Source organism: Nonomuraea fuscirosea (assembly GCF_035917475.1).
GTDB lineage: Bacteria > Actinomycetota > Actinomycetes > Streptosporangiales > Streptosporangiaceae > Nonomuraea > Nonomuraea fuscirosea.
Genome location: NZ_CP109074.1, coordinates 9,173,942 through 9,398,799, shown reverse-complemented (window position 1 = coordinate 9,398,799; position 224,858 = coordinate 9,173,942). Strand labels below are relative to the sequence as shown.

The window sequence follows — 224,858 nt, the reverse complement described above, 5'->3', positions numbered from 1 at the left end:
TCGACGCGCAGCATGAACCGCATCCGGTCGAGATAGTCGGCCAGGCTCTGGCCGGTGCCCGGCTCGACGTGGGCCAGGATGCTCTCGCCGTCGTCCACGAGCGTCATATGGTGCTGGACGCGGCCCTGGAGGTCGAGGTCGAGCGTCTGGGTCCATTCGCCGGGACGCAGCGAGTCGAGCTTCTGCGAGGTCAGGTCGTTGAGCCATTTCAGCCGGTCGGCGCCGGAGATCCGGATCACCTCGCGGTTGCTGCGGTCGACGACCGCCTCTCCCTTGGCCAGGGCGCGCTGCTCGGCGAACAGGTCGCCGTAGTGCGCCGCCACATCGGAGTCCGGAGCGTCTGCCTGGACGGCGCCGGGGAGGTCGAGCAGAGGGCTACGCATGCCCTCCAGGCTATCCGCAGTCGCGCACACACCAGGAAAGGGGGCGCGCTCTGAGCACCCCGGGTCAGCGGCAGTTGCGGCAGCGGCCGAAGACGGTCAGGTGGTGCACGTCGGCGGCGAACCCCATCTCCGCGTCCAGCCCGTTGACCAGACCCTCGGCCATCTCCGGCCGCACCTCGGACACCTCGCCGCACCCCCGGCAGACCAGATGGACGTGGTCGGCCTCGGCCGCCAGGTGATAGGTCGGCGCGCCGTGCCCGAGATGGGTGTGGGTGACCATGCCGAGCTCTTCGAGCAGCTCAAGCGTGCGGTAGACGGTCGAGATGTTGACCCCGCGGGCCGTCTCGCGGACCTTGACGCAGATCTCCTCGGGCGTGGCGTGCTCCAGGTCCTTGACCGCCTCAAGGACGAGCTGGCGCTGTGGGGTGACCCGGTAGCCCTTGGCGCGGAGTTCCTCATGCCACTGCGTCTCGGTCATGCCCCGAGTGTAGGCGCAGAGATCCGAGGGCGGCGAAGTCCGGCCGCATGCCCCCGGAGGATATTGACTTGCCCCGTTCGCGGCATTCCGCATAGCTTCGTTGGTACGCGGAAAGGAGGTGGTCCGAATAATGGTTAGTCATAGACGGATCAGCGAGGTGGTTGTCCGCTGACCTCGCGGACTGTTGTCTCGTGACGGTACAGCGAATCCGAGGCAACCACCGGGGCCCCTGGCAGCCGGAGGGCGGGACGCCGTCCCGACCTTGGTCCATCCGGCCCGCCCGCACCGCGGGCGGAGTGATGCCCGGGGCCCTTCTCATCTCCTCGATCAGTACACGCTCCCAGCAGGCGCCGTCAGTGCTCGCCGCGGGCCGGCAGGCCGAGCCGGCCGCACGCCTCCCGGTAGAGCGTCACCACGGCCTTGCGCACCTGGGCCCGCTCGGTGAGCGTCGCACCCCAGGGCACGCGTACGAGCTCCCCGCCGTCGATCGTGAACGTGATCGCCTCGGCGTCCACGTCACTCGTCACGGCGCTCGTCGCCTCGGGCCGCCCGCCCATCCCGCGCACGATGATCAGTGAGTCGCCGGCGTGGTCGTCGTTCATGTGGCGCTTGATCGCCTCGACGGCGTCAGCGGTGAAGGGGGTGCTCACGCTCGCTCAGGCCACTTTCTTCAGCTCGGCCGACATGTGGTCCGTGAGCGGATGGCCGACCGCCGCCATCTCGTACGCCCACATGAGGTTGCCGTTGACCAGGCCGTAGAGCCGGTGACCCGCGCTGTACTCCTTGGCCGTGGCGGTGCGCGCCACCACGTCGGTGCGCAGCTCGATCTTGTGGAAGACGACCTCTCCGATGTAGATCTCGACGATCCCGGTCGGGTGCGAGAGCACGACCTCGATCTGCCGCTCGGGCAGGGCCCGCCAGTAGCCCGACTCCGTCGCCAGCGGCCTGACCCGGTTGCCGTCCTCGTCGAGCAGCCAGGTGCGGCTGACGTAGGTCAGGAACGGCTTCCCGTTGTGCCCGAACTCGATTTCCTGGCCGAAGTTGAAGCTCTCGATCGTGGGATAGCCGCCCACTCCGGCGCCCTCCCACCGGCCGAGCAGGAACGAGATCGGCTCCAAGGCCGGGTGCACCTCAGGTTCTTCCATGGTCCCCAAGAGTAGTGGGGGGCGGCGCGTTAGGGTGGCGGGCATGGCACGATCACTGGTGATCAAGGTTACCGCCGGAGCCGACGCTCCTGAGCGCTGCAACCAGGCGTTCACGGTCGCGGCGGCGGCGCTGGCGAGCGGCGTCCCCGTGTCCCTGTGGCTGACGGGGGAGTCGTCGTGGTTCGCGCTGCCGGGGCGGGCCGAGGAGTTCGTCCTGCCGCACGCCGCGCCGCTGCCCGACCTGCTCGACGCCGTCCTCGCGGCCGGCCGGGTGACGCTGTGCACCCAGTGCGCGGCGCGCAGGAACATCACCGTGGACGACGTCATCGAGGGCGTCCGCATCGCGGGCGCGCCCGCGTTCGTGGAGGAAGCGGTCGCCGACGGCGCCCAGGCCCTGGTCTACTGACCCGCCCCCAGATGCGGGGTGGCGGTCAGTCGGAGATCTGGATGCGCAGGCGGCGGAAGCCGCGGCCCTTGCTCTCGATCTTGGCGACCTTGATGTGCCCGATCTGCTTGGTCGAGGCCACGTGGGTGCCGCCGTCGGCCTGGGTGTCCAGGCCCACGATGTCGACGATGCGCACGTCCTGGACGCTCTCCGGCACCAGGTTGGTCGCGGTGCGGATGATGTCGGGGATGGCGAACGCCTCGGGCCGGGGCAGCACCTTCACGTCGATGCGGCGGTCGGCCACGATCTCGGCGTTGCAGGCGTCCTCGACGGCCTCCTTGAACCCCGGCGGCACCTCGGGCAGGTTGAAGTCCATCCGCGCGCTCAGCTCGTCCATGTTGCCGCCGGTGACCAGGCAGCCGTAGTCCCTGAACACGACCCCGCACAGCACGTGCAGGCCCGAGTGCGTGCGCATGAGGGCCGAGCGCCGCGCGTCGGCCACCGCGGCCTCGATCACGGTGCCGGCCGGCGGGATCGGGTCGCCCTCCGCCGGGACCAGGTAGAGGTCGTCGCCCTTGCGCACCCCGACGATCCTGGTCTCGACACCCTGCCAGACCAGAACTCCGTGATCCGCCGGCTGGCCGCCCCCGCCCGGATAGAATGCCGACCTGCTCAGCACGATCCCTTCGGGCGTCGCGTCCAGCACGACGGCTTCGAAGTCACGCAGGTTCTGGTCGGACAGTTCCAATCGTCGCGTGCGTCCGTGGAGATCGGTGCTCATATCGGCAGCCTAGTGCCCTGAGGTGGTCATGCGTGGCCTGACGAACCGACTCTCGCTGCTCCTCGCGGTGCTGGCGGTGCCGTCCTGCGCGGCGGTCCAGCGCGCCGAGCCCGGCCCGCCGGCGGCGAAGGTGATGATGTTCGTGGGCGACAGCTTCACGGTCGGCTCGGGCCCGGTGTCGGCCTGGCGCACGTACGCGTCCGCGACCGCCCGCCTGCTGGGCCGGCAGCCGATCATCGCGGGCGCGAGCGGCACCGGCTACTGCAACGAGGGCAGGGTGGGCCGCACGTTCCAGCGCTCGTTCGAGGAGGAGCTGTCCTGGCGCCCGGCTCCCGACCTGCTGATCGTCTCGGGCGGCCACAACGACCGGCGCTGCGGCGCCGAGCAGGCGCGCCAGGCCGCCGGGCGGCTGCTGGGGAAGGTGCGCGCGACGTGGCCGCGGACCGAGATCGTCATGATCGGCCCCATCTGGCTGAGCGAGCCGCCCAGGAAGGCGTACGGGATCCGCGACGCCCTGGCTGCGGCGGCCAGGACATGGAACGTTCCATTCCTCGATCCGCTGGGCAGGCGCTGGTCTCCGGGGGAGGTCCTGCCCGACGGCGTGCACCCCACGCTCGCCGGGCACGAGAGCCTGGCCGCCTGGCTGGCGGCCGAGCTGAGGTGAACGGTGCGCCCTGCCGGGGTTACCAGGGCCCGTAGGGGCCGCTGTTGCCGCCGCGGCCGCCCATGCCCTTGACGGCGGGCTTGACGTCGACGATGTAGATCGTGGCCGCGATGACCGCCGCGATCGAGAAGATGCCGAGGCCGATGCCGAGGAACGCCTGCCCGCCGACCCGCATGAAGGCGTCGAAGTAGGACAGCGCCCCGGCCGCCGAGAACAGCGTGGCGAGACCCAGGATCAGCAGCCACAGGTTCTTCTTCAGCTTGCCCGCCGAGAGGAAGGCGTTGGTCGGCACCCGCACCGCGTGCACGAACGCGTAGACCGACATGCCCAGGATGACTACGGCGAGCACCAGGAAGAGGAGGTTGAAGACCCCGTAGATCATGTTCATGTGTTCGTCTCCGCCCAACGCCGATGGATCGGATTCAGCCTAATAGGCGGCCCCGTCGCGCGGGCACCCCTGAACGGAAAGGCCCGCCTCCGCTTCGGAGACGGGCCGGTGGGCCTGGTCAGACCTGGGTGGTCTTCGTGGTCTTGGTGGTGCGGGTCTTCTTGACCGGCTCGATCGGCTCGGCGACGGGCGGCTCGGCGGCCACCGACACCTCTTCCAGCTCTAGCGCGGCCTCGCCGGTGGTCTTGCTGACGACCTGGCGGCCGCGGGTGGCGAAGTCCTCGTAGACCTCGGTGGCCTTGTGGGAGAGCTGGTCGGCGTACTCGCGCGCCTTCTCGGGGAACTCCCTGGCGATGCCCTCGGCCTTGTCGGCGTACTCGCGGGCCTTGACCGGCAGGTCCTTGGCCAGCTCCGTGCGGCGAGACTGCAGCTTCAGCAGCTGCTCGGGCAGCTCGCGCAGCTTCTCGACCGCGTAGTCGCCGACGCCGGCGACCGCGTAGAACGGCTTGGACTCGGTGAGCTTCTTGACCTCGGTGGCGAGCGTCATGGGTTAACCTTCCTTGGTTTCCTGGGTGACGTTGCCGTTGCGTGAGGTCGCCGCGTAGGGCTCAAGTGCGGCGAGAAACTCCTCGGGCAGCGGCGCGTCGTCCTCGTCGGAGTCGTGCCGGGGATGAGCATTCTGGGAGGTCTGCTCGTCTTCGGCGCGTCTCTCCTTGAGGAACGACTCGTAGATGTCGATCAGCACCTGGCGTTGCCGTTCGCTGAGATTCGCGTCGGCCCGGATCGCGGTGATCACATCGCTCGGCGGCTCGCGGTCCTCGATGAGGCCCGCCTGCACGTAGAGCGCCTGTGAGGAGATGCGCAGTCCTTTGGCGATCTGGTTGAGAATCTCCGCGCTCGGTTTGCGCAGCCCCCGCTCGATCTGGCTCAGGTAGGGGTTGGAGACCCCGGCAGCCGCGGCCAGCTGGCGCAGCGAGATCTTCGCCTGCTGCCGCTGATCGCGGATGTATTCACCGATCGAGCCGACCTTGGGTAGTGCCATGCCTGTAGTCTGCCTCGCGCTGCTTGCAAATGCAAACGCGGTGATTAACTCCAGCAAGCATTACAGCTGGAAGAGCCACAGCAGCGGCGTGCTGGTGACCAAACTCACAGAGAGGGCGATGAAGCCGTAGCGCACCGACGCGGACAGCTCGGGATCGGGCTTGACCAGGCGATTCACCCTGGCCATGACGTTGTGGGCCTGGACGCCCAGCATGCCGTTGGGGGTCGGCATGGCGCCCGCCGTGCCGAACCTGAGCAGCGCCGTCGCCAGCCTGCGCGGCGAGCAGTAGCGGCGGGCCCGGTCGTCGGCGGCCATCTCGATGAGCAGCTCCACCTGCGCCTGGGCGTCGGCCACCACCTTCGACCAGGGCATCGCCCGGCGCAGCGCGGCGAAGGGCAGCAGCACCAGGTCGTGCCGCTCGCGTACGTGCGCCGCCTCGTGCGCGAGCACGGCCGCCAGCTCGTCCTCCGACAGCAGCTTGAGCGCGCCCTCGCTGACCACGACCTGCGAGCGCAGCCCCGGCACGCAGTAGGCGGCGGCGCTGGGATGGGCCAGCACCCGCACGCCCGGCACGCCCGGGTCGTCGTGGGAGATCAGCGTGAGCAGCATGCGGTGCCGGCGGCGGGCCCGCAGCGCCTGCACGCCCGCGGTGAGCAGCACCACGATCAGCACCGCGAGCGCGGTGAGCCCCGCGATCAGGGCCAGCACGTGCAGCGGGTCCCACGCCCGCGCGGGCGCCCGCCCGTGCGCGAACGCGACGAGCCCCGGCAGGGCGCCGACGTCGTAGGGCTGGACCGCGTAGGCGAGCATGGCCCCGGTGGTGGCCAGGCCCCACGACACGCCGAGTGACTGCCAGAGGATGATCGCCAGCCGCGGGGCCCGCGAGGTCCACCGGGCCGTGGTGAAACGCCAGGAGCCGATCGCGCACGCCGTGGCGAGCGCTGCCAGCACCGCTGCCGTGATCACTCGTCCTCCAGCTCCGTAAGGGCTCTGCGCAGGATCTCCGCCTCTGGGTCCGACACTGCCTGGGCGAAGCGGGTCAGGGCGGCCGAGCGGTCGCCCGTCAAATCCAAGGCTTCCAGCATAAGCTCGGCGATGTACGCGTCGCGGCTTTCGGCCGGCTCATATCTCCATGCGCGCCCGTCGCGGGTGCGTTCGAGGAAGCCCTTGCGGGTGAGCCGGTCGAGGACGGTCATGACCGTGGTGGGGGCCAGGTCGCGGTCGGCGATCAGTTTGCCGACCTCGCGGGCGGTCAGCGCGCCGCTCTCCGCCCAGAGGATGTCCATGATGCTGCGTTCAAGCTCGCCAAGACCCTTCACACCATTCAGAGTAGCTCTACAACGCGTCGAGCTGGCATCCGGGTGGCGCGGCCTCGTGAAAGTGTCGGAGTCATGAAGCTCACGCTGGTCCGAGGCGACATCACCGAGCAGGCCGTGGACGCGGTGGTCAACGCCGCCAACTCCTCCATCCTCGGCGGGGGCGGCGTCGACGGCGCCATCCACCGCCGCGGCGGGCCGGAGATCCTGGCCGAGTGCAGGAAACTGCGCGCGAGCCGGTACGGCCGCGGCCTGCCGACCGGCCAGGCCGTGGCGACCACGGCCGGCCGGCTGCCCGCCCGCTGGGTGATCCACACGGTCGGGCCCGTGCACTCCGCCTCGGAGGACCGTTCGGAGCTGCTCGCCTCCTGCTACCGGGAGTCGCTGCGGGTGGCCGGCACCCTGGAGGCCGCCTCGGTGGCCTTCCCCGCGATCTCGACCGGCATTTTCGGCTGGCCGATGGACGACGCCGCCCGGATCGCCGTGGAGACGGTCCGGGGGTCGGAGACGTCGGTGGAGGAGGTCAGGTTCGTGCTGTTCGACGAGGCGGCGTACGCCGCGTTCTGGGCGCGCCTCTGAGCGCGCCCCGAACTCACGTCACGGCGCCCACGGAGGCGCGACCGCCCAGGTGACGTCCTGGTCGTAGCTCACCGCGTTGTCGAAGGCGTGCGGGCCGCCCGGCACCGCGATGTGCACGGCCTCGGCGTAGTGACGCACCGCGTGGCCGGCGATGTTGTACGACGCCAGTGTCACCCCCGTGCCCCCGGCCCTGGGCGGCTGGGCGCAGAAGGTGGCGTCCTGGTCGAACAGCGCCGTCCCGTCACGCGCGTCCTTGCGTACCCGGAAGTCGGCGTGCCGCAGGTAGTGCCCGGCGAAGTTGCGCGACTCGAACGAGTAGCAGCTCCCGTCGGCCAGCCCCCGCCGCACGTAGAACGTGGCGTCCTCCTTGAGCACCTGCGCGCTGCCCGCGGTCACCACGTCGGTGCGCGCCAGCGCGTCCTGGTGGCGCAGGTACCGGTCGGTGAACCCGGGCGTCGTCACCCGCAGCGACTGCGCCGCCCCGACGGTCAGGTCGGCCCCGCTGCGCCACCAGGGCGTCGCGGGCAGCCAGGTGACGTCGGCGGCGAACGACGCGGCGCTGTCCCAGGCGTTCGGCCCGCCGCTGCGCGCCACGTAGACCGCCTCGGAGAAGTGGCGCAGGAAGTGACCTGGCAGGTTGCGCGACTCCAGCGACACGCCGGTCCCCGCCTGCGCGGGCCGGACGCAGAACGTGGCGTCCTGGTCGAACAGCGCCGTCCCGTCGCGGGCGTCGGCGCGCACCCGGAAGCCGGAGTGACGCAGGAACCGGCCGGGCAGGTTGCGCGACTCGAACGACACGCACGCGCTGTCGGCCAGCCCGGCCCGCACCCGGAACGTGGCGTCCAGCTTGAGCCCGTCCGCGCTCGCGGCGTTCACCACGTCCGTGCGGGCCAGGTCGCCCTGGTGGCGCAGGAAGCGGTCGGTATAGCCGGGGGTGGTGACGCGGAGCGAGGTGAGCCCGCCCGTCACCAGGCCGGTGGCGGACTGGATGACCGAGCGGTTGACGGCGCGGACGCGGTCGGCGTTCGGCTTCAGCACCCGGCGGTCGTACGTCCACAGCCCGTTGACCTCGTTCTCGACGTCTGTCGGCTGGGTGTAGATCGAGGCCGACAGCCCGTTGTCGGTGATCAGCGGCTTGAGCTGCTCGTTGATCGAGACGTAGCGGTCGGTCAGCGCCGCCGGGTTCGCGGTCATCTCGTACGCGAAGCCGGTGCCCGGCCACTGGTTGCCCGGGCTGAGCAGGCCGAGGCCGCCGAACTCGCCGAGCACGGCCACCCGGCTCGCGCTGGGCCGCTGCGGCGTCCCCGGGCCCACGTAGATGTGGTCGTCCACCACGTCGCCGTTGCCGCCGTCGAAGCCGCAGCAGTTGGAGCCGGAGTTGTTGTTCACCAGGCGGCTCGGGTCCCAGCTCTTGACCAGGTCGGCGATGCGGGCGGGGTCGTACTCGCCCCAGCCCTCGTTGAACGGCACCCACTGCACGATCGAGGTGATCCCGCGCAGGTGGTCGATCATGCGGCGCAGCTCGCTCTCGAAATTGGCGCGGTCGGCCGTGGAGGGGGTGACGCCGGTGCGCATCGAGGGCATGTCCTGCCAGACCATCAGGCCGAGCCGGTCGGCCCAGTAGTACCAGCGGGCGGGCTCGACCTTGACGTGCTTGCGCACGGTGTTGAAGCCGAGCGCCTTCTGCTGTTCCAGGTCGAAGCGCAGGGCCGCGTCGGTGGGGGCGGTGGAGATGCCGTCGGGCCAGTAGCCCTGGTCGAGGGTGCCGAGCTGGTAGAGGAACCTGCCGTTGAGCGTCGGGCGCAGCACGCCGCCGACGACAGCCTTTCCCACCGACCTCATCCCGAAATATCCGGACACGACGTCGCCGCCGCCGGTGCCGGTCAGCGTGACCCTGAGGTCGTACAGGAAGGGATCGTCGGGCGTCCACAGCCGGGCGTTCGGCACCGGCACCCGCAGGTGCGCCCCGATCGCGCCGGTCGCGCTGCCGACCACGGTGCCGCCACTCGTGCCGCCGGTCATGACCTCGGCCCGCACCTGCTGGCCCGAGGCCCCGGCCGCCTGCACCACCAGGTCGAGCTGCCCCGCGGCCACGTCGGGCACGGTGTCCAGCCGGGTGATGCTCGCCGCGTCGACCGGCTCCATCCACACCGTCTGCCAGATGCCGGAGTGGGCGGTGTAGAAGATGCCGCCCGGGGCGCGGCGCTGCTTGCCGATCGGGGCGCCCGCGCCGTCGACCGGGGCGTACACGCCGACGATGAGCTCGTTGACGCCCGCCCGCAGGGCCGGGGTGATGTCGAAGCCGAACGGGTCGTAGCCGCCGGTGTGGGTGCCGACCGAGGTGCCGTTCACCCACACTCGGCTCTCCCAGCTCACCGCGCCGAAGTTGAGCCGCACGCGGCGGCCCGACCAGGCGGCGGGCACGGTGAAGGTCCTGCGGTACCACATGCGGTCCTCGTGCCGCTGGACGCGCGACAGCCCCGACTCGATCGGGTACGGCACCAGCACCTGCCCGGCGAGGTTCTGCCCGGTCGGCGGGGTGGTGATGGAACCGGTCGCGGCGAACTGCCACAGGCCGTTGAGGTTCTGCCACTCGGGGCGGACGAGCTGGGGCCGCGGATACTCAGGCAACGCGTTGTCCGGGCCCACCTCGGCGGTCCACGGGGTGGTCAGCGGGGGCGCCGCCAGCGCCTCCTGCACGGGTAAGGCGACGACTGCTCCTGAGAGGACCAGCACCGCGGTGAGGCGGCGGGCCCAGCCAGAGAATCTGCTCATCTCGGCTCCTTGACGAGGACCGGTGCTGACTCCCCCCGACAGGTTGCGACCGAACTTGAACGAGTTGGATCGCACCGTGACCATATACCGAAGATCACCTGTGCGAAATAGACCATTTACTGGAATTTGTCAGGCGCGTGGATCGACCGCCGACCAGGGGAGCGTCAGCTCGCCCAGCCGCCACCGCGCCACGCCGCCCAGCGGCGGCCGCATCGGTACCGGCCAGGAGGCGGACAGGGCCTGGATCGCGGCCAGCCACCGCTGCCGCCGCCCATGGGCCCCATAGGGAGCGCTGACCGCCCAGGCCCGATCGAAGTCGCTCAGGAACGCATGAATCCGCTCACCCGGCACGTTCCGGTGGATGAGCGTCTTGGGCAGCCGGTCGGCCAGATCGGACGGCCGTTCGAAAGCCTCGAACCGGGCCGAGAACGTGATCGTCCGCGGCCCACCTGCCCCCAGTCCCGCCCAGACCGCCCGCCGCCCGTTCTCCGACGAGGTGCCCTCGACCAGGACGCCGCCGGGGGCCAGCCGCCCGGTCAGCGCGTCCCAGTACCGCCAGGCCTCCTCCTCGCCGTACTGGCGCAGCACGTTGAAGGCCCGCACCAGCGTCGGCGGGCGCGGGACCGGCAGTTCGAAGCCGCCCAGCCGGAAGCTCAGCCCCTCCCGCTCGTACGGCTTCGCCACCGCCACCCTGGCCGGGTCGATCTCGATCCCCACGACCTCCACCCCCGGCGCCACCCGGCGCAACCGGGTGAACAGCTCCAGCGTCGTCGTGTGCGATGCGCCGTAGCCGAGGTCGACCACGAGCGGCCGCCCGGCCGAGCGCAGCAGCGGGCCGTGCACGGCCGCGATCCAGCGGTCGCAGCGCCGCAGCCGGTTGTAGCCGGTCGTCCCCCGAGTGATCGCCCCGACGGGCTTAGCCACCGACCCGGTGCACCTTGTGCTGCGCCGCCTGCGCCCGCGGGCGGATGACCATGCGGTCGACGTTCACGTGGGCGGGCCTGGTCACCGCCCAGGCGATGGCGTCGGCCACGTCGTCGGAGCTCAGCGGGTCGGGCACGCCGGCGTACACGCGGGCGGCGGCCGCCTCGTCGCCCCTGAAGCGGGTGACCGCGAAGCCCTCGGTCTTGACCATGCCCGGAGCGATCTCGACGATCCGCACCGGCTGACCGACGAGCTCGAGGCGGAGGGTCTCGGCCATCGTGCGCTGGGCGTGCTTGGCAGCCACGTATCCGCCGCCGCCCTCGTACGCGTCGAACGCCGCCGTGGAGGTGAGCATCACCAGCACCCCGTCACCCGACTCCACCAGCCGGGGCAGCAGCGCCTGGGTCACGCGCAGGGAGCCCAGCACGTTGACGTCGTACATGTGCCGCCAGTCGTCCAGCCGGCCCTCGGCCACCGGTTCGAGGCCGTGGGCGCCGCCGGCGTTGTTGACCAGCACGTCGCAGCGCTCCAGCGAGGCGGCCAGCGCGTCCACCGACTCCTGCGAGGTCACGTCGAGCGTCACCGGCCTGATCGAGGGTGTCTCCGCGGCCAGTTTGTCCAGGCGGTCGCGGCGGCGCGCCCCCGCCACCACGTCGAAGCCCTCGGCGGCCAGCCGCCGCGCGGTCGCCTCTCCGATCCCGCTGCTCGCACCGGTCACCACAGCCGTCTTCCGCATGCACCACATCCTGCCAGGCGGGCTCCGAGACGCCGGTTGTGCACCCCCGGTTGTGACTGTCTGTCGGGAATGTCGAAAAATTCGGATTTGTTGTACATCGCTTGGAGGTGATGTCGAGTGAGGCGACGACGGGTGAGCCGGGTCGCGACCATCAGCATGCACACGTCACCGCTGGACCAGCCCGGCACGGGCGACGCCGGCGGCATGAACGTGTACATCGTCGAGTCCGCCAAACGGCTGGCCGAACTCGGCGTGGAGGTGGAGATCTTCACCCGGGCCACCGCCCGTGACCTCCCGCCCGTGGCCGAACTCGTCCCCGGCGTCATCGTCCGCCATCTCACGGCCGGTCCGTACGAGGAGATGGACCGCGGCGACCTGCCCGGCCAGCTCTGCGCGTTCCTGTCGGAGGTGCTGCGCACCGAAGCCGTCTACGACCCGGGCCGCTACGACGTCATCCACTCCCACTACTGGCTGTCCGGCCAGGTCGGCTGGCTGGCCAAGGAGCGCTGGGGCGTTCCGCTCGTGCACACCATGCACACGATGGCCAAGGTCAAGAACCGGCTGCTCGCCGCGGGCGACCGGCCCGAGCCCCAGGCGCGCGTGGTCGGCGAGGAACAGGTCGTGAGCATCGCCGACCGCCTCGTGGCCAACACCTCGGAGGAGGCGTCCGAGCTGATCGACCTGTACGGCGCCGAACGCGACCGCGTCGTGGTCGTGAACCCCGGCGTCAATCTCACCCTCTTCCAGCCCGCTTCACAGGGCGCCGCCCGGCACCGGCTCGGCCTGCCGCAGGACGCGCACGTGCTGCTGTTCGTCGGCCGCGTCCAGCCGCTCAAGGCGCCCGACGTGCTGCTGAAGGCCGCCTCCAGAATGCTCATCGACGACCCCTCCCTGCGCGGGCGGCTGGTGGTGGCCTGCGTCGGAGGTCCGTCGGGCAACGGCCTGGCCCGGCCCTCGTTCCTCGCGGAGCTGGCCACCGAGCTGGGCATCTCCGACGTCGTCCGCCTCGTCCGCCCCGCCCCTCAGGAGGAACTGGCCGACTGGTACCGCGCCGCCTCCGTCACGGTCGTGCCCTCCTACAGCGAGTCGTTCGGGCTCGTTGCGCTGGAGTCGCAGGCGTGCGGCACGCCGGTGGCCGCGGCCGCGGTCGGGGGGCTGCGCACGGCCGTACAGGACGGGGTCTCCGGCCTGCTCGTGGACGGCCACGACCCCTCCCAGTGGGCGGGGGTACTGCGCCGCTTCGTCACCGAGCCGCGCTGGCGCGACCAGCTCTCGGCGGGGGCACGCGCGCACGCCGCCGCGTTCGGCTGGCAGGCCACGGCCGCCCACCTCAGGGAGGTCTACGCCGCCGCCGTGGCGAACCTGCACCCGGTCCCCGTGGCCGTGTCGAACTTCTGACCGTACTTTGTTCTAGCCTGGGCGGCATGCGCGAAGTCGTCGAAGCCGCGCTCAAGGCCGCGGACGTCTCCTATGACGAGCCGCGGCCGGGGGCGTTCCTCGCCAAACTGCCCGGACAGCACAAGCTCGCCACCATGACCTGGCTGATCGTGGGGGAGCGGATGCTGCACGTCGAGGCGTTCTTCTGCCGGCAGCCCGACGAGAACCACACGGAGTTCTACCGCTGGCTGCTGGGCAGGAACGGCTCGATGTACGGGGTGCACTTCTCCCTCGACCCCGTCGGTGACGTCTACCTGGTCGGCCGCCTGCCCCTCGACGCCATCACCGAGGAGGAGATCGACCGGCTGCTCGGCTGCGTGCTGACGTACTCGGACGAATGGTTCGACCGGGCGCTGGAGCTCGGGTTCGCCTCGTCGATCAGGCGGGAGTGGGAGTGGCGGGCCAAGCGGGGCGAGTCGCTGGCCAACCTCCAGGCCTTCGCCCGCTTCGCCGACCCCGACCGATAGGAGCCTCCGGGCTCTCGCCGACCCCGACCGATAGGAGCCTCCGGGCTCTCGCCGGCCCCGACCGATAGGAGCCTCCGGGCTCTCGCCGGCCCCGAGCGGTAGAACCTTCCGGGCTCTCGCCGACCCCGGCCGGTGGCTCGTCCCGGGAACCATAGGATTGGCCGCATGGCGACTTTGGTGCTGCTTAGGCACGGCGAGAGTGACTGGAACGCGAAGGGCCTGTTCACCGGCTGGGTGGACGTGAGCCTGTCGGCCAAGGGCGAGGACGAGGCGCGGCGCGGCGGCCGGCTCCTCCAGGACGCCGGGCTGCGTCCCGACGTCCTGCACACCAGCCTGCTGACCCGGGCCATCCAGACGGCCCAGCTGGCGCTGGCGCAGGCCGACCTGCTCTGGCTCCCGGTCAAGCGCAGCTGGCGGCTCAACGAACGCCACTACGGCGCCCTCCAGGGCAAGAACAAGGCGCAGACCCGCGAGGAGTTCGGCGACGAGCAGTTCATGCTCTGGCGCCGCTCCTACGACACGCCCCCGCCGCCCATCGCCGACGACGACGAATACTCCCAGGCGGGAGACGCTCGCTACGCCCTGCTGCCTCCGGAGCTGATGCCCCGCACGGAGTGCCTGAAGGACGTGGTCGACCGGATGCTGCCGTACTGGTACGACGAGATCGTCCCCGACCTGGCGGCCGGCCGCACGGTCCTGGTGGCCGCCCACGGCAACTCCCTGCGGGCCCTGGTCAAGCACCTCGACGGCATCGACGACGACGCCATCGCCGGGCTCAACATCCCGACCGGCATCCCGCTGGTCTACGAGCTCGACGCCGACTACCGCCCGGTGCGGCGGGGCGGCGAATACCTCGACCCCGAGGCCGCCGAGGCCGCCATCGAGGCCGTCGCCAACCAGGGCCGCTGACCTCCATGGGGCGGGCGCGGCCCGCCCCATGACCTCACGCCGCCGGTTTCCCGAGCAGCGGAAGGCGGCGCAGCCCGGTCAGCGACGGCGCCGAGATGAACTCCACGGGATCCGCGGGATCGCTGCGCAGGACGGCGAAGCGGTCGAGCAGGATGTTCAGCGCGACCCGCCCCTCCAGCCTGGCCAGGGGCGCGCCCAGGCAGAAGTGGATGCCCCGGCCGAACGCCAGGTGCGGGTTGGGGTCGCGATGGGGATCGAACGCCTCGGGGTCCTCGAACTGCCGCGGATCCCGGTTCGCCGCGGCCATCCAGCACATCACCAGCTGATCGGCCGGGATCGTCACCCCGCCGAGCTCGCTCTCGCGCGTGGTGGCCCGGCCGAGCAGCGCGAACGGGGTGAACAGCCGCAGCGACTCCTCGATCACGGCCGGGACCGAGGCGCGGTCGGCGCGTACCTTGTCCTGCTGGCCGGGGAAGGCGTCCAGGCACAGCACGGTGTTGCCGAGCAGCATCGTCGTGGTGATGTGCCCGGCCAGCAGGAGCAGGATGGCGAAGTTGACCACCTGTTCGGTCGGCAGGCGCTCGCCGTCCACCTCGGCCTCGACCAGCCTGGTGAGCAGGTCGGCGCGCGGCCCCTTGCGGCGCTCGGCCGCGTGCCCGGCCAGGTAGTCGCTCATCTCCCGCCACGGCTTCATCGTGGCCTCGAGGCTCTCCGCGCGCTCCTCGGCGGACTGGCCGAGCGAGACCTCCGCGTCCCGCTGGAACAGCGCGTCCGCCCATCGCTTGAACAGGGCCCGATCTTCGCTGGGCACGCCGAGCAGCTCGGCGATGACGATGACCGGCAGCGGATAGGCCAGGTCGCGCACCAGCTCGAACCCCTCGCCCTCGCGTGCCGCGTCGAGCAGCTCGTGCGTGATCGCGGCGATCCGCGGCTCCAGGTCCGCGACCACCTTGCGGGTGAACGCGCTGCTCACCAGCTTGCGCAGCTTCCCGTGCTCCGGCGGGTCGATCTGGGTGATGAAGCCCTCCAGCGAGAAGCCGTCCTTCGGCATCATCTCCTTCGGCACCACCCGCATCGTGTCGGAGGAGAAGGTCGCGGGGTCGCCGAGCACCTCCTGCAGCTCCGGGTAGCCGTAGACGGACCACATCCCGGCCCGCGGGTCGAACTCGACCGCCGGGCCCGTCCGGGGCCCGTGCAGCCAGAACAGTTGCCGGGGAACGTCGTACCGTTCGACGATGTGCGCCATCGTCACTCCTTGGTTGAGGATCCCTCTTCTGTGGCGTACGTCAGGACGACTCCTTGCGGTACTCCTCCCACCGTTCGAACAGCCGGTCGGCGTCGTGCATGAGGAAGGCGAAGAACTCGCGCGTCTCCGCCAGCCGGGCGCGCGGCCCGGGCCGATCCTCGGGGAGGACCGACAGCCCGAAGTCCAGTGCGTCGAGACTGACCTGCAGACCGGCGAGCTGGACCCGCATGACGTGCGCCCAGCCGCCGTCGGCCGTCCGGTAGCGGTGCTCGCGGCCGGCCGACGGCACCCGCTCGACCATGCCGACCATCTCCATCTGCCTGGCGACGGTGCTGACCGCGGTCTTGCTCACGCCGAGCTCGGCCGCCAGGTCGGTGAGCGACTGGTCGGGCGGGTCGCAGACCATGAGCCAGGCGGACAGGCGCCCCATCGTCCGAGTGCCGCCCAGCCGCTCCATGACCAGCCCCATCCGGTCGACGAACTCCCGCTCCGGAGGCTCCACAGGCACCAACTCCGCAATTATCGTCAAGTACGTACTTTATGTAGAGTACGTCGAGAACCGGGAGCTGGAAAGTACGGGGTCAGTCCTTGGGCGGTGGCCAGCTCTCCCAGGTGGGAGGCGGCGCGTTGTAGGTCTTCCAGAGCCCCGCCGCCCTCTCCCGGCAATCAGGGCAGATCGGCTGGTCGGCGGAGCGGGCCACGGAATCGGGCCCGGCCGGGCGGAAGGTGCCGAGCACGGTGAAACCCGGCGGCAGGCCGGTCTCGGGGTCGATCAGCACCGTCTCCACCGTCGCCGGGTCGTAGCCGAACGTGCGCTTGCACATGAGGCAGCGCCCGGTCGCCCGCGCCTCTTCCTCCGCCATCGCTCAGCCCTCCAGAACGGAACCCGTACCAGCATGGTCCATCCCGTCGCGGCGTCAAGCCCGGCCCCGCGTCAGGCCGGGCGGGTCCCGGTGACGAGGTAGACGACGTCCTGCGCCACCCGTACCGCATGGTCGGCGTAGCGCTCGTAATAGCGTCCCACCAGCGTGATGTCGATCGCCGGCTCGACCCCGTGCTCCCAGTCCTTGGACAGGATCTTCCTGAACAGCCGCCGGTGCAGCCGGTCCATCGCGTCGTCGTCCTGCTCCAGTTCCAGCGCCGACTCGACGTCGCGTGAGGCCACGCAGCTGCCGGCCTTCGTGACCAGCGTCTCGGCGATCTGGCCCATCTCCAGGATGGTCGAGCGCAGCTCGGGCGGGATGGCCGAGTCGGGGTGCCGCAGCCGGGCCACCTTGGCGACGTGGACGGCCAGGTCGCCCATCCGTTCGAGGTCCGTGCCCATGCGCAGCGCCGTGATGACCATCCGCAGATCCACGGCGACCGGCTGCTGCCTGGCCATCAGCTCGAAGATCGAGGTCTCGATGTCGGCGAAGGTCGCGTTCACCTCCTCGTCGCGGGATATGACGCTCTCGGCGAGCGCGAGGTCGGCGTCGAGGAGTGAGGTGGTGGCACGGGAGATCGCCGAGCGGACAAGGCGGGTCATCTCGACCAGCTTGTCGGTCAGTGCGTCGAGTTCTTCGTGGTACGCGTCGCGCATGCCGTCACCGTACGACCCGGTCGATGAACGAACCCCAACAGCCAGATGAACTTTCCAGGAAAGGGATGTTCATCCCCTGATGAGAGGGTCTGTCCCTGCGAAAACGCCACCTACCATCGGAGGCATGAGTGAGATGGCCATGAGCTTCGCGGCCCTGGCCGGGTTCGTGGTGGGCGCCCTGGCGGTCCTGTTCTACCGCAATCAGATCGAGGCCCCCAGCCGCACCGCCGCCGCGGACGGAGCCGGGAACGGCGCCGCGCTGCCGCAGGGCATCGCGTCCGTGCTGGCCGTGCTGCCCTCGTCCGCCGTGGTCCTCGACGCCCACGACCGCGTCCTGCGCGCCAGCTCGGCGGCGCGGGCGTTCGGGCTGGTCAAGGGCGACCGGCTGATGGCCGCTGAGCTGCTCGCGCTGGCGAGACAGGTACGCCGCGACGGCGAGATCCGCGAGAGCGAGATCGACGTCGCCGGCCACAAGTTCGGCCAGGAGACCACGAACTTCGCCGTCCGCGTCGCACCCCTCGGCTCCTACGGCCAGGTGCTGGTGCTGGCCGAGGACCAGACCGAGCGGCGCCGGGTCGAGGCCGTGCGCCGCGACTTCGTCGCCAACGTCAGCCACGAGCTGAAGACCCCGGTGGGCGCCATGAGCCTGCTGGCCGAGACCATCCAGGACGCCGCCGACGACCCCGAGGCGGTCAGCCGCTTCGCCGGGCGCATGCAGCTGGAGGCGGCCCGGCTCAACTACCTGATCCAGGACCTGATCACGCTCAGCCGGATCCAGGGCGCCGAGCCGATCCCCACCCCCGGCCAGGTCGCGATCGACGAGGCCGTGTCCGACGCCATAGATCACTGCAACACCAGGGCCTCCGCCAAGGACATCACTCTCGTCACCGGCGGCATCGAGGGCCTGCGCATCTGGGGCGACGTCGAGCTGCTCGTCACCGCCCTGCGCAATCTGATCGACAACGCCGTCGCCTACAGCCCCGAGCACACGAGGGTCGTCGTCAGCGTGCGTCCCGCGGGCGACTCCGTCGAGATCAGCGTCAGCGACCAGGGGATCGGCATCCCCGAGGAGGCGCTGGAACGCATCTTCGAGCGCTTCTTCCGCGTCGACGCGGCCCGCTCGCGCGCCACCGGCGGCACCGGGCTCGGCCTGGCCATCGTCAAACACGTCGCCGCCGCGCACGCGGGCGAGGTGTCCGTATGGAGCAAGGAAGGGTCCGGCTCCACCTTCACGCTCCGCCTGCCCGCCTTCGGCGGGACGGCGGTGGCAGTACCACCCTCGATTCCCCTGGAGGCAGCCCCATGACCCGTGTTCTCGTCGTCGAGGACGAGGAGTCCTTCTCCGACGCCCTGTCCTACATGCTGCGCAAGGAGGGCTTCGAGGTGTCGGTCGCGGCGACCGGGCCCGAGGCGCTCGACACGTTCGACCGCAACGGCGCCGATCTGGTGCTGCTCGACCTGATGCTGCCCGGATTGCCCGGCACGGAGGTGTGCCGCTCGCTGCGGCAGCGCTCCAAGGTGCCGGTCATCATGCTGACCGCCAAGGACAGCGAGATCGACAAGGTCGTGGGCCTCGAACTGGGCGCCGACGACTACGTCACCAAGCCGTTCTCCTCGCGCGAGCTGGTCGCCCGCATCCGCGCGGTCCTGCGCCGCCAGGGCGACGTCGTCGAGGAGCTGGAGACGGCCGTGCTGGCCGTCGGCCCGGTGCGGATGGACGTCGACCGCCACGTCGTCGCCGTGCGCGGCGAGCCGGTGCAGCTGCCGCTGAAGGAGTTCGAGCTGCTCGAGGTGCTGCTGCGCAACGCCGGGCGGGTGCTCACCAGGGGCCAGCTCATCGACCGCGTCTGGGGCGCCGACTACGTGGGCGACACCAAGACGCTCGACGTCCACGTCAAGCGGCTGCGCGCCAAGATCGAGTCGGATCCGTCCAACCCGCGCTGCATCCTGACCGTGCGCGGCCTGGGCTACAAGTTCGACGCGACGGAGGAGTGAAGGGCCCCGGCCGCGGGGCCCTTCACCGCCGCTGTCAGTGGGCCTCCTCCGCGGGGGCGGAGGCCGACGGAGTGGGCGTGGGCGCCGGGGTGGCGCCGGGAGCCGGGGGATACTCCGCGAACTCACGGCTGCGCGTGACCACAGGCACGTTCATGGACACGACACCAGCCTGGGCGAACTGGAGGTCCAGCTTGATGCTCTCGCCGCCCCTGAGGCTCTTGGGGATCGCCTCCAGCATGAGCTGAGGGGTGGGCTTGCCGGTGTTGACGAGCTGGTTGGACGGGAGCTGGATCGGGGCGGTGACCTTGACCGTGCCCATGTTCCCGGCGGAGACGGCCTGCAGCGTGTCGGCGGTGCCGGCCGTGTTGAGGATGTTCAGGTAGATCGGGGCCGAGCCGCGCCAGGGGAGCTGCGCCCCTGAGTCGGGGCCGAGGATGAACGCCTGCGGGATGTGAATGCCGCTCTTGTTGCCGTACTGACCGTTATCGATCAACGCTTGCGCCTCGTTCGGCGCGTACGGCTTGTTGGTGGTGGCGTCGAATCCTGCCCCGCAGCCCGCCAGCACGGGGGCGGCCAAGAACGCGGCGGCTACGACAATCCAGCGACGGCTGGTCACGGGCGGGTTCTCCTTGGTCTTGCGCAGGTGTCGCGCGTGCGTGATGGGCAGCGCCCACCATATCCACCCCAATGCAAGGTCATATCCGCACCCCCGCAGGTCATTCGCTATGTCCAGAAATGCGATTCATACAGTTGAGCGCTTGTCAAGCCCCAATATGCGGCGTTGACCTGCAGTTATGAGGATTTCACTGTTCCGGGAGGCTGTGGATGCGTGGTACCCTGGAGTACAGCGGAAGGGGTACTTGTCACATGACTTTCCAGGTCGGCGACACTGTCGTCTACCCCCACCATGGGGCTGCTCGGATCGAAGCAATCACGAAGCGATCCATCAAGGGTGAGGAAAAGACCTACCTGGTGCTCAAGGTCGACAAGGGCGACCTTACCGTCCAGGTGCCAGCTGAAAACGCGGAACTCGTCGGTGTGCGCGATGTTGTCGGCCAGGAAGGCCTTGAGCGGGTTTTCGACGTCCTTCGCATGCCGCACACGGAAGAGCCGACCAACTGGTCTCGTCGTTACAAGGCCAATCTGGAGAAGCTCGCCTCCGGCGATGTGAACAAGGTCGCCGAGGTGGTTCGGGACCTGTGGCGCCGGGATCGTGAGCGTGGCCTGTCGGCGGGTGAGAAGCGCATGCTCGCCAAGGCTCGCCAGATTCTCGTCAGTGAGCTGGCTCTTGCCGAGAAGACCAATGAGGACAAGGCTGAGGCCCTGCTCGACGAGGTCCTCAACTCCTGAACACACATCTTCCACGGGTGGGCGTCGGAGTCGACGTCCACCCGTTCGCATCGGATGACTCAGGACGCGAGCTCAACCTCGCGGGTTTGACCTGGCCGGACCAGGTCGGCCTCGAAGGACACTCCGACGGCGACGCCGCCGCTCACGCGGCGTGCGACGCGCTGCTGTCGGCGGCCGGCCTGGGCGACCTCGGGCGGCTGTTCGGCACCGCCGACCCGCGCTGGGCCGGCGCCACGGGCGCGGCCCTGCTGGAGGAGACCGCGCGCCAGGTGCGGGCGGCCGGCTACGAGATCGGCAACGTGGCGATCCAGGTGATCGGCAACCGGCCCAAGCTGGCGCCACGCCGCGAGGAGGCCGAGAAGGCCCTCAGTACGGCCCTGGGGGCGCCGGTGAGCGTCTCCGCCACCACGACCGACGGTCTGGGCCTGACCGGCCGCGGTGAGGGCATCGCGGCCATCGCGACGGCTCTCGTGGTCAACCTTTCCTGAACGCCGGGCGTCTTCACATAGGGATACGTGAGGGTGTCCCGGCGGGTCGCCGGCCGACCCGCTGCATGCGGAGGCGGCGGTTCGTCACTGGCGCGGTACGGGCCGCCGCCTTCCCATCCATTTCTCTGGCGCGGTACGGGGCTGGCTTCCCGTCTATGCGTAGTTTGCCTGATCAGAGGGTATGTGTCCCAAGACATGTGAACGTCTCGGGGGGAGCTACACATGATCGGCGCGATCGTATCCGCGGTAGTCATCGGCGCCATCGTCGGTGCGCTGGCCCGGCTGCTGGTGCCCGGCCGGCAGAACATGTCCATCGGCCTGACCCTGATCGTCGGCATCGTGGCGGCCCTGATCGGCACCCTGATCGCCCAGGCGTTCGGCTGGGCCGACACGCGAGGGATCGACTGGATCGAACACATCCTCCAGCTCGTCCTGGCCGTCATCGGCGTGCTCCTCGTGACCCGGATGGGCATGGGGCGCGGCGGCCGCGGCGGCCGAACAACGACCTGACCTTCAGATTCGTAAAATCGGCGCATAATCGCCGTAGATCGGGTAGCCCATCCCCGTGAGAGTGAACGGCACTCTCACGGGGAGGTTTCATGTCATGACCATCGAATCCATCCTTGGCGCCATCGTGATCGGCGCCGTGATTGGCGCAATCGGTCGTCTGCTGCTGCCCGGCAGGCAGGCCATCGGGTGGATCCTCACCATCGTCGTCGGCATCGTGGCCGCGCTGCTGGGGACGCTGCTCGCGCAGGTACTCGGTGTGGAGACGACCCCCGGCATCGACTGGATCGAACTGGTGATGCAGGTGGTGCTCGCCATCGTCGGCGTCGGCCTGGTCGCGGGCCTGCGGCGCGGCCGAAGCGTCTGACGTTACGTCCGACGCGGCGTCCTGACGCGATGGAGCGCCGGACGCGCCGGCGAGGCGGGATACATGGACCCGCCCGGGATGCGATCCCGGGCGGGTCCCCTCATGCTGTCCTACGGGCTGTTTCCTCCGCGTTGACTCCCCGGGCCTCCGACAGCCCCGGACGTCGACCTGTGCGGGCCTCTGACAGCCCTGGGCGCCGGCTGCGCGGGCCTCTGGCGGCTCGGTCCCCCGCGTTGACCGCTCGGGCCCTCGACGATCCCGTCCGCCTTTCTGGCGGCCCGTCTCCTCGCGTTCAGTCCTCGGGCGGGCGCGGGGTGCTGCGGAGGCGCTCGGCCGGGGCCGGGGTGTCGTCGTGGATCACCGGATGGGGCGCGGTGTCCTCCGTCTCGCCGGTGTCCTCTGTCCTGCTCGCGACCTGCCTGCGCTCCTCCACGTCGGCCGCCTCAGGGCCGTGCTCCGGGTCGGGCGTGTCGTCGGCGACGATGGGGTGCGGCTGGGTGTCGGCGTCCTTGTCGTCCGCGCTGGGGCGAGGGTGGACGAGGACGTCGGCCGGCTTGACCCGGTCACCCCAGCGCACGGGCCGCGTCACCGGCTCGGGCTCGGGCTCGGGTTCTGGCTCGGGGGCGGGCTCCGGCTGGGGCTCGTCAGCGGCCTCGTACGCCTGTTCAGGCCGGGGCAGGTCGACGGCCTCGTACACCTGGGTCGGGTGCGGGTCGTCGACGGTCTCGTCCACCGGGGTCTCGTCGTACACCCGAGCAGGTGGCGGCTCGTCGGCGGCCTCATGGGTCTGAGCGGGCCGCGGCTCGTCGGCGGAGTCGTCGGCAGGGGCCGGCCGTGGGGCGGGAGGGGCCTCGTGCGCGGGGCCGGGCTCAGGGGCGGGGCGGGGCGCGGGCACGGCGGGAGCGCCGGTGGCCGGCTGAGGCGACTCCTCCTCCGGTACGGGCCACTCGCTCACCCGTGCCGACACCGGCGGCGTCTCGGGAGCGGCGGTGGGGCCGACCACCGGGGTGGGCTCAAGGACGGGCGCGGCCGACGCCGTCGCGAGCGAGGGCGGCGTATCGGCCTGGGGATGCGGCCGGTTGAAGGGCACGAGGTCCTGCTCCGCCGTACGTTCGGCGTCGTGCTCCGCGGTCAGCCCGCGACGGCCCTGCACGTGCTTGATCAGCAATAACCACAGCCACAGCGCCAGGGCCAGCATCACCCACGGCGCCAGGGCCACGCCGATGGCCGCCTCCCGCGCGCCGAACTCGAACCGCACCGCCGAGGCCACGTTCACCGCCGCGGCCGCCACGATGAGCAGCACCAGCACGAACGCCGCCTGCACGCGTACCAGCATCCTGGCCGGGCGCAGCAGCAGCACGCCGATGAGCGCCACCAGGAGCAGCGCGTCGAAGGCGGCCGGATAGAGGAAGGCGAGGTCCTGCCGGGCCTCGCCGGTGAGGGCCAGCCCGCGCAGATCATCGAAGGACAGCGCGCACGCGGCCCCGGCGAGGGCGGCGACCGCGAGACCGGCCAGAGCGAGGCCGAGTCGGCGGAGCACAGAGGGGGGAGTCACGTCCATGTCGGTTCGAGCCTACAGAAGATTGACTTCCCTTCCCGCTCTTGGCGGCGGGCGATTCCTCGGCCGTGCACGGGGATTCCGGCTTTCCGCGGCCCTCGGCGGGGCGTGCCGCGTCCATCCGGAGCCGTCGCGGGGGTGGCCCGGTCACGTCCGCGAGGCGCGTTCCGTGCGGCCTCCCGCAGCGACGGCCCCGTGCCCGGCCCCGGGAGCCACCCAGCCGTAAGACGGCGGACAGAGGACGCGGCCGGGATACCGGAGGACGGCATCCGCGCAGCCCTGAGTATCGTCGATGAGATTCCAAGACGGATGGACGGACGGACCGATCGACCGCCGGCCAACCAATCGAGCCAATCGACCGATCGATCCAGTAGTCAAGGGAGCACCACATGGCCGCACTGTCAGCCGATGTCCGCAAACTCCTGGACGCGCCGAATTACGCGACGGTGACGAGTCTCAACCCCGACGGCGGGCCGCAGTCGTCCGTCGTGTGGGTGCGTACGGACGGGGACGACGTGCTGTTCTCGACCGTGAAGGGGCGCAGGAAGCCGCGGAACTTCGAGCGCGACCCGCGGGTGAGTCTGCTGGTGATCGATCCGGACGATCCGCTCCGCTACGTGGAGGTGCGCGGCCGGGTGACGGTGACGCCCGACCCCGAGGGGGCGCTCATCGAGGAGCTGTCGCAGAAGTACCGAGGTCGCTCATGGGAGGACAAGCCGGGCACGGAGCGGCTCATCATACGGATCTCGCCGGACAGGGTCTACTTGCGAGGCTGATTTATCGGCGTGATGACGGCTCTGAGGCGTTAGCCTTGCGTTCGTGAGCCTGCACATCTACGACACCAGCACACGTGCCATCCGTGAATTCGTTCCGGTCGAAGCCGGCCGGGCGTCGATTTACCTGTGTGGGGCGACCGTGCAGGCTCCTCCGCATATCGGACATATCCGGTCAGGCGTCAATTTCGACGTGCTACGCCGCTGGATGGCGCGTTCCGGCTACGAGGTGACGTTCTGCCGCAACGTCACCGACATCGACGACAAGATCATCAGAGTGGCGGCCGCGGAGGGCGTGCCCTGGTTCGTCGTGGCCGAGCGCAACCAGCGGGCCTTCACGTGGGCGTACGAGACGCTGGGCTGCCTGCCGCCGACCGTCGAGCCGCGCGCCACCGGCCACGTGCCCGAGATGATCACGCTGATGGAGCGTCTGATCGAGCGCGGCCACGCCTACGCCTCGGGTGGCGACGTCTACTTCGACGTACGCTCCTACGCCGACCGCTACGGCTCCCTGTCCAACCAGAAGCCGGAGAACATGCGGGCCGCGGCCGACACCGACGACGAGTCGTGCAAGCGCGACCCGCGCGACTTCGCCCTGTGGAAGGGCGAGAAGCCGGGCGAGCCGACCTGGCCGACCCCGTGGGGCCCCGGGCGTCCCGGCTGGCACCTCGAATGCTCGGCGATGGCGACGAAATACCTCGGCCCGACGTTCGACATCCACGGCGGCGGGATCGACCTGATCTTCCCGCACCACGAGAACGAGATCGCCCAGTCCCAGGCGGCCGGCGACGGCTTCTCGCACTACTGGATGCACAACGGCATGCTGAAGATCGGCGCCGAGAAGATGAGCAAGTCGCTCGGCAACTCGCTGCTGATCCCCGAGATGGTGCAGAAGGTACGACCGGTCGAGCTGCGCTACTACCTGGCGGCGCCGCACTACCGATCCTCGATCGACTACTCGGAGGAGGCGCTGCAGGAGGCCGCGGCCGCGTACCAGCGGATCGAGGGCTTCGTGACGCGCGCCGCCGAGGTCATCCACGACGTCGACGCCGACGCGCCGCTGCCGCAGGCGTTCGCCGACGCGCTCGACGACGACCTGGGCACGCCCCAGGCGCTCGCCGTCGTGCACGAGGTGGTGCGCGAGGGCAACGTGGCGCTGGCGCGGGGCGACAAGGAGGCCGTGGCCCGGCTGCTGGCCGAGACCCAGAACATGCTCGACGTCCTCGGCCTCGACCCGCGCTCGCCGCAGTGGCGCACCGCCGGCACCGACCTGACGCCGGTGGTGGACGCGCTGGTCGCGGTGGCCCTGGAGCAGCGCAAGGCGGCCAGGGAGCGCAAGGACTACGCCGCCGCCGACGCGATCAGAGACCAGCTGTCGGCCGCGGGCATCACCGTCGAGGACACCCCCCACGGCGCCCGCTGGGAGCTCAGCCGCTGACGGGCTGAGTGGGGCGGCGACCCGAGTACCCTTATTGCATGGCAGCTGGGGGTAGATCGTCGGGCAGGCCCGCGAAGAAGAAGGGCCCGGCCAAGGGCACCGGTGGGCAGAAGCGCCGGTCGCTTGAGGGCCGCGGCGCGACTCCGCCTGCCGAGATGCGTCACTGGTACAAGGACAAGGCCCGCGACGAGCGCATCGCCCGCGAAGAACGCGGCGGCGGCGGTGCGCGCCGCCCCGCACCCGCCAGGCAGCGCCGCTCGGAAGACGCCCCCGAATACATCGGCGGCCGCAACCCGGTGCTGGAGGCGCTGCAGGCGGGGGTGCCGTGCAACGCCCTCTACGTCGCGCAGCGCATCGACAACGACGATCGCGTACGCGACTCCATCAAGATCGCGGCCGAACGCGGCGTCGCCCTGCTCGAAGTCACCCGCGACAAGCTCGACCGCCTGACCGAGGGCGCCGTCCACCAGGGCGTGGCCCTGCAGATCCCCGCCTACGACTACGCGCACCCGTCGGAGCTGGTGGAGCTCGCCCACGACGCCGGCGAGGCGCCCCTCATCATCGCCCTCGACTCGGTCACCGACCCACGCAACCTGGGCGCCATCGCCCGCTCCGCCACCGCCTTCGGCGCCCACGGCCTGCTCATCCCGTCCCGCCGCTCGGCCGGCGTCACGGGCGGCGCCTGGAAGACCTCCGCCGGCACCCTGGCCAACCTCCGCGTCGCCCGCGCCGCCAACCTCACCACGGCCCTGCGCGAATACCGCGAAGCCGGCCTCTTCGTCATCGGCCTCGACGGCGCCGGCCAGACCGACATCGGCGACGTCGACCTCCTGACCGAGCCCCTGGTGGTCGTCGTGGGCTCAGAAGGCAAGGGCCTGTCCCGCCTGGTCCGCGAACACTGCGACGTGGTGACCCGCATCCCGATCCACGCCGCCACGGAATCCCTGAACGCGGGGGTGGCGGCTGGGGTGGCGCTGTACGAGGTCGCTCGTCACAGGCGCCTCTAGCGTCTACACTGGTAGGCCGTGCCGACGTAGCTCAATCGGCAGAGCATCTGTCTTGTAAACAGAAGGTCAGGGGTTCGATTCCCCTCGTCGGCTCTGCACCAGGAAGCCCCTGAACAGGCGATACGCCCTCAGGGGCTTCCTGGCTTTCGATCGCAAACGCATGGTCATCGCCAGGGGAGCGCTAGGCCGTGTTTCAGAAGTAGTGGACTCATAGCCAGGTGTCGATCACGGCGATGTGGATGGTCGCTTCGTAGCGCACGGCCAGCTTGTCGAAACGGGTGGCCACCGCTCGGTAGCCCTTGAGCCGGTTGATGCCACATTCCACCGCGTGGCGCAGCTTGTACGACTCGGGGTCGAACGCCGGTGGCCGGCCGCCCTGGGAGCCCTTCCTGCGCCGGGCGGCGGCTTGGTCCAGCTTGATCGGAATGGTGGCCTTGATGCCGCGCCTGCGCAGGTAACGGCGGTTTCCGTGCGAGCTGTAGGCCTTATCGGCCAGCACCCGGTCCGGCCGAGTCCGGGGCCGGCCCCCGCCCAGGCGCGGCACCCGGATACCCTCCAAGACCGCCCTGAACTGAGGACTGTCACCACGCTGCCCGGCCGTCAGCACGATCGACAGCGCTCGGCGGCCCTGCTCGGTCGCCAGATGCAGCTTAGTGCTCAAGCCGCCACATGAACGCCCCAGCCCGTGATCGGCCGGCTCCTCCCGCACCCCGCCCGGCGACTCGACCTGCAGATCCCCCTTTTCCGCGCCCCTGCGGCGTGCTGATGGGCCCGGCAGACGGTGGAGTCGACACTCACATCCCACGTGATCAGCCCGGCCGCGTCCGCCTGGGCTTGCAAGACGGTCAGGATCTGCTGCCAGATGCCGGCACGCTGCCAGCGCCGGAACAACCCGTAGATCGTCTGCCAGCATCCGTACCGCTCCGGCACGTCCCGCCACGGCGCACCCACCCGCACCCGCCACCGGATACCGTCGATGAGCTGCCGTTTCGTCCAGATCGGCGGGCGCCCTGGCTTCCGGCCGACGGGCAACAGCGGCTCCAGCACCGCCCACTGCGCATCGGTCAGATCAGCCCGCCCCGCCACCGGTAAGGTGTCCACGAGGTCTCCGTGCAGATGGTCTTCTTGGTCGTTGACTCATCTACCGGAGACCTCCTCTTTTGTCGATCTACGTCACCGCGCAACCGCCACGCAACTCACTTCTGAAACACGGCCTACGCGCAAGGCAACTCAGGCTGTTCCATTTGGGGGGTACGCCCCCCAAGCCCCCAGTTCCAATGCGCGGTCCTTCATGGGGCGCTTCGCGCGATGGGGCTCGGGCTGTGACATTGGGGGGCGCGGCCCCCCAAACCCCCAGCTAAAACCCGCTGGCGCCACTTCGTGTCCCCATTCCGAAGGGCGAGTAGGTGCGCCTGATTCCTTACGCGCCTGCTCGTTCGGCCAGTTTCCGCAGCTTGGACGTGACCAGGCGCACCGGTCAACCGGGCTGCTGTGTCGCTGGGACCTGGAGCGGGTTCTTGTCGAGGTCAGGCGCGTTTCCCAGGTGATCAAGCCGATTGGCAAGCACCAGATCCACCGGCCCTTCGGGGAGCCACCTTGGGAGCCACCTGGACGGACAATCGTGAACTGAGGTGAACTGTCCTGACTGGCGGAAGCCTGGCGATCAGCGCGGCGAACGGGTCTGAACGGCTCTTGCAGATTGTTTTTGGCGCCCTCCTAAGCAGAGGTCAAGGGCTCGATGCCCCTTGTCGGCGCTGCAGCATGAAGCCCCTGAACAGGCGAATCGCCGTCAGGGGCTTCATGATTTGTCAGGACATAGGCTTACTAGCCAAGACTTCCAGGGCGTTCCGGGCGTTAACGCCGAATGGCATCAGCGGCAACCACTGCTCGTCGCGCCTGATCAAGCGACGCGTACCGAGTGAGGCCCAACGCTGATCGTCACATCGACGTGGCCGCCGAGAGCGGCTGCATAAGCGCGGATGGTCTCGATTTCCATCGAGTCCAGATCGCCGTTCTCGATCTGAGAGACGCGTGCTTGAGAGATCCCGAGCGCAGCAGCTACCTCGGACTGTGTCTTGCCGACGGACTTGCGCAGTTCTTTCAGGTGGTGGCCGGCGACATAGGCATCCAGATGGGCCTTGGCGTCGGCCCGCCGCTGCGGGTCGGTCAGTTCGGGGTACAACCGGTGCGCTTCCGCCTTGACCTCACGCCAATTGCGTCCTGGGCTCATCGCTTGTCCTCCCTCTTTGTTTCGGCCGACTTCGCGGCGCGGTAGTCGGCGTAGCGTGCTTTGGCCAGTGGGATCGCTTCCTCGTACCAGCGCGACCACCTTCCAGCTTTGTCGCCGGCTGCGAGAAAGATAGCTTCCCTGTCTGGATCAAAAACGAACACGATTCTAACTTCGGTCCGCTTTCGTGAGCCCGGGCGTAGCTCCTTGAGGTTGCTTATGTCGCCGTCGATCAGGGTGTCAACCAGTAGACGCCCGAGAGCGGGGCCGACCTCTGCAAGGCGGTCAATGGCACTCTCGATGAGAGCAGCGGAGGCGGGGTCGCTCTCGCAGAGCTTGAGGAACCACGATTCGACGGGTTAAAGCAGTACGATCTCCCGGGCCATGCAGGCAGTATAACGTTTGGCTTATGTCCACGCTAGTGGACGGTCCAACGGCTCTGATGCGTCTTGGCCTGCCGCGCCCCCCGCTCGGGTACCCGTCGGGCAGTTCTACCCAGAGCTGTGTCTCCAGGTCAGCCAGGTCGTCTGCTCTCAGCGGCAGCTGAAGCGTTCAGTCGTGGTCTCCAGCACCGACTCCGCATCGGCGCGGGGTGTGGTGGCCAGTCGCGAGAGCCGTTCAGTTACCTCTACCCAGTCGGCACGCGCCACGTTCAGCACGACATGAGCGCGAATGACGCGCACCCAGCGGTGCCGTGATCGCAACGGATCCGGCTGCAGGCAGGGTGGTGGGATACTCGCCGGGTGCCGGTCTATGTTCCTCGCGCGGATACTGGTTATCTCGATGGTGCCGTGCCGGTGCTGGTTGTCGTCTCGTCTGAGCCGATTGAGCGGCTGCCTGTTTTCCGGCTTGATGGGGGCAGGCCGGTGCTCTGTGAGGGCTGGGAGTTTCTTGCCGGTATGACTGCCTCGGTGGTCGATGGGCCGGGTGATTCCGGGATTCTTGTCGGCGGCGCTGTCCGGCCCGAGGAGGTCGGAGAGCGCGTCGCATGGCTGGAGGCCGTGGAGCGTGTCGGCGGTGCGGTTGTGCTGGTTGTCGATTCGCATGGGCCGGTGGGTGACTGGGTGGAGTTGGCCGCTGGAGAGGGCCCGGGGTGGGTTTGTGCCTGTGGTTCAGCGGCCCGGTTGAGCGATGAGCGGGACCATCGGCATGGCGTTTGATGCCGTTGCTGGCAACGTTCCTGGATGTCTGGGTGTAGCGGGTCGGGCGGGTTGCCGGGAGTTGTCGAGACGTCAGCGTTCATGACGTTCTGGGGCGGCTGAGGGGTGGGCGGTGGGTCCAGGTGGCCCAGCGCCAGAGCCATTCGATGGGGCCCTGGCGGTAGTGGCGCAGCCAGAGGGTGCAGAACAGCCACTGGGTTGTGAGGATGGCTCCTGCGGTCCAGTACGCCGTCGTCAAGGACTGTCCGATCGGGAGGCCGAGGATGTGGTCGGCCGCAAGGACGAGGAGTGTGGCGGTCAGGTAATTGGTCAGCGCCATCTGGCCCAGTGGTGCGAAGAGGAATCGTAGTGCTGGTCGTAGCGGTGTTCTGAGCAGGACTAGCAGGCCGCACACGTACACACCGACGAGCAGTAGGTCGGCCAGGCTGGACAGGGAAGACAGGTATGTCGTGGCGCCCACGGCCCGCATGCTTGCCGGTGCCCACAGGGCGCAGGCCAGGCCCGCCGTGAAGAGCAGGCCCAGCAGGAGCGGGCCTCGGGTGGACCGGTCGAGCCGCTCGATCACGCCGTAGCGGACCAGTGCCGAGCCCAGCAAAAACAGCCCGGCGATCAGCAGGGGCCCGCCGCCGCCGAAGATCAGCGCCGCCGGGATGAGTGCGGCGGCGAGGCCGGCCATGGCCCAGCGCGGCAGCCAGGTCGAGGGCAGCAGGATCACCATGCCGACGACGGCGTAGTCGGTCAGGATCTCGCCCGGCCACAGCAGCATGTGCACGAGGCCGATCGCGAGCAGCGTTCCGAGTCGGCGTAACAGGACCAGCCGGGGGCGGGGGACGCGGCGCGCGGAGGAGTCCAGCAGCAGCGCGAATCCGATGCCGAACAGCAGGGAGAAGATCGGCAGTCCGAGCCAGGGGTCCCAGTCGCCCATGGGCTGCACGACGACGGCGGAGGTGCCGGTGGCCATGAGTTGGATGTTGGCGAGCAGGATCTCGCACAGTGCGAAGCCGCGTAGTACGTCGAGTGCGATGATTCGTGGCCGGCCCGAGGAGTGTGCGCCGCTGTCGGGCTGGTCGGACGCGGGCGCAGCGGGGTGAGGCTGGCCGGATGCGGATGCGGATGCAGTGGGTTGGGGCTGGTCGGATGCGCGCGTGGTGGGCTCGGGGTGGCCGGACGCGCGCGTGGCGGAATGAGGTGGCTGGGGGGAGTCGGTGGGTCCGTCGTGCGGGAGACGGTGGCGGGGATGGCCGGTTTGCCCCTGGGGAGGCGACCTGTAGGGGAGTTCTTCGCGTGGCATGAGGCCTCATCCTGCAAGCCCGCCCGGCGGGACGGCACCGGCCGAAAGCAGGGTCCGCAGCGCGAGAGATCATACTTTCGGGTGGTCAGCCTGTCCGGGTCCTGGCGTCAATCGTCGGCGGCCAAGCTCTTGGTGACGGCAAGCTTGAGGCGAACGTCGCTCTCCAGATTCGAGGTGAGCCGGATGACCGGACGCGACATGGACGAGGTTCGCTCCCACTGGTGGCCGCGGGAAGGGTGGTGGCCGGGGCGGCTGGTCTACACCTGGCACCTGACCTTCGAGGGCGCGCCGCGACTGCATCGCCTCGCCGAGCGGTACCAGCGGGCGCTGGCGGTGGTCAGCGGACACGACCCGGTGCCGGTCCAGTGGCTGCACCTCACCGTGCAGAGCGTCGGGTGGGTGGACGAGGTCTCCGAGGAGAGGCTTGAGCAGGTCACCCAGGCTGTGGCCGTACGGCTGCGCAGGCTCGCGCCGGTGGAACTCACCTTCGACCGGCCGGCTGTCAGAAGCGAGAGTGTCGCGTGGGAAGTCACCCCGGCGGAGCCGCTGCGCGAGATCTGGCGTGAGATCAGGAACGGCATCGCCGAGGTGGCAGGCGAAGCTCCGATGGCGGCCGAGCAGGCTGGAGGGCTGCATCCGCATGTGAGCCTGACCTACATCAATACGTCAGGGCCGGCTGAGTCCTACGTGGAGGCGCTGGGTGGCGTCGATGTGGAGCCGGTTCGGGTGAACGTCGATCGTGTCACGTTGATCGTCCAGAACCGGGTTCTTGAACCGGAGTGGGTGTATCGGTGGAACACCCACGCGGTCGTACCGTTGGGAGCCGACGATGGTCATCGGCACGTCGCCCGGTCCACTTGAGATCACGTCATGTGCAGCCACATCGTCGACCTCAAGACTCCCGGCGAGGGCGCCACCTGCACCCTCGGCTGACCGGTGTTCGGGTACGCGTTTCAGACCCGCTGTCGTTTCCGTTCAAGACAGCCACCGCGGCCGTGCTCTAGCGTGAGCCCGGCAACTCGCCCGAGCACGAGGAGACGGCACAGTGCGTAAATTGGTCTACACCGGTTTCATGTCGCTCGACGGCATCGTGGACTCGCCTGGCGGCGGGCCGGGGGAAGAACACCGCAGCGGCGGGTGGGTGTTCAAGGACCTCGAGTTCGTCCCCGAAGCCTGGTCGTTGAAGGGTGAGGAGCTCGCCGACACGACGGCGCTGATGTTCGGCCGTCGCAGTTACGAGTCGTTCGCGCCGCTCTGGCCTGGCTCGGAGGACCACGCCGACTACAAGGAGCTGCCCAAGTACGTGGTGTCGACCACGCTGTCCGACGACGCCATCGTCGACGGATGGGGGCCGACCACGATCCTGCGCTCGACCGAGGACGTCGCGGCGCTCAAGGAAAGTGAGGGCGGTGCCGTCTACATCCACGGGAGCGCGGAGCTGGCCCGGCGGCTGTCGGACGCGGGGCTGATCGACCAGTACAACCTGCTGGTCTTTCCCGTGCTGCTCGGCGCCGGGAAGAGCCTGTTCGGCCGGGCCGACCGGGACAAGCACATGCTGACCCTGCGGGAGTCGGAGAGCTACTCGAACGGGATCCTGAAGCTGGTCTACGACGTCAGGCGCTGATCCAGGTCGAGGCCGATCGCGCCGCCGGCGCCCTCGCGCAGTTGCCTGACGGTGCGTCCGACGTAGGAGCGTAAGGCCCGGGCCAGGTGCGGCTCGTCGCAGTAGCCGAGTTTGCCGACGACATCGGCGGCCGGATCGCCGGCGGCCAGGAGTCGCGCCGCCGTGCGGGCCCGCTCGATCTGCCGGACCGCGCCCCGCGTCAGTCCGGTCGCGGCGCGGAACCGGCGTTCGACCGTGCGCTCCGAGACGGATGGGCGGTGACCCCGCAGTGCCTCGACGCAGAGCGGGTCACGGACCACGATCCCGGCCCGGACGAGGCGTTCGACCAGGGCTTCGGCGTCGTCAGGGCCGGGCGTCTCCCACCGCGCGCCGTCCAGGCGGAACGTGCGGCGCGTGGTGTCGGGCAGCACGATGCCCCCGTCGACCAGCGCCGACATGGGCATGGCCCGTAACGAGGTGCCCACGGCGAAGTCGATGCCGGTGAAGGTCGCGCCCTCCGGCACCGGCGCCGTGCCGGTCCGGGTCTCGGGACCGGTGATGGTCGTGTACGCCTGGCCGGCCTGTTCCCAGAACACCAGGCCCCAGCGCACCCCTGCGACGGACGTCATTGTCGTGACCTGCTCGCTCGTGCATGTCCACACGGTGTCGACCCACGCCGAGTCCGACTCACGCGTCTTGAACCGCAGTTTCACGGGCGAATGATACGTCGCTTCGCGTTCGCGATGGCTTGCCCGGTTATGCGGCTTCGCGCTTCGGCTAACCCCCTGGCGCTCAGGTCGGGAGCCAGTTGCCGTGGAAGCCGGCCGGGATGCGTACCGGGACGTGTACTTCGGCGAGCGGCGGTGCGGCGAGGTCGGTGGCGTCCAGGATGGCCAGGTAGCTCGTGCCGGTGCCGCGGTCGTGGGCGAACGTCATCAGGTAGCCCGCGTTCTCGCCGGTCCCGGCCCGGGGTACGAAGACGGCCTCGCCGCAGGTGTGGCCTGGTGGGAAGCGGTGCACCGCCCGTTCGGCGCCGCCGGTGAGGTTGTAGGCGTAGATCTCAGAACGCTCCGGCTCGGCGTCCAGGGAGAAGCTCGTCGTGTAGCCGTAGCGGTGCGGGAGCCCGAGGGTCGAGTCGGCCACGCGGGGGTATTCGCTGGGGGCGTCGTCGAGCGGTTCCTCGGTGACTGCGCCCGAGCGCAGGTGCAGCGTCCAGCGGTATGCGATCGGGAGCCCGCCCTCCAGGTCCTCGGCGCCGGCGCGCCAGAGCGTGGGGACGCGGGTGCCGGTGACGGTGATCGTGTCGCCCGCCGGGTCCTCGTACGCGTTCATGGTGTGCCACACGTAGCACGGTTCGACGTCGAACCAGCGTACGGACGCGTCGTCGCCGGCCGTGCGCGCCAGCACGCCGAACCGGGCGCGGTGCGCGTCGTCCCAGCGCCACGGCGGCCCGCCCGCCGCGGCCTGGGCGGCGTCGAAGACGACCGGAAGGTCCATGAAGATCACGTGGTGGCGGGTGATGGCGAAGTCGTGCATCATCGTCGCCCGCGGCACGTCCACGGTCCGTGTCTGCACCACCTCGCCGGTGGGCGAGGCGCGGTAGTAGGTCAGGTACGGCGGGCGCAGCTGGTAGCCGAAGAACAGCAGCTCGCCCGTGCTCGGGCAGGTCTTCGGGTGCGCGGTCATCGGGGTGCGCAGGGCTCCGTCGAACGTGTACGCCCCGACCGTGGCGAGGTCCGGCGTCACCTCGTACGGGAAACCGCCCTCCTCCAGGGCGAAGAGCCGGCCCGCGTGTGCGATCAGGTGGGTGTTGGCCGTGGTGACCCGGTAGTCGATCCGCCTGGTCTCCTGGTCGAAGGCGAGGGCGAAGCGGGACTCGCCGGGGTGCTCGTACAGGGGCGTGCGTACGTACCGGTTGCGGTACCAGCGCGCCCTGCCGCCGTCCAGCGCGATGGTGTGGATCATGCCGTCGCCCGCGAACGAGTGCGGCGACCAGCCGGTACGCGGGTTGGGCCCGTTGCGGAAGAACTGCCCGCTCAGCTCGGCCGGGATCTCGCCGACGACCTTGGACGGCTCCAGGGACACCTCGTCGGTGACCGGCGCGTTGTTGCCCGCGAGATGCAGCGGCACCGTTTCGGACATGTGGGGACTCCCGTTGGTATGTGTGGGGGGCCAGACGCCGACAACCGTGCACGAGAAGATGCGCGGACAACAGTCTTGTTCTTCCTGCCTCCCTCAGCCGGTCGGAATGAGCCCAGGTGAGGGCGATACCAGAAATATCCATACCGGTCGCCTCGACCGGGCTACCCGATTTGCGACCGATCGGTACAGAAGTGCTACAGTCGACTTCTAGACCGATCGGTGCGGAAGTCGCCTGGATGCGGGCGAAGACCTTCGCGAAGCCGGTGGTACGACCAGAAAGGACGATCCTGTGACTGACAACGACCTGCGCGCCTGGTACATGCGATACGCGGCGGCGCTGAACGCCCACGAGTTCGACGGCATGGACGAGTTCATCAACGACGAGGTCCTGCTCGGCGGCGTGCCCGGGACCCGTGACGACGTCGTCGACACCCTGAAGGGGATCGTCGACGCCGTTCCGGACATCCACTGGGAGGTCGAGGAACTGCTGCTCGACCGCGACGGGATCGCGGTCCGCGCGATCAACACCGGCACACCCGCCAAGGACTGGCTCGGCGTCCCGCCGACCGGCGCCTCGTTCAAGATCGTCGAGTACGCCATCTACAAGGTCAGGGACGGCCGCTTCGTCCACATGACGAACCTGCACGATTCGGCCGAGATGCGACGGCAACTCACGACCTGAACCCGGACGACCGATCGGGTCGTACAGCGTCGCCTCAGGCCGGGGCGATCTCCCCGGTGAAGCGGCGCAACTCCCGGCTGAGCGCCGCCGCGGCGGCGGTCGCGCCGAGTAGCCCACCCAGGACGACGAGCGCCGCCGCGCCGCCCAGTGCCGCGGCCAGCGTTCCACCGAGAACCGGGCCGAAGGGCTTGAGCGCCATACCGCCCATGCTCAGCACCGCGCCCATCCGGCCGAGCATCTCGTCCGGCACCATCCGCGCGATCACCACGTTCAGCACGACATTGAGCGAGGGGGTCGACAGGGTGATGAACACCAAGGGGACCATCGGCCACCACGCCCCCCACGGCAGCGCGGTGGCCGCCAGCGCGGCGCCGAAGATCGTCAGGACGGCGAGCAGCAGGATGCCGGGCGGCAGCAGCCTGCTGATGTGGCCCGACAGCAGGGCGCCGGCCAGACCGCCGATGCCGAGGGCGGCCAGGACCGTGCCGGTGGTGAGCGCGCCACCGCCGCGTTCGCCGACGAGCACGATGAGAGGTATCAGGAAGGCTCCACCCAGGAGGTTGAGGACCATCATCGCGGCAGTGACCTCCCGCAGGCCCCGGCGACGCCACAACCAGGTGATGGCCTCAGCCGCCTCCCGGTGCACACCACGCCGGCGCTCCTCACCGTCCGCTCGTGCGGACGTTCGTGACTGGTTCGCCGGACGGCGCGGCACCTTCGCCAGGGCGTAGAAAAGCGCGGCGGCGGCCAAGGTGACGGTCTCGGCGAGGAAGGGCACCGCACGCCCGAGGGTGTACAGCAGGCCGCCGAGCGGAGGGCCGATCAGGCCGGCGGCATGCGTGCGGGACTCCTCCTGGGCATAGGCGCTGTGCAGCTGACCCGCGGGGACGATCCCGCGAATGGCCGTGTCCCGGACCGGCTCGATGAACGCGGCGCACAGCGCGTCGAGGATCGCCAGCGTGACGAAGTGCCAGATCTGTACCTGGTCGGTGAGGATCAGCACGGTCAGCAGCGCTGAGACAGCCGCCTGGAGGATCTGGGCGATCACCAGCGTACGGCGGCGGTCCCACCGGTCCGCCCAGACGCCGGCCGGCAGCTGGACCAGCAGGAGAGCGACCATGCGGGCACCGGCGACGACGCCCGCCAGGCCGGGCGAGCCGGTGAGCGCGAGCACCAGCAGCGGCATGGCCAGTCTGGTGAACTCCGACCCCAGCCTCGACGCCGCGCCGCCGATCCACACCATCTGAAAACGCACGTTCCTGCGCAGGGGGACAATGCCGGTCACGGACCATCTTCCTCGAAAAGGGGTGCCATCTCTGGCTTGAGGCGCCGTTCCGGAAGAGGCAGGGCTTCAGGCTTTTGGGCAGGCGCGCAACGGGACCCGCAGAAGCTACTCAGCGGACATGACGCTGTCTACCGAATATCGCGGACAGGTAGGCAATCTTGCAGGATGTCCGCTGACCGCTGACCGCTGACCGCTGACCGCTGACCGCTGCCGCTGCCGCTGCCGCTGACCGCTGAGCGCTGTCGGCTCGTCGGAGATGATGCCGGCGAACGAGAGCGTCCGCCGTCTTTCCGCCCGCTCCGTCGTCGGCGTCACCTGGTCGTGAACGAGTTCGAGTGCGGCGGCGCGTGCCCTGTCAGCTGGGTTCTTCGAAGTGGAACGCCTTGATGAAGCAGTCGCGCGGTTGGCCGATCGCGAAGACGATGCAGTTGATCAGGGATTCGCTGGTGAGCGGGTTTTCCGGGCCTCGTGGCTTGGTATGCCAGCCGGGCGTGAGCGGGTCCGCGTTGTCGAAGTCGGGCGGGTAGAGGGAGATCACGCGTACCCCTTGCGGGCGGAGGCGTTTGGAGAGGATCTCGGTGAAGCCCGCCTGGGCGTTCTTCGCGCTGTAGAAGGCGGCGTGTGCGGTGGAGCGCGCGTGCCCGGGGAGTCCGGCGGTGGAGATCATGGTGATGATGTCGGGTTTGGCCGAGCGCAGGAGCAGGGGCAGGAAGTTCTTGGTGACCAGGACGGTGCCGGTGGCGCCGGAGGCCAGGGTGTCGATGACGTCGTCGTCGGAGGCGGCCAGGAGGTCTTCGCCTTCGACGTAGCGCGCCCCGTTGTTGACCAGGACGTCGATGTGGTCGGTATGCGCGGCGACCCGGTGGGCGAAGTCGCGGATGGAGGCCGGGTCGGTCAGGTCGCAGGCGAAGGCGTACGCCTTTCCCGCGCCCCGGCCGCGGATGTCGTCCCGGGTGCGTTCGGCGGCCGCGAGAGTCCGGGCGGAGAGGAAGACGGTGGCGCCGAGATCGGCCAGGGTGATGGCCAGGGCCCGCCCGAAGTCGCGTCCGGCCGCGGTGATGACGACGCTGTGATCGTCCAGTCTCATGTACGTTCCCTGCTCGTGGTCGGCGGCTCAGGTTATCCAGTCGCGGGGAGAGGTGTGTTGCCGGGACCGACCGGCGACTTCGCTGGGTCGACCTTGGGACGGGGACTGACGGTCGTTGGCGGGCCTGTTGCAGGTGGTTACGCAGGCAAGCGTTCTGGGCGGAAGTTCGCGAGTGACTCGGCTCTCTCGCCGGTGAGGATCTCCGTGGCGAGTAGGCGGCCGATGATGGGGCCGAGGGTGATGCCGCTGTGGGAGACGGCCTCGTAGTAGCCCGGCACGGACGGCACCGCGCCGACCGAGGGGTAGCCGTCGGCTGGGATGGGGCGTTCGGCTACGCGTGATTCGGTGATGCGGGAGTCGCCGAGGGCGGGTATGAGGTTCCGGGCCGATTCGTGGAGCAGCCGGGTGAGAGGCGACGGGTCTTCGCCTGGGTTGAGGTGGGCGTCCAGCTCGACGCTGTGGAGGACCATCGTCGTGTCGCCGTCAGGGCGGAGGGCGAGGTGAGGGGCGTGGACGACCCGGTGGATCGGGGTTCGGGCGCAGGTGATTCGGGTGACGAGACCGGGTTCGTGGCGCATCGGGAGGTGGCGTCCGAGGAGGGCGGCGAGGTGGGCGGCGCCGGGGCCGGCCGCGTTCACGATGATGTCGACGTCGAGGCGGGTTCCGTCCGAGAGGGTGACGGTACGGACGCCGCCGTCGGAGCCGGTGTCGATGGCGGTAACCGCGGTGCCGAAGCGATGTTCCGCGACGGTCCGGCCGACCAGGCGGGTGACGAGGTGGCGTCCGTGCACCCAGGCTTCGTCCGGGTAGAGGACGGCTGCGACCTCGTCGGGCAGAGTGAGCGCGGGTTCGAGGTGGCGGCGTACCTCGGCGCCCGTGTGCACCTCGGCCCGGTAGCCGAGGCCGGTCAGCAGGCCGGCGGTTTTCAGGAGGTCCGCCTGCGCGGCAGGATCGTCCGTCCAGCGCAGGTGGCCGCTCGGATGCCACCACGAGTCGGGGCCGATGGTGGTGGCGAGGTCGCGGTAGGCCGCCATGCCCGCGAGGTTCAGGTCGAAGTACGGCCTGCGCGCGGTCTTGTTGCTGGCGTTGACCCACGAGAAGGACCAGTCGGTGACGCCTTCGCCGGGGCGGCCCGCGTCGATGAGCGTCACCTGGGCGCCCTGCCGGGACAGGTGCCAGCCCACGCAGGCTCCGATGACGCCCACACCGATGACGGCGACCCGGTACGGCCGCCGCACGGGCCCGATGGTCATGAACGCCCCTTCCCGCCATGGGTGGACTTCCGTTCCCAGTATGCGAGGGTGCGGAGGGCTCCGGTCATGGATGATCAGATCTTGTGCGAAAGGTGATCGTGTGTCTGGTGCTGGCCCTGTCCTCCTGCGGTGGAGGACCCTCGCCCGCGACCGATGCGTTCGAGGCGCGGGCTCGGGAGGTGGCGGAGCGCTGGCAGGGCTCGGCCGACGATCGCGCCTGGCGGGACGGGTTCGTCGCGCTGGAAGTGCTCAACCCGCACGGATGGAACCACGCACGCAGGGTTCCGGCCTGGGTGAACAGGAGCTCGCACAACGGCGCCTGGCGGCTGGCCACCGAACTGCCCACCCGCTCCCCGACACGGGCCGACGTGCGATGGCCGGACGGCGAGGTCTCGCCGGTGCCGGTCGTCTCGGCGGCGCGGGCGTACGCGGAGTTCAGCGGACCGGCCGACCCCATCGAGGAGGAGTGCCCGGCCAAGGGATGCCGTCCGCTCCGGGTGACCGGCGCGGAGCTGGGCGAAGTTCCGTTGGAGACCAGCCGGGGCCGGATCCGGGTGCCGGCGTGGATGTTCACCGTCGAGGGCGTCGAGCAGAAGAAGGTGCACGTGGCCGTCGATCCCTCCGCCGTCACTCCCCGTCCTGAACGGACGCAGGGCGGTGAAGAAGAGGTGATGGCGTACGAGCTCGTCCCCGGCAAGCCGCGCGAGCTGCTGCTCCGCTACGGGTACGGCGCTTGCGACTCTGTTCGCGGGCCGCGCGCGTACGAGACCGGCGACCTGGTGGTGGTCGACATGGACGAGCAGGACACCAGCTCCGGTGAGCCCTGCCTGCTGATCCGCAAAAGCGCCACGGCCACGGTCACACTCGCCCGGCCGCTCGGCGACCGTCTCGTGCTCGACCTCGGTACGGGGTTGCCGGTGCTCCGAGGTCTGGACGGGCGCTACGGCGCCGGTGGTTCGTAGCGGGTGGCGATGGTGGTGGCGCGGGTGCGCAGGGAGTCGCGCAGCCACTGCGGCGACAGGGCTTCCGCGCTCGCCGAGAGCTGCCACAGCGCCCACTCGGCGTGTCTCGGGTCCTGGAAGGTCACCTCCAGCCGCAGCCACTCGTCCGGTTCGGTCTCTTCCGCGAGTACGGCCAGCGCGGTGCCCACCAGGTCCTCTCGTCGCGCGGGGTGCAGCCGTACCCGTACGGTGACCTGGTCGCCGCCGGCGCGGAAGCGGGTGCTGCGTTCCTGCCAGGCCTGGTCCAGGTCGACGCGGTCCGGTCGTTGCGCGGGCTCGGGGAGTGCTTCGGCCTCCAGGATGCGGGACAGCCGATAGGTACGGTCCGCGCCGGACCTCGTGGCCAGCAGGTAGCTGCGGTCGCGTACGGTGACCAGGCCGATCGGGTCCACCGTGCGCCACCGCGGCGCCTGGTCCGCGGCCGCGTAGTGGAGGCGCAGCTTGTGCCCGGCCAGCACCGCGCGCAGGACTTCGGCCGCGATGGCGCCGGGCGCGTCCTCGGAGACGAGCCGGCGCGACAGCAGGTCGGTCTCCGGGTCGATGAGCAGCCGTTCGGCCGCGCCGGCCGCGGTGTCGCGGTAGCTGTCGGGCAGCGCGTCGATCACCTTGAGCATCGCGGACGCGAGCGCCGAGCCGAGGCCGAACGCCTGCGCGCCGCGCCTCGATCCGGCGACCAGCAGGGCGAGGGCCTCGTCGTGGTTCAGCCCGGTGAGCTCGGTACGGAAGCCGGGCAGCAACGCGAAACCGCCGTGCCGTCCGCGTTCGGCGTAGACCGGGACGCCGGCCGCGGACAGCGCCTCGATGTCGCGCAGCACCGTGCGGGTGGACACCTCCAGCTCGCGGGCCAGCGTCGCCGCTGACAGCCGGCCGTGCTGCCGCAGCAGCAGGACCAGCGAGACCAGCCGGTCGGCACGCATGGGGAAACTCTATTCGAATACACGACAAAGGATGTCGTGATTCTCCGGGAGGCTGATCCACACACGCCGAAGGCTTACCGGGCTGATGGCGACGATCGAATGGAGTGGAGCACATGATGGAGCGGACGGCGGTCAACCCGTGGGCGTGGTCGGTGGAGCTGGGGTACAACCAGGGCGAGCTCGTTTCGGGGCAAACCCGGACGTTGTACTGCGCGGGGCAGACCGCGGTGAGCGGCGACGGCAAGCCCCAGCACGCCGGGGACATGGCGGCGCAGCTGGCGCTGAGCCTCGACAACCTGGAGGCCGTGCTGGGAGAGGCAGGCATGTCGCTCGCGAATGTGGTCCGGCTCAACGTCTACAGCACCGACGTCGACCGGCTCATCGAGCACTACGGCGTGCTGGTGGCGCGGTTGGGCGCGGCCGGAGTGGCGCCGGCCACCACGATGGTCGGGGTGAAGCGGCTGGCGATCCCCGACCTGATGGTGGAGCTTGAGGGCACCGCCGTCGCGTGACGGGGTGACGCGGCCGCGGCGGGCCGTCCAAAGGCGGCGGCCTGCTCAGGCAGTACGCCGAGGACGACCGCCAAGGCGTCGGCAAGCGCTCGCGCCGCGAGCTGGCCGCCGCGTACACCCGCCGCTACACCGTGGAGATCCTCGACCGTGCCGACCTCACGCCGATCGTGGCGGCGCTCCCGGATGGCGGGACCGCGGCGCTGAGGTCCATGCCGAGCATGGGTGGTGGTCGGGCCGTGTCTGTACGGCGCCTGGACGACGACGCCCCGATGACCGCCGGCACAGGGGTGCGGGTTATGTTGTGGGAAAGACGGGAGTGGCGGGTTCTTGGTGAGTGGTGGTCCTGGACGGGTCGTCTTCTTGAACGGAACGTCGAGCGCGGGCAAGACCTCGCTGGCCCAGGCGATTCAGCAGGAGAGTGACACCCCCTACCTCTATTGGGGCATCGACACCCTGTTCCAGCTCGTCCCGCCGAAGTGGGGTGGCGGGCTCGACGGGCCGCTCAGCCGGGTCGGGTTCTGGTACGACCGGACCGGCACGGACGACGACGGCACGCCTTTCGTGGTGGTGCGTTACGGGCCGGTCGGGCGGCGGATGCTGGAGTCGGGGTGTGTCGCGGCCGCCGCCTTCGCCCGTGGCGGTGACGACGTCGTCATCGACGAGATGTTGCTGACCCCCGACCTGCTGCCGGTGTGGCGGAAGGCGCTGGAAGGGCTGGACGTGCTGTGGGTCGGCGTGATGTGCCCGCTTGCGGTGGTCGAGGAGCGGGAGGCGGCGCGTCCGCGCGGGGTGAAGGGGCTCGGACGAGGGCATCTGCGTACGGTGCACGATCACGGTGCCGGATATGACCTGGCGGTCGACACCAGCACGGGGACTCCGGCTGAGCTGGCCAGGGCGGTGTTGCGGCGGCATCGGGGCCGACCGTGAGCATTTTCCGGCCGTGATCGTGCACGGTCCGGAGGCGATCGTGATCGTTTTCCGGCGCTCGGGTACGTAAGCGCGAGACAATCCCTGTCGTGGCTTGGGAATGGGTGGCACCCGTCATCGTGGGCGGGGCCGGTGCGGTCGGCGTGTTCTTCACCTGGTTCGCGGGTGCGCAGGGTCGGGCGCACGCGGAGCGGATGGTCGGGGCGGCCAAGGACGAGGAGTTGCGGGTCTGGCGGCTCAAGGAGCGGCGTGACGCGTACCTGGAGATCCTGAAGGTCGTCGAGCTGGACCTGCGCCGCCGGCGCTACCAGCGGGACGGCGAGGACCGGAAGCTGGCCGAGCTGGAGCAGACCTGGCCCGAGAAGCTGCGCGCCCGGATGGGCGTCGAGGCGGTCGTCGGGGTGCAGGTCTTCGGCAGCGCCGGCCTGCGCGAGCTGGCCGAGAGCTGGCGGGCGGCGGCGGAGAAGGGCGACTACGCGACCATGGTCATCCTGGCCGAGCAGCTGCGCGGGCAGGTGCGGCGGGAGCTCGGGCCGCGTGAGGGCGACGGGACGTTGCCCGAGTCCGTCCCGGGAGAGGCTGAGGAGACGGGTTCTCCCCCGGTCGAGGCCGAGGCGACTGGTGCGCGCGAGGTGGACGCCGAGACGGCCGGGGCTTCCGAGGCCGAGAAGGTGAAAGCCGCTGCGGGGGTCTCGGCCGAAGAGCAGGGCTGAAACGGCGGGCCGAAGACTGGAGGGTCAGCTCCGGGGAAATGTGCGCGAAATTCGAGAGAGCGCTCTCTTGACAGCGCCACTCGACGTGCCGCAAGGTTTCGGTAAACTCACCCCCGTGCATCGGATGAGGTAACCCCCCATGGCACGCACCCCCCGTTCCAGAACGTTCTTAGCCATCGGCGCCGCTCTCGCCGCGGTCGTCGCGCTGGTCGTCCCCATGACCGGCACCGCCAGCGCCGCCCCCGCCCCCGGCCCGCTGGTCTGGTCCGACGAGTTCGACGGAGCCGCAGGCAGCGCGGTCGACCAGTCGAAGTGGCGCTTCGACACCGGCGGTGGCGGCTGGGGCAACAACGAGCACCAGTACTACACCGACACCACCCGCAACGCCGCCAAGGACGGCAACGGCAACCTGGTGATCACCGCCCGCCGCGAGAACCCGGCCAATTTCCCGTGCTGGTACGGCACCTGCCAGTACACCTCCGCCCGCCTGCTCACCCGCGACACCTTCACCCGCGCGTACGGGCGGTTCGAGGCGCGCATGAAGCTGCCGCGCGGGCAGGGCATCTGGCCGGCCTTCTGGATGCTCGGCGGCACGACCTGGCCCGACAACGGCGAGATCGACATCATGGAGAACATCGGCCGCGAGCCGAACACCGTCCACGGCACCATCCACGGCCCCGGCTACAGCGGGGGCGGCGGCATCGGCGCCGGCTACACGATCGGCACCCCGTTCGCCGACGCTTTCCACACCTTCGCCGTCGACTGGTCGCCGAACCTCATCATCTGGTACGTGGACGGCAACGAGTACCAGCGCCGCACCCCGTCCGACCTGGGCGGCAACCGCTGGGTCTTCGACCACCCGTTCTTCATGATCATGAACCTGGCCGTCGGCGGCAACTGGCCGGGCTACCCCGACGGCAGCACCACGTTCCCGCAGACCCTGACCGTCGACTACGTCCGCGTCTACGCCCCGCCGACCACCGGCACCGGCGGCGGCCGGATCAGCGGGTACGGCGGCAAGTGCGTGGACGTCGCCGGCGCCGCCACCGCCAACGGCACCCCCGTCCAGCTCTGGGACTGCAACGGCACCGGAGCCCAGAACTGGTCCTGGAACTCCGACGGCTCCGTCCGGGCGCTGGGCAAGTGCATGGACGTGACCGCCGCCGGCACCGCCAACGGCACCCCCATCCAGCTGTACGACTGCAACGGCACCGGCGCGCAACGCTGGACCTTCAACTCCGGCACCGGCCAGATCGTCAACCCGCAGTCCGGCCGATGCCTGGACGCGACCGGGCCGAGTTCGGCCAACGGCACCCGGCTGCAGATCTGGGACTGCGCGGGCAGCGACAACCAGCGGTGGGCGCGCTCCTGACGCCCCCGCCGTGACCGTCGATGGGCCCCGCGCGGACGGAACGGGGCCCATCGGCCATTACGTAGATCCGTGGACGCCGACGAGAGAGCGCGTTCTCACCCGGAGATACAGGGCCCCCGTCACAGCTCGCCGAGCTCGCCCAGGGGTTTCGTCCAGTAGCCGGCGTCGGTGAGGAAGCCGGACGGGTTGATGGCGATGTGCATGATGTCGTTGAACGTACGGAAATCTCGGTCGTCGCCGGGCTTCATCCGGCAGTGGTGAATCCGGGCGTACCAGTACTTCTGCTCCTCCTCGATCCGGGGGAGGAGCTCGGCCCTGGTGAGGGTCCTGGCCTCTTCGACGGTGAGCCGCTGGAAACTCGGCATGCGACTCATTGTGACGCGCGCGCCCGAAGACGTGAAGGGCCGAAACGCCGAGGCGTCAGCGGACGCCGCAGAGCAGCCGGTTGTTGCCCCGCTGCCACAGCGTGCCGACCTCCGCGAACCCGGCCTCCCGCAGCGCCCGCACGTGGTGCGACAGCAGGTGGGACTCCGAGGAGTTGTGGTCGCCCCCGGCCGTCGTGCGTTCCCGGTTGAGGTCGGCGAAGGCCGCGTCGGCCTCGATCGCGTCCCACCAGGCCCGCCAGCCCTCCGGCCGCTCGGCGCCGAACAGCCGCTCGGCCTGACGCTCGTGCACCGCGTACTCCAGCCGCGACAGGGCGGGCGTGACCTCCTCGGTGTCCATGTGGTCGCCGTTGAGCAGCAGCCCGCCGGGCCGCAGCACCGTCGCGACTTCGGCGTACACGGCCTTGATGTCCTGCTCGGAGATCCAGTGCAGCGCCGTCGTGCTGACCGCCGCGTCCACCTGCCGCTCCAGCCCCAGCGCCTTCGTCCACCCGCCGGTACGCAGGTCCGCCGCGACGAACCTGAGGTGCGGGTACGCGGCCCGCCCGAGCCCGAGCAGCAGCGGGTCGGCGTCCACGCAGACGACCTCGGCCTCCGGCAGCCGCTCGACCAGCCGGGCCGACAGCGAGCCGGGGCCGCAGCCCAGGTCGATCACCAGCGGGTCGGGCCGGCCCAGCGCCTCCACGGCGTCGATCAGCGCGGTGAAACGCTCCTCGCGGTCGGGCAGGTAGCCCTCCTGCTGGCGGTCCCAGCGCGCCATCCACGCGGTCGCGGCATCATGAGTGAGCACGAGAACATCTCCTTGTAACTGTCGTCTAAGATTTGGGCAGTTACAAAGCTACGACACGAAGGTGTAACCGGTCAATTGGACTACAACAGTCACACCGATGCGGTAGTCAGGGTGGCGGTGGCCCTCGTCAACGCACTGACCCCGGGCGAGCTGCGGGGGCGGCCCTTCGCCCGACCGGCCGACGCCGGCGCCGCGGCCACCGCGGGCCTGCGTACCGTCTATCCCGCCTACCGCGACCTCGGCGAGGAGGACGGCGACGAGCTGGCCGCGGTCGCCGCCCGGCTGCGCGCCGTCTTCACCGCGGTCGCCGCCGACGACGTCGACAGCGCGGCGCGGCAGGTGAACGCGCTGCTGGAGGAGTTCCACGCCAGGCCGATGCTCGAACGGCACGACGGCGAGCCGTGGCACCTGCACTTCCACGGAAGGGACACCACGACGGCCGGCGAGTGGGCGGCCAGTTGCGCCACCGGCCTGGCGATCGTGCTGGGCAGCGAATTCGGCGACCGGCTCGGCGTCTGCACCGCGCCGCACTGCGACCGCGTCTACGTGGACGTCTCACGCAACGGCACCCGCCGCTTCTGCTCCACCGCCTGCCAGAATCGGGTCAAGACGGCCGCGTTCCGGGCGAGAACCAAGACCGGCTGAGGTCAGGTGAGCAGGCGAATCGGGGCGCCGGCGACGAAGGCGTCGATGTCCTCGACGGCCTCGCGGAAGTACGTCGCGTAGTTCGCCTCCGTCACATATCCGAGATGCGGCGTGGCCAGCACGTTCGGCAGCCGGCGGAACTCGTGCCCGTCCGGCAGCGGCTCCACCTCGAACACGTCCAGCCCCGCCCCGGCGATCCGCCCCTCACGCAGCGCGGACGCCAGCGCGTCCTGATCGACGATCGCCGCCCGCGAGGTGTTGACCAGGTAGGCGGTCGGCTTCATCAGCCCCAGCTCCCGCTCCCCGAGCAGCCCCCGCGTCCGGTCGCCGAGCACGAGGTGGATGGAGACGACGTCGGCGGCGGACAACACCGCGTCGAGGTCGGGGGCCAGGCGCGCGCCGGCCGACTCGGCCCGTTCCTTCGTCAGGTTCCGGCTCCAGGCCACGACGTCCATGCCGAACGCCCGCCCGACCGCCGCCACGCGGGACCCGATCCGGCCCAGGCCGAGCAGCCCGAGCGTGCGCCCGTGCAGGTCGAGGCCGAGGGTGCTCTGCCACGGGCCGCCGGAGCGCAGGGCGCCGGCCTCGGTCAGCAGGTGGCGGGTCAGGCCGTGGATCAGCGCCCAGGTCAGCTCGACCGTCGGCGTCGCGCTGCCGCTCGTGCCGCAGACCGTGACGCCGTGCTCGCGCGCGGCCGGCAGGTCGATGGAGGCGTTGCGCATGCCGGAGGTGATGAGCAGGCGCAGGTTGGGCAGCCGGGCGAACAGCCCGGCGGTGAACGGCGTGCGCTCGCGCATGATGACCACGACCTCGCAGTCGTGGATGGCCGCCACCAGCTCGTCCTCGCTGGTGAAGTGCTCGCGCAGGCTCCTGACCCGCACCCGCGACCAGTCGGCGAGTCCGAGGGCCACATCCTGGTAGTCGTCCAGCACGGCGCAGCGCAGCATGGCCCGCAATCTACCGGCCGGCCCCCTGCTCCAGCTCCCCGGGTGGGCCCGGGGAACTGGAGCCCGTTCATTCGGCGGCCAGCCGTTCCGCCTCCTCGTGCAGCGCCAGGATCAGGACGAGCTCCAGATGGAGCCGGTCGAGCTCGGGCGCCGCGAGACCTTCCAGGACACGCATGTGGGGCCTCCCTGATGAGGAGACGCCTCACGCGTCACAAAGGTTCACGCCTCGCTCCTGAATCGCTCCCACGCCGACTGTCGCGTCATGTTCAGGGACGATCCGATGCGCTCCCAGCTGACGTCACGGGTGCGGAGGTGCGCCACCCAGTCGCGCAGATTGTCGTCCACCTGCGCCTGAACCGTGGCTATTTTCGGGAGGTGTTCGAGGATTTGGTCGTCTGTCATGCTTTCCCACGCGGGAAGACGGGGCTCGGTCGATTCGGCGAGCCGTTCCTGTTCGAGAATGTCGTTGCACAGACCGACGCACTGGTCGCAAATATGCACACCAGGACCGGCGATGAGTTTGCTCACATCCCCACTGTTCTTGTGACAGAACGAGCAGTGGAGGTTGTCCTTCCAGTCAGGCATGGCCTGACACTAGACCCGTCAGGCTACTCCTGACAAGCCTGAGATCCGGCCGTGGTTCAGCTGGCCCTCGATGATCTCCTGCCGCTCCTCGGTGATCCGCTGCAGGATGCGCATGTACGCGTCCAGGATCTGGGCGTACTTCGCCCGTGCCAGCTCCAGCTGCTCCCGCAGCAGGACGACGCGTTCGAGATCGCCGTCGTCTATGGCCTCCTCCAGCAGGGCGCGAGCCTCGTCCACGATCTCTTCCGACCGGGCTCTCGTACGGCGCAGCAGTGCGGCGCACTCGCACAACTCCGTCAGTCGCGCCGACGCGATGATCGTCTCAGCGCCTCGCACAGCCGGACCGTCGGCCGTTTCCTCACGGAGATCGGATCCCATTTCACGCCACCTCCTGGTCAAGGTTGCCTAACTGTAGACGCGCAACCCGGCCTCGCGGATCACCGGCGGCTCGCGGTAGAAACTGAACTCTCCCAGCGGTGTTGTTTCTTCTCCCAGGTAGAAAATCCTCACCCCTGAAACTCGTTCGGTGCGGCAAGTATCAACTATTCGACGGCCGTTCACTCCTCTTATCTGCAGAATGCCGTGTTTTGCCGGTGTTACTAAAAGCCGCCGGAGGAAGACATCCGATCTGCCCGCGCGGCTTCCGCGTTGGTCACATACTGAAACGGACCGACAGCGCAACGTGACTCTGGAGTGGTGGGCGATGGCGGCGACAGGGAGCGAGGGCGACGCGGTGGACGTCAGTGTCGTCATCCCCGTACACAACTGCCGGGCCTATCTCGACCGGTGTCTCACGTCCGCGCTCGTCCAGCGGGTGCGCAAGGAGATCGTCGTCGTCGACGACGGCTCCACCGACGGCAGCGGCGAGCTGCTCGACCTCTACGCCGCCTATCACCCCGAGAGCGTCAAGGTGATCCACATCGAGGCCAGCGGCGGCGCCGGGCGGCCGCGCAACGTCGGGATCGAGCACGCGACCGGCCGCTACGTCTTCTTCTGCGACGCCGACGACCACCTCGGCCCCGAGGCGCTGGAGCGGATGGTCGCCGCCGCCGACGGCAACGGCACCGACATCGTGCTGGGCAAGATCGTGGGCCACGGCAGGCGGGCGCCGGCGTCGATGTTCCAGCAGGGCGCGGACCGGGTGGGGCTCGGCGACAGCAACGTCTACAACAGCCTGAGCTGCTTCAAACTGTTCCGGCGCGAGCTGCTCGAACGCCACCGCATCAGGTTCGGCGAGGGCATGCTGGTCGGGGAGGACCTGCTGTTCACCGCGCACGCCTACTGCCACGCCGAGGCGGTCTCCGTGGTGGCCGACTACGACTGCTACCACCTCGTGTCCAGGCCCGACGGCAGCAGCATCATGCAGCAGTCCGGCAGCAGGGACCCGCTGGCCTGGCTGGCCATGATCAGGGGCCCGATCGAGGTGATGGCCCGGCACGTCGAGCCGGGCCCGCTGCGCGACCACCTGCTCCGCAGGCACTTCAGGCTCGACGTGTTCACCCAGCTCGGGACCGTGTTCCTGGAGAGCGACGACGTACGGCGCAAGGACATCGCGCGCGAGGTCGCGGCCCTGTGCGACGAGTGGTACACCCCCGGCGTGCATGAGCGGCTCAACACCATCGACCGGCAGCGCGCGGGCGCGCTCGACGACATCGACCGCCTGGTGCGCCTGGCCAGGATCGAGAGCGCCACCGTGCGCAGGAAGCTGACCGGACTGCGCTGGGACGGCGACCGCCTGGTGGTGACGGGCGCGGCCAGGCTCGACGGCATCACCAGGGACGACGGCCTGTCCGTGGTGCTGCGCGCCCGCCACGACCCGGCGATCGAGCTGGTGCTGCCGGCCGAGCGCAAGGGCGGCGAGTTCACCGCGCGGGTGGACGTGGCCGCGCTCGGGTCCGGCATCTGGGACCTGCGGGTGGCGGTGGAGATCGAGGGCGTGATCCGGCTCGGCCGGCTCGGCGCCGACCGTGACAGTGACATCGCCCGCCCGCGGCCCCGCCTGATCGCCGGCGTGGTGGCCGTGCCCTACTTCACCAGGGACAACGGCAACCTGAGCATCGACATGGGCGGGCACGCGGTCGCGGTGCCCGGCCTGGCCAGGCTGATCAGAGCCCGGTGGGCGCTGGGGCACCGGCTGGTCGTGGACGGCGAGATCACCGTGGTCGGCACCGCGCCGGCGGCCTCGGCGATCAGGCGGATCGTCTGGCGCGAGCGGCGCACCGGCTGTGAGCGCACCGACCCCGTGGTCGCCCTGCCCGGAGGTGGCTTCGCGGCCAGGCCCGCCGTGGGCCGGCTCGCCCCCGGCACCTGGGACGCCTACCTCGAACTCGACCTGGGCGGGCCGCCCGCGCGCTTCCGGATCGAGACCGACGCCGAGACGGTCGCCGCGCCGCGCCGGTGGTGGGGTGCGCCGCTGCTCAGGAGCGTGCGGCCGTACGCGACGGCGGGCAAGGGGCGCTTCAGCGCCGTGGTGCGGCGGCTCACGGCCGAGACGCTGATCAGAAGAATCCTCAGGTAATTGCCATCTATGTGCAGGTGCAAGGCGATGTCGTAAAGTAGGACCGTTTGTCCGTCCACTTTGGATCTGTCCTCTTCAGGAGGGTGCCGTGCACGTTCCCGATGGCTTCTTCAACGCAGCGACGTCCGTGTCGGCCGGGGTCGTGGCGGCGGCCGGGGTCGCGGTGTGCCTGCGCGGCGCGCGACGCGAGCTCGACGACAGGACCGCGCCCATGGCCGGCCTGGTCGCCGCGTTCATCTTCGCCGTGCAGATGCTCAACTTCCCCGTCGCCGCCGGCACCAGCGGTCACCTCCTCGGGGGCGCGCTGGCCGCGATACTCGTGGGGCCGTACACAGGGGTGCTGTGCATGGCCGTGGTCCTGCTGGTGCAGGGCGTGTTCTTCGCCGACGGCGGGCTGACCGCGCTGGGCGTCAACATCACCATCATGGGCATCGTCACCGTGCTCGTCGGCTGGGGCGTCTTCCGGCTGGTCACCGGGCTGGCCAGGGGCAAGGTCGTGATCGCGGCCTTCCTGGCCGCGCTGATCTCGGTGCCGGCCTCCGCCCTCGTCTTCACGCTGCTGTTCTGGATCGGCGGCACCGCGCCGATCGAGATCGGCGCGGTCGCCGCCGCGATGGGCGGCGTGCACCTGCTGATCGGCATCGGCGAGGCGCTCATCACCGCCGCGACCGTCGGCGCCGTGCTGGCCGTGCGGCCCGACCTCGTGTACGGCGCCCGCGGCCTGGCCAGGCCCCTGGTCCTGCGTGGCGCCGAGGGCGAGAGCACGATCGTGGGCGAGCCCGAGCCGGTCGCCGCGACCCGGTCGCTCAAGCCGTTCCTGCTCGGCGGCGTCGGCGTGACGCTGGTGCTGGCCGGGCTGGTGTCCTTCTTCGCCTCCTCCTCGCCCGACGGACTGGAGGCGGTGGCCGAGAACGAGGGCTTCATCGAGCGGTCGAGCGACCACCTGTTCGGCGGCTGGGCGCTGGCCGACTACGGTGACGTGGGCGGGATCCCCGTCGGGGTGGCCGGCATCATCGGCGTCGGCCTCGTGCTACTCATCGCCGGTGCCGTGGCCTACGCCGCGCGGAGACGTAACGAGATCAAGGTGTGACACGTGGGCGCGGGGCATCGTCATCAGCTCTACCTGCCGGGCGACTCGGTCGTGCACCGGCTGCCGCCGCAGTGCAAGCTGCTCGCGGTCTTCGCCTTCGCCCTGGTGGTGGTGGCCACGCCGCGGGAGCGGTTCTGGGCCTTCGCGGTCTACGCCGTTCTGCTCGCGGGCGTCGCGGTGGCGGCCAGGGTGCCGCTGCCGTACGTGCTGCGGCGGATGGTGATCGAGGTGCCCTTCGTGCTGTTCGCCTTCTTCATCCCGGTCATCGGGCTGGGGGAGCGGACCACGGTGCTGGGCCTCTCGCTGAGCGTGCCCGGCCTCTGGGCGGCCTGGAACATCCTGGCCAAGGCCACACTGGGCGTGGTCGCCTCCATCCTGCTGGCGGCCACCACGGAGCCGCGGACGATCCTGCTGGGGGCGCAGCGGTTGCGGCTGCCCGGCCTGCTGGTGCAGATCGCCATGTTCATGCTCAGGTACATGGACGTGATCCTCGACGAGATGCGGCGGATGCGGGTGGCCAGGGAGTCGCGCGGGTTCGTGGCGCGCGACCTGCGGCACGTCCCGGTGATCGCCAGGTCCGCCGGGGCGCTGTTCATCCGTTCGTACGAGCGGGGCGAGCGGGTGCACCTGGCGATGCTGAGCCGCGGCTACGACGGCCAGATGCCGATAATTCATGACATGTCGGCGTCTGTGCGCCAATGGGGGACCGCGCTCGCCCTGCCCGCCGTCGCCCTGGCAACATGGGGACTGACGTGGTGAACTCTCTCGAAGTGCGGCAACTGGCCTACGCCTACCCCGACGGTACGCAGGCGCTGTTCGGCGTGGACCTGTCGATCGCGCGCGGCGAGCGGGTGGCCCTGCTTGGCCCCAACGGCGCCGGCAAGACCACGCTCGTCATGCACCTCAACGGCATTCTCACCGCCGGGCACGGCAGTGTCTCCGTGGCGGGCACCCCGGTGCGCAAGGACACGCTGAAAGAGATCAGGCAGCGCGTCGGCCTGGTCTTCCAGGACCCCGACGACCAGCTCTTCATGCCCACCGTGCGCGACGACGTGGCCTTCGGCCCGGCCAACGCGGGCCTGCGCGGCGCGGAGCTCGACCGGGTGGTCGAGGACGCGCTGGAGCGGGTGGGCATGCTGGCGGCCGCCGACCGGCCGCCGCACCACCTGTCCTTCGGCCAGCGCCGCCGGGTCGCGGTGGCCACGGTGCTGGCCATGGCGCCCGAGATCCTGGTGCTGGACGAGCCGTCGTCCAACCTCGACCCGGCCGCGCGCAGGGAGCTGGCCGAGATCCTGCGCTCCCTGGACGTGACGGTGCTCATGGTGACGCACGATCTGCCGTACGCGCTGGAGTTGTGCGAGCGCTCGCTCATCCTGTCCGGCGGCGTGATCGCGGCCGACGGGCCCACGCGCGAGCTGCTGGCCGACCCGGAGCTGCTGGCCGCGCATCGCCTGGAGCTCCCGTACGGGTTCGCGATCCCCGCGGTGTGAGCGCAGTTTGGGCTCCAACCTGGGGGATCGTGCGTTCCAGGTTGCCGCAAGCCTCCGAGATGGGTAGAAACTCGGGAGCATGGCGCTTGACGGGGCTTTTGGTGCGCGTTTAGGCCCGCCTTGTCCTCCTGCATCCGACTTTTCGTAGTTTGTGCATGCCCGCTATCCGGGGATGTCGAAGTACAGTGGCTCATCGAGGAGGGGCCCAATGAAGCTGCGGCTTGCGCGACACGCCCTGGGCGACGCCGTGGTGGTGGCCGTCGAGGGAGAGCTTGACCTGTTCACCGCACCGTTCCTGCGCGACGAGGTGCGTGACGCCATCAAACAGGACAGCGCGCGGCTCGTGCTCGATCTGCAGCAACTGTCGTTCATGGACTCCAGCGGCCTGTCCGTGCTGATCGAGGCCTGGCGCCTGGCCACCGGCGAGGGCGGCGGCGTGTCCCTGGCGGCGCCGCAGGCGCCCGTGGCGCGCATCCTGCGCACGACCGGGCTGGACCGCCGGATCAAGGTGTATTCCGACGTCGACAGCGCCGTGGGTGAGATTTAACCGCCCCCGAGTAGAACTTCATTCGGTAGGCGGCTAGGGTCCGGGATATGGACGTGAACGGATCTGCAGCAATCATCTCGGGCGGCGCCAGCGGCCTGGGCGAGGCCACGGCCCGCGAGCTCGCCCGCGCCGGGGCCACGGTGGTCGTCGCCGACCTCAACGAGGAGCGTGGCAAGGCGGTCGCCGACGAGCTCGGCGGCGTCTTCGCCAGGACTGACGTCTCCGACGACGAGCAGGTACAGGGGGCCGTCGACGCCGCCGTGGCCACCGGCAAGCCGCTGCGGGTGGTCGTCAACAGCGCCGGCATCGGCTGGGCGGAGCGCACGGTCAACCGTGACGGCAACCCGCACAACCCGGCCTCCTACCGCAAGGTCATCGAGGTCAACCTGATCGGCACGTTCAACCTCATGCGCCTGGCCGCGGCCGCCATCGCCAAGACCGAGCCCGCCGACGCCGACGGGCAGCGCGGCGTGGTGATCAACACGGCTTCCGTGGCGGCCCTCGAGGGGCAGACCGGGCAGCTGGCGTACTCGGCCTCCAAGGGCGGCATCGTGGGCATGACGGTGCCCGCGGCGCGCGACCTGGCCGCGATCGGCGTCCGGGTCAACACGATCTGCCCCGGCATCATCGACACCCCCATCTACGGCTTCTCGGCCAACGCCGACGAGTTCAAGGCCAAGCTGGTGGCGCCGGTGGTCTTCCCCAAGCGCATGGGACGGGCCGACGAGTTCGCCCACCTCGTCAGGTCGCTGGTCGAGAACGACTACATGAACGCCGAGGTCGTGCGCTTCGACGGCGGCATCCGCTTCCAGCCCAAGTGAGGTCTCGTGTCTGACGAAGTGCTCGTCGAGGAGTCCGGCGCCGAAGGATCGGGTAAGGTCGCGATCCTCACCATCAACCGCCCCAAGTCCCGCAACGCCGTCAACGGGGCCGTGGCCAGGGGCATCGCCGACGCGCTCGACACGCTGGACGCGCGTCCCGACATCTCCGCGTACGTGCTGACCGGCGCGGGCGGCACCTTCTCCGCCGGCATGGACCTCAAGGGGTTCCTGTCCGGGGACTTCCCGGTCGTCGAGGGCCGCGGGTTCGGCGGGCTCACCGAGTCGCCGCCGAAGAAGCCGCTGGTGGCCGCGGTCGAGGGGTACGCGCTGGCGGGCGGGTTCGAGCTGGCGCTGGCCTGCGACGTCATCGTGGCCTCCTCCGAGGCCAAGTTCGGGCTGCCCGAGCCCAAGCGCGGTCTGGTGGCGGCGGCGGGCGGCATCATGCGGCTGCCGCGGCGGATCCCGTACCACGTGGCCATGGAGATCGCGCTGACCGGTGACCACTACCCGGCCGCCCGCCTGTACGAGCTCGGCCTGGTCAACCGGATCACCGAGCCGGGGGCGGCGCTGGAGGGCGCGCTGGAGCTGGCCCGCAAGATCGCCGCGAACGCGCCGCTGGCGCTCGCCGCGACCAAGCAGGTCGTCATCGAGTCGCAGGACTGGTCGCTCGCGGAGATGTTCGGCAAGCAAGGCGCGATCGTCAATCCGGTCTTCGGCTCGAAGGACGCCATGGAGGGCGCGGCGGCCTTCGCCGAGAAGCGCGCCCCTCAGTGGAAGGGCGAATGACCCCGGTCTGAGCGGTACGTCTGAGCAGCCCCTCCCGTCCGACGCGTCCCGCGGAACGGGAGGGGACTCCTTTAGCGCGCGCATAGCCGTTCCTGGTTACGGTAAAGAGAGGCAGGACGACCAACCGGGAGAGCGCATGAGCGACTATTCGGGCTCCAGATTCGAGTCGGCCAAGCGCGGTGCCGGAGCCCTGTTCTCCGGTGCCCTGAGTTCGCTCATCATCGTCGTCGGCATGCTGGTCGTGATGTGGGCGGTCGAAGGGGTCGACTTCTTCCTCGGCGGCGCGCTCGACCGGCAGTTCGGCATCGTCGGCTGGGAGCCCGACGGCCTGGTCGGCATCATCTTCGCGCCGTTCCTGCACGGCGGTTTCGGCCACCTGATGGCCAACTCGGTGCCGCTGCTGATCCTGGGCTTCCTGGCCGGGCTGCGCGACGTGCGCAAGTTCCTGTGGGCCAGCGTGCTGATCATCTTCATCGGCGGCCTCGGCACGTGGGCGACCAGCCCCGGCGTCTACACGGTCGGGGCCAGCGGGCTCGTCTTCGGCTACTTCGGCTACATCTTGGCCCGCGGCCTGTTCGACCGGAGCCTGCTCGACATCGCGATCGGCATCGGCGTCGGCATCGCCTACTGGGGGATCCTGGCGGGCCTGCTGCCGAACCAGCAGGGCATCTCCTGGCAGGGACACCTGTTCGGCCTCATCGGCGGCGTGGTGGCCGCCTGGGTGCTGCGCCGCAGGCGTGCGCTCCCGCCCGCCAGGACCTCCTCCCCGTACTGACCTCTCAGAGGTGCGGCTTCGTGTGCTCGGCGGGTGAGCCGGCCAGCAGCCGGTCGATGTAGGCCAGGCCGACCGCCGACGCCACGAACGCCAGATGCATGATCGTCTGCCACATCATCTTGTCGTTGGGCGTCGACTGCGCCCTGATGAACGTCTGCAGCAGGTGCACCGACGAGATGCCGATGATGGCCGTGGCCAGCTTGACCTTCAGCACGTTCGCGTTGACGTGGGAGAGCCACTCGGGCTCGTCGGGGTGGTCGTTGAGGTCGATGCGCGAGACGAACGTCTCGTAGCCGCCGATGATCACCATGATGAGCAGGTTGGAGATCATCACCACGTCGATCAGCGCCAGGACCGTGAGCATGACCACGACCTCGGGCGAGGGCGCGTTCGCCACGGTCACCTCGCCGTGCAGGAACACGGTCTCGACGAGGTGCCACAGCTCCAGGGCGAACTGCCAGACGTAGACGGCCTGGGCCACGATCAGGCCCAGGTAGAGCGGCACCTGGAGCCAGCGGCTGGCGAACATCAGGTAGCCGAGGCTCTTCGGCCGTACGACCCGGCGGGGGGTGACTGACAACAAGGGTTTCCTAGCCGTCGGAGGACAGATGGCAGCAAAAGCCAGCACCGGCGGATCGCCGGTGCTGGCCGAGATGAGCGGGAACGAGGCCGGCTAGAGGCGCTCGACCACGTGGTCGACGCAGACCGTCAGCGCCTCGATGTCGGCCGGGTCGACGGCCGGGAACATCGCGATGCGCAGCTGGTTGCGGCCCAGCTTGCGGTAGGGCTCGGTGTCGACGATGCCGTTGGCGCGCAGCACCTTGGCCACCGCCGCGGCGTCGACCTCGTCGGAGAAGTCGATCGTGCCGACCACCTGCGAGCGGAACTCGGGCGCGGCGAACGGCGTGGTGTAGGAGGTCTTCTCCGCCCACGTGTAGAGCCGCGAGCTGGAGTCGGCGGTGCGGCCGGTGGTCCAGGCCAGGCCGCCGTTGCCGTTCATCCAGTCGAGCTGGTCGGCCAGCAGGAACAGCGTCGCCACCGCGGGGGTGTTGTAGGTCTGGTCCTTGCCGGAGTTGTCGATCGCGACCGGCAGGCTGAAGAACTCGGGCACGTAGCGGCCGCTCGCGGCGATCTCCTCGACCCTGGCCAGCGCCCGCGGGGACATGATCGCGATCCACAGGCCGCCGTCGGAGGCGAAGCTCTTCTGCGGCGCGAAGTAGTAGACGTCGGTCTCGGCGATGTCGACGGGCAGGCCGCCGGCGCCGGAGGTGGCGTCGACCAGCACGAGCGCGTCGTCGCCGCCCACGCGCGTGATCGGCATGGCCACGCCGGTCGAGGTCTCGTTGTGGGTGAGCGCGTAGACGTCCACGCCGTCCTCGGCCACGGCGGCCGGGTGGGTGCCGACCTCGGCCTTGATCACGCTCGGCTCGGCCAGCCAGGGCGCCTTCTTGGTGACGGTGGCGAACTTCGAGGAGAACTCGCCGAACGACAGGTGCTGGGACTTCTCGCGGACCAGCCCGAAGGCGGCGATGTCCCAGAACGCGGTGGTGCCGCCGTTGCCCAGGACCACCTGGTAGCCCTCCGGCAGCGAGAACAGGTCGGAAAGGCCCGACCGCACCCGGCCGACGAGGTTCTTGACCGGCTTCTGGCGGTGCGAGGTGCCCATGAGGCTCGCGCCGGACGCGGCGAGCGCGGCCAGCTGCTCGGTGCGAACCTTCGAGGGCCCACAGCCGAACCGGCCGTCCACGGGCTTGATGTCAGCGGGAATAACGATGTCAGCCACGTAACGGAGCCTACCGACCGGCGTGGAATGGCTCGTACGCGGTCCGGATTCTGAGACCTGTCAAAGTCTCCTCAAGGATGCCGTACCGGGGGAAACGAAACGGCTACCGCGAGGCCGCGGGGCCGCGCGGTAGCCGTGAGAAGCTCCGGTGAGGGAGGGGTTCAGATCTTGCCGGTCACCTCGGCGGCGCCGGGAACGTCGCCGAGCGGACGCGAGGCGGGGCCGATGTAGTTGGCACTCGGGCGGACGAGCCGGCCCGTGAGCTTCTGCTCCAGGATGTGCGCGGCCCAGCCGGCCGTGCGGGCGCAGGTGAACATCGAGGTGAACATGTGGGAGGGAACCTCGGCGAAGTCGAGCACGACGGCCGCCCAGTACTCCACGTTGGTGGCCAGCACGCGGTCGGGCTTGCGGGCGTGCAGCTCCTCCAGCGCGGCCTGCTCCAGCGCCGCGGCGACCTCGTAGCGAGGCGCGTCGAGCTCCTTGGCTGTCCTGCGCAGCACGCGGGCGCGCGGGTCCTCGGCGCGGTAGACGCGGTGGCCGAAGCCCATGAGGCGGTTGCCCTTGTCGAGCTCGCCCTGGACGTACTTCTTGGCGTCGCCGAGCTGCTCGACGCCCTCGATCATGTGCAGGACGCGCGCCGGGGCGCCGCCGTGCAGCGGACCCGACATGGCGCCGACGGCGCCGGACAGCGCGGCGGCCACGTCGGCGCCGGTGGAGGCGATGACGCGGGCGGTGAACGTCGAGGCGTTCATGCCGTGCTCGGCGGCGGAGGTCCAATAGGCGTCGATGGCCTTGACGTGCTTGGGATCAGGCTCACCGCGCCAGCGGATCATGAAACGTTCGACGATCGTCTCGGCCTCGTCGACCCGGCTCTGCGGAACCATGGGCAGGCCGAGGCCGCGCGCGGACTGCGCGACGAAGGACAGCGCCATGACGGAGGCACGGGCGAGCTGGTCACGCGCCTCCTCGCCGCTGATGTCGTGCAGCGGCTTGAATCCGTAGGCGGGCGCCAGCATGGCCAGCGCGCTCTGGACGTCGACGCGGATGTCACCGGAATGGACAGGGATGGGGAACGGCTCCGCCGGGGGCAGGCCCGGCTGGAACGTGTTGTCGACCAGCAGGCCCCAGACCGCCCCGAACGGGACCTGGCCGACCAGCTCTTCGATGTCGACGCCCCGGTATCGAAGGGCGCCCCCTTCTTTGTCCGGTTCCGCGATCTCGGTTTCGAAAGCTACGACGCCTTCGAGCCCGGGTTTGAAGTCGGACATACTCGGCCGCCTCCCCTTCTCTTGCCATGTTTGGGCAATGCCTTGATGTCGAGATACCGGCGGGTCAATTTAACCCCCTCGCAGCTCATGGTCGGTCTCGGGACCCGCCGTAAGCCCAAACCCGCTGGTCGGGAGCGGTGCGTGGGATCTACCACGCGAGCGCGACAGAATACCGTCTCGTGGATGCCACCCCGCGCCCGCCCAAGCTGGCGGGGCTTCGCCGTACGTACGAGGGCGAGCCGCTGCTCGAATCCGACCTCGCGGCCGACCCCATCGCGCAGTTCACCGTCTGGTTCCAGGACGCGCTCGACGCCGGCCTGCCAGAACCCAACGCCATGGTCCTGGCCACGGCCTCCGCGGGAGGCCGCCCGAGCGCCAGGACGGTCCTGCTGAAGGGCTACGACGAACGCGGATTCGTCTTCTACACCAACTACGAGTCGCGCAAGGGCCGCGACCTGACCGAGAACCCGCGCGCGTCGCTGCTGTTCCCGTGGCATCCGCTACGCCGTCAGGTGCGCGTCGAGGGCACCGTGGCGCGGATCTCCCACGAGGAGTCGGCCGAATACTTCGCCTCCCGCCCGTACGGCTCGCGCGTCGGCGCGTGGGCCTCGCGGCAGTCGGCGGTCGTCCGGTCGAGGGAGGAGCTGGACGCGCGCTACGAGGAGCTGGCGGCGCGCTGGCCGGAGGATCCGCCGGTGCCCGACTTCTGGGGCGGGTTCCGGGTCACGCCCATGGAGCTGGAGTTCTGGCAGGGGCAGCTGGACCGGATGCACGACCGGCTCCGTTACCGGCGGACCCGACCCGGCTGGGTTTTGGAGAGACTCGCCCCTTAATCTCCCTTAAGTGGCAATCGGGGAGCTGGTAAGACGTCATCTGGTGGACACCCGGCCGCTGGGCGTGCCCGCGTACCGGCGGATCTGGATGGGCCAGGCCGTGACGCACGTCGGCGTCGGCGTGACCGTCGTGGCGGTCGGCCAGCAGGTCTTCGAGCTCACCCACTCCTCGTTCTACGTCGGCCTGATCGGCATCGCCAACCTGGTCCCGCTGGTCGTCTTCGGCCTGTGGGGCGGGGCGGTGGCGGACGCCGTGGACCGGCGCAAACTGCTCATCGTCGGCTCGCTGATCGCCTGGACGGCCACGCTGTTCATCCTCGCCCAGGCGGCGCTCGGCCTGGACAACATCTGGGTGATCTTCGGCGCGGTCGCGCTCAACTCCACCGGCTTCGCCATCACGGGCCCGACCAGGGGCGCCATCATCCCGAGGATCCTCGATCCCGAGCTGGTGCCGGCGGCCAACGCGCTCAACTCGCTCGTCTACAGCCTCGGCGCGGTGCTGGGGCCGATGGTCGGGGCGGTGGCGCTGGCCAACGGCAAGTTCGCGGCGGCGTACACGGTGGATGCCCTGCTGTTCACCGCGAGCCTCTACGCGGCCCTCAAACTGCCCCCACTGCCTCCGTTAGGAGAAGTGACGCGTCCGGGTGCCCGGGCCGTCTGGGACGGCCTCAGCTTCATCGTCAGGAGCCCGGTGCTGCTGATGTCGTTCGTGGTGGACATCATCGCGATGGTGTTCGCCATGCCGCGGGCGCTCTTCCCCGAGCTGACCGCCGAGCGCTTCGGCGGCTCGATGATCGCGCTCGGCTGGATGACCTCCGCGATGGCCATCGGCTCCGTCGCCGGCGCGCTGTTCTCCGGCTGGGTCGGCCGGGTGAAGCGGCAGGGGGTGGCGCTGTCCATCGTCATCGCCGTATGGGGCCTGGCCGTGGCCGCCGCGGGGCTCGCGCACGAGCTGTGGCTGGTGGTGGCGTTCATGGCGATCGGCGGCGTGGCGGACGTCATCTCGTCGGTGTGGCGGCAGTCGATCCTGCAGCTGTACGCGCCGGACGAGATGCGCGGGCGGCTGCAGGGGGCGTTCATGGTGGTCGTGGCGGGCGGTCCGCGCCTGGGCGAGCTGCGCGCCGGGGCCATGGCGACCGGCATCGGGCTGAGCGGGGCGTGGGTGGGCGGCGGCATCGCTTGCGCCATCACCGTGCTGATCGTCGGCCTGTCGGTGACCGGCTTCAGGAACTACCGGGCCCGCTAGACGGCCGCGGCGGAGGGAGCCGGACCCCGGCGGTGCGTTCAGACGGCCGCCGCGGCGCGCAGGTCGGCCAGGAAGCCCGCGTACGCCTCGTCCCGGTCAGGGGCCCGCAGCACGGCCGACGGATGCACGGTGGCCACCGCGAGCGCGTCGCCGAGCGGCACCGGCTCACCCCGCTGCCGCGTCACCTTGAACTCCCGCCCCAGCAGCGACCTGGCCGCCGTCGCGCCGAGCACCACGACCACCTCGGGCCGCACCACGGACAGCTCGGCCTCCAGCCACGGCCGGCAGGCGTCGATCTCGGCCGCGGTCGGCTTCTGGTGGATCCGCCGCTTGCCCCGGGGCACGAAGGAGAAGTGTTTGACCGCGTTCGTGAGATAGACGTCGTCACGCGCGATCCCGGCCTCCTCCAGCCCCCGGTCCAGGATCCGGCCCGCCGGCCCCACGAAGGGGCGGCCCTCGCGGTCCTCCCGGTCGCCCGGCTGCTCGCCCACGAGCATGAACCTGGCCCGCCGCGGCCCCTCGCCGAACACGGCCTGCGTGGCGTTCCTGAACAGGTCGCATCCTTCGCACCCGGCCGCCGCACGACGTAGCGTGTCAAGATCGAACCGGTCGGGAAGGAACTCGGCCGCTCCGTTGTTGCCGTCCTTAACCATCGTCGGTCGTTCTCCCCATAGGGTTCCTGTGATTCCTGTGCCCGCCGCGGACGGGCTCAGTCCCCGCCATGACCGGCGTACCATTCAGTTGGGAGGAGCCTTGACCGCACACGGCCTGATCGACACCACGGAGATGTATCTCCGCACCATTTACGAGCTCGAAGAGGAGGGCATCGTCCCCCTCCGCGCCCGGATCGCCGAGCGTCTCCAGCAGAGCGGCCCCACCGTGAGCCAGACCGTCGCCCGGATGGAGCGCGACGGCCTCGTCCGCGTCGAGGGCGACAGGCACCTGTCGATGACCGAGCTCGGCCGCACCCTGGCCACCCGCGTGATGCGCAAGCACCGCCTGGCCGAGTGCCTGCTGACCCAGGTGATCGGCCTTCCCTGGGAAGAGGTGCACATCGAGGCGTGCCGCTGGGAGCACGTCATGTCGGAGTCCGTCGAGTCCCGGCTCGTGACGCTGCTCGACAACCCGACCGTCTGCCCGCACGGCAACCCGATCCCCGGCCTGGCCGAGCTGGGCGCCAGAGAGCCGGCCGACAGCGGCGCCGACACGCTGACCACCATGTGCGACCTCGCGGGAACGCGTGACACACCGGTTGTCGTGCGGCGAATTAGCGAACAAGTGCAAAGCGATCCTGCTGTGATGCTTAAACTCAAGCAAGTTGGGATACAACCCGGACGCGAGGTGACGCTCGCGGCGAGCGACGACGGTGTACGGGTGACAGGTGACGGTGACGCTAACGACACTCCTGCGGATCTTCCGCGCGACATCGCGGCGCACGTTTTTGTCTCCAAGCGCTGACGCGCGCGCTGCTACTTGGTTGAATCCCTCCTGGGAGGCCCTCCACTCTCCCCTGGCCAAGACTGTTGCAGGAGCGCTCGTGGTCCGCTGCTTTGCATACACGCCACCCCGAGGAGTGGTCTCCGGATGAAGCGTTGGGGGGATGTGTCACAAGAAGCGGCTGATCACCTAGCTGCCGGATCCGTGCTCGATCACGCCGAAATGGCGGTGGTCGTGACCGACCGTTTCAGCAATCTCCTCTATTGGAACCCCTTCGCCGAGAAGCTGTTCGGCCGTCAGGGTAAGTCGCCTTCGCGTGACTCGTCCGTCCTGTCCCTCGGGATCATGGAGAAGGACCACCCGCTGGCGATCGAGCTGGCCAAACACGTGCTCAAGGGCGGCGTGTGGGAGGGCACGTTCGACGTCAGGCGCGGCGACGGCACCATCGTCTACGTACGCGCCCAGGCCGTGCCGCTGCGCCACTCCTCCGGCGCGGTGACGGGGATCGTCATCATGGCCCGCGAGGCGCTGCGCAGCAACGAGCGCGAGAAGGACCGCTTCGGGCTGCTCGAACGCATCGGTGAGCGGCTGGCCGGCTCCCTCTACGTCGAGGAGACGCTCAAGCGCGTCACCGAGATGCTCATCCCGCAGTTCGCCGACCACTGCTTCATCGAGCTGATGGAGGGCGACCGGCTCGTCCGCAGGGTCTCCCAGCACGTGCAAGGGTGGGCGCCGCCGTCGGGAACATGGAAGCCGGTGGGGGCGGAGATCCGCTACCCCTCCGGCCACTACGCCGACACCGCGCTGCGCCGCCAGGAGACGATCCTGGTCGAGGACTTCTCCAACAGCCGCTTTCCCGCCCCCCACGAGAACAGCGCGCGGCTGTGCGGCGAGATCGGCATGACCTCCGCCATCGTGGCCCCCCTGCTCGTACGCGGTGAGACCCTCGGGCTGATGTACCTCGGCCTGTCCAACCTCACCGACCGCCGCAGCCCCCACTACGATGCCTTCGACCGCGACTTCGTCGGTGCCATCGCCACCAGGGTCGCGCTCGCCATCGACAACGCGCTGCTGTTCGAGGAGGAGCGGCACACGGCGGAGTCGTTCCAGAAGCACCTGCTGCCCAGGGCGCTGCCGCAGCTCGACGGGCTGCAGATCGCGGTGCGCTACTACCCGGCGGCCCCGCTGGCCTCCCACGGGCAGGGCATCCAGACGCAGGTGGGCGGCGACTGGTACGACGTCATCCCGCTGTCCGCGGGCCGCGTCGGCATCGTGATCGGCGACGTCGAGGGCAGGGGCGCCAAGGCCGCGGCCATCATGGGCCAGTTGCGGGCCGCGCTGCGCGCCTTCGCCCAGGACGACAAGTCCCCGGCCGACATCCTGGCCAGGCTCGACGAGTGGACCCGCATCATCGCCACCCCCGAGCAGGACGACAACGGCGCCGAGGTCAGCATCCCGCCCATCGTGACCTGCCAATACCTGGTCTACGACGCCTGGTCGCGGCAGCTGTCGTTCGCCAACGCCGGTCACGCCCCGCCGCTGCTGCTGGTCGACGGCCAGTGCCGCGAGCTCGACATCGAAGAGGTCGGCCAGCCGCTCGGGGTGCGCGCCAAGGGCCTGCACGCCGACCTGGTCTACAAGGAGGAGACCCGCACGCTGCCGCCGGGCGCGGCGCTGCTCCTCTACACCGACGGCCTGGTCGACCGCCGCCCGACCCGCGACGGCCGGATGCCGACCGAGGAGGAGACGCTCGGCGTCCTGTGCGACAAGCTCGCCAAGATGGCCGACGCCGAGGTCGAACGGATCGCCGACGCCGCCACCGTGGCGGTGCCCGGCGAGATCGACGACGACATGGCCATCCTCGTGGTCCGCTCCAGCGACGTCGATCTCGACGTCGAGTCGCAGACGTTCGCGGCACAGCCGATCATGGTGAGCGAGGCGCGCCGCATGGCCGCGGAGGCGTTCTCCAGGTGGAACGTACCCGAGGAGCGGGCCGAGCTGGCCTGCCTGCTGGTCTCCGAGGTCGTGACCAACGTGGTGCTGCACGCCGCCACCGCCGGGGTGCCGCGCAGGGAGCTGGTCGTGGAGGGGCCGCCGCTGCCGTTCGAGGAATCCTGGGACACTCCGGGCTTCGAGGACGAAGTGGTCGGCGACAAGGAGTTCACGCTGAGACTGCGCAGGGGCGAGGAGTCGGTCTGGGTCGAGGTGTTCGACCAGGACCTGCGCCTGCCCCGCATCCGCAGCGCGGGGGAGAACGACGAAGGCGGGCGCGGCCTTTACCTGGTCGACCAGCTGGCCAGGCGCTGGGGCTCGCGTCCCACCAGGGAAGGCAAAGCCGTCTGGTTCGAGATTCCCACGCGCGGCAGGTGAATGATTAGCTGGCGCCATGGAGCTGGCCTTCGAACGACGGGGCACCGGTGCGCCACTGGTTCTCATCCACGGCATCGGCCACCACTGGCAGGGGTGGCTGCCGGTCATGGACCGGCTGGCCGCCGCGCACACGGTGATCGCGGTCGACCTGCCCGGTTTCGGGGTCTCTCCGGGGCTGCCGCCCGGCATCCCCTACACCGCTGAGACGCTCGCCGACGCCGTCGAGTCGTTCTGCGCCTCACTGGGCATCCGCGAGCCCGCCGTGGCGGGCAACTCGCTCGGCGGCTACATCGCGCTGGAGCTGGCCTCGCGTGGCGTCGTCCGTACGGCGGCCGCGCTGTCACCGGCCGGTTTCTGGTCGCGGCCCGAGCTGCTCTACTGCCAGGCCGTGCTGCGCGCCATGCGTGCCTCGGCCCGATCCCTTCCTCCTGAGCAGCTCGCCATGACGGCCGGCAACCGTCACCTGCGCGCGGTGTCCGCGGGCCTGCTGGTCGCCCGGCCCTCCCGGCTCGACCCCGCCGCCCTGGTCGCCGCCACCCAGGCGCTGGGCCGGGCCGTCGGCTTCGAGGAGACGCTGGAGTCGTTCGGGGGCCTGATGCCGCCCGCGCCACCCAAGTCGCCGATCACGATCGCGTGGGGCGAGCACGACCGGCTGCTGCTCCGCCGCCAGGCCGTACGCGCGGCGCGCTGGTCGGGGCAGCGGGTCAAGCTGCTGCAGGACTGCGGTCACCTGCCGATGAGCGACGATCCCGCGCTGGTGGCCCGGGTGATCCTGGAGTCTTCGGCCCGCTAGATCTTGGTCTGGCCCCAGAGCATCAGCATCACCAGCACGAACACGATGACCACGCCGGCATAGCCGACGGGGCCCAGGCGGAACGCCCGGCGCACGCGGTTGAGACCCCAGGCGAACAGCAACGCCAGGAAAACCAGGAGGATCAGGCCGCCGTCCATGGTGTCCAGTATGCGGTGCGAACGGGCTCACCGCGCGGGGACGGCACGGAAGCGGCATGACCGCGCGAGCGCGCTGACCCCCGCGCTCGCGCGTCGGCCTCGGCTCAGAATCCGAAAGAGCGGCCGATGATCTCCTTCATGATCTCGGTGGTGCCGCCGTAGATCGTCTGGACCCGGCTGTCCAGCCACGCCTTGGCGACCGGGTACTCGGTCATGTAGCCGTACCCGCCGTGCAGTTGCAGGCAGCGGTCGATCACCTTGGTCTGCAGCTCGGTGGTCCACCACTTGGCCTTGGCGGCGTCCACCGCCGTGAGCTCCTTCGCGTTGAGCGCGGTGATGCACTTGTCCACGTAGTGGCGGGCGATCTCCGTCTCGGTGGCCAGCTCCGCCAGGACGAACCGGGTGTTCTGGAACGAGCCGAGGTTGCGCCCGAACGCCTGGCGCGTCCTGCAGTACTCGACGGTCTGCTCCAGGACGACCTCGGCCGCGGCCACCGCCGCCACGGCGATCGACATGCGTTCCTGCGGCAGGTTGTTCATCAGCTGGAAGAAGCCCTGGCCGTCCTCGGGGCCGAGGCGGTTGGCGACGGGCACCCGTACGCGGTCGAAGAACAGCTCGGCCGTGTCCTGGGCCTTCATGCCGATCTTGTCCAGGTTGCGCCCACGGCCGAACCCCTCCATGCCCCGCTCCACCACCAGCAGCGTCACGCCCCTGGCGCCCGCCTCCGGATCGGTCTTGGCCACCACCACGACGAGATCGGCGTTCACCCCGTTCGTGATGAACGTCTTCTGCCCGGTGAGCACGTAGTGGTCGCCGTCGCGCTCGGCCCTGGTCGTGATGCCCTGCAGATCGCTGCCGGCCCCGGGCTCGCTCATGGCGATGGCCGTGATCAGCTCGCCGCTCACGAAACCGGGCAGCCAGCGCTGCTTCTGCTCGTCGTTCGTCAGATCCACGATGTACGGGGCCATGACGTCGTTGTGCAGGGAGAAACCGAGACCGCTCGCGGCGCTTCTGATGATCTCTTCGACGATCACCGCGTTGTAGCGGAAGTCGGTGATGCCCGCGCCGCCGTACTCCTCCGGCACCGAGAACCCGAACATGCCCAGTTCGCCGGCCTTCTTCCAGACCTCGCGCGGGACGATGCCCTCCTTTTCCCACTGCTGATGGTGCGGCACGACCTCGCGGGCCATGAATTCGCGCACGGTCTCCCTGAACAGCAGGTGCTCTTCGTCGAAGAGGTCTCGCCGCATGTCGCCTCCGGGGGGACAGAACTCCATTCTGTTAGCGCCAGGTATACCCCCTTTCGTGGTGCGGGAGGAGCCGGTGGACACGGGTTCATCACAAGTGCCGGGGGAAGCGGCATTCGGTATGTGTTGCGGGTGTTTAGGACTCTAAGATCTACCCTCGGTCTATTTGTGGGTGATCGGAGTCTCCGTGAGTCGGTGGCGCAAGGCGTTGATCGCCGGATCGGTGAGCTTGGCGGCCTCAGGCGCGTTCGTCGCGACGTCCTCGATCCCGAGCCAGGCCGAATCCTCTCTGGTCATCAACTATCACTGCACAGGTGGCATCGCGGGAACCGGCGTGGACCTCGAAGCCCGGATGACCCCACAGGTGACGCAGGGCACCATGAACGTCCGCTGGGACATGTCCTATGAGAGCACGCAGCGGTTCGGGTCGCCGGGCTTCTTCCCCAAAGGGTCCTCGCTGGACCTGGAGGGCGTGGTCGACATCAGCGGCGCCTGGGTGGGCCAGCTCAGGCCCAGGGGCGGCAAGGAGCAGGAGCAACTGGTTCCGGGGGATTACCTTGACCTTCCGGAAGGGCTGACGGACAGCGCCCAGCTCACTCGCACCGGAACCATCCGCTTCAAGCCGGGCGCGCTCGCCATCAGATTCACGCCCGCCGAGGGCGAGGTGATGGTCAACAACAACTCCGACGAGATCGATTACGCGGGTGCCTGGACGCACGAATACACCGCCCCGACGTATGACGACTACCTCAACGACGTGCAGAAGGTCACTGGCCTCGATGCCACAGCCAGGCTGAAGTTCATCGGCACGAAAGTCGCCTACATCAGCCGGCGTGAGCAGAACCTCGGGGCGATCGAGGTGAAGATCGATGGGGCGCCGATCACCTCTGGGCTGGTCTACCCGGGCAAGGACCGCAACGGTGACGACATGACCGGTACCGAGACCCAGGAAGAGCTCTGGGAGTCGGTGCAGTTGGGCTACGGTCCGCACACGGTCGAGATCCGCAACACCGAGGACAAGGGCGCCTACCTGGACGCCTTCCGGGTGACCACCGGTGATGTCCCCGAGCCGCCGCAGCACAACCAGGCGACCTGCGCGCTTCAAGGGAACCCGGGCGCCATCGACGTGACCGTCCCCGGTGGCACCACGTCGCCGACAGGCGACCCCACAGACGACCCCGATCCCACGGACGACCCGAACGACCCGGACCCCAACGACCCGGACCCGGGTAACCCCGGCAACCCGGACCCCGGTAACAACGGGGTCGGCGATGGGGACGGGCTCACCAACGTGGTCGTCATTCCTCAGGCGTCCGGCACGACCTCGTCCACGCCGAAGAGCACCGGGCCGACCGCGACCAAGTACTACAAAGCGCCCCAGGTGGCCAAGACGCCCAGTGGCGGTGTCGAGACCGGGGTGGCGCCCGATGGGGAGCGGCATCCGTACGGGCTGATGGCCGGCGGGATGGCGCTGGTCATGGGGACCGCCGGTGGTGGGCTGCTCATGCGCAGGAGACGGGCCGAGCACGCGGGAGGAGCGCACTCATGACCGATCAGAACATGCCGGCCGAGAACGCCCCGGATCCGATGGCGCCGGTTCCGATCGCGCCCGATCCGATGGCGCCGGTTCCGGTCGCGCCGGTGCCGGGGGCGCCGACGGAGAAGACGCCGATGCAGAAGGCGCTGCCCGGGCTGCTGATCGCCGGCTCGCTCGGCGGGGTCGGCCTGGTCATGGTGAGTCTGCTCTCGCTGGCGCCGCCGGTGGACGACGGCTCGGGCCCGCGGCCGATGGCGGCGCCGCAGGACGTGCCGACCACGGTCGAGATGCAGAACGCGGGCGCGTTCATCCTGCCGCCCACGGTCGGCCCCGGCGGCAAGAACAAGCCGCTCACCCCGGCCCGCCTCGACGCCCCGCCGCCGCTGGCCGCCGTTCCCGTCATCCCGGCGATCCCCAAGGCCAAGACGAAGACCGCCAAGGCCAGGCCGACCCGCATCAAGATCCCCAAGATCAAGGTCAACTCCGCGATCGGCGGGGTCACGGTGAGCAAGAAGGGCAGGCTCGGCACCCCGCCGCTGAGCAGGCCCAACCAGACCGGCTGGTACAAGCTGTCGCCGGTGCCGGGCGAGGTGGGCCCGTCGATCATCAACGGGCACGTGAGCACCCGCAAGGGCCCCGCCGTCTTCGACCGCCTGCGCGAGCTGGCCAAGGGCGACCAGATCTACGTGTACCGGTCGGACGGGAAGGTCACCCGCTTCACGGTCAGCGGGATCGAGCAGGCCAGCAAGACCTCGTTCCCGACCAAGCGGGTGTACGGGAACACCAACGACTCCCAGCTCAGGCTCATCACGTGTGGTGGGGTCTACAACCGGACGACGCATCACTACACGGACAACATCGTCGTGTACGCAACGTTGTCCAAGAAGAAGGGCTGACCGAAACTTGGGGTCTTTTCGCCGGTTTACGGGAAGTTGACAGGGACAGTTCGTAGGATCTCAACCTAACCGTGACCAACGGCTGGAATTCTGGCACGACTGTTGACACTGCTTTGAAACGGAGATGAACCCGTGCTTATGTCCCAGGTGGGGCGCCGCCTCGCCCATACGACGTCCGCGTTGGGATTAGTAGGCGCGCTGGTCGTCCTCGTTTGCGGCGTCTTCGTCATGGCGACACCGACCACGGCGTTCGCGGCGACGAAGACGTTCTCCTACACGTGTCAAACCGGTGGGCCGTATACGGTCACGACGGGTACACCGCTCACGGTGACGCTGACTGCGCCCACCTCCGTGACTGCAGGTCAGACATTCGATCTGACGGTGGGCATCCCGACGTTGACGCTTGCGACGAACAGTGTTCCGCAGACCGCCACTACTGTGGCCGTCAATCTGGCGCTGACGCCGTCGGGTGGCACGGTCACTGAGCCGACCACCCCGAAGCCTGGGGCGGCCATCACGGCAAACCAGGCCGCGGTGCCTGCCGGTAACGCCACTTACAAGGTCGCGGTCAACTCCACCACCACGGGCAAGATCAGCCTGGACCCCGGCGATCTGAAACTCGGCGTCACCTCCGCTACGAGCGCCGCCACGACCAATTGCACCACGACCTCGACCGAGGTCCTGGACGTCCCGATCGGCACCGGGGGCGGAGGCGGCACCGGCACTGACCTCGTCGAGTATGAGTGCGTCGGCCCTGAGGACTCCGATGTCCAAGACGTCGAGATCAAGGTCGAGCTGACCATGCCGACCACCGCCAAGGTGAATGAGCAGTTCGCCATCAAGTGGAAGGGCACCTACACGACGGGCAAGGAGCTCAAGGCGCCCACCACGGGTCAGACGATCCCCGCCAAGATCTTCGCCTATGCATCTCTGACCGGGATCACCGGTCTGACCTCCGCCACCGGTGAAGGCACGACGGGCACCATCACGGCCGGGAGCACCATCCCGCTTCCCACCACCGCGTTCGATATGAAGACCACTGCCAGCACGGCGGGCACAGCCACGGTGAAGCCGGCGGATGTGAACTTCGGCGCCAACACCGCGACCGGCAACAATCCGGCGATCGCGTGCAAGGTCCAGAACGCCACCGAGCTCAAGTCCTACACGCTCACGGTGGGCAGCGGAACCACGAGCCCGAGCCCCACCACGACGAGCCCCACAGCCAGCCCTACGACCACCAGCCCCCGCCCCACCACCACCCGCACCGCCACCCTGACGGTCACCCCGTCGAAGACCCGTAAGTCGCAGACCCCCAAGGCGGGCGCGGACACCGGTGCCGGGGGGACGATGGGGCCTGATGGGCGGTTGTTCATTCTGACGGGGACCGGGCTGGTCGCGGCGGCGGCGATCGGTGGGCTGGTCATGCGACGTCGTTCCGTCAAGGGCTGAGCGAGATGTCCGGCTACTACCCGTACGGCGGCGGCCAGCCGAACCAGCCGCCCCCTCCGGCCGACAAGGGCGGCACCGCGCTGCGGACCGTGCTGATCGTGGCGGCCATCGCGGGCGTCGTGACGGTCGTGGCGGGCCTGCTGATCGTCTTCAGGTCGCCCGAAGAGTACGGCCTGGCCAGCAACAGGGACTCCCTGGCGTTGCGGGCGCAGCCGAAGAACACGGGGCAGCCCGAGCAGGCGCTGTTCCAGGCCCCGGCGAACGTGCCGCCGCCGCTGCCGCAGATCAACCCGGCGCCCCCCATGCTGCCCTCGACCCCGATCAGGCTGGTCGTCAAGCGGTTGGGGATCAACGCGCCGATCCGGTCGGTGGGCCTGGCCAAGGACGGCACGATCCAGGTGCCGCCGTCGGAGAACCACAACCTGGTGGGCTGGTACCGGAACATGTCCACCCCGGGTGAGGTCGGCCCGGCCGTGCTGCTCGGGCACAAGGACACCCGGACGCGCGCCGCCGTGTTCGCCCGCCTGCCGGAGCTGAGGCACGGCGACACCATCGAGGTCAAGCGCCAGGACAAGACGACCGCGGTGTTCACCGTGGGCGGGGTGGAGCAGGCGAGCAAGAAGACGTTCCCGACCCAGCGGGTCTACGGGAGCCAGGAGAACGCTCAGCTGCACCTGATCACCTGCGGTGGCACCTACGATCGGACCACCGGGCACTACACCGACAACGTCATCGTCTACGCGACGATGACGAGCTCCTATCGAAGCTGAGCGCGGAGGCGGGCATGGGCTGGATGGCGAAGCGGAGACTGCGTACTGGCCCGACGGCGGCCTTGCCCGCCAAACCGGACCTGGACGAGTTGTTGCGCGTCGTCAGGCTCGCCGACCCGGCCGCGAGGCGGGACGGCGACGACATCGTGGCGACCGACGCGCGCGTGTGCGCGCCCGTCGAGGCCGAGGGTGAGCTGACCGGTGGTGAGCTGGAGAAGGTCTGGGCGGTGCGGGTGGCCGCGGAGGGCCCGCTGCCGCTCGACTTCTTCGACCGCTTCCTCGCCGAGGGCCTGGCGTTCCGGCTGGGCGGGCTCGCGGTGTGCCGGGGCGAGGTGAGCGATCCGGCCGACGACGAGGAGAGCGGCCCTGCGGTGATTCTGCCGGTACGTCCCACGCCGGAAGAGCTGGCCCCGCTGCTGGAGCAGGAGGAAGAGGGCATCGCGTTCAGGGCGGGCGACATCCGGGCCGTGCTGGTGCCGCAGAAGGGCCAGCCGCCGGCCGTGCAGGAGCTGCTGCCGTTCGCGACCGAGCTGACCGCGATCGAGTTGCGCGGCGGCGAGCCGGTCAAGCTGGGGGCGCTCGCGCTGGAGCTGTCCGAGGCGCTGAACGGGATCGCGGTGGACCGCTGGCGCTTCCGGATCGACACGGCGGAGGATCTCCTGTCTCCCGCGTCGGCGGAGGAAGCGGAGGACGCCGAGGAGTCGAAGGGAGCCGGGGAGTCGAAGGGAGCCGAGGAGGCGGAGGAGGTCGTACCCCCGGCGGAGCCTGCGTCCGAATGACGTTCTGTTGTACTCTGCACCTAGTAACCGAATAATGCTCGGTTTCCAGGAGGCACTGTGGCAGAGGCGTACATCGTCGGGGCGGTTCGCACCCCGGTCGGCAAGAAGAAGGGCGGCCTTTCCACCGTCCACCCCACTGACCTGGCCGCGCACGCGCTGAAGGCGCTGATCGACCGCACCGGCGTCGACCCGGTCGCGGTCGAGGACGTCATCATGGGGTGCGTCATGCAGTTCGGCCCCCAGAGCATGGACATCGCGCGCAATGCCTGGCTGTCGGCAGGGCTGCCCGAGACCACCGCCGGCGTCACGATCGACCGGCAGTGCGGCTCCTCCCAGCAGTCGATCCACTTCGCCGCGCAGGGCGTCATGTCCGGCACCCAGGACCTGGTCGTGGCGGCCGGCGTCGAGTCGATGAGCATCGTGCCCATGGGCGCGTCGATCACGGCCGCCCTGGAGAAGGGCATGCCGTTCCCGTTCGGCGACAAGTGGGTCGAGCGGTACGGCAAGCAGGAGATCTCGCAGTTCCGCGGCGCGGAGCTGATGTGCGAGAAGTGGGGTTACACGCGGGACGTGCTGGAGCAGTACGCCTTCGAGTCCCACCAGCGGGCCGCCAAGGCCATCGCCAACGGCTACTTCAAGGACCAGATCGCCCCCGTCAACGGAGTCGAGGACGACGAAGGGCCGCGGGCGGACACGACGCTGGAGAAGATGGCCGGCCTGAAGACCCTCAAGGAGGGCGGCCAGATCACGGCGGCCACGTCGTCGCAGATCTCCGACGGCTCCGGCGCCGTGCTCATCGCCTCCGAGCAGGCCGTACGCGAGCACGGTCTCACCCCGAGGGCGCGCATCCACCAGCTCGCGCTCATGGGCGACGACCCGGTCTACATGCTGACCGCGCCGATCCCCGCCACGCAGCGGGCGCTGAAGAAGGCCGGCATGTCGATCGACGAGATCGACGTCGTCGAGATCAACGAGGCGTTCGCGCCGGTGCCGCTGGCGTGGATGAAGGAGATCGGCGCCGATCCGGCCCGGGTCAACCCGAACGGCGGCGCCATCGCGCTCGGCCACCCGCTCGGCGGCACGGGCGCGATCCTGATGACCAAGCTGCTGCACGAGCTGGAGCGCACCGGCGGCAGGTACGGCCTGCAGACGATGTGCGAGGGCGGCGGCCAGGCCAACGTCACCATCATCGAACGGCTGTGAAGGGTGGAGCGCCGCCTCCGGGCGTACGGGGGAGGCGGCGCTCCGCTAACTACCATCCCGGTAGTTGTCTAACGGCCCTTGGGCGGAAGGCGCCGGGGCGGCATGATCGGCCGCTGCGGCATCTTCGGCATCGGGCGCACCACCGGCAACTGGGGCCGGTTCTTCTTGTTTCCTGAGCGAACGCGCATAAGGGAAGCTCCTCTACGTAACTCACGACGCGGCTCGATAGAGGCCGGTCGACATGCTCAGCTGCCGCGTCTCATGGATGGACTGGCTGAGTGGCGGGCGGAAGCCCCGCGAATTACAGGTAAAGGCGCATGTCCATGAGGCTATGGGGGCCTCGGACGGCCGCGCAACCGAATTAACGGCGAGCCGGATCGCGGGCGGCGTTCAGCCGCGCGCCCGGCTCAGGCTGTCAGCTGCGCGCCCGGCTCAGGCTGTCAGCTGCGGGCCCGGCTCAGGGCTGTCAGCCGCGGGCCTGGCCCGCCGCGATCACGCTGTCGAGGGCCGCGCGCGACTCGCGCATCGCCTCCATGGCGCGGTCGATCCGGTCGCGCTCGGCCCGCAGCCGCCCCAGCATGTCAGGACAGGTCGGGGCGAGATGATCGCTCCCGGCCTCCAGGCAGGGCAGCACGGTCGCGATCATCGTGGTGCCGAGGCCGGCGGAGAGCAGGCAGCGGATCCGGCGCACCACCTCGACGTGGCCCTCGCCGTATTCGCGCTGGCCGCCGGCGCCGCGCTCGGGGCGCAGCAGGCCCTGCTCCTCGTAGTGCCGCAGGAGCCGCTCACTCACACCGGTGCGTCGGACGAACTCCCCGATGCGCACGTGGCCTCCCTCACGCCGGTTCGACTCTCACGTGCCTGTGGGAACTCAGCGTACTCGCATGACGTGGAGTTTCCCGGGACCTCAGCGCACGGAGTCGGGCGGCCGTCACCGCCGCGCCGGCCAGACCGAAGACCAGCACCGTGACGGAGAGGGGCGCGGGGAAGTAGGTGAGCTGCGCCCAGGTGACCGCCCGGCCGTTCACCAGCACCGACACGAGGTCCGGGTACGCGGCCAGCACCCCGACCGGGACGAGCGCGGGCACCAGCCGTGGCGCGATCCGCCACCAGGGCAGGCCGGAGCGCCCGGCGGCCCAGCGGCGCGCCCGCAGCACGCCCATGACGCCCAGCCCGGCCGCGACGAGCGCGAGCGCGCCCAGCACCGCCTCGAAGAGCTGCCGGTCGGCGCCGGGACCCTGCGGTTCGCGGCCCTCGCTCAGCGCCGTGAGGCCGAGCATGATGTCGTACGTCGGGTCGTACAGGGTGGCGTTGTTGGTCATCACCGCGAAGCCGTAGCCGGTCTTGGGGGAGACGGCCTCGACGGCGTTGTAGGTGAACAGGTTGCCCGAGTGCACGAGCTGCCCGCCCTCCTCGACGCCCCACCCCATCCCGTACGGGCGCAGCTTCGTCGGCCGGTGCATGGTCTCCAGGCTCTCCCGCTTGACCAGCGGCCGGCCGTCGCCCGTCTGGGCGATCAGCCACTTGCCCATGTCGGCGGCGGTGGTGATGACCCCGCCCGCGCCGCTGTCGTCGAGGAACCCGTCCAGTTCCGGCCGGGGCAGCCAGGCGCCGAAGAGCGAGGTGTAGCCGTTCGCCGGCCGTACGTCGGCGGCGGAGACGGCGCTGGTGCGCATGCCGAGCGGTCCGAACACCCGGTCGCGCAGGTAGTCGCCGAACGTCCGGCCCGAGGCGACCTCCACCAGCCGCGCGGCCAGGTCGTAGTTGACGTTGCAGTACTCGTAGCGGGTGCCGGGGTCGGCGGCGAGCCGGGAGCCGGCCAGGCGGGCGGTGTAGTCGGCCAGCGAGGTGGCGCGTTCGGTCGCGGCGATGTCGATCGTGCGGTCCGACAGCCCCGAGGTCTGGTTGAGCAGCTGCCGTACGGTGATGCGGGCCGCACGGGGGTCGGCCATCGCGAACCCGGGCACCTGCGCGGCCACCGGCTCGTCCAGCTTGATCCTGCCGCGCTCCACGAGCGTCATGACGGCCATGGCGGTGAACGACTTGCTCACCGAGGCCACCCGCATGGGGGTGTCGGCGGTGACGGGACGGCCGTCGGAGTCGTGGCCGTAGCCGGCGGCGTGCACGACCTCGCCGCCGTGCGTCACGACCACGGACAGGCCGGGCACCCCGGTGGTCTCCATGGCCTCGCGCAGGTAGGAGTCGACGGCGGCGGGCGTCAGTTCGGCGGGCGCCGCCGTGGCGGAAGCGGGGCTGAGGGCGAGAGCGAGAGACAGAAGGAGTTTCACGCTGAAGAACCTAGGAAGACCAGGCCCTCTTCCGTATCCGCCGACCGTCCATGACCACCCCTGACGAAAGTCAGGTCTCGGGCAGCCGCTCGGGAGCGACCTCGCGTACCTGCTGGAAGATCATCGAGGTGCGCCAGCCGACGATCTCCTTGCGCTTGCTCAGCCGGTCGAGCAGGAACCCGTGCAGGTGGTCGAGATCCCTGACGCCCACGTGCAGCAGGAAGTCGTCGCCGCCGGACAGCACGTACACGCTCATGACCTCCGGCATGGCGGCCGCCGACGACTTGAACGCGTTGATCACCGCGCGGCTCAGCGGCCGCACCTGGACCGAGACCATCGCCTGGACGCCGCGGTTGAGCGCGGCGGGGTCGATGTCGGCGTGATAGCCGCGGATCACCCCTTTGCGGGTCAACGCCCTGACCCGCTCCAGGCAGGTCGAGGGGGCGATGCCGAGTTGCCTGGCCAGCTCGCGGTTGGACTGCCGGGCATCCGTTTGGAGCAGGCGCACGATCGCCGAATCTAGTTCGTCCATGGTGCCAGATTGCCATGCGATTTCGGCCGGGCGTTCGGTTGGGCAGCTTGCGGACCGAACGACTGAACTAGTTTCAGGCGTCATGAGTGGACGAATGGGAGCCTGGCAGGGGACGGCGCTGCTGGTGGGCGCGGTGCTGGGGCCGGGCATGCTGGTGCTGCCGCACCTGGCCGCGAGCGCGGCGGGGCCCGCCTCCGTGCTGGCCTGGGCGGGGATGCTCGCGCTGAGCGTGCCCGTCGCGCTGACCTTCGCCGCCCTCGGCTCGCGCTATCCGGGCGGCGGGGGAGTGGCCGCCGTCGTCGGCCTGGCGTTCGGCCGGCCCGCCGCCGCCGTGGCCGGCTGGTGGTTCTACGGCGCCGTGCCGATCGGCACCGTCGCGGGCGCGCTCGTCGGCGGCCGGTACGTCGAAGCCGCCCTCGGCGTGAACGCCACCCTGGCCGCCTGCCTGATCCTGGCGGCCGCGTTCGCGGCCAACGCCGCCGGGCTGCGCACCTCGGGGCGGCTGCAGATCGTCATGGTCACCCTGCTCGTCACGCTGCTGGCCACCGCGGTCATCACCGCCGTCCCGCACGCCGACGCGGCCAACTTCACCCCCTTCGCCCCGTACGGCGCCGCGGGCGTGGCGGGCGCGGCCGGTGTGCTCATGTTCGCGTTCGTCGGCTGGGAGGCCGCAAGCCACCTGTCCGGCGAGTTCGCCGACGGGAAGAAGGGCCTGCTGCGGGCCACGGTGGTGACTCTGATCGTGATCGGCGTGCTGTACGCGGGCGTCGCCGTCACCTCCGTCGGCGTGCTCGGCGCGGACATGACCGGCGTGCCGCTGACCGCGATGCTGGAGACGGGCATCGGCCCGGCGGCGCGGCCGGTCACCGGGGTGGTGGCGGTGCTGCTGTCGTTCGGGGCGGTCAACACCTACATCGCCGGGGCGGCCCGGCTGGGGGCGGCCCTGGCCAGGGACAAGGCGCTGCCCGGCTGGTTCGCCCAGGGCGGAGGGCCGGGCGAGACGCCGTACCGGAGCCTCGGGCTGGTGCTCGCCCTCAGCGTGCCGGTGCTGGTGTGGGGCGCGGACCTGGACCTGCTCATGCGGGCCACCTCGGCCTGCCTGGCGGCGGTCACCTCGGCCGGGGTCGCGGCGGCCGTGCGCATGTTGCCCGCCGGCCGGCACCGGACCACGGCCGTGATCGGGACCGGGATGTCGCTGCTGGGGCTCGCCTCCTGCGGTCTCTACCTGGTGGTGCCCGCCGCACTGGCGCTGGTGGCGGTCGGAGCGCTGAAGGTGAATGCTCGCCGTTCGTACAAAATCGGGCTATAAACGGGCGACAGGGCGCCGTCAGGCGGGCAGTACTCATGAGCACAAGACGGCGCAACGTCGGGAGGTGCGATGACCGAGCCCACCAAGTACGCGGAGTCCAGGGAAGTCGGCGAGCAGGCACGCGAGAAGGAGTGGACGCGTCCCAGCTTCGCCAAGCAGCTCTTCCTCGGTGACTTCCGGCTGGATCTGGTGCATCCGGCCCCAACCCCGCCCGACGAGGCGGCCAAGCGGGGCGAGGAGTTCGTCCGGGCGGTACGGCGCTACCTCGACGCGCACGTGGACCCCGCCCTCATCGAGCGGACCGCCCAGGTGCCGGACGACGTGGTGAAGGGGCTGGCGGAGCTCGGCGCGTTCGGGATCACGATCAAGGAGGAGTACGGCGGGCTCGGGCTGCCGTACCTGTACTACTGCCGCACCCTCATGCTCGTCGGCTCCTACTGCCCGGCGCTGGCCACGCTGCTGTCGGCGCACCAGTCGATCGGCGTGCCCCAGCCGCTCAAGCTCTTCGGCACCGAGGAGCAGAAGCGCGAGTTCCTGCCCAGGTGCGCGGCGGGGGAGATCTCGGCGTTCCTGCTCACCGAGCCCGACGTCGGCTCCGACCCGGCCCGCCTGGGCACCACCGCCGTACGCGACGGCGACGACTACGTGCTCGACGGCGTGAAGCTGTGGACCACGAACGGCGTCGTCGCCGACCTGCTCGTGGTGATGGCCAGGACCGGCAAGAAGATCAGCGCGTTCATCGTCGAGGCCGACTCGCCCGGCATCACGGTCAAGCGGCGCAACTCATTCATGGGACTGCGCGGCATCGAGAACGGCGTCACCGAGTTCTCCCAGGTCAGAGTGCCGGCCAAGAACCTCATCGGGCGTGAGGGCGAAGGGCTGAAGATCGCCCTCACCACGCTGAACACCGGCCGCCTGTCGCTGCCCGCCACGTGCGCGGGCAACGCCAAGTGGGCCGTCAAGATCGCCCGCGAGTGGGGCAACGAGCGCGAGCAGTGGGGGCGCAAGGTCGGCCGGCACGAGGCCGTGGCCACGAAGATCGCCTTCATCGCAGCCAGCGCGTACGCGCTCGAAGCCGTCTGCGAGCTGAGCAGCCGCCTGGCCGACGACCAGCGCAACGACATCAGGATCGAGGCGGCGCTGGCCAAGCTGTACGCCTCGGAACTGTCGTACCAGGTGCTCGACGAACTGGTCCAGATGAGGGGCGGGCGCGGCTACGAGACGGCCGAGTCGCTCGCCGCCCGGGGCGAGCGCGGCGTGCCCGCCGAGCAGATGTTGCGCGACTCGCGCATCAACCGCATCTTCGAGGGCTCGTCCGAGATCATGCACCTGATGATCACCCGCGAGGCGGTGGACGCGCACCTGTCGGCCGCCGGCGAGCTGATCAACCCCGAGGCGGGCCGTCAGGAACGCGCGCAGGCGCTGCGCCGGGCCAGCCGCTTCTACGCCAAGTGGCTGCCCACACTGGTGGCCGGCACGGGCAACCTGCCCACCTCGTACGCCGACTTCGGCCCGCTGGCCGCCCACCTGCGCTTCGTGGAGCGGACCAGCAGGAAACTGGCCAGGTCCACCTTCTACGGCATGTCCCGCTGGCAGAGCAGGCTGGAGCACAAACAGTCCTTCCTCGGCCGGATCGTGGACATCGGGGCCGAACTGTTCGCCATGACCGCCGTCTGCCTCAAGGCCGAGGAGGACGCCAAGGACTTGGGGCGCAGGCCGTACGAGCTCGCCGACACCTTCTGCCACCAGGCACGACGCCGCGTGGACGAGCTCTTCGACCGGCTCTGGGACAACAGCGACAGCCACGACGTGCGCCTGGCGAACTATGTCCTGGAGGGCCGCTACACCTTCGTCGAGGAGGGCATTCTCGACCCGTCGATCGAGGGTCCGTGGATCGGCACGCCGTCGGGCGGGGAGAACGTGCGGCGGAAGATCATCTGACATCCGGTCTAGACCGGATGTGCGGTCTGGTTTCCGCGAGTGTTGTCAAAACGAGACGGACCGGTATAGACCGGCCGCTCAACTCAGGCTTACGCTGACGCAAACGCGGGCGAGCCGTTACTCGCGCGCCTCATCCCCCTGGGCTGGGTCCGCCGGCTGGTACGGACCAGCTCGGCCCGGCCCGACGAGAAGGCGGTATCTCCAGTGAACATCAAGCTTGTGAGCGGCGCCGCTCTCGGCCTTGCCACGATGCTGGTCCTGTCCAGTTGCGGCTCTGGCGGCTCCGGCGGAGGCGACGACACCCAGGCGTCCGGCGGCGGTCCGGTCACGCTGAAGATGGTCGCGGCCGACTACGGCGACGGCCCCGGCAAGCCGAACTCCGGTGAGACGTTCTGGAAGGGCGTCGTGGACGAGTTCCAGGCGGCCAACCCGAACATCAAGGTCGAGGTCCAGGTCATCAACTGGAACGACATCGACAAGCAGGTCGCCACCATGATCCAGAACGGTCAGGTGCCCGACATCCTGCAGACCGGCGACTACTCCGGCTTCGTCGCCGACAAGCTCCTCTACAAGGTGGACGAGGTCCTGTCGCCGAACGTCTCCGGCGACATGCTGCAGAAGTTCGCCGACTTCGGCAAGGTCGACGGCGCCGCGTACGGCATCCCGTTCGTCTCCTCCGCCCGCGCCCTGTTCTACAACAAGGACCTCTTCGAGAAGGCCGGCATCGCCGAGCCGCCGAAGACGTGGGACGAGCTCAAGGCCGCCGCCGAGAAGCTGAAGGGCGCCGGCGTGACGCAGCCGTTCGGCCTGCCGCTCGGCCAGGAGGAGGCCCAGGCCGAGTCCTTCCTGTGGATGCTGGGCAACGGCGGCGGCTACAAGGACGCCTCCGGCAAGTGGTCGATCAACTCCCCGCAGAACGTCGAGACGTTCACGTACGTGAAGGGCCTGGTCGACGCCGGGCTGACCACCCCCAACCCGGGCACCAAGGACCGCAAGACGGTCTGGGAGGACTTCGGCGCGGGCAAGGTCGGCATGGTCAACGGCGGCCCCATGTCCATCCCGATCTTCGACGCGGCCGGCCTGAAGAACTACGGCGTCGCGCCCATCCCCGGCAAGGCCGGACCGCTCGACACCACGCTCGGCGTCATGGACTGGATCATGGCGTTCAACAAGAACGGCCACGCCGCCGAGATCAAGAAGTTCTTCGACTTCTTCTACACCGGCAACGCCGCCCAGAAGATCTCCGACACCTACAAGCTGCTGCCCGTCACCAACGGCGGCATCGAGAAGCTGTCGAGCGACGAGAAGCTCAAGCCGTTCCTCGATGCGCTGCCCAACGCCAGCTTCTACCCCTTCCAGGACCCCAAGTGGGCCGAGGTGAACCCCGCCATCAAGCAGACCATCGGCGGCGCCGTCAAGGACGACCCCGCCAAGGTCCTCGGTGAGCTGCAGAAGACCGCCGAAGCGGCCGGCTGATCCAGCGGGACGCGGATACGGCCGGCACTCGCCGGCCGTATCGTCGTGGAAAGGTGTCTCATGAGAAGGTTGCGCGCCCTGGAGCCCCTCGCCTGGGTCGGGCCCGCCATCGTCCTGATCGCCCTCGTCGTGCTCTGGCCCGTGATCGAGATGATCAGGTCCTCGTTCCTGGAGATCAGCCGGCTCGGCGTGGAACGCGGCTACACCGGCTTCGCCAACTACGAGAAGCTGTTCGGCGAGAAGGACTTCGCCGACATCATGGTCCGCAGCGTGATCTGGGTCGTCGCCGTCGTGGTGCTCACCGTGCTGCTCTCGCTGGCTCTGGCCCAGCTGTTCAACCAGCGCTTCCCGCTGCGCAAGGTGGCCCGCTGGGCGCTCATCGCGCCCTGGGCCGCGTCGGTGCTCATGACCGCGATCATCTTCAAGTGGATGCTCGACCCCGAGGTCGGCGTGATCAACCAGATCCGGCTGAAACTCGGGTGGATCGACGCCATGGGCGGAGCCGCCGCCGACCAGCTCGGTGACGCCTCCACCGCCATGCCGTGGCTGGTGTTCGTCGCGGTGTTCGTGTCGGTGCCGTTCACCACGTACGCGCTGCTCGCCGGGCTCGCGACGATCCCCGCCGACGTGTACGAGGCCGCCCGCATGGACGGAGCCGGACGCCTGCGGACGTACTGGTCGATCACACTGCCGCTGCTGCGCCCCGCGCTCACCGTGGCCGCGCTGATCAACGTCATGAACGTCTTCAACAGCTTCCCGATCATCTGGGCCATGACGCACGGCCAGCCCGGCTACTCCACGGCCACGTCGACGATCCTCATGTACATCCTCAAAGGATCCGACATCGGCGAATCGGCCGCCATGTCCGTCGTCAACTTCGGCATGGTGATCGTGCTGACCGTGATCTTCCTGCGGGTGTCGCGGTGGAACAAGGAGGTGACGTGATGGCCGTCAAGACCATGCCGTCGCAGACCAGGCCACACCATCACGCCCGCGCCGGCGGGGGCGGCGGCGCCGCCCGCGCCATGCCCAGGCTCAAGACGGTCCTCGTCGCGGGCACCGCCTACGTCGTCTCGCTGCTGTTCCTGTTCCCGTACGTGGTCATGCTGCTGACCTCGCTGCGCTCCCAGGACTCGCTGCGCGAGGTGACGTTCTGGCCGCGCGAGTGGATCTGGTCGAACCTGGCCGACTTCTGGGGCACCGGCCTGGCCGCCAACCTCTGGGTCACGATCAAGGTGGCGGCCGGATCGACCGTGCTGGTGCTGCTGGTGGCTCTGCCGGCCGCGTACTACTCGGCCCGGCACCAGTTCAAGGGACGCACCGCGTTCCTGGTGCTCGTGCTGATCACGCAGATGTTCCAGCCCACGGCCATGGTCGTCGGCATCTACCGCGAGTTCTTCCAGTTCGGGCTGGTGGACTCGATCTGGGCGCTGATCCTGGTCAACGGCGGGTTCAACCTGGCGTTCGCGGTGTGGATCCTGAACGCGTACTTCTCCTCCATCCCGCGCGAGCTGGAGGAGGCCGCCTTCATCGACGGCAACGGGCGCTTCGGCGCGATGTTCCGGATCACGCTGCCGCTGGCCATGCCCGGCGTCATCACCGCGCTGATCTTCACGTTCATCGCCGCGTGGAACGAGTTCGTGGTCGCGCTGACCCTGACCACGACCACGGCCAACCAGCCTCTTCCCGTGGCGCTCAACTCGTTCATCGGGCAGTACCAGGTGGACTGGCAGAACCTGTTCGCCGGCTCGGTGATCGCCACCATCCCGGTGATCATCCTGTTCGCCCTGATCGAGCGGAAGGTGGTCGGCGGCCTGACCGCCGGCTCCATCAAGTAGACCGTCCGGCCGCCCCGGTGACCCCTGGGCGCGGCCGGGCGGTTCAGTCCTGCTTGGGTACGGGGACGCGGGCCACGCAGAACACCGTCTGGCCGAACGGCGGCGTGATGAACCGCTCGATGAAGCGCGTCGTCGGCACCACCGTACGGTCGTAGATCTTGACCAGCCGCGGGTCCGGATAGCCCACGCCACCCCGGCGCACCGCCGCCCACCAGGCGATGCCGCCCAGGAAGTTGATCGGCTTGAGCACCTCGACGTCCAGCCCCGCCTTGGCCACCGTGGTGCCGAGCGTCTTGGGCGTGTAACGCTGGACGTGACCCACCTTGCGGTCGAAGTCGCCATAAAGCTGCGGATAGCCGGGCACCCAGATGATGATCCGCCCGCCCGGCTGCGTGACGCGCGCCAGCGAACGCAGCGCCTCGGCGTCCTCCTCGATGTGCTCCAGCACGTTCATCATGACGACGGTGTCGACCTTGTCGTCCAGCGGGATGTCCGTCGGCAGGCCGAACTGCAGCACGCTGATGTCGTCGCGGTCGGCGAAGCGCTTCTCCAGCTGCTCGACGCAGTAGGGGTCGAAGTCGCTCACGACCAGGCGGTCGAGGCGCGGCATGAACTGCTCGGCGAAGTGGCCCAGCCCCGAGCCGATCTCCAGCATCGAGCGGCCGACATGCGGGGCGACCATGTCGAACTCGTACTGCCGGTAGTTCTTGGCCTCGTCCCCACCCAGGTGGTTCTCCAGGGCCTCGTCACCGGCCGCCGGTTGCACTACACGGTCATACCCAGAAGACATATTCCCGTTCCTTCAAGGGGCTCATGGATTGCCCGAGTCTAATGCCCCGCATCGTCATGAGGATGACACGATCAGCGAAACGCCCTTCCCCAAGTGCCCGGGATGCGGTGGAATCTGACTCGTCATGGACGACGACGAGGCGGTCACGCGCTCGCTCGACGGTGACCTGGCCGCCTACGAGGTGCTGGTCGCCCGCTACAGCGCGCTCGCCCACCGCACCGCCGCCATGCTCGGGGCGGGTGACGAGGCGGAGGACGTCGTCCAGGAGGCTTTCGTCAAGGCGTTCCGGCACCTGCCGGGCTTCCGCAGGGACGCGCCGTTCCGGCCCTGGCTGCTGCGCATCGTGGCCAACGAGACCCACAACCTGACCCGCTCCCGCGGGCGGCGCTCCGACCTGGCGCTGCGCCTCGCCGCCGGCGCCGATCCGGTCGCGCCCGACGACCCCGAGGGCGCCGCCGTGGCCGGCGACCGGCGCTCGCGGCTGCTGGCCGCCGTACGCCGGCTGCCGGAACGGGAACGTCAGGCGGTCGTCTGCCGGTACTTCTTACAGCTGAGCGAGGCGGAGACCGCGCAGGTGCTCGACTGGCCGGTCGGCACCGTCAAGTCCAGCACGCACCGGGGGCTGGCCCGGCTGAGGGAGGAGGTGGGCGGTGAACTCGCGTGAACCCTTCGACGACCTGGAGGCCGAACTCCTGGCACTCGGCGACCTCCTCGACACGCCCGCGCCACCACCACCCGCCGACGTCGCCGCCGCCGTCCGCGCCCGCCTGGAACAGCCCGACCCGGCGGTCACTGACCCCGCCACTGACCCCGCCACCGGCCTTGACCCGGACCCCGGCGCCGTGGACGGTCCGGGCCCTGAGGACGGTCCCGATCCGGCGCACGGGCCCGTTGCCGTGCCTGTGCGGCCGCACTCCCGGGTGCCTGCCCGGCGGGGTCGGCGGTGGGCGGTCGTGGCGGCCGTGGTCGCCGTCGTCATCGCCGTCACGGCCGCCACCCCCCAAGGGCGCGCCGCCGTGGCGTACATCCTCCGCTTCGCCGGCATCGAGCTGCGGGTCGGCGACACCCCGCCGCCGCCCGTCACCACCACGGCCGGGCTCCCGGGGGAGCACACCGTGCCGCCGTCCGCCGTCGCGGGCCAGGCGCGCTTCCCGGTCAGGACCCCCGCGGCCCTCGGCCCCCCGCAGCGCGTGACGGTCGCCGACGGCGGCCGGGTGGTGTCCATGTTCTGGCCGGACGGCGTCCGCCTGGACCAGTTCGACGGCGCCATGGACCCGTACTTCTTCAAGAAGCTCGGCCCGCCCTACCCCGACCACATCCTGGTCGGCGGGCGCTCCGCCTGGTGGCTCCCCGGCGCGCACCCCCTCGGTTACATCCGCCGCCAGGACGGCACCGAGGTCCCGCTCCGCCAGGCCGCCCCCACGCTCGTCTGGCAGCAGGGCACGCTCAACTACCGCCTGGAGGGCGCGGCGGACAAGGAGGAGGCCGTCCGCGTCGCCGAGTCACTCGGGTGACGACGTCAGCCAGTCGTCCACACCCTTGAGCAGCTCCTTGCGCACCGTCTCGGGGGCTGTGGAGGAGCGTACGGACTGGCGGGCCAGCTCGGCCACCTCCGCGTCGCCGAATCCGTAGACGTCCCTGGCCAGCTCGTACTGCCGCAGCAGCCGCGTGCCGAACAGCAGCGGGTCGTCGGAGCCCAGCGCGATCGGCACCCCCGCGTCGAACAGCCGGCGCAGCGGCACGTCGGCGGCCCGCTCGACCACCCCTAGGCCCACGTTGGAGGTGGGACAGATCTCGCAGCAGATCTGCCGGTCGGCCAGCCGCTGCATCAGCCAGTCGTCCTCGGCCGCGCGCACCCCGTGGCCGACCCGGTCGGCGCCCAGGTCGTCCACGCACTGCGCGACGCTGCGCGGCCCCATCAGCTCGCCGCCGTGCGGCATGGCCAGCAGCCCGCCGCGCTTGGCGATCCTGAACGCCCGCTCGAAGTCCCTGGCCTGGCTTCGCCGCTCGTCGTTGGACAGCCCGAAGCCGACCACACCCTTGTCGGTGTACTGGACGGCCAGCCGGGCCAGCGTGTTCGCGTCGAGCGGATGGCGGGTCCTGTTCGCCGCCACGATCACCGCGATCCCGATCCCCGCGTGCGCCGACGCCTGGCGTACCGCGTCCAGCATCAGCTCCAGCGTGGCCGTCAGCCCGCCGAAGCGCTGGGCGTAGCCCGACGGGTCGACCTGGATCTCCAGCCACCGCGACCCGGCCGCCACCTCGTCCTCGGCCGCCTCACGCAGGAGCCGGTAGACGTGCTCTGGACGGGTCAGCACGGACCTGGCGATGTCGTACAGACGCTGGAACCTGAACCAGCCCCGCTCGTCGGTCGCCCGCAACTTCGGCGGCCAGTCCTGCTCCAGCGCGTCGGGCAGATGCAGCCCCTGGTCCCTGGCCAGCTCGATCAGCGTCGAATGCCGCATCGAGCCGGTGAAGTGCAGGTGGAGATGGGCCTTGGGAAGTGCGTGCAGGGGCCGTGGCATCTGCATATCTTGCCACTCAACCTCCGGGCGGGTCGGCGCGTCGGGGAGGGCGGGGCGACGCCGCACGACGCCGCGGACCTGGTCCAGCACGCGCTGGGAGATCGACGGCGAGGCCGAGTCGCGCAGGATCGCTGAGGGCGTACGTTCCGACCGGCCGAACGTACGGTAGGGAGCGTCCGGGCGGGGGATCATGGAGGGATGATCCCCGAGGGACACGAGCTCGGCCAGAGCGCCCGCGCGGCTCTCGCGGGGCTGGCGCTGGGCGTGACGGCCCTCATCATCTACGGGCTGTTCTCCTCGGGGTTCGGCCGCCCGCCCCGCCTGGCCCTGCCCACCCCGCGCCCCGCCCCCGCCCTGCCTCCCGAGCCCGCGCCGGCCGCCGACCCCGCGCCCGCCTCCGAGCCTGCGGCCGGACCGGCTTCCGGGGTCGCGTCCGACGCTTCGGCGTCCGGACCGGCGGCTACCGTCCCAGGCTCCGAGCGGCCGGCCGCCGCGGGGGCCGTGGGGCCGCGGCCGGTCAGGGCGCTCGCGGTGATCTCCGGCGATCTGTGGCTCACCCACCTGCCCTCGGGTCTCGAACGCGCCGGCGGCGGCGTCCTCGCGCGGCGGCCCGGGGTCGAGAGCGGGGCCTGGGCCAGGTTCGGCGGCGCGGGCCGGTTCGTCGAGGTCCAGGTCGAACGGGGTACGGTCGCCGCCGGCTGGGACCGCTACCGCACCCGCGTCGCCGTGCGGGGCGCCCGTGCCGTCACCGTGCGGGGCGGGCCCGCCCTGGTCGGCCGGCATCCGGCAGGCGGCCGGGTGATCGTCTGGCTCGAACGTCCTGGCACGGGCGCGTGGGTCCGGGTCAGCGATTCGCTCAGTGACGATCTCCTCGCTATTGCCGCCTCCGTTCAGGCTCGTGTAGGAGACTAGGAGCCCTTTCCCCCGGTAATCCGCTCACGTCAAAGGGGAGGTCGATGCGGCGGCTGGCAGCGGTGCTCCTCATGTTCACGCTGACGGCGTGCGGCGTCGGCGGCGACCCCACGCCGCCGCTGCAGGCGACCCTGCCCCCGCCCAAGCCGGTCATCACCCGCAAGAACATGGCCTCGCTGTCCTGCGACGACACCAAGGTGCACGTGCCCGCCGAGATCCCCGGGCTCGACGACGCCGGCAAGTTCGCCCGTCTCGACTCGCTCAGGCAGCGGCTCAAGGTGCGCGGCCGGATCTGGCGCGAGGACGACGAGCGCGTGTACGTCGGCGTGGTGTGCGGGGTGCAGACGGCCGAGCGGTTCTCCACGCTGGTGGCCAGGTCGACGCTGACCCTGTACCAGGGCAAACCGGCGCTGCGCTGGATCACGCGTACGGGCATGCGCAACTTCATGTGGCTGGAGCGGCCGGGCACCGCCGTCTACATCGGCGCGACGCCCGGCCTGGCCACGGAGATCAGGCTGATCGCCGCCGACATCACCGCGGCCTGACCCGCCCCTGCCACCACCGCTTCCATCCACGGCCCCGATCAGACCAGAACCGCTCGAACCGACCCTCATCAGGCCGCGCGAACCGGCCCTGATCGGGTCAGCGGGCCTCGGACAGCAGCTTGCTCAGCCGGCTGACGCCCTCGACCAGGTCCTCATCACCCAGCGCGTAGGACAGCCGGAAGTAACCCGGCGTGCCGAAGGCCTCGCCCGGCACCACGGCCACCTCGGCCTCCTCCAGGATCAGCTCCGCGAGCTCGGCGGACGACTGAGGCCGCCGGCCGCGCAGTTCCTTGCCGATCAGCTCCTTGACCGAGGGATATGCGTAGAACGCCCCCTTCGGCTCCGGGCACAACACGCCCGGGATCTCGTTCAGCATCCGCACCATCGTCTGACGCCGCCGGTCGAACGCCTCGCGCATCTCCGCCACCGCCGACAGATCGCCGGAGACCGCCGCCAGCGCGGCGATCTGCGCCACGTTGGAGACGTTGGAGGTGGCGTGCGACTGCAGGTTGGTCGCGGCCTTGACCACGTCGGACGGCCCGATCAGCCAGCCCACGCGCCAGCCGGTCATCGCGTACGTCTTCGCCACGCCGTTGAGGATCACGACCTTGTCGCCCAGCTCGGGAACGGCGGTGGCGATGCTGGTGAACTCGGCGTCGCCGTAGATCAGGTGCTCGTAGATCTCGTCGGTGACCACCCACAGGCCGTGCTCCGCCGCCCAGCGGCCGATCGCGATCGTCTGCTCGCGCGAGTAGACGGCGCCCGTCGGGTTGGACGGCGAGACGAACAGCAGCGCCTTCGTCCGCTCGGTGCGGGCCGCCTCCAGCTGCTCGACGTCCGCCAGGTAGCCGGTGGACTCGTCGGTCACCACGTCCACCTGGACGCCCCCGGCCAGCTTGATCGCCTCGGGATAGGTCGTCCAGTAGGGGGCCACGACGAGGACCTCGTCGCCCGGGTCGAGCAGCGTCGCGAACGCCTGGTAGACGGCCTGCTTGCCGCCGTTGGTGACGAGCACCTGCGCGGGCTCGGCCGCGTAGCCGGAGTCGCGCAAGGTCTTGGCCGCGATCGCCTTCTTCAGCTCGGGCAGCCCGCCGGCCGGCGTGTACTTGTGGAAGCGCGGGTCGCGGGCCGCCTTGATCGCCGCCTCGACGATGTAGCCGGGCGTCGGGAAGTCGGGCTCGCCGGCGCCGAAGCCGATGACGGGCCGGCCCTCGGCCTTCATCGCCTTCGCCTTGGCGTCCACGGCGAGCGTGGCGGACTCGGAAATCGCGGAAATTCTCGCGGAGATGCGGGGTCGGGTGGACATGTATTCATGTTCCCACGCGGCCCACACGCGGGCGTGACCTGGGCGATCAGGTTTTGGTTCGACGTACCCGGCAATCACCCGTATGCTTTCGCCTGGTCCTTCCGCCGCATGTCGGCGAGCGGTTCGGTCCAGGCAGTGAGTCGATCAGGGTAGTCTGGTCAACGACATAGGGCACTGGCGCAATTGGTAGCGCACCGGTCTCCAAAACCGGCGGTTGGGGGTTCGAGTCCCTCGTGCCCTGCGAGTGCGGTCCGCGCAATGCTTGGCGTGTAAGCGCGCCGCATTACTGCGTTGGATACGACGGATCAGGTGAGGACTGTGGCGATCGACACGCGCGGCGAGACCGCAGACAAGCCTAGTGGCGACAAGAAGGCGCGCACGACTCCTGCCCTCTTCTATCGGCAGGTCGTCAACGAGCTTCGTAAGGTCATCTGGCCGACACGCAAGGATCTCATCACCTACACCACGGTCGTTCTGATATTCGTTCTGATCATGGTTGCGATCGTGTACGGGCTCGACAGCGCCCTGGGATGGGCGGTCCTCCGCGTCTTCGGCGGATCCTGACCGAGACTCCGGCGGTGGTCGCCTGACGGGGTCGCCATTCGATTACCACGAAAGAGGAAGAGTCACCGTGTCCGAGTCTTCAATTCCGGCTGACGGGTCCCGCGACGAGTGGGGCGACGAGCTGGAAGAGGCCACTGAGGAGTCCGCCGAGGCGGCTCTGGAAGAGGCCGAGGTCGAGGAGAGCGACGAGGAGGCGGCCGAGGTCGAGGCTTCCACCGTCGACGACGACGGTGAGGAACTTCCCGAGGTCGACCCGGTCGAGGAGTTCAAGAGCTCGCTGCGCGGGCAGCCCGGCGAGTGGTACGTCATCCATTCCTACGCCGGTTACGAGAACCGGGTGAAGTCCAACATCGAGAGCCGCAACGTCTCGCTCAACATGGAGGACTACATCTACCAGGTCGAGGTGCCCACGCACACCGTCCAGGAGTTCAAGAGCGGCAAGAAGGTCCCGGTCAAGGAGCGGGTGCTGCCCGGCTACGTGCTGGTGCGCATGGAGCTGACCGACGAGTCCTGGGCCGCCGTGCGCAACACGCCCGGTGTGACCGGCTTCGTGGGCCTGTCCAACAAGCCGAGCCCGCTCAGCCTCGACGAGGTCGCCAAGCTGCTGGCGCCCGAGCCGACCGAAGAGGCCAAGAAGGCCAGCACCAAGGCCTCCGCGGGCCCCACGGTCGAGTTCGAGATCGGCGAGTCCGTCACCGTCATGGACGGCCCGTTCGCGACGCTGCCCGCCTCGGTGAGCGAGATCAGCCCCGAGTCGCAGAAGCTCAAGGTGCTCGTGTCGATCTTCGGCCGCGAGACCCCGGTGGAGCTCTCGTTCAACCAGGTCTCGAAGATCTGAGACGATCACATACACTTAGACGTTCGGCTGGCCGCCTCACGCGAAGGGCGGCCTCCGACATGTCAGGGGCGCACCCGCGACCCTGACGGCATCGCAATCAGGACCCGGAGAAGGACTAATGCCTCCGAAGAAGAAGATCGCCGCACTGGTGAAGGTCCAGCTTCCCGCTGGACAGGCCACCCCGGCGCCGCCCGTCGGTACCGCCCTCGGTCCCCACGGCGTCAACATCATGGACTTCGTCAAGCAGTACAACGCTGCGACGGAGGCCCAGCGGGGCAACATCATCCCCGTTGAGATCACCATTTTCGAAGACCGCAGCTTCACCTTCATCACGAAGACGCCGCCGGCGCCCGAGCTGATCAAGAAGGCCCTGGGTCTCGACAAGGGCAGCGCGGTCCCGCACCGCGACAAGGTCGGCAAGCTGAGCCGCGAGCAGCTGCGCAGCATCGCCGAGACGAAGATGCCCGACCTCAACGCCAACGACATCGAGGCGGCCGAGAAGATCATCGCCGGCACCGCCCGGTCGATGGGCATCACCGTCGCCGACTGAGACCTTTCCCCGTAGTCGTGGGAGGGCCGGCACCGCGATCGGCCCGGACACCACAAGGAGTCAACATGCAGCGCAGCAAGGCGCACAAAGACGCGACCGCCAAGGTCGACCGCGACAAGCTCTACACGCCCGTCGAGGCCGCGAAGCTGGCCAAGGAGACGTCGACCACCAAGTTCGACGCCACCGTCGAGGTCGCCCTCCGGCTCGGCGTCGACCCTCGCAAGGCCGACCAGATCGTGCGCGGCACGGTCAACCTTCCGCACGGCACCGGTAAGACCGCCCGGGTCCTGGTCTTCGCGACCGGTGACCGTGCTGAGGCGGCCCGCGAGGCGGGCGCCGACATCGTCGGCGCCGACGAGCTGATCGACGAGATCTCCAAGGGCAACCGGCTCAACGAGTTCGACGCCGTGGTGGCCACGCCGGACCTGATGGGCAAGGTCGGCCGCCTGGGCCGCGTGCTCGGCCCGCGCGGTCTCATGCCCAACCCCAAGACCGGCACCGTGACGCCCGACGTCGCCAAGGCCGTGACGGAGATCAAGGGCGGCAAGATCGAGTTCCGCACCGACCGGCAGGCCAACCTGCACTTCATCATCGGCAAGACGTCGTTCGGCGAGCGCCAGCTCATCGAGAACTACGCCGCCGCCCTCGACGAGGTGCTCCGTCTCAAGCCGTCGGCCGCCAAGGGCCGCTACCTGAAGAAGGTCACCTTCTCCACGACGATGGGCCCGGGCGTCCCGGTCGACCCCAACGTCACCCGCGGCCTCACGGCCGAGCTGGAGAGCTGACCGCTCCCCGCAGAGCTTCACCACGCCCCCGTCCGGTGCTTCCGGACGGGGGCGTTCTGCGTCCCTCACCCTGTTCGGGGCTGACCGGCATGACGGGCCTGTTCGGGGCTGACGGGCGCGAAGGCCTGCGCAGAGTCGCCGCCGGACGACCGGGCCGCCTCTGCCGGCTGTGCCTTCGTCCGGAGCTCTCCGGTAGTGCAGACCGGCTGTCGCCCCAGACGGGCTGCCGGACGGCGGTGTCGCCGTTGCGGACGCCGGTCGTCCGCGGTGGGTCGCCGGAAGGCCGTGTCGGCGGGTCGTCGGCGATGGGCTTGCGAGAGGCGGTGGTGCGGGGCGTTCGTGCGGGCGTCCTGAGTGGGTGACGTAACTCGTTCGCGGGGGCCGTCAACCGAATGTGCGGGCCGGCCGGTAGTCATCGCTGGAGTCGATGAGACGGAGATGACTGATGGACGACGGGTTCGCCGAGTACGTGGCGCACCGCCATTTACGGCTGTGCCGGATGGCGTACCTCCTGACCCGGGACTGGGGTACGGCCGAGGATCTGGTGCAGACGGCGCTGGCCAAGGCATGGGTGGCCTGGCGGCGGATCGAGGGGAATCCGGACCCGTACGTGTATCGGATCATCGTGAACACCCACGCCTCGTGGTGGCGGCGGCTGTGGCGGGGTGAGGTGCCGGTCGAGACCTTTCCCGAGACGGCCGACCCGCGCGATCAGACCGCCGTGGCGGACGACCGGGCGGCGTTGTGGAACGCCATCGGCGCCCTGTCACCGCGTCAGCGGGCGGTGATCGTCCTGCACTACTTCGAGGGGCGCACGCTCGCCCAGGTCGCCGAGATCGTCGGCTGCTCGCTGGGCGCGGTCAAGAGCCAGCTCGGCAGGGCCCTGACCCGTCTCAGGGTCGACCCGGACATCCGCACGATGCACCTGGAGGAGTCGCAGCGATGAGGGAGACAAGGGAGACGGGGGAGCCGGGGATGAGGCGTACGGAGAGCGGCCTGCGCGCGATGCTGGAGGAGCGCGCCGGCGACGGGGCCGGCGCGGAGCCGAGCCCGCACCTCGACCGGATCATCCGGCGGGGCCGCCGGACGCGGGCGACCAGGCGAGCGCTGAGCGTCGGAGCGGCGCTGGCGGTCACTGTCACGGCCACCGCCGCCGTCCTGCTGGCGGGCTCCATCACGGGCACGGGTCTCGTCCGTCCGGATGAACCGGCCGTGGTGGCTCGGCAACCCGACTCCGCGCAGGTCGAGACGGGCCCAGAACTCCCCGAGACCTTCCCCGTCGTCCTCGGAGCCAAGAGGTACTCCATTCCCCTCCTGCACGCCGAGCGCTTCGCCACGACGGGCGTGGGCAGGACGGTGACGTTCACCCCGACGAGCACCGACACCGGCTTCAAGGTGGTCTGCGGCGACCCGAACGCCTGGCTCGTCCTCTCGGGCCCGGTCAAGGGCGGCGAACTCAGCGGCACGGCCGGGCGGTGCGGGAACGGAGGAGGGGGCCATCACGACCATCGCTCCGCGCCCACCGGATGGCTCAAGGGCCCGCAGAAGATACAGGTGTGGGTCTTCCCCCCGGACGCGCCCGTCGTCGAGGTCGCCGAGGAGCTCGGCCGCTGCCTGCCGGTCCCGGCTTCGGCGCCGTGCGACGAGGGGGCGGCCGGGCGTGCGCTCTTCCGCAAGGACGTGCGCGAACGGCTCTTGGCGAAGGTGAGCGAGCAGCCTGGCACGTGGGCGGTCGGCGTGTACGACCACCCGCCCGTCGGCACCTCCGCGACCACCACAAGCCCGTCCCCGACTGCGGGTTCGTCCGAGACCACAGGTTCGTCCGTGTCCGCTGGATCGTCCGCGACCTCAGACCCGTCCGTGCGCACAGGCCGTCCGTGATCTCGCGGGCGAATCGCGGGGATTCGCCGGATCCGTACGGGGACACGATCTTGCAGGTGAGGGCGGCTGCGGCGGGGAATGTGTGGAAAGTGTGCGGGGCGTGTGAGGGATAACCCTGGGTTTTCCCTTATTTGTGAGGGGAAGACGCCCCGGCGAGAGCACTTAAACGTAAGGTCAAAACATGCTGAAGCGCACGATAAGTATGACCGCGGCCGGAGCCGCGCTCGTCGTAGCCGCGGTCGCCGGTTGTGGATCGAACGCGCAGCCCATCCAGGTCAACCTGGCCGCCTCCGAGGTGCTCGCGCAGGCCGCGCAGAAGACGTCGGATGTCACCAGTTACACGGTCGACGCCGTGGTGAACCTCTCGCACGCGCAGGAGGGCGACGGCAAGGTCCAGGGCCGCATGCTCTACCAGAGCAAGCCCGAGCTGGCCGTCGACCTCACGCTGGACACCGTCGACATGGGCGGGCGCAGCGTTCCGGGTGGTGTGCGGGCGGTGCTGCAGGGCGACACCGTCTACGTCAAGGTCGAGGCGCTGAAGGAGCTCCTGGGCGGCACCAAGCCGTGGATCAAGGTCTCGCTGAGCGAGATGGGCGGCGACTCGGCCCAGGTGAGTCAGTACCTCACCCAGATCCAGCAGTTCGACCTCGGCAACATGACCAAGCTCGTCACGGCCTCGCAGGACGTCAAGTCCGTCGGGACCGAGAGCGTCAACAACGAGGACACGACCCACTACAGCGGGACGTTCCCTGTCGACGCGGCCGTGCAGCAGCTGCCGGCCGACAAGCAGGAGCAGGCCCGTGAAGGTCTGGCCGAGCTGAAGGACGTCAAGTTCGACATCTGGGTGGCCGCCGACGGGCTGCCGCGCAAGCTCGCGCTGAACGGCTCCAAGGAGGGCGCAACGCTCGACGCCACCCTGTTCTTCAAGGACTTCAACAAGGCCGTCAACATCCAGACGCCGCCCGCCGACCAGGTCGGAGAGCTGCCCAAGGGTACGAACAACTGAGAACGATTTGGAAACTCGGCGGCCAGCGCGTAGTCTGGTCGTTGCCGAAGACCGCCGGTCGTCGTCAGGTGCCTCAAAGCCTGGCGACCGAAGGATCCACATTCTGTGGACGGCCCGCGCAGGTGTGATACGAGTTTCCCACGTGGAGTGATCCGTGTGTGTGAAGCCCCGTGCGCCCTGCGCCCGGGGCTGTTCTCATTTCTGGGGCCCTTCGCCGGTGGCACATCTGGAAGGAGGCCCATGGCGAGGGCGGATAAGGCGACAGCGGTTGCCGAGCTCAAGCGTGAGTTCGAAGGCAGCGCCGCCGCCGTTCTGACCGAGTACCGCGGTCTCACCGTCGCGCAGCTCAAGGAGCTGCGCACCTCTCTCGGTGGGAATGCGAAGTTCGCCGTGGCGAAGAACACCCTGACCAAGATCGCGGCCAATGAGGCCGGTCTTGCGGGCCTCGACGGCCTGCTCGCCGGTCCGACCGCGATCGCCTTCGTCAACGGTGACGTTGTCGAGGCGGCCAAGGGTCTGCGTGACTTCGCCAAGGCCAATCCCCTTCTGGTGATCAAGGGCGGCGTCCTCGACGGCAAGACGCTCGACGCCACCGAGATCACCAAGCTCGCCGACCTCGAGTCCCGCGAGGTTCTCCTCGCGAAGCTGGCCGGTGCCATGAAGGCCAAGCAGAGCGCCGCCGCCGCGGTGTTCGCCGCTCTGCCCACGCAGATGGCCCAGCTGGCCGACGCCCTTCGTGCCAAGCGCGAAGAGTCCGGCGAGTAACACGGGGGTTGCCGCACATACCGCGGTCCCGTTCCTAGTTTTCTGCAAGTCCTAAACGTAAGGAAAACATCATGGCGAAGCTCAGCACCGACGAGCTGCTCGACGCTTTCAAGGAGATGACCCTCCTTGAGCTGTCCGAGTTCGTGAAGCAGTTCGAAGAGGTCTTCGACGTCAAGGCCGCCGCCCCCGTCGCGGTCGCCGCCGCCCCCGCCGCCGGTGGCGGTGGCGAGGCCGCCGCGGTCGAGGAGCAGGACGAGTTCGACGTCATCCTCGAGGCCGCCGGCGACAAGAAGATCCAGGTCATCAAGGAGATCCGCGCCCTCACGTCCCTGGGCCTCAAGGAGGCCAAGGACCTGGTGGACGGTGCTCCGAAGGCCGTCTTCGACGGCAAGGTCAACAAGGAGCAGGCGGAGAAGGCCAAGGAGGCCCTCGAGGGCGCCGGCGCCACCGTCACCGTGAAGTAACTTCCCCTTCGCTTCACGCAAAAAGCTCTTCGGAAAGAGGCGGACACACCCTGGTGCCGGGTGTGCCGCCTCTTTTCGCGTTCTCGGGCAGGTCCAGCGTTCTCGGGCAGGCCGAGCGTTCTCCGGCAGGTCCAGCGTTCCGGCACGTTCGGCGTTCAGCTCGCGGCGGCGCGGACTCGGGCGATGGCGCTGGTGTCCATGTAGTCCCTGGCGTGCGTGATCCGCCCGTCCCTGATCCTGAGCACCAGCAGGCCGGGGACGGTGACCAGCTGTCCGCCCGCCGTGACGTGCGCGTCCTGCTCCACCACCACGACCTCGGGGTCCTCGGTACGGTGCAGCGCCACCCGCCGCACCTCCCTGGCCTCGAACGGCGCGGCGCCCCACATCGCGCGGTATCCGGCGCGCACCGCCTCGCGCCCCTCGAAGGGCGGCAGCCCGCCGAACGGGAACTCGTGCAGCCCGTCCTCCGCGTACAGGTCGGCCAGCTCGTCGGCCGACTTGTGCAGCATGGCCGCGTGGTAGCCGGTGACGATCTCCTCGATGGACATGACGAGCCCCATTTCGCTCAACAGGCGTTGACTCAACGAGCGTAGAGCGAAACGGAAGGTTCGGTCAACGCGGGTAGAGTCAGGGCCGTGAGCGAGCGACCGCTGCCGCGGGCCGAGCGGCGGCGCAGGACGGAAGGCCGGATCCTCGACGCCGCCAGGTCGCTCTTCGCCGAGGTCGGCTACGAGCGCGCCACCATCAGGGGCGTCGCCAGGGCGGCGGAGGTCGATCCCGCCCTCGTGATGCAGTACTTCGGCAGCAAGCAGGAGCTCTTCCAGCGCGCCGTGCGCGTCACGCCGGTCGCCGCCGGCGGACGGGACGCCGAAGGGGTGGTCGAGGAGCTGCTCGGCACGCTCTCCGTCAAGATGGGGGAGCTGCCCCAGGGCTCCCTGGCCATGATGCGTTCCATGCTGACCCACCCCGAGGCCGCCGTGTCGGCGCGCGAGGTGCTGGGCGGGCAGATCGACCGCCTCGCCGCGGCGACGCCCGGCGCGGACGCGCGGCTGCGCGCGGCGCTGATGACGCTGGTCATGCTGGGCGTCACGGTGGGGCACCAGCTCCTGGAGCTGGACGAGCTGCGCGACGTGCCGCGCGAGGAGATCGCCCGCCTGCTGCGCCCCGCCCTGGGCGCGCTCGCCGGACAGGACGCCAGGCAGGACGCCGGACAGGACCCAGGGCAGGGCTCAGGGCAGGGCTCAGGGCAGGGCTCAGATCAGGACACCGGGCAGGACGGCTGATAACCGCCCGGTAACAAGCTATTGGATGGCGGTCCAATGCGCCGCGACGCCGTTACGGTGAGGGCAGCGCCGAAGCCTGGCGCGTGATCCCCCGGACACCCCTTGCGGTCGGGAAGGTGACAGTGGGCGTCGAGGTCGTGGTCGATGGGCTGACCAAGTCGTTCGGTCGGCAGGTCATCTGGGAGGACGTCTCGCTGACGCTGCCCGCGGGCGAGATCTCGGTGCTGCTCGGCCCGTCGGGCACCGGCAAGTCGGTCTTCCTCAAGACGCTCGTGGGCCTGCTGCGGCCGGACCGCGGCCACATCTGGATCGACGGCTACGACCTGGCCAGCTGCAGGGAGGACAAGCTCTACGAGCTGCGCCGCCTGTTCGGCGTGCTGTTCCAGGACGGCGCGCTGTTCGGCTCGCTCAACCTGTACGACAACATCGCCTTCCCGCTGCGCGAGCACACCAGGAAGAGCGAGTCCCAGATCCGCCAGATCGTGATGGAGAAGGTGGAGCTGGTCGGCCTGCGCGGCGCGGAGACCAAGCTGCCGGGGGAGATCTCGGGCGGCATGCGCAAGCGGGCGGGGCTGGCCAGGGCGCTGGTGCTGGAGCCGGAGATCATCCTGTTCGACGAGCCCGACTCGGGTCTCGACCCGGTGCGCACGGCGCTGCTCAACCAGCTCATCGTGGACCTGAACACCGAGATCGAGGCCACGTTCCTGATCGTCACCCACGACATCAACACCGCCCGTACGGTGCCCGACGACATCGGGATGTTGTTCCGCAGGGAGCTGGTCATGTTCGGCCCCCGCGAGATGCTGCTGTCCAGCGACGAGCCGGCCGTGCGGCAGTTCCTGAACGCCAGGAAGCACGGCCCCATCGGCATGTCGGAGGAGAAGGACGTCTCCGAGCTGGAGGCCGAGGCGCAGCTGGGGCACGACCCTGGGGCGCTGCCGCCGATCCCGCCGCAGCTCATGCCGAGCGGGAACCGGATCCGCCGCACGCAGAAGCCGCCGGGCACCTGGCTGGCGGCCAACGGCGTGATCCCGCCGCAGGGCTCGTTCGTGGACGAGCGCGGCCGCAACTGGCTGGAGGAGTACCCCCGCCTGGTCAACGCCCACCTCCACGGAATCGGCTGAACGGGCGCCGGGTGTCTCCCTGGAGCCATGAGGGCGGGTAAGGCGCTCAGCGGGCCTCTGAGGGCCGTCTGGAGGCATTCGCGGGAATCCGACGGCCTTGCCCGATTCCCCCGGGAAAGCCGTCGGGCCCCCTGAGGAGCCCGACGGCGTGCGCCGCCTCAACCCAGACCGCCTGGGTCGATTCGCGGACTTCGCGAGCGGGTGTCGCGTTATGATCCGGCACGCGACCGGGCCAGGAGTTCCGGCGCACGACCGGCCGGGAGGAGGTGGGCACCATGGCGGGACTCGCCGTCCGGCCCGCCCGCATCCTGATCGCGGCGCTCAGCGGGATACTGGCGGCCCTCGTCGGCACCGGCGTGTGGATCGCCGCCCAGGCGCGCGACGAGCAGGGCAGGGCGGGTGACAGGCAGGCGGCGCTGCTCGCGGCGGGCGTACACGCCAAGAACCTGGTCTCGCTCGACTACCGGACGGTGCGGGACGACCTGCGGCGCATCGTCGACAGCTCGACGGGGCCGGCCAGGGCCGAGTACACCGCCACCGCCGCCAAGCTCGAGTCCACCACGGTCGGGAGCAAGGTCGTCCAGCACGGCGTGCTGCGCGCGACCGGCCTGGTCTCGATGACCGCGACCACGGCCAGGGTGCTGGTGGTGGCCGACGTGGAGATCCGCTGGGACGGCTCGAAGAGCGCGCCGCAGGACCGGTACTACCGCTGGCAGATGGACCTGAGCAAGGTCGGCGGGCTGTGGCTGGTGTCGAAGGTGGTGCAGGTGACGTGAGGCTCGTCACGATCGTGCTGCTGAGCGCCCTCGTCCTCGTGTCGGGGGTGATGGTGCCGACCATGTGGTTCAACCTGAGCGACCTGCGCGCGGCGGAGGCGGCCGCGGCGCAGGCGAAGGTCGCGGCGGAGAAGGTCGCGCCCGATCTGCTCTCGTACGACTACCGGACGGTGGAGGAGGATCTGGCCCGGGCGGGGACGTTCACCACGGGCGATCTGACCGAGCACTACAAGGAGCTGAGCAAGAGCCTGGCGTCCCGCGCCAAGGCGCAGAAGATCGTGCAGACGGTGGACGTCACGAACGTGGGAGTCGAGCGCGCCGAGCCCGATCGGGTAGAGGTTCTGCTCTTCATGAACACTGGTACGGTCAAGGAGATCCCTGGTAAAGAAGGGCTCCAGCGGGAGTCCACCCAGAATCGGGCAAGGTTCGTCATGGTGCGGCAGGAGTCGCGCTGGCTGGTGGCCGGCCTGTCCACCCTCCTGGGTACGGCATGAGGGCCCCAGAGATCGCGGGCGCGTCGCTTCCTTCAATTGTTACCAAAAATCAGGTTTAGCGAAGCCTTTGTCGGGGGTATCCCAGTCACTGCAACACCGGTTGTCGGCATGGGTTCGGCCCCCGGGGTGACAGAGCGTTAACCGCCCCCGTTCGCGGGTATCGTCTTGGGCCTGGCGGTAGGCGATCAGTCACACAGGGGAGAAAACCCAGCGTCCGGGCCCTGAGTCGGCTAAAAGTCGGGCTTGTGGGCTTGACGTTTCCGCCTGAACGGGCGATGCTGCGACCAACGTGGAGCATGCAGCGAGGGTGAAGTGGACAGGCGTGTGCCGTTCGGCTACACTGCCCCTTTGCGCTGCCCTTTGACGACCCGTGATGCTTGCTCACGTTGCGAGGTTGTCTGGCGTGCGTGTAGTCAGTCCGCCGCGAGCCCTCGGAAGGACATCTGTTGGCAGCCTCGCGCAACGCCTCCGCCGTACCCGCTGGTCCCCGTCGCGTCTCTTTTTCGCGCATCCAGGAGCCCCTCGAAGTTCCTGATCTTCTGGCCCTGCAGACCGAGTCTTTCGACTGGCTGCTCGGCAACGAGAAGTGGAAGGCCCGGGTAGAGGCGGCTCGCCAGGCCGGGCGCAAGGACGTCCCGACCCAGTCGGGCCTCGAAGAGATCTTCGAAGAGATCAGTCCCATCGAGGACTTCTCGGGGACCATGTCCTTGTCGTTCCGCGACCACCGGTTCGAGCCGCCCAAGTACTCCGTAGACGAGTGCAAAGACAAGGACATGACCTTCTCCGCCCCGATGTTCGTGACGGCGGAGTTCATCAATAACACCACCGGTGAGATCAAGAGCCAGACGGTGTTCATGGGCGACTTCCCGCTCATGACGCCGAAGGGCACGTTCATCATCAACGGCACCGAGCGTGTCGTGGTCTCGCAGCTGGTCCGTTCGCCCGGTGTCTACTTCGAACGCAATGTCGACAAGACCTCGGACAAGGACCTCTACGGCTGCAAGGTCATCCCCTCGCGGGGTGCCTGGCTGGAGTTCGAGATCGACAAGCGCGACAGCGTCGGTGTCCGCATCGACCGCAAGCGCAAGCAGGCCGTCACCGTGCTTCTCAAGGCACTGGGCTGGACCAACGAGAAGATCCTCGAGCGCTTCGGCCAGTACGAGTCGATGCGGGCCACCCTGGAGAAGGACCACACGGCCGGCCAGGACGACGCCCTGCTCGACATCTACCGCAAGCTGCGGCCCGGTGAGCCGCCGACCAAGGAGTCGGCGCAGACCCTGCTGGAGAACCTCTACTTCAACCCCAAGCGGTACGACCTCGCCAAGGTCGGTCGCTACAAGATCAACAAGAAGCTGGGCGTCGACGCCGAGATCACGCACGGCACCCTGACCGAGGACGACATCGTCGCCACCATCGAGTACATCGTCCGCCTGCACGCGGGCGAGGAGTCGATGCCGGGCGCCGGTGACCGTGAGGTCATCGTCGAGGTGGACGACATCGACCACTTCGGCAACCGCCGCCTGCGCAGCGTCGGCGAGCTCATCCAGAACCAGGTCCGTCTCGGCCTGGCCCGGATGGAGCGCGTCGTGCGCGAGCGGATGACGACGCAGGACGTCGAGGCGATCACGCCGCAGACCCTGATCAACATCCGCCCGGTCGTGGCCTCCATCAAGGAGTTCTTCGGCACCTCGCAGCTGTCGCAGTTCATGGACCAGACCAACCCGCTGGCCGGCCTGACGCACAAGCGGCGTCTGTCCGCGCTGGGTCCCGGTGGTCTGTCCCGTGAGCGGGCCGGCTTCGAGGTCCGCGACGTGCACCCGTCCCACTACGGCCGGATGTGCCCGATCGAGACCCCTGAAGGCCCCAACATCGGCCTGATCGGCTCGCTGGCCTCCTACGGCCGGATCAACGCCTTCGGCTTCGTCGAGACGCCCTACCGCAAGGTCGTCGACGGCAGGGTGACCGACCAGATCGACTACCTGACCGCCGACGAGGAAGACCGCTACGTCAAGGCGCAGGCCAACACGACGCTCAACGCCGACGGCTCGTTCGCCGACTCGCGCGTCCTGGTCCGCACCAAGGGCGGTGAGACCGAGCTCGCCCGTGCCGAGGAAGTCGACTACATCGACGTGTCGCCGCGCCAGATGGTGTCGGTGGCCACCGCGATGATCCCCTTCCTGGAGCACGACGACGCCAACCGCGCGCTCATGGGCTCCAACATGCAGCGCCAGTCGGTGCCGCTGCTCAAGAGCGAGGCGCCGCTGGTCGGCACCGGCATGGAATACCGTGCCGCGACCGACGCCGGTGACGTCATCAGCGCCGAGAAGGCCGGTGTGGTGGAGGAGGTCTCCGCCGACTACATCACCGTGATGAACGACGACGGAACGCGGACGACGTACCGGGTGGCCAAGTTCAAGCGCTCCAACCAGGGCACGAGCTTCAACCAGAAGCCGATCGTGGCCGAGGGCGACCGGGTCGAGGTCAACCAGGTCATCGCCGACGGCCCGTGCACCGACAACGGTGAGATGGCGCTGGGCAAGAACCTGCTCGTGGCGTTCATGCCGTGGGAGGGCCACAACTACGAAGACGCGATCATCCTGTCCCAGCGGCTGGTCCAGGACGACGTCCTTTCCTCGATCCACATCGAGGAGCACGAGGTCGACGCCCGTGACACCAAGCTGGGCCCGGAGGAGATCACCCGCGACATCCCCAACGTCTCCGAGGAGGTCCTGGCCGACCTCGACGAGCGCGGGATCATCCGGATCGGCGCCGAGGTCGTGCCCGGCGACATCCTGGTCGGCAAGGTCACGCCCAAGGGCGAGACCGAGCTGACGCCGGAGGAGCGGCTGCTGCGGGCGATCTTCGGTGAGAAGGCCCGTGAGGTCCGCGACACCTCGCTGAAGGTGCCGCACGGCGAGCAGGGCAAGGTCATCCACGTGCGCGTCTTCAGCCGCGAGGAGGGCGACGAACTGCCGCCGGGCGTCAACGAGCTGGTCCGCGTCTACGTGGCGCAGAAGCGTAAGATCACCGACGGTGACAAGCTGGCCGGCCGGCACGGCAACAAGGGCGTCATCTCCAAGATCCTGCCGGTCGAGGACATGCCGTTCCTGGAGGACGGCACCCCGGTCGACATCATCCTCAACCCGCTGGGCGTGCCCGGCCGGATGAACGTCGGCCAGGTGCTGGAGACCCACCTCGGGTGGATCGCCGCCAGGGGCTGGGACATCTCGGGCGTCCAGGAGGCGTGGGCCGAGCGGCTGCGCGACAAGGGCTTCGACAAGGTGGCCCCGCGTACCAACATGGCCACGCCGGTCTTCGACGGCGCCCACGAGGAAGAGATCGTCGGCCTGCTCGACAGCACCATCCCCAACCGTGACGGTGACCGGATGGTGCAGCAGAGCGGCAAGGCCCAGCTGTTCGACGGCCGTTCCGGCGAGCCGTTCCCCTACCCGATCGCGGTCGGCTACATCTACATCCTCAAGCTGCTCCACCTGGTCGATGACAAGATCCACGCGCGTTCGACCGGCCCGTACTCCATGATCACCCAGCAGCCGCTCGGCGGTAAGGCCCAGTTCGGTGGCCAGCGCTTCGGTGAGATGGAGGTGTGGGCACTGGAAGCGTACGGCGCGGCCTACGCCCTGCAGGAGCTGCTGACCATCAAGTCCGACGACGTTCTCGGCCGGGTGAAGGTCTACGAGGCCATCGTCAAGGGCGAGAACATCCCCGAGCCCGGCATCCCCGAGTCCTTCAAGGTGCTCATCAAGGAGATGCAGTCGCTGTGCCTGAACGTCGAGGTGCTCTCCAGCGACGGCATGTCCATCGAGATGCGCGACACCGACGAGGACGTCTTCCGCGCGGCGGAGGAGCTCGGTATCGATCTGTCCCGGCGTGAGCCGAGCAGCGTGGAAGAAGTCTGAGGGGGAGATCGCACAAAATGCTAGACGTCAACTTCTTCGACGAGCTCAGGATCGGTCTTGCGACCGCCGACGACATCCGTCAGTGGTCGCACGGCGAGGTCAAGAAGCCCGAGACCATCAACTACCGAACCCTCAAGCCGGAAAAGGACGGGCTCTTCTGCGAGAAGATCTTCGGCCCGACCCGCGACTGGGAGTGCTACTGCGGTAAGTACAAGCGAGTCCGGTTCAAGGGCATCATCTGTGAGCGCTGCGGCGTCGAGGTCACTCGCGCCAAGGTGCGTCGTGAGCGGATGGGCCACATCGAGCTGGCCGCCCCGGTCACGCACATCTGGTACTTCAAGGGCGTCCCTTCGCGCCTCGGCTACCTGCTCGACCTGGCCCCGAAGGACCTGGAGAAGGTCATCTACTTCGCGGCCTACATGATCACGCATGTCGACACCGAGATGCGTGAGCGTGACCTGCCCTCGCTGGAGGCGAAGATCTCCGTCGAGCGGCAGCACATCGAGCAGCGCCGTGACGCCGACGTCGAGGCCAGGCAGAAGAAGCTCGAAGGCGACCTCGGCGAGCTCGAGGCCGCCGGCGCCAAGGGCGACCAGCGCCGCAAGGTCCGTGAGGGCGCCGAGCGCGAGATGCGTCAGCTGCGCGACCGCGCCCAGCGTGAGCTGGACCGGCTCGACGAGGTGTGGAGCCGCTTCAAGAACCTCAAGGTCCAGGACCTCGAGGGCGACGAGCTGCTCTACCGCGAGATGCGCGACCGCTTCGGCCGCTACTTCAAGGGCGGCATGGGCGCGCAGGCGATCCAGGACCGCCTGATCAGCTTCGACCTCGACGCCGAGGCCGAAAACCTGCGCGAGACCATCCGCAGCGGCAAGGGCCAGAAGAAGGCCCGCGCCCTCAAGCGGCTCAAGGTCGTGTCGGCGTTCCTCAACACGACCAACTCGCCGCGCGGCATGGTGCTCGACTGCATCCCGGTCATCCCGCCGGACCTGCGCCCGATGGTGCAGCTCGACGGTGGCCGGTTCGCGACCTCCGACCTCAACGACCTCTACCGCCGGGTCATCAACCGCAACAACCGGCTCAAGCGTCTGCTCGACCTCGGCGCGCCCGAGATCATCGTGAACAACGAGAAGCGGATGCTCCAGGAGGCCGTCGACGCGCTGTTCGACAACGGCCGTCGTGGTCGCCCGGTCACCGGTCCTGGCAACCGGCCGCTGAAGTCCCTCAGCGACATGCTGAAGGGCAAGCAGGGTCGTTTCCGCCAGAACCTGCTGGGCAAGCGAGTCGACTACTCCGGCCGTTCGGTCATCGTCGTCGGCCCGCAGCTCAAGCTGCACCAGTGCGGTCTGCCCAAGCAGATGGCGCTGGAGCTGTTCAAGCCGTTCGTGATGAAGAGGCTGGTCGATCTCAACCACGCCCAGAACATCAAGTCGGCCAAGCGGATGGTCGAGCGCGCCCGCCCTGTCGTGTGGGACGTGCTCGAAGAGGTCATCACCGAGCACCCCGTGCTGCTCAACCGCGCTCCGACGCTCCACCGCCTGGGCATCCAGGCGTTCGAGCCGCAACTGGTCGAGGGCAAGGCCATCCAGATCCACCCGCTCGTCTGCACCGCGTTCAACGCGGACTTCGACGGCGACCAGATGGCCGTGCACCTGCCGCTGTCGGCTGAGGCCCAGGCCGAGGCACGCATCCTGATGCTCTCGACCAACAACATCCTCAAGCCGGCCGACGGCAAGCCCGTGACGATGCCCACCCAGGACATGGTCATCGGCCTCTACTGGCTGACCACCCAGAAGGAGGGCGCGCTGGGCGAGGGCCGCGTGTTCGGCTCGATCGCCGAGGCGCAGATGGCCTTCGACCGCCGCGAGCTGGAGATCCAGGCGAAGATCCAGATCCGGCTGAAGGACGTCCTGCCGCCGCGCGAGTGGGTGGCCCCCGAGGGCTGGGAGCAGGGCGACCCGCTGCGGCTGGAGACCACGTTCGGGCGGTGCCTGTTCAACCAGACGCTGCCGGAGAGCTACCCCTTCGTCGACTTCCAGGTCGGCAAGAAGCAGCTGTCCACGATCGTGAACGAGCTGGCGGAGACCTACCCCAAGATCGAGGTCGCCAACTCGCTCGACGCGCTCAAGGACGCCGGCTTCCGCTGGGCGACCCGCTCCGGTGTCACGATCTCGATCGACGACGTCGTCGCGCCGCCCAACAAGGCCGACATCATGGAGAACTACGAGCGCCGGGCCGACAAGGTCCAGCGCGAGTACGAGCGCGGCCTGATCACCGACGAGGAGCGCCGTCAGGAGCTCATCGAGATCTGGACGCACGCGACGGCCGACGTCGAGACCGACATGGTCAACGCCTTCCCGGCGACCAACCCGGTCTGGATGATGGTCAACTCCGGCGCCCGTGGTAACAAGATGCAGGTCCGGCAGATCGCCGGCATCCGCGGTCTGGTGTCCAACACCAAGGGTGAGACGATCCCGCGGCCGATCAAGGCCTCGTTCCGCGAGGGCCTGTCGGTGCTGGAGTACTTCATCTCCACCCACGGTCAGCGCAAGGGTCTGGCCGACACCGCCCTGCGTACCGCCGACTCGGGTTACCTGACCCGTCGTCTGGTGGACGTCGCGCAGGACGTCATCGTGCGTGAGATCGACTGCGGCACCGACCGCGCGGTCCCGCTGCACGTGGCCGACCGCGATGCGAGCGGCAACCTGGTCAAGGCGGAGAACGCCGAGTCCAACGTGCACGGCCGCATCCTGGCCGAGGACGTCGAGGTCGACGGCAAGATCATCGTCCCGGCGGGTGTCGACATCAACGACAACCACGTGACGAAGCTGGTCGAGGCCGGCGTCGAGACCGTCCGCACCCGCAGCGCGCTCGTCTGCGAGGCCAAGATCGGTGTCTGCGCGACCTGCTACGGCCGCTCGCTGGCCACCGGCAAGCTCGTGGACGTCGGCGAGGCGGTCGGCATCATCGCCGCCCAGTCGATCGGCGAGCCCGGCACGCAGCTGACCATGCGGACGTTCCACACCGGTGGTGTGGCCGGCGCGGACATCACTCACGGTCTGCCCCGAGTCACGGAGCTGTTCGAGGCGCGCATCCCCAAGGGTGTCGCCCCGATCTCCGAGGCCGAGGGCCGCGTGCGGATCGACGAGACCGACAAGACCAGGAAGGTCGTGATCACCCCCGACGACGGCTCGGAGGAGATCGCCTACCCGGTCTCGATGCGCTCGCGCCTGCTCGTGCAGGAAGGCCAGCGCGTCACCGTCGGCCAGCAGCTGGTCGCCGGTGCGGTCAACCCCAACGAGGTGCTGCGCATCCTCGGCCCGCGGGCCGTGCAGCTGCACCTGGTGGCGGAGGTCCAGCAGGTCTACCGCTCGCAGGGTGTGTCGATCCACGACAAGCACATCGAGATCATCGTGCGGCAGATGCTCAAGCGCGTGAACGTGCTGGAGTCCGGTGACACCGACCTGCTGCCCGGCGAGCTCGTGGAGCGCCCGCGCTTCGAGCAGATGAACCGCGAGACCGTGGCCGAGAGCGGGTCGCCCGCCGCCGGCCGTCCGGTCCTCATGGGCATCACGAAGGCGTCGCTGGCCACCGAGTCGTGGCTGTCGGCGGCCTCCTTCCAGGAGACGACCAGGGTCCTGACGGACGCGGCGATCCACGCCAAGTCCGACTCGCTCCTGGGCCTGAAGGAGAACGTCATCATCGGTAAGCTCATCCCGGCCGGCACGGGCATGCCCCAGTACCGCAACATCCGGGTCGAGCCCACCGAGGAGGCCAAGGCCGCCATGTACACCGTGGGCGGCTACGACGGCTCCGCGGCCGACTACACCTTCGGCACCGGCAGCGGCGAGGCCGTGCCCCTGGAGGAGTACGACTTCGGCCAGTACAACCGGTGATTCGCTGATATTCGCTGGTCTGTGCGCCCGGCTCTCTCGTTTCGAGAGGGCCGGGCGTTCGGCTTTTCCGACCTTCTTCTGTTACGGCGACGCCAGCTTGCCCCAGACGCCGTACGTGGCTGAGGGCCTTCCAGGGAGACGGCCGCTGAACCCGTCAGTGGCGAGCCGCCGCTACGCCGCCCTTTGGGCCCCCTCCGTGGCGAACCCGGCCCCCTGCGTCGCGCGGTCCCCGGCGAGGTGGCGGGAAGGGAACTGCCACCGGTGTGCGAGCGGACATCCAGGTCAGCGCCCATCCCGTCCTCAGGTTGCCGGGTGTGGTGTGCGGCACAGCCGGGTGGCCGTGCTGGGTGGCTTGGCGGGGTTTGGTGGGACAAGGGGAGGTAACGGGCGGGTGGCGGTTCCTGGAGTTGGGGGCGGAACACCCCAGGGGGCTATATCATGGGCTCCGGAGCTGTAGATGGGCTGGATGAAATAGGCCTCAGCGATCCGGAGTGGCAGAGCTTGTCCGCTTTGCCGCGCCGTTTTGACGTGTCGCCAAGGCCTGGGTAGTCTTGAGCATCGTGCCCGTCTTCTAACGGGCTCTCGACCGTGCGCTCAATTGCGGGCGCGGGACGGCTTCCTGGCTCGTAACCCTCGTGGCTGCGTCCGTGCGAATAGCGCGACACGCCCGAGCGCGGGGGCACCGGGACAAGAGAAACCAGCAGGTCATGACACCGGCAGAACCTGCGAAATGCAAGACCATGACGTAACACCGGCCAGGCACGAAACGGAGTGGCAGTGCCCACTATTCAGCAGTTGGTCCGCAAGGGCCGGCAGGACAAGGTCTCCAAGACCAAGACTCCTGCCCTCAAGGGGAGTCCGCAGCGGCGCGGCGTGTGCCAGCGCGTTTACACCACGACCCCGAAGAAGCCCAACTCGGCACTGCGCAAGGTGGCCCGCGTTCGGCTCACGAACGGCATCGAGGTCACGGCCTACATCCCCGGTGTGGGCCACAACCTGCAGGAGCACTCCATCGTGCTCGTGCGTGGCGGTCGTGTGAAGGACCTGCCTGGTGTTCGCTACAAGATCATCCGCGGCTCGCTGGACACCCAGGGTGTCCGCAACCGCAAGCAGGCCCGCAGCCGCTACGGCGCGAAGAGGGAGAAGAGCTAACAATGCCTCGTAAGGGTTCTCCTGGCCGTCGTCAGCTGATGGCTGACCCGGTTTACAGCTCGCCGCTGGTGACCGCCCTGATCAACAAGGTGCTCCTGGACGGCAAGCGCTCCATCGCGCAGTCGATCGTCTACGGCGCCCTCGAAGGCTGCAGGGAGAAGACGGGCAACGACCCGGTCGTCACCCTGAAGCGTGCGCTTGACAACGTCAAGCCGACGCTCGAGGTCCGCAGCCGTCGCGTCGGTGGCGCGACCTACCAGGTGCCGGTCGAGGTGCGCGCCGCGCGCAGCACCACCCTGGCCCTGCGCTGGCTGGTGCAGTACTCCCGCGCCCGCCGCGAGAAGACCATGACCGAGCGCCTCATGAACGAGCTCCTCGACGCCAGCAACGGCCTCGGGGCGAGCGTCAAGAAGCGCGAGGACACCCACAAGATGGCCGAGTCCAACAAGGCCTTCGCTCACTACCGCTGGTAGTGGGTTCGACGAGACGACGAGGACGCGAGAGAAGTGGCCACGCAGACCGCTCTTGACCTGGCCAAGGTCCGAAACATCGGGATCATGGCCCACATCGACGCGGGCAAGACAACCACGACCGAGCGCATCCTGTTCTACACCGGCATCAACTACAAGATCGGTGAAGTCCACGAGGGCGCTGCCACGATGGACTGGATGGAGCAGGAGCAGGAGCGCGGCATCACGATCACGTCTGCCGCGACCACCTGTGAGTGGGTCGGTCACACGATCAACATCATCGACACTCCGGGTCACGTCGACTTCACCATCGAGGTGGAGCGCTCGCTGCGCGTCCTCGACGGTGCCGTCGCCGTGTTCGACGGCGTGGCCGGTGTCGAGCCGCAGTCGGAGACGGTGTGGCGTCAGGCCGACCGCTACGAAGTCCCCCGGATCTGCTTCGTCAACAAGATGGACCGGGTCGGGGCGGAGTTCCACCGCTGCGTCGACATGATGATCAACCGTCTGGGCGCCACGCCGGCTGTCATTCAGCTGCCGTGGGGCGTCGAGGCCGACTTCAAGGGCGTCATCGACCTCATCCGGATGAAGGGTCTCATCTGGAGCGCCGAGGCGGCGAAGGGCGAGATGTACGACACCGTCGACATCCCGGCCGACCACGCCGAGGCCGCCCGTGAGTGGCGTGACCGCCTCATCGAGACGGTCGCCGAGAACGACGACGAGCTGATGGAGCTCTACCTGGAGGGCACTCAGCCCACCGAGGAGCAGCTGGTCGCGGCCATCCGCCGCGCGACGCTGGCCAGCGCCATCAACCCGGTCCTGTGTGGCACCGCGTTCAAGAACAAGGGCGTGCAGCCCCTGCTCGACGCGATCGTCGCCTACCTCCCGGCGCCGACCGACATCCCGGCCTTCAAGGGCCACGCGGTCGGCAACGAGGAGAAGGTCGTCGAGCGGCACGCCGACCCGACCGAGCCGTTCTCTGCGCTGGCCTTCAAGATCGCCAGCGACCCGCACCTGGGCAAGCTCACCTACATCCGCATCTACTCGGGCACGCTCGAGACCGGTTCACAGGTCACCAACTCTGTGAAGGGTAAGAAAGAGCGGATCGGCAAGATCTACCAGATGCACGCCAACAAGCGTGAAGAGCGCCCGACGGCGGTCGCCGGCCAGATCGTCGCGGTCATGGGTCTGAAGGACACCACGACCGGCGACACCCTGTCCGACACGGCGAACCAGGTCGTGCTCGAGTCGATGACGTTCCCGGCTCCGGTCATCAACGTCGCCATCGAGCCCAAGACCAAGGGCGACCAGGAGAAGCTGTCGACCGCCATCCAGCGGCTGGCCGAGGAGGACCCGTCCTTCCAGGTCCGCCGCGACGAGGAGACCGGTCAGACGGTCATCTGGGGCATGGGCGAGCTTCACCTGGAGATCCTCGTCGACCGCATGCGGCGCGAGTTCAAGGTCGAGGCCAACGTGGGCCGCCCGCAGGTGGCCTACCGCGAGACCATCCGCCGCAAGGTGGAGAAGCTCGACTACACCCACAAGAAGCAGACCGGTGGTTCCGGTCAGTTCGCGCGGGTGATCATCAACCTCGAGCCGCTCGGCGAAGGCAACGACGGCTACGAGTTCGAGAACAAGGTCACCGGTGGCCGCGTCCCGAGGGAGTACATCCCGTCGGTCGACGCGGGCGCGCAGGAGGCCGCCGAGTTCGGCGTGCTGGCCGGTTACCCGATGGTGGGCGTGAAGGTTACGCTGACCGACGGTGCGGCCCACGACGTGGACTCCTCGGAAATGGCGTTCAAGATCGCCGGCTCGATGGCCTTCAAGGAGGCCGCGCGCAAGGCGGACGCCGTGCTCCTCGAGCCGATGATGGCCGTCGAGGTCACCACGCCCGAGGACTACATGGGTGACGTCATCGGTGACCTCAACGGTCGCCGCGGGCAGATCCAGTCGATGGACGACCGGGCCGGCGCCAAGGTCATCCAGGCGCTCGTGCCGCTGTCTGAGATGTTCGGCTACGTGGGCGACCTGCGTAGCAAGACGCAGGGGCGCGCGAGCTACAGCATGCAGTTCGACTCCTACGCGGAGGTGCCTCCGGGCATCGCCAAGGAGATCGTCGCGAAGGCCCGGGGCGAATAGTTCTCGGTCCGATCCCGCGAGGGATCGGACCAGGACCCAGTCCTGGTCCCTGGTGGGGTGGCGAGGGCCACCTCACCGCCAAGGGGTTCGGGGTCTCCCGGGCCCGAGTGTGTAGAAAGTCAGTCAGATTCTCTAAGGAGAGAACCAGTGGGCAAGGCCAAGTTCGAGCGGAACAAGCCGCACATGAACATCGGCACCATTGGGCATATCGACCACGGTAAGACCACACTGACCGCGGCGATCACCAAGGTGCTTCACGACCGTTACCCCGAGCTGAACGCCGCGACGCCGTTCGACAAGATCGACAAGGCGCCGGAGGAGAAGGCTCGTGGCATCACGATCTCCATCGCGCACGTCGAGTACCAGACCGAGAAGCGCCACTACGCTCACGTGGACTGCCCCGGTCACGCCGACTACGTGAAGAACATGATCACCGGTGCCGCTCAGATGGACGGCGCGATCCTCGTGGTCGCCGCCACCGACGGCCCGATGCCGCAGACGAAGGAGCACGTCCTCCTGGCCCGCCAGGTCGGCGTCCCCTACATCGTCGTGGCCCTCAACAAGTCCGACATGGTGGACGACGAGGAGATCCTGGAGCTCGTCGAGCTCGAGGTTCGTGAGCTCCTGTCCGCTCAGGAGTTCCCCGGCGACGACCTGCCCGTCATCCGCGTCTCCGCGCTCAAGGCTCTTGAGGGCGACCAGAAGTGGGCCGACAGCATCATCGAGCTGATGGACGCCGTCGACGAGAACGTCCCCGAGCCCCCGCGTGAGACGGACAAGCCGTTCCTCATGCCGGTCGAGGACGTCTTCTCGATCACCGGTCGCGGCACGGTCGTCACCGGCCGTATCGAGCGCGGCATCGTCAAGGTCAACGAGCAGGTCGACATCATCGGCATCAAGCCGGAGAAGACGACCACCACCGTCACCAGCATCGAGATGTTCAACAAGATGCTCGACGAGGGTCACGCCGGTGACAACGCCGCCCTGCTGCTCCGCGGCATCAAGCGCGACGACGTCGAGCGCGGCCAGTGCATCATCAAGCCGGGCACGACCACCCCGCACACCGAGTTCACCGGCCAGGTCTACATCCTGTCCAAGGACGAGGGCGGCCGGCACACGCCGTTCTTCAACAACTACCGCCCGCAGTTCTACTTCCGTACGACTGACGTGACCGGTGTGGTGAACCTCCCCGAGGGCACCGAGATGGTCATGCCGGGCGACAACACCGAAATGCGCGTTGAGCTGATCCAGCCCATCGCCATGGAGGAAGGCCTCAAGTTCGCGATCCGTGAGGGTGGCCGCACCGTCGGCGCCGGCCGGGTCGTGAAGATCATCAAGTAGCTAGACCGTCGGGGCGGCGGTCGGCCCCGGACCTCGGAGCCGACCGCCGAACCACGTAAGGCCCCATGCGAAGGCGCCGTGATCCAGCAGTTGCTTCGGCCGCCGTAAGACAGGTGACCGAAGTCACTGCCGGATCACGGAAGAAAAGGCAGATCGACTACGTCTGCCTCGTGGGGTCAGTGCGGGTTCGATCCGCACGAACGCACAGCGGCAACCGGCCGCACGATACTTTTTCAGACGACAGCGAAGGACACCGAGGCCACTATGGCGGGACAGAAGATCCGCATCCGGCTTAAGGCCTATGACCACGAGGTCATCGATAGCTCGGCCAAGAAGATCGTCGAGACGGTGACGCGGACTGGCGCGAAGGTCGCGGGCCCGGTGCCGCTGCCGACCGAGAAGAACGTGTACTGCGTCATCCGCTCGCCGCACAAGTACAAGGACAGCCGCGAGCACTTCGAGATGCGCACGCACAAGCGGCTGATTGACATCATCGACCCGACCCCCAAGACGGTTGACTCGCTCATGCGGCTCGACCTCCCCGCGGGTGTCGACATTTCGATCAAGCTCTGAGGGAACGCACTGACATGGCTAAGACGATCAAGGGCGTCCTGGGCAAGAAGCTCGGCATGACCCAGGTCTTCGACGCGGACAACCGGATGGTGCCGGTGACCGTGGTCGAGGCCGGTCCGTGCGTGGTGACCCGCGTCCGCACCGCCGACAAGGACGGCTACTCCGCCATCCAGCTCGGCTTCGGGCAGGTCGACCCCCGGAAGGTCAACAAGCCGCTCGGCGACTACCTGCGTAAGCACGACATCACCCCGCGCCGTTACTTCGCGGAGATCCGCACCGACGACGCGAGCGACTACAACCTGGGCCAGGAGCTGCTGGCCGACACCTTCGAGGCCGGCCAGTTCGTCGACGTGACGGGCAAGAGCAAGGGCAAGGGCTTCGCCGGTGTCATGAAGCGGCACGGCTTCGGTGGTCTGGGCGCGTCGCACGGTACGCAGCGCAAGCACCGCTCGCCGGGTTCCATCGGTGGCTGCGCCACCCCGGGCCGCGTATTCAAGGGTCTGCGCATGGCTGGTCGGATGGGTAACGTCCGCACCACTGTGCAGAGCCTCAAGGTTCACGCCGTGGACGCCGAGAAGGGTCTCATCCTGATCAAGGGTGCGATTCCCGGCGCCAACGGCAGTCTGGTTCTCGTCCGCTCCGCTGCCAAGAAGGGGGCTGCCAAGTGAGCACCACTATTGACGTCCTCGACGCCGGTGGCGCGAAGACCGGCACCGTCGACCTGCCGGAGGACATCTTCGGCGCCAAGGTCAACGTGCCGCTGATCCACCAGGTGGTCGTGGCCCAGCTCGCCGCTCGCCGGCAGGGCACCCACAAGGCCAAGACCCGTGGTGAGGTCTCCGGCGGCGGCAAGAAGCCGTACCGCCAGAAGGGCACCGGTCGCGCCCGTCAGGGTTCGACCCGTGCGCCGCAGTTCACCGGCGGCGGCGTCGTCCACGGCCCCGTGCCGCGTGACTACTCGCAGCGCACGCCCAAGAAGATGAAGGCCGCCGCCCTGCGCGGCGCCCTCTCCGACCGGGCCGGCGGCGGTCGCGTGCACGTGGTGAGCTCCCTGGTCACGGGCGAGACGCCCAAGACCAAGGCGGCGCTGGAGGCCGTGCGCAAGATCACCCAGTCCGCGCGTGTCCTGGTCGTGGTCGACTCGGACGACGAGCTGACCTGGCTGAGCCTGCGCAACGCGCCCGAGGTCCACCTGCTGGACGCCGGGCAGCTCAACACCTACGACGTGCTCGTGCACGACGACGTGGTCTTCACCCAGGAGGCGTACGACCAGGTCGTGGCGCGACTGAGTGGCGGGAAGGAAGACGCCTGATGGAGAAGATCGCCGACCCGCGCGACATCATCATCAAGCCGATCGTCTCTGAGAAGAGCTACGGCCTGATCGATGAGAACAACAAGTACACGTTCCTGGTGCGCAAGACCGCGAACAAGACCCAGGTCAAGATCGCTGTCGAGCAGATCTTCGGGGTCAAGGTCACCAGCGTGAACACCATCAACCGGCAGGGCAAGCGCAAGCGGACCCGTACCGGTTTCGGCAAGCGTCCCGACACCAAGCGCGCGATCGTGAGCCTGGGTGAGGGCGATCGGATCGACATCTTCGGTCAGATCGGCTGAGCGGCCATAGAAGTGAGTGCGGGCCACGTGGTCCGCGCGGGGCTGAGACCGTCGCATTTCGGTGCGGCGGGCTCACCCATGTAACCGACGAAGGATGAACGAAAAAGATGGGCATCCGTAAATACAAGCCGACGACTCCGGGTCGCCGCGGGTCGAGTGTCTCGGACTTCTCCGAGATCACCCGCAGCACGCCCGAGAAGTCGTTGCTTGCGCCCCTTCACAGCAAGGGCGGCCGCAACGTACACGGCCGGGTCACCGCCCGCCACCAGGGCGGCGGTCACAAGCGCGCCTACCGGATCATCGACTTCCGTAGGCATGACAAGGACGGCGTTCCGGCGAAGGTCGCTCACATCGAGTACGACCCCAACCGCACCGCCAACATCGCTCTGCTCCACTACGCCGACGGCGAGAAGCGCTACATCATCGCGCCGACGGGGCTCAAGCAGGGTGACCGCATCGAGAACGGCCCCGCGGCCGACATCAAGCCGGGCAACTGCCTGCCGCTGCGCAACATCCCGACCGGTACCTTCATCCACGCGGTGGAGCTCCGTCCGGGAGGCGGCGCCAAGCTCGGCCGCTCCGCCGGCGCCCAGATCCAGCTGCTCGCCAAGGAGGGCACGTACGCCACGCTGCGTATGCCGTCCGGTGAGATGCGCATGGTCGACGTGCGCTGCCGCGCCACGGTGGGCCAGGTCGGCAACGCCGAGCAGGCCAACATCAACTGGGGCAAGGCCGGCCGTATGCGGTGGAAGGGCAAGCGCCCGACCGTCCGCGGTGTCGCGATGAACCCCGTCGACCACCCGCACGGTGGTGGCGAGGGCAAGACCTCCGGTGGTCGTCACCCGGTGAACCCCAAGGGCAAGCCCGAGGGCCGTACCCGTCAGGCGAACAAGGCCAGCGACAGGCTGATCATCCGCCGTCGGTCCAAGAGGAAGAAGCGGTAGGAGCAGCCGAAATGCCACGTAGCCTTAAGAAGGGTCCCTTCGTGGACGAGCACCTTCAGAAGAAGGTGGAGGTCCAGAACGAGAAGGGCACCAAGACCGTCATCAAGACGTGGTCGCGGCGTTCCATGATCATCCCCGACATGCTCGGGCACACGATCGCCGTGCACGACGGCCGCAAGCACGTCCCGGTGTTCGTCACCGAGGCGATGATCGGCCACAAGCTCGGAGAGTTCGCGCCCACGCGTACGTTCCGCAGCCACGTCAAGGACGACCGGCGCAGCCGGCGATAGACGCCTTCGAAAAGCAGTTAGAGGAGTAAGCGATGGAAGCCAGGGCTCAGGCGCGGTTCGTCCGCGTCACGCCCCTCAAGGCCCGCCGCGTGGTGGACCTTATTCGCGGGCTGCCCGCTTCGGAGGCGCAGGCCGTGCTGCAGTTCGCTCCCCAGTCGGCGAGCGAGCCGATCTACAAGGTGCTCAGCTCCGCCATGGCGAACGCCGAGCACAACTTCGATCTCGACCCCAGCACGCTCGTCGTGAGCCGCGCGTGGGTCGACGAGGGCCCGACGCTGAAGCGGTTCCGTCCGCGTGCCCAGGGTCGTGCCTATCGGATCAACAAGCGGACGAGCCACATCACCGTGATCGTGGAGTCCCGCGAGCCGAAGGGAAGGACCCGATAGTGGGCCAGAAGGTTAACCCGCACGGGTTCCGCCTCGGCATCACGACCGACTTCAAGAGCCGGTGGTACGCCGACAAGCTGTACAAGTCGTACGTCGCCGAGGACGTGTCGATCCGCCGCATGCTGCAGAAGGGCATGGAGCGGGCCGGCATCTCCAAGGTCGAGATCGAGCGCACGACGGACCGCGTCCAGGTGGACATCCACACCGCGCGTCCGGGCATCGTGATCGGCCGTCGTGGCGCTGAGGCGGACCGGATCCGTGGCGACCTGGAGAAGCTGACCAAGAAGCAGGTCCAGCTCAACATCCTCGAGGTCAAGAACCCGGAGATCGACGCTCAGCTCGTCGCGCAGGGCGTCGCCGAGCAGCTGTCCAGCCGTGTCTCGTTCCGCCGTGCCATGCGCAAGGCGATGCAGTCGGCCATGAAGTCCGGCGCCAAGGGCATCCGTGTCCAGTGCTCCGGTCGTCTGGGCGGCGCCGAGATGTCCCGGTCGGAGTTCTACCGCGAGGGCCGCGTGCCGCTGCACACCCTCCGCGCGGACATCGACTACGGCTTCTACGAGGCCCGTACGACCTTCGGCCGCATCGGCGTGAAGGTCTGGATCTACAAGGGCGAGGCCCCGACGAGCCGCGCCGAGCGCGAGGCGGCCGCCGCCGGTGCTCGCGCCGGCCAGCGTCGTGACCGCGACGACCGTCGTGGTGGCGGCGGCGGCGACCGTCCGCGTCGTGGTGGCGGTGACCGCCCCCGTCGTGGTGGCGGCCGCGGCGACCGCGCCCCCCGTAACGAGGCGGCCGCGCAGGCCGCCCCCGAGACCGGCCCGGCTGCGCAGCCGGGTGCTGAAGGGAGCTGACCATGCTGATCCCGCGCAGGGTCAAGCACCGCAAGCAGCACCGGCCTGACCGCAGCGGAGCCGCCAAGGGCGGCACCAGGGTCGTGTTCGGCGAGTTCGGCATCCAGGCGATTGAGCACTCCTACGTGACCAACCGCCAGATCGAGTCCGCCCGTATCGCGATGACCCGTCACATCCGCCGTGGCGGCAAGGTGTGGATCAACATCTACCCCGACCGTCCGCTCACCAAGAAGCCGGCCGAGACCCGCATGGGTTCCGGTAAGGGTTCGCCGGAGTGGTGGATCGCCAACGTCAAGCCCGGACGCGTGATGTTCGAGCTGTCCGGCGTGGCGGAGTCGGTGGCGCGTGAGGCGCTCACCCGAGCGATCCACAAGCTGCCGATGAAGTGCAAGATCGTTAAGCGTGAAGTGGGTGAGGCGTGATGGCTAAGGGCCTGACCGCCGGGGAGCTGCGGCTCGAGGATGAGGACACCCTCGTCCAGAAGCTGAAGGAGGCGAAGGAGGAGCTGTTCAACCTCCGCTTCCAGGCGGCGACCGGTCAGTTGGAGAGCCACGGGCGGCTGCGTGCCGTCCGCCGCGAGATCGCCCGTATCTACACCGTGATGCGCGAGCGCGAGCTGGGCATCGTCACGGTCGAGAAGGAGACGAGCGATGGCTGAGACCGAGACCACCGAGACCACTGAGACCGCGGACGGCTCGCGCCGCTTCCGCAAGGTTCGCGAGGGCCTCGTCGTCAGCGACAAGATGGACAAGACCGTCGTCGTCGCCGTCGAGGACCGCGTGAAGCACCGTCTGTACGGCAAGGTCATCCGCCGTACGACCAAGTACAAGGCGCACGACGAGGCCAACGCCTGTGGCGTCGGCGACCGCGTGCTGCTGATGGAGACCCGCCCCCTCTCCGCCACCAAGCGGTGGAGGGTCGTGGAGATCCTCGAGAAGGCCAAGTAAGGCCCTCTCGGACATACCGCGCCTCGTGGGGGCCTCAGAGCCCCCATGACGGCGTCCAAGGACGCGAGGCCCACGGGCCTCGCGTCGCCTGCGGTGCGGCGCCCCCAGGGGTGCTGTGGCCGGGGGAACAAGACAATGACGGGTTCCGCCAGGCTCAGCGATGAGAACCGGCGCGACTAACAGGAGTAAGACGTGATCCAGCAGGAGTCGCGGCTCAAGGTCGCCGACAACACGGGTGCCAAGGAGATCCTTTGCATCCGCGTTCTCGGTGGCTCGGGCCGACGCTACGCCGGTATCGGCGACATCATCGTCGCCACAGTCAAGGACGCGCTGCCTGGCAGCACGGGCGTCAAGAAGGGCGACGTCGTCAAGGCGGTCATCGTCCGCACGGTCAAGGAGCGCCGCCGGCCCGACGGCTCCTACATCCGCTTCGACGAGAACGCCGCCGTCATCATCAAGGACAGCGGTGACCCTCGTGGCACTCGTATCTTCGGCCCGGTCGGCCGCGAGCTGCGCGACAAGAAGTTCATGCGCATCATCTCGCTCGCCCCGGAGGTGCTGTAATGCCGAAGCTGCATGTGAAGAAGGGTGACCTGGTCCAGGTCATCGCCGGCAAGGACAAGGGTGCCAAGGGTCGTGTGATCGCCACTCTCCCGCGCGAGGACCGCGTGGTGGTCGAGGGCATCAACATGATCAAGAAGCACACCAAGGAGACCCACCAGGGTCCGCGCGGCGCCAAGACCGGCGGCGTGCAGACCATGGAGGCTTCGATTCACGTCTCGAACGTGAAGAAGCTCAAGGACGACAAGCCCGCCGACAAGAAGGCCGACGAGAAGACGGCCGACGAGGAGACGGGTGAGGACAGCTGATGACTGCCACGACCACTGAGACCGAGCGCCCGACGCCGCGACTCAAGACGAAGTACCGCGAGGAGATCGCGGCCCAGCTTCGCGAGCAGTTCGGCATCGAGAACGTCATGCAGATCCCCGCCCTGACCAAGATCAAGGTCAACATGGGTGTCGGTGAGGCGGCTCGCGACTCCAAGCTCATCGAAGGTGCCGTCCGCGACCTCACCGTGATCACCGGCCAGAAGCCGGCCGTCGTCCGGGCGCGCAAGTCCATCGCGCAGTTCAAGCTGCGCGAGGGCATGCCGATCGGCGCGCACGTCACGCTGCGCGGCGACCGCATGTGGGAGTTCCTCGACCGCCTGCTGGCGCTGGCCCTGCCCCGTATCCGGGACTTCCGCGGCCTGTCGCCCAAGCAGTTCGACGGCAACGGCAACTACACCTTCGGTCTGACCGAGCAGGTCATGTTCCACGAGGTCGACCAGGACAAGGTCGACCGTCCGCGGGGCATGGACATCACGATCGTGACCACCGCGAAGAACGACGACCAGGGCCGGGCGCTGCTGAAGCTCCTCGGCTTCCCGTTCAAGGAGGCCTGATCCAATGGCGAAGAAGTCGCTGATCGCCAAGGCGGGGCGCAAGCAGAAGTTCGAGGTCCGGGCATACACTCGTTGCTCGCGCTGCGGCCGGCCCCGCGCCGTCTACCGCAAGTTCGGCCTCTGCCGCGTATGCTTCCGCGAGATGGCGCACCGGGGCGAGCTGCCCGGCATCACCAAGTCGAGCTGGTAGATAACCTGAGGGGCGGCCCTGTGCCGCCCCCAGGTGTTCATATTCAGGAAAAGCAAGGACGCGTCCCGCGTCCGTGACCGCGCCGAAGGTCCACCGGTAGAGCGCTGCTTCACCGACTGGAAACCGCGGCGAGGAAGGCCACTGGCCATGACGATGACCGACCCGATCGCAGACATGCTCACACGTCTGCGCAACGCGAACTCGGCGTACCACGAGAGCGTGTCGATGCCGTACTCGAAGATCAAGGCGCACATCGCCGAGATCCTCCAGCAGGAGGGTTACATCCAGGCTTGGACCGTCGAAGACGCCAAGGTTGGCAAGAACCTCGTGGTGGAGCTCAAGTTCGGGCCTACCCGTGAGCGTTCGCTCGCGGGCCTGCGCCGGGTTTCCAAGCCCGGTCTGCGGGTTTATGCGAAGAAGGACAACCTGCCTCGAGTCCTGGGCGGACTGGGCGTCGCGATCATCTCGACGTCCGCCGGTCTCATGACCGACAAGCAGGCCGGCAAGCGTGGCGTGGGCGGGGAAGTCCTCGCCTACGTCTGGTAGAGGGGAGGAACACAGCATGTCGCGAATCGGACGGCTGCCCATCCCTGTGCCCAGTGGCGTAGACATCACGATCACCGGCCAGGATGTCCAGGTCAAGGGCCCGAAGGGCACGCTGCTTCACAAGGTCGCCGACCCCATCACGGTCGCGCGCGACGACGACGGCGCCATCGCCGTCACCCGCCCGAACGACGAGAACAAGGTCCGTGCGCTGCACGGCCTGTCCAGGACGCTGATCGCCAACATGGTGCAGGGCGTCACTCAGGGCTACTCCAAGAGCCTTGAGATCGTCGGTGTGGGTTACCGCGTCCAGGCCAAGGGGCCGACGCAGCTGGAGTTCTCACTGGGCTTCAGTCACCCGGTCATCGTCGACGCCCCCGAGGGCGTCACCTTCCGCGTCGAGAGGCCGACCCTGTTCCACGTGGACGGCATCGACAAGCAGAAGGTCGGCGAGGTCGCGGCCAACATCCGCAAGTTGCGCAAGCCTGACCCGTACAAGGGCAAGGGCGTGCGTTATCAGGGCGAACAGATCCGCCGCAAGGTCGGAAAGGCTGGTAAGTAGGCATGGCTCCGAAGACTGCGTTCAGCAAGCACACGGCTGCCCGCACCGTCTCGCGGGCCCGCCGTCACCGCCGCGTCCGCAAGTTCGTCGTCGGTACGGCAGAGCGTCCGCGCCTCGTCGTCAACCGCTCGACTCGTCACATGTTCGTCCAGATCGTGGACGACACCGTCGGCCACACGCTGGTGAGCGCGTCCACCATGGACGCCTCGCTGCGCACGCTGGAGGCGGACAAGACCGAGAAGGCGAAGAAGGTCGGCGAGCTCCTCGCTCAGCGGGCCAAGGAAGCCGGGATCGCCAAGGTCGTCTTCGACCGCGGTGGCAACCGGTATGCAGGTCGGATCGCGGCGCTGGCAGACAGCGCTCGCGAGGGCGGGCTCGAGTTCTGATGCGGGCCCGAGGATCGCAAATGATGGCAACTGAGAAGAGGAACCACTGATGGCTGCAGCTCCGCGTCGCGGTGGCGGCACCGGTGGCGATCGGCGTGACCGTCGTGACGATCGCCGCGGTGGCGCCGCCGACAAGGGCGTCTCGTACATCGAGCGCGTAGTGAAGATCAACCGGGTGGCCAAGGTCGTGAAGGGTGGTCGTCGCTTCAGCTTCACCGCCCTCGTCGTCGTCGGTGACGGCAACGGCCTGGTCGGCGTCGGTTACGGCAAGGCCAAGGAAGTCCCCGCGGCGATCGCCAAGGGTGTCGAAGAGGCGAAGAAGCACTTCTTCAAGGTGCCTCGGATCCAGGGCACGATCCCGCACACGGTGCAGGGCGAGGAGGCGGCCGGTGTCGTCTTCCTGCGTCCGGCCTCGGCCGGTACCGGCGTCATCGCCGGCGGCCCGGTGCGCGCCGTCCTGGAGTGCGCCGGCATCCACGACGTGCTGTCCAAGTCGCTCGGCTCGGACAACCCGATCAACATCGTGCACGCCACCGTGGCGGCTCTAAAGGGCCTTTCCCGCCCCGAGGAGATCGCCGCCCGCCGTGGTCTGCCGATCGAGGACGTCGCTCCGGCCAGGATGCTCAAGGCTCAGCGCGAGGGCATCGCCGAGGCCGCGGCCGCCAAGGCGGTGAGCTAGTCATGGCACGCCTGAAGATCACTCAGGTTCGCTCGAAGATCGGTGGCAAGCAGAACCAGCGTGACTCGCTTCGTTCGCTTGGCCTGAAGCGAATCGGCGACGTCGTCGTCAAGGAGGACCGGCCCGAGATTCGCGGCATGGTCTCCGTGGTGACGCACCTCGTCGAGGTGGAAGAGGTCGACTGACATGACTGACAGCTCCAACAACGCTGCTCCGCTCAAGATCCACGACCTGCGTCCTGCTCCCGGCGCCAACAAGGCCAAGATCCGCAAGGGTCGTGGCGAGGCGTCCAAGGGCAAGACCGCCGGACGCGGTACCAAGGGCAGCCACGCGCGCACGACGGTCCCCCTCGGTTTCGAGGGTGGCCAGGTGCCGCTGCAGAGGCGTCTGCCGAAGCTCAAGGGCTTCTCCAACGCCCTGTTCAAGACGACCTACCAGGTCGTCAACCTCGACAGGCTCGGCGAGCTGTTCCCCGAGGGTGGCGAGGTCACCGTCGAGGCGCTGGTCGCCAAGGGTGCTGTTCGCAAGAACCAGCTCGTGAAGGTGCTCGGCACCGGCGACATCTCGGTCGCGGTGAACGTCCAGGCTCACGCCTTCTCGTCCGCCGCCAAGGAGAAGATCGCCGCCGCCGGTGGTTCCGTTACCGAGCTGTAGTAACGCTATGACGAGGCGTGGGGGCTTTGACAATGGGCCCCCACGCCCGTAGTGCGTTAGAGTTCGCGAGACGGCAGGCTTCTGTCCGGCTCGTTCGACATGAGACTTCAGATGGCAGATCCCCGCACCATCGCTTACTCACAACGCCGTAAAGGCGCGCAGGAGGGACCGTGCTGACCGCGTTTACCCGGGCGTTCCGGACACCGGACCTGCGCAAGAAGTTGCTCTTCACCCTGGGCATCATCGCGCTTTTCCGTCTCGGCTCGGTTCTGCCGACCCCGGGAGTCCACGTCCAAAACCTCGCCGCCTGTTTCGACCAGGCCCGTAGTGGCGAAACCGGCAACATCTACGGGATGGTCCAGCTGTTCAGCGGCGGCGCGTTGCTGAAGCTGTCGGTGTTCGCGCTGGGCATCATGCCGTACATCACCGCGAGCATCATTCTGCAATTGCTCGTCGTGGTGATTCCGCGGCTGGAGGCGCTGAAGAAGGAAGGCCAATCCGGCCAGACGAAGATCACGCAGTATACGCGTTATCTGACCATCGGTCTCGCGATTCTCCAGTCGACGGCCTTCATCGCGCTGGCCCGTACCGGGCAGCTTTTCCCGAACTGCCAGCAGGACGTCCTGCTCGACCCCGACAACATCTTCCAGATCGTGACGATGGTCGTCATCATGACCGCCGGCACGTCCGTGATCATGTGGCTCGGCGAGCTCATCACCGACCGGGGCGTCGGCAACGGCATGTCCATCCTGATCTTCACCCAGGTCGTGGCGGTCTTCCCGTCCGAGCTGGCCAACATCTTCCAGGCGAACAAGTTCACCTTCTCGGTGGTCATGATCGTCGGTGTCTTCATGATCGCCGCGGTCGTCTTCGTGGAGCAGGCGCAGCGCCGCATCCCGGTCCAGTACGCCAAGCGCATGGTCGGCCGCAGGATGTACGGCGGCACCTCCACCTACATCCCGCTGAAGGTCAACCAGGCGGGCATCATCCCCGTCATCTTCGCCTCCTCGCTGCTCTACCTGCCGCAGCTCATCACCTCGCTGTTCCAGACCACCGACAACGCGGTGATCACCTGGATCTCGCAGAACCTGGCCACGGGCGACACGCCCATCTACATGACCACGTTCTTCCTGCTGATCATCTTCTTCACCTACTTCTACGTGTCGATCACCTTCAACCCCACTGAAGTCGCCGACAACATGAAGAAGTACGGTGGGTTCATTCCGGGCATCCGCCCCGGCCGTCCGACGGCTGAATACCTGAACTTCGTGCTCACCCGTCTGACCGCGCCAGGCGCGCTCTATCTGGGTCTCATCTCCATGGTCCCGATCGTCGCGCTGGCGGTGGCCGGTGCGAGCCAGAACTTCCCGTTCGGAGGGACGAGCATTCTGATCATGGTAGGCGTCGGCCTTGACACGGTGAAGCAGATCGAGAGCCAGCTGCAGCAGCGTAACTACGAAGGTTTCCTGCGGTAGTGCGTCTCGTCTTGGTCGGGCCCCCCGGAGCGGGTAAGGGGACACAGGCCCAGTACATCGCATCGAACCTGTCCATCCCGAAAATCTCGACAGGTGACATCTTCCGTGCCAACGTCTCGGGCGGCACGGATCTCGGCAAGCTGGCCAAGACGTTCATGGACCGTGGTGACCTGGTGCCCGACGAGGTCACCATCGCCATGGTCCGCGACCGTCTGTCCGAGGACGACGCGCAGGACGGTTTCCTGCTCGACGGCTTCCCGAGGAACGTCGCGCAGGCGGAGATCCTGCGCGACATGCTCAAGGACTGGGGCCAGGCGCTCGACCTCGTTCTCGAGCTCGTCGTGGACGACGACGAGGTGGTCAGGCGGCTGGCCGGCAGGCGTACCTGCAGCCAGTGCGGCCGCATCTGGCACGTCGAGTTCGACGACAAGAAGGACGACAGGTGTGACGCGTGCGGGGGCGCGCTCTTCCAGCGTGACGACGACAAGGAGGAGACCGTCAGGCACCGCCTGGAGGTCTACCAGGAGCAGACGGCTCCGCTGGTCTCCTACTACGCCGACGAGGGCATCCTGGTGGGCGTCGACGCGACCGGGCCGGTCGAAGAGGTCACGCAGCGGGCCATGGACGCGATCCGGCCGTTCATGGGCTGAGCGCTTCATCCGACTGATTCGCGGAGGTGGCACGGGTTTCCGTGCCACCTCGCGGCTATTGTGGGGGAATTGGGCTCCCACCGTGGCCCGTTGAGACCCAGGGGGCAAAGATGTTCAAACGCAACAGGCACGGCATCCAGATCAAGTCGCCGGAGCAGCTCGAGAAGATGCGCGCGGCGGGGCTGGTGGTCGGGCGCACGCTCGACCTGCTGCGGCGCTCGGTCAAGCCCGGGATGACGCCGCTGGACCTCGACGTGATCGCCGAGAAGGCGATCAGGGACGAGGGCGCGATCCCGTCGTTCAAGGGCTACCAGGGCTTTCCCGCGACGATCTGCGCGTCGGTCAACGACGAGGTCGTGCACGGCATCCCGACCGCCGTACGCAAGCTGCGCGAGGGCGACATCATCTCGATCGACTGCGGCGCGATCCTGGAGGGCTGGCACGGCGACTCCGCGGTCACGGTCCCGGTGGGCGAGGTGGACCCCAAGCTGACCGAGCTGATGCGGATCACGGAGGAGGCCATGTGGCGCGGCATCGCCGCGCTCAAGCCCGGCCGCCACCTGTCGGACATCGGCTTCGAGATCGAGCGCTACGTCAAGTCCCAGGGCCGCTTCGGCATCCCGCCCGAGTACGGCGGCCACGGCATCGGCACCGAGATGCACATGGACCCCTGGATCGCCAACCACGGCAAGCCGGGCCGGGGCCCGGCGCTCGAAGAGGGCATGTGCCTGGCCATCGAGCCCATGGTCAACCTGGGCACCGAGCGCACCCGCGTGCTGGCCGACGACTGGACCGTGGTGACGGTCGACGGGAAGTCCTCCGCACACTTCGAACACAGCGTCGCGGTGACACATAATGGACCTTGGGTGCTTACCGCCCTGGACGGGGGCGAAGAGCGCCTCGCTCAACTGCAGATCTAACCCGGGAGTGGTGGGATGGCGAACAGCCCCGAGATGCGTGCCTCCGACGCCGACCGCGACCGGGTCGCCGCCATCCTCCGCGAGCACACCGCGCAGGGTCGCATCACCATGGACGAGTTCAACGAGCGGCTGGAGTCGCTCTACAAGGCCAAGACCTATGGTGAGCTGGCCAAGCTGACCTCGGACCTGCCCGACGTCGACCTGCGGCGTCTGCCGGCCAAGGCCACTGCCGCGGCGCCCGAGCGGCGCGGCATGCACCCCGGCATGAAGGCCGCCTGGAGCGCCTGGGCGGCGGTGGCCGGCATCAACTGGACGGTCTGGGTGATCGTGGCCATCACGAGCGGCCACCTGATCTATCCGTGGCCGCTGTGGGTGATGGGGCCGTGGGGCGTGATCCTGCTGGTGAGCACGATCTTCGGCGGCGACGCGAACAAGAAGAGCTCCTAGCGAGACGGTCGCCGAGAAGAGCTCCTAGCAGGACGGTCGCCGGGAAGAGCTCCTGCGGGCCGCACGCCGTCTTCGGCGGCTTCTGTGCTGTTGTGCACTCTGTGCACTCGTGCGCAGTCCGGATCCGGCCGGATTCCTAACGTGAGGTGTGTCGAACAGCACGACTCACGGAGGAGCTCTCATGCGTAAGATCCTTGCGGCCGCCGCCATCGCCGGCTCCGTCACCGTCGCCGGTCTGGCCGCGGCCCCCGCCGCGCAGGCCGCCACCAGCACGGCCACCAGCACGGTCAGCAGCACCGCCGCCGCCGGCTCTCAGGGCAGCTGGGGCAAGTACTACTCCAGCAACCACAAGGCCTACACCTACGGCAAGACCTACAAGTCCTACGGCAAGGTCTACACCCACTGGTACGGCAAGGAGTACTCGCCCAGGTACGGCTACGTCTGGTTCAAGTACTACGCCGGCGGCAAGTGGTACAAGTTCTCCCACCGGTGGAACGGCTCGTACGACACGACCTGGTCCGGCAAGGGGATCGAGAAGATCTACACCTACACGTGCTGGGGCGGGAAGTACAAGTACTGCGGCCCCTCCCACCGCATCTACTAGATGTTCCCGCAGAGGGACGGAGCGAGGCCCGCCGGGCTGGAACCCCCGGCGGGCCTCGCGTCGTGTGTCCTGAGGATTCGACACGTGGGGTAGACTCTTAGATGGTTGTGTCAGGACACCTGGCACGCGTTTCGCGTTTTTGGCTCAGGTGTCGTACACTCCTTAGTCGGCTCACTATGACTTTTCACGCGTCGGCGGCCCTTGTCGGCCGTCGCTCTCTTCGAAGCGTGAAGGTCGCGGCTGCGTAGTGAACCGGAGCCTCAGACGACCGATCAGTGAAACGCGAGGAATTTTGGCCAAGAAAGACGGCGCCATCGAGATCGAGGGCACTGTGGTCGAATCGCTCCCGAACGCCATGTTCCGGGTGCAGCTCGACAACGGCCACAAAGTCCTGGCCCACATCAGCGGACGTATGCGGATGCACTACATCCGGATTCTTCCCGACGACCGGGTAGTCGTTGAACTGAGCCCCTACGACCTCAGTCGTGGGCGGATCGTCTACCGATACAAGTAAGACGTCTGAGGAACAAAGGACAATGAAGGTAAAGCCGAGCGTCAAGAAGATCTGCGACAAGTGCAAGGTGATCCGCCGGCACGGTCGCGTCATGGTGATCTGCGACAACCTGCGCCACAAGCAGCGTCAGGGTTAGTCGCCGCAAGGCTTCTCCGAGTCCGCCCCGGCAGGGTGCGGGCTCGACGTATGAGAAGCCTGCATCAGTAGTCGCGTCACACACCTGAACAGGCGGCCGCTTCGCGTGAGGCGTCCGAACCGTTCAGGAGACCCCCGGTCGGAGGCCGGGGCCCTCACCCCGGGCATTGGGGAGGGGTAGTGCGGCGCAAGACCTCCGCCACAAAGAAGGAGAATGCCCGACCATGGCTCGCCTGGTTGGCGTCGACCTCCCCCGCGACAAGCGGCTGGAGATCGCTCTCACCTACATCTACGGAATCGGCCGCACCCGCGCCCTGGAGATCCTCCAGGCCACCGGCGTGAGCGGCGACCTCCGCGTGCACCAGCTCTCCGACACCGAGCTCGTCCCGATGCGTGACTACATCGAGGCGAACTACAAGATCGAGGGTGACCTGCGCCGCGAGGTCCAGGCCGACATCCGTCGCAAGATCGAAATCGGTTGCTACCAGGGCATCAGGCACCGCAAGGGTCTGCCCGTCCACGGTCAGCGCACCCAGACGAACGCGCGCACCCGTAAGGGCAAGAAGAAGACCGTCGCCGGCAAGAAGAAGCCCGGTAAGAAGTAGTCCTCGCAGCCGCAGGACCGAAGACCTCAGGAGTGAAGGCCAAGGATGCCTCCTAAGAGCCGCCAGGGTGCGCCGAAGAAGGTGCGCCGCAAGGAGAAGAAGAACGTCGCTCATGGGCACGCCCACATCAAGAGCACGTTCAACAACACGATCGTTTCGATCACCGACCCCAACGGGAACGTGATCTCCTGGGCCAGCGCCGGCCACGTGGGTTTCAAGGGCTCCCGTAAGTCCACCCCGTTCGCCGCTCAGATGGCCGCCGAGAACGCCGCCCGCCGCGCCATGGAGCACGGCATGCGTAAGGTCGACGTCTTCGTGAAGGGTCCCGGCTCCGGCCGTGAGACCGCGATCCGCTCGCTGCAGGCCACCGGCCTCGAAGTGGGTTCGATCCAGGACGTCACCCCGGTTCCGCACAACGGTTGCCGGCCGCCGAAGCGCCGCCGCGTCTGACTCAGCCCAGGAGATAGTGAGAAATGGCTCGTTACACGGGCGCGGACTGCAAGCTCTGCCGTCGCGAGAAGACCAAGCTCTTCCTCAAGGGCAGCAAGTGCGAGTCCGCCAAGTGCCCCATCGAAATCCGTCCTTACCCCCCGGGTGAGCACGGCCGCGGTCGTCCGAAGGACACCGAGTACCAGCTTCAGCTTCGCGAGAAGCAGAAGACCCGCCGCATCTACGGCGTCCTCGAGAAGCAGTTCCACAACTACTACGAGGAGGCCGCGGGCAAGAGCGGCAAGTCGGGTGAGGTGCTCCTCCAGATCCTGGAGAGCCGTCTCGACAACGTCGTCTACCGCGCCGGGTTCGCGCAGTCGCGTGACGCCGCTCGCCAGCAGGTCCGTCACGGGCACATCGTGGTGAACGGCAAGAAGGTCGACATCCCGTCCTACCGCGTTCGCGAGCACGACATCATCGAGGTCCGCGAGAGCAAGCGCAACCTGCTGCCGTACGAGGTGGCCCGCGCCACCGCCGGCGAGCGCACGGTTCCCGCGTGGCTCGGCGTCGTGCCGGACAAGCTCCGCGTCCTGGTGCACCAGCTGCCGGTTCGCCAGCAGATCGACACCCAGGTTCAGGAGCAGCTCATCGTCGAGTACTACTCGAAGTGAGTGGTGGTTGGGGCACGGATTTCCGTGCCTCAACTATGCTTTTCATCGGAGTGGCGTCATATAGCGGTCGCCACACGAAAAAGGGGAGAACCCACACATGCTGATCGCTCAGCGCCCGACTCTCCTCGAAGAGTCGATCGACGACACCCGGTCCCGATTCGTCATCGAGCCGCTGGAGCCGGGTTTCGGCTACACCATCGGCAACTCGCTGCGCCGCACGCTGCTGTCGTCCATTCCGGGCGCGGCCGTGACGAGCATTCGCATCGAGGGCGTGCTGCACGAGTTCTCGACCGTTCCCGGGGTCAAGGAAGACGTCACCGACATCATCCTCAACCTCAAGGAACTGGTCGTCTCCTCCGAGCACGACGAGCCGGTCGTGATGTACCTGCGCAAGCAGGGCCCGGGTGAGGTCACCGCCGCCGACATCGCGCCTCCGGCCGGTGTCGAGGTGCACAACCCCGAGCTGCGCATCGCCACGCTCAACGGCAAGGCGAAGCTGGAGATGGAGCTGACCGTCGAGCGCGGTCGCGGCTACGTCTCCGCCGCGCAGAACAAGCAGCCGGGCCAGGAGATCGGCCGGATTCCGATCGACTCGATCTACTCCCCGGTGCTCAAGGTCACCTACAAGGTCGAGGCGACCCGAGTCGAGCAGCGTACCGACTTCGACCGGCTCATCCTCGACGTCGAGACCAAGCCCGCGATGAAGCCCCGCGACGCGGTGGCCTCCGCCGGCAAGACCCTCGTCGAGCTCTTCGGCCTGGCCCGTGAGCTCAACGTCGAGGCCGAGGGCATCGACATCGGCCCGTCGCCGACCGACGCCGCCCTGGCGGCCGACCTGGCGCTGCCGATCGAGGAGCTGAACCTGACCGTTCGCTCCTACAACTGCCTCAAGCGCGAGGGCATCCACACCGTGGGTGAGCTCGTCGCCCGCAGCGAGCAGGACCTTCTCGATATAAGGAATTTCGGCGCCAAGTCGATCGAAGAGGTCAAGCAGAAGCTGCACGAGATGTCGCTGGCGCTCAAGGACTCCCCGCCCGGGTTCGACCCGAGCGCGGTGGCCGGCGGCGGCTACGACGACGACGACAGCGCGTACGTCGAGACCGAGCAGTACTGATCCAGATAGCGCGGGCCCCCTTCAACGGGGGGCCTGGCGGCCCGACCCCGGTACCTGGCACGGCCGGGGCGGGTGAACCCCAAGGAGAGATGACATGCCCAAGCCCACCAAGGGTGCGCGTCTTGGCGGAAGCCCGGCGCACGAGCGGCTGATCCTGGCGAACCTCGCCACCGATCTGTTCCGCCACGGCCGGATCCGCACGACGGTGGCCAAGGCCAAGCGCCTGCGTCCCGTCGCGGAGCGCCTGATCACCAAGGCGAAGAAGGGCGACATCCACAACCGTCGCCAGGTCCTGACCGTCGTTCGGGACAAGGGCGTGGTCCACCACCTCTTCACCGAGATCGCGACGACGTTCGCCGAGCGTCCCGGCGGCTACACCCGCATCACCAAGATCGGTGCGCGTAAGGGCGACAACGCCCCGATGGCGATCATCGAGCTGGTGAGCGAGCCGCTGGGTGGCGTCACGACCCGCGCCACCGAGGCTCCCGCCGCCGAGACCGCTCCTGCGGCTCCGGCTGCGGAGGCTGCTACGGAGACTGAGGCTCCCGCGGAGGCTGAGGCCAAGGCCGAGACCGCCGAGGCTTCTGAGGCCGCCGCCGAGGAGGCCCCGGCTGCCGAGGCGAAGAAGGACGAGGCCTGAGCTTTCGGACCTTCAGGTTCTAGCTCGCAGAACGGCTGAGACGGGCCCGGATCCCCTGACGGGGGTCCGGGCCCGTTTTTTCATCCCCGGGAGGGAACATCGTGGTACGGCTCCGCCTCGACCTCGCGTACGACGGGACCGGCTTCTCCGGCTGGGCCAGGCAGCCGGGGCTGCGTACGGTCCAGGGGGAGATCGAGCAGGCACTCGGACGGATCCTGCGCCTCGGCGAGCCGGCCATGCTGACCGTGGCCGGGCGTACCGACGCGGGGGTGCACGCGCGGGGGCAGGTGGCTCACGTGGACGTGCCGGAGGACAGGCTGGGGGAGCTCGACGGGAACCGGGGGCCGCTGTCCATCGATGAGAGGCTCGCTGCGCTCGTGAGACGGTTCGGTGGTGTCCTGGAGCCAGATGTACGGATATATCGGGTCTCCGTGGCTCCTGAGGGCTTTGACGCACGGTTCTCGGCGATGTTCCGGCGGTACGCGTACCGCGTGAGTGACGCGCCGGGAGGCGTCGACCCACTGCGCCGCTGGGAGATCGTCTGGCACAACCGGCCGCTGGACCACGGCGCGCTCAACGCCGCCGCCGCGCGGCTGCTCGGCGAGCACGACTTCGCCGCCTTCTGCAAGAAGCGCGAAGGCGCCACCACGATCAGAGAACTGCAGCGGCTGGACTGGGTGCGCGGGCCGGACGGGGTGCTGGCCGCCACCGTCGTCGCCGACGCCTTCTGCCACTCCATGGTCCGCGCCCTGGTGGGGTCACTCCTGGCGGCCGCGGACGGTCGACGGCCGGTCGAGTGGCCGGGGGAGGTGTTGCGGCGGGGGGTGCGCGACTCGGGGGTGCACGTGGCTCCGGCGCACGGGCTCTGCCTGGAAGAGGTGGGCTACCCGGCCCCGTCCGACCTCGCGGCCCGCGCCGTGGCGACGCGACGGGTCCGTACGGCGCCCGAGCAGCTCCCGTCCGAGTAGCGCCCGGCCCGGTAGCGTCCGGGCGGGCGATTACGGTTCGAGTTGCGCCGGCCGGTGGCTCCGGTCGGGTGGTGCCGCCCGGCCGAGTTGTGCGCGTCCGAGTAGCGCAGCCCATCGGGGCGTGGCTGCGGTCCGAGGCGCGCTCGATCCGGGTGGCTCCGGTCGGGTGGCGTTGCCCGGCCGAGTAGCGCCCGTGCGGGTAGTGCAGCCCATCCGGGGGAGCCGGTCCGAGGAGCACCGCTCCGAGGAGCGCCCGTCCAGGGAGCGTTGGTGCGTAATGAACCCGCTCGAGATGTGTCGGCCTGGGTGGTACCCGTCTGGGTTGTGCCGGTCCGAATTGCGCACGGTCGGGTAGTACTTGGCCAACGAGCTCCCGGCCGGTTGGTGTACGGCCGGGAGGGTGTTGGTGAGGTGGTTGCCGGCTGGGGGTCAGCCCTTGGTGATGCGGCGTTCCAGGACGAGGGTGATCTGGTCTCTGAACGCGCCGCTGACCTTCGGCAGCGTCTTCTCCTTGGCCGTCGGTGTGTGGCCGTCGGCGTAGGTGGCGTAGCTGAAGACGATGTAGCGGCCCCAGACGAGGCCCGCCGCGTAACCGCCGGCGATGTGCACGCGCTCGCCGCCCGATCCGGACGCGCCGGGCAGTGGGCGGAACCAGACGTTACGCGACAGGTCCTTCGCCTGGTCGACCGTGGCGGCGGCGTTCTTGTCCGGCAGGACGGCCAGGCCCGTGGTGACGGCGTAGCGGCGCTTGCTGTCGACGTACGTCGCCCTGAGCACCCGGCTGCACTTCTGCTCCTTCAGCGCGTCGGCGAAGGCGCCGGTCGCGGCCTTGTCGCAGGTCGTCTCCATGTGGGCCTTGACCCTGGTGAACGTCGTGCCCGCCGCACTCACCTTCTTCTTCGGGAACGCCTCCGACAGCGACAGCTTCTGCGGGTCGCTCTGCTCGGAGTCGAGCATCGACGTGCCCGCGAGGTCGGCCGGCGGGACCGCGGACTCCTCGGCGACACTCGGACTCGTCGGCGCGGGCGAGGCGGCCACCGGGGGCGGCGCGGCGGAGTTCATCGCCTGAACGGCGAAGAACCCACCCGTCGCCACGCCGGCCAGGGCCAGCGCGCCGAGCGTGACGAGCAACGCCCGTTTGCTCCTGGGCGGGGGAGGTGGTGGGGGCGGGGTCTGGAACGGGGGCTGCTTGAACGCTCCTGGCGGGAACGCGGGGCCGCCCGCTGGGGGCTTGGGGAGATCGAAAGAGGTCGAGGGCTTGTGACCCCAGGTGTCTCTCGAAAACGGGAGCTCGGGCAGTTTGTCACCGGTCGGAGAATTGGGGGGCCAGACGGGTATGTCGCCTGGCTCCGGGGGGCGGACGGATGGGTTGGTGGAGCTGGGGTCGAAGGGCGGATTCTGGGAGGCGGCCGATTCGGTCTTGGCCGCGTTGGGGTCGAAGTAGTGGGCCGGTTTGGCGGTGGTGTCGCGGGTGGACGCGATGGGGGCGGGGAGGTGGGGGAGTTTGGACGGCTTCGAGCCGGGCCCTTGCAGGCCATGCTCGGCTCCCTGGCCTGACTCTTGATCGGATCCCTGTCCTGGTCCCTGGCCGGATCCCTGTCCCGAGCCTTGACCGACTCCTTGGCCCGGGCCCTGGCCGGGTGCCTGGTCGTGGGAGGGGTGTGGGTCGGTGGTCCGGGGGTCGCCTAGGTGAGCGCCCGTGGGGGTCGCGCGCCCGGGGACGGTGAAGCCGGGACGGAGGCCACCGGGCACCGTGTCGGCGGGCTCGGGGCCATCGTGGCCCGCGAAGCCTTCGGGGCGGCCGGATGCCTGCTCGCCATGCGCCGAATCCGAGGCCTGCCCGCCAAAGGTGGCATGTGCTGACTCCGAGGCGTGATCGCCGGGGACGGCATGCGGTGACCCTGGGGCGTGCCCGGTGGGTGTGGTGTGCGGTGACCCCGGGGCGAGCCCGCCGGGCGTGGTGTGCGCCGACTCCGGGGAGTGCCCGCCCGGGGCGGTGTGGTCCGGTAGCTGCTGGTCGTGGGCGGTGTGACCGGAGGGTTGCGTGGCCTGCCGGTCATGCGTGGCGGACGACGAGGCCGCTCGATCGTGCTCCGTCTGCGTCAGGGTCCGGCCGTCGTGGTCCGGTGGGTCCTGGACCTGCCGGTCGTGCGGGAGCGCGGTGCTTGGAGGCGTTCCGGGATGGCCTTCGGTGCCCGTTCCTGGATGATCTGCTGCACCAGGGTGTCCCGGGGCGGGTATGCCGTCGGGAGGCGTGTCGTCCGCGTGGTGATGGCGGGTGGCGTCCTGTTGCGTAGCGTCCGGGTCGAAGTGGTGAGCCGGGTGGGAGAGGCCCTCCGGTTGGGTGGCGCTCGCGTCGAAGGGCGTGGGCAACTGGCCCGGCTCGTCGGAGTCGGGCTCGGCCACCAGCTCGCCCGTGGCGGCCGGCCAGGGAGGCACGGCGTGCGGGTCGGAGAGGGGCGCGGGCCACACCGGCATGCCCGCCGCGGCGGCGGTGAAGGCGGGCGGCGGCTCCCAGGGCGGTGCACCGGGCACCACGGGCTCCACCGGCCAGGCACCGGCCTGTCCACCGGGACCGCCGGCTTGCCCACCAGGACCGCCAACTTGCCCACCGTGCCCGCTGGCGTGCCCACCGGGACCGCCGGGCTGCGCACCGGGATCCTCACCGGCGGCGTCCCACGGCCGCATCTCATGAATCCGTCCTGGTCGGACCTGGTCACTCTCGGCCTGGGGATGGTGCGGTGCCGGCCATGGCTGGTCGCTTCCGGCGTGGGGTGGGGGCGACCATGGCTGGTTGGCGTCGGGTGCGGCGTTGTGGGGAGCTGCCCAGGGTTGGCCGGTCTCGGCTCCGGGGTGGTGTGGCGGTGACCATGGCTGGTTGTCGTCGGGTCCGGCGTCGGGGGTGGCCGCCCAGGGTTGGCCGGTGTCGGCTTGGGGGTGGTGCGGTGCCGGCCATGGCTGGTCGCTTCCGGCGTGAGGTGGGGGCGACCATGGCTGGTCGGGTTCGGGCTGGGCGGCGGCTGCCCACGGTTGGTCGGTTCCGGCCTGGGGGTGTGGCGGTGACCACGGTTGGTTGGCCCCTGGCTCGGCCTGGGACTGGTGTGGCGCCGGCCATGGTTGGTCAGCCCTGGTCTGCAGGGGAGGCGGCGACCACGGTTGGTTGGCGTCGGGTTGGGCGTTGTGGGTGGTTGCCCAGGGTTGCCCGGTGTCGGCTTGAGGGTGGTGCGGTGCCGGCCACGACTGGTCGGTTTCGGCGTGGGGTGGGGGCGACCACGGCTGGTCGGGTTCGGGCTGGGCCGCGGCTGCCCAGGGTTGGCCGGTGTCGGCTCCGGGGTGGTGTGGCGGCGACCATGGCTGGTTGGCGTTGGGGGTGGACGCCCAGGGTTGGCCGGTGTCGGTCTGGGGGTGGTGCGGTGCCGGCCATGGTTGGTCGGTCGCGGCCTGAGGATGCGACGGTGACCACGGCTGGTCGGGTTCGGCTCCGGGGTGGTGTGGTGTCGGCCATGGTTGGCCGGAGCCGGAGCCGGAGCCGGAGCCGGAGCCAGGACCGGGCTGGGTGTGGTGCGGGGTTGGCCAGGAAGGGCCGGTGGCGGGTTGGCCGAAGGTGGAGGTGGGCGAGGTCGGTGCGTGCGACTGGTGGCCGGGGTGCGGGGCGCCGGAGGGCTCCGCGGCTGCGAGGCCGGGGGCGGTGGGGTCGGAGTACCAGTCGTAGGGGGCGGCGTCGTCGCCCGGTACCTCCCACGGCTGAGCGGCGCCGGACGGCTCCTCCGGATCTCCCTGCCGCCCCTGGAAGGCAGAGGCGACAGGCGACGCCTCGGCATCGGCTGACCCACCCGCCGGGAAGCCGCTCGGAGCACCGGACGCGGTATCCGCAGGGAAACCACTGGCGGTGCCGGTAGAGGCGTCGGCCGGGAAGCTGCTCGGCGTTCCGGTGGAGGCGTCGGCCGGGAAACCACTAGAGGTGCTGGTGGAGGCGTCGGCCGGGATGCCGGATGCAGCGCCGGTCGAGGCGTCCGCAGGGAAGCCGCTGGGAGCGCCGGAGGTGGCGTCGGCCGGCAAGCCGCTCGGGGTTCCGGTCGAGGGGTCGGCCGGGAAGCCGCCCCGGGTGCCCAGGGCGGCATCGGTTGGGGCGCCGGACGCGGGTCCGGGTGCTGGGGTGCCGGTCGAGGGGTCGGTCGGCTCGCCCGTTCGGGGGTCGGTTGAGGGGTCGGTCGGAGGGAACGCCGGTGGAACGTCTCGCCCGTTGGTCTGGCCGAAGCTCGGCGGTGGCGTCACAGGTGCGGCCGAGCGTTCGGCTTCCTTGTGATCGTGCTCAGACCCGGGTTCCTGGCCACGCATAGCTGGAGCCTAGCGAGAGTAGCGAGATCGTTATGTCGGTATGGATGTTCCCAGTAGCATCACGAGTCCCGTACCGGCGCTTATGTCCCACAATGCCGATCAGCCCGCCCGGCTTCCGGTGAGCGCGCGGTTGTCGAGGGCGGGGAAGACGGTGGCCTTGGAGATGTCGTTGATGGCCTGCGCGATCCGCTTCGTCCCCTTCGCGTCGGGCTTCGTGCCGTCCTTGTTCTGGAACCAGAACAGGATCGCGTAGTGGCCGTACGTCGAGATCTTCGCGCCGCCGCTGCCCGAGCCGAGGAACTTCGTGACGGTGTCCTTGCCCGCGAGCGGCTTGACGTAGTTCTTGGTGTCGCCGGCCTTGGCCACCTTGGCCGCCAGCTTGCTCGTCTTGAGGTTGGCCACGCCGACCGTGCCGATCACCTTGGCGGACTTGTCGCGGAAGCTCGCCCGGACGAACTGGGTGCACTTGGCGGACTTGAGCGCCTTCTGGAGGGTGTCGCCTAGAGCGCCGTCATTGCACTTCTTGTCCTTGCTGGTGATCGTCATCTCGTAGCTGCGGCCCGAGATGGTGATCTTCTTCCGCTTCCCGAACACCTCCTTGACCGTGATCGCGTCAGGGTCCGTGGTGCGCGCGGCCGCGAAGCCGTACTTGCCGGCCGGCACCGACGGCAGTGGCGCCGAGGTCTGGCGGGTGTTGGCGGTCTCGGCCGTCACAGGGCCGTCGGCGTTCCACATCAGGGCCAGGCCGCCGCCGAGCAGGCCGAGCACCAGGACTCCGCCGATCGCGAACCAGAGCGGGGCACGGGAGCGCTGATCCTCGTCGTACGGGCTCCAGCCCACCTTGCTCTGCGGCGCCCTCGGGATGTCGTCGCCGGCGTCGTCCTTGTTCTTCTTCTTGGACGTGTCCTTGGCGGGGTCCTTATCGCCCTTGTCCGCCTTGCCCCTGCGGGAACGGCGGCCCTTGCCGGTCGCCGATCTGTCGTCGTCCGGCGCGCCGGAGTCGGGGTTTCCGCCGCCAGGGCCGCCAGGGCCGCTGGGACCGCCTGGTCCCGGGTTGACGCCGAACGCGCCGCTGTCGCCGCCGAACGGGTCGCCACCGCCGAAGGAACCGCCGCCGAACGGACTGCCTCCGGCCCTGCGTCCACCGGAACGGCCTCCGCCCGGCCGGTCGCCGCCGGATGGGTCACCGCCGGACCGGTCGTCTCCGGAACGGCCGCCTCCGGACGGGCCGCCACCTGAGGGGCCTCCGCCGAAGAAGCCGCCCGCGGGGTCACCCCCCGGGCCGCCGCCTCCGCCGGGACCTCCCGGACCGCCCGCGCCGTGCGAACCGCCAGAAGGGCCGCCGCGTGCGCGTCTGCCTCGGCTGGGAGGCCCTTCGGACGGGCCGCCGCCACCGGGGCCGCCGCCGCCGGGGCCGCCACCTCCAGGGCCGCCACCTCCAGGGCCACCACCCCCAGGACCGCCGCCGTGACTGCCGCCCCCAGGACCGCCGCCGTGGCCACCGACCCCAGGGCCGCTGCCACCTGGACCGCCGCCCCCCGGGCCGCCGATCATGAAGGCGCCGCTCGTGGGCCCGCCACCGCTGGAACCGCCGTTGAAGTCACCGATGAAGCCACCGCTCGCGGGTCCACCACCGTTGGGGCCGCCGTTCGCGGGCGCGCCGTGGGCGCCGCCGCCGTTCAACGGCCCGCCGTTCAGGGGTCCGCTGTCGAAGGGGTCGCCGTTCACGGGCCTGCCCCCCGAGGGTCCCGCGGCCGCGTGCGAGCCGCCCGCGGGCGCGCCGCCTCGGGGCGCGCCGCCTCGGGGCGCGCCGCCCATTCCGTAGGGGGCGCCACCGGCGGGACCGGGGCCGAAAGGGGCGAAGGGGGCATCGCCCGTGCCGTTCTCGCGTTCCCTATCGCCGTTGGAAACCATGCGGCGACACTACCGTGATGTTTGTCATCGGGTTCCGAAGTCCTGGGTCCACCATGGTCCGCCGGGGCCCGACGCGACGCCCACGCCGATGGCCCGCAGGCGGCAGTCGAGGATGTTCCTGCGGTGGTCGGGGCTGTCCAGCCAGCCGCGTACGGCCTCGTCGGCGGTGCCGTAGCCGGCGCCGATGTTCTCGGCGGCGCCCCAGCGGTATCCGGCGCGCTCCATCCGGTCCCACGGCGAGGCGCCGTCGGGGGAATTGTGCGTGAGCTGGCCGGTGCGGGCCATCTCCAGCGAGTGCGTACGCGCAGAACGGGTGAGCCCGCCGTCCACCCGCAGCGGCGCGCAACCGCGCCTGGACCTGGCCGAGTTCGTCAGGGAGACCACCCGCGAGGCGACGCCGGCCAGCACCTGTACGCCGCCGTCCTCGCCGCCGAGCACCCGCGTCCTGTCCTCGGAGGCGAAGCCGGGGATCTGGTCCTTCGACGACCTGGTCGGCCTGGGCGTCGGGGCGCCGCTGGGCAGCTTCTTGGTCGTGACGCCCCTGGGGATGCTTTCGAGCTGCTGCGCCTTCCGCGCCGCCGTCGGCGCGGGGTTGGCGGTGGCGGCCGCGGGCGGGACGGTCTCTTCGAGGTAGACGTGCCGGGCCGGGTCGGGATCGGTGGTGAGCCGGCCGATCAGCACACCGGTGAACAGCACGGCCATGAGGCAGGCCAGTACACCCAGGTGACTCCGGCGCCGATGGCCGCGCTGGGTTTGCCGGGTGCGAGAGTTCTGCCACATACCGTCGCCAACGATAGGGATGTCTGGTCCTGGGAAAGAAGGGGTCCCAGGGAAACGAAATCGAACCGTTCTGCGGTCGGGTAGACTCGCACAGGGTTACCGGTCTTTTGACCTGCACGCCTCAGGGCGGGTAGCTTAGGTTCGTTGTGTGCATAGGTCCAGCGCGACCAATGCGCGGCGCGTCCGGCGTCATCTCCCATATTGCGGAGACGGAAGGTCCGGGCCGTCGTGTGCCCGCACCGACCGACCAATGTAGCTGTCACATCCGACAGCGCCGAAGACGCGAGCATAAAGAAGGCTACGACCGTGCGCACGTACTCACCGAAGCCCGCCGACGTCCAGCGTCAGTGGTACGTCATCGACGCGACCGATGTCGTGCTGGGCCGGCTGGCCAGCCACGTCGCGACCCTGCTCCGCGGCAAGCACAAGCCGATCTTCGCCAACCACGTCGACACCGGTGACTTCGTCATCGTCATCAATGCCGACAAGATCGCGCTGAGCGGCAACAAGCGTGAGCAGAAGAAGGCGTACCGCCACTCGGGCTACCCGGGCGGTCTGCGTTCCGTCAGCTATGGCGAGCTCATGGACAAGCGGCCCGACAAGGCAGTGGAGAAGGCCGTCAAGGGCATGCTGCCGAAGAACTCCCTCGGCCGGAAGATGGCCAAGAAGCTGAAGGTCTACGCGGGTTCTGAGCACCCGCACCAGGCCCAGCAGCCGGTGCCGTTCGAGATCACCCAGATCGCCCAGTAGTAGTTCGAAAGAGTTAGAGGAGAACCGTGGCTGAGCCCACTGGTGTCGAGACGGCCGTAGAGACGGTCGAGGTGGAGGACTTCTCCGGCGAGGAGTTCCCGTCCGAGTACACCACCGAATCCACCGCCAGCGCTGACGCCCCCGTGCGTAAGCCCGTCACCACGGGCAACTCGTACGGCACCGGCCGCCGTAAGGAGGCGATCGCCCGCGTGCGCATCGTCCCCGGCACCGGCAAGTGGACGATCAACGGTCGTTCGCTGGACGCGTACTTCCCGAACAAGGTCCACCAGCAGATCGTCAACGAGCCCTTCGTGGTGCTCGGCGCCGAGGAGGCGTTCGACGTCATCGCGCGCATCGACGGCGGCGGCGTGACCGGCCAGGCCGGCGCGCTGCGCATGGGCCTGTCCCGCGCCCTGGCGGTCCTGGACGTCGAGGTCAACCGCCCGCCGCTGAAGAAGGCCGGCTTCCTCACCCGTGACGCCCGCGCCACGGAGCGGAAGAAGTACGGCCTCAAGAAGGCCCGCAAGGCTCCGCAGTACAGCAAGCGCTAAGTTGGCGCGCCTTTTCGGCACCGACGGGGTACGTGGGGTCGCGGGCCGCGACCTCACGGCGGAGCTCGCCATGGACTTGTCCGTGGCGGCCGCTCACGTCCTCGGCGATGCAGGCGCGTTCTCCGCCACCGGATCCGGTAAACACCGGCCGGTGGCGGTCGTGGGCCGGGACCCGCGTGCCTCGGGAGAGTTTCTCGAGGCCGCCGTGGTCGCCGGCCTTGCGGCGTCTGGAGTGGATGTGCTGCGCCTCGGCGTGCTGCCCACCCCGGCCGTCGCCCACCTCACCGCCGCGCTCGGCGCCGACCTCGGCGTCATGCTCTCGGCGTCGCACAACCCGGCGCCCGACAACGGCATCAAGTTCCTGGCCCGCGGCGGCTTCAAGCTGTCCGACGCGGACGAGGACGAGATCGAGCGGCGGCTGGGCGAGGAGTGGAGCTTCCCCGTCGGCTCCGGCGTCGGTCGCGTGCGCGACGCGTACGGAGAGGCGGACCGCTACATCTCCCACGTGCTGACCACGATGACCGCGGCCCTCGACGGCCTGAACGTCGTGGTCGACTGCGCTCACGGGGCCGCCCACATGGTGGCGCCCGAGGCGCTGGTGCGCGCGGGAGCCAGGGTCGAGGCCATCGGCGCCAGGCCCGACGGGCTCAACATCAACGACGGCCACGGCTCGACCCACCTGGACAAGCTCCGTCAGGTGGTCATCTCGCGCGGGGCCGACCTCGGTGTGGCCTACGACGGCGACGCCGACCGCTGCCTCGCGGTCGACCACACGGGCGCCGTCGTCGACGGCGACCACATCATGGCCGTGCTGGCCGCGGCCATGCACGGCGAGGGCCTGCTGGCCAAGGACACCGTGGTCGCGACCGTGATGTCCAACCTGGGCTTCAAGCTGGCGATGCGCGATGCGGGGATCACCGTGGTGGAGACCTCGGTGGGCGACCGCTACGTGCTGGAGCGGATGAAGTCCGACGGCTTCAACCTGGGCGGCGAACAGTCGGGGCACGTCATCATGCTCGACCACGCCACCACCGGCGACGGCCTGCTCACCTCCCTGCACCTGCTGGGCGTGGTGGCCAAGTCCGGAGTGCCGCTGAAGGAGCTGGCCGCGGTGATGACGCCGCTGCCGCAGATCCTGATCAACGTCAAGGACGTCGACCGGGGCAAGGCCTCGGTGCCCGAGCTCGTCGCGGCCGTCACCGAGGCGGAGGCGGAGCTGGGAGAGGCCGGCCGGGTCCTGATCAGGCCGAGCGGGACCGAGCCGATGATCCGGGTCATGGTCGAGGCCGCGTCGGAGGAGCACGCCACACAGGTGGCGGGCCGCCTGGCCGCCGTGGTCCGTACGGCCTGCGTCTGACGAACGACCGTCCATCGGGCGCCTCGGCGGGCCCGATGGACGATCGGCTTTCTCAGCGAGAAGAGCTCACTCGTCTCCGGTCAGGGAGAACGCGCGCAGCCGCTGCCCGGCCCAGAGGACCGCGCCGACGGTGACGATGATCAGTGCCGGGATGGCGAAGCTCAGCGACACGTCCGCCTGGAAGAACGGCGAGTCGGAGATCTGCGCGGCGATCGCCTGCCCCCAGTGCTGGATCGACCAGGTACGGGCGCCGGCCAGCAGGTTGCCCACCAGGCTCTCCCAGACCAGCGCGTAGATGATGCCGATCGTGACCGCGTGCCGGGTGACCACGCCGAGCAGCAGGAAGACGGCGGCGTACGCGATGCCGGCCACGAGCGAGCCCAGCGCGAACCCGGGCGCGATGCCGTCCTCGTTGCCGACCAGGATCCAGGCCGCCACGTACGTCGGCACCGCCGCGAACAGGGCCAGCAGTGAGGCGGCGACCAGGAACTTCGTCTGTGCGATGACCGGGCGGGAGATCGGCTTGGACATCAGGTGGATGATCGTGCCGTCGTCGATCTCCGGCGCGATGACGCCCGTGCCCGCGATGAGGCCCAGCAGCGGCAGCATGGTGCCGATCGCGAAGTTCTTCATCAGCAGCACGGTCGTGGACTGGTCGTCGGCGCTGAACAGGCGCAGCAGCACGGCCAGGCCGATCAGGGCCAGCGGCAGCAGCAGAAGCAGGATGATCCGCCGCCGGCCCAGCAGGGCGCGGTAGGTGATGCCCGCTACGACGGTGTTCATCAGCTGCTCCGGTTGATCAGATAGGAGAAGACGCTCTCCAGGTCCTCGTCCGCCGGGGAGACCTGGTGCAGGCGCACGCCCTCGGCCTTGGCGACCTGGGGCAGCAGCCGGGCGAAGCGGCGGAACTCGGTGGCCTGGACCTCCAGCCCGTCGGGGCGCAGCGTGATGCCGCCGGTCGAGTCGTCGCGGACAAGGGCCGCGGCGAGCCGCCTGTCGTCGCTGGAGCGGATCATGAACAGGTGGGGCCGGTCGGTCATCAGCCGCCGGATCTCCCGGAAGTTGCCGGACGCCGCGTGCCGGCCCGCGACCAGCACCTCGATGTGCTGGGCGACCCGCTCGACCTCCTCCAGGATGTGGGAGCTGAACAGGATCGTCTTGCCGCCCGTGCCCATCGTGCGGATCAGGTCCATCAGGTGCAGGCGCTGGCGCGGGTCCATGCCGTTGAACGGCTCGTCGAGCAGCAGCACGGGCGGGTCGTGGACGAGCGCGGCGGCGACCTTGACGCGCTGGCGCATGCCCTTGGAGTACGTCTCCACCCGCCGGTCCTTCGGCTCCTCCATCTCGACCGTGGCCAGGGCCTTGCGGGCGGCCTCGATCGGGTCGGGCAGGCCGTGCAGGCGGGCGGCCGAGAGGACGAACTGCCAGCCGGTCAGGAAGCCGTACACGCCCTCTCTTTCAGGAACTAGGCCGATATTTCGGTAAATATGGTGGTTCTTCCAGACCTTGGTGCCGTCGAGCGTGACCGAGCCGCCCGACGGGGCCAGGAAGCCGGCCATCATGTGCAGCAGCGTCGACTTGCCCGCGCCGTTGGGGCCGAGCAGCCCCGTGACGCCGGGGCCGATGGTCATCGTGACGTCGTTGACCGCCACCACGTTGCCGTACCAGCGGGAAACCTGCGAGAGCTCGATCTTCATCGCGCGGCCGCCTTCCTGTAGCGCAGCGCCAGGGCGAGCATGGCGACGGCGAGCAGCACCACGAGGAGCAGCGCCGAGACGGGCCCGCTGGGGTAGTCGCCCTCGATGGAGTGCGGCGGGGTGCCGAACAGCCAGTGCTGGACGGAGTCGACCAGCCAGAACGGGTTCGCCAGCCAGGCCCACTTGGCCGTCTCCACGTTGCCGGTCTCGGCGAAGGTGGCGTAGATCACCGGCACCGACGCCGACGACAGCAGGTAGACCGTGATCACCGAGGCCACGCCGAGCCCGCGCCGGGGCGTGAACGAGGCCAGCGCCAGCCCGAACGCCGACAGCAGCAGGGACAGCACGAGCGCCATCAGCATCGCGCCCAGGTATTCGCCGGTGGCCGGCGGCCCGGGCATGTCCACGACCAGCTCACCCACGTACGCCAGCGTCAGCGGCCCCGCGATCAGCGCGAACACCGCCACGGTCATCGCCGTGACCTTCGCGCCGACGTACTCGGCGATCGAGACCGGCCGCGACAGGTAGAGCGGCAGCACGCGGTAGCGCAGGTCGGGCGCGACGACCGCGGGGGCCTGCGCGGCCAGGAAGATCGCCACCACGGCCTGCATGACGACCGCGAAGCCGCTGTAGGGGATGCCGCGCTGCTGAGCCAGCGCCATGATGGCGATGCTCACGATCGAGGGGATGAACATGATGCCGACCAGCGCGAACGGCACGATCTTGCTGCGCGCGGGGCGGCCGAGCCCGAAGACGCCGCGCAGGCTGTGTACGGCCAGCGCCCTGGTCGAGTGGCCGCGGCCGAGCCGGGGGCCGTCGTAGTGGCGATACCCGATGTCGTAGATCTCAGACATGTGCGACCTCGTCCCTGAAGACGTCCTCAATGCGGTGGCGTCCCTGTTCGAGGCGGATGAGACACAGGCCCAGCTCGGCGGTGGCGTCGCGGATGGCGTCGTAGGACTCCGGCCCCGTGACCTTGACCACGAGCAGGCGTCCCTGCCGCGAGACGGCCTGGCCGCCGGCGACGAGATGGGCGGCCAGGTCGTCGAGGCCCTCGTCGACCTCGACCTCGACGGTCTGCGTGACCTGCGTGAACTCCCCGATCGCGGACGAGCGCAGCAGCCGCCCGGCGTCGATGACGATCACGTGGTCGCAGATGCGTTCGAGCTCGCCCAGCAGGTGGGAGGTGACCAGCACGCTGATGCCGAACTCGGCGCCGATGCGCCTGATCAGCGTCAGCATCTCGTCGCGCCCGCGCGGGTCGAGCCCGTTGGTGGGCTCGTCGAGGAAGATCAGCTTGGGATCGTGGACGAGCGCCTGGGCCAGCTTGACCCGCTGCTTCATGCCGGTGGAGTAGGTGCCGACCGGCCGGTAGCGCTCTTCGGCCAGCCCGACGTGACGCAGCACGTCGGCGGCGCGCTCGCGGGCGGCCGTGCGGGGCAGCCCGGACATCCGGGCGAAATGGACGATTAATTCGGTGGCGGAGACGTCGGGGGGCAGGCATTCGTGCTCGGGCATGTAACCGACGAGCCTGCGGATGTCGGCGCCGCGCGCGGTGACGTCGAGATCGAGCACGCGCGCGCTGCCGCCGGACGGCGGCAGCAGGCCGAGCAGGATCTTGATCAGCGTCGACTTGCCGGCGCCGTTCGCCCCGACCAGACCGGTGACCCCGGGGCCCACGGTGACCGTGAGCTGGTCGACCGCGGTGACGGTGGGGAAGCGTTTGGTCAGCCCCTCGGTGGCGAGGATGTGCATGAGCCGGACACTACCGGTGCGCTCACGGGCGGCGCCTCAGTCATACGGTTGACATCCTCCCCCCTCCTCAAGGAGGGGGAATCCAACCGTCGCCGGTCGGCCTTCCTGCTTCACCGCCGGTCGCCTGCCCGAGAGTATGCTCTCGTTGAGGTCTTACACCAGCTCCACAGGCGTTTCAGGTCTCCGCCAGCCCGGCGGCGAGCACGTTTCTGGCCGCGTTCACATCCCGGTCATGGACCGCACCACAGGCGCACTCCCACTCCCGGACGTGCAACGGCATCTTCCCTTGCAAGACTCCGCACGCCGAGCACAGCTTGCTGGAGGGGAACCAGCGGTCGACCGTCACCAGCGTGCGTCCGTACCACCGCGCTTTGTACTCAAGCATGAAGCGCAACTGCCGCCAGCTCGCATCGGAGATGGCGCGGGCCAGGCTGCGGTTCTTGACCAGGTTGTGGACGGCCAGGTCTTCCACGGCGATCACTTGGTTCTCGCGAACAAGCCGTGTCGTGACCTTGTGCAGATGATCTCTTCTCCGGTCGGTGATCCGGGCGTACAGCCGGGCGACCCGCTGTTTCGTCTTGGCCCGGTTGGCGCTGCCTTTCTCCTTGCGGGCCAGCTCCCGCTGAGCTCTGGCGAGTCTGCGCCGATCGCGTCGTTCGTGGCGAGGGTTGACGATCTTCTCACCAGTCGAGAGTGTGGCCAGCGCGGTGATGCCCACATCTACACCTACCGCCTGCTCCACCGGGGCGAGCGGGGCGACCTTCTCCTCCACCAGGAGGGACACGAACCAGCGACCGACCGCATCCTTCGACACGGTCACCGTGGACGGCTGCGCACCCTCCGGCAACGGACGCGACCACACAATCGCCAACGGGGCGTCCATCTTCGCCAGCGTCAACTCCCCGTCCCGCCAGCGGAACGCGGAACGGGTGTACTCGGCTGATGCCCGCGACTTCTTACGAGACTTGAAGACCGGGTATTTGGCGCGTTCGGCGAAGAAGTTCGCGAACGCGGCCTGGAGATGGCGAAGCGCCTGCTGAAGGGGGACAGACGACACCTCGGACAGGAAGCCGAACTCGCCGCTGCGCTTCCACCGCGTGAGCATCGCGGACGACTCCGCATAGGAGACGCGCTTGCCGTCGAGGGTGTAAGCGCGGGTCCGTTCCTCCAGGGCCTTGTTGTAGACCAGACGGACGCAGCCGAACGTCCGGGCAAGCTCTCCGGCCTGCCCGGGGGTCGGGTAGAAGCGGTACTTGTAAGCCCGCTTCACGACCTGGGCCACGCCTCACATCATATCAAGCGATCAAGGAAGATTCGCGTGTTTGTTCGATGAGATGGTTCGTCTAGCAGCGAACGCTACCCCCTGTCCTGCTCCGCAGGGGTTCGAGTCCTTCCTCACCTCAAGATGGGGACTCCTTGGAGGTATCCGATGAACGGCGTCCTACCTGAGGCCAGAATTTTCGCTGGACCAGGAGGGTGAGAGTGCCCGCGATGACCATCCCCGCGAGGTTCACCGCGAGCTGGGCGACCGAGCCCGCCACCTCGCTCCAGTCGCCCAGCGCCGAGGCGACGGCCACGAAGCCGGCCACGGGGACCGTGGTGACCGAGATGAACACGCCGATCAGGGCCGACGACTTGCCGGCCGTGATCGACAGCACCCCCGCGGCGCCCGCCAGCAGGGCGACGATGAACGACCAGCGGTCGGGCTTGACGATGAAGTGGAACTCCGCGCTGGTGTCGAGGTCGCCGGGGGCGATCCAGCCCAGCCCGTACGAGACCAGCGCGCACGCGTACGTGATCGCCATCGCCACCCCGAACCCGACGACCAGCGTCCGCAGCGCGTTGACGATCAGATGGCCGTTGCGGTGCAGCAGGCCGAAGCAGATGGCCGCGACCGCGCCGAACTCGGGCCCGAGCACCATCGCGCCGACGATGAGGATGAGGGAGTCCTGGAGCACGGCGATGCCGGAGAGCTGGGTGGCGATGGCGAGGAAGGCCAGGTAGGCCCAGGTGATGCGGGAATTGGCGTAGACCTGCTGCGACAAATGCTCCCAGATCACCGCGTCGTCCGGCTCGCCCGGCGCCTCGTGGACGGCGTCGCGGGCGCCGTCCGACAGCGACAGCTCGATCTGCTCGGCGGCGATGGAGCCCTCGGTCTCCAGCCATTTCAGCCGGCCGAGCACCTCGTTGGCCGACTCCCTGGCCGCGTCGCAGAGCACGACGTCGCCCTGGGGGTCGCGGCCCGCACCCGGCAGGACGACGATGTTGGTGACGCCGGAGCAGTCCTCCAACACCGCCGTCGCCTCCTCGGTGCGCGCGGCGGGGACGATCAGTCGCAGATGCAGCACGTGACCATTGTCGTCGATCGGACGTTGACGATGTGTTGACGCGGATACGCGAGGCTTTTTCGCATGATCGCGTTCATGTGTCACGACCATGGTGAGGAGTGCTGGTTCGCCGACATCGACGACCAGGAGTGTGCGGGCAGGTTCGGGCGTTACCTGTTCGAGGAGGTCTTCATGTCTGGCGGAGGCGTACCCGCCGTACCGAGTGGTCGGCGCCCTTCTTGAGGACGAGGTCCGCGCGGCCCCTGGTGGGGGCGATGTTCTCGATCAGGTTGCGTTCGTTGATGTCGCGCCAGACGTTGACGGCGAAGGCTGTGGCCTCTTCGTACGACATCTCCGCGATGTGCCGGAAGTACGACTTCGGGTCTTCGAAGGCGGTGCGGCGCAGTTTGTGGAAGCGGTCGACGTACCAGGTGCGGATGTCCTCGACCTTGGCGTCGACGTAGATGGAGAAGTCGAAGTAGTCGTTGACCGCGAGGGACGTGGGCGGGGCCGGTTGGAGGACGTTGAGGCCCTCGATGATCAGAATGTCAGGATTTTTCACGGTCTGTTTGGCGCCGGGGACGATGTCGTACTCAAGGTGGCTGTAGACGGGTGCGTGCACCTCGGCCACGCCCGCCTTCACCTCCGCCACGAATCGGACCAGGGCCCGCCGGTCGTAGCTCTCGGGGAAGCCCTTGCGATGCATGATCTTCCTGGATTCGAGCATCGCGTTGGGGTACAGGAAGCTGTCGGTGGTGATCAGCTCCACGCGCGGGTGCTCGGGCCAGCGGGCGAGGAGGGTGTGCAGCAGGCGGGCGGTGGTCGACTTGCCGACCGCGACGCTGCCCGCGATGCCCAGGATGTAGGGGACGCGCTGCCCGGCATGGCCGAGGAACGCGCTCAGCACGCTGCTGCGCTGCTTGGACCCGGTGAAGTGCAGGTTGAGCAGCCGGGTCAGGGGGAGGTAGATGTCGGTGACCTCAGTGAGGTCGATGGGGTCGTCGAGGCCGCGTAGTTCTTCCAGCTCGTCTGCGGTGAGAGTCAAGGGCGTGTTCTTGCGGAGCTCGCTCCACTGCTCCCTGCTCAGGTCCACGTAGCCGTTGTTCACCTTGGCAGCGTAGCGATGCGGGACAAAGGGGATCATGGGCGGGGGGTCGCCCTCGATCCACAGCCTGTGGACGAAGACGTGGGATTACCGCGACTCCGTTCGGGGAAAGAGAACTCGTCTTGCCGAAGCCGTGCTGAAACGGATCGCGGGCGGCTACTGTCCGGACGGGAGGTTATCCGTGGACCGTCGTCGCTTCATCTCCAACATGGTCGCCGGGATCGCCGGGCCCTTCGCCGGGGTCGCGTGCGCGGGAGCCAGGGGCGGGGCCGAGCCCGTGTCCGGCTACGGCCCGCTGCGCCCGGTCAAGGACCTGCGTGACGGCAAGGTGCGGCTGCACCTGCCCGACGGCTTCAAGTACCGCTCGTTCAGCGTGGCCGGCGACAAGTACGACGACGGGTCCACCGTGCCGGGCCGGCACGACGGCATGGCGGCCTTCTCCGGCCCGAAGGGCAGCGCCGTCCTGATCCGCAACCACGAGGTCAACGGGCCCGTGGGCGCCTTCGGCGACAAGGACAAGGCGTACGACCCGATGGCCGGCGGCGGCACCTCCACGCTGCGGGTCACCCGTTACGGCGAGGTGATCACCAGCGCGCCCTCGCTCACCGGCACCATGATGAACTGCTCCGGCGGCCCCATGGCCTGGCGCGCCTGGGTGAGCTGCGAGGAGACGGTCAACGGGCCCGATGTGGGCGACGACTTCTCCGGCGGCGACAACTCCAAGCTGACCCGCAAGCACGGCTACATCTTCGAGGTGCCGATCGGGCGCGCGGCCAGTGCCAGGCCGATCAAGGCCGCAGGGCGCTTCCCGCACGAGTCGGCCGCCTTCGACCCCTCCTCCGGTGCGATCTATCTGACCGAGGACAACTTCGGCTTCCCGTCCGGTTTCTACCGCTACCTCCCGCCGAAGCACCCGATCCTGGCGGGGCGGCTGCTCGACGGCGGGTGGCTGCAGATGCTCGCCGTCAAGGGCGCCGAGCGCAAGGACCTGTCCGAGGGGCAGGAGCCGGGCGCCGCGTACGCGGCCACGTGGGTGGACATCGACGACCCCGACCCCGAGTTCAAGGGCAGGCCGTCCAACGACGCCGCCGTCCAGGCCGTGGGCAAGCAGGGCCGGCGGAAGGGGGCGGCGATCTTCTCCAGGCTGGAGGGGGCGGTGCACCACCAGGGGACGATCTACTTCGTCTCCACCCAGGGCGGGGCCACCGCGCCGGGCGACACCGCGCCCGACGGGTTCGGCCAGGGGCGCGGGCAGGTGTGGGCGTACGAGACGTGGAGCGGCCGGCTCAAGCTCGCCTACGAATCGCCCCGCGCCTCCGTGCTCGACCTGCCGGACAACGTCACCGCCAGCCGGCGCGGCACCCTGGTGCTGTGCGAGGACGGCGACGGCGACAACTACCTGCGCGGCCTCAGCAAGGCGGGGCAGATCTTCGACTTCTGCCGGCTGCAGCCGATCACCGGCGACGCGGGCGCCGAGTTCGCCGGCTCCACGTTCGGCCCCGGCGGTCACACCCTCTACGTCAACGTGCAGGCCAGACAGGGCATGTCCATCGCGATCTGGGGTCCGTGGGAGCGCGGGCCGTTCTGAGTAGGCTGGGACGATGATCCTGGGAATCGGCGTGGACGTCGTCGACATCGCCCGCTTCGAGGCCGCGCTCGACCGTACGCCGCAGCTCAGGGACCGGCTGTTCACCGAGGTCGAGCGGCCGCTGGCGGTGCACTCCCTGGCCGCCAGGTTCGCCGCAAAGGAGGCGGTGGCCAAGGCGCTCGGCGCGCCGAAGGGTCTCGGTCATCTGGAGGCCGAGGTGCACTGTGATGAGCTGGGCAAGCCCGAGCTGCGGGTCTCGGGGAGGGTGGCGGAGGTGGCGTACGAGCTGGGGGTCAAGCGCTGGCACGTCTCCCTCAGCCACGACGCCGGCGTGGCCGTCGCGTACGTGATCGCCGAGGGATGATCCGCGAGGGAGTGCCGTCGCCTGGAGGAGCGGGAACGCAGCGACCAGAGCGGGGGAAGGCGGCGGCATCGGGCGACCGAGCCCGCCGCACGCAGCGAATCAGATAGGGAGACAGGGCGTGAAGACCGGCTACACCGCCGACCAGATCCGGGGTGCTGAGCGGGCGCTCATGGCGCTGCTGCCCGAGGGGACGCTGATGCAGCGGGCCGCGACCGGGCTCGCCGCCGTCTGCGCCGACCTGCTCGGGCGCGTGTACGGAAGACGAATCGTGCTGCTCGTCGGCAGCGGCGACAACGGCGGCGACGCGCTCTACGCGGGCGAGCGGCTGGCCAGACGCGGCGCGTGGGTGGGTGCCGTGCTCGCCGGGTCAAAGACGCACGAGGCGGGGCTGCGGGCGCTGCTCGACGCGGGCGGGCGGGTGGTCGAGCCGCCGGAGCTCGACCGGGCCGACCTGATCATCGACGGCCTCGTGGGGATCGGCGCCTCGGGGGCGTTGCGCGAGCCGTACGCGCGCCTGGCCGAGGCGGCGAACGCTGCCGCCGGCCCGGTCGTGGCCGTGGACGTGCCCAGCGGGGCCGACGCGAGCACCGGGCAGGTGGCGGGCGCGGCGGTCAGGGCCAAGGTGACCGTGACCATGGGGGCGTACAAGACGGGGCTGCTGGTCGATCCTGGAGCCTCCGTCGCGGGGGACGTCCGGCTGATCGACATCGGGCTTGGCGAGCACCTGCCTGATCCCGACGTCGCCGCGCTGACCGGTGGCGACGTGGACGCCCTCATGCCCAGGCCGGGCGCCGAGTCGGACAAATACCGCAGGGGAGTGCTCGGCGTGGCGGCGGGCGGCGACCAGTTCACCGGCGCCGCCGTGCTGGCCGTCGGCGGCGCGCTGCGGGCCGGAGCCGGCATGGTGCGCTACGCCGGCCGCGAAGGGCCGGTCGCCCAGGTACGCGCCCACTGGCCGGAGGCCGTGGTGACGCCGCTGGACGAGCCCGTCATCGACCACGTCGGGCGGGTGCAGGCCTGGGTGCTCGGCCCCGGCCTCGGCACCGACGACTGGGCGCACGAGCTGGCGGCCAGGGTGCTCGGCTCCGGCGTGCCCGTGCTGGTCGACGCCGACGCCCTGACGCTGGTGGCGCGGGACCCCGGGCTGCTGCGCAGGGACGCGCCCGTGCTGCTCACGCCGCACGCGGGTGAGCTGGCCAGGCTGATCAGGGCCGAGCGCGACGACATCGAGGCGGCCAGGCTGGAGCACGTCCGCAGGGCGGCGGCGGAGCTGGGCGCGACCGTGCTGCTCAAGGGCTCGACCACGGTGGTGGCCGAGGACGCGCGGCCGGTGCGGGTCAACGTCACCGGCACCTCCTGGCTGGCCACCGGCGGCACCGGCGACGTGCTGGCCGGCGTCGCGGGCGCGCTGCTCGCGCAGGGGATGAGCTGCTACGACGCCGCGTCCTGCGGCGCGTTCCTGCACGGGCTGGCCGGACGGCTGGCCGCCGACGGCGCGCCCCTCGCGGCGGCCGACGTCGCCACGGCGGTTCCCGCGGCGATCCGGGCCGTGACCAGCGCGACCTCATGAGAGACCGGCCATGAGAACGGCGCCCGAGCACGTGCGCGAGCTGCCACACTAGAAGGATGTACTCTCCGCGCGCCACGCCCGCCGAGGCACGGGTCGACCTGGCCGCCATCAGGCACAACGTGGGTCTGATCAAGGACGCCGCCGGCGGCGCCGAGCTCATGGCCGCGGTCAAGGCCGACTCCTACGGGCACGGCCTGGTGCCGGTCTCCGAGGCCGTGCTGGGCGCCGGGGTGAGCCGGCTCGGCACCGCGTTCGTCAGAGAGGCGCTCGCGCTGCGCGAGGCCGGCGTGACCGCGCCGATCCTGTCCTGGCTGATCACGCCGGACGAGCCGCTCGACGAGGCGCTGACCCACGACGTCGAGCTGTCGGCCTCCGACGTGCGGCTGCTCGACGAGATCGCCGCCGCCGCCCGCCGCACCGGCCGCACCGCGACGCTGCACCTGGAGGCCGACACCGGCATGAGCAGAGGCGGCTCCCCGCTGGCCTCCTGGCCGGCGCTGCTGGCCAGGGCGCTGGAGCTGCGCGCCGAGGGCGTGATCGAGATCGCCGGGCTCTGGTCCCACTTCGCCTGCGCCGACATCCCCGGGCATCCGTCGATCGCCAGGCAGCTGGAGGCGTTCGAGACGGCGCTGAAGCTGGCCGAGCAGGCCGGCGCCGGCGGCTCCCACGTGATCAGGCACATCGCCAACTCGGCCGCCACGATGACGCTGCCCGAGGCCCGCTACGACATGGTCAGAAGCGGCATCGCGATGTACGGCCTGAGCCCCGTCCCCGAGCTGGGCGACTTCGGCCTCAGGCAGGCGATGACGCTGGTGGCCAGGGTCGGGCTGGCCAAGCGGGTCACCGAGGACTCGGGCGTCTCCTACGGCCACCTCTACACCACCGAGCGCGAGACCACGCTCGGCCTCGTTCCCCTGGGGTACGCCGACGGGATACTCCGGCACGCGACGGGGCGGGCCGAGGTGCTGGCGGGCGGACGCCGCAGGCTGATCGCCGGCCGGGTGTGCATGGACCAGTTCATGATCGACATGGGCGACGACCCGCTGGCGGCGGGTGACGAGGTCGTGCTGTTCGGGCCGGGCGACGAGGGCGAGCCGACCGCTCAGGAGTGGGCGGATTCCCTCGGCACGATCACGCATGAGATCGTGACCAGGATCGGTGCGCGGGTGCCCAGGGTCTATCGAGGGTGACGGCGGGCACATCGCGGCGGCCATGAGCGGAGAAGGATCGGGGACATGACGACGACAACACGGCGCAGGGTGGGCATCGCCGGCGCGCTCGTCGGTGCGGCATCCGCCGGTGTCGCGGCGGCGGCGCTGGCCAAGCGGTACGCGGTCGGCCGCATCAGGCTGCGCCCCGACACCGAGGCGAGCGAGCCGTTCGGCGAGCTGCGCGGCCGGGAGCGCACCCTCGTCACCTCCGACGGCAAGGCGCTGCACATCGTCATCGACGGCCCCGAGGACGCGCCGCTGACGGTCGTGTTCTGCCACGGCTACTGCCTCAACCTCGAATCCTGGCACTACCAGCGCAAGGACCTGCGGGAGAACTACCGGATCGTCCTGTGGGACCAGCGCTCCCACGGGCGCTCCCAGCGGGCCGGCGCCGACGACAGCACGATCGACCGCCTGGGCGAGGACCTCGCCGAGGTGATCGAGCAGTTCGTGCCCGGCCCGTGCGTGCTGGTCGGCCACTCCATGGGCGGCATGACGATCATGGCGCTGGCCGACCGCCGCCCCGACCTGTTCGGCGACAAGATCCGCGCGGTGTCGCTCATCTCGACCTCGGCCGGCAAGCTCGCCGAGCTCACCCTGGGCCTGCCCGCGATGTTGTCCAAGGTCGTGCACAAGGTGGCGCCCACCACCGTGTCGATGCTGGGCAAACGGGGCGCCCTGGCCGACAGGGCCCGCAACGCGGGCAGCGACATCGCGTTCCTGATCACCCGTTTCGTCGGCTTCGGCGACTCCAAGAACGTCAGCCCGACCGTGGTCGACTTCGCCGAGTCGATGATCAGGGCGACCCCGACCGAGGTGGTCGCCGACTTCTACCCCGCGCTGATGAACCACGACAAGCTCTCCGCCCTCGACGTGCTCGACCCGGTGCCCACCGCGATCCTGGTCGGCGACCGCGACTGGCTGACCCCGCCCGACCACAGCAAGGCCATGGCCGCCGCGCTGCCCAAGGCCCAGCTCACCGAGGTGCCCGACACCTCGCACCTGATCCAGCTGGAGCGGCCCGGCGTCGTCAACGACGCGCTGCGCGACTTGCTGAAGCGGGTGGACCTGTGACGCGCCGGGGCACGTCCGAGCAGAAGGAGGCAGGGCTGTGACGCGACCGGCCACGCCCGAGGGGAAGGGGGCAGGGCAGTGACGCGACTGGCGACGGCCGAGGACATGCGCGCGTACGGGGCCCGCCTGGCCGCCCGGCTGCGCCCGGGAGACCTGCTCGTGCTGTCCGGCCCGCTCGGCGCCGGCAAGACCACGCTCGTGCAGGGCATCGCGGAGGGGCTGAAGGTACGCGGCCCGATCACCTCGCCCACGTTCGTGATCGCCAGGGTGCATCCCTCGCTGCGCCAGGGCCCGCCGCTCGTGCACGTGGACGCCTACCGGCTCGGCGGCGACCTGGAGGTGGACGATCTCGACCTGGACGCCTCGCTGGAGGACTCGGTCACCGTCGTCGAGTGGGGCGAGGGGCTGGTCGAAGGGCTGGCCGAGGACCGGCTGGAGATCCACATCGACCGTGAGGCCGGCGACGAGGCCCGGATCGTGACCCTGCGCGGCGTGGGCTCCCGATGGAGTGACGGGTGGAGCGACACGCCGTCTGATCCGCCAGAAGAGTAAAACGACGGTCAAAGCCCGGTATGGCTGGCACCCTTGACGTACCGGGCCGATGATTTAAATCATGATCGTCGGTCAGGGATTCGCCCAGAATTTCTGGGTATCAGGAGGGGCGACATCCACATTTTTGGTGGATGCTGGGTTGTAAGACGGCAAAGTGGGGTGCGGCCGGTGCTCAGGGTCAGGCGTGTCGCGTACGCGGGAGCCATCGTCATGGTCGGTCTGACCGGCTGCTCGGCCTCGGCCGATTCCGATCCAACAGCCACAGCGACCCCTCCGGCCAGCGGCACGGCCACCACCACGGCGACAACCACCGCCACCGCGACGACGACCGCCACCCCGCGCACGACCACCACCAGGCAGACCATCAACGTCCAGCTCAACCCCGACCGCGTCACCGCCGGCGAGACGTCCAGGGTGTGGATCCTGGCCAACTGCCCGGTCCCGACCGGCGGCCCCGCCCACACCGGCACCGCCACCTCCAAGGCGTTCGTCAACGGCGTCACGCTCAACCCGGTCCCGGCGGCCTCGGCCAGTCCCACCCCGACCGGCACGACCGCAGGCTCCCCGTGGGTGCGCGGCGAGGCGCAGGTCTCGGGGATGATCCGGCGCGGCAGCTACCGCGTGGACGTCAAGTGCGACGGCACCAACGACACCGGCAGGGCCACGCTCAGGGTGTCCGCGGCCGAGTCCGAGCCCGAGCCGACCCGGACGGTGCCCACCAGGGCGCCACGGGCCGGCGGCGGCGGCACGTACGCCCAGGACGCCTCCGAGGAGTCCTCCATCCCGCTCGGTCCGGCCGGCGCGCTGATCGCCCTGGCCCTGGCCGGAGGCATCGGCTTCGCGGTCAAGCGGCGCAACCGGGCCTGACCCGTGGCCCGGACAGGACGGGTGGTGCTCGCGGGCGCCGTCACGGGCCTGGTGCTGGTCGCGTTCGGCAAGAACATGGAGACCGGTACGACCAAGCCCGCCGCCGCGGTCGTGCCCAAGAGCATCGACATCCCCTCGATCGAGGTCGAGGCCGAGCTGATGAAGCTCGGCCTGCAGAAGAACGGCGAGGTCGAGCTGCCGCCGTACGAGAAGCCGAAGCTGGCCGGCTGGTACACCGGCAGCGCGGTGCCCGGCGAGAAGGGCCCCTCGGTGATCATCGGCCACGTCGACACGAAGACCGCCCCCGCCGTCTTCTACAAGCTCAGGCAGTTACGCAAGGGCCAGACCGTCAAGGTCGAACGCAGCGACGGCAAGGTCGTGTCGTTCAAGGTGGACTCGATCGAGCAGGTGCACAAGGACAGCTTCCCCACCGAACGGGTCTACCTGGAGGACGGGCTGAAGCTGGTCACCTGCGGCGGCAAGTTCGACTACGCGTCGGGCGAATACGTCGACAACATCATCGTGTACGCCTCCCAGGTCTGAGCGGCCGCGTTCAGGCGTGAAACGGCGTACCGGCCAGGCGTGACCCGCGCGGCGGGTAGGCTAAACAGTCGTGCTGGTCCTGGCCTTTGATACCGCAACCCCCGCCGTCACCGCCGCGCTCCACGACGGGGAGCGCGTGCTCGCCGAGTCGACCACGATCGACGCCCGGCGCCACGGCGAGTTGCTCGTGCCCACCATCGAGTCCGTGCTCAGCGAGGCGGGCGTGCGGCTGCGCGAGGTGAGCGCCGTCGTGGCCGGCAGCGGCCCCGGCCCCTACACCGGGCTCCGGGTCGGGCTGATGACCGCCCAGGGCCTGTCGACCACGCTGGGCGTGCCCGCGTACGGGATCTGCACGCTCGACGCCGTCGCCTACGCCTCCGGGCTCGGCGAGCCCTTCCTGGTGGCCACCGACGCGCGGCGCAAAGAGGTGTTCTGGGCGCGTTACTCCGACTGCCGCACCCGCTCCGAGGGCCCCTTCGTCGACCGGCCCGCCGACGTGCCCGTCCAGGGCCTGCCGGTCGTCGGCGCGGGCGCCGGGCTCTACCCCGACCTGCTCGGCGACGGCGGCGACGCGCCGCCCTACCCCTACGCGGGCGCCCTGGCCGCGCTGGCGGCGCTCCGGCTCGGCGAGGGCGTGCCGCTCGACCCCCCGCGACCGATCTACCTGCGCAGGCCCGACGCCGTGGTGCCGGGCGCGCCCAAGAAGGTGACGGCGTGAACCTCAGGCCGATGACCGAGGCCGACCTCCCGGCCGTCATGGCGATCGAACGCGCCACGTTCCCGCTCGACGCCTGGAGCGAGGGGATGATGCGCGGCGAGCTGGCCGACATGCCGCGCACCCGCCACTACGTGGTGGTCTCCGTGGACGACGAGATCGTGGCCTACGCGGGCCTGGCCGCCGCGGCCGACCAGGCCGACGTGCAGACCATCGCCGTGCTGGAGAAGCACCAGGGCACCGGCCTCGGCAGCGCGATGCTGACCGAGCTGCTGGCCGAGGCGACCCGCCGCGGCGCGCGCGAGATCTTCCTGGAAGTACGCGCCGACAATCCCCACGCGCAGGCGGTCTACCGGCATTTCGGGTTCGAGGAGATCGGCACCCGCCGCCGCTACTACGACGACGGCACCGACGCGATCATGATGAGAAGGAAGCTTGGTGACTGACGCACCCCTGGTCCTGGGCATCGAGACGTCCTGCGACGAGACCGGCATCGGCATCGTCAGAGGTCACACGCTGCTGGCCAACACGATCGCCTCCAGCATGGACGAGCACGCCAGGTTCGGCGGCGTGGTGCCCGAGGTCGCCTCGCGCGCCCACCTGGAGGCCATGACGCCCACCGTGGAGGCCGCGCTGGCCGAGGCCGGGCTCACGTTCGCCGACATCGACGCCATCGCCGTGACGGCCGGTCCCGGCCTCGCCGGGGCACTGCTGGTCGGCGTGGCCGCGGCCAAGTCCTACGCGCTCGGCCTCGGCGTGCCCCTCTACGGCGTCAACCACCTGGCCGCCCACGTCGCGGTCGACCAGCTGGAGCACGGGCCGCTGCCCAAGCCGTGCATCGCCATGCTGGTCTCCGGCGGTCACTCCTCACTGCTGCTCGTGCCCGACGTCGCCGGCGACGTGATCTCGCTCGGCTCCACCGTGGACGACGCGGCCGGTGAGGCGTTCGACAAGGTCGCTCGGGTGCTGGGGCTGCCCTTCCCCGGCGGCCCGTACATCGACAGGGCCGCGCGCGACGGGTCGGGGGCGGCCATCGCGTTCCCGCGCGGCAAGATCGACGACGGCACGCTCGACTTCTCCTTCTCTGGGCTCAAGACGGCCGTCGCCCGGTGGGTCGAGGCCCGCGAGGCGTCCGGGCAGTCCGTGCACGTGCCCGACGTGGCCGCCTCCTTCCAGGAGGCCGTGGTCGACGTGCTGACCCGCAAGGCGCTGCAGGCGTGCCGGAAATACGACGTGCACGACCTGCTGATCGGCGGCGGGGTGGCGGCCAACTCGCGGCTGCGGGCGCTGGCCCAGGAGCGGTGCGAGGCGGCCGGCGTACGGCTGCGGGTGCCTCGTCCCGGGCTGTGCACCGACAACGGGGCCATGGTCGCCGCGCTCGGGTCCGACCTGGTCGCGGCCGGGGTGACGCCGTCGACGCTGGGGATCCCGGCCGACTCGTCGCTGCCGATCACGACCGTGCACGTCTGACCGGCCGCCCCCGCCCGCGTGGCGAGGGCGGTCTGTGGCTCACTCCTTGGGGCGGGTCGGGCGCAGGAGGGCTTCGGCCAGGGCCAGCATGGTCTCCTCCAGGGCGCCCAGGCGCTTGGTCAGGTCGTCCGTCGCGGGGTTGACGATGCCGGACACCGTGCCGGCCAGCTCGTCGTGGTCGGGGCGGGACCGTACGAGCTCGGTGAGCGCCTCGGTGGCGGCGGTGAGACGCTCGGCCTGCTCGCCCGAGTGGGTCTGGATCAGCTCGCCGACCTGCTCGGGGATGGCCAGGGTGGCGGGCAGCTGGGTCATCCGCTCGTTGACGGCCTCGATCCGGTCGTCGACCGACTCCAGGTGAGCGCCGGTCTGCTCGGCGCGGGTGGCCAGGCCGTTGAGGTGGGTGTCGAGGCCGTTGAAGCGGGTGTCGAGCCCGCCGAAGTGGCCGTCCACGGCGTCGAACCGGCTGCTCATGTGCTCTTCCGCCTCGCCGAGCCGTTCGTCGATGGCGTCGATCTGGTTGTCCAGCTTGTTGAAGCGGCCCTCGTTGCGGGTGGCGGTCTCGCTGACGTGCTGGTCGGTGGTGGCCATGCGCTCGTCGAGCGAGGCGAAGCGGGCGTCCACCCGTACGTCGAGCGCGTCGAACCGGTCGTCGTGGCGGCCCAGGTGGCCGTCCAGGGTGCCCAGGCGCTTGTCCACCGCGCCGAGCCGGCCGTCCATGGACAGCAGCCGCTGGTCGACCCCGCCGATCCGGCCGTCGAGGCCGTCGAGCCTGGTGTCGATGTCGGCCAGGCCCTCGTCCGCGGACTCCAGCCGGCTGTCGAACCCGGTGAGCCGGGAGTCGAGCCCCTGCAACCTGCCCTCGGCCCGGTCGAGGCGGGCGTCCACGCCGCTGAGGCGGGCCGTCAGGCGCTGCTCGCTCTCGCCGAGCTGCACGGCGAGGTGCTGGTCGGTCTCGTCGAGCCTGGTGGTCAGGCGCTGCTCGACGCTGGTCAGGCGGCCGGTGAGCTGCTCGTCGGCCTCCTTGAGCCGGCTGACGAGGCGCTCGTCGGCCTCCAGGAGCGCGGTGGCCAGGCGCTGGTCGGTCTCGTCGAGCCGGACCGCGAGGCGCTGGTCGGTCTGGTCGAGCCGGGTCGTGAGCCGCTGGTCCGCCTCGTCGAGCCGGGCGGTGACGCGCTGCTCGCTCGCCTCGACCCGGCCGGTCAGCTGATCGGTGGTGCTCTGCAGCTGCTCGGTGACGTTTTCCGACAGGTCGCTCATCGCGACCTCGACCCGGTCGGTACGGGTGGTCAGATCGGACATCGACTTGTCGAGCCGGGTGAAGCGGCTGGCCGCGGCCTCCATGCTGGAGTTGAGCGTGGCCAGCCTGGCGGAGAACTCGGACATGCCCTTAGTGATGCCGTCGGTGCTGTCGAGCACCGTCTGCAGCCGGTTGAGCGCCTCGTCCACGCTCTCGCCCACGGTGCCGAGGTCGGCCCACAAGCTCGGCAACTCGGCGACGGGGGCCACCCGGGCGTCCACGTCGCCGACCTTCGCGTCGACGTCGCCCACCTTGGCGCCCACGGCGTCCACGTGGTCGCGTACGGCCTCGACGTGCTGTGCCAGGCCCTCCGCCCACATCGGCGGCTTGGCGGAGATCTCCTCCAGCCGCCCGCTCACCGACTCCAGCGTGCCGCTGAGCCCGCCCAGCTCGCGCTCGCGCACCTCGCGCAGCAGCCACTCCATGCCTTCGAGCCGCTGGCGGATCTCGTCGAGCACGGCGCCCTGGGTGCGCTGCTCGTAGACGTGGTCCTGGGCGGCCCGCGCGAGCAGGTCGCGCATTCTCTTCGGTACGGCGTCATGCGCGCCCGTCTGAAGCAGGGTGGTGTGGTTGGAATGGTCCACCGAAAGCTCCTTCGCTCGCCGACGGTCTGCCGCGCAGCGGTGGGGTTGGTCCGGTTCAACTGAAAGAGCGAGAACGCGGGTGACCGCATTAAGGGGGAGAACTCCCGCCCGCCAACCTTAGCCCTTCGATCAAGGTCCGTCAGGGCCGAAGTGAAAGATCGCCGTTAACGCGCGGATGACTGAGATTGGGGGTTCAGGCAGGTGAGAGGGGTTTGCAGAGAAGAACCGATGGTTTGTCGAGAATGCGGGTCAAGATGACGACGGCGGAGTTGTCGCCTTTGAGGCGTAGGTCGGTGCGGAGGCGTTCGATGTCGACGGCGGAGCCCCGTTTTTTGATGGTGACATTGCCGATTTGTCGCTCACGGAGTAGCGCGCGGAGTTTTTTCAGAGAGAACGGAAGAATGTCCTCTATTTCGTATCTGGTGGCCCATGGGGTGTCCACCGGATCGTCCGCGGTGATGTAGGCGATCAGCGGGTCGAGCAGCCTGCCGCCGACCAGCTCGGACACCTCGGCGACGAGATGGGCGCGGACGGCGGCGCCGTCGGGCTCGTAGACGTACCGGCCGGCCGGGCCCACCGGCGCGGCGGTGGCTTCGGTGCCGGGGGCGGTGAGGGCGTGGCCGCCGGGCAGCAGGGTGGCGCGCCGGCCGCCGCCCTGGCCGGTCCAGATCGTGGCCTCCTTGACCTCGCCCTTGTACGAGACCCACTCGGTCTGCGCGCCCTCGGGGATGAACTCGTACGGGATGCCGGGCGCGACCTTGACGCAGGCCAGGCGGGCGCGCGAGATCAGGTCGAGCACCACGGGCCAGGGCGGGGAGTAGGCCATGGGATCGAACGTCCTGCCCCTGCCGGTCCGCCTGGCCGGGTCGGCGAACAGCACGTCGTACGCCTCCGGCCTGATCTCCGCCGCGTCGCCCACGCGCACCGTCACCCGGTCGGCCACGCCGAGCGCGCGGGCGTTGGCCGCGGCCACGGCGACGGTCAGCGGGTCGGTGTCGACGGCGGTCACGGCGCAGCCGGCGCGGGCCAGCGCGAGCAGGTCACCGCCGATGCCGCAGCAGGCGTCCGCCACCGCGGGAGCGGCCGACGGTTCGATCATCCTCATGAGGCGGCGGGCGCGGTGCTCGGCGACCTCCGCCCTGGTGGACTGCTCCAGGCCATGGGGCGTGAAATACATCACGGTCGCATCCCGGCCGAACTTGGCCTTCGCCCGTTCCCTGAGCCCCGCCTGGGTGAGCGCGGCGGAGGTGAGGGCGGCGTCATACGTCCTGCGCAGCGCGGTCGCGGCGGCGACCGGGTCGGCGCCGGCGAGCTCCCCGGCCCGCGCCAACGCCTCCTGGCCGCGCGGGGTCAGCAACTCGGTGAAGGCGTCGAGGTCCACGTCGTCCGACGTTAGCGCCACGGCGTACCCGGATCGTCCCGCGAGCCGCTGCCCGTCCTGCTGCCCATGCGGCATGGGCAGCAGGACAGCGGACGGATGGCATGGGCGGGATGGGGGTATTCGTCCACGTGGAAGACTTGACGAAGGCCAGGCTTTGACGCCTGATCGCTCAGAGCAGACGCGTTCGTGTTGACTGTCAAGCCCCTCTTGCATATGTTTCGTGTTGGCACTCTCCCCTTGAGAGTGCCAACGTGCGACGAGGCAGGTCTGACACCCGCGACGGCAGGCCCAGCTGGTCGCCTCTTCTGATCATTCAAATCTGAAGGGGAGGTCCGATCGTGACGACCGCCACCAAGGTTCCCGTTAAGCCGCTCGGCGACCGCATTGTGGTTCAGCCGCTTGAGGCCGAGCAGACCACCGCTTCCGGCCTGGTCATCCCTGACACCGCCAAGGAGAAGCCGCAGGAGGGCAAGGTCCTCGCGGTGGGCCCGGGCAACTGGGACGAGGACGGCGACAAGCGGATTCCGCTCGACGTCTCTGAGGGCGACATCGTCCTCTACAGCAAGTACGGCGGCACCGAGGTCAAGTACGGCGGCGAGGAGTACCTCGTGCTCTCCGCCCGCGATGTTCTCGCGATCATCGAGAAGTAGCCGGATGTGTCGAGCCCCGGGCGCTCTTGAGGGCGGCCGGGGCTTTCGACGCTAGGAGAGGACTTTCAGTTATGGCGAAGATCCTGGAGTTCAACGAGGATGCCCGCCGCGCGCTCGAGCGCGGTGTGAACGCCCTCGCGGACGCCGTGAAGGTAACCCTCGGCCCCCGTGGCCGCAACGTCGTCATCGACAAGAAGTTCGGTGCGCCGACGATCACGAACGACGGTGTGACCATCGCTCGTGAGATCGAGCTGGAAGAGCGCTACGAAAACCTCGGCGCCCAGCTCGCCAAGGAAGTGGCCACCAAGACCAACGACATCGCGGGCGACGGCACCACCACCGCGACCGTCCTGGCCCAGGCCATGGTCCGCGAGGGCCTGCGCAACGTGGCCGCCGGCGCCTCGCCGCTGTCGCTCAAGCGCGGCATCGACAAGGCCGCCAAGGAGATCAGCGACAAGCTGCTCGCCAGCGCCCGTGAGGTCGGTGACAAGAAGGAGATCGCCAACGTCGCGACGATCTCCGCCCAGGACGCCAAGATCGGCGAGCTGATCGCCGAGGCGTTCGACAAGGTGGGCAAGGACGGTGTCCTCACCGTCGAAGAGTCCAACGCCATGGGCATGGAGCTCGAGTTCACCGAGGGCATGCAGTTCGACAAGGGCTACCTGTCGGCCTACATGGTGACCGACCCCGAGCGGATGGAAGCCGTCCTCGAGGACGCCTACATCCTGCTCACCCAGGGCAAGATCGCCTCCATCGCGGACTTCCTGCCGCTGCTGGAGCAGATCGCCCAGACCAAGAAGCCGCTGCTCGTGGTCGCCGAGGACGTCGAGGGCGAGGCCCTGGCCGTCCTGGTCACCAACAAGATCCGCGGCACCTTCACCTCCGTGGCCGTCAAGGCCCCGGGCTTCGGTGACCGCCGCAAGGCGATGCTGCAGGACATGGCCATCCTCACCGGCGGCCAGGTCGTCAGCGAGGAGGTCGGCCTCAAGCTGGAGCACGTCGGTCTCGAGGTGCTCGGCACGGCCCGCCGCGTCGTCGTCACCAAGGACGCCACGACCATCGTCGACGGCGCCGGCGACGCGCAGGCCATCGAGGACCGCGTCAAGGAGATCAAGATTGCCATCGAGCAGTCCGACTCCGACTGGGACCGTGAGAAGCTGCAGGAGCGCCTGGCCAAGCTCGCCGGCGGTGTGTGCGTGCTGCGTGTCGGCGCCGCCACCGAGGTGGAGCTGAAGGAGAAGAAGCACCGCCTCGAGGACGCGATCTCCGCGACGCGCGCCGCGATCGAGGAGGGCATCGTCTCCGGCGGTGGCTCCGCGCTCATCCACGTCTCCAAGGACCTCGACGACCTCGGTCTGACGGGCGACGAGGCCACCGGTGTCGGCGTCGTGCGCCGCGCCCTGGTGGAGCCCGCCCGCTGGATCGCCGAGAACGCCGGTCTCGAGGGTTACGTGGTGACGCACAAGGTGGCCGAGCTGAAGGCCGGCGAGGGCTTCAACGCCGCCACCGGCGAATACGGCAACCTGCTCGACCAGGGCGTCATCGACCCGGTCAAGGTCACGCGCTCGGCCGTGCAGAACGCGGCGTCGATCGCGGGCATGCTGCTCACCACCGAGGCGCTCGTGGTGGACAAGCCCGAGGAGGAGGCCCCGGCCGCCGGCCAGGGTCACGGTCACGGCCACGGCCACTGACCCACGCCCGACCGTTTCACGGCCCGTCCCCACTGGGGGTGCGGGCCGTGACGCGTTTTTGGAGTGTGGGGGGCCGTGCGGGCCGGGAGGCGTCAGCGAAGTGCTGGGCGGTGTGTGGGCTGTGGCGCGTTTCTGGAGCGCCGGGCGACATGCGGGCGTGAGGCGTTCCTCGACATCCCGGCGGCGTGTGAGCAGGTCGTACGCTGGGCGCTGACTCGACGTGGGGAGGGCGGCGCGGATGCAGTACCGGCGGGCTGTGGAGCGGTTGCGGATGCTCGCGGAGGCGTGCGAGCAGACCCGGCGCGTGCCGGCGGACGAGCCGTTCCTGCGGGAGGCGTACGTCTTCGGTGACCTGCTGGGGGGAGCCGACCCGATCGAGGCGATCGAGGTCGTCTTCGTGCTTAATCTGCCGTCCGAGGACGTGTCGTGGGGCTCCCACCCACCCGGCACAGCCTGGCTGGTGGACTTCCTGCACCTGGACAAGGGCGGGATCGCGTACTGGTGGCGCTCCCACCGGGATCCGGTGGCCAACCATCGCATTCACGAGCCCGTCCGGTTCTGGTCGCTGGCCGGGATCGAGACCGAGGTGCTGGAGGCGCTGGCTGAGCGTAGGTTCTCGTCGGCCCGCCAGCAGACGACCGCCGCCCGCAGGCCGCCGGCCCAGGTGGAAGCCGAGCTGAAGACGACCCTGGACCACCTGAGATCGGTCCACGCGGCGTACTGGGACCGGCAATGGCGCCGCGCACACCGGGGACTGAGCCGCTACCCGGAGCACCACCTGTGGGAGGCGGTGCAGGGCTACCTCGAACTCCTCGACGAGCAGGACGAGCAGCGGGACGGCCAGCACGACGAGCACAGGCAGCTCGACGAGCGCCACAAGCACGAAGGACGCGCCGGGAACGAAGGACGCGACGAGCGTGCCGAGCCCGACGAGCGTGACAAGCGCGCCGGGCCCGACGAAGGCTGAGAACGTCACAAGGACGCCACCACACCGCGAGCGGCCCGGTCGCAACCCGAGTGAGCGTGGTGCGGGCGATGACCGAGCGGCGGCCTGCCACAGCAGCGGCCCAGTCCGACAGCCCAACCAAGCCCGGCCGTCCAGCCCGGCCAGGCCCAGCCCGGCCCGGTCAGGCAGCGCAGCCTGGGCCCAGCCCAGCTGCTCAGCTTAGTCCGGCCGGTCAGCCCGGCAGTCCATGCACCCCTGAGTCCGGCTGGGTGCCCCAAACCTCGGGGCGCGGGGCCGTACTTTCGCGGTTCTGGAGTCGGAGGCGTGAGCCGTAGCGGGTGGGGCTGGAATGTGGGCCGGGTGGGGAAGGGTCCGATGTTTGCCGGCGTGGGTGGGGTCGGGGGCGGGATTCGGGTGGGGGAGTTTCGGGGGGTGGAGGGGTGGGTTGGGGGTAATTGGGGGAAAAGGTGGAAAGTTGGAGTAAACCGAGCATGGGCGATAAGCGTCTGTGGCGTGACAAATGTCGTGCATTCCGGGTTATCGGGTGAAATATTATGTCAGTATTAAGGCTTAGTGTGGTCGTGCGATTACTGACAGTTATCGTCGCTTCAATGTGACCAATCCGTAGCCGTTCGCTATGACGACAGGCAGGATCAGTGCGGGCATCATGCCTATCGTGAGCGAGGGAAGCGTCGCCGACGCCAAAATTGGGGTAAGGCTCGCGTCGAGACTTCCGGCACGGACGGATGACTCCGACCTTAGGGAACTGACGAGCCTCGCCGTGCAGGGGGATCGCAGTGCGATCGAATCTCTGCTCGGTGAGTTGCGTCCGATGGTGGTGCGGTATTGCCGCGCCAGGCTGGGCAGGGTTTCAGGGCAATATCACATTGCCGATGACGTAGCCCAGGAGGTGTGCATCGCGGTGTTGTCCGCGCTGCCGCGATACCGCGACATGGGGCGGCCTTTCGCGTCGTTCGTGTTCGGGATCGCCTCGCACAAGGTGGCCGACGCGCTGCGGAGCTCGGTGCGCTCCGCGGTGCCGACCCAGGATCTGCCCGACGGGCCCGACGACGGGCCGGGGCCAGAGGAGACGGTGGTCCGCTACATCGAGGTGGAGCACGCCCGGCGGTTACTGGCCAGGCTTCCCGACAATCAGCGCGAGTTGCTGCTGCTGCGGGTGGTGTCGGGGTTGTCGGCCGAGGAGACCGGTAATGTACTCGGTATGTCACCGGGTGCGGTCCGCGTCGCCCAGCATCGGGCGCTGGCCAGGTTGAGGCAGATGGCCGAGCTGGAGTCGGCTTGACGCCTGAGGACGAGACCGACGCGCTGCTCGACGCGCTCGGTCGTGGACAGTCGCCTGAATCAGGCGATCCAGCGGCGCGGTTGCTGGCCGCGCTGCTCGAGGACGTCGGTCAGCGGCGCTCCTCCGTGTCGATGACGCCGTCGACGTAGCCTCTGGCGTAGTCCCAGCTGACGTAGTCGGCGGGGTCAGGGTGGAAGGCCGGCTCGTGCACCTGCGGCTGGCCTTTCTCGATCATCTGCTTCAGGTTGCCGCGCAGCAGCTCCCAGTCGAAGAAGTGCTGCTCGCCGCATTCCGGGCAGTCGAGTACGAGCCCCAGAACCCCCTGCGGTTCGAGCAGGGAGCGGAAGACCTCGACGTCGGCGAGGTCGGTGATGGCCTCGTCGCGTTCGGCCGCCGTCAGTGGCTCGGCGTCGTCGAGTGCGCCCATCGCTGAGGAAGGGTCGTTCGGATCGTCCGCGAACGGATCGCGGGGGACGTCTTCCAGCACCTTCCCACCATATGACCGAAGCGGCCCCAGCGGTGGGCTTTACCTCAGCCATCCGCGTCTGGCGGCCTCCACACCTGCGTGGAAGCGGGATTGAGCGCCCAACTCGGTCATGGCCTCGGCGAATCTGGCGCGTACGGTGCGTACCGACACGCCGAGTTGCCGGGCGATCGAGTCGTCGCACATGCCCTGGGCGGCCAGCCGCAGCACCTGGACCATGGCGTCGCTCCGGCCGCTCCAGGGGAGGGGCAGCGCGCGGGCCCACAGCTCGTCGAACAGCGAGCTGAGCATGCCGACCACGACGGACGTGCGGACCAGGTAGAAGTTGTAGGCGTGGTCGGGCAGGTTGCCGCCCCAGTACGCGGGCAGGCCCGCGACCTCGGTGCCGGCCGTCATGAACCAGCTCGGCAGCCGGTCGAGCGTGCGTACCTGGCCGCCCGTCTCGGTCAGCTCGGTCAGCTGGTCGCGTACGCCGGGAAGCACGAGGCTGGAGACCGGAATGATCGCGCGAACCGTGAGAAGGTTTCGTTTTTGCGCGTCAATCCATGGATCCGCAAATTTCCGCGCAAAGTCGGTCATAGTGCGATCGTCGGGAACGGCGGTCAGTAATTTCATCGGCGGCGAATGAGACTGCACGGCGATGCCCACCACGCTCTCGTACAGGACGTCCGCGCCGCTGGCCATCTCCACCGTGAAATGGCCGCTACGGTAGTCGCGTCCGGCGTCGTAGTCGCGGATCAGGCTGCGAATGGAGCCGAGCGCCGAGTCGATCATGCGACTCTCCTCGGCCAGCCGGTCGAGACGCTCGGCGATCACCCTGCCGAGCGCGGCCGCGGGATGGCGGGCCAGGTACTGGCCGGACTGCTCGTCGATCACCCCCAGTTTCACGAGGTCGTCGAGCTGGCGGCCGACCTTCTCGACCGGGCCGTCCATGGCCTGGGCGAGGTCGGTACGGCTGGCTTTGTGCAGCCGCAGCACCGCCGAGTACAGCGCGGTCTGAGCCTGGTCGAGGCCCAGCGTCTCGAAGGGGTCGGACACGGTTCGGGGCTCGTTGCGCATTTTCTGCGGCTCCGGTGGGGGGTCACGGGCGTGCCGCGAGGATAACTCCGTATTACGCCTGTGTCCGCGTGTTGCGCCGACTCGTCAGACGCCTGGTGCAACTTCGTGCAATTGCACGTTTGCACATTGCAATGTGCCGGTGAGTAACCCATTCTTTACCTAGCGTCGGCATCCAGGCAGGGCGCGGCAGCGCCGGCCATCAGGACGCGGAGGGGGGTTCGGTGGTTGCGTTGCGCTGCCGCACCCGGATGCCGGTGGCCGGGGGATGGGACGGATCACCGACCGTCCCATCCCCCGGCACTTCGATGATGCCGGGAGTACGACGGACCGTGGGGGCCCGTTGTGCTCCCGGCATCATCGTTTTCCCGCCCAGGTACGGGGTCCGGGTGCTGGGAGCCGTGCCGGTGCTCCATGGCGGCACGCCCGTCCGCATGGGCGCCCAGCGACGGGTCCTGTGGTGAGCGGTGAGGCCGTGCGGGGTGTTTTGGAGGCAGGCCCTAGACTTGGCTCAATCAGCGCAACGGCAGGAGGGGCCGCAGCATGTCCAAGTTCACCGAGACAGGTTTGACCTTCGACGACGTGCTGCTGGTGCCGGGTTATTCCGACCTGCAGCCGGGAGAGGCCGACACCCGGTCCCGGCTGTCCAGGGACATCACGCTGTCCATTCCGCTGATCTCCGCCGCGATGGACACCGTCACCGAGGCCCGCATGGCCGTCGCCATGGCCAGGCAGGGCGGCATCGGCATCCTGCACCGCAACCTGTCGGTCGAGGAGCAGGCCCAGCAGGCCGACCTGGTCAAGCGGTCCGAGGCCGGCATGGTCACCAACCCGGTGACGTGCAGCCCCGACGACACGCTGGCCGACGTCGAGCGGCTGTGCGCCACGTACCGGATCTCCGGGGTTCCCGTGACCGACGTGGCCGGCACGCTGGTCGGCATCGTCACCAACCGCGACATGCGCTTCGAGACCGACCAGTCGCGGCCCGTGCGCGAGGTCATGACCAAGATGCCGCTGGTCACCGCGCCGGTCGGGGTGTCGCGTGACGACGCGTTCGCGCTGCTCAGGCAGAACAAGATCGAGAAGCTGCCGCTCGTCGACGGCGAGGGCAGGCTGCGCGGCCTGATCACGGTCAAGGACTTCACCAAGAGCGAGCAGTACCCGCTGTCCACGAAGGACGCCGACGGCCGGCTCATCGTCGGCGCGGCCGTGGGCGTGGGCGGCGACGCCGAGGTGCGCGCCAAGGCGCTCATCGAGGCCGGGGTCGACGTGGTGGTCGTCGACGTGGCCCACGGTCACTCCAAGGGGCTGGCCGACATGATCGCCAAGGTCAAGGCCAACAGCAAGGTGCAGGTCATCGGCGGCAACATCGCGACCAGGGCGGGCGCGCAGATGCTGGTCGACGCGGGCGCCGACGCGGTCAAGGTGGGCGTGGGCCCGGGCTCCATCTGCACCACCCGCGTGGTGGCCGGGGTCGGGGCGCCGCAGGTCACGGCCATCCACGAGGCGTCCAAGGCGTGCGCGCCCGCCGGGGTGCCGGTGATCGGCGACGGCGGCCTGCAATACTCCGGCGACATCGTCAAGGCCATCGCCGCCGGGGCCGACACGGTCATGCTGGGCTCGCTGCTGGCCGGCTGTGAGGAGTCGCCCGGCGAGCTGATCTTCATCAACGGCAAGCAGTTCAAGTCGTACCGGGGCATGGGCTCGCTCGGCGCCGTACGCAACCGCGAGCGCGGCGGCACCTCCTTCAGCAAGGACCGCTACGCCCAGGCGGACGTCGGCGGCGAGGACAAGTACATCCCCGAGGGCATCGAGGGTCAGGTCCCCTACCGCGGGCCGGTCGCGGCCGTCGCCCACCAGCTCGTCGGCGGGCTGCGCCAGGGCATGTGGTACGCGGGCTGCCGGACGATCCCGCAGATGCACACCGACTGCGAGCTCATGCCGATCACGGCGGCGGGACTCAAGGAGAGCCACCCCCACGACATCCAGATGACCGTGGAAGCTCCGAACTATCACAGAAGGTAAGTCATGACTCAGCAGGTGGAGATCGGCCGGGGGAAGACCGGGCGCCGGGCGTACTCGCTTGACGAGATCGGCCTGGTGCCCTCGCGGCGCACCCGCGACCCGGAGGAGGTCTCGATCGCCTGGCAGATCGACGCCTACCGGTTCGAGCTGCCCGTGCTCGTCGCTCCCATGGACAGCGTGGTGTCCCCGGCGACCGCCATCGAGATCGGCCGGCTCGGCGGCCTGGCCCCGCTCGACCTCGAAGGACTCTGGACGCGCTACGAGGACCCGCTGCCGCTGCTGGAGGAGTGCTCCGCCCTCGACCAGGCGGCGGCCACCAAGCGGTTGCAGGAGATCTACGCGGCGCCGATCCAGGAAGAGCTGATCGGCCGCAGGATCGAGGAGATCCGCGCCTCCGGCGTGACCACCGCCGTGCGCCTGTCACCGCAGCGTACGGTCCAATACCACAAGACCGTGATCGACGCCGGCGTCGACCTCTTCGTCATCCGCGGCACCACGGTCTCGGCCGAGCACGTGTCGGGGCGGGCCGAGCCGCTCAACCTCAAGCAGTTCATCTACGAGCTCGACGTGCCGGTCATCGTCGGCGGCTGCGCCACCTACACCGCCGCGCTCCACCTCATGCGCACCGGCGCGGCCGGCGTGCTGGTGGGCTTCGGCGGGGGCGCCTCACACACGACGCGTACCGTGCTGGGCGTGGCGGTGCCGATGGCCACGGCGATCTCCGACGTCGCGGCGGCCCGGCGCGACTACATGGACGAGTCCGGCGGCCGCTACGTGCACGTCATCGCCGACGGCGGCATGGGCACCTCCGGTGACATCGCCAAGGCCATCGCCTGCGGCGCGGACGCCGTCATGGTCGGCTCGCCGCTGGCCCGCGCCGCCGAGGCGCCCGGTCACGGGTTTCACTGGGGGTCCGAGGCGCACCACCCCGACCTGCCGCGCGGGCGCCGGGTCGGCTTCGGGACGGTGGGGACGCTGGAGCAGATCTTGCACGGGCCCTCCAGCGTCGCGGACGGGTCGATGAACCTCATGGGCGCGCTCAAGCGGACCATGGCGTCGACCGGCTACTCCGACATCAAGGAGTTCCAGCGGGTCGAGGTCGTGGTCGCACCCATCCAGCGCTGACTCCGGCCGATTCTCCGGGCGGGCCCCCAGCGCGGGTCCTCCCGGTCGGAACCCGCCCTGGCGGGTCCTCCCGGCCGATCTTGGGGCCGCTCCTCCTGGTGAGGGGTGGCCCGTTTTCGTGTGTTGAGTAGGGTTCCTGCCATGGAATCCCTTGAAGAGAGACTCGCCCGGCTTGAGCAGCAGGTCGCGTACCTTCAGCGTCATCTCGGCATCGACCCAGAAACCGGCGAGGCCCCGGCCGGCGGCCCTGAGCTGCCGCCGCGGTTCTACCAGGAATTGCGTGACGGCAAGCTGATCAGGGCCATCAAGACCTACCGCGAGTCGACCGGCGCCTCGCTGGTCGTCGCCAAGAACGCCGTGGAGTCCATGGCGCGCCGGCTCAAGGCCGGCGGCTAGGGGCCTCACCCGGCCGTCTCGGGGCGGCTGTAGGTCATCAGGACAGTGCCGTTGCCGAACGTACGGGTGCCGGTCAGGGCGAACGTGGCCGGGGCGAATCCGCCGTGGAAGGCCGGGATGCCCGCCCCCGCCACGACCGGGTAGCACTTGACGATCAGCTCGTCGATCTCGGGCAGGAGCTGGGCGGCCAGGTTGCCGCCACCGCACAGGTAGATGTTCAGGCCGTCCTCCTGCTTGAGCCGGCGGACGAGACCGAGCGGGTCGCCGGGGACGAGCTCCACGGCCGGGTCGTCGATGCTCTTGATGGTGCTGGAGACGACGTACTGGCGCAGGTGCGCGTACGGGCTGGTGACGCCGGCGGCCAGTCCTGGCTCGTAGGAGCCGCGGCCCATGACGACCGTGTCGAAGGTCTTGTTCGGGACGTCGAGGCCGACGTGGGCGCGGATGTGGGTGGGGACGGTCTCGGGGTATTCGCTGTTGAGGTAGGCCGCCATGTCGTCGGCCACGGGGTAGAAGTCGTACTCGCCGTTCGGTCCGGCGATGTAGCCGTCGATCGAGGTGGCGATGTAGTAGACGAGCTTTCGCATACGAATGAACTCCGTTTGAAGTACTATGACTGAAGTGGTTTGACCGTAGTACTACGAATGGAGTGGTGTCAAGGTGGTCAGGCAGAATGTGGCCCGGCGGGCGGCGCTGATCGACGCCGCGATCGAGGTGCTGGCCAGGGAGGGCGCCCGCGGGCTGACGTTCAGGGCGGTGGACGCGCAGGCGGAGGTGCCCACCGGCACCGCCTCCAACTACTTCGCCAGCCGCGACGACCTGCTCACCCAGGCGGGCGGCCGGATCTACGAGCGGCTGCAGCCCGACCCGGCGACGGTGGCCGGAAGTCTCAGCGGGCCGCGCGACCGTGACCGGGTCGCCGTGCTGATCCAGGAGGTGGTGGATCGCGTCTCGTCGTTCAGGTCCGGCTACCTGGCTCTGCTGGAGCTGCGGCTGGAGGCCACCAGGCGGCCCGAGCTGCGCGCCGTGCTGACCGGGCACATCCGGGCCGACGTCGACGCCAACGTCCGCCACCACCTCGACTCGGGGCTGCCGGGCGACGCCGACACCGTGGTGCTGCTCTACCTGGCGATGAACTGGCTGGTGCTCGAACGGCTCACGCTGCCCGACGTGTTCGGCGAGGAGGAGATCGGCAGGCTCGTGACCAGCGCCGTCGAACGGCTGGTGCCCTAGCGTGCGGCCATGGCCGCGACCCTCGCCGAGCTGCACACGGCGGTGCCCGGGCGGGTCCTGCGCGACGTGCCCGTACGTCCCTGGCAGCGGGAGGCGCTGGTCGACTGGGTCCTGCGGCGGTGCGCGGCGTGGCAGCCGCGGGAGCCGCCGGCCGACCGGGCCGTCAAGGAGGGGCTGCGGTGGCTGGAGAGCTGGTCGCCGGGCGAGTCGGGGGTCAGGCCCGCGTTCGGGGCGGGTGACGGCAACCTGGCGAACTTCCTGTGGGACGGCGTCCGGGTGCGGGAGTGCCGCAGGGTGCACGCGCTCACCTGGCTCTTCCTGCTCTCCCACGAGAGCCCGCGCAACCCGCCGGGGACTTTCGAGCGGCAGGTCGAACGGGTGCTCGCGATTCTGGAGGCGTGACGCCGGCGCGCGGGCTCCGGCCCTGCCACCGAGCCGGCCGGTACAGGGCGGCGGGTACAGGACAGCCGGTGGAGGGCGGCCGGTGGAGGGCGGCCGGTGGAGGGCGGCCGGTGGAGGGCGCGGCGGTCCTGGGTGGGGTGGTCGGTCAGCCCGTCAGGACGCCCAGGAGGTGGGTGACCTCGCGGGCCACCGCGTCCCGGCCTGCTTTGAGGTATTTGCGGGAGTCGACGACGCGTTCGTCGTGTGCCAGGTAGTCGCGTACGGCCCCGGTGAACGCCTTGTTCAGGTGGGTCGCGATGTTGATCTTCTTCATGCCCTGCCGTACGGCCTCGCGCAGCACGTCGTCCGGCACCCCCGAGGAGCCGTGCAGCACCAGCGGCACCGGCACGGCCGCCCGCAGCTCGGCGATGAGCTCCAGGTCCAGCACCGCGTCCTTGGTGGTCATCGCGTGGGAGGTGCCGACCGCCACGGCCAGCGCGTCCACGCCGGTCCTGGCCACGTAGTCGACCGCCTCGTGCGGCTTGGTCCTGGCGCCCGGGGCGTGCACGCCGTCCTTGCCCCCGACCTCCCCCAGCTCGGCCTCCACCCAGACGCCGCGCTCGTGGCACCAGGCCGCGACCTCGGCCGTGGCGGTCACGTTCGCCTCGTCGGGCAGGGCCGAGGCGTCGTACATGACCGAGCCCAGGCCCAGCCCGACCGCCTCCTCGACGAGCGCGCGGTCGGTGGCGTGGTCGAGGTGGACGGCCACCGGGACGTCGGCGCGCCTGGCCACGGCGAGGCAGGCGAGCGCGATCGGCTCCAGGGCGCCGTGGTAGCGCACGCAGTTCTCGCTGATCTGGAGCACGACCGGCAGCGCGAGGGCCTCGGCGCCGGTGACGATCGCGGTGGCGTGCTCCAGCTGGATCACGTTGAACGCGCCCACCCCAGCGGGTGACTGGCTGACGATGTCGCCGATGCTGGCGAGGGGCATGGAGTGCTCCTTACGTGATGATGATCTGAGGGTGGATGTCGGCGTACACGTCGGGGTCGAAGTCTCCGGCCACGGGCGTGGCCACGGCCGCCGCGCCGAGCGCGGCGGCGCGCCTGAGCCGGGCCGGCCAGGGCTCGGCCTCGACCAGGCCCAGCGCCAGCCCCGCCACGAGCGAGTCGCCCGCTCCCGTCGGGTTGCCCTGCACGGTGTACGGCATCCGTGCCTTGAACGTACCCTCACCGGTCACGGCCAGCAGTCCCTCCGCGCCCATGGACACGACCACGGCCTGCGCGCCCTGCCCGCGCAGGGCCTGCGCGCCCTCGGCGGGACTGCCGCCGGGCACCGCCCTGGCCAGCTCCTCCGCGTTGGGCTTGACGATGGCGGGCCGGCCCTTCGGGGCGTGACGCAGGGGGTCGCCGTCGGCGTCCACGATGGCGGGCACGCCCCGGCCGGCCGCGACCGCCGCCAGCGCCGCGTAGGTGTCGGCCGGGACGCCGCGCGGCAGGCTGCCCGAGAGGACGACCGCGTCCGCGGCGTCGAGCAGCGACTCGAAGTGCCGCAGGAAACCGGCCAGCTCGTCGGCCGTCACCTCGGGCCCGGGCTCGTTGAACAGCGCCGTCCGCGCCTCGCCGGCAGCTCCGGGCTCGCCGGTCGGCGCCGGCCGGGGCTCGCCGGAAGCGGTGGGTTCGGCGGGCGGAGTCGTTCCCGAGGCGGGGAGGTCGGAGACGGTCAGGGTGGTGCGGGAGTCGCCGGCGATGGGGTGGAGTGCCGCGGGCAGGCCGGCCGCGCGCAGGTCGGACTCGACGGCCCGCCCCGTGGGGCCGCCCGCCAGGCCCGTGACCAGCACGTCGTGGCCGAGCGCCGCCAGCACCCTGGCCACGTTGACCCCCTTGCCGCCCGCCCGCCGGTGCACGGCGGTGACCCGGTTGACCCCGTCCCAGTCGACGCCGGGCACCTGGTAGGTCACGTCGAGCGCGAGGTTGAGCGTCACCGTGAGAATCATCAGGGCTCCGTGATCCAGACGCCGTCCTTCATCACGCCGTCCACCTCCAGGGAATCCGACAGCACCACCAGATCGGCCGCCTTGCCGACGGCGATCGAGCCGATCCGGCCGGCCAGGCCGAGCACGCGCGCGGGCGTGAGCGAGGCCACCTGGACCGCGTCGGGCAGCGACATGCCCACCTCCTGGACGGCGCGCCGGAAGGCGACGTCCATGGTGAGCGTGGAGCCGGCGATCGAGCCGCCCTCAGCCAGGCGCGCCACACCGTCCCGCACGTGCACTTGCATGGAGCCGAGGGCGTAGTCGCCGTCGCCGAGGCCGGTGGCCGACATCGCGTCCGTGATCAGCACGGTCCTGCCGGGCCCGGCCACCTCGTACGCCAGCCGCAGCATCGCCGCGTGCACGTGCACCCCGTCGTTGACCAGCTCGACAGTCACCCGTTCGTCGTCGAGCAGCGCCGCCACGGGCCCGGGGGCGCGGTGGCCGAGCGGCGGCATCGCGTTGTAGAGGTGGGTGGCCACGCTCGCGCCGGCCTCGATGCCGATGATCGTCTGCTCGTAGTCGGCGTCGCTGTGGCCGATGGCGGCGATGACGCCCTCGGCCACGGCCATCCTGATCGTGTCGAGCGCGCCGGGCAGCTCCGGCGCGATGGTGAGCATGCGGATGTGGCCGCGCCCGGCCTTGATCAGCCCGGCCAGCTCCTGCGGCGACGGCTCACGCAGCAGCGCGGGGTCGTGCGCCCCGCAGCGCGCCCTGGAGATGTACGGGCCCTCCAGGTGGAGTCCGGCCAGCAACCCCTCCTCGCACAGCTCGGCCAGCGAGGCCGCCGCCCTGGTCAGGCCCTCGATCGAGTCGGTGACCAGGCTGCCCACGGTGGTGGTGGTGCCGTGGCGGCGGTGCAGCGCCACGGCGTCACGAGCCCTGTCCTGCTCGCCGGTGGGGAAAGAGCCGCCCGCGCCGCCGTGGTTGTGCAGGTCGACGAAGCCGGGCACGACGTGCCGGCCGCCCACGCTGAGGCCGGCACCCGGGGCGGATCCGTGGCCGACATGCGTGATGCGGCCGTCTTCTATGGTCAGCCACCCCTCGTGCACTCCCTCGGGGGTCACGATCCTGGCGTCGGCAAGAGTAAGGCTCATGGAGAAAGGATCACAGATCGCGTGAGGTGCATGGGCTCGTCGGGGTCGAGCCCGCGGGCGAAGGCCCGCGCCACGGCCACCCGCTGCGCGCGGATCAGCTCGGCCATCGGGTCGAGCGCGCTCTCCACGAACGTCGCGCCGGTCGCCTCGACCTGCTCCCGCAGCCCGTCGGGGGCGGCGCCGAGCATCCACGTCACGCGGCCGGGCGCGGCGATGCTGATCGGGCCGTGCCGGTATTCCATCGCCGGGTACGCCTCCGTCCACGAGCGGGACGCCTCGCGCATCTTCAGCGCCGCCTCCTGGGCCAGCCCCACCGACCAGCCGGTGCCGAGGAAGCTGAACTGCTCGGCGTCGACCAGCTCGGCGGGCAGCGGCGCGGCCACGGCCTCCTCGGCGTCGGCCACGGCCTGCGTGAGGTCCTCGCCCAGGGCGGCGCGGAGCATGGCGAGCTGCGTGGTGGCGAACCTGGTCTGCACGACCGAGCGCTCGTCGGCGTAGTCGAGCACGACGACCTCGTCGGCGGCCGACATGATCGGCGTGCCGGGGTCGGCCGTGATGGCCGTGGACCTGGTGGAGGTCTTCGCCAGCAGGTCGAGGACCTCGGTCGTGGTGCCCGAGCGCGACAGCGCCAGCACGCGGTCGTAGCCGCGGCCCTCGGGGAACTCGGAGGCGGCGAAGGCGTCGGTCTCGCCGTGCCCGGCCCGCTCGCGCAGCACCGCGTACGCCATCGCGACGAACCACGACGTGCCGCAGCCGACGACGGCGACCCGCTCACCCCGTCGCGGGAGCGCGCCGGCGGGAACGTCGGCGACGGCGCGGCGCCAGCACGACGGCTGGGACGCGATCTCGGCCTCGGTGTGGCTGGTCACCGAATACCTCCGGAAAATTGATTGTTTCTGCTCTTTTTATATCAGCAGAGAGCAAGAATGAACACTGATAGCCCTGGCGTCCCAGCCTGTGCCACGCTTGCTCCTGTCCTCGTCCCTCAGGGAGGCCCACGTGTCCCGCTACGACCGCTGGAACGCCATCCTCGAACTGCTGGCGCAGGAGGGAAGGCTGTCGGTGGAGGAGGCCGCTCAGGCGCTCGACGTCTCCACGGCGACGATCAGGCGGGACTTCGACCAGCTCGCCCAGCAGCAGATGCTCATGCGCACGCGCGGCGGCGCGGTGGCGCAGAGCGTGAGCTACGACCTGCCGCTGCGCTACAAGACGGCCAGGCACGCCGGCGAGAAGCACCGCATCGCGGCCGCGGCGGCCGAGCTGGTGACACCGGGAGCGGTGATCGGGCTCAACGGCGGCACGACCACCTCCGAGCTGGCCCGCGTCCTCGCCACGCGGTCCACGCTGGAGAGCGGCTTCACGATCGTGACGAACGCGCTCAACATCGCCGCGGAGCTCACCGTCCGGCAGCACGTCAAGATCGTGGTCACCGGCGGGGTGGCCAGGCAGCAGTCCTACGAGCTCATCGGGCCGCTGGCCGGCGGCGTGCTGGAGCAGGTGACGCTGGACGTGGCCTTCCTGGGCGTGGACGCGCTGGACGTCTCGCTGGGCGCCTCGGCCCACCACGAGGGCGAGGCCAGCGTCAACAACCTGCTGATCAGCCGGGCCGCCCAGGTCGTGGTGGTGGCCGACTCGTCCAAAGTCGGCAAGCGGGCCTTCTCGCGGATCTGCCCGATCGGCGGGATCGACACGCTCGTCACCGACGCCCAGCTGTCCGACGCGCTGGCGAACGAGCTGGCGGACGCCGGGGTGAAGGTGATCAGGACGTGAGCGTCCTGTTCGTCGCGTTCCGTTACGCCAGGGGCTGATCGGTCCCCGCGTTACTGGTCCGGCTTCGGGCGGGTAGGTACTGGAACGCAAGGCGACGATGCCGTGTCAGGGGGAGTTATGACGTCGGGAAGAAGCGCGGCCCGGCTCGGGCCCGCCGAGCGGGCCGGGGCGTTGGAGCGCATGACGGCCCAGGAGCTCGACGTGGTCGTGGTCGGCGGCGGCGTCGTGGGCGCGGGCATCGCGCTCGACGCGGCCACGCGCGGCCTCGACGTGGGCCTGGTGGAGGCCCGCGACTTCGCCTCCGGCACCTCCTCGCGCTCGTCCAAGCTCATCCACGGAGGTCTGCGCTACCTGGAGCAGCTCAACTTCGAGCTGGTCCGCGAGGCGCTGCAAGAGCGGGCGCTGCTGCTGCAACGCATCGCGCCGCACCTGGTCAGGCCGGTGCCGTTCCTGTTCCCGCTGACCCACTACGCCTGGGAGCGCCCCTACGTGGGCGCGGGCGTGGCCCTCTACGACACGCTCGGCTTCGCGACCGGGGTGACCAGAGGCGTGCCCGGCCACCGCCACCTGTCCAGGTCGCGGGCGCTGCGGCTGTCTCCCGCGCTGAAGAAGTCCGCCTTCACCGGCGCCATCCAATACTGGGACGCCCAGGTCGACGACGCTCGCTTCGTGATGACCACGCTGCGCACGGCGGTCACCTACGGCGCGCACGTCGTGCCCAGGGCGCAGGTCGTGGGGTTCCTGCGCGAGGGCGAGCGGGTCACCGGCGTGCGCGTGCGCGACCTGGAGTGCGGCGAGGAGTTCGAGGTGCGGGCCCGGCAGGTCGTCAACGCCACCGGGGTGTGGACCGACGACATCCAGGAGCTGGTCGGAGGGCGCGGCCAGATCCACGTCCGCGCCTCCAAGGGCATCCACCTCGTCGTGCCGCGCGACCGCATCCACTCGCTGACCGGCATCATCCTGCGCACGGAGAAGTCCGTGCTCTTCGTGATCCCGTGGGGCCGCCACTGGATCGTCGGCACCACCGACACGGAGTGGACGCTCGACAAGAGTCACCCCGCCGCCTCCCGCACCGACATCGACTACCTGCTCGACCACATCAACGCCGTGCTGTCGGTGCCGCTCTCGCACGACGACGTCGAGGGCGTCTACGCCGGGCTGCGGCCGCTGCTGTCCGGCGAGTCCGACGAGACCTCGAAGCTGTCCAGAGAGCACGTGGTGGCCCATCCCGTGCCGGGGCTGGTGATGATCGCCGGCGGAAAATACACGACCTACCGGGTGATGGCCAAGGACGCGGTCGACGCCGTGGCGCACGGTCTCGACCAGCGGGTGCCGCGATCGTGCACCGACCGCATCCCGCTCGTGGGCGCCGAGGGCTACCAGGCCCTGTGGAACTCCAGGCATCGCATCGCCCACGACTCAGGGCTCCACGTGGCCAGGATCGAGCATCTGCTCCAGCGCTACGGCTCGCTGATCGACGAGCTGCTGGGCCTGATCGACGACGATCCTTCGCTGGGCCGGCCGCTGTCCGGGGCCGACGACTACCTGCGGGCCGAGATCGTCTACGCCGCCACTCACGAGGGCGCCCGCCACCTCAACGACGTGCTGACCCGGCGCACGCGCATCTCCATTGAGACCTTCCACCGCGGGGTGGCGGTGGCGCAGGAGGCCGCCGAACTGCTGGCCGGGCCGCTCGGCTGGGACGGCGAGCAGGTGAAGCGGGAGGTCGAGTACTACACGAAGCGGGTCGAGGCCGAGCGGCGCTCGCAGGAGCAGGACTCCGATCACGAGGCCGACGCGATCCGGCTGGGCGCGCCGGAGATCGTCCCAGTCGTCTCACCCGAGCCGATGTGACCTGAAGCCGTCGCGGGGGTCGTCGTGGGAGAGGGGCGGCCCGCGGCGCTGCGGGGTCCGCGGACCGCCCTTTCCAGGATGGTTCTCCGAGCCGGCTCACGACCTGCTCATGAGCTCATGAGCTCATGACGGGGGGTAGCGTGTCGCGTCGTGCACGTCGAGCAGCGGCTCCTTGACGCCGTCGCCCGAGTCGTCGGTCCAGTTGCTGTTGCCGGTCGAGATCAGCGCGCTGCGCACCGCCAGCGATCCCGCCCGGTTCGTCGGCTTGTTGGCGCCCGAGGTGAGCAGCCCGGCGGCGCCCGCCACGTGCGGGCTGGCCATCGAGGTGCCGCTGATCGTGGCGTAGCCGCCGTTGCGGTAGGTCGAGTAGATGCAGGTGCCGGGCGCGGTGATCTCGACGGTCGAGCCGAAGTTCGAGTAGAACGCCGACGTGTCGTCCAGGTCGCTCTCGCTGCGGCACGACAGCGTGCTGCCTCCGGCTCCGCCGGCCAGGCCGTCGTTGTCGGTCAGCGCCGAGACGGTGACCACGTCGGGGTGGTTGGCGGGGAAGAAGCCCGAGGTGTTGGCGTGACTGTTGCCCGCGGCCACCACGACGACGATGCCGGCGTTGACCGCGTTCGTGATCGCCGTGCTGATCGCGCTGCTCGAACAGCCGCTGCAGCCCAGGCTCAGGTTGATCACCTCGATGGTGGACGCGCGCGCCACCACCCAGTTGAGGCCCGCGGCGATGCCGGACAGGGTGCCGGAGCCGGCCGCGTTGAGGACCTTGACGCCGTGGATGCGGGCGCCGGGCGCGACGCCCACCGGGCCGATGGTGTTGTCGAGGGCGCCGACGGTGCCCGCGACGTGGGAGCCGTGGCCGTTGTCGTCCACGCCGGAGTTGTTGACGCAGACGCCGGTCTGGCAGTTGGCCCGCGCGACCACGTTCAGATCGGGGTGGGTGTTGTCCACGCCGGTGTCCACGACGGCCACGTCCACGTCGATGCGGACGTCGTCGACGCCGTCGATGTCCAGGTTGGGGTTGCTCGGGCCGAAGATCCGGCGTACGCCGGTGGGCACGGTCTGGACGAACGCCTTGACCTCGGCGTCGGGCTCCACGCTGAGCACGTTCGGGTTCTGCTTGAGCTTCTCGGCCGCCGCGGCGCTCAGGCGGGCGGTGTAGCCCTTGAACGCGTGCTCGTACACGCCGACGAGTTCGCCGCCGGCCTGTGACACCTGGTCGGACGCGACGCCGTGCGGGGCGCGCATCGCGGGATTGAGCTGGACGATGTACGTGCCGTCCGGAGCCGCGGTGGCGGCAGAGACCGGGAGCGGCGCGGCGAATAACGCCAGCGCGCCGACGAGCGATGCGAGCAGGGGGGTGCGTGTTCGCATGGCAGCGTGGGCCCCTTTCTGGGGTCGTGGACCACGGGCCCGCCCTGACGCGGACTCCTGGTCCGACATGACTGTGTTAGTAAAGCTTTCACCAAATGTCGGAATATGTCCATAAAAAAGGTGCCGATTCGCTACGAATCGGCACCTTTTGGTTGCTTAACGGAGTGGGATCCAGGATTGTGCGGCGAGCGAAGTCAGGTCGTTGACCTGCACGCCCTCGTACGAGAGCGTCCAGAGCGAGTCGCCGATGATCAGCGAGCGCTGGATGCCCGGCTGATAGGCGTAACCGCCCTCCTGGCGCTGCGTCGGATGCTTGATCAGCCCGAGCTTTTGTACCCCGGAGTCCTCGATCTTGAGCACGAGCGCGCCCGACTCCTCCCGCTGCGTCAGCGGGATCACCGACAGGCCGGTCTTCGGCCAGTACAGGAACGCGTGCGGGTCCCACTCGGCCCCCGAGCCCGAGTCCTTCTGGAACAGCCGCGACAGGCGGCGCGGGCCGGTCGGGTCGCTGACGTCGAACAGCGAGACCTGCGTGCCGAGCGTCCTGCCCTTCTCGCTGGCCTCCTGGCCGATGCCGATCAGCCGGCCCTCGGCGCCGGGATGCAGGTACGCCGAGTAGCCCGTGATCTTCAGCTCGCCCGTCACCTTGGGCGCCGCCGGGTCGCGCAGGTCCAGCGTGTAGAGCGGGTCGACCTGGCGGAACGTGACGCAGTAGCCGATCGGGCCGATGAACCTGACCGAGTAGATGCGCTCGCCCCTGCCCAGGCCGCCGACCTCGCCGACCTTGGCCATCGTGTCGGCCTTGAGCACGTAGACGGCGCTGGAGCTGTCTTTGCCGTCGCCCGGGTCGCGGGTGGTGGCGATGCGGAGGTGGCCGTCGTGCTCCGAGAGCGAGTACTGGTTCAGCAGCCGTCCCGGCACCTTGCCCGAGGCCACGTAGACGGGCGCGCCGGGGGCGGTGATGTCGAACCGGTGCACCTCGGTCTCCTCGGGCGGGGCCGTGGGCGTCGGCATCGGGCTCGGCTCAGCAGAGGAAGGGGTGGCGGGGTCGTCGGACGCGGAGGCGCTGGGCACGTCAGGCACGGGCGTGGCGGTGCTCGGCACGTCAGGCACGGGCGTGGCGGTGCCGGTCGGCGGGGAGACGGGGACGCTGGAGTCGGTCGGGGTGGGCTCCTCGGCCGGGGCGACGGGGGAGTCCGCGGGGGCCGAGTCCGCGGGGGCCGAGGCTGTCGCGGACGGGGTCGTGGCGGGGGGCGGGGGCTCGTCGATCGGCATCGGGCGTACCGGGAACCACCAGCGCGGGTTGCTGGCCACGTACAGGCTCTGCCCGGTGCCGTAGACGATGTCGCCGTCGGCGGCCAGCACGATCGGGTCGGTGCCCGCCGCGGTGATCCCCTGAGCCAGGTCGATGGTGTGCACGGTCAGCATCGAGGTGCCGGTGTAGTCGGCCGGATGGCTGACCCGCTCGCAGGGGACGGTGCTCTTGGTGACGGCGCCGGACGCGTCCGTGATCTCGATCTTCGGCAGCCACGCTTCGGCCGGCGCCTGCCGGACCGCGGCCTGGTTCGCCTTGAGGCGCTCGGCCTCGGTGGCCTCGCCCTTGGGCTCGGGGAAGGTGACGTCGGGCTGGCTGCGGGTGACGAGCCGCACGGTGGAGCCGACCATCCTGGCGTCCACGTACGAGCCCTGCGGCTTGATCGTGCTCAGCACCTTGGGCTCGCCCGACAGGTCGACGACCACGTAGCGGGTGTCGCTGGGCGGCCCGATGGGCCTGGCGGTCTTGTACATGATGTCGCCGCCGCGCATGAGCACCAGCGCGCGGTCCCCGGAGACCAGCAGGTCGGACGGGATGCCGGGGCCGTCGTGCTCGGTCAGCTTGAGCGACGCGGTGATCTTCCTGGTGGCCGTGTCGATGATCCGCAGAGTGCCGTCGGAGACCGTGATGACCCGGTTGCCGTCGGTCTTGACCAGGTCGGGCTCGTCCACGCCGGCTTCGTGCACGTTCGTGGTGGAGTGCTCGGGCGCCGACTTCCCCTCGGGCACGCTCGCCCTGGCGTCCCTGGCGAGCGCCATTGGCATGGCGCCGCCGAACCCGTACGGGCTGACGTTCTTGACGGCCTGCTCGCGCAGGCCGGCCAGCAGGTCGTCACAGCTGCTGTAGGCCACCAGACGGACGGCGCCGAGGTCCGCCCGCACGGGCGGCGGGTTCCTGGTCCCTCCTGTCGAGGAGGTGCAGGCGGCCGTGACCGCCGCGAGTGCCGCGGCGGTCACGGCCGTGCGGATCATCGTCTTCATGCCCTCATCACGGCTGCGCGGCCGGGATGGTTCAGGAGCCCTTGTTCAGGTTGAAGGTGAACGCGGGGCTGAAGTTGAGCTTGTCGGGGACCTGGAGCATCTTGCGGATCAGCTTGCCGTTGAAGTCGACGACCTGGATCTCGTCGTCGGTCGCGTTGTCCTGCTCCCAGCAGAACAGGTGCTCCTCGTCGTAGAAGCCGAGGACCTTGTCGCAGTCGGAGACGAACTTCTGCAGCCGTTCGCCGGTGGCGGTGTCCCAGACGCAGTGGTCGCCGTCGCCGCCGCCGGGGCAGTTGGTGACGAACGCCTTGCCGGAGGGCGAGAAGATGTCCTGCGTGCCGGCGGACAGCGTGCCGATGCCCTTCAGCGTGCGGGTGGCCTTGCCCGAGGTGTCGAAGAAGCGCAGGTCGAGGTTCTTCTCGTCGCCCCTGATGTTGACCGCGCCCTTGTCGTCGCCGTCGAAGCCGAAGGCGGTCTGGCGGATGGAGGTGTCGGAGACGTTGACCACGTCGGCGGTCTCGCCGGCCACCTCGATGACGACGAAGCCCAGGTAGAGCCAGTCGTCGCCGTTCTTCTTCTCGATGTTCAGCAGGATCCTGGAGCCGTCCTTCGACCAGCCCCTGATGCTGCTGATCAGCGGTTCCTTGACGGTCTTGACCGTGGTGCGCCGGTTGTTGCGCCGGTCGGTGATGACGACGAAGTCGTAGTCGTCGGAGCTGTAGCTCCTGCCCCTGGACGCCAGCAGGTGGCCGTCGGGGGAGACCATCGACTCCCAGTTCTCCTCGTACTTCTTGAACGTCCCGCGCAACGATCCTCTGGCGTAGTCGATCCAGTCGTCGCCCTTCTGGATCTCGTACGAGGTCAGGACGATGGCGTCGCCCGGGTTCTCGTACAGGGAGATCGACCCGCCGGGCAGGGTCCGCTTCGTGCCGGTGCGCGGCACTCCCACCTGCGTGGCCGTGGGGCTCGGCGCCCGCGTCGTGCTCCTCGTCCTGGACGGGGAGGGCGACGGGGTGGGACCGGCCAGCGAGGCCTTGTCCATCTGGATGACCACGACCACGCCGGCGAGCAGCAGCAGCGCGACGGCCACCGTGATGCCGGCGACCAGCGGGGCCTTGCTCTTGCGCGGCGGCTGCGGGTAGCCGCCCTGCTGCCCGCCGTACGGCGGCACGTGGCCGGACTGGGGGTAGCGGCCGGAGACCGTCGGCGAGGGAGGGCCGTAGGGAACGCTGGAGGGAGGTCCGTACGAGGGGCCGGACGGGGGCCCGGACGGAGGTCCGTACGGGGATCCTGAGGGCGGACCCTGATGGCCGTACGAGGCGCCGGACGGCATCCCCTGGCTGTGCGGCGCCCCCTGCGGTCCGCTGGACAGCGGGCCCTGGTGACTGTGGGGGCCGCCGGACGGCGGGCCCTGATGGCTGTGCGGCCCGTTCGAGGGTGGTCCCTGGGGGCCGCCTGAGGGCGGGAAGTGGGCCTCCGCCGCACCTTGGGCCAGCATGCCGTTGTTGGCCGCCGGCTGGTGCAGCAGCCGCATGATGACCTGCTCGGCCGTGGGCCGCTGCGCCGGGTCCTTGGCCAGGCAGGCGACCACGACGTCACGCAGCGGGCCCTCCTCCAGCGCGCCCAGGTCGGGCTGCTGGTTGAGCACCCGGTTGATCACCGCGGGCATCGTGTCGCTGCCGAACGGCGCCCGCCCTGAGGCGGCGAAGACCATGGCGCTGCCCCACGAGAACATGTCGGCGGCCGGCCCGACGGTGTGTCCCATGATCTGCTCGGGCGGCATGTACGACGGCGTGCCCACGACTATGCCGCTGATCGTGGCGGTGGCGTTGAGCGCCCGCGCGATGCCGAAGTCGATCACCCGCGGCCCGTCGGTGCCGATGATCACGTTGGCCGGCTTGAAGTCGCGGTGCACGATGCCGGCCTGGTGGATGGCCGCCAGGGCGGTGGCCGTGCCGATGGCCAGCCGGTGCAGCACGGAGCCGGTGCGCGGCCCCTCCTCCTGCACCACCCGATGTAAGGAGGGGCCCTCGATGAACTCGCTGACGATGTACGGCCGGTCCTGCTCCACCCCGGTGCCCAGCACGGCGGCGGTGCAGAACGGCGCCACCTGCTGGGCCACCTGGACCTCGCGCAGGAACCTCTCCACGCTCACCTGATCACCGGACAGGTCGGGCCGCAGCCACTTGACCGCCACGTTGGTGCCAGAATGATCTTTGGCGAGGTAGACGACGCCTTGACCGCCCTCGCCGAGCCGGCCGAGAAGCTCCATGCCCCCGAGCCGCTGTGGATCTCCGGATCGGAGCGGAGCGAAGGATGCCATGTAGGGATTCTGGCCCCCGCGCGGGCTTCCGCAAAAACTACCCGTGGGTAGGGCCGCCGAATATCCTTCTGTCATGAAGGTGACGTCCAGCGGTAGGACAAGGCCCATCATCGCCCCCTTTACCGGCGAAACCCTCGCTGAGCTGCCCATTTCGGATGCCGAAGACGTACGGGCGGCGTACGGACGGGCCAGGGCCGCCCAGCTCGACTGGGCCGGCAGATCGGCCGCGGAACGGGCGAAACCGTTTCTGCTCCTGCACGACGCGATCCTCGACCGCAGGGACGAGATCCTGGACATCGTCCAGAACGAGACCGGCAAGGCCCGCAAGCACGCCTTCGAGGAGGTGCTCGACGTCGCGGGCTGCAGCCTCTACTACGCCCGCCGCGCGCCGCGCCTGCTCGCCCCGCGCGCCCGCAAGGGCGTCTTCCCGGTGGCCACCCGCGTGACGGAGCTGCGCCGGCCCAAGGGCGTCGTCGCGCTGATCACCCCGTGGAACTACCCGCTCGCGCTGGGCGTCACCGACGCGCTGCCCGCGCTGCTGGCCGGCAACGCGATCGTGCACAAGCCGGACACCCAGACCGCCCTGTCCACCCTGTGGACGATCGACCTGCTGGCCGAGCTGGGCCTGCCGCGCGAGGTCTGGCAGGTCGTGCTCGGCGAGCCGGCCGAGATCGGCGACGCGCTGCTCGACCACGCCGACTACGTGGGCTTCACCGGCTCCACCCGGGGCGGCAGGAAGATCGCCGAGGAGGCGGCCAAGCGGCTCATCGGCTGCTCGCTGGAGCTCGGCGGCAAGAACCCGATGGTGGTGCTGGACGACGCCGCCCTCGACGTGGCCGTCCAGGGCGCCCTGCGCGCCTGCTTCACCAACGCCGGCCAGCTCTGCCTGTCGATCGAACGCCTCTACGTGCACGAGTCCGTCTTCGACGCGTTCGCCGAACGCTTCGCCGCCCAGGCCGGGGCGCTCAAGCTGGGCGCCGGCCACGACTGGTCGGTGCAGATGGGCTCGCTCACCTCGCGCCGCCAGCTCGACACGGTCGCCGCGCACGTGGACGACGCCGTGGCCAAGGGCGCGAAGGTGCTGACCGGCGGCCGGCCCAGACCCGACCTCGGCCCGCTGTTCTACGAGCCGACCGTGCTCACCGGCGTGCACGACGGCATGGAGCTGTGTCGCGGCGAGACGTTCGGCCCCGTGGTGGCGCTCTACCCGTTCGCCACCGACGACCAGGCGGTCGAGCTGGCCAACGACACCGCGTACGGGCTGAACGCGTCCATCTGGAGCTCCGACCTGCCGCGCGCCCGCCGCCTGGCCGCCCGGATCAAGGCCGGCACGGTCAACGTCAACGAGGGGTACGCCTCCGCCTACGCCTCCTACGACGTCCCCATGGGCGGGATGAAGGCGTCGGGGCTCGGGCGCAGGCACGGCGCGGAAGGGCTGCTGCGCTACACCGAGGTCCAGGCCGTGGCCTCCCAGGCGGGCTGGCTGGGGTTCGAGCCGCCGGGCGGGATCACGTACGAGCGGTGGGCCGGCACGCTGGCGGGCGCGCTCAAGGCGATGCGCAGGCTCAGGCTGAAGTGAGTCCCGCCGGAGCGGCTGTCTACGCTGTAAACGTGAACGAACAGGGGACGGCCGCGCGCATCGTCGCCGTGGCCGAGCGCATCCTGCGCGACGAAGGGGCCGACGCGGTCAGCATGCGGCGCGTCGGGCAGGCCGTGGGCGTCACCGCCATGGCCATCTACCGGCACTACCCCAGCAGAGAGGCGCTGTTGCGCGCCGTCGCCGACCGCGGCGCCCGCGCCCTGGCCGAACGGTGGCTCCGGCACGCGCCGCCCACCGGCGGGCTGGAGGAGCGGATGTCGGCGGCGCTCGACGGCTTCCTCGACTTCGCGCTCGGCGACCCGCACCTGTACCGGTTCCTGATCCTGGACGCCTGGGAGGGGGCGCGGCGCTTCCCCGAGGACTTCCGTGACGGGCAGGGGCCGCCGTTCAGCGTCGTCACGGCGCTGGTGGAAGAGGGCATGCGGACGGGCTTCCTGCGCGCGGACGACCCGCTGGAGGTCGCGATGACGGTCACCTCGGCGACTCAGGGGCTGGTGCAGCAGTATCTGAGCGGCCGCATCGGCATGGACGAGGCCGACTTCCGCGCGCTCTGCCACCGGTCCACGTGGCGGGTCGTCAACGGACTGAGATCGAAGACGGAGGCATGATGGAGATTCGTTACGCCGGAGGCCCCACGGCCGTGCTGGAGCTCGGCGGGGTGCGGCTGCTGACCGACCCCACGTTCGACGGGCCGGGAGAGCACCCGATCGGCGATCGCGCGCTCACGAAGACTCAGGGGCCCGCGTTCGAGGCGGACGAGGCGGGGCCGGTGGACGCGGTGCTGCTCTCGCACGACCAGCATCCGGACAATCTCGACCGGGCCGGGCGGGCCTATCTGTCCACCGTGCCGCTGGTCCTGTCGACCGGCTCGGCCGCCGCCCGCGTCGGCGAGCCGGTACGGACCCTGCCCAACTGGACGTCCGTGGACGTCGGCCCCGTACGGGTGACCGGCGTGCCGGCGCAGCACGGGCCCGACGGGACCGAGCACCTGGTGGGGGAGGTGACCGGGTTCGTGCTGTCCGGCGAAGGGCTGCCGACCGTCTACGTGAGCGGCGACAACGCCTCGCTCGACGTCGTACGGGCGGTGGCGGAGCGCGTCGGTCAGGTGGACGTGGCGCTGCTGTTCATGGGCGGGGCCAGGACGCCCCTCGTGGCCGGCTACCTGACGCTGACCAGCGAGGACGGGGTGGCCGCCGCGCGCATCCTGGGTGCCCGCCACGTCGTGCCGCTGCACTTCGAGCACTGGGCGCACTTCACGCAGGGCAGGGAGAGCGTGATGAAGGCGTTCGCGTCGTTCGGGGACGGGCTGCGGCTGCTCGCGCCCGGCGAACGTACGGAGGTGTGAGGCCGTCTCAGGCAGAGGTCAGTCCAGGGGATGGGTGACCCAGACGTTCGGCTCCACGTAGACGGCGTGGTCGTGCTCCGGGTCGCAGTGGACGGGGGTGAGCGCGCCCGGCACCTCGACCGGCCCAGGGCGGTCGAACGGCAGGCCCGTCCAGCCGCGCCACTCCGCCAGCGTGCCCGGCACCACCATCGACCTGGGCGCCACCTTGACGATCCGCCCGCCGGCCCGCACGTGCACGCGCAACCAGGGGTCGTGGGGCAGGCCGTCGGGGCGGGTCCTGAAGGCGTACTCGGCCATGGGGGTGTGCGGTTCGAGGTGCTTGCGGTTGGGGCGTACCGGGGCGACCAGCTCGTGGTGGCCCAGGCGGGCGGCGTGCTCGCGCATCGCGGCCACCATGAGGGCGGACAGGCCGTGGCCCAGCAGGTCGCGGCGTACGGTGATCTCCAGGGCGGAGACGGCGTCGGGGCGCAGGCCGCGCTCGCGGGCCCGCCAGCCGGAGCGGATCACGCCGTCCCAGCCGTCGTCGGGCAGCGCGTCCGCGCCGGCCACGTACGGCATCATGCAGGCCCGCGCCACCAGCCGGCCGGGCTCGGCGGAGTCGTCGGCCACCAGCACGTGGTCCTGGTAGACCGTCGTGACGAAGCCGTAGAACAGGTCCGCGAACGGATCGTTCAGCACGAACTCGTGCCACGTGTGGTCCATGTCCCACAACGACGACGCGAACTGGGGGCGTTCTCCGAGCGTCGTGATCCGCAGCGCCATGGTCAAGATCCTTACACCATGAAGGAAGCCGCGCACGCCCTTTATTCGCGCTAAAACGCGAAATCTCAGTACTTAAGGGTGAAGGCGGCGTGCGCTAGCGTCGGCGGCATGACAGAACTTGACGCCAGGCTGCGTGCCGTCGCCGACCTGATCGTGGCCGAGGCGCGCGAGGGCGGCGGCAGGCACGAGTACGACGGCCAGATCCAGGACCTGTCGCCCGAGGGCGTGCGCACCGGGCTGGCGCGGCTCGGCGAGGGGCCCGCGCCGCAGGACGAGCACGACGCCCGGCACCTGAGCGTGTTCGAGGAGAGCCTGCGCACCCAGTACGCCGAGCTGGAGCTGCACCGCAAGAACCCGCTGATCCACCTGTCCAACCTCGACCTGGCCGGCTACGACCGCGACTACGCCTCGGCCGCGGACCGCGCCGCGGCCAAGGCGGCCCACCTCGCGCTCTGGCCCGAGGCCGTGGACCAGGCGGTCGCCTCCCTCGACCAGATCCCCGCCCCCGTCGCCAAGTCCCTGATCGGGGCGGCGAGAGGGCTGGCGGCGGGCATCGACGACGAGGCCGCGCTCAAGGCGCACGCCCGGCTCGTCGCCCACATCGAGCGGGCCACCACCGAGGGCGACCCCGACGCGGCGCTCGGCGGTCAGGGGCTGGCCAGGCTGATGGGCACCGGCGAGGGACTGCCGGTCGATCTCGGCAAGCTGGCCGAGCGCGCCGACGCGGAGCGGGACCGGCTGACCGCGCTGCTCACCGAGTCCTGTGCCAAGCTGGGGGAGGGCGGCAGGGCGCCGCTCGACGTCGTACGCGAGCTGGTCAAGGACCACCCCGACGCCGACGGCGTGATCGAGGCCGCGCGGATCGGCACGGAGCAGGCCATCGCGTTCACCCGCGAGAAGGACCTCGTGCCCTACCACGACGGCGAATGCCTGGTCGGGCTGGCGCCCGAGTCGCGCCGCTGGGCGATGGCCATGATGGCGTGGAACTCGCCCGGCGAGCCCGAGGGCCCGTCCTGGTACTACATCACGCCGCCCGAGCCGTCCTGGCCCGAGCAGGACCAGGCCGAGTGGCTGGAGGTCTTCAGCAGCACCACGCTGCCGGCGATCAACGTGCACGAGGTCGCCCCCGGGCACTTCTCGCACGCCAGAGCGCTGCGGCGGGCGCCGTCCGAGGTGCGCCGGCTGCTGCAGTCGATGGCGTTCGTCGAGGGCTGGGCGCACTACGCCGAGGAGTTGTGCGTCGAGGAGGGGTTCGCGCCGGACGACCCGCGCTTCGAGATCGGCGTGTGGGTGGAGGCGCTCATCCGCGTCACCCGGCTGGCCTGCGCGATCGGCGTGCACACCGGTCAGATGACGGTCGAGGACGGCGCCAGGCGGTTCGAGTCCGACACGCACCTCGCCGGTCCCGCGGCGCTGTCCGAGGCCAGGCGGGCCTCGTTCGACCCGACGTACGGGCGCTACACCTGGGGCAAGCTGCTGATCATGGACCTGCGGGAGCGGGCGAAGGCGGAGTGGGGCGCCGGGTTCAGCCTGCAGCGCTTCCACAAGGCGCTGTTCGATCTCGGCTCGCCGCCCCTGGGCCTGATCGACGCCATCCTGTAGCGTCACTCGCACTGATCGGGGGCAGCGCCGTCCGGTCACGAGGAGGTCTGTCCGTGCGCGAGCTCTCCGGCAAGGTCGCGGTGGTGACGGGTGCGGCCGGCGGCATCGGACGGGCGCTGGCCCTCCGGTTCGCGGCCGAGGGAATGACGCTGATGCTCGCCGACGTGGACCACGGCGGGCTCGCCGAGACGGCCGCGATGGCGGCGGACGTCGAGGTGCTGACGCAGATCGCCGACGTGTCCGACGCCTGGGCCGTCCGGCACCTGGCCGACCGGTGTTTCGGGGAGCTGGGCGCCGTACACGTGCTGTGCAACAACGCCGGCGTCTTCCAGGGCGGCCACCTGTGGACGCGCGCGGACAAGGACCTCGACTGGCTGCTCGGCGTGAACCTGTGGGGCGTGCTGCACGGCGTCCAGGCGTTCGTGCCGCGCATGATCGAGCAGGACACCGAGGGGCACGTCGTCAACACCGTCTCGGTGGCCGGGCTGTTCGCCTCGCCGGGGGCGGGCGGTTATTCGGTGAGCAAGTTCGCCGCCCTGGCCGCCTCGCTGGCGCTCGCCCAGGACCTGGCGGCCACCGGCGCCAAGCTGCGGGTGAGCGCGTTGTGCCCGGGAGCGGTCGACACCCGCATCGGCGAGTCCGCCCGGAACCGGCCGCCCGGCCTGGTCACCACGCCGACACCGGACGAGGTGGAGGTACGGGAGCGGATCGGCCGGGCGGCCGGCCGCGGCCTTGACCCGGCCGCGGTGGCCGACCTGGTCGTGACGGGCATCCGCGAGGAACGGTTCCTGCTGCTGACGGACGAGAAGTACGCCGCCCGCCTGCGCCTGCAGACCGAGACCCTGCTCACCGGCCACCTCCCCGACCCCAGGTGAGTGTCGGGCCGCACACGACGCGGCGGCCTGCCCGGCCCCAGGGGGCATCCGGCCGCACGTGAGGCGGCCCGCCCGGCCGCACGTTTACCCCCTCACCGGTGGCGGTCGTGGGCCAGCACCCGGACGACGGTCCCCTTGCGCGCCTTGACCAGCAGCCGGACGGAGTCGCCCGGCAGCACGTCCTCATACAGCCCCTGTTCCACGTGGAACGCCGTGGCCTTCGGCGAGCTGCCGTCGTGCAGGGCGATGTAGTGGTCGTCGGCGTCCACCCACCGCTTGACCACGTACCCGGTCACCTCCTGCCGCCCCTGTACGGGAGGCAGCAGCTCGGCGGGCTCGATCTGGCCGCCCCGCCAGCCGCTGCCCGTGAAGATCCACTCCTGCCGGTGACCGGCCGAGCCCGCCTTGGCGACCTCCCGCCCGCGTTCCGTGAGCAGGAACCCCCGCCCGCCCATGAGCAGCCCGATCCCCGCCACCAGGGACACCATCGTCGCGATCATCCCGGGCCACGACAATCCGGCCGCCGCGATGGTGGCGTACCAGGGGACGACCAGCGCCGCCGCCAGCAGCAGCGGCACGATCACGCTCGGCCAGCGCCGCCGCGCCAGGCCCAGATCGATGGCGCCGCGCCGGACGAGGGGCAGGAAGTGACCCTCCAGATCGGCCCCATCTGGGATCAGGTCGATCACGGGGGCCTCGGCCGCGCCCGCCAGCCGGGCCCGCACCCGTTCGGTCGCCCATCTCTCGTACGGGCGCAGCGGCTCGTCCAAGGGCTCGTCGAGACTCAGCCGATCGCCCTCGATCGTCGCCCAGCCGCGCCCGGCCAGCTCGTACAGAGCCGAATGGAACACGTCCTGGGGCCGCATCCCGCGTAAGAGCTCGGCCACGGGAGCGGGCACCGGTGCCTGCTCGGCCGCCCGCCGCCGGTCCTCGCCCCGGGCGGACACCTTGAGGGCGGCGGTCAGCGTGGCGACCCACAGGGCCCATGCCGCCGCCGGCCAGACAAGATCCATTGTTCTGTGTTAGCACGTCGGCCCGAGCCAGGCCAGGTGTAAGCCGAGCCAGGCCAGGTGTAAGACGCGGGGCCGATACACTGTGGTCACCGCATTCGCCTTTGGGGGGTTCTCACGGTGTCTGAATTCGACACAGTGCTGGTGGTCGACTTCGGCGCTCAATACGCGCAGCTCATCGCCAGGCGGGTGCGCGAGTGCCACGTCTACTCGGAGATCGTGCCCTCGACCATGACGGTCGAGGAGATGATGGCCAAGAATCCGAAGGCGATCATCCTGTCCGGCGGCCCTTCGTCGGTCTACGCCGAGGGCGCGCCGCCGGTGCCGCACGGGCTGTTCGCCACGGGCGTGCCCACGTTCGGCATCTGCTACGGCTTCCAGGCCATGGCCCAGGCGCTGGGCGGCGAGGTGGCCCGTACCGGCCTGGCCGAATACGGCGGCACCCCGATGGAGGTGCTCGACGAGGGCGTCATCTTCGCCGGCCTGCCCGCGAGCCAGACGGTCTGGATGTCCCACGGCGACAGCGTGGCCGCGGCCCCCGAGGGCTTCGCGGTGACCGCCTCGACCGGGCAGACCCCGGTCGCCGCCTTCGAGAGCGTCGAGCGCGGCCTCTACGGCGTGCAGTTCCATCCTGAGGTGCTGCACACCGAGCACGGGCAGGCGGTGCTCAAGCACTTCCTGGAGGCGGCCGGCTGCCGCCCGTCGTGGACCATGCTCAACATCGTCGAAGACTCCGTCGAGGCCGTGCGCCGCCAGGTCGGCGACGGCCGCGCGATCTGCGCCCTGTCCGGCGGGGTCGACTCCGCGGTGGCCGCCGCGATCGTCCAGCGCGCCATCGGCGACCGGCTGACCTGCGTCTTCGTCGACCACGGCCTGCTGCGCAAGGGCGAGGCCGAGCAGGTCGAACGCGACTTCGTCGCCGCCACGGGCGTGAAGCTGCGCGTCGTCGACGCCTCCGAGCGCTTCCTGAAGGCCCTGGAGGGCGTCTCCGACCCGGAGGAGAAGCGCAAGATCATCGGCCGCGAGTTCATCCGTGTCTTCGAGGACGAGCAGCGCGCCATCATGGCCGACGGCCCGGTCGACTTCCTGGTCCAGGGCACCCTCTACCCCGACGTGGTCGAGTCGGGCGGCGGCACCGGCACCGCCAACATCAAGTCCCATCACAACGTCGGCGGCCTGCCGGAGGACCTCCAGTTCACCCTGGTCGAGCCGCTGCGGGCGCTGTTCAAGGACGAGGTCAGGCGGGCCGGCGAAGAGCTCGGCCTGCCGGCCGCGATGGTCTGGCGCCAGCCGTTCCCCGGTCCCGGCCTCGGCATCCGCATCGTCGGCGAGGTCACCCGCGACCGCCTGGCCCTGCTGCGCGAGGCCGACGCCATCGCCCGCGAGGAGCTCTCCAGGGCCGGCCTCGACCGGTCGATCTGGCAGTGCCCGGTGGTGCTGCTGGCCGACGTCCGGTCCGTGGGGGTCCAGGGCGACGGCCGTACGTACGGGCATCCCGTGGTGCTGCGGCCGGTCACGTCCGAGGACGCCATGACCGCCGACTGGGCGCGGGTGCCCTACGACGTGCTGTCGCGGATCTCCACCCGGATCACCAACGAGGTGCGCGAGGTCAACCGGGTGGTGCTCGACGTGACCAGCAAGCCGCCGGGCACCATCGAGTGGGAGTGACCTCGTCCCGGAGGTGAGTCACGGTTCGCCGGGTGCGGCCCACCCAGGCCCGGGTGCGGGCCATCGGGGCGCCAAAGGCAGGTCTTCGCCCGGTCAGGCAGATCGGCCGGGCGGGGCGCGCATACAAGGGAGATTCCTGGGAAGTGGGGCTACCCCTGGGCCAACGTGGACCGTGGTTGGCGACTGGGACGCCCGAGGTCTCGACGGATCGGGGTGCTCAAGCGCGCGGTCCGGAAGGGGTGACAGGCCCGCATGGCCCATGCGAGCGAAGACGGCAGGCAGCCGCTGGTGCTGCTCGTCGAGGACGATCCGCAGGATGCGTTCATCGTCGAGGAACTGCTTGAGGACAGCGGGCTGAAGGTGCGCCTGGAGTGGGCCCGTTCGGTGGACGAGGCCCGCAAGGCGCTGGTGCGGCTGCGCCCCCAGTGCGTGCTGCTCGACCTCGGGCTGCCCGACTCCCACGAGTTCTCCGCGCTGTCGGCCGTCATGGAGAAGGCCGGCGACGCGGCCGTGGTGGTGCTGACGGGCCTGGCCGAGGAGCAGGCCGGGCTGGCGGCGGTGACCGCCGGCGCCCAGGACTACCTGGTCAAAGGCCGGGTCGAGGCCGAATGGCTGGGCCGGACGCTGCGCTACGCGATGCAGCGCAAGCAGGCCGAGCAGGCCGCGGTGGCCCTGCACGCCGAGCGCATGCGCGCCAAGGAGAACGAGCGCCTCGAACGCGGCCTGCTGCCCAAGCCACTGCTGCAGAGCATGCCGATCGAGGTGGCCTCCCGCTACCGTCCCAGCAGGGGCGCGGCCACGCTCGGCGGCGACTTCTTCGACGTGGTGGAGTCCGACGACAAGTCCGTGCACGCCGTGATCGGCGACGTGTGCGGCCACGGCCCCGACGAGGCGGCGGTGGGCGTCTGCCTGCGCATCGCCTGGCGGGCGCTGGTGCTCAGCGGCGTGACGGGCGCGGCCCTGCTGCGCAGGCTCGAACGCATCCTGGAGGCCGAGCGGCCCGGGTCGGAGATCTTCGTCACGATGACCACGCTCGTGCTCGACCCCGACCAGCGTACGGTCCGGATCTGGCGGGCCGGCCATCCCGGCATGCTGCTCCACCAGGACGACACCGTCTCGCTGGCCGATCCTGGGCGCAGCCCGGCGCTGGGCCTGCCGATCGAGGTCGACTGGCACCAGGACGTGCTGGAGCTGCCCAAGGGCGGCGGGCTCACCCTTTACACCGACGGGCTCTTCGAGCGCCGGCTGCCCGGCGAGCCGCTCACCTGGCTGGGCGAGGAGGGCCTGCTCGACCTGGCCTCGCGCCACGCGCACCTCGACGGTGAGGGCTTCCTCGACGCGCTGCTGGCCGACGTCGAGTCGGTCACCGCCCCCGATGCCTCCGCCGACGACCTGGCGGTGGTGCACCTGCGCTGGAAAGACGAGTCATGAGCGAAGTGACGACGACGCCGGACTCCCGCGCGCCCGCCGGCACGTCAGAAGCAGGCGCGGGAGGCGCGGGCGCGGCTCCGGACTCCGGCTGGCGGCGGCTCACCGTGCACGGCTGGTTCGTGCTGGTGATCTCGGTCATCACCGTCCTCATCGTGGTCTGCGCGGTGGTCGGCGGTCTGATGCTCGACCGCACCAGCCGCCTGTCCGACCAGCTCACCGGCAAGATCTCCCCGGCCGCCATCGAGGCCGCCAAACTGCAGAAGGCCCTCATCGACCAGGAGACCGGCGTCAGGGGCTTCCTGCTGACCGGCCGCCAGGAGTTCCTGGAGCCGTACGGCGAAGGAGTGGCCGCCGAGCGGCTCAGCTACGAGCAGGTCGCCGCGCTCCTCTCCGACCGGCCGGACCTGCTCGCCCAGCTGAACGCCGTCCGCGACCGCGCCGCCGTCTGGCGCAGCGAGTACGCCGAGCCCATGACGGAGGACAGACGCGCCGACGGCGCCGTCGCCGCCGCCAGGGTGGAGGAGAGCAAGCGGGTCTTCGACGAGATCAGGGTGCTGCTGGAACGGCAGAACGCCCGCCTGGCGCTGGCTCGCGCGCAGTCCCAGGCCGACCTGGTCAGGGCCGAGCAGATCCGCAACTGGGCCTTCCTGGCCATCCTCGTGGTCTTCCCGCTGGCGGCCCTCGCCATGGGCGTCCTGCTGCGCCGGGCGGTCGGCATCCCGCTCAACGACCTGCGCCAGGCCAGCCGCCAGATCGCGGCCGGCGACTTCGAGCACGTGATCCCCGCGCGGGGCGCCGCCGACATCCGCGAGGTCGCCGAGGACGTGGACCTGATGCGCGAGCAGATCGTCCGCGCGCTGGCGGACTCGCACCGGCAGCAGGTGCAGCTGCGCGAGCAGGCCGCCGACCTCGACGCGCAGGCGGGTGAGCTGCGCCGCTCGAACGCCGAGCTGGAGCAGTTCGCGTACGTGGCCTCGCACGACCTGCAGGAGCCGCTGCGCAAGGTCGCCACCTTCTGCCAGCTGCTGGAGAAGCGCTACGGCTCGGTGCTGGACGAGCGCGGGACCCAGTACATCCGCTTCGCGGTCGACGGAGCCACCCGGATGCAGGTCCTCATCAACGACCTGCTGAGCTTCTCGCGCGTGGGCAGGATGTACGACGACCGCGAGCCCGTGGAGCTGGAGGAGGCCCTGGACAAGGTCATCGACGACCTGTCGGCGCCCATCGAGGAGTCGGGCGCCAGCATCGAACGCCCCGGAAAGCTGCCCAGCGTCGTCGGCGACCCCACGATGCTGCGCCTGCTCTGGCAGAACCTGATCAGCAACGCCATCAAGTTCCGCGACCCCGGCCGCGCGCCCGTGATCAGGATCGACTGCGCGCCCGCGGGCGAGGACGGCTGGGAGTTCTCGGTCGCGGACAACGGCATCGGCGTCGAGACGGAGTTCGCCGACAAAATCTTCATCATCTTCCAGCGCCTGCACAGCCGCGAGACCTACAGCGGCACCGGCATCGGCCTGGCGATGTGCAAGAAGATCGTGGAGAACCACGGCGGCCGGATCTGGCTGGACACCGACTACAAAGGCGGCGCCTGCCTGCGCTTCACCCTGCCCGCCGAGGTGCCCGCCGAGGTGCCCGCCGAGGTGCCCGCCGAGGTGCCCGCCGAGGTGCCCGCAGCGGGATCGGCCGAGGTGCCCGCCGAGGCCCAGGCCGGGGGGTCCGGGCAGCCGCCCCGGCCCGCCGAGAGCGAGGAAGCCGGCTGATGACGACCGGGAAGCCCATCGAAGTGCTGCTCGTCGAGGACGATCCGGGCGACGAGCTCATCACCCGCGAGGCGTTCGAGGACAACAAGATCCGCAACAACCTGCACGTCGTCAGGGACGGCCTGGAGGCGCTCGACTTCGTCCACCGGCGCAACGCGTACGAGGGCGCGCCCCGCCCCGACCTCATCCTGCTCGACCTGAACCTGCCGAAGTACGACGGCCGCCAGGTGCTGGAGCAGATCAAGGGCGACCCGGCGCTGCGCTCGATCCCCGTGGTCGTCCTGACCACGTCCTCGGCCGAGGAGGACATCCTGCGCAGCTACGAGCTGTTCGCGAACGCGTACGTGAGCAAGCCCGTCGACCTCGACCGGTTCATGGCCGTGATCCGCCAGATCGACGACTTCTTCGTCACGGTCGTCCGCCTGCCCGGCCGCGCCTCTCTGGGCGGCGACGACGACCTCCGCTAGACCCGCTCCGCGTCCAGGGGCGGGGCGGTGTGCGGCCGCGCCACCGGCGGCCTCCGCCGGCGGCGCCGGAACGGCCAGGTCAGCAGCCGGACCAGCAGCCGGATCACGCTCGCCGCCAGCAGCGGCACGAGCAGCACCCCGACCAGGATGGGCGCGGCCATGTACCTGAAGTCCTGCGCCGAGATGTTGGCCAGCACCACGACCTGCTGCGCGGCCACGGCCGCCGCCACCACGAGGACGTACCGGCTGCGCAGCGCCCACGCCGCCAGCCCCGCCGCCAGGTACGACAGGTACGCCCACGACGCCCCCCGCCACAACACCCAGTCCCACGCGGGAGTCAGCGCGGCGTCCAGCCAGGGCTCGGCCACCCGGTTCAGCTCCATCGACAGCGGCCGCAGCGAGAACACCCACCGCTCGGGGAAGTCGGTCACCTCGTGCGGCCCGACGTAGGTGTCGGCGTTCGGCCGCCGCGACAGCCGGTACGTCATCCCGCCGGTCGTCAGCTCGTCCTGCACCGGCCGCCAGGCGATGGCGCCGCGGCACAGCCGGGTCCGCACCACCATGGCGGGCTCGGTGACCAGCAGCCGCCGCCACAGCTCCAGCAGCTCGGTGGCGTGCATGTCGGCCTGCCACCAGCTGAAGTCCTTACGCCAGATCAGCGGGTTGATGGTGGCGCAGGCGCCTCCCTCCCACCAGCGTTCCAGCGGCGCCACGGAGGTGAGCAGCGAGATGTCCGCGGGGGTGAACAGTCCTGGATTCGCCCGGTAGGCGACCGCGATGTCACCGAAGGCGGTGTGGTAGACGTACGTCCGCGACGGCGACGCGATCCCGTACTGGGGAAAGACGAGGTTGTTCAGCAGTAGCGGGATCGCGGCGGCGAAGGCGCCGGCCAGCAGCAGCCGCACGCGCATGGTGCGCACGATCAGCGCCATCACCGGCACGGCCACCGCCACGACGAGGAAGCCGTTCGCGCGGAAGAGCCCGAGCAGCACGAACAGCACCGAGAGCCAGATCAGCGCGGGCACGGTGACGGCCCGCCTGGCGGCGACGCGCGCGCACGCGCCCGCGATCAGCACGGCGCAGATCGTGAACGGCACGTCCTTCCACAACGTCACCGTGAACGCGCCCACCGGCGGCGCCAGCGGCATGAGCACGGCGACGGCGGTGGTCGCCACGCCCGGCGCGCCGAGGCGCACGAGTGACCTGGCCAGGTACGTCAGCGCCCCCGCCATGGCCGTCGTCTGCGCGAAAGTCACGGCCCCGAGGTCACCGGTGCCGGTGAAGCTCAGCCACACCAGCCCGTCGTAGAGCACAGAGTGATCGCTCACCCAGGGCCCGACCAGGGTGTGGCTGAGATAGAGGACCGAGTCGCGGCTGAACAGGCCGGGGTAGAGCGCCGCCCACCAGCAGCCGAGCACCGCCTGGACGACCAGGAAGGTCGCCATCGCGGCCCACGGCCCGCGCCGGGTGTCACTCCCCATGGTTCCCATCCTGAGCTGGGGGAGAAGTGTTAGAAGTAGCTCTCTCCTGCCGTCGGCCCCTTGCCGCGCAGCAGCGTGGGCACAGTGACGAGGTGGTAGCCGCGCTTCTTGAGCTCCTTGAGGATCTGCGGCATGGCCTTCACCGTCTGCGGGACGGTGTCGTGCATGAGGATCACGCCGTCGCGCTTGGCCAGCTTGAGCACGGTGGCCTTGATCTTCTTGGCGTCACGCAGGCTCCAGTCGAGCGTGGTGCCCGTCCAGAGGATCTCCGCCAGCTCGGTCTGTGACGCCGCCCAGAGCACGCGCTCGTCGGTGTGACCGAACGGCGGGCGGAACATCTTCGGCCGCACGCCCGTGGCCTTCTGGATGACTTCCTGGTTGAGCTTGATCGCTTCCAGGATCTCGTTGTCGGAGTGGGCCGGCAGCGAGAAGTGGGCGTAGGTGTGGTTGCCGATCGCGTGCCCGCGCGCGACGATCTGCCTCGCGATCTCCGGCCGCTCCTCCACCCGCTTGCCGACCAGGAAGAACGTGGCCTTCGCGCCCGCCTTGGACAACGTCTTGAGCAGGGCGGGGGTGGAGGCCCCCGGCCCGTCGTCGAAGGTCAGCGCCAGGCACTTGACCCGGCGGCAGTCGACGGGGGCCGCGGCGGGCGCGGAAGTAAGGGCTGCAGCGGGCACGGAAGTAAGGGCTAAGGAAGCCGCGAGGAGGGCATGAATCACCACAGCAGACAGCCTAAAGCCAACGGAACCCGCCGGAGTTACGGCGGATGTCTCGTTCTGGCCCCAGCGTCTCCGACGGGCTTCAGCGGTGCCGACAGCTTCAGTAGTGCCGACGGGCTTCAGCGTCTCCGACGGGCTTCAGCGGCGCCGACAGTTTCAGCGGTGCCGACAGCTTCAGCGGCCCCGCCGTGCCCGCAGGAAGAGCGAGACCCCCTTGAGCGACTTGACCGGCAGATAACGCTCGGCGCGGACGATCGCCGACAGGCCGGCGTTGACGATCAGCGGCATCCGGCCCAGGTCGCTGCTGGTCGAGCGGCGGCGGTGCCGGGCCACGAGCGGGCGCAGCAGCACGTTCCAGCTCCAGACCCGATCGACGGTGAGGCCCGCCCCCTCGACGACCACCGTGAGCGAGTCGCGGCCGTAGCGGCGCACGTGGCCGACGGCGTCGTCGTGGGCCGACCACAGCGCCATGTCGCACGGCACCGCGATGAGCGCGTGCCCGCCCGGCGCCAGCACCCGGGCGATCTCCGCGGCGGCCAGGTCGTCCTCGTGGATGTGCTCCAGCACGTCGAACGCCGTCACCAGATCCACGCTTTCGCCTTCGAACGGCAGCGCCCGCGCGTCCGCCAGGACCGCCTTGAGGCCGCGCCGCCTGGCCGTCTCCACCGCCGCCTGGCAACTGTCCGTCGCCGTCGCGTCCCAGCCCGCCTCCACCAGCACCCTGGTGTTCCCGCCGCCCGCCGCGCCGATGTCCAGCGCCCGCCCAGGACGGCCCAGCCGGGCCAGTCTGCGGAGTTCCCTTCGCAGGACGGCGCGGCGCTCCCGATACCACCAGTGGCCGTCCTCCAGCGCGATCAGGCGGCGGATCTCAGAGGTTTCCATCCATCATTTCCTTGTACGGGAGAGGCGGAGCAGCGTGAAAAGGCCGTACGTGGCCGTGGAGAAGAACGCCAGCGCGCTGAACCGGGGCGCGGCGCGCGGCCCGAAGGTCCACCGGCGATTGGCTTCGACGTTGACGATTCCGGCCAGGACGAGCGCGCAGAGATGCGCCGCGGCCGGCGTCCAGGATTCGCGCAGGAGCAGATAAGTCAGCGCATAGAGAATGACGGAGAACGTGCCGATGGCGGCGAACGAGGTGAATCTCGCCACCGCCGCCACCGTCGCCGCCCGCGGCCCGAGCGTCACCGCGTCGGGATGCGCGGGCTCGGGCTCCGGCCTGGCCACCGCGACCTCCGCCCGCCCCAGTGCCATCGACCAGGCCACCCTGGCCAGGCCCCTGAGGTCGTCCACGGCCGTCCGCACCACGTGCACGCGGGAGTCGGCGTCCTCGATCCAGTCCACCGGCACCTCGTGCACCCGCAGCCCGTTGTGCTCGGCCAGCAGGAGCAGCTCGGTGTCGAAGAACCAGGAGTCGTCCTCGACCTTGCCCATCAGCGGCCTGGCCACGTCGGCCCTGACCGCCTTGAAACCGCACTGGGCGTCGCTGAACCGCACCCCGAAGCCGTACCTGAGCAGCGCGTTGTAGCCCCGTGAGACCACCTCGCGGCGCAGCGAGCGGCGGATGCGCGCGCCGTGCGCCAACCGGGTGCCGACGGCGAGCTCGGAGTGCCCGCTGGCCACCGAGGCGACCAGCGGGAACAGGGCGCCGAGACCGGTGGACAGATCGACGTCCATGTACGCCACGACGTCGGCCGGGCTGTCCTGCCAGGCCGCCCGCAGCGCCGCGCCCCGGCCCCTGACGTCCAGGTGGCGCGCGTGCACGTTCTCCAGCTCAGCCGCCAGGGCCCTGGCCAGCGGCCAGGTGGCGTCGGTGCTGCCGTTGTCCACGATCGTGACGCGCCACGGCAGCGGGAAGCCGCCGTCGAGGTAGCGGGTCAGCGTACGGACGCAGCCGGGCAGGGCGCGTTCCTCGTTGAGCACGGGGATGACGATGTCGACGCTCGCCACCCGGGCCGCCGGGTCGAGAATGCCGGGGCTCGGCTCCACGATGGCACGCGTGTCCATAGACTCCCCTGATCTCCCGTGGCCCTTCGATCCACGGGTATGGTCCTGGGGCGTCCGGCGGGGCGCGGGTGGTTTCCCTTCCCCATTCCGCGAACGAGAGGATCTTTTTACTTCCTCAGGGGATTCGATAGATGGACGTGGTCGCGTTGCGAAACCGCAATCGGGCGAATTCCTCCAGTCGCGGATTCATCCCGGTGAAAAGCCACGTGACGCCGTATTCGTCGGCGAGCCGCCGGACGTTCTCCGCGGTGGGCGCGCGGAAGACCACGTCGTTCGCCGCCAGCCGTTTCTGGTCCGCGAACGGCACCGCGAGGTAGGAGCCCGCGAACAGCCCGGCCCGTGCCAGCGTGCTCTCGGCGTACGCCCAGCCCTCGACCAGCATCCGTCGCTCGCTGAACCCCGACACCCAGAAGTGCCTGCTGTCGCACACCTGCCACCCGTCGTGCAGGCAGTGCAGATCGGTGGCCACCACGTCGCCGGGCGCGGAGTGGGCCCGCAGCCACCGCCCCGCCGCCCGCGCCCCCGGCGGGACGAGCCGCTCGCGCCGCTCACCGTCCGGGAGCACGTGCCCGGCCACCTCCCGTACGGAGGTCGGCACGGCGTACCCCGCCAGCACCGCGACCACCGCCAGCACGTGCCCGCGCCGCCACACCAGCACCGCCGCCACCGCCAGCACCGCGTACGGCGCCACGACCAGCCCCAGCCTTCCTCCAGGAAAGCCCGTCGGGTCCGGCACCAGTGTGCTCAGCAGGCTCGCCACCAGCGCGGCCGCCGCTCCCGCCCCCACCAGGCCGGCGAGCCGGGCCCACGGCAGGCGCGACGCCGCCAGCACCCCGCACACGGCGGCGATCGACAGGTAGGGCCGCGCCGCCTCCAGGAAGTACAGCTGCGAGTCCGCCGGATGCCCGAGCAGAACGCTCGCGCCGATCCCGGCCAGCCCGACGCCGGCCACCAGCAGCACGGCCGGCTCCAGCACACGCCGCCCCAGCCCCGCCACCCCGCCCCACACGCACGCCAGGCAGAACAGCTGCACCCCTGTCAGCACCGCCGCCGCCCAGACCGGCACCGCCGCCGGATCGGACAGCCCCGCAACCCGCGCCCACAGCCCGCGCATGGTCGCGAACGGCGCCACCACCGTCCCCTGCGCCCCCTGCCCGAACAGCACGGCCTGAGCGAACAGCAGACACACAACCGCCCACACGGCCGCCCCCGCCCACGGCCCCCGCCACCACCGCCCCACCACCTTCCACCCGACCCCGCCCGCCGTACGCCCGGCGCCCCTGCGGTCGCCCGCGCGTACGGGCAGCGCGCGCACCGCCAGGACGAGCAGCAGGGCCGCCAGCAACATCGGCAGGTAGGTGGCCTTGGCCCCGGCCAGAACGGGCAGCAGCACCGCCAGCGCCGCCCACCGCCGGCCGAACTCGCCGACCAGCAGCAGCACCACGGGCGCGAACAGCAGCGCACCGAACGTCTGCGTCGGGCTGGCCCAGACGGTGAACATCGAGCGCGTCGGGAAGCTCACGTCCTCCAGTTGCTCGGGCCCGAACAGGAAGAGCTCGGGCCCGAACACGAAGTACGCCACCCCGGCCGCCGCCACCCCGGCCGACCACCGGCCGCCCAGCCGCCGCCCGATCGCCGCCACCAGCACGACCGTCGCGGCGGCCATCGGCAACGTGGACAGCCGGTAGACCAGCGTCAGCGGCTCGATCCCGGTGACCCAGCTGGTGGCGGCCATCTCGGCGTAGACGAACCAGTGATAGGACAGCTTCTCGCCCAGCACGGACGGCACGGTGAGCGGGAAGTGGTGCTTGGCCTCACCGACCAGGGCCAGGTGATAAGGCATGTCCACGTACGCGGCCGGCACCGGAACCCGGTACAGGAACAACGCACTCCACCCGACCAGGTAGGCCACGATCCCCGCCAGCACCCACGCGCACCACCCCGGCACCCGCTCCCGGACCCCTGGACCACCCCCCTGCCCACGCCGCCTCCCAGCCACCGCCCCGGCCGCCTGCCGCCGCCTGCCGACCCGCTCGGACGAGTGCCGCCCAGACGCAGGCGGCTCGGACGAGTGCGGCCCGGACGCAGGCGGTCCGGATGGGTGCCGTCCGGATGGGAAGGCACCGGAGGAGTGGCGTCCGGTGGCGTGGCGGGTCCACCAGTGCCGTCGCAGCCGGGGCACACAGGTGAACGCGCACAGGACGGCGACCGGCGCGGCCAGGACGAGCAGCGGCGCCCCCACGGCCCTCGCCGGGATGTAGGCCAGCACCTCCACCGCGTAGCCCAGCGCCAGCCCCGCCGCCAGCTCCTCGGCCAGGGACCGGCCGCCCCCGGTCAACGCCCGCCACAGCAGCGTGCCGGGAATCAGCACCCCGGCCCCGAGGTAGGCGGCGAAGAACGCCAGGTCGCGAGCGGAGACCCCGCACCACAGGAACACGGCCAGGGCCCCGCAGCCCACGAGGACGGCCGGAATCCACCCCGACCGAAGCCCGCGAAAGCGCACCAGACCAGCCCGTCCCCGACCCGGGAAACGCGCGAAAGCGCCCGGTGTCCATCTCGTGAAGAGGCCGCGCCCCAGGAAACGGACGAAAGCCGGCGGCCACCCCGGGTGGAGGGCGCGTCCGCGAGCGAGGCGGACGAGCGGACGCCGGGGTGGAACCGGCGTCATCTGATCACGGTCACCAGACGCGTGAACTCGGCCGGCAGGTCGACGCCGTCCCACACCCGGTGGAAGCTGAGCGCGCTGCCCACCGGCACCATGCGGTCGACGCCGCGCCCGGCCAGCCCCATGGCCAGCTCCTCCAGCTCGGCCTGGCCGAAGCCGAAGTGGGTCATCGTCTGGTCGCGCCGTTCGACCAGCGACGCCAGCTCGCCCAGGGACTCCAGCCTGGCGTACGCGAACGTGCCCGCCCCCAGCCACCGGCGCGGCGCCGCGGCGGCGGCCGACAGGCAGACGCAGGCCAGCGCGTTGCCCCGGAACTCCACACCCTCGGCCAGCCCGTCGGCGGCCAGCCCGTAGGTGGAGACCCGCTTCTCCACGGCCATGGCCGCGTCGACGCCCCACCCGCGTACGGTCACCACCCGCGAGACGTGGTCGGTGAAGTCGGCCCGCGCCGCGTCGCAGTCGCCCGGCGCGCCCACCCAGAACACGGTCCTGGGCGAGGAGCAGGCGGCCTGGTCGAACCAGTAGGTGTCGTTGACGAACCCCTCGGCGACCGTCACGCGAGCGGCCCTGGGCGCGCACAGCCACGCCGCCGCCCGGATGACGGCGAAGGAGGAGCGGTCGGGGAAGGTCAGGTCGCGGGCGTGGGGGGCGAGGGCGTGGCGGCGCAGCTCCCTCACCGTGTGGTCGCCGCCCCAAACCACCCGCAGGTCGCAGGCGGCCGACAGCGCGGCCGTGACGGCGTCGGAGCGGTCGTAGGAGACGACGCGCTGCGTGGCCGCGACGGCGGGGTCGGCGTCGGCCAGCGCCTCGTGCAGCGTCTCCAGGATCGTCTCGGCGACCGCGCCGGAACGGGGGGACAGGCGCACGACGTTGCGGTTGCCCATCAGCGCCGACAGGGCCCAGGAGTAGACGAAGACCGTGTCGACGTTCGCGGGCGGGACGTGGAAGACGAGGCCGCGCGGGACGCGTACGTGCTGACCGCCCAGACCGTCGATGGTGCGGGCCAGCTCGCTCGGCCGCAGGAAGAAGCCCAGCGAGCCCAGCTCGGGATGGCGGCGCGCCAGCGCGGGCCGCAGCAGCCGCCGGCCGAAGGCCGCGAGGAACTCCCTGATCCGCTCGTCACCCACCCGCAGGGTGCCGTCGAGCCCGGTGAGCAGCCCCTGGACCGGCACGGTGCCGGCGGCCGGGAACCTGACGTCCACGGCGGGGACGTCGATGGTGGTGCTGTTGTCCGGCATCAGCCCTGCCCGAAGGTGTCGCTGCAACCGCGCGCCTCGGCCCGCGGCAGCCGGCCGAGTACCTCGAAGCGTTTGCCGGGCCAGCTGCCGTCGTCGACGCCGCGCACCACGCCCATGTCCTCGGTCAGCAGCACGTGACCCGGATAGGACGTGGGCAGCGTGCTGACCACCTCGATCAGCCCCGGCACCCCGTCGGCCGCCTCCTGCCAGGTCTCGGGGTCGCGGATGACCACGTCGGCGAAGTCGGGGCAGTAGAGCCCGTCGCCGTCGGGGCCTTCGAGGAAGACGGTGCCGATCTGCTCGACCATGCCGTAGAAGTTGTGCACCCGGGTCAGGCCGCACTCGGCCGCCAGCCGCCGCCGGAACTCGGCGTTGCCGACCGCCTGCTCGGCCAGCCGCTTCCAGCCGCCCGAGTGGATGAGCACCGCCTGCGACAGGTCGCCGCCCAGGCCGAGCAGGTGGAGCCAGACCATGTAGGTGAAGCCGAAGATCAGGAACGGCGCGCCGCCGTGACGCCGCAGGAAGGACGTGACCGCCTCCGCGTCCACGAGCCCCTGCTCGCCGAGCACGAACGTGTGGTCCCGGCCGAAGTTCATCATGCCGAGCACGCCGGCGCCGCGGGCGCTCAGCGTGGGGTCGCGCACCACGGAACGGCTGTCGACGATCAGCATCGGCAGCCGCCGCTCACCCAGCACCGCCCGCACGGTGGCGGCCAGCATGCGGGTCTGCGCGGCGGCGGCCTCCTGGTCGAGGTAGATCCGGCTCGGCCGCTGGCCGGTGGTGCCGCTGGAGGTCAGCACCCGGAAGACCTGGTCCTCCGGCACGCTGCGCAGCTCGTGGGTCTTGAACAGCCGCACCGGCAGCCACGGCAGGTCGGCCACCCGCTCGTAGGGAGGCGCGGAGCCGATCGCGTCGAGGATGCGGCGGTAGGGCGGGCACGCCTCGCGGTGCCGCTCGGTCAGCGCCGCCAGCCGGGGCAGCAGCGCGGCGTCCCGCTCGGGGCCGGCCAGGGTGAACACGCTCATCGCGCGGGACGCCCGCTCACGTGAGTGACTCCAGGGTGCGGTAGTCGATCTTGCCGGACGCCAGCAGCGGCAGCCGGTCGATGTGGTTGACCTCGAACCCGCTCCAGTGCAGCCGCAGCTCGGCGGCCAGCCGCCGGGCCATGAGCACGCGCGCGGGCGGGTCGAGCGTCTCGGTCCAGATGGTCACCCGGTCGTCGCCGGCGGTGACCGCCACCGGACCGGAGCCGCGCAGCATGCGCTCGACGTCGTCGAGGTTGACCCGGATGCCGAAGATCTTGGCCATCCGCTTGAGCCGCCCGGTGATGTGCAGGAACCCGTCGGGGTCGACCCGCCCCAGGTCGCCCGTGCGCAGCACCCCGCCCAGGTCGTCGCCCCTGGACAGGTCGTCGGCGGTGTCGGCGTAGCCCATCATGACGTTGGGCCCGTGGTAGAGGATCTCGCCGTCGTCGTCGGCCTCCAGCCGCCCGCCGGGCAGCGCCAGCCCGGCCGAGCCGAGCTTGTCGGCCAGCCGCTCGGGCGGCAGCACGGCCATGCGGGCGGTGGCCTCGGTCTGGCCGTACATCACGTAGAAGCGGTCGACCTGCCCGGCGAACTCCCTGATCAGCTCGGGCGCGAGCCGCCCGCCGGCCTGGGTGAGCGTGGTGAGGGCGGGATAGCGCTCGCGGTCGAAGCGCATGCGGCGCATCATCGTGTACTGGTAGGGGACCGCCGCCAGCGACGTGCAGCCGTGGGCGGAGAAGTCGGCCCAGAACGAGCGCTCCAGCAGCCCCGCCTCCGTCAGCACCACGGTCGCGCCGGCGATGAGGTGGCTGTTGAGCACCGACAGCCCGTAGCTGTAGTGCAGCGGCAGGCTCGTGGGCGAGATCACCTCGGGCCCGATGGACAGCGTCGAGGCGATGGCGGCGGCGTTGGCCAGGACCGCCTGACGGGACAGCCGGACGAGCCTGGGGTTGCCGGTCGAGCCCGAGGTGGCCAGGAGCAGGCCCAGGTCGGGATGAGGGTCGGGCAGGTCGCCGCGCGGTGGCGGCGGCCCGTCGAGCGGGTTGGTGAAGCCGAGCAGCGCGGCCGGCCTGAACCGGTCGGCCAGGTCGGCCAGCGTGGCCGTGGGCAGGTCGGGGTCGAGCAGCGCGATCGGCCGGCCGGAGTGCCAGGCCCCGAGATAGCAGAACACCGAAGCCAGGGTGTTGCGCATGGCGCAGAACAGCGGCCCCGGCCGCAGCCCGTCGAGGTTTTCCGCCGAGCGCTTGACGTAGCGGGCCAGGTCGTCGCCCTCCAGGCCCTTCGCGTCTCCCGCGGCGATGAGCCGGGCGCGCGGGTGGGGGAACATCATGGCACCAGCCCGCCGTCCACGCCGAGCACCTGACCGGTGATGAACGCGGCGGCCGGCGAGACCAGGAACGCCACGGCGCCGGCGACGTCGCCGGGACTGCCGAGACGGCCGAGCGGGGTGGCCGCGACGACCCCGGCCCGCCCTTCGTCGTCGAGCGTGGCGAGCAGGTCGGTCTCGATGTAGCCGGGCGTCACGGCGTTGACCCTGACCCCGGCGGGGCCGAGCTCCTTGGCCGCGGCCAGGGTGAGGCCGAGCACCGCGGCCTTGCTCGCGGAGTAGACCGCCTGACCGGCACCGCCCGCGCGGCCCATCACCGAGGAGACCAGCACCACCGCGGGGGCCTGGCCCCTGCGCAGCAGCTTCAGCGCCGACTGCAGCGTGTGCACCGCGCCGGCGGCGTTGACCTCGAACAGGTGGCTGACCGTCTCGCGCCCGGTGAGGCCGAGCAGGCCGGCGGCGTGCACGCCGGCGTTGACCACGAGGGTGTCGAGGCGGCCGTGGCGCTGGTGGATCCGCCGCATCATGTCGGCGAGCCGCCCGGCGTCGGCGACGTCGCCGTGGGCGAAGTCGGTCACGCCGCCGGTCTCGGCCGCGACCTCGGCCGCGGCCTTCGCGGCGCGCTCCTCGTCGCGGCCGTGCAGCACGACCGTGTGGTGAGCCGTGGCCAGGGCGCAGGCGACGGCTCGGCCGATGCCCCTCGTCGAGCCGGTGACGAGGGCGATCCTGGGTGCCGCCGAGCCTGTCGCGGGGCCGGTCACGGAGCACTCGGTGGGCCCTGCGGCGGTGGCCGAGCAGGGCTCCGTCGGGCCGGCGCTCGCCGGGCGGGGCTCAGCGGGCGGCCGCACCGACGCCGTGCTTCTCGAGCAGCTCGGCCGCCAGCGCGAACGAGCTCATGTCGATCATCTCGTCGGTGTCGATCATGATGGAGAACTCGTCCTCCATCGCGGCGACCAACGCCATGTGCGCCAGGGAGTCCCACTGCGGGATGGCCCGGTATCGCAGGTCGTCGACGTCGGCGTCGGGCGGCAGGTTGAGCGCCATGCGGAACACGGCCCGCAGGCGATCGAGATGACTCATGATCACTCACTCTCTGTCCTCAAGCCATGACGAAGTGTAGCCGCAATTGTTCGCGATGAAAAACCAAGGCCCCGTCCTGGGTAATGGAAGCGTATAACGAGGCGTGACCCCGGATGGGTGCTGGGAATGTCGGGTGGGACACGGCAACCGTACGGGGGGAATGATGGACGAATCCAATCACTGGTACGGGCACTCCCGCATACTCAGCAGATACTGCGGCCTTTCTGAAGATACGCCAAATCGCATTCAAGGTTTCCTCCAGCACGGATGGAACTATCTCCACGGATTTCCGCCCAACGACCACTGGTGCAGTCCCGGTTATCCCCGTTTCGTCTGGTCGGACGTGCTACGCCGCCGGGGATGGTCGATGGGCCGGCGGGGTCACTACCTGATCGGCGCTCCGTGGATTTACCTTCTTGACCTCGAACCGGAGCTGGGCGTCCGGCCGGATCGCGAGGGCACGATCTGGTATCCCTTTCATGGGTGGGAGAAGTATTCCGTCAGCGGCGACCACGCCAGGCTGGCCGACGAGATACGAAATGTCGAGACTGGTCCGGTCACCATCTGCCTTTATTGGTTGGAATACGCAAATCCGGACATTCGACAAGCGTATGGATCGAGGGGATTCCGGGTCATCTGTCATGGCGATCGCGGCTCCCGCTGGGAGGCGAAGGGCCGCGACTTCCTGCGCAAGCAGCTGATCGAGTTGCGCGGCCACCGCAGGGTGGCCTCCAACCGGCTCGGCAGCGCGCTGTTCTACGGCGCCTCGGTGGGATGCGAGGTGGCCGTCTACGGAGACCCGATGCAGTACGAGGACGAGCGGCCCGAGTACGGCGGCACCGCGCGCCGCCTGCGGTTGTGGCCGGAGCTGCACGGCACCGAGGTCGATCGGGAGCTGGCGGCCGAGGTGGCGCGGCGGGAGCTGGGATTCGAGTATCAGGCGACACCGGAGGAGCTACGGCGCATGTTCGGATGGAAGCGGGTGCGCACCGCGTGAACACCAACGAGGCACCTGACAACGTGCGGTTGATCGGCGGGGAGATGCTGCTCTGGTCGGACATGTCCGGCCTGGGCGGCGTGGTGGACTGGCGCGGCGCGGCGCTGGAGCTGCTCGGGCGGGTGCTGCCCGACGACGGCAGGGTGCTGCTGGTCGGGCCGCATCCGCAGGCGCTGGTGGACGACGTGGTCGCGCGGGCGTCGTCGGCCGCCGTGCTGCTGCGTTCCTATCCCGACGCCCGCGCCCTGGCCGAACGGCATCCGGGGCTCACCGTCCACTGCGGGCGGCTGGAGCTGCTCGCGGATGAGGAGCCGTACGAGCTGGTGGTGGCCCTCGACGGGCTGCTGCGCACGCACTCGGCCGAGGCGCCCGCCGCCGCCTGGGACGAGGCGCTCGGCGCGCTGGCCGACCTGGTCGCGCCCGGCGGGCGGCTGGTCCTCGGCGTGCACAACGACCTGGGGGTGGACCGGTTCGTCGAGGCCAGGCCGACCGGCCGCGAGTGCGCCGACGACCAGTGGGCCCCGCACGGCTTCGACCCCAGCTACCCCGGCGGTCCCGGGGCGCTGGACGTGGGGCTGGAGTCGGCGGGGCTGAGCGTGCAGCGCTGCTACGCGGCCTTCCCCGACCGGCGGGCGCCCAGGTCGCTGCTGTCCAGGGAGGCGCTGGGCTTCGACCTGCCCGAGGCGCTGACGTTCGCGCTGAGCGCGGGAGACGGTGACCGGATGCTGGTCGCCGACCCGCTGCGGGTGAGCCGGTTGGTCTTCCGGCACCGCCTGGGCGAGGAGCTGGCGCCGCTCTGGGTGGCCGTGGCCACCAGGCCGCCGCGCGCCACGGGCGCGTCCCGGGCGGTGGAGCTGCCGCTCGGCCTGATCGAGGACGGCCAGGCCCTGTACGAGCTCACCCCCACGGGCACCAGGCGGCTGCCCGGCGGCGAGGAGCGGCCGGTCCCCGCCGGCCGCGTGGTGGAGGAGCTGCTGGTCGAGGCGTGCGCCCGCGAGGACGTCAGGACCATCCGCGAGCTGCTGTCCGAGCTGGCCGCGTGGCTGGAGGAGGGCGGCGAGGTGTCGGCCGCCGCCGACAGCCTGGTCCACGACGGAGAGCGGTTCGCCGCCGTCAACCCGCCGGCGGCGCCGGCCACCCCGCCGGAGCCGCGCGTCGTGCTCTGCCGGATCCTGTGGCGCTTCGCGGTCAGGCTGCTGGCCGCCGGCCACCACCACCCGTGGCCGTGGCCGCTGGAGGCCGACCAGCTCACGCTGACCCTGTGCGGCATGGCCGGGCACACCTGCGACCCCGGTGACCTCGACCTGGCCCGCAAGCTGGACGCCGAGCTCGGCCGGCCCGCCGAGCTGGCCGCGGACGCCCCCGCCTACCGCGACCTGCTCAGCGCCCGCGACCGCCTGGCCGACCAGCTCACCGCCGCGCTGGCCAGGATCGCCCGGCTGGAGACCAAGCTCTCCTACCGCGAGCGCGAGCTGGTCAGGGCCAAGGCGAAGCTGCGCAGGACCCAGCGCAAGGCCACCGCCTACCGCAGAACACTCGGATACCGCCTCTCCCGCCGCCTGGCCCGTCCCCGCAAGGTCGCCCGCCGCGTCATGCGCCTGCTGTCCGGCTGAGCCAACGATGAGGAGTGCCCGTGCCGGTTCTTTCGGTGATCGTCCCGTTCCACGACGTCGAGAAGTACATCGGACCCTGTCTCGACTCCATCGCCGCGCAGACGTTCGGGGAGGAGGTGGAGGTGATCTGCGTGGACGACGGCAGCGCCGACGGGAGCGCGGAGGTGGTGGCGTCCAGACGCGCGGCCGACCCGCGGATCACCCTGCTCCGCCAGGACAACCACGGCGTCGGCCACGCCCGCAACGTCGGGGTGCGGCACGCGCGCGGCGACTACCTGGCGTTCGTGGACGGTGACGACACCGTCCCGCCCGACGCGTTCAAGCGCATGGTGTCCACGCTGGAGGACACCGGCTCCGACCTGGCCTGCGGCAACGTCATGCGGCTGCACCGCAATCTGCTCATCCCGTCGTGGGCGCACCGCGAGGCCTTCGCCAAGCCGCTGCGGCGCACCCACATCACCCGGCACCCGCTGCTGATCCGCGACCGCATGTTGTGGAACAAGGTCTACCGCCGCTCCTTCTGGGACCGCCTCGGGCTGAGCTTCCCCGAGCGCATGTACGAGGACCAGCCGGTCGCCATGGCCGCCCACGTCGGCGCCAAGTCCGTGGACGTGCTGGCCAGGGTCGTCTACCACTGGCGGCAGCGCGACGAGCCCGCCTCCTCGATCACCCAGCGCCGCCTGGAGCCGGGCAACCTGCGCGACCGCCTGCTGTCGGTGCTCCAGACCGCCGACCTGTTGGCCGCCGAGGCGCCGCACCTCAAGCCCGACTTCGACCGCGACACGCTCGACATCGACATGGGCGTGGCCGTGGAGGCCATGGCGGGGGCCGCGGCGACGGGCACGGCGGGGGGCACGTTCGACCAGGACCTGCTCGACCTGGCCGTCCGCTACCTCGACGGCGTCTCGCCCGAGGCCTGGCAGAGCATCCCGTTCGAGCACCGGCTCCTGGTCCACCTGCTGCACCGGCGCCGCCTCGACGAGCTGGCCGCCGTCTTCGCCCAGGCCAGGGAGGGCCACCTGTGGCCCAAGGTCGGCTCGGCGGGGATGTTGCGCAAGCGCTGGTACGGCCGGCACCCGTCGCTGCCAGGGCACCTGTCGGAGATCTCCGGCGAGCTGGGCCTGCAGGCCAGGCTGGTGAGCCTCGACTGGCGCGACGGCGTGCTGCGCGGCGCGGGCCGGGTGGCCGTCGGCAGGTTCGACGTGGGCGGCCTGCGGCGGGTGCGGGTGCGGATCTGGCTGGAGGAGCGCGACACCGGCGACGTCATGCTGCTGTCCGACGAGGAGAGCGCCCCCACCTGGGAGAGCGTCGAGGACGAGGACGGCGGGCGGCTGCCCGAGCACGCGTTCCCGTTCAGGTTCGCGCTCGACCCCGGCGCGATGTCGCGGGCCCGGCTGGCCAGGCACGGCCTGTGGGACCTGTGCGTGCGGCTCAAAGGGCAGAGGCTGCGGCTGGAGGGCAGGGTGGCGGGGCCGCGCTGGCTGCCGCCGCCGATCCCGCTGCCCCGGCGCAGGTCAGGGGTGTGGCTGGTGCCCGTGCGCACGTCGCGGGGCGCCTGGGGGCTGCGCGTCCGTACGGCGTCGATGACCGTCGCCGACTGCCGGGTGGACGGCGGCGACCTGCTGCTGTCCGGGGTGATGTCCGACGCCGGCGACGGCGAGCCGGTGCTGCGGCTGCGGCGCAGGAACGACGGCGAGGAGATGTACTTCCCCGTCGAGCTGGACGGCCAGGACTTCCGCGCCCGCGTGCCCCTGGCCGGCATCGACGAGCGTGTCGGCCAGGAGTCGTGGTGGGAGGTGCTGATCGACCACGGGCGGGCGCAGCGGCCCCTGCTCCGCACGAGACCGCGGCCGCGGGTCACGGTCGCCGGGCGGAGCTTCCAGATCGACCGGGGCGAGGACGGCTGCCTGCTGCTCGTGGAACGCTGACCCGCCCCATCGAAGGCTCAGGACAGGATGCCCGCGCCGGCTGAAGCACGCCCGCCGCCGGCTCAGGACAGGATGTCCGTCAGTGTCTCCACGACGCGGTCCTGCTGCGCGTCCGTCAGGTCGGGGAAGAGCGGCAGCGACAGCTGCTCGGCGTAGTACTCCTCGGCCCGCGGGCACAGTCCGCGCCGGTAGCCGAGGTCGGCGAACACCGGATGCCGGTACACCGGCAGGTAGTTGACCTGCACGCCGATCCCGGCGGCGCGCATGCGCACGTACACCTCGCGCCGCCGCCCGTCGCGGACCCTGACCGGGTAGAGGTGCCAGCTCGGCCGCACGTACGCGCGCTGGGCCGGCAGCGTCAGCCCCGGCACGTCGCGCAGCAGCGTGTTGTACCTGGCGACCAGCTCGGCCCGCCGCTCGCGGAAGCGGCCGAGCCGCCGCAGCTGGCTGAGGCCGAGCGCGCACAGCACGTCGGGCAGCCGGTAGTTGAGCCCGAACGCGTGCACCTCCTGGTGCCAGCCGCCCTCGTCCGGTTCGCGCTGCTCGGACGGCTCCCTGACCAGGCCGTGGTTCCTGAACGCGGCGGCGCGCCGGAACCGTTCCGGGTCGCTCGCCGCCACGGCCCCGCCCTCGGCCGTCGTCACGGTCTTCGTCGGGAAGAACGAGAACGTGGTCAGATCCGCCAGCGCCCCCACCGGCCGATCCTTGTACGCCGACCCGATCGCGTGCGCCGAGTCGCCCACCAGCACCGCCCCGAACCGCTCGGTCACCGTCCGCAGCTCGTCGTAGTCGGCCGGATGGCCCGCGTAGTCGACCGCCGTGACCGCCCGCGTCCGGCAGCTGGCCAGCGCGGCGGCGGCGTCGGGGTCGAGGTTGCCGGTGTCGGGCTGCACGTCGGCGAAGACCACCCGCGCGCCCAGCAGCGCGGCCGTGGCCGCGGTGGCGACGAACGTCAGCGGCGAGGTGACCACCTCGTCACCCGGCCCGACTCCGGCGGCCACGTACGCGACGTGCAGCGCCGCGGTGCCGGAGGTGACCGCCACGCACGGCACGCCGCCCGTCCACCGGGCCAGCTCCGCCTCGAACCGGCCGACGGCGGGCCCGGTGGTCAGCCAGTCGCCGCGCAGCACCTCGGCGACCGCCGCCACGTCGGACTCGGCGATCGACTGCCGTCCGTAGGGCAGCATCAGCCGGTCACCATGGCGCGCAGGTCCTCGACCGACAGCCAGTGGTCGTTGCTGTCGGAGCGGTAGGCGAAGCCCTCGGGCAGCTGCTCGCCGGTCTGCGGCGGCGTGTAACCCCAGGTCGCGATCGTGGGCTGGACCACGTACCGGTCGGCCAGCCGCAGCGCCCTGCGGCCGTCGTCGGCGCCGATCATCTCCTCGTGCAGCTTCTCGCCCGGCCGCACGCCGATCTCGTAGATCGGGCTGTCGGGGGCCAGCGCCTCGGCCAGGTCGGTGATGCGCATGCTGGGGATGCGCGGCACGTACAGCTCGCCGCCCTGCATGAGGTCGAAGGAGTCGACCACGAACCTGACCGCCTGCTCCAGCGTGATCCAGAACCTGGTCATCCGCTTGTCGGTGATCGGCAGGCTGCCGCCCTGCTCGGCCAGCCGCTGGAACAGGGGGATGACCGAGCCCCTGCTGCCGACGACGTTGCCGTAGCGGACCACGGAGAAGCGGGTCTCGTGGGCGGCGGCGTAGTGGTTGGCCGAGACGAACAGCTTGTCGGCGACCAGCTTCGTGGCGCCGTACAGGTTGATCGGGCTGGAGGCCTTGTCGGTGGAGAGCGCGACGACCTTGCGCACGCCGGAGTCGATCGCGGCCTCCACGACGTTCTGGGAGCCGGCGACGTTGGTGCGGACGTACTCGAACGGGTTGTACTCGGCGGTGTCGACCTGCTTGAGCGCCGCGGCGTGCACGACGTAGTCGATGCCGTGCATGGCCCTGGTCAGGCGGTCGCGGTCGCGGACGTCGCCGATGAACCAGCGCAGCCGCTCGTCGTCGGCGAAGAGCTGCCTGGTCTCGTACTGCTTGAGCTCGTCGCGGGAGAAGACCACCAGGCGGCGGACCCCCAGCGAGTCGAGCGCGTGACGGATGAACGCCTTGCCGAAGGACCCCGTGCCTCCGGTGATCAGAATCGACGATCCACTGAGAATGCTCACGTGGCCCCCTGAAAGCGCGCTGGCGCGTTGTCGTCGTCGTGGCAGGCGGTAGCATAGCGCGATCGTTCAGTGACACACAGTGAGACCTGTGCATGTGACTGAAGTGCACCCAACTGTCACACGGGGGAATGGGGCTTCGGTGCGGATTGTCGGAATGGTTCAGGCTCGGATGGGCTCGACACGGCTGCCCGGCAAGGTGCTGCGGGAGCTGGAGGGCCGCTCCGTCCTCGGCTGGGTGATCAGAGCAGCGCGCGAGGCGGGCGCGCTCGACGACCTCGTCGTGGCCACCACCTCCGAGCCCGGCGACGACGCGGTGGCCGCCGAGTGCGGCCGGCTCGGCGTCGCCTGCCACCGGGGGCCGGTCGACGACGTGCTGACCCGCTTCGTGGGCGCGCTGGAGGGGCGGCGCTGGGACGCGGTCATGCGGTTCACGGCCGACTGCCCGATGCTCGACCCGGCCGTGATCAGGGAGGCGGCGCTGGTCTTCCGCGCCGTTCCCGGGCTCGACTACCTGAGCACGAGCCTGGCGCGTACGCTGCCACGCGGGCTCGACGTGGAGATCGCCGGACGGGCCGCGCTGGCCAGGGCGCACCAGGAGGCCACCGGCTTCCATCGCACCCACGTGACCTCCTACATCTACGAGCACCCCGGCGACGCGCGGCTGCTCGGGCTGGCCTACCGCCCGGCCGGCGACGACCTGCGGGTCACGCTCGACACCGAGGACGACTGGCGGCTCATCGCCGCGGTCGCGGCCGAGCTGGGCGACCGGTGCGTGCCGGTCAGGACGCTGGTGAGCTGGCTGCGCGAACGGCCGGACGTGCGCGGGCTCAACGCCCACGTACGCCAGAAGGCGCTGCAGGACGCGTGACGGCCGGCCCGGTGCGACGGGTGGGGCTGCGCTGCGACGCCGGGGTCGAGAGCGGGGTCGGCCATCTGGTGCGGTGCGTGGCGCTGGCGGAGGAGCTGTGCGTCAGGGGCGTCGAGGTGGTCTTCCTCGGCGAGGTACGCGGGTCGGCGTGGGCGCGGGCCCAGCTCCGTGAACGCGGCCTGCTGCTGGTCCCGGCGCCGCGCGAGCCCGCCGAACTGGCCGTGCTGGCGGCCGGTCTGGGGCTGGACGCCGTGGTGCTCGACTCGTACCTGCTGCCGGAGAAGACGGGCGCCGTGCTCAGGGAGGCCGGCGTCAGGGTGCTGGCCATCGTGGACGGCGATCCGCTGGGCCAGGAGGCCGACCTGTACCTCGACCAGAACCTCGGCGCCGAGCACCGCCCTTTTCCTCCGGCGGCCGTGCGGCTGGCGGGCGCGCGTTACGTGCTGCTGCGCGACAGCGTGCGGCGGCTCGGGCGGGATCGGCGGCGGGTCCCCGGCCGGGCCCCGCGCCGGGGGCGGGTTCCGCGTGTGCTGTGCTTCTTCGGCGGGACCGACAGCGCGGGCGTCGCCCCGGCCTGGGCGCGGGCGCTCACGGAGACCGGGCGGCCCTTCACGGGCACGGTCGTGAGCCCGGTGCCGTTCGCGGCCGAGGGGCCGATCGAGGTGATCCCGCCGACGGACCGGCTGCCCGAGCTGATGGCCGGCGCCGACCTCGTGCTCACCGCGGCCGGCTCGGCCGTCTGGGAGCTGCTCCACCTCGGCGTCCCCACGGCGCTGACCTGGGTGGCCGGCAACCAGCTCATCGGGTACGAGGAGCTCGTCGGCAGGGGAGTGGCGGCCGGGCTCGGCCCGGAACCGGGACCCGAGGCGGTCGCCGTGCTGGCAGACCTGCTCGCCGACCCCGCCGCGCGCGAGGAGCACGGCCGCAGGGGCCACGACCTCGTGGACGGCGCAGGCCGCGAGCGCGTCGCCGACGCCCTGCTCACACCCGGCTGACGCGGCTCCCGCGCGACCGGGCCGGTCAGCGGAGCCGCGCCCGGCCGGCAGAGCCGCGCCCGGCCGGCGGGAGTGTGCCCGCCGGCGGGAGCGTCCGCTAGATGAGGTCCCAGGAGAGCGGCGTGCCGAAGGGGACGTCGCGGGTGAAGCGGCGGCCCATCACCTGGTCGGCCGCGTCCGGCGGCAGGCCGCCCGCGGGCCGGATCGAGCGCACGTTGCCGGGGGTGACCGGATCGCCCGCGCGCACGTCGCGCACCACGTACAGGGAACGGCGGAAGCGCAGGCCCTCACGCTCGGACGGCCGCGGCCCGATCGCGACCTCGCCCAGAGACCGCCAGGCCCGCTCGCTCTCCACCACCAGCGCCGCCAATTCGGCCGGCTCCAGCGAGAAGGCGGAGTCGACCCCGCCGTCGGCCCGCGCCATGGTGACGTGCTTCTCGATCAGGCAGGCCCCCAGCCCCACCGCGGCCAGCGCCGCCCCGAGCCCCGGCGTGTGGTCGGACAGGCCCACGACCTCGCCCGTGAGCGCGGCCAGCAGCGGCAGCGAGCGCAGGTTGCTCTCGGACGGGTCGGCGGGATAGGAGGCGGTGCACGACAGCACGGCGAGCTGCGTGCAGCCGGCCGCGCGGGCGGCCGACACGGCGGCGTCGATCTCGGCGGCCGAGGCCATCCCCGTGGAGATGATCAGCGGCTTGCCGGTGGCCGCCGCGAGCCGGATCAGCGGCAGGTCCACGATCTCGGACGAGGCGATCTTGTACGCCGGCACGCCCAGCTTCTCCAGCAGCTCGACCGCCGTCGGGTCGAAGGGCGCCGAGAAAGCGGCCAGCCCCCGCTCGCGAGCCCGGTCGAAGATCGGCCGGTGCCACTCCCACGGCGTGTGGGCCCGTTCGAAGAGCCGGTAGAGGTTCTCCCCGCCCCACAGCTCGTGCTCCTCGCCCAGCCGGAACGCGGGCCCGTCGCAGTCGATGGTCAGCGTGTCGGGCCGGTAGGTCTGCAGCTTCAGCGCGTGCGCCCCGGCCTCGGCCACCGCGTCCACGATGGCCAGAGCCCGCTCCAGGCTGCCGTTGTGGTTGCCGGACAGCTCCGCGACGACGTACGGCGGGTGGCCCGGCCCGATCGCGCGTCCCCCGATGGTGATCATGTGTGGTCCCTTCTCAGCTCGATCCGCACGACCTCGCGCGGCACCCCGTCCACGTTCCTGCGGTAGGCCCCCACCTCGACGAACCCGAAGCGCCGGTGCAGCCGCATGACCGGCTCGTTGCCGGCCAGCACCTCGCCGCGCAGCGTGCTCAGCCCGAGCGGCCCGAAGGCGTGCTCGACGGCCGCCCGCTCCAGCCCGATCCAGGCCGGCAGCAGCGCGCCCGCCCGTTCCAGGCCGTCGAAGTCCAGGTAGTAGCCCCAGTACGCGCTCCCGTCGGCCATGTCCGAGTAGGCGACCACCCCGGCGGGTGCGCCTGCGTGGTCGTAGACCAGCACCCGCCTGGCGGGGTCGGAGCGGACGGCCGCCCACCAGCGGGCGTGCTCGGCCTCGGTGATCTCGTGGGTGGTGAAGCTGGCGGCGCGCACGCGCGGGTGGTTGCGCCAGCGGCGCAGGTCCGGCAGGTCGCCGTCGCGGACGTCTCTGAGCACCGCTCCCCCTACTCTCCGTGCTCGATGACTCGCCCAACGTAGCGGATTCCGCGTCAGGTAAAGAGCTCATCAGGGACGGGCATCGAAGCCGGGATCGGCCCGCCGGCCACGTCATGCTGCCCTCGAACCACACCGAGCCTAGGAGTGAATTCGGCATGATCCCCCTGCTCAGCGTCGTCGTCCCGTTCCACAACGTGGAGCCGTACATCACCGAGTGCCTCAAGTCGCTGGCCGCGCAGACCCTCGACGACATCGAGGTGATCCTGGTGGACGACGGCTCCGTGGACGGCAGCCGGCGCGTCGCCGAGGACTTCGCCGCCAGGGACGAGCGCTTCGTCCTGATCGGCCAGCGCAACCTGGGCCCGGGGCCGGCCCGCAACCAGGCGGTGCGCCAGGCCAGGGGCACCTATCTGACCTTCGCCGACAGCGACGACGTGGTGCCGCCGGAGGCGTACGAGCTGCTCGTCGGCAAGCTCGCCGAGACCGGCTCCGACCTGGCCTGCGGCGCGGTGCGGCGGCTGGTGGACGGCGAGCTGGAGGAGTCCGTCCTGCACGAGAAGGTGTTCCGGCGGCCGCAGCTGTGCACGCACATCACCGACAAGCAGGTGCTGATCAGGGACCGCACGGTGTGGAACAAGGTCTACCGGCGCGACTTCTGGGAGCGCTGCGGCCTGCGCTTCCCGTCCGGCATCTACGAGGACGTGCCCGTCGCCATGCAGGCCCACGTGCTGGCCACCAGTGTGGACATGGTGGGCGAGGTGGTCTACCACTGGCGCAAGCGCGAGGAGGGGGAGCACTCGATCACGCAGCGCCGTTCCGAGCTGCCCAACCTGCGCGAGCGGCTGGCGGCGATCCAGTCGGTGCGGGCCTTCCTGGACGAGCGGGCGCCCGAGCTGCTCGACGGCTTCGACGCCCTGGTGCTGGAGAAGGACACCGTCTTCCTGTTCCAGGCGCTGGAGCGCGCGGAGGAGGAGGCGGGGCCGCTGCTCGACCTGGGCCGTGCCTGGATGGCCGCGCTGGGCCCGCACGTGCTGGCGAGCGCGCCGTCGCTGCGCCGCCTTGAGCTGCACCTGCTCGGGCGCGGCCTGATCTCGGAGTTGCGCGCGGTGCGCGACTTCAGGCGCGGCCGTGAGGACGTCGCCCGGGTGGTCCCGCGCGGCCTGCGCGTCACCAACTGGTACGGCGACTACCCCTTCTTCCGCAGCCGCCGCCTGCGCATCCCCGACGAGGTGTTCGACGCCCGCGACGAGGTCAAGCTGATCGCCAGGGTCGACGACTGCGAGTGGACCGGTGCCGAGTACCGCCTGCGCGCCCACGTGGCCTTCCACCGCGTCGATCGCAAGATCTCCAAGGTCGGCCTGTGGCTGTGCGACGGCAACCGCCGGGTCCCCCTGGAGACGCGGCGGCGGGGCCGCTACGGCGTCGTGGCCTCCATCGACCCCTCCCGCCTGCACGGCGCGGGGCCGTGGCGGCTGCAGGTGCGGGCCGAGCTGCGCGGCCTGGTGTTCAAGGGCTGGTGCCGCGACGGGGAGTCCGGCTCCGCGTGGCGGTTTTCCGTGCCGGGTTGGTCAAGAAGCGGCATGGACATCCCCCAGTAGTTCCAGACAGTAATCGTTCGGGCGCGGTGCGTGGTCATGCTGGAGTGCATGAGGACCTATTCGCTCGATGACGTCCACGAGACACGCAAGCGGAGAGACTCCTGGTGGACCGTGTATTTCGTGGACCCGGTCGCCTGCCGGGTCACCCTTCCCGTCGCCAATCACACCCGGTTGACGCCCAACGCGCTCACCGTGATCTCGCTGGTCCTCGGCCTGGTATCGGCCGCCTGTTTCGCCACGAACCAGCTCATTGCGGGCGCATGCTTCTTCTATCTCAGCTTCATGATCGACTGCGTGGACGGCAAAGTGGCCCGGCTCAAGGGCACGGGGACGGCCTTCGGCCTCTGGCTCGACTACGTGGGGGACCGGGTCAGGGTCGTCCTGTGCGCCGGGGGGCTGGCGTACGGGCAGTACACGCTGACCGGCGACGTGAGCTTCGTCGTCCTCGGCGCGGCGGTGGCCGTGCTCGACCTGTTCAGGTACGTCAACGCGCCGCAGATGAAGCGCGTGCGCGAGGCCGTCAGGGAGGAACGGCAGGAGAGCGGGCTGGAGCCTTTGGGGCCGGACCCGCTGGCGGTGGACGTCCTGCCGGCGGACTCGCCGGCGGCCGATCCGCTCGCGGCGGATCCCTTCGCGGCGGATCCCTTCAGGGCGGATCCCTTCAGGGCGGACGCGTACCGGCCGGATCCCTTCTCGGTGGATCCGCTGGAGCCGCCGGAGCGGGAGCGGATGGGGCGGGGGCCCCGGCCGCGCGCGTTCTTCCGGTTCTTCAAGCGGCTCAACCGGTTCCTGGCCCGCCACCGCGTCCGCTCGCACTTGGTGAGCGGCATCGAGTTCCACGCGGCGGTGTTCGTGATCGCGCCCCTCGCGGGGGCATGGGCGCTGATCCCGCTCGCCGCCATGTCGGGAGCTCTGCTGCTCGCCAACGAGGTCTTCCTGATCTACCGGCTGTGGCTCTTCACGCGCAGGCACGGCGTGAGCTCGTCTCAGGAGAGCCGAGAACACGTTCTCGTCTAAGTTTTCGGGGGTTAGTACGAAATGTCAGACCGACCAGTCTTCGTCATCGGATGCCCGCGGTCCGGCACCACGATGCTCCAGCTGATGCTCCACTCGCACCCCCGTATGGCGGTGCCGCCGGAGACGCGCTTCCTCGTTCCCGCTTATTACCGCCGCCGCACGTGGGGGGACCTGCGGCTGGACCAGCGCCGACGCGCGCTCGCGGAGTGGATCGCGACCGACCGCAGCACGAAGTTCCGCGAGCTCAAGATCGACAAGGACGAGTTCGTCCGGCAGGCCATGGAGGGTCCCGGCTCGCTCGGCTCGGTGATCGGCACCGCCTTCCGCATGTACGCCGACCGCTTCGACAAGGCCCGCTGGGGCGACAAGCGGCCCAGCTACGTCAAGCAGGTGGACCTGCTGCTCCGCCTCTTCCCCGACGCCCAGTTCATCCACCTCATCAGGGACGGCCGCGACTGCGTGGCCTCGCTGAAGGAGATGCCCTGGTACACGCTGGACTCCTTCCACGCCGTCTCCACCTGGGCCGAGGCCATCGACGCGGGCGGCCGGCTGAAGCGGACGCTGCCCGACGACACCTACTACGAGCTGCGTTACGAGGACCTCACCGACGACCCGATGACCGAGCTGAAGAAGCTCTGCCACTTCCTGGACGAGGACTTCTCGCCGTCGATGATCTCGCCGCGTGAGGCGGCCAGCGTGGCCGTGCCGCAGCACAAGGTCTGGCACAGCAACACCCACCGCGAGGTCACCCGCAGCCGGGTCGGGAGCTGGGCGAACCGGCTGGACGACTGGGAGATCGCGCTGTGCGAGCACATGCTCGGCGACCGCCTGGAGTCCATGGGGTACGAGCTGACCGGCGCGCCCAAGCCGGCCAAGGAGCACGTGACGGCCGCGCAGAAGACGATGCAGAAGCGCAAGGCCAGCCGCATGCGCAAGGCCATGCGTGACCGGTTCAACCGGCTGCGCGAGCCGAGCCCGGTGGCCGCCATGCTCACCACCCGCCAGCGTTCGCTGGCCGGGGTGCCCCAGCAGCGCAAGGAACTCACCGAACCGGTCTGAGCCTGCCCCTGGGGGCCGGCGCTCGATGCTGTTTGAGCGCTCAGCGCTCGGGCCTGCTTTCAGCGCTCAGCGCCCGGGCCTACTTCGAGCGCTCAGCGCTCGATGTGGGCGAACAGCGACTCCCACCGGTCCAGCACGTGGTCGAGGCGGAACGCCTCGGCCCGTGCGCGGGCGTCGGCCCCCAGCCGCCGCCGCTCCTCCTCGTCCCCGGCCAGCCGGGTCAGCTCCGCCGCGAACGCGTCCACGTCACCCGGCGGCACCAGCACGGGACCGGCGGAGCGCACCCCTCCCGACACGTCGAAGGCCACCGCGGGCACCCCTCGCGCCGCCGCCTCCAGCAGCACGATCGGCAGCCCCTCGTGCTCGCTGGTCAGCGCCAGGACCGAGGCCGACAGGTACTCGGCGGGCATCCGCGCGGCCGGCACCAGCCCCCTGAACACCACCCGGTCGCCCACGCCGTCCCGCTCCGCGTGCGCGCGCAGCCGCTCCCGCTCGCCGCCGTCCCCGATGAGATGCAGCTCCCATTCGGGCGGCAGCTTCGCGCGGGCGAACGCGCTGATCAGCCGGTCGAACCGCTTGACGCCTTCCAGCCGGCCCACGCCGAGCACGCGCGGCGACGCGAGGTCCGACATCCGCTCGGGCCAGTCCGCCAGCGGGTTCGGCAGCGTGTACGCGTTGGGCAGCAGCGCGTGCTCCGAGAACAGCCGGGCGTCGTCCTCACTGAGGAAGAGCGCCTGGTCCAGCCGGGCGTAGTGGCGGCGGATCGAGGCCAGGTGCCAGCAGCCGCGGGCGTGGTCGTACGAGCTGTGATACTGGCCGATCGGCCGGAACCCCTCGGGCAGCAGCCCCGACAGCCTGGCCACCACGGACGGCGAGGTCATGACCGCGTAGCCGGGCCTGATCCGGCGCAGCAGCTTCCTGAGCCGGCGGTCACTCAGCC

233 protein-coding genes, 2 tRNA genes and 1 pseudogene (2 of these 236 running past the window's edge) are annotated in these 224,858 nt (G+C 70.0%); 149 read left to right on the top strand and 87 right to left on the bottom strand.

Annotated features, from left to right (window positions below):
* The 4 genes from ygfZ to OIE67_RS42845 all read right to left on the bottom strand — a co-directional run.
* Positions 1–383: the 5' portion of a CAF17-like 4Fe-4S cluster assembly/insertion protein YgfZ gene (ygfZ, locus tag OIE67_RS42860; protein WP_326631301.1), read on the bottom strand. It extends 556 nt beyond the left edge of the window; only the first 383 of its 939 coding nucleotides appear in the window; it begins with the start codon at positions 381–383; its stop codon lies beyond the left edge, outside the window.
* A gap of 64 nt (positions 384–447) precedes the next feature.
* On the bottom strand, positions 448–861 hold the full coding sequence (locus OIE67_RS42855) for a Fur family transcriptional regulator (protein ID WP_106244101.1): 414 nt from the start codon (positions 859–861) through the stop codon (positions 448–450).
* A 353-nt stretch (positions 862–1,214) separates the two neighbouring features.
* The gene (locus OIE67_RS42850; protein ID WP_106244103.1) at positions 1,215–1,511 is read right to left on the bottom strand and encodes a DUF2470 domain-containing protein; all 297 of its coding nucleotides are present in this window, start codon (positions 1,509–1,511) and stop codon (positions 1,215–1,217) included.
* A 6-nt stretch (positions 1,512–1,517) separates the two neighbouring features.
* Positions 1,518–2,006: an FABP family protein gene (locus OIE67_RS42845; RefSeq protein WP_326631297.1), complete on the bottom strand. Its 489-nt coding sequence runs from the start codon at positions 2,004–2,006 to the stop codon at positions 1,518–1,520.
* 43 nt (positions 2,007–2,049) lie between these two features.
* On the opposite strand from OIE67_RS42845, the gene OIE67_RS42840 reads away from it, so the two are divergent.
* Positions 2,050–2,412, top strand: a complete 363-nt coding sequence (locus OIE67_RS42840; RefSeq protein ID WP_326631295.1) for a DsrE family protein — start codon at positions 2,050–2,052, stop codon at positions 2,410–2,412.
* 25 nt (positions 2,413–2,437) lie between these two features.
* Here OIE67_RS42840 and OIE67_RS42835 read toward each other — a convergent pair whose 3' ends face one another.
* A complete protein-coding gene (locus OIE67_RS42835; RefSeq protein ID WP_326631293.1) occupies positions 2,438–3,172 on the bottom strand; it encodes an alanyl-tRNA editing protein in 735 nt (244 codons plus the stop codon).
* Between the two features lie 28 nt (positions 3,173–3,200).
* On the opposite strand from OIE67_RS42835, the gene OIE67_RS42830 reads away from it, so the two are divergent.
* Entirely contained in the window at positions 3,201–3,836 is a 636-nt protein-coding gene (locus tag OIE67_RS42830) for an SGNH/GDSL hydrolase family protein (protein WP_146178322.1), read from the top strand.
* 19 nt (positions 3,837–3,855) lie between these two features.
* Here OIE67_RS42830 and OIE67_RS42825 read toward each other — a convergent pair whose 3' ends face one another.
* The 5 genes from OIE67_RS42825 to OIE67_RS42805 all read right to left on the bottom strand — a co-directional run bounded on the left by OIE67_RS42825 (position 3,856) and on the right by OIE67_RS42805 (position 6,585).
* Positions 3,856–4,224: a DUF2516 family protein gene (locus tag OIE67_RS42825; protein WP_106244115.1), complete on the bottom strand. Its 369-nt coding sequence runs from the start codon at positions 4,222–4,224 to the stop codon at positions 3,856–3,858.
* Between the two features lie 118 nt (positions 4,225–4,342).
* Positions 4,343–4,771, bottom strand: a complete 429-nt coding sequence (locus OIE67_RS42820) for a hypothetical protein (RefSeq protein WP_326631288.1) — start codon at positions 4,769–4,771, stop codon at positions 4,343–4,345.
* 3 nt (positions 4,772–4,774) lie between these two features.
* Positions 4,775–5,266 (bottom strand): helix-turn-helix transcriptional regulator, encoded by a 492-nt coding sequence (locus OIE67_RS42815; protein WP_106244120.1) that lies wholly within the window; start codon positions 5,264–5,266, stop codon positions 4,775–4,777.
* 60 nt (positions 5,267–5,326) lie between these two features.
* The gene (locus tag OIE67_RS42810) at positions 5,327–6,232 is read right to left on the bottom strand and encodes a M56 family metallopeptidase (RefSeq protein ID WP_326631284.1); all 906 of its coding nucleotides are present in this window, start codon (positions 6,230–6,232) and stop codon (positions 5,327–5,329) included.
* The gene (locus OIE67_RS42805) at positions 6,229–6,585 is read right to left on the bottom strand and encodes a BlaI/MecI/CopY family transcriptional regulator (RefSeq protein WP_326631282.1); all 357 of its coding nucleotides are present in this window, start codon (positions 6,583–6,585) and stop codon (positions 6,229–6,231) included. Before OIE67_RS42805 ends, OIE67_RS42810 begins: the two co-directional genes overlap by 4 nt.
* 72 nt (positions 6,586–6,657) lie before the next feature.
* Here OIE67_RS42805 and OIE67_RS42800 point away from each other — a divergent pair, with 72 nt between their 5' ends.
* Positions 6,658–7,161 carry an O-acetyl-ADP-ribose deacetylase gene (locus OIE67_RS42800; protein WP_326631280.1) on the top strand — a complete coding sequence of 168 codons (504 nt, stop codon included), beginning with the start codon at positions 6,658–6,660 and terminating at the stop codon, positions 7,159–7,161.
* 18 nt (positions 7,162–7,179) lie between these two features.
* Here the strand turns inward: OIE67_RS42800 and OIE67_RS42795 are convergent, their stop codons facing one another.
* The 3 genes from OIE67_RS42795 to OIE67_RS42785 all read right to left on the bottom strand — a co-directional run bounded on the left by OIE67_RS42795 (position 7,180) and on the right by OIE67_RS42785 (position 11,596).
* A complete protein-coding gene (locus OIE67_RS42795) occupies positions 7,180–9,936 on the bottom strand; it encodes an AbfB domain-containing protein (protein ID WP_326631278.1) in 2,757 nt (918 codons plus the stop codon).
* Between the two features lie 129 nt (positions 9,937–10,065).
* Positions 10,066–10,860 carry a class I SAM-dependent methyltransferase gene (locus OIE67_RS42790; RefSeq protein WP_326631276.1) on the bottom strand — a complete coding sequence of 265 codons (795 nt, stop codon included), beginning with the start codon at positions 10,858–10,860 and terminating at the stop codon, positions 10,066–10,068.
* Complete coding sequence (locus OIE67_RS42785) at positions 10,853–11,596, bottom strand: SDR family NAD(P)-dependent oxidoreductase (protein WP_326631274.1); 744 nt, start codon at positions 11,594–11,596, stop codon at positions 10,853–10,855. The genes OIE67_RS42790 and OIE67_RS42785 overlap by 8 nt, the downstream gene beginning before the upstream one ends.
* Before the next feature lie 117 nt (positions 11,597–11,713).
* Between OIE67_RS42785 and mshA the strand changes: the two genes are divergently transcribed.
* The 3 genes from mshA (at position 11,714) to OIE67_RS42770 (ending at position 14,409) form a co-directional block, all read left to right on the top strand.
* Positions 11,714–12,994 carry a D-inositol-3-phosphate glycosyltransferase gene (gene mshA, locus OIE67_RS42780; RefSeq protein ID WP_326631272.1) on the top strand — a complete coding sequence of 427 codons (1,281 nt, stop codon included), beginning with the start codon at positions 11,714–11,716 and terminating at the stop codon, positions 12,992–12,994.
* Between the two features lie 26 nt (positions 12,995–13,020).
* The gene (locus OIE67_RS42775) at positions 13,021–13,500 is read left to right on the top strand and encodes a type III secretion system chaperone family protein (protein ID WP_326631270.1); all 480 of its coding nucleotides are present in this window, start codon (positions 13,021–13,023) and stop codon (positions 13,498–13,500) included.
* 165 nt (positions 13,501–13,665) lie between these two features.
* Positions 13,666–14,409, top strand: coding sequence for a phosphoglyceromutase (locus OIE67_RS42770; RefSeq protein WP_326631268.1), 744 nt, complete (start codon positions 13,666–13,668; stop codon positions 14,407–14,409).
* A gap of 34 nt (positions 14,410–14,443) precedes the next feature.
* Here OIE67_RS42770 and OIE67_RS42765 read toward each other — a convergent pair whose 3' ends face one another.
* The 4 genes from OIE67_RS42765 to phoU all read right to left on the bottom strand — a co-directional run bounded on the left by OIE67_RS42765 (position 14,444) and on the right by phoU (position 17,234).
* Positions 14,444–15,655: a cytochrome P450 gene (locus tag OIE67_RS42765; protein ID WP_106244141.1), complete on the bottom strand. Its 1,212-nt coding sequence runs from the start codon at positions 15,653–15,655 to the stop codon at positions 14,444–14,446.
* Between the two features lie 40 nt (positions 15,656–15,695).
* Positions 15,696–16,163: a GbsR/MarR family transcriptional regulator gene (locus OIE67_RS42760; RefSeq protein ID WP_326645663.1), complete on the bottom strand. Its 468-nt coding sequence runs from the start codon at positions 16,161–16,163 to the stop codon at positions 15,696–15,698.
* Between the two features lie 73 nt (positions 16,164–16,236).
* Complete coding sequence (locus OIE67_RS42755) at positions 16,237–16,518, bottom strand: hypothetical protein (RefSeq protein WP_326631265.1); 282 nt, start codon at positions 16,516–16,518, stop codon at positions 16,237–16,239.
* 71 nt (positions 16,519–16,589) lie between these two features.
* Complete coding sequence (gene phoU, locus OIE67_RS42750; protein WP_326631263.1) at positions 16,590–17,234, bottom strand: phosphate signaling complex protein PhoU; 645 nt, start codon at positions 17,232–17,234, stop codon at positions 16,590–16,592.
* 133 nt (positions 17,235–17,367) lie between these two features.
* On the opposite strand from phoU, the gene OIE67_RS42745 reads away from it, so the two are divergent.
* Positions 17,368–18,540 (top strand): sensor histidine kinase, encoded by a 1,173-nt coding sequence (locus OIE67_RS42745; RefSeq protein ID WP_326645661.1) that lies wholly within the window; start codon positions 17,368–17,370, stop codon positions 18,538–18,540.
* Positions 18,537–19,229, top strand: a complete 693-nt coding sequence (locus OIE67_RS42740) for a response regulator transcription factor (protein ID WP_326631260.1) — start codon at positions 18,537–18,539, stop codon at positions 19,227–19,229. Before OIE67_RS42745 ends, OIE67_RS42740 begins: the two co-directional genes overlap by 4 nt.
* 34 nt (positions 19,230–19,263) lie before the next feature.
* On the opposite strand, the gene OIE67_RS42735 is transcribed toward OIE67_RS42740, so the two are convergent.
* On the bottom strand, positions 19,264–19,845 hold the full coding sequence (locus OIE67_RS42735; RefSeq protein ID WP_245956024.1) for a copper chaperone PCu(A)C: 582 nt from the start codon (positions 19,843–19,845) through the stop codon (positions 19,264–19,266).
* Between the two features lie 251 nt (positions 19,846–20,096).
* On the opposite strand from OIE67_RS42735, the gene OIE67_RS42730 reads away from it, so the two are divergent.
* The 4 genes from OIE67_RS42730 to OIE67_RS42715 all read left to right on the top strand — a co-directional run bounded on the left by OIE67_RS42730 (position 20,097) and on the right by OIE67_RS42715 (position 21,941).
* Complete coding sequence (locus OIE67_RS42730) at positions 20,097–20,579, top strand: CarD family transcriptional regulator (RefSeq protein ID WP_043624891.1); 483 nt, start codon at positions 20,097–20,099, stop codon at positions 20,577–20,579.
* 17 nt (positions 20,580–20,596) lie between these two features.
* Positions 20,597–21,067 carry a 2-C-methyl-D-erythritol 2,4-cyclodiphosphate synthase gene (ispF, locus tag OIE67_RS42725; RefSeq protein ID WP_326631252.1) on the top strand — a complete coding sequence of 157 codons (471 nt, stop codon included), beginning with the start codon at positions 20,597–20,599 and terminating at the stop codon, positions 21,065–21,067.
* 222 nt (positions 21,068–21,289) lie between these two features.
* On the top strand, positions 21,290–21,577 hold the full coding sequence (locus OIE67_RS42720) for a GlsB/YeaQ/YmgE family stress response membrane protein (protein ID WP_326631250.1): 288 nt from the start codon (positions 21,290–21,292) through the stop codon (positions 21,575–21,577).
* A 94-nt stretch (positions 21,578–21,671) separates the two neighbouring features.
* The gene (locus OIE67_RS42715) at positions 21,672–21,941 is read left to right on the top strand and encodes a GlsB/YeaQ/YmgE family stress response membrane protein (RefSeq protein ID WP_106244160.1); all 270 of its coding nucleotides are present in this window, start codon (positions 21,672–21,674) and stop codon (positions 21,939–21,941) included.
* 292 nt (positions 21,942–22,233) lie between these two features.
* Here the strand turns inward: OIE67_RS42715 and OIE67_RS42710 are convergent, their stop codons facing one another.
* Positions 22,234–23,502 (bottom strand): DUF2637 domain-containing protein, encoded by a 1,269-nt coding sequence (locus OIE67_RS42710; protein ID WP_326631248.1) that lies wholly within the window; start codon positions 23,500–23,502, stop codon positions 22,234–22,236.
* A 386-nt stretch (positions 23,503–23,888) separates the two neighbouring features.
* On the opposite strand from OIE67_RS42710, the gene OIE67_RS42705 reads away from it, so the two are divergent.
* From OIE67_RS42705 to OIE67_RS42690, 4 genes are all read left to right on the top strand, one after another.
* The gene (locus tag OIE67_RS42705; protein ID WP_106244164.1) at positions 23,889–24,275 is read left to right on the top strand and encodes a PPOX class F420-dependent oxidoreductase; all 387 of its coding nucleotides are present in this window, start codon (positions 23,889–23,891) and stop codon (positions 24,273–24,275) included.
* A 43-nt stretch (positions 24,276–24,318) separates the two neighbouring features.
* Positions 24,319–25,710, top strand: a complete 1,392-nt coding sequence (gene cysS, locus OIE67_RS42700) for a cysteine--tRNA ligase (RefSeq protein WP_326631245.1) — start codon at positions 24,319–24,321, stop codon at positions 25,708–25,710.
* Between the two features lie 38 nt (positions 25,711–25,748).
* Positions 25,749–26,717 (top strand): 23S rRNA (guanosine(2251)-2'-O)-methyltransferase RlmB, encoded by a 969-nt coding sequence (gene rlmB / locus OIE67_RS42695; protein WP_106244169.1) that lies wholly within the window; start codon positions 25,749–25,751, stop codon positions 26,715–26,717.
* A gap of 20 nt (positions 26,718–26,737) precedes the next feature.
* Positions 26,738–26,810, top strand: a tRNA-Thr gene (locus OIE67_RS42690).
* Between the two features lie 115 nt (positions 26,811–26,925).
* Here OIE67_RS42690 and OIE67_RS42685 read toward each other — a convergent pair.
* From OIE67_RS42685 to OIE67_RS42665, 5 genes are all read right to left on the bottom strand, one after another.
* Positions 26,926–27,803, bottom strand: a protein-coding gene (locus tag OIE67_RS42685; protein WP_407674929.1) for an IS5 family transposase whose coding sequence is annotated in 2 segments (ribosomal slippage) — positions 26,926–27,407 and positions 27,407–27,803 — 879 coding nt in all. Because the reading frame shifts where the segments join, the coding sequence is not laid out codon by codon here.
* An 814-nt stretch (positions 27,804–28,617) separates the two neighbouring features.
* Positions 28,618–28,947 carry a helix-turn-helix domain-containing protein gene (locus OIE67_RS42680; protein WP_326631242.1) on the bottom strand — a complete coding sequence of 110 codons (330 nt, stop codon included), beginning with the start codon at positions 28,945–28,947 and terminating at the stop codon, positions 28,618–28,620.
* On the bottom strand, positions 28,944–29,246 hold the full coding sequence (locus tag OIE67_RS42675) for a type II toxin-antitoxin system RelE/ParE family toxin (RefSeq protein WP_407674928.1): 303 nt from the start codon (positions 29,244–29,246) through the stop codon (positions 28,944–28,946). Before OIE67_RS42675 ends, OIE67_RS42680 begins: the two co-directional genes overlap by 4 nt.
* Before the next feature lie 231 nt (positions 29,247–29,477).
* On the bottom strand, positions 29,478–29,990 hold the full coding sequence (locus OIE67_RS42670; protein WP_326631240.1) for a hypothetical protein: 513 nt from the start codon (positions 29,988–29,990) through the stop codon (positions 29,478–29,480).
* Between the two features lie 193 nt (positions 29,991–30,183).
* On the bottom strand, positions 30,184–31,065 hold the full coding sequence (locus tag OIE67_RS42665; protein WP_326631238.1) for a DUF418 domain-containing protein: 882 nt from the start codon (positions 31,063–31,065) through the stop codon (positions 30,184–30,186).
* Positions 31,066–31,476: 411 nt separating this feature from the next.
* Here OIE67_RS42665 and OIE67_RS42660 point away from each other — a divergent pair, with 411 nt between their 5' ends.
* Both OIE67_RS42660 and OIE67_RS42655 read left to right on the top strand, forming a co-directional pair.
* A complete protein-coding gene (locus OIE67_RS42660) occupies positions 31,477–32,256 on the top strand; it encodes a 2'-5' RNA ligase family protein (protein ID WP_326631236.1) in 780 nt (259 codons plus the stop codon).
* Positions 32,257–32,440: 184 nt separating this feature from the next.
* Entirely contained in the window at positions 32,441–33,019 is a 579-nt protein-coding gene (locus tag OIE67_RS42655) for a dihydrofolate reductase family protein (protein ID WP_326631234.1), read from the top strand.
* Here OIE67_RS42655 and OIE67_RS42650 read toward each other — a convergent pair.
* Together OIE67_RS42650 and OIE67_RS42645 are read right to left on the bottom strand one after the other, a co-directional pair.
* Positions 33,001–33,711 (bottom strand): helix-turn-helix domain-containing protein, encoded by a 711-nt coding sequence (locus OIE67_RS42650; RefSeq protein WP_326631232.1) that lies wholly within the window; start codon positions 33,709–33,711, stop codon positions 33,001–33,003. The genes OIE67_RS42655 and OIE67_RS42650 overlap by 19 nt on opposite strands.
* A gap of 79 nt (positions 33,712–33,790) precedes the next feature.
* The gene (locus tag OIE67_RS42645) at positions 33,791–35,140 is read right to left on the bottom strand and encodes a carotenoid oxygenase family protein (RefSeq protein WP_326631230.1); all 1,350 of its coding nucleotides are present in this window, start codon (positions 35,138–35,140) and stop codon (positions 33,791–33,793) included.
* A 289-nt stretch (positions 35,141–35,429) separates the two neighbouring features.
* Here OIE67_RS42645 and OIE67_RS42640 point away from each other — a divergent pair, with 289 nt between their 5' ends.
* The gene (locus OIE67_RS42640; RefSeq protein WP_106244202.1) at positions 35,430–35,822 is read left to right on the top strand and encodes an ester cyclase; all 393 of its coding nucleotides are present in this window, start codon (positions 35,430–35,432) and stop codon (positions 35,820–35,822) included.
* Positions 35,823–35,856: 34 nt separating this feature from the next.
* On the opposite strand, the gene OIE67_RS42635 is transcribed toward OIE67_RS42640, so the two are convergent.
* From OIE67_RS42635 to OIE67_RS42625, 3 genes are all read right to left on the bottom strand, one after another.
* Positions 35,857–37,107, bottom strand: coding sequence for an MFS transporter (locus OIE67_RS42635; RefSeq protein WP_326631228.1), 1,251 nt, complete (start codon positions 37,105–37,107; stop codon positions 35,857–35,859).
* A gap of 355 nt (positions 37,108–37,462) precedes the next feature.
* A complete protein-coding gene (locus OIE67_RS42630) occupies positions 37,463–38,194 on the bottom strand; it encodes an SDR family oxidoreductase (protein WP_326631226.1) in 732 nt (243 codons plus the stop codon).
* Between the two features lie 137 nt (positions 38,195–38,331).
* Positions 38,332–39,447 (bottom strand): NAD(P)/FAD-dependent oxidoreductase, encoded by a 1,116-nt coding sequence (locus OIE67_RS42625; RefSeq protein ID WP_326631224.1) that lies wholly within the window; start codon positions 39,445–39,447, stop codon positions 38,332–38,334.
* An 83-nt stretch (positions 39,448–39,530) separates the two neighbouring features.
* On the opposite strand from OIE67_RS42625, the gene OIE67_RS42620 reads away from it, so the two are divergent.
* Positions 39,531–40,409, top strand: coding sequence for a hypothetical protein (locus OIE67_RS42620; protein WP_326631222.1), 879 nt, complete (start codon positions 39,531–39,533; stop codon positions 40,407–40,409).
* On the opposite strand, the gene OIE67_RS42615 is transcribed toward OIE67_RS42620, so the two are convergent.
* On the bottom strand, positions 40,388–41,365 hold the full coding sequence (locus tag OIE67_RS42615) for a helix-turn-helix transcriptional regulator (protein ID WP_326631220.1): 978 nt from the start codon (positions 41,363–41,365) through the stop codon (positions 40,388–40,390). The two genes, OIE67_RS42620 and OIE67_RS42615, sit on opposite strands and share 22 nt — an antisense overlap.
* Before the next feature lie 116 nt (positions 41,366–41,481).
* Here OIE67_RS42615 and OIE67_RS42610 point away from each other — a divergent pair, with 116 nt between their 5' ends.
* The 4 genes from OIE67_RS42610 to OIE67_RS42595 all read left to right on the top strand — a co-directional run bounded on the left by OIE67_RS42610 (position 41,482) and on the right by OIE67_RS42595 (position 44,889).
* Entirely contained in the window at positions 41,482–41,877 is a 396-nt protein-coding gene (locus tag OIE67_RS42610; protein WP_326645657.1) for a RidA family protein, read from the top strand.
* Positions 41,878–42,207: 330 nt separating this feature from the next.
* On the top strand, positions 42,208–42,804 hold the full coding sequence (locus tag OIE67_RS42605; protein ID WP_326631218.1) for a chloramphenicol phosphotransferase CPT family protein: 597 nt from the start codon (positions 42,208–42,210) through the stop codon (positions 42,802–42,804).
* An 89-nt stretch (positions 42,805–42,893) separates the two neighbouring features.
* Positions 42,894–43,517 (top strand): hypothetical protein, encoded by a 624-nt coding sequence (locus OIE67_RS42600; protein WP_326631216.1) that lies wholly within the window; start codon positions 42,894–42,896, stop codon positions 43,515–43,517.
* A gap of 139 nt (positions 43,518–43,656) precedes the next feature.
* Positions 43,657–44,889 carry an RICIN domain-containing protein gene (locus OIE67_RS42595; protein ID WP_326631214.1) on the top strand — a complete coding sequence of 411 codons (1,233 nt, stop codon included), beginning with the start codon at positions 43,657–43,659 and terminating at the stop codon, positions 44,887–44,889.
* 119 nt (positions 44,890–45,008) lie between these two features.
* Here the strand turns inward: OIE67_RS42595 and OIE67_RS42590 are convergent, their stop codons facing one another.
* Positions 45,009–45,254: a hypothetical protein gene (locus tag OIE67_RS42590; RefSeq protein WP_326631212.1), complete on the bottom strand. Its 246-nt coding sequence runs from the start codon at positions 45,252–45,254 to the stop codon at positions 45,009–45,011.
* A gap of 55 nt (positions 45,255–45,309) precedes the next feature.
* Positions 45,310–46,062 (bottom strand): class I SAM-dependent methyltransferase, encoded by a 753-nt coding sequence (locus OIE67_RS42585; protein ID WP_326631210.1) that lies wholly within the window; start codon positions 46,060–46,062, stop codon positions 45,310–45,312.
* 75 nt (positions 46,063–46,137) lie between these two features.
* Between OIE67_RS42585 and OIE67_RS42580 the strand changes: the two genes are divergently transcribed.
* Complete coding sequence (locus OIE67_RS42580; protein WP_326631208.1) at positions 46,138–46,707, top strand: CGNR zinc finger domain-containing protein; 570 nt, start codon at positions 46,138–46,140, stop codon at positions 46,705–46,707.
* 2 nt (positions 46,708–46,709) lie between these two features.
* Here the strand turns inward: OIE67_RS42580 and OIE67_RS42575 are convergent, their stop codons facing one another.
* The 3 genes from OIE67_RS42575 to OIE67_RS42565 all read right to left on the bottom strand — a co-directional run bounded on the left by OIE67_RS42575 (position 46,710) and on the right by OIE67_RS42565 (position 48,575).
* A complete protein-coding gene (locus OIE67_RS42575) occupies positions 46,710–47,654 on the bottom strand; it encodes a D-2-hydroxyacid dehydrogenase family protein (RefSeq protein WP_326631206.1) in 945 nt (314 codons plus the stop codon).
* 219 nt (positions 47,655–47,873) lie between these two features.
* Positions 47,874–48,239 (bottom strand): ClpX C4-type zinc finger protein, encoded by a 366-nt coding sequence (locus OIE67_RS55665; RefSeq protein WP_106244237.1) that lies wholly within the window; start codon positions 48,237–48,239, stop codon positions 47,874–47,876.
* Between the two features lie 18 nt (positions 48,240–48,257).
* On the bottom strand, positions 48,258–48,575 hold the full coding sequence (locus OIE67_RS42565; protein ID WP_326631204.1) for a hypothetical protein: 318 nt from the start codon (positions 48,573–48,575) through the stop codon (positions 48,258–48,260).
* Positions 48,576–48,942: 367 nt separating this feature from the next.
* On the opposite strand from OIE67_RS42565, the gene OIE67_RS42560 reads away from it, so the two are divergent.
* The 8 genes from OIE67_RS42560 to OIE67_RS42525 all read left to right on the top strand — a co-directional run bounded on the left by OIE67_RS42560 (position 48,943) and on the right by OIE67_RS42525 (position 56,266).
* The gene (locus OIE67_RS42560; protein WP_326631202.1) at positions 48,943–50,757 is read left to right on the top strand and encodes a glycosyltransferase family 2 protein; all 1,815 of its coding nucleotides are present in this window, start codon (positions 48,943–48,945) and stop codon (positions 50,755–50,757) included.
* An 88-nt stretch (positions 50,758–50,845) separates the two neighbouring features.
* Positions 50,846–51,847, top strand: a complete 1,002-nt coding sequence (locus tag OIE67_RS42555; RefSeq protein WP_326631200.1) for an energy-coupling factor ABC transporter permease — start codon at positions 50,846–50,848, stop codon at positions 51,845–51,847.
* A 3-nt stretch (positions 51,848–51,850) separates the two neighbouring features.
* Complete coding sequence (gene cbiQ, locus OIE67_RS42550; protein ID WP_326631198.1) at positions 51,851–52,606, top strand: cobalt ECF transporter T component CbiQ; 756 nt, start codon at positions 51,851–51,853, stop codon at positions 52,604–52,606.
* The gene (locus OIE67_RS42545; RefSeq protein WP_393269190.1) at positions 52,600–53,337 is read left to right on the top strand and encodes an energy-coupling factor ABC transporter ATP-binding protein; all 738 of its coding nucleotides are present in this window, start codon (positions 52,600–52,602) and stop codon (positions 53,335–53,337) included. Before cbiQ ends, OIE67_RS42545 begins: the two co-directional genes overlap by 7 nt.
* 208 nt (positions 53,338–53,545) lie before the next feature.
* Entirely contained in the window at positions 53,546–53,884 is a 339-nt protein-coding gene (locus tag OIE67_RS42540; protein ID WP_101785558.1) for an STAS domain-containing protein, read from the top strand.
* A gap of 47 nt (positions 53,885–53,931) precedes the next feature.
* Positions 53,932–54,705 (top strand): SDR family NAD(P)-dependent oxidoreductase, encoded by a 774-nt coding sequence (locus OIE67_RS42535; RefSeq protein WP_326631191.1) that lies wholly within the window; start codon positions 53,932–53,934, stop codon positions 54,703–54,705.
* A gap of 6 nt (positions 54,706–54,711) precedes the next feature.
* On the top strand, positions 54,712–55,491 hold the full coding sequence (locus OIE67_RS42530; RefSeq protein ID WP_326631189.1) for a crotonase/enoyl-CoA hydratase family protein: 780 nt from the start codon (positions 54,712–54,714) through the stop codon (positions 55,489–55,491).
* 136 nt (positions 55,492–55,627) lie between these two features.
* Positions 55,628–56,266: a rhomboid family intramembrane serine protease gene (locus OIE67_RS42525; RefSeq protein WP_326631187.1), complete on the top strand. Its 639-nt coding sequence runs from the start codon at positions 55,628–55,630 to the stop codon at positions 56,264–56,266.
* A 4-nt stretch (positions 56,267–56,270) separates the two neighbouring features.
* On the opposite strand, the gene OIE67_RS42520 is transcribed toward OIE67_RS42525, so the two are convergent.
* From OIE67_RS42520 to OIE67_RS42510, 3 genes are all read right to left on the bottom strand, one after another.
* On the bottom strand, positions 56,271–56,846 hold the full coding sequence (locus OIE67_RS42520; RefSeq protein WP_245956027.1) for a TIGR00645 family protein: 576 nt from the start codon (positions 56,844–56,846) through the stop codon (positions 56,271–56,273).
* A 93-nt stretch (positions 56,847–56,939) separates the two neighbouring features.
* Positions 56,940–58,049 (bottom strand): phosphoserine transaminase, encoded by a 1,110-nt coding sequence (gene serC / locus OIE67_RS42515; protein ID WP_326631183.1) that lies wholly within the window; start codon positions 58,047–58,049, stop codon positions 56,940–56,942.
* A 161-nt stretch (positions 58,050–58,210) separates the two neighbouring features.
* Positions 58,211–59,317 carry a citrate synthase 2 gene (locus OIE67_RS42510; RefSeq protein WP_326631181.1) on the bottom strand — a complete coding sequence of 369 codons (1,107 nt, stop codon included), beginning with the start codon at positions 59,315–59,317 and terminating at the stop codon, positions 58,211–58,213.
* 179 nt (positions 59,318–59,496) lie between these two features.
* Here OIE67_RS42510 and pdxH point away from each other — a divergent pair, with 179 nt between their 5' ends.
* Together pdxH and OIE67_RS42500 are read left to right on the top strand one after the other, a co-directional pair.
* Entirely contained in the window at positions 59,497–60,150 is a 654-nt protein-coding gene (gene pdxH / locus OIE67_RS42505; protein WP_326631179.1) for a pyridoxamine 5'-phosphate oxidase, read from the top strand.
* Positions 60,151–60,160: 10 nt separating this feature from the next.
* Positions 60,161–61,396 (top strand): MFS transporter, encoded by a 1,236-nt coding sequence (locus tag OIE67_RS42500; RefSeq protein WP_326631177.1) that lies wholly within the window; start codon positions 60,161–60,163, stop codon positions 61,394–61,396.
* 38 nt (positions 61,397–61,434) lie between these two features.
* Here OIE67_RS42500 and OIE67_RS42495 read toward each other — a convergent pair whose 3' ends face one another.
* Complete coding sequence (locus OIE67_RS42495) at positions 61,435–62,049, bottom strand: UdgX family uracil-DNA binding protein (protein ID WP_326631175.1); 615 nt, start codon at positions 62,047–62,049, stop codon at positions 61,435–61,437.
* 100 nt (positions 62,050–62,149) lie between these two features.
* Between OIE67_RS42495 and OIE67_RS42490 the strand changes: the two genes are divergently transcribed.
* The 3 genes from OIE67_RS42490 to OIE67_RS42480 all read left to right on the top strand — a co-directional run bounded on the left by OIE67_RS42490 (position 62,150) and on the right by OIE67_RS42480 (position 65,996).
* Positions 62,150–62,854: a metal-dependent transcriptional regulator gene (locus tag OIE67_RS42490; RefSeq protein WP_106244274.1), complete on the top strand. Its 705-nt coding sequence runs from the start codon at positions 62,150–62,152 to the stop codon at positions 62,852–62,854.
* 126 nt (positions 62,855–62,980) lie between these two features.
* Positions 62,981–65,203 carry an ATP-binding SpoIIE family protein phosphatase gene (locus OIE67_RS42485; protein ID WP_326631171.1) on the top strand — a complete coding sequence of 741 codons (2,223 nt, stop codon included), beginning with the start codon at positions 62,981–62,983 and terminating at the stop codon, positions 65,201–65,203.
* Positions 65,204–65,219: 16 nt separating this feature from the next.
* Positions 65,220–65,996 carry an alpha/beta fold hydrolase gene (locus tag OIE67_RS42480; protein WP_326631169.1) on the top strand — a complete coding sequence of 259 codons (777 nt, stop codon included), beginning with the start codon at positions 65,220–65,222 and terminating at the stop codon, positions 65,994–65,996.
* On the opposite strand, the gene OIE67_RS42475 is transcribed toward OIE67_RS42480, so the two are convergent.
* Both OIE67_RS42475 and OIE67_RS42470 read right to left on the bottom strand, forming a co-directional pair.
* Positions 65,993–66,154 carry a hypothetical protein gene (locus OIE67_RS42475; protein ID WP_181307793.1) on the bottom strand — a complete coding sequence of 54 codons (162 nt, stop codon included), beginning with the start codon at positions 66,152–66,154 and terminating at the stop codon, positions 65,993–65,995. The genes OIE67_RS42480 and OIE67_RS42475 overlap by 4 nt on opposite strands.
* 104 nt (positions 66,155–66,258) lie before the next feature.
* Entirely contained in the window at positions 66,259–67,404 is a 1,146-nt protein-coding gene (locus OIE67_RS42470) for an acyl-CoA dehydrogenase family protein (RefSeq protein ID WP_326631167.1), read from the bottom strand.
* Positions 67,405–67,588: 184 nt separating this feature from the next.
* Here OIE67_RS42470 and OIE67_RS42465 point away from each other — a divergent pair, with 184 nt between their 5' ends.
* From OIE67_RS42465 to OIE67_RS42440, 6 genes are all read left to right on the top strand, one after another.
* Positions 67,589–68,950 carry a hypothetical protein gene (locus OIE67_RS42465; RefSeq protein ID WP_326631166.1) on the top strand — a complete coding sequence of 454 codons (1,362 nt, stop codon included), beginning with the start codon at positions 67,589–67,591 and terminating at the stop codon, positions 68,948–68,950.
* A complete protein-coding gene (locus tag OIE67_RS42460; RefSeq protein WP_326631165.1) occupies positions 68,947–69,834 on the top strand; it encodes a class F sortase in 888 nt (295 codons plus the stop codon). Before OIE67_RS42465 ends, OIE67_RS42460 begins: the two co-directional genes overlap by 4 nt.
* A 228-nt stretch (positions 69,835–70,062) precedes the next feature.
* The gene (locus OIE67_RS42455; RefSeq protein ID WP_326631164.1) at positions 70,063–71,283 is read left to right on the top strand and encodes a hypothetical protein; all 1,221 of its coding nucleotides are present in this window, start codon (positions 70,063–70,065) and stop codon (positions 71,281–71,283) included.
* Between the two features lie 5 nt (positions 71,284–71,288).
* Complete coding sequence (locus OIE67_RS42450; RefSeq protein ID WP_326631162.1) at positions 71,289–72,053, top strand: class F sortase; 765 nt, start codon at positions 71,289–71,291, stop codon at positions 72,051–72,053.
* Between the two features lie 23 nt (positions 72,054–72,076).
* Complete coding sequence (locus tag OIE67_RS42445) at positions 72,077–72,832, top strand: hypothetical protein (RefSeq protein ID WP_326631160.1); 756 nt, start codon at positions 72,077–72,079, stop codon at positions 72,830–72,832.
* A 57-nt stretch (positions 72,833–72,889) separates the two neighbouring features.
* Positions 72,890–74,035 carry an acetyl-CoA C-acetyltransferase gene (locus OIE67_RS42440; RefSeq protein ID WP_106244293.1) on the top strand — a complete coding sequence of 382 codons (1,146 nt, stop codon included), beginning with the start codon at positions 72,890–72,892 and terminating at the stop codon, positions 74,033–74,035.
* A gap of 466 nt (positions 74,036–74,501) precedes the next feature.
* On the opposite strand, the gene OIE67_RS42435 is transcribed toward OIE67_RS42440, so the two are convergent.
* From OIE67_RS42435 to OIE67_RS42425, 3 genes are all read right to left on the bottom strand, one after another.
* Positions 74,502–74,861 carry a MerR family transcriptional regulator gene (locus tag OIE67_RS42435; RefSeq protein WP_106244295.1) on the bottom strand — a complete coding sequence of 120 codons (360 nt, stop codon included), beginning with the start codon at positions 74,859–74,861 and terminating at the stop codon, positions 74,502–74,504.
* 10 nt (positions 74,862–74,871) lie between these two features.
* Positions 74,872–76,323, bottom strand: coding sequence for a serine hydrolase domain-containing protein (locus OIE67_RS42430; protein ID WP_326631156.1), 1,452 nt, complete (start codon positions 76,321–76,323; stop codon positions 74,872–74,874).
* Positions 76,324–76,393: 70 nt separating this feature from the next.
* Positions 76,394–76,855, bottom strand: a complete 462-nt coding sequence (locus OIE67_RS42425) for an Lrp/AsnC family transcriptional regulator (protein ID WP_106244299.1) — start codon at positions 76,853–76,855, stop codon at positions 76,394–76,396.
* 82 nt (positions 76,856–76,937) lie between these two features.
* On the opposite strand from OIE67_RS42425, the gene OIE67_RS42420 reads away from it, so the two are divergent.
* The 5 genes from OIE67_RS42420 to OIE67_RS42400 all read left to right on the top strand — a co-directional run bounded on the left by OIE67_RS42420 (position 76,938) and on the right by OIE67_RS42400 (position 83,419).
* A complete protein-coding gene (locus OIE67_RS42420) occupies positions 76,938–78,164 on the top strand; it encodes an APC family permease (RefSeq protein WP_326631152.1) in 1,227 nt (408 codons plus the stop codon).
* A 69-nt stretch (positions 78,165–78,233) separates the two neighbouring features.
* Entirely contained in the window at positions 78,234–80,105 is a 1,872-nt protein-coding gene (locus tag OIE67_RS42415) for an acyl-CoA dehydrogenase family protein (RefSeq protein WP_326631149.1), read from the top strand.
* Between the two features lie 204 nt (positions 80,106–80,309).
* Entirely contained in the window at positions 80,310–81,581 is a 1,272-nt protein-coding gene (locus OIE67_RS42410) for an extracellular solute-binding protein (protein ID WP_326631147.1), read from the top strand.
* Between the two features lie 60 nt (positions 81,582–81,641).
* Positions 81,642–82,526, top strand: a complete 885-nt coding sequence (locus OIE67_RS42405; RefSeq protein ID WP_245956031.1) for a carbohydrate ABC transporter permease — start codon at positions 81,642–81,644, stop codon at positions 82,524–82,526.
* A complete protein-coding gene (locus OIE67_RS42400) occupies positions 82,526–83,419 on the top strand; it encodes a carbohydrate ABC transporter permease (RefSeq protein WP_326631145.1) in 894 nt (297 codons plus the stop codon). Before OIE67_RS42405 ends, OIE67_RS42400 begins: the two co-directional genes overlap by 1 nt.
* A 43-nt stretch (positions 83,420–83,462) precedes the next feature.
* Here the strand turns inward: OIE67_RS42400 and OIE67_RS42395 are convergent, their stop codons facing one another.
* Positions 83,463–84,209: a class I SAM-dependent methyltransferase gene (locus tag OIE67_RS42395; protein WP_106244309.1), complete on the bottom strand. Its 747-nt coding sequence runs from the start codon at positions 84,207–84,209 to the stop codon at positions 83,463–83,465.
* Between the two features lie 124 nt (positions 84,210–84,333).
* Between OIE67_RS42395 and OIE67_RS42390 the strand changes: the two genes are divergently transcribed.
* Positions 84,334–84,873, top strand: a complete 540-nt coding sequence (locus tag OIE67_RS42390; protein ID WP_106244311.1) for an RNA polymerase sigma factor — start codon at positions 84,334–84,336, stop codon at positions 84,871–84,873.
* Entirely contained in the window at positions 84,860–85,723 is an 864-nt protein-coding gene (locus OIE67_RS42385; protein WP_326631142.1) for a hypothetical protein, read from the top strand. The genes OIE67_RS42390 and OIE67_RS42385 overlap by 14 nt, the downstream gene beginning before the upstream one ends.
* Here OIE67_RS42385 and OIE67_RS42380 read toward each other — a convergent pair.
* Positions 85,712–86,734: an adenosine deaminase gene (locus OIE67_RS42380; RefSeq protein WP_326645655.1), complete on the bottom strand. Its 1,023-nt coding sequence runs from the start codon at positions 86,732–86,734 to the stop codon at positions 85,712–85,714. The two genes, OIE67_RS42385 and OIE67_RS42380, sit on opposite strands and share 12 nt — an antisense overlap.
* 198 nt (positions 86,735–86,932) lie before the next feature.
* On the opposite strand from OIE67_RS42380, the gene OIE67_RS42375 reads away from it, so the two are divergent.
* On the top strand, positions 86,933–87,646 hold the full coding sequence (locus tag OIE67_RS42375) for a hypothetical protein (RefSeq protein WP_326631139.1): 714 nt from the start codon (positions 86,933–86,935) through the stop codon (positions 87,644–87,646).
* 44 nt (positions 87,647–87,690) lie between these two features.
* Entirely contained in the window at positions 87,691–88,191 is a 501-nt protein-coding gene (locus tag OIE67_RS42370; protein WP_106244315.1) for a hypothetical protein, read from the top strand.
* 97 nt (positions 88,192–88,288) lie between these two features.
* Here OIE67_RS42370 and OIE67_RS42365 read toward each other — a convergent pair whose 3' ends face one another.
* Entirely contained in the window at positions 88,289–89,497 is a 1,209-nt protein-coding gene (locus tag OIE67_RS42365) for a pyridoxal phosphate-dependent aminotransferase (protein WP_326631136.1), read from the bottom strand.
* A gap of 168 nt (positions 89,498–89,665) precedes the next feature.
* On the opposite strand from OIE67_RS42365, the gene OIE67_RS42360 reads away from it, so the two are divergent.
* The 10 genes from OIE67_RS42360 to rplL all read left to right on the top strand — a co-directional run bounded on the left by OIE67_RS42360 (position 89,666) and on the right by rplL (position 96,350).
* Positions 89,666–89,738 (top strand) — tRNA-Trp (locus OIE67_RS42360).
* A 77-nt stretch (positions 89,739–89,815) separates the two neighbouring features.
* Positions 89,816–90,061, top strand: coding sequence for a preprotein translocase subunit SecE (gene secE / locus OIE67_RS42355; protein ID WP_181307797.1), 246 nt, complete (start codon positions 89,816–89,818; stop codon positions 90,059–90,061).
* Positions 90,062–90,128: 67 nt separating this feature from the next.
* A complete protein-coding gene (gene nusG / locus OIE67_RS42350) occupies positions 90,129–90,899 on the top strand; it encodes a transcription termination/antitermination protein NusG (protein ID WP_326631133.1) in 771 nt (256 codons plus the stop codon).
* 118 nt (positions 90,900–91,017) lie between these two features.
* Positions 91,018–91,449 (top strand): 50S ribosomal protein L11, encoded by a 432-nt coding sequence (gene rplK, locus OIE67_RS42345; RefSeq protein WP_106244322.1) that lies wholly within the window; start codon positions 91,018–91,020, stop codon positions 91,447–91,449.
* A gap of 65 nt (positions 91,450–91,514) precedes the next feature.
* The gene (gene rplA, locus OIE67_RS42340) at positions 91,515–92,234 is read left to right on the top strand and encodes a 50S ribosomal protein L1 (RefSeq protein ID WP_106244324.1); all 720 of its coding nucleotides are present in this window, start codon (positions 91,515–91,517) and stop codon (positions 92,232–92,234) included.
* 445 nt (positions 92,235–92,679) lie between these two features.
* On the top strand, positions 92,680–93,180 hold the full coding sequence (locus OIE67_RS42335) for a SigE family RNA polymerase sigma factor (RefSeq protein ID WP_326631131.1): 501 nt from the start codon (positions 92,680–92,682) through the stop codon (positions 93,178–93,180).
* Positions 93,177–94,115: a hypothetical protein gene (locus tag OIE67_RS42330; protein WP_326631129.1), complete on the top strand. Its 939-nt coding sequence runs from the start codon at positions 93,177–93,179 to the stop codon at positions 94,113–94,115. The genes OIE67_RS42335 and OIE67_RS42330 overlap by 4 nt, the downstream gene beginning before the upstream one ends.
* Positions 94,116–94,296: 181 nt before the next feature.
* Entirely contained in the window at positions 94,297–95,121 is an 825-nt protein-coding gene (locus OIE67_RS42325; protein WP_245956033.1) for a LolA-like protein, read from the top strand.
* A gap of 240 nt (positions 95,122–95,361) precedes the next feature.
* Positions 95,362–95,886, top strand: coding sequence for a 50S ribosomal protein L10 (gene rplJ, locus OIE67_RS42320; protein WP_106244329.1), 525 nt, complete (start codon positions 95,362–95,364; stop codon positions 95,884–95,886).
* Between the two features lie 71 nt (positions 95,887–95,957).
* Positions 95,958–96,350 (top strand): 50S ribosomal protein L7/L12, encoded by a 393-nt coding sequence (gene rplL, locus OIE67_RS42315; RefSeq protein WP_106244331.1) that lies wholly within the window; start codon positions 95,958–95,960, stop codon positions 96,348–96,350.
* A gap of 155 nt (positions 96,351–96,505) precedes the next feature.
* On the opposite strand, the gene OIE67_RS42310 is transcribed toward rplL, so the two are convergent.
* Positions 96,506–96,898 carry a nuclear transport factor 2 family protein gene (locus OIE67_RS42310; protein WP_326631122.1) on the bottom strand — a complete coding sequence of 131 codons (393 nt, stop codon included), beginning with the start codon at positions 96,896–96,898 and terminating at the stop codon, positions 96,506–96,508.
* An 87-nt stretch (positions 96,899–96,985) separates the two neighbouring features.
* On the opposite strand from OIE67_RS42310, the gene OIE67_RS42305 reads away from it, so the two are divergent.
* The 44 genes from OIE67_RS42305 (at position 96,986) to truA (ending at position 132,168) form a co-directional block, all read left to right on the top strand.
* Positions 96,986–97,633: a TetR/AcrR family transcriptional regulator gene (locus OIE67_RS42305; protein ID WP_326631121.1), complete on the top strand. Its 648-nt coding sequence runs from the start codon at positions 96,986–96,988 to the stop codon at positions 97,631–97,633.
* A gap of 122 nt (positions 97,634–97,755) precedes the next feature.
* Entirely contained in the window at positions 97,756–98,757 is a 1,002-nt protein-coding gene (locus OIE67_RS42300; RefSeq protein ID WP_326645653.1) for an ABC transporter ATP-binding protein, read from the top strand.
* Positions 98,758–99,032: 275 nt separating this feature from the next.
* Positions 99,033–99,533, top strand: coding sequence for a hypothetical protein (locus OIE67_RS42295; protein WP_326631119.1), 501 nt, complete (start codon positions 99,033–99,035; stop codon positions 99,531–99,533).
* The gene (locus OIE67_RS42290; RefSeq protein ID WP_326631117.1) at positions 99,530–100,027 is read left to right on the top strand and encodes a hypothetical protein; all 498 of its coding nucleotides are present in this window, start codon (positions 99,530–99,532) and stop codon (positions 100,025–100,027) included. Before OIE67_RS42295 ends, OIE67_RS42290 begins: the two co-directional genes overlap by 4 nt.
* A gap of 446 nt (positions 100,028–100,473) precedes the next feature.
* On the top strand, positions 100,474–103,944 hold the full coding sequence (rpoB, locus tag OIE67_RS42285) for a DNA-directed RNA polymerase subunit beta (RefSeq protein WP_326631114.1): 3,471 nt from the start codon (positions 100,474–100,476) through the stop codon (positions 103,942–103,944).
* 17 nt (positions 103,945–103,961) lie between these two features.
* Complete coding sequence (locus OIE67_RS42280) at positions 103,962–107,837, top strand: DNA-directed RNA polymerase subunit beta' (protein ID WP_106253415.1); 3,876 nt, start codon at positions 103,962–103,964, stop codon at positions 107,835–107,837.
* A gap of 777 nt (positions 107,838–108,614) precedes the next feature.
* Positions 108,615–108,989 carry a 30S ribosomal protein S12 gene (gene rpsL / locus OIE67_RS42275; protein WP_049572713.1) on the top strand — a complete coding sequence of 125 codons (375 nt, stop codon included), beginning with the start codon at positions 108,615–108,617 and terminating at the stop codon, positions 108,987–108,989.
* 2 nt (positions 108,990–108,991) lie between these two features.
* Positions 108,992–109,462, top strand: a complete 471-nt coding sequence (gene rpsG, locus OIE67_RS42270; RefSeq protein ID WP_020542314.1) for a 30S ribosomal protein S7 — start codon at positions 108,992–108,994, stop codon at positions 109,460–109,462.
* 84 nt (positions 109,463–109,546) lie between these two features.
* Positions 109,547–111,595: an elongation factor G gene (gene fusA / locus OIE67_RS42265; protein WP_407674927.1), complete on the top strand. Its 2,049-nt coding sequence runs from the start codon at positions 109,547–109,549 to the stop codon at positions 111,593–111,595.
* Positions 111,596–111,742: 147 nt separating this feature from the next.
* On the top strand, positions 111,743–112,936 hold the full coding sequence (tuf, locus tag OIE67_RS42260; protein WP_106253412.1) for an elongation factor Tu: 1,194 nt from the start codon (positions 111,743–111,745) through the stop codon (positions 112,934–112,936).
* Between the two features lie 264 nt (positions 112,937–113,200).
* The gene (gene rpsJ / locus OIE67_RS42255; protein ID WP_012887830.1) at positions 113,201–113,509 is read left to right on the top strand and encodes a 30S ribosomal protein S10; all 309 of its coding nucleotides are present in this window, start codon (positions 113,201–113,203) and stop codon (positions 113,507–113,509) included.
* A 14-nt stretch (positions 113,510–113,523) separates the two neighbouring features.
* The gene (rplC, locus tag OIE67_RS42250; RefSeq protein WP_106253411.1) at positions 113,524–114,177 is read left to right on the top strand and encodes a 50S ribosomal protein L3; all 654 of its coding nucleotides are present in this window, start codon (positions 113,524–113,526) and stop codon (positions 114,175–114,177) included.
* Positions 114,174–114,821 (top strand): 50S ribosomal protein L4, encoded by a 648-nt coding sequence (rplD, locus tag OIE67_RS42245; RefSeq protein ID WP_106253409.1) that lies wholly within the window; start codon positions 114,174–114,176, stop codon positions 114,819–114,821. Before rplC ends, rplD begins: the two co-directional genes overlap by 4 nt.
* Positions 114,821–115,123, top strand: a complete 303-nt coding sequence (rplW, locus tag OIE67_RS42240; RefSeq protein WP_106253408.1) for a 50S ribosomal protein L23 — start codon at positions 114,821–114,823, stop codon at positions 115,121–115,123. Before rplD ends, rplW begins: the two co-directional genes overlap by 1 nt.
* A gap of 107 nt (positions 115,124–115,230) precedes the next feature.
* The gene (gene rplB / locus OIE67_RS42235) at positions 115,231–116,067 is read left to right on the top strand and encodes a 50S ribosomal protein L2 (RefSeq protein ID WP_106253407.1); all 837 of its coding nucleotides are present in this window, start codon (positions 115,231–115,233) and stop codon (positions 116,065–116,067) included.
* A gap of 11 nt (positions 116,068–116,078) precedes the next feature.
* Positions 116,079–116,357 (top strand): 30S ribosomal protein S19, encoded by a 279-nt coding sequence (gene rpsS, locus OIE67_RS42230; RefSeq protein ID WP_326631090.1) that lies wholly within the window; start codon positions 116,079–116,081, stop codon positions 116,355–116,357.
* 32 nt (positions 116,358–116,389) lie between these two features.
* Positions 116,390–116,743: a 50S ribosomal protein L22 gene (gene rplV / locus OIE67_RS42225; protein WP_103960883.1), complete on the top strand. Its 354-nt coding sequence runs from the start codon at positions 116,390–116,392 to the stop codon at positions 116,741–116,743.
* A complete protein-coding gene (gene rpsC / locus OIE67_RS42220) occupies positions 116,743–117,591 on the top strand; it encodes a 30S ribosomal protein S3 (protein ID WP_326631087.1) in 849 nt (282 codons plus the stop codon). The genes rplV and rpsC overlap by 1 nt, the downstream gene beginning before the upstream one ends.
* A 2-nt stretch (positions 117,592–117,593) precedes the next feature.
* Positions 117,594–118,013, top strand: a complete 420-nt coding sequence (gene rplP / locus OIE67_RS42215) for a 50S ribosomal protein L16 (RefSeq protein ID WP_106253402.1) — start codon at positions 117,594–117,596, stop codon at positions 118,011–118,013.
* Positions 118,013–118,249, top strand: coding sequence for a 50S ribosomal protein L29 (rpmC, locus tag OIE67_RS42210; protein ID WP_106253417.1), 237 nt, complete (start codon positions 118,013–118,015; stop codon positions 118,247–118,249). Before rplP ends, rpmC begins: the two co-directional genes overlap by 1 nt.
* Positions 118,242–118,538 carry a 30S ribosomal protein S17 gene (gene rpsQ, locus OIE67_RS42205; protein ID WP_326631084.1) on the top strand — a complete coding sequence of 99 codons (297 nt, stop codon included), beginning with the start codon at positions 118,242–118,244 and terminating at the stop codon, positions 118,536–118,538. The genes rpmC and rpsQ overlap by 8 nt, the downstream gene beginning before the upstream one ends.
* A 192-nt stretch (positions 118,539–118,730) precedes the next feature.
* On the top strand, positions 118,731–119,102 hold the full coding sequence (gene rplN / locus OIE67_RS42200; protein ID WP_106253399.1) for a 50S ribosomal protein L14: 372 nt from the start codon (positions 118,731–118,733) through the stop codon (positions 119,100–119,102).
* Positions 119,102–119,407, top strand: a complete 306-nt coding sequence (gene rplX / locus OIE67_RS42195) for a 50S ribosomal protein L24 (protein ID WP_456094146.1) — start codon at positions 119,102–119,104, stop codon at positions 119,405–119,407. The genes rplN and rplX overlap by 1 nt, the downstream gene beginning before the upstream one ends.
* Positions 119,407–119,982, top strand: coding sequence for a 50S ribosomal protein L5 (gene rplE, locus OIE67_RS42190; RefSeq protein ID WP_106253395.1), 576 nt, complete (start codon positions 119,407–119,409; stop codon positions 119,980–119,982). Before rplX ends, rplE begins: the two co-directional genes overlap by 1 nt.
* Before the next feature lie 4 nt (positions 119,983–119,986).
* Positions 119,987–120,172: a type Z 30S ribosomal protein S14 gene (locus OIE67_RS42185; RefSeq protein WP_020542298.1), complete on the top strand. Its 186-nt coding sequence runs from the start codon at positions 119,987–119,989 to the stop codon at positions 120,170–120,172.
* A 147-nt stretch (positions 120,173–120,319) separates the two neighbouring features.
* Positions 120,320–120,718: a 30S ribosomal protein S8 gene (gene rpsH / locus OIE67_RS42180; protein WP_106253393.1), complete on the top strand. Its 399-nt coding sequence runs from the start codon at positions 120,320–120,322 to the stop codon at positions 120,716–120,718.
* A gap of 16 nt (positions 120,719–120,734) precedes the next feature.
* Complete coding sequence (gene rplF, locus OIE67_RS42175) at positions 120,735–121,277, top strand: 50S ribosomal protein L6 (RefSeq protein WP_106253392.1); 543 nt, start codon at positions 120,735–120,737, stop codon at positions 121,275–121,277.
* 2 nt (positions 121,278–121,279) lie between these two features.
* A complete protein-coding gene (gene rplR, locus OIE67_RS42170) occupies positions 121,280–121,663 on the top strand; it encodes a 50S ribosomal protein L18 (RefSeq protein ID WP_326631076.1) in 384 nt (127 codons plus the stop codon).
* Between the two features lie 49 nt (positions 121,664–121,712).
* Positions 121,713–122,342, top strand: coding sequence for a 30S ribosomal protein S5 (rpsE, locus tag OIE67_RS42165; protein WP_106253389.1), 630 nt, complete (start codon positions 121,713–121,715; stop codon positions 122,340–122,342).
* 2 nt (positions 122,343–122,344) lie between these two features.
* Positions 122,345–122,527: a 50S ribosomal protein L30 gene (gene rpmD, locus OIE67_RS42160; RefSeq protein ID WP_080043226.1), complete on the top strand. Its 183-nt coding sequence runs from the start codon at positions 122,345–122,347 to the stop codon at positions 122,525–122,527.
* 1 nt (position 122,528) lies between these two features.
* Entirely contained in the window at positions 122,529–122,996 is a 468-nt protein-coding gene (rplO, locus tag OIE67_RS42155) for a 50S ribosomal protein L15 (RefSeq protein WP_106253388.1), read from the top strand.
* A gap of 170 nt (positions 122,997–123,166) precedes the next feature.
* Complete coding sequence (gene secY, locus OIE67_RS42150) at positions 123,167–124,471, top strand: preprotein translocase subunit SecY (RefSeq protein ID WP_326631068.1); 1,305 nt, start codon at positions 123,167–123,169, stop codon at positions 124,469–124,471.
* Positions 124,471–125,121: an adenylate kinase gene (locus OIE67_RS42145; protein WP_106236107.1), complete on the top strand. Its 651-nt coding sequence runs from the start codon at positions 124,471–124,473 to the stop codon at positions 125,119–125,121. The genes secY and OIE67_RS42145 overlap by 1 nt, the downstream gene beginning before the upstream one ends.
* A 110-nt stretch (positions 125,122–125,231) precedes the next feature.
* Positions 125,232–126,041 carry a type I methionyl aminopeptidase gene (gene map, locus OIE67_RS42140; RefSeq protein ID WP_326631065.1) on the top strand — a complete coding sequence of 270 codons (810 nt, stop codon included), beginning with the start codon at positions 125,232–125,234 and terminating at the stop codon, positions 126,039–126,041.
* 15 nt (positions 126,042–126,056) lie between these two features.
* Complete coding sequence (locus tag OIE67_RS42135) at positions 126,057–126,488, top strand: DUF1707 SHOCT-like domain-containing protein (protein ID WP_326631063.1); 432 nt, start codon at positions 126,057–126,059, stop codon at positions 126,486–126,488.
* 181 nt (positions 126,489–126,669) lie between these two features.
* Positions 126,670–127,092 (top strand): hypothetical protein, encoded by a 423-nt coding sequence (locus tag OIE67_RS42130; protein WP_326631061.1) that lies wholly within the window; start codon positions 126,670–126,672, stop codon positions 127,090–127,092.
* Positions 127,093–127,384: 292 nt separating this feature from the next.
* Positions 127,385–127,606, top strand: coding sequence for a translation initiation factor IF-1 (gene infA / locus OIE67_RS42125; RefSeq protein ID WP_012887858.1), 222 nt, complete (start codon positions 127,385–127,387; stop codon positions 127,604–127,606).
* Between the two features lie 22 nt (positions 127,607–127,628).
* Positions 127,629–127,742, top strand: a complete 114-nt coding sequence (gene rpmJ / locus OIE67_RS42120; protein WP_003956441.1) for a 50S ribosomal protein L36 — start codon at positions 127,629–127,631, stop codon at positions 127,740–127,742.
* A gap of 223 nt (positions 127,743–127,965) precedes the next feature.
* Complete coding sequence (rpsM, locus tag OIE67_RS42115) at positions 127,966–128,346, top strand: 30S ribosomal protein S13 (protein WP_106236112.1); 381 nt, start codon at positions 127,966–127,968, stop codon at positions 128,344–128,346.
* A 45-nt stretch (positions 128,347–128,391) separates the two neighbouring features.
* Complete coding sequence (rpsK, locus tag OIE67_RS42110) at positions 128,392–128,796, top strand: 30S ribosomal protein S11 (RefSeq protein WP_020542285.1); 405 nt, start codon at positions 128,392–128,394, stop codon at positions 128,794–128,796.
* A gap of 23 nt (positions 128,797–128,819) precedes the next feature.
* Positions 128,820–129,446 (top strand): 30S ribosomal protein S4, encoded by a 627-nt coding sequence (gene rpsD / locus OIE67_RS42105; RefSeq protein WP_326631022.1) that lies wholly within the window; start codon positions 128,820–128,822, stop codon positions 129,444–129,446.
* 97 nt (positions 129,447–129,543) lie between these two features.
* Complete coding sequence (locus tag OIE67_RS42100; RefSeq protein WP_103960866.1) at positions 129,544–130,560, top strand: DNA-directed RNA polymerase subunit alpha; 1,017 nt, start codon at positions 129,544–129,546, stop codon at positions 130,558–130,560.
* 94 nt (positions 130,561–130,654) lie between these two features.
* Complete coding sequence (gene rplQ / locus OIE67_RS42095; RefSeq protein WP_326631018.1) at positions 130,655–131,200, top strand: 50S ribosomal protein L17; 546 nt, start codon at positions 130,655–130,657, stop codon at positions 131,198–131,200.
* A 101-nt stretch (positions 131,201–131,301) separates the two neighbouring features.
* The gene (gene truA, locus OIE67_RS42090) at positions 131,302–132,168 is read left to right on the top strand and encodes a tRNA pseudouridine(38-40) synthase TruA (protein ID WP_326631016.1); all 867 of its coding nucleotides are present in this window, start codon (positions 131,302–131,304) and stop codon (positions 132,166–132,168) included.
* A gap of 429 nt (positions 132,169–132,597) precedes the next feature.
* Here the strand turns inward: truA and OIE67_RS42085 are convergent, their stop codons facing one another.
* The 3 genes from OIE67_RS42085 to OIE67_RS42075 all read right to left on the bottom strand — a co-directional run bounded on the left by OIE67_RS42085 (position 132,598) and on the right by OIE67_RS42075 (position 139,200).
* Positions 132,598–133,299: a hypothetical protein gene (locus OIE67_RS42085; RefSeq protein WP_326631014.1), complete on the bottom strand. Its 702-nt coding sequence runs from the start codon at positions 133,297–133,299 to the stop codon at positions 132,598–132,600.
* Positions 133,300–136,605: 3,306 nt separating this feature from the next.
* Positions 136,606–138,234 (bottom strand): hypothetical protein, encoded by a 1,629-nt coding sequence (locus OIE67_RS42080; protein WP_326631012.1) that lies wholly within the window; start codon positions 138,232–138,234, stop codon positions 136,606–136,608.
* Positions 138,235–138,444: 210 nt separating this feature from the next.
* On the bottom strand, positions 138,445–139,200 hold the full coding sequence (locus OIE67_RS42075) for a CAP domain-containing protein (protein WP_326631010.1): 756 nt from the start codon (positions 139,198–139,200) through the stop codon (positions 138,445–138,447).
* A gap of 306 nt (positions 139,201–139,506) precedes the next feature.
* On the opposite strand from OIE67_RS42075, the gene rplM reads away from it, so the two are divergent.
* From rplM to glmM, 3 genes are read left to right on the top strand one after another with little or no spacing between them, the layout of a single operon-like run.
* Entirely contained in the window at positions 139,507–139,950 is a 444-nt protein-coding gene (rplM, locus tag OIE67_RS42070; protein WP_106236123.1) for a 50S ribosomal protein L13, read from the top strand.
* A gap of 26 nt (positions 139,951–139,976) precedes the next feature.
* Positions 139,977–140,501: a 30S ribosomal protein S9 gene (gene rpsI, locus OIE67_RS42065; RefSeq protein ID WP_326631007.1), complete on the top strand. Its 525-nt coding sequence runs from the start codon at positions 139,977–139,979 to the stop codon at positions 140,499–140,501.
* Position 140,502: 1 nt separating this feature from the next.
* Entirely contained in the window at positions 140,503–141,858 is a 1,356-nt protein-coding gene (gene glmM, locus OIE67_RS42060) for a phosphoglucosamine mutase (RefSeq protein ID WP_326631005.1), read from the top strand.
* Positions 141,859–141,924: 66 nt separating this feature from the next.
* On the opposite strand, the gene OIE67_RS42055 is transcribed toward glmM, so the two are convergent.
* The 7 genes and pseudogenes from OIE67_RS42055 to coaA all read right to left on the bottom strand — a co-directional run bounded on the left by OIE67_RS42055 (position 141,925) and on the right by coaA (position 148,730).
* Complete coding sequence (locus OIE67_RS42055; protein ID WP_326631002.1) at positions 141,925–142,641, bottom strand: ABC transporter permease subunit; 717 nt, start codon at positions 142,639–142,641, stop codon at positions 141,925–141,927.
* Complete coding sequence (locus OIE67_RS42050) at positions 142,641–143,555, bottom strand: ABC transporter ATP-binding protein (RefSeq protein ID WP_326631000.1); 915 nt, start codon at positions 143,553–143,555, stop codon at positions 142,641–142,643. The genes OIE67_RS42055 and OIE67_RS42050 overlap by 1 nt, the downstream gene beginning before the upstream one ends.
* On the bottom strand, positions 143,552–144,409 hold the full coding sequence (locus tag OIE67_RS42045) for an ABC transporter permease (RefSeq protein WP_106236131.1): 858 nt from the start codon (positions 144,407–144,409) through the stop codon (positions 143,552–143,554). Before OIE67_RS42045 ends, OIE67_RS42050 begins: the two co-directional genes overlap by 4 nt.
* On the bottom strand, positions 144,402–145,310 hold the full coding sequence (locus OIE67_RS42040; RefSeq protein WP_106236133.1) for an ABC transporter ATP-binding protein: 909 nt from the start codon (positions 145,308–145,310) through the stop codon (positions 144,402–144,404). The genes OIE67_RS42045 and OIE67_RS42040 overlap by 8 nt, the downstream gene beginning before the upstream one ends.
* 36 nt (positions 145,311–145,346) lie before the next feature.
* Positions 145,347–146,592 (bottom strand): annotated as a pseudogene (locus tag OIE67_RS42035) (RNA-guided endonuclease InsQ/TnpB family protein).
* Positions 146,593–146,710: 118 nt separating this feature from the next.
* Positions 146,711–147,658, bottom strand: coding sequence for a DUF389 domain-containing protein (locus OIE67_RS42030; RefSeq protein WP_326630996.1), 948 nt, complete (start codon positions 147,656–147,658; stop codon positions 146,711–146,713).
* 169 nt (positions 147,659–147,827) lie between these two features.
* Positions 147,828–148,730, bottom strand: a complete 903-nt coding sequence (coaA, locus tag OIE67_RS42025) for a type I pantothenate kinase (protein ID WP_219911710.1) — start codon at positions 148,728–148,730, stop codon at positions 147,828–147,830.
* A gap of 193 nt (positions 148,731–148,923) precedes the next feature.
* Here coaA and OIE67_RS42020 point away from each other — a divergent pair, with 193 nt between their 5' ends.
* The 11 genes from OIE67_RS42020 to tsaD all read left to right on the top strand — a co-directional run bounded on the left by OIE67_RS42020 (position 148,924) and on the right by tsaD (position 158,696).
* Positions 148,924–150,330: an alkaline phosphatase PhoX gene (locus tag OIE67_RS42020; RefSeq protein WP_326630993.1), complete on the top strand. Its 1,407-nt coding sequence runs from the start codon at positions 148,924–148,926 to the stop codon at positions 150,328–150,330.
* Between the two features lie 13 nt (positions 150,331–150,343).
* Positions 150,344–150,694 (top strand): holo-ACP synthase, encoded by a 351-nt coding sequence (locus OIE67_RS42015; protein WP_106236138.1) that lies wholly within the window; start codon positions 150,344–150,346, stop codon positions 150,692–150,694.
* A gap of 118 nt (positions 150,695–150,812) precedes the next feature.
* Positions 150,813–152,264, top strand: coding sequence for an NAD(P)H-hydrate dehydratase (locus OIE67_RS42010; protein ID WP_326630990.1), 1,452 nt, complete (start codon positions 150,813–150,815; stop codon positions 152,262–152,264).
* 56 nt (positions 152,265–152,320) lie between these two features.
* Positions 152,321–153,454: an alanine racemase gene (alr, locus tag OIE67_RS42005; protein ID WP_326630988.1), complete on the top strand. Its 1,134-nt coding sequence runs from the start codon at positions 152,321–152,323 to the stop codon at positions 153,452–153,454.
* 45 nt (positions 153,455–153,499) lie between these two features.
* A complete protein-coding gene (locus OIE67_RS42000) occupies positions 153,500–154,549 on the top strand; it encodes an alpha/beta fold hydrolase (protein ID WP_326630986.1) in 1,050 nt (349 codons plus the stop codon).
* Between the two features lie 78 nt (positions 154,550–154,627).
* On the top strand, positions 154,628–155,101 hold the full coding sequence (tsaE, locus tag OIE67_RS41995) for a tRNA (adenosine(37)-N6)-threonylcarbamoyltransferase complex ATPase subunit type 1 TsaE (RefSeq protein WP_326630984.1): 474 nt from the start codon (positions 154,628–154,630) through the stop codon (positions 155,099–155,101).
* 168 nt (positions 155,102–155,269) lie between these two features.
* Positions 155,270–155,968 (top strand): hypothetical protein, encoded by a 699-nt coding sequence (locus tag OIE67_RS41990; RefSeq protein ID WP_326630982.1) that lies wholly within the window; start codon positions 155,270–155,272, stop codon positions 155,966–155,968.
* Positions 155,969–155,992: 24 nt separating this feature from the next.
* Entirely contained in the window at positions 155,993–156,511 is a 519-nt protein-coding gene (locus OIE67_RS41985) for a class F sortase (protein WP_326630981.1), read from the top strand.
* 70 nt (positions 156,512–156,581) lie between these two features.
* Positions 156,582–157,229, top strand: coding sequence for a tRNA (adenosine(37)-N6)-threonylcarbamoyltransferase complex dimerization subunit type 1 TsaB (tsaB, locus tag OIE67_RS41980; RefSeq protein WP_326630979.1), 648 nt, complete (start codon positions 156,582–156,584; stop codon positions 157,227–157,229).
* 11 nt (positions 157,230–157,240) lie between these two features.
* Complete coding sequence (gene rimI, locus OIE67_RS41975) at positions 157,241–157,672, top strand: ribosomal protein S18-alanine N-acetyltransferase (protein WP_326645648.1); 432 nt, start codon at positions 157,241–157,243, stop codon at positions 157,670–157,672.
* On the top strand, positions 157,665–158,696 hold the full coding sequence (gene tsaD, locus OIE67_RS41970; protein WP_326630977.1) for a tRNA (adenosine(37)-N6)-threonylcarbamoyltransferase complex transferase subunit TsaD: 1,032 nt from the start codon (positions 157,665–157,667) through the stop codon (positions 158,694–158,696). Before rimI ends, tsaD begins: the two co-directional genes overlap by 8 nt.
* 39 nt (positions 158,697–158,735) lie before the next feature.
* On the opposite strand, the gene OIE67_RS41965 is transcribed toward tsaD, so the two are convergent.
* Complete coding sequence (locus OIE67_RS41965; protein WP_326630974.1) at positions 158,736–160,577, bottom strand: hypothetical protein; 1,842 nt, start codon at positions 160,575–160,577, stop codon at positions 158,736–158,738.
* Positions 160,578–160,770: 193 nt separating this feature from the next.
* On the bottom strand, positions 160,771–161,958 hold the full coding sequence (locus tag OIE67_RS41960) for a class I SAM-dependent methyltransferase (RefSeq protein WP_407674926.1): 1,188 nt from the start codon (positions 161,956–161,958) through the stop codon (positions 160,771–160,773).
* A 338-nt stretch (positions 161,959–162,296) separates the two neighbouring features.
* On the opposite strand from OIE67_RS41960, the gene groES reads away from it, so the two are divergent.
* The 4 genes from groES to OIE67_RS41940 all read left to right on the top strand — a co-directional run bounded on the left by groES (position 162,297) and on the right by OIE67_RS41940 (position 166,548).
* On the top strand, positions 162,297–162,608 hold the full coding sequence (gene groES, locus OIE67_RS41955) for a co-chaperone GroES (RefSeq protein ID WP_043623565.1): 312 nt from the start codon (positions 162,297–162,299) through the stop codon (positions 162,606–162,608).
* Positions 162,609–162,679: 71 nt separating this feature from the next.
* Positions 162,680–164,299 carry a chaperonin GroEL gene (gene groL / locus OIE67_RS41950; RefSeq protein ID WP_106236154.1) on the top strand — a complete coding sequence of 540 codons (1,620 nt, stop codon included), beginning with the start codon at positions 162,680–162,682 and terminating at the stop codon, positions 164,297–164,299.
* 238 nt (positions 164,300–164,537) lie between these two features.
* Positions 164,538–165,266: a DUF7711 family protein gene (locus OIE67_RS41945; RefSeq protein ID WP_326630970.1), complete on the top strand. Its 729-nt coding sequence runs from the start codon at positions 164,538–164,540 to the stop codon at positions 165,264–165,266.
* A 646-nt stretch (positions 165,267–165,912) separates the two neighbouring features.
* A complete protein-coding gene (locus OIE67_RS41940; protein WP_090930520.1) occupies positions 165,913–166,548 on the top strand; it encodes a sigma-70 family RNA polymerase sigma factor in 636 nt (211 codons plus the stop codon).
* Positions 166,549–166,657: 109 nt separating this feature from the next.
* Here the strand turns inward: OIE67_RS41940 and OIE67_RS41935 are convergent, their stop codons facing one another.
* Both OIE67_RS41935 and OIE67_RS41930 read right to left on the bottom strand, forming a co-directional pair.
* Positions 166,658–167,035, bottom strand: coding sequence for a DUF5319 domain-containing protein (locus OIE67_RS41935; RefSeq protein WP_080043188.1), 378 nt, complete (start codon positions 167,033–167,035; stop codon positions 166,658–166,660).
* 39 nt (positions 167,036–167,074) lie between these two features.
* Positions 167,075–168,091: a helix-turn-helix transcriptional regulator gene (locus OIE67_RS41930; RefSeq protein ID WP_326630965.1), complete on the bottom strand. Its 1,017-nt coding sequence runs from the start codon at positions 168,089–168,091 to the stop codon at positions 167,075–167,077.
* A 540-nt stretch (positions 168,092–168,631) separates the two neighbouring features.
* On the opposite strand from OIE67_RS41930, the gene guaB reads away from it, so the two are divergent.
* The 3 genes from guaB to OIE67_RS41915 all read left to right on the top strand — a co-directional run bounded on the left by guaB (position 168,632) and on the right by OIE67_RS41915 (position 171,634).
* Complete coding sequence (gene guaB, locus OIE67_RS41925) at positions 168,632–170,113, top strand: IMP dehydrogenase (protein WP_106236160.1); 1,482 nt, start codon at positions 168,632–168,634, stop codon at positions 170,111–170,113.
* A 3-nt stretch (positions 170,114–170,116) separates the two neighbouring features.
* Positions 170,117–171,238: a GuaB3 family IMP dehydrogenase-related protein gene (locus OIE67_RS41920; RefSeq protein ID WP_181307130.1), complete on the top strand. Its 1,122-nt coding sequence runs from the start codon at positions 170,117–170,119 to the stop codon at positions 171,236–171,238.
* Positions 171,239–171,379: 141 nt separating this feature from the next.
* Positions 171,380–171,634 carry a hypothetical protein gene (locus OIE67_RS41915; protein ID WP_326630961.1) on the top strand — a complete coding sequence of 85 codons (255 nt, stop codon included), beginning with the start codon at positions 171,380–171,382 and terminating at the stop codon, positions 171,632–171,634.
* Between the two features lie 5 nt (positions 171,635–171,639).
* Here the strand turns inward: OIE67_RS41915 and OIE67_RS41910 are convergent, their stop codons facing one another.
* Entirely contained in the window at positions 171,640–172,221 is a 582-nt protein-coding gene (locus tag OIE67_RS41910) for a dihydrofolate reductase family protein (RefSeq protein WP_326630958.1), read from the bottom strand.
* A 73-nt stretch (positions 172,222–172,294) separates the two neighbouring features.
* Here OIE67_RS41910 and OIE67_RS41905 point away from each other — a divergent pair, with 73 nt between their 5' ends.
* Both OIE67_RS41905 and OIE67_RS41900 read left to right on the top strand, forming a co-directional pair.
* Positions 172,295–172,867 carry a TetR/AcrR family transcriptional regulator gene (locus OIE67_RS41905; RefSeq protein WP_326630956.1) on the top strand — a complete coding sequence of 191 codons (573 nt, stop codon included), beginning with the start codon at positions 172,295–172,297 and terminating at the stop codon, positions 172,865–172,867.
* 9 nt (positions 172,868–172,876) lie between these two features.
* Complete coding sequence (locus OIE67_RS41900; RefSeq protein ID WP_326630954.1) at positions 172,877–173,269, top strand: hypothetical protein; 393 nt, start codon at positions 172,877–172,879, stop codon at positions 173,267–173,269.
* A gap of 145 nt (positions 173,270–173,414) precedes the next feature.
* Here the strand turns inward: OIE67_RS41900 and OIE67_RS41895 are convergent, their stop codons facing one another.
* Genes OIE67_RS41895 through OIE67_RS41880 form a run of 4 tightly spaced genes read right to left on the bottom strand, consistent with a single transcriptional unit; the run spans position 173,415 to position 177,244 of the window.
* Positions 173,415–174,239, bottom strand: coding sequence for a class II fructose-bisphosphate aldolase (locus OIE67_RS41895; protein WP_106236169.1), 825 nt, complete (start codon positions 174,237–174,239; stop codon positions 173,415–173,417).
* 10 nt (positions 174,240–174,249) lie between these two features.
* Positions 174,250–175,242, bottom strand: a complete 993-nt coding sequence (locus OIE67_RS41890; RefSeq protein ID WP_326630951.1) for a 1-phosphofructokinase family hexose kinase — start codon at positions 175,240–175,242, stop codon at positions 174,250–174,252.
* Positions 175,242–176,375 carry an N-acetylglucosamine-6-phosphate deacetylase gene (gene nagA / locus OIE67_RS41885; RefSeq protein WP_326630949.1) on the bottom strand — a complete coding sequence of 378 codons (1,134 nt, stop codon included), beginning with the start codon at positions 176,373–176,375 and terminating at the stop codon, positions 175,242–175,244. The genes OIE67_RS41890 and nagA overlap by 1 nt, the downstream gene beginning before the upstream one ends.
* Positions 176,372–177,244, bottom strand: coding sequence for an SIS domain-containing protein (locus OIE67_RS41880; RefSeq protein ID WP_326630947.1), 873 nt, complete (start codon positions 177,242–177,244; stop codon positions 176,372–176,374). Before OIE67_RS41880 ends, nagA begins: the two co-directional genes overlap by 4 nt.
* A gap of 130 nt (positions 177,245–177,374) precedes the next feature.
* Between OIE67_RS41880 and OIE67_RS41875 the strand changes: the two genes are divergently transcribed.
* Entirely contained in the window at positions 177,375–178,145 is a 771-nt protein-coding gene (locus OIE67_RS41875) for a DeoR/GlpR family DNA-binding transcription regulator (RefSeq protein ID WP_106237012.1), read from the top strand.
* 117 nt (positions 178,146–178,262) lie between these two features.
* A complete protein-coding gene (locus tag OIE67_RS41870; RefSeq protein ID WP_326630943.1) occupies positions 178,263–179,999 on the top strand; it encodes a glycerol-3-phosphate dehydrogenase/oxidase in 1,737 nt (578 codons plus the stop codon).
* A 123-nt stretch (positions 180,000–180,122) separates the two neighbouring features.
* Here OIE67_RS41870 and OIE67_RS41865 read toward each other — a convergent pair whose 3' ends face one another.
* From OIE67_RS41865 to OIE67_RS41855, 3 genes are all read right to left on the bottom strand, one after another.
* Positions 180,123–181,373, bottom strand: coding sequence for a S8 family serine peptidase (locus OIE67_RS41865; protein ID WP_326630941.1), 1,251 nt, complete (start codon positions 181,371–181,373; stop codon positions 180,123–180,125).
* A gap of 156 nt (positions 181,374–181,529) precedes the next feature.
* Entirely contained in the window at positions 181,530–183,668 is a 2,139-nt protein-coding gene (locus tag OIE67_RS41860; RefSeq protein WP_326630939.1) for a beta-propeller domain-containing protein, read from the bottom strand.
* Positions 183,669–183,699: 31 nt separating this feature from the next.
* On the bottom strand, positions 183,700–185,940 hold the full coding sequence (locus OIE67_RS41855) for a serine/threonine-protein kinase (RefSeq protein ID WP_326630937.1): 2,241 nt from the start codon (positions 185,938–185,940) through the stop codon (positions 183,700–183,702).
* Positions 185,941–186,064: 124 nt separating this feature from the next.
* Here OIE67_RS41855 and OIE67_RS41850 point away from each other — a divergent pair, with 124 nt between their 5' ends.
* Genes OIE67_RS41850 through OIE67_RS41840 form a run of 3 tightly spaced genes read left to right on the top strand, consistent with a single transcriptional unit; the run spans position 186,065 to position 188,936 of the window.
* Positions 186,065–187,570 (top strand): succinic semialdehyde dehydrogenase, encoded by a 1,506-nt coding sequence (locus tag OIE67_RS41850; protein WP_326630935.1) that lies wholly within the window; start codon positions 186,065–186,067, stop codon positions 187,568–187,570.
* Positions 187,571–187,602: 32 nt separating this feature from the next.
* The gene (locus OIE67_RS41845; protein WP_326630933.1) at positions 187,603–188,199 is read left to right on the top strand and encodes a TetR/AcrR family transcriptional regulator; all 597 of its coding nucleotides are present in this window, start codon (positions 187,603–187,605) and stop codon (positions 188,197–188,199) included.
* Positions 188,196–188,936, top strand: coding sequence for an MBL fold metallo-hydrolase (locus tag OIE67_RS41840; protein ID WP_326630932.1), 741 nt, complete (start codon positions 188,196–188,198; stop codon positions 188,934–188,936). Before OIE67_RS41845 ends, OIE67_RS41840 begins: the two co-directional genes overlap by 4 nt.
* 18 nt (positions 188,937–188,954) lie before the next feature.
* Here OIE67_RS41840 and OIE67_RS41835 read toward each other — a convergent pair whose 3' ends face one another.
* Complete coding sequence (locus tag OIE67_RS41835) at positions 188,955–189,698, bottom strand: N-acetyltransferase (protein ID WP_326630930.1); 744 nt, start codon at positions 189,696–189,698, stop codon at positions 188,955–188,957.
* A gap of 108 nt (positions 189,699–189,806) precedes the next feature.
* On the opposite strand from OIE67_RS41835, the gene OIE67_RS41830 reads away from it, so the two are divergent.
* Together OIE67_RS41830 and OIE67_RS41825 are read left to right on the top strand one after the other, a co-directional pair.
* A complete protein-coding gene (locus OIE67_RS41830; protein ID WP_326630928.1) occupies positions 189,807–191,300 on the top strand; it encodes a DUF885 family protein in 1,494 nt (497 codons plus the stop codon).
* Positions 191,301–191,353: 53 nt separating this feature from the next.
* Positions 191,354–192,175 carry an SDR family NAD(P)-dependent oxidoreductase gene (locus OIE67_RS41825; RefSeq protein WP_326630926.1) on the top strand — a complete coding sequence of 274 codons (822 nt, stop codon included), beginning with the start codon at positions 191,354–191,356 and terminating at the stop codon, positions 192,173–192,175.
* Positions 192,176–192,267: 92 nt separating this feature from the next.
* Here OIE67_RS41825 and OIE67_RS41820 read toward each other — a convergent pair whose 3' ends face one another.
* Positions 192,268–193,188 (bottom strand): DUF2207 domain-containing protein, encoded by a 921-nt coding sequence (locus OIE67_RS41820; protein WP_326630924.1) that lies wholly within the window; start codon positions 193,186–193,188, stop codon positions 192,268–192,270.
* Between the two features lie 117 nt (positions 193,189–193,305).
* Between OIE67_RS41820 and guaA the strand changes: the two genes are divergently transcribed.
* From guaA to OIE67_RS41800, 4 genes are all read left to right on the top strand, one after another.
* Positions 193,306–194,853, top strand: coding sequence for a glutamine-hydrolyzing GMP synthase (gene guaA / locus OIE67_RS41815; RefSeq protein WP_106236194.1), 1,548 nt, complete (start codon positions 193,306–193,308; stop codon positions 194,851–194,853).
* A gap of 252 nt (positions 194,854–195,105) precedes the next feature.
* Positions 195,106–196,284 (top strand): PP2C family protein-serine/threonine phosphatase, encoded by a 1,179-nt coding sequence (locus tag OIE67_RS41810; protein ID WP_326630921.1) that lies wholly within the window; start codon positions 195,106–195,108, stop codon positions 196,282–196,284.
* Entirely contained in the window at positions 196,281–198,044 is a 1,764-nt protein-coding gene (locus tag OIE67_RS41805; RefSeq protein WP_326630919.1) for a sensor histidine kinase, read from the top strand. Before OIE67_RS41810 ends, OIE67_RS41805 begins: the two co-directional genes overlap by 4 nt.
* Complete coding sequence (locus OIE67_RS41800; protein ID WP_326630918.1) at positions 198,044–198,511, top strand: response regulator; 468 nt, start codon at positions 198,044–198,046, stop codon at positions 198,509–198,511. The genes OIE67_RS41805 and OIE67_RS41800 overlap by 1 nt, the downstream gene beginning before the upstream one ends.
* On the opposite strand, the gene OIE67_RS41795 is transcribed toward OIE67_RS41800, so the two are convergent.
* The 10 genes from OIE67_RS41795 to OIE67_RS41750 form a co-directional block, all read right to left on the bottom strand.
* The gene (locus OIE67_RS41795; protein ID WP_326630917.1) at positions 198,508–199,992 is read right to left on the bottom strand and encodes a hypothetical protein; all 1,485 of its coding nucleotides are present in this window, start codon (positions 199,990–199,992) and stop codon (positions 198,508–198,510) included. The genes OIE67_RS41800 and OIE67_RS41795 overlap by 4 nt on opposite strands.
* Before the next feature lie 29 nt (positions 199,993–200,021).
* A complete protein-coding gene (locus OIE67_RS41790; RefSeq protein WP_326630914.1) occupies positions 200,022–200,669 on the bottom strand; it encodes a polysaccharide deacetylase family protein in 648 nt (215 codons plus the stop codon).
* Between the two features lie 216 nt (positions 200,670–200,885).
* A complete protein-coding gene (locus tag OIE67_RS41785) occupies positions 200,886–201,593 on the bottom strand; it encodes a class I SAM-dependent methyltransferase (protein ID WP_326630912.1) in 708 nt (235 codons plus the stop codon).
* A 3-nt stretch (positions 201,594–201,596) separates the two neighbouring features.
* The gene (locus tag OIE67_RS41780; RefSeq protein WP_326630910.1) at positions 201,597–202,715 is read right to left on the bottom strand and encodes a glycosyltransferase; all 1,119 of its coding nucleotides are present in this window, start codon (positions 202,713–202,715) and stop codon (positions 201,597–201,599) included.
* Between the two features lie 115 nt (positions 202,716–202,830).
* Positions 202,831–205,173 (bottom strand): hypothetical protein, encoded by a 2,343-nt coding sequence (locus OIE67_RS41775; RefSeq protein ID WP_326630908.1) that lies wholly within the window; start codon positions 205,171–205,173, stop codon positions 202,831–202,833.
* A 206-nt stretch (positions 205,174–205,379) separates the two neighbouring features.
* Positions 205,380–206,618, bottom strand: a complete 1,239-nt coding sequence (locus tag OIE67_RS41770; RefSeq protein ID WP_326630906.1) for an acyl-CoA reductase — start codon at positions 206,616–206,618, stop codon at positions 205,380–205,382.
* Complete coding sequence (locus OIE67_RS41765; RefSeq protein ID WP_326630904.1) at positions 206,618–207,643, bottom strand: LuxE/PaaK family acyltransferase; 1,026 nt, start codon at positions 207,641–207,643, stop codon at positions 206,618–206,620. Before OIE67_RS41765 ends, OIE67_RS41770 begins: the two co-directional genes overlap by 1 nt.
* Positions 207,644–207,659: 16 nt before the next feature.
* Positions 207,660–208,973, bottom strand: a complete 1,314-nt coding sequence (locus OIE67_RS41760; RefSeq protein ID WP_326630903.1) for an AMP-binding protein — start codon at positions 208,971–208,973, stop codon at positions 207,660–207,662.
* Positions 208,970–209,731, bottom strand: a complete 762-nt coding sequence (locus OIE67_RS41755) for an SDR family NAD(P)-dependent oxidoreductase (protein WP_326630901.1) — start codon at positions 209,729–209,731, stop codon at positions 208,970–208,972. Before OIE67_RS41755 ends, OIE67_RS41760 begins: the two co-directional genes overlap by 4 nt.
* A gap of 70 nt (positions 209,732–209,801) precedes the next feature.
* Positions 209,802–210,050 (bottom strand): acyl carrier protein, encoded by a 249-nt coding sequence (locus OIE67_RS41750; protein ID WP_106237019.1) that lies wholly within the window; start codon positions 210,048–210,050, stop codon positions 209,802–209,804.
* Positions 210,051–210,210: 160 nt separating this feature from the next.
* On the opposite strand from OIE67_RS41750, the gene OIE67_RS41745 reads away from it, so the two are divergent.
* From OIE67_RS41745 to OIE67_RS41735, 3 genes are read left to right on the top strand one after another with little or no spacing between them, the layout of a single operon-like run.
* Positions 210,211–211,047 carry a hypothetical protein gene (locus OIE67_RS41745; RefSeq protein WP_245955660.1) on the top strand — a complete coding sequence of 279 codons (837 nt, stop codon included), beginning with the start codon at positions 210,211–210,213 and terminating at the stop codon, positions 211,045–211,047.
* Positions 211,044–212,660: a methyltransferase domain-containing protein gene (locus tag OIE67_RS41740; protein WP_326630897.1), complete on the top strand. Its 1,617-nt coding sequence runs from the start codon at positions 211,044–211,046 to the stop codon at positions 212,658–212,660. The genes OIE67_RS41745 and OIE67_RS41740 overlap by 4 nt, the downstream gene beginning before the upstream one ends.
* Before the next feature lie 20 nt (positions 212,661–212,680).
* Positions 212,681–214,588 carry a glycosyltransferase family 2 protein gene (locus tag OIE67_RS41735; RefSeq protein ID WP_326630896.1) on the top strand — a complete coding sequence of 636 codons (1,908 nt, stop codon included), beginning with the start codon at positions 212,681–212,683 and terminating at the stop codon, positions 214,586–214,588.
* Positions 214,589–214,650: 62 nt separating this feature from the next.
* Here the strand turns inward: OIE67_RS41735 and OIE67_RS41730 are convergent, their stop codons facing one another.
* The gene (locus tag OIE67_RS41730; protein ID WP_326630894.1) at positions 214,651–215,775 is read right to left on the bottom strand and encodes an aminotransferase class I/II-fold pyridoxal phosphate-dependent enzyme; all 1,125 of its coding nucleotides are present in this window, start codon (positions 215,773–215,775) and stop codon (positions 214,651–214,653) included.
* Entirely contained in the window at positions 215,775–216,752 is a 978-nt protein-coding gene (gene pseB, locus OIE67_RS41725) for a UDP-N-acetylglucosamine 4,6-dehydratase (inverting) (protein ID WP_106236222.1), read from the bottom strand. The genes OIE67_RS41730 and pseB overlap by 1 nt, the downstream gene beginning before the upstream one ends.
* A gap of 154 nt (positions 216,753–216,906) precedes the next feature.
* On the opposite strand from pseB, the gene OIE67_RS41720 reads away from it, so the two are divergent.
* Both OIE67_RS41720 and OIE67_RS41715 read left to right on the top strand, forming a co-directional pair.
* A complete protein-coding gene (locus OIE67_RS41720) occupies positions 216,907–217,620 on the top strand; it encodes a cytidylyltransferase domain-containing protein (protein ID WP_326630890.1) in 714 nt (237 codons plus the stop codon).
* Positions 217,617–218,615: a PseG/SpsG family protein gene (locus OIE67_RS41715; RefSeq protein WP_326630888.1), complete on the top strand. Its 999-nt coding sequence runs from the start codon at positions 217,617–217,619 to the stop codon at positions 218,613–218,615. The genes OIE67_RS41720 and OIE67_RS41715 overlap by 4 nt, the downstream gene beginning before the upstream one ends.
* Before the next feature lie 97 nt (positions 218,616–218,712).
* On the opposite strand, the gene pseI is transcribed toward OIE67_RS41715, so the two are convergent.
* Entirely contained in the window at positions 218,713–219,756 is a 1,044-nt protein-coding gene (gene pseI, locus OIE67_RS41710) for a pseudaminic acid synthase (protein WP_326630886.1), read from the bottom strand.
* Complete coding sequence (locus OIE67_RS41705) at positions 219,753–220,244, bottom strand: GNAT family N-acetyltransferase (protein ID WP_326630884.1); 492 nt, start codon at positions 220,242–220,244, stop codon at positions 219,753–219,755. Before OIE67_RS41705 ends, pseI begins: the two co-directional genes overlap by 4 nt.
* A 155-nt stretch (positions 220,245–220,399) precedes the next feature.
* On the opposite strand from OIE67_RS41705, the gene OIE67_RS41700 reads away from it, so the two are divergent.
* The 3 genes from OIE67_RS41700 to OIE67_RS41690 are packed head-to-tail and all read left to right on the top strand — an operon-like array spanning position 220,400 to position 223,918.
* Positions 220,400–221,842 carry a glycosyltransferase family 2 protein gene (locus OIE67_RS41700; RefSeq protein ID WP_326630882.1) on the top strand — a complete coding sequence of 481 codons (1,443 nt, stop codon included), beginning with the start codon at positions 220,400–220,402 and terminating at the stop codon, positions 221,840–221,842.
* 48 nt (positions 221,843–221,890) lie between these two features.
* On the top strand, positions 221,891–222,859 hold the full coding sequence (locus tag OIE67_RS41695; RefSeq protein ID WP_326630880.1) for a CDP-alcohol phosphatidyltransferase family protein: 969 nt from the start codon (positions 221,891–221,893) through the stop codon (positions 222,857–222,859).
* A 21-nt stretch (positions 222,860–222,880) separates the two neighbouring features.
* Entirely contained in the window at positions 222,881–223,918 is a 1,038-nt protein-coding gene (locus tag OIE67_RS41690) for a sulfotransferase family protein (RefSeq protein WP_106236232.1), read from the top strand.
* Positions 223,919–224,010: 92 nt separating this feature from the next.
* Here OIE67_RS41690 and OIE67_RS41685 read toward each other — a convergent pair whose 3' ends face one another.
* A protein-coding gene (locus OIE67_RS41685; protein WP_326630878.1) for a glycosyltransferase crosses the window boundary here: on the bottom strand, positions 224,011–224,858 show its 3' portion. It continues 211 nt past the right edge of the window; the window shows 848 of its 1,059 coding nt (coding positions 212–1,059); its start codon lies off the right edge, out of view — the gene reads right to left on this strand; its stop codon occupies positions 224,011–224,013.

Coding starts and splice junctions, on each gene's coding strand:
- OIE67_RS42595 (WP_326631214.1), top strand. CDS start 43,657: ATGGCACGCACCCCCCGTTCCAGAACGTTCTTAGCCATCGGCGCCGCT.
- OIE67_RS42040 (WP_106236133.1), bottom strand. CDS start 145,310: ATGCACATCCTCGCCACCGAGGGGCTGACCAAACGCTTCCCCACCGTC.
- OIE67_RS42370 (WP_106244315.1), top strand. CDS start 87,691: ATGCGGCGGCTGGCAGCGGTGCTCCTCATGTTCACGCTGACGGCGTGC.
- OIE67_RS42845 (WP_326631297.1), bottom strand. CDS start 2,006: ATGGAAGAACCTGAGGTGCACCCGGCCTTGGAGCCGATCTCGTTCCTG.
- rpsE (WP_106253389.1), top strand. CDS start 121,713: ATGGCTGCAGCTCCGCGTCGCGGTGGCGGCACCGGTGGCGATCGGCGT.
- OIE67_RS41850 (WP_326630935.1), top strand. CDS start 186,065: ATGAAGGTGACGTCCAGCGGTAGGACAAGGCCCATCATCGCCCCCTTT.
- OIE67_RS42390 (WP_106244311.1), top strand. CDS start 84,334: ATGGACGACGACGAGGCGGTCACGCGCTCGCTCGACGGTGACCTGGCC.
- rpsQ (WP_326631084.1), top strand. CDS start 118,242: ATGGCTGAGACCGAGACCACCGAGACCACTGAGACCGCGGACGGCTCG.
- OIE67_RS42135 (WP_326631063.1), top strand. CDS start 126,057: ATGGCGAACAGCCCCGAGATGCGTGCCTCCGACGCCGACCGCGACCGG.
- phoU (WP_326631263.1), bottom strand. CDS start 17,234: ATGCGCGACGCGTACCACGAAGAACTCGACGCACTGACCGACAAGCTG.
- OIE67_RS42630 (WP_326631226.1), bottom strand. CDS start 38,194: ATGAGACTGGACGATCACAGCGTCGTCATCACCGCGGCCGGACGCGAC.
- OIE67_RS41720 (WP_326630890.1), top strand. CDS start 216,907: ATGGTTCAGGCTCGGATGGGCTCGACACGGCTGCCCGGCAAGGTGCTG.
- rplF (WP_106253392.1), top strand. CDS start 120,735: ATGTCGCGAATCGGACGGCTGCCCATCCCTGTGCCCAGTGGCGTAGAC.
- OIE67_RS42730 (WP_043624891.1), top strand. CDS start 20,097: ATGACTTTCCAGGTCGGCGACACTGTCGTCTACCCCCACCATGGGGCT.
- OIE67_RS41870 (WP_326630943.1), top strand. CDS start 178,263: ATGACGTCGGGAAGAAGCGCGGCCCGGCTCGGGCCCGCCGAGCGGGCC.
- OIE67_RS42185 (WP_020542298.1), top strand. CDS start 119,987: ATGGCGAAGAAGTCGCTGATCGCCAAGGCGGGGCGCAAGCAGAAGTTC.
- OIE67_RS42335 (WP_326631131.1), top strand. CDS start 92,680: ATGGACGACGGGTTCGCCGAGTACGTGGCGCACCGCCATTTACGGCTG.
- rplK (WP_106244322.1), top strand. CDS start 91,018: ATGCCTCCGAAGAAGAAGATCGCCGCACTGGTGAAGGTCCAGCTTCCC.
- OIE67_RS42050 (WP_326631000.1), bottom strand. CDS start 143,555: ATGAAGATCGAGCTCTCGCAGGTTTCCCGCTGGTACGGCAACGTGGTG.
- OIE67_RS42745 (WP_326645661.1), top strand. CDS start 17,368: ATGGCCATGAGCTTCGCGGCCCTGGCCGGGTTCGTGGTGGGCGCCCTG.
- fusA (WP_407674927.1), top strand. CDS start 109,547: ATGGCCCACATCGACGCGGGCAAGACAACCACGACCGAGCGCATCCTG.
- rpsG (WP_020542314.1), top strand. CDS start 108,992: ATGCCTCGTAAGGGTTCTCCTGGCCGTCGTCAGCTGATGGCTGACCCG.
- OIE67_RS42855 (WP_106244101.1), bottom strand. CDS start 861: ATGACCGAGACGCAGTGGCATGAGGAACTCCGCGCCAAGGGCTACCGG.
- OIE67_RS41785 (WP_326630912.1), bottom strand. CDS start 201,593: ATGGAAACCTCTGAGATCCGCCGCCTGATCGCGCTGGAGGACGGCCAC.
- OIE67_RS42280 (WP_106253415.1), top strand. CDS start 103,962: ATGCTAGACGTCAACTTCTTCGACGAGCTCAGGATCGGTCTTGCGACC.
- OIE67_RS42720 (WP_326631250.1), top strand. CDS start 21,290: ATGATCGGCGCGATCGTATCCGCGGTAGTCATCGGCGCCATCGTCGGT.
- OIE67_RS42575 (WP_326631206.1), bottom strand. CDS start 47,654: ATGCTGCGCTGCGCCGTGCTGGACGACTACCAGGATGTGGCCCTCGGA.
- rpmC (WP_106253417.1), top strand. CDS start 118,013: ATGGCTAAGGGCCTGACCGCCGGGGAGCTGCGGCTCGAGGATGAGGAC.
- OIE67_RS42480 (WP_326631169.1), top strand. CDS start 65,220: ATGGAGCTGGCCTTCGAACGACGGGGCACCGGTGCGCCACTGGTTCTC.
- OIE67_RS42830 (WP_146178322.1), top strand. CDS start 3,201: ATGCGTGGCCTGACGAACCGACTCTCGCTGCTCCTCGCGGTGCTGGCG.
- OIE67_RS41765 (WP_326630904.1), bottom strand. CDS start 207,643: ATGAGCGTGTTCACCCTGGCCGGCCCCGAGCGGGACGCCGCGCTGCTG.
- alr (WP_326630988.1), top strand. CDS start 152,321: ATGTACTCTCCGCGCGCCACGCCCGCCGAGGCACGGGTCGACCTGGCC.
- OIE67_RS55665 (WP_106244237.1), bottom strand. CDS start 48,239: ATGCCTGACTGGAAGGACAACCTCCACTGCTCGTTCTGTCACAAGAAC.
- OIE67_RS42015 (WP_106236138.1), top strand. CDS start 150,344: ATGATCCTGGGAATCGGCGTGGACGTCGTCGACATCGCCCGCTTCGAG.
- OIE67_RS42540 (WP_101785558.1), top strand. CDS start 53,546: ATGAAGCTGCGGCTTGCGCGACACGCCCTGGGCGACGCCGTGGTGGTG.
- OIE67_RS41910 (WP_326630958.1), bottom strand. CDS start 172,221: ATGCGAAAGCTCGTCTACTACATCGCCACCTCGATCGACGGCTACATC.
- OIE67_RS42820 (WP_326631288.1), bottom strand. CDS start 4,771: ATGACGCTCGCCACCGAGGTCAAGAAGCTCACCGAGTCCAAGCCGTTC.
- OIE67_RS42495 (WP_326631175.1), bottom strand. CDS start 62,049: ATGGTTAAGGACGGCAACAACGGAGCGGCCGAGTTCCTTCCCGACCGG.
- rpmJ (WP_003956441.1), top strand. CDS start 127,629: ATGAAGGTAAAGCCGAGCGTCAAGAAGATCTGCGACAAGTGCAAGGTG.
- OIE67_RS42425 (WP_106244299.1), bottom strand. CDS start 76,855: ATGGACGAACTAGATTCGGCGATCGTGCGCCTGCTCCAAACGGATGCC.
- OIE67_RS41745 (WP_245955660.1), top strand. CDS start 210,211: ATGATGGACGAATCCAATCACTGGTACGGGCACTCCCGCATACTCAGC.
- OIE67_RS41895 (WP_106236169.1), bottom strand. CDS start 174,239: ATGCCCCTCGCCAGCATCGGCGACATCGTCAGCCAGTCACCCGCTGGG.
- OIE67_RS41940 (WP_090930520.1), top strand. CDS start 165,913: ATGCCTATCGTGAGCGAGGGAAGCGTCGCCGACGCCAAAATTGGGGTA.
- rplQ (WP_326631018.1), top strand. CDS start 130,655: ATGCCCAAGCCCACCAAGGGTGCGCGTCTTGGCGGAAGCCCGGCGCAC.
- OIE67_RS42590 (WP_326631212.1), bottom strand. CDS start 45,254: ATGCCGAGTTTCCAGCGGCTCACCGTCGAAGAGGCCAGGACCCTCACC.
- OIE67_RS42445 (WP_326631160.1), top strand. CDS start 72,077: ATGGCGAAGCGGAGACTGCGTACTGGCCCGACGGCGGCCTTGCCCGCC.
- OIE67_RS41945 (WP_326630970.1), top strand. CDS start 164,538: ATGCAGTACCGGCGGGCTGTGGAGCGGTTGCGGATGCTCGCGGAGGCG.
- OIE67_RS42365 (WP_326631136.1), bottom strand. CDS start 89,497: ATGTCCACCCGACCCCGCATCTCCGCGAGAATTTCCGCGATTTCCGAG.
- OIE67_RS42795 (WP_326631278.1), bottom strand. CDS start 9,936: ATGAGCAGATTCTCTGGCTGGGCCCGCCGCCTCACCGCGGTGCTGGTC.
- OIE67_RS42000 (WP_326630986.1), top strand. CDS start 153,500: ATGACGACGACAACACGGCGCAGGGTGGGCATCGCCGGCGCGCTCGTC.
- OIE67_RS41900 (WP_326630954.1), top strand. CDS start 172,877: ATGGCCGCGACCCTCGCCGAGCTGCACACGGCGGTGCCCGGGCGGGTC.
- OIE67_RS42380 (WP_326645655.1), bottom strand. CDS start 86,734: ATGCCACGGCCCCTGCACGCACTTCCCAAGGCCCATCTCCACCTGCAC.
- rplR (WP_326631076.1), top strand. CDS start 121,280: ATGGCTCCGAAGACTGCGTTCAGCAAGCACACGGCTGCCCGCACCGTC.
- OIE67_RS42510 (WP_326631181.1), bottom strand. CDS start 59,317: ATGTCCGACTTCAAACCCGGGCTCGAAGGCGTCGTAGCTTTCGAAACC.
- rpsM (WP_106236112.1), top strand. CDS start 127,966: ATGGCTCGCCTGGTTGGCGTCGACCTCCCCCGCGACAAGCGGCTGGAG.
- OIE67_RS42715 (WP_106244160.1), top strand. CDS start 21,672: ATGACCATCGAATCCATCCTTGGCGCCATCGTGATCGGCGCCGTGATT.
- OIE67_RS42525 (WP_326631187.1), top strand. CDS start 55,628: ATGAGCGACTATTCGGGCTCCAGATTCGAGTCGGCCAAGCGCGGTGCC.
- guaB (WP_106236160.1), top strand. CDS start 168,632: ATGTCCAAGTTCACCGAGACAGGTTTGACCTTCGACGACGTGCTGCTG.
- OIE67_RS42710 (WP_326631248.1), bottom strand. CDS start 23,502: ATGGACGTGACTCCCCCCTCTGTGCTCCGCCGACTCGGCCTCGCTCTG.
- OIE67_RS42330 (WP_326631129.1), top strand. CDS start 93,177: ATGAGGGAGACAAGGGAGACGGGGGAGCCGGGGATGAGGCGTACGGAG.
- rplO (WP_106253388.1), top strand. CDS start 122,529: ATGACTGACAGCTCCAACAACGCTGCTCCGCTCAAGATCCACGACCTG.
- OIE67_RS42130 (WP_326631061.1), top strand. CDS start 126,670: ATGCGTAAGATCCTTGCGGCCGCCGCCATCGCCGGCTCCGTCACCGTC.
- OIE67_RS41700 (WP_326630882.1), top strand. CDS start 220,400: ATGATCCCCCTGCTCAGCGTCGTCGTCCCGTTCCACAACGTGGAGCCG.
- OIE67_RS42075 (WP_326631010.1), bottom strand. CDS start 139,200: ATGTGGCAGAACTCTCGCACCCGGCAAACCCAGCGCGGCCATCGGCGC.
- OIE67_RS41840 (WP_326630932.1), top strand. CDS start 188,196: ATGATGGAGATTCGTTACGCCGGAGGCCCCACGGCCGTGCTGGAGCTC.
- OIE67_RS41820 (WP_326630924.1), bottom strand. CDS start 193,188: ATGGATCTTGTCTGGCCGGCGGCGGCATGGGCCCTGTGGGTCGCCACG.
- OIE67_RS41835 (WP_326630930.1), bottom strand. CDS start 189,698: ATGGCGCTGCGGATCACGACGCTCGGAGAACGCCCCCAGTTCGCGTCG.
- rpsJ (WP_012887830.1), top strand. CDS start 113,201: ATGGCGGGACAGAAGATCCGCATCCGGCTTAAGGCCTATGACCACGAG.
- rlmB (WP_106244169.1), top strand. CDS start 25,749: ATGGCAGCTGGGGGTAGATCGTCGGGCAGGCCCGCGAAGAAGAAGGGC.
- OIE67_RS42415 (WP_326631149.1), top strand. CDS start 78,234: ATGACCGAGCCCACCAAGTACGCGGAGTCCAGGGAAGTCGGCGAGCAG.
- OIE67_RS42055 (WP_326631002.1), bottom strand. CDS start 142,641: ATGAACACCGTCGTAGCGGGCATCACCTACCGCGCCCTGCTGGGCCGG.
- rimI (WP_326645648.1), top strand. CDS start 157,241: ATGACCGAGGCCGACCTCCCGGCCGTCATGGCGATCGAACGCGCCACG.
- OIE67_RS42765 (WP_106244141.1), bottom strand. CDS start 15,655: ATGGCGCACATCGTCGAACGGTACGACGTTCCCCGGCAACTGTTCTGG.
- OIE67_RS41920 (WP_181307130.1), top strand. CDS start 170,117: ATGACTCAGCAGGTGGAGATCGGCCGGGGGAAGACCGGGCGCCGGGCG.
- rpmD (WP_080043226.1), top strand. CDS start 122,345: ATGGCACGCCTGAAGATCACTCAGGTTCGCTCGAAGATCGGTGGCAAG.
- rplW (WP_106253408.1), top strand. CDS start 114,821: ATGGAGAAGATCGCCGACCCGCGCGACATCATCATCAAGCCGATCGTC.
- OIE67_RS41890 (WP_326630951.1), bottom strand. CDS start 175,242: ATGATTCTCACGGTGACGCTCAACCTCGCGCTCGACGTGACCTACCAG.
- OIE67_RS41810 (WP_326630921.1), top strand. CDS start 195,106: ATGGCCCATGCGAGCGAAGACGGCAGGCAGCCGCTGGTGCTGCTCGTC.
- OIE67_RS41915 (WP_326630961.1), top strand. CDS start 171,380: ATGGAATCCCTTGAAGAGAGACTCGCCCGGCTTGAGCAGCAGGTCGCG.
- OIE67_RS42395 (WP_106244309.1), bottom strand. CDS start 84,209: ATGTCTTCTGGGTATGACCGTGTAGTGCAACCGGCGGCCGGTGACGAG.
- OIE67_RS41770 (WP_326630906.1), bottom strand. CDS start 206,618: ATGCCGGACAACAGCACCACCATCGACGTCCCCGCCGTGGACGTCAGG.
- OIE67_RS42615 (WP_326631220.1), bottom strand. CDS start 41,365: ATGCGTGCCGACCGGCTGGTCTCGCTGGTCCTGCTGCTGCGGCAGCAC.
- OIE67_RS42405 (WP_245956031.1), top strand. CDS start 81,642: ATGAGAAGGTTGCGCGCCCTGGAGCCCCTCGCCTGGGTCGGGCCCGCC.
- OIE67_RS42100 (WP_103960866.1), top strand. CDS start 129,544: ATGCTGATCGCTCAGCGCCCGACTCTCCTCGAAGAGTCGATCGACGAC.
- OIE67_RS42400 (WP_326631145.1), top strand. CDS start 82,526: ATGGCCGTCAAGACCATGCCGTCGCAGACCAGGCCACACCATCACGCC.
- OIE67_RS42470 (WP_326631167.1), bottom strand. CDS start 67,404: ATGCGGCGAGACCTCTTCGACGAAGAGCACCTGCTGTTCAGGGAGACC.
- OIE67_RS41730 (WP_326630894.1), bottom strand. CDS start 215,775: ATGCTGCCCTACGGACGGCAGTCGATCGCCGAGTCCGACGTGGCGGCG.
- OIE67_RS42740 (WP_326631260.1), top strand. CDS start 18,537: ATGACCCGTGTTCTCGTCGTCGAGGACGAGGAGTCCTTCTCCGACGCC.
- OIE67_RS42705 (WP_106244164.1), top strand. CDS start 23,889: ATGGCCGCACTGTCAGCCGATGTCCGCAAACTCCTGGACGCGCCGAAT.
- OIE67_RS42450 (WP_326631162.1), top strand. CDS start 71,289: ATGTCCGGCTACTACCCGTACGGCGGCGGCCAGCCGAACCAGCCGCCC.
- OIE67_RS41695 (WP_326630880.1), top strand. CDS start 221,891: ATGAGGACCTATTCGCTCGATGACGTCCACGAGACACGCAAGCGGAGA.
- OIE67_RS42680 (WP_326631242.1), bottom strand. CDS start 28,947: ATGAGCCCAGGACGCAATTGGCGTGAGGTCAAGGCGGAAGCGCACCGG.
- OIE67_RS42625 (WP_326631224.1), bottom strand. CDS start 39,447: ATGACCATCGGGCCCGTGCGGCGGCCGTACCGGGTCGCCGTCATCGGT.
- OIE67_RS42800 (WP_326631280.1), top strand. CDS start 6,658: ATGAAGCTCACGCTGGTCCGAGGCGACATCACCGAGCAGGCCGTGGAC.
- OIE67_RS41800 (WP_326630918.1), top strand. CDS start 198,044: ATGACGACCGGGAAGCCCATCGAAGTGCTGCTCGTCGAGGACGATCCG.
- OIE67_RS42840 (WP_326631295.1), top strand. CDS start 2,050: ATGGCACGATCACTGGTGATCAAGGTTACCGCCGGAGCCGACGCTCCT.
- groL (WP_106236154.1), top strand. CDS start 162,680: ATGGCGAAGATCCTGGAGTTCAACGAGGATGCCCGCCGCGCGCTCGAG.
- OIE67_RS42375 (WP_326631139.1), top strand. CDS start 86,933: ATGATCCCCGAGGGACACGAGCTCGGCCAGAGCGCCCGCGCGGCTCTC.
- rpsH (WP_106253393.1), top strand. CDS start 120,320: ATGACGATGACCGACCCGATCGCAGACATGCTCACACGTCTGCGCAAC.
- OIE67_RS42770 (WP_326631268.1), top strand. CDS start 13,666: ATGGCGACTTTGGTGCTGCTTAGGCACGGCGAGAGTGACTGGAACGCG.
- rplC (WP_106253411.1), top strand. CDS start 113,524: ATGGCTAAGACGATCAAGGGCGTCCTGGGCAAGAAGCTCGGCATGACC.
- map (WP_326631065.1), top strand. CDS start 125,232: ATGTTCAAACGCAACAGGCACGGCATCCAGATCAAGTCGCCGGAGCAG.
- rplP (WP_106253402.1), top strand. CDS start 117,594: ATGCTGATCCCGCGCAGGGTCAAGCACCGCAAGCAGCACCGGCCTGAC.
- OIE67_RS42825 (WP_106244115.1), bottom strand. CDS start 4,224: ATGAACATGATCTACGGGGTCTTCAACCTCCTCTTCCTGGTGCTCGCC.
- OIE67_RS42665 (WP_326631238.1), bottom strand. CDS start 31,065: ATGGCCACCGGCACCTCCGCCGTCGTCGTGCAGCCCATGGGCGACTGG.
- OIE67_RS41690 (WP_106236232.1), top strand. CDS start 222,881: ATGTCAGACCGACCAGTCTTCGTCATCGGATGCCCGCGGTCCGGCACC.
- rplE (WP_106253395.1), top strand. CDS start 119,407: ATGACTGCCACGACCACTGAGACCGAGCGCCCGACGCCGCGACTCAAG.
- OIE67_RS42645 (WP_326631230.1), bottom strand. CDS start 35,140: ATGTCCGAAACGGTGCCGCTGCATCTCGCGGGCAACAACGCGCCGGTC.
- rplL (WP_106244331.1), top strand. CDS start 95,958: ATGGCGAAGCTCAGCACCGACGAGCTGCTCGACGCTTTCAAGGAGATG.
- OIE67_RS42460 (WP_326631165.1), top strand. CDS start 68,947: ATGACCGATCAGAACATGCCGGCCGAGAACGCCCCGGATCCGATGGCG.
- OIE67_RS42045 (WP_106236131.1), bottom strand. CDS start 144,409: ATGTCTGAGATCTACGACATCGGGTATCGCCACTACGACGGCCCCCGG.
- OIE67_RS41855 (WP_326630937.1), bottom strand. CDS start 185,940: ATGGAGCTTCTCGGCCGGCTCGGCGAGGGCGGTCAAGGCGTCGTCTAC.
- OIE67_RS41830 (WP_326630928.1), top strand. CDS start 189,807: ATGACAGAACTTGACGCCAGGCTGCGTGCCGTCGCCGACCTGATCGTG.
- OIE67_RS42785 (WP_326631274.1), bottom strand. CDS start 11,596: ATGCGGAAGACGGCTGTGGTGACCGGTGCGAGCAGCGGGATCGGAGAG.
- OIE67_RS42755 (WP_326631265.1), bottom strand. CDS start 16,518: ATGGCGGAGGAAGAGGCGCGGGCGACCGGGCGCTGCCTCATGTGCAAG.
- pseI (WP_326630886.1), bottom strand. CDS start 219,756: ATGATCACCATCGGGGGACGCGCGATCGGGCCGGGCCACCCGCCGTAC.
- rpsD (WP_326631022.1), top strand. CDS start 128,820: ATGGCTCGTTACACGGGCGCGGACTGCAAGCTCTGCCGTCGCGAGAAG.
- OIE67_RS42835 (WP_326631293.1), bottom strand. CDS start 3,172: ATGAGCACCGATCTCCACGGACGCACGCGACGATTGGAACTGTCCGAC.
- OIE67_RS42815 (WP_106244120.1), bottom strand. CDS start 5,266: ATGGCACTACCCAAGGTCGGCTCGATCGGTGAATACATCCGCGATCAG.
- OIE67_RS42775 (WP_326631270.1), top strand. CDS start 13,021: ATGCGCGAAGTCGTCGAAGCCGCGCTCAAGGCCGCGGACGTCTCCTAT.
- rpsK (WP_020542285.1), top strand. CDS start 128,392: ATGCCTCCTAAGAGCCGCCAGGGTGCGCCGAAGAAGGTGCGCCGCAAG.
- OIE67_RS41860 (WP_326630939.1), bottom strand. CDS start 183,668: ATGAAGACGATGATCCGCACGGCCGTGACCGCCGCGGCACTCGCGGCG.
- rplB (WP_106253407.1), top strand. CDS start 115,231: ATGGGCATCCGTAAATACAAGCCGACGACTCCGGGTCGCCGCGGGTCG.
- OIE67_RS42560 (WP_326631202.1), top strand. CDS start 48,943: ATGGCGGCGACAGGGAGCGAGGGCGACGCGGTGGACGTCAGTGTCGTC.
- OIE67_RS41930 (WP_326630965.1), bottom strand. CDS start 168,091: ATGCGCAACGAGCCCCGAACCGTGTCCGACCCCTTCGAGACGCTGGGC.
- OIE67_RS42610 (WP_326645657.1), top strand. CDS start 41,482: ATGGAGCGGACGGCGGTCAACCCGTGGGCGTGGTCGGTGGAGCTGGGG.
- OIE67_RS41795 (WP_326630917.1), bottom strand. CDS start 199,992: ATGGGGAGTGACACCCGGCGCGGGCCGTGGGCCGCGATGGCGACCTTC.
- OIE67_RS42535 (WP_326631191.1), top strand. CDS start 53,932: ATGGACGTGAACGGATCTGCAGCAATCATCTCGGGCGGCGCCAGCGGC.
- rplA (WP_106244324.1), top strand. CDS start 91,515: ATGCAGCGCAGCAAGGCGCACAAAGACGCGACCGCCAAGGTCGACCGC.
- rplV (WP_103960883.1), top strand. CDS start 116,390: ATGGAAGCCAGGGCTCAGGCGCGGTTCGTCCGCGTCACGCCCCTCAAG.
- OIE67_RS41805 (WP_326630919.1), top strand. CDS start 196,281: ATGAGCGAAGTGACGACGACGCCGGACTCCCGCGCGCCCGCCGGCACG.
- OIE67_RS41750 (WP_106237019.1), bottom strand. CDS start 210,050: ATGAGTCATCTCGATCGCCTGCGGGCCGTGTTCCGCATGGCGCTCAAC.
- nagA (WP_326630949.1), bottom strand. CDS start 176,375: ATGAGCCTTACTCTTGCCGACGCCAGGATCGTGACCCCCGAGGGAGTG.
- OIE67_RS41760 (WP_326630903.1), bottom strand. CDS start 208,973: ATGATGTTCCCCCACCCGCGCGCCCGGCTCATCGCCGCGGGAGACGCG.
- OIE67_RS41780 (WP_326630910.1), bottom strand. CDS start 202,715: ATGGACACGCGTGCCATCGTGGAGCCGAGCCCCGGCATTCTCGACCCG.
- OIE67_RS42295 (WP_326631119.1), top strand. CDS start 99,033: ATGGCGGGACTCGCCGTCCGGCCCGCCCGCATCCTGATCGCGGCGCTC.
- OIE67_RS42485 (WP_326631171.1), top strand. CDS start 62,981: ATGAAGCGTTGGGGGGATGTGTCACAAGAAGCGGCTGATCACCTAGCT.
- OIE67_RS42310 (WP_326631122.1), bottom strand. CDS start 96,898: ATGTCCATCGAGGAGATCGTCACCGGCTACCACGCGGCCATGCTGCAC.
- OIE67_RS42455 (WP_326631164.1), top strand. CDS start 70,063: ATGGCGACACCGACCACGGCGTTCGCGGCGACGAAGACGTTCTCCTAC.
- OIE67_RS42325 (WP_245956033.1), top strand. CDS start 94,297: ATGCTGAAGCGCACGATAAGTATGACCGCGGCCGGAGCCGCGCTCGTC.
- OIE67_RS41865 (WP_326630941.1), bottom strand. CDS start 181,373: ATGCGAACACGCACCCCCCTGCTCGCATCGCTCGTCGGCGCGCTGGCG.
- OIE67_RS42475 (WP_181307793.1), bottom strand. CDS start 66,154: ATGGACGGCGGCCTGATCCTCCTGGTTTTCCTGGCGTTGCTGTTCGCC.
- rplJ (WP_106244329.1), top strand. CDS start 95,362: ATGGCGAGGGCGGATAAGGCGACAGCGGTTGCCGAGCTCAAGCGTGAG.
- rplX (WP_456094146.1), top strand. CDS start 119,102: ATGCCGAAGCTGCATGTGAAGAAGGGTGACCTGGTCCAGGTCATCGCC.
- rpsS (WP_326631090.1), top strand. CDS start 116,079: ATGCCACGTAGCCTTAAGAAGGGTCCCTTCGTGGACGAGCACCTTCAG.
- OIE67_RS42670 (WP_326631240.1), bottom strand. CDS start 29,990: ATGCGAATCGACAACCAGCACAACCGCACCGCCGACACGCTCCACGGC.
- OIE67_RS42420 (WP_326631152.1), top strand. CDS start 76,938: ATGAGTGGACGAATGGGAGCCTGGCAGGGGACGGCGCTGCTGGTGGGC.